A 230,686-nucleotide genomic window follows, 5' to 3' on the forward strand; every position below is an offset into this window, starting at 1 on the left:
CGATTTCCGATTATGTGACGATCGAGGATGAGAGGGAAATTGCTGAAGCGATTGAGGAACTTGGTACAAAAAAGCTTAAAGCTATCAAGCAGATGGTCGATAATAAACAAATAAGCTTTTTCCAAATAAGACTTGTACTTGCGAAAATAGGTGAGAGATGATGAACATGGAACGAGTCCTCAAAGAAAAATTCGGTTTTGATGAATTCCGTCCTGGACAGAAGGAAGTGGTTGAATCATTGATGTCCGGCCGTCATACATTAGCGATGCTCCCAACCGGGTCAGGTAAATCATTATGTTATCAGCTGCCGGCTTATCTGGTAAATAAGACTGTCATAATTGTCTCCCCGTTATTATCTTTAATGCAGGATCAAGCGGATCAGCTGAAGATGAGCGGCGAAAAAAGTGTATTGACCCTCAACTCTTTTTTGACGCTTAATCAAAAAAGGAAAGCTTTCGATAGGTTACATAGTTATCGATTTATCTTTTTATCTCCTGAAATGCTGAGCATCGATGGTGTGATAAAATCCTTGAAATCCATAGAAATAGGTTTGTTCGTCATAGACGAAGCACACTGCATTTCACAATGGGGGTACGATTTCCGTCCGGATTATTTGAATTTAGGAGAAGTGAGGCGTGAACTGAATAATCCGTTGACGCTTGCCCTGACGGCAACTGCAACCGATGAGGTCCGGAGGGACATCGTTGTTAAACTTAACATTGGGCAGGCCGAGGAAATGGTCTCATCCGTTGATCGTGAGAATATTGCCATTATTATCGAGCGAATGTTCAGCTACGATGAGAAGCTAGCCCGTGTGCTGGAGCTTGTCAGGAAATTTACCGGAAGCGGAATTATTTATTTTTCCTCTAAAAAAGTGGCGGAATCAGTCGCTGGGTTTTTACAGGATAACGGGATCGATAGTGTCAATTATTATCACGGTGGAATGGAGCAGGAACAAAGGATGCTCATTCAGCAGCAATTCATTTCCGGCCAGCTGAAAATCATATGCGCAACAAGTGCTTTTGGAATGGGTGTGAATAAATCGGATGTCAGATATGTTATCCATTATCATATCCCGTCCACGATGGAAGCATATCTTCAGGAGATTGGCAGGGCGGGGCGAGACCGGAAACAAAGTGTGGCTGTCTTATTATATAGCGAAGGGGATGAAGGGCTTCCCCTTCATTTGATGGAGCAACAGTTGCCTACGGATTCGCAAATCGATGGTGTATGTTCTTTCCTTAATGAATCACAAAAGAATCTGGCTAGTTTGACCCCCTCAGAAAAAGAGCAGCTGTCGCAATCCTTTTCGTTGAACGAAATCCAGCTCCGTTTTTTTACCCAGTTTATTATGGGCAATAACCAGGATCAAGTGGCAGAGATGAAAGAGTATTGTCAAAAGAGGAAAACCAGTAATCAAGAAAAGCTGCATAAATTCCTTCACTGGATATATGCACAGAAATGTCGCCGTTCAGGGATACTGGACTATTTTGGAGAAAAGCATCGGGAAGCGAACCCCATCTGCTGTGATATCTGTGGGATGGATGCCGAAAAAATGGCTGATGTATGGCCGGAAGTAAAGGTGGATCCGGCTAATTCCTTTTCCACTTGGAAAAAGGAATTGGCTTATATCTTACTAAAGAAGGAAAATGGCAATGAAAAATAAGCAAGCTGAATTAATTAAACAACTTACAGATAGACAGTTGCTATATAATTTGTTTCTTACACAAATTATTCTCTTAACGTTAGCCATCTTTTTAGGTATTATTTTATTTAAAGACCGTTCTGCTTTTTTCGACTTATTTATCTTTGATGACCTGAACATTTTGCTGATTGGTGTTCCTGCGGGAGTCATTGTCGTGTTAATTGACATATTGCTTATGAAAGTGACACCATCTTCCTATCAGGATGATGGCGGTATTAACGAACGCATTTTCAGTAATTTGTCTTACCCGATGATTTTTGTCGTAGCTTTAGTGGTAGCGGTAAGTGAAGAAGTATTATTCCGGGGAGTGTTGCAAACACATTTTGGTTTGCTTCTTACTAGCCTCATTTTTGCAGCCGTTCATTATCGTTACCTTTTTAATTGGTTTTTATTTTTAAATGTATTGGTTTTGAGCTTCTTTATCGGGTTTCTATTTGAAATGACTAATAATATCATCGTGACGATTACGGCCCACTTTTTGATTGACTTTATCCTTGGTATTTTAATCAGGAACAAAAAGCAAAGAGGGTTTAGCAAGAAAGGGGGTGACTTGAATGAGCCGGGTGCAAAAGAATGAAAAAGAAAATGATCAGGCTGGTGAACTTCGTTCGCGAATTGAACGCCAGAAGGCTAAGTCATCATTGCCCAAACGGAGCAAAGTCCACCAGAATAAAAAGAAAAAAAGTAAAGTGAAGATTAAACTTCCAATGATACAATTATTAGCGTTATTTTTCATTTTGCTTCCAATTGGATTTTACAGCCTTTATACATATTTTCAGGATAGGCCTTTACCTGTTACTAAAAGTGACCAAGTCGTCTTAAAAGAGGAAGATATAGAATCGATTCCCACTACAGCAACGGCAGAGGATTTAAAGGAAAAAGAGTCGGCAAAGGCTGAAGCGGAGAAAGAAAAAGAAGAAGCTGAGGCTAAAGCCAAAGCGCAGCAGGAAGCTAAGGAAAAAGCCAAAGCGCAGCAGGAAGCTAAGGAAAAAGCCAAGGCACAGCAAGAAGCTGAGGAAAAGGCCAAAGCGCAGCGAGAAGCTGAGGCTAAAGCCAAAGCGCAGCAAGAAGCTGAGGAAAAGGCCAAAGCGCAGCAAGAAGCTGAGGAAAAGGCCAAAGCGCAGCAAGAAGCTGAGGAAAAGGCAAAGAAAGCAGCAGCAGAAAAGAAAAATGTACAAGCCGCTAAACCGGATAAAGAGGGATACAAAGTTGTCTTACATACTGTTCAAGGTGAAGAAACATTATTTCGAATTTCCATGAATTACTACAAATCACAGGAAGGGATTGCTCTGATCAGGGAGTGGAATGGGCTGAATGGCAATGAAATTTCCAAAGGTCAGGTATTGAAAATTCCAATCAAGAAATAATGATGGCACCTTTAGAAAAAATCAAGTTTTTAAATCCTTCTATTTCAAAACAAAAAAGACTTTAGGCAAAAGGAGTTCTACCTTAATGTTAAAACAAAGTTGATTGGGGCGGGTGTTCGAGACTCCTGCGGGGAAAGCGTGTCCAAGGGAGAACCCTCAGGCGCAATGGCGCCGAGGGCGGACGCCTGCGGAAAGCGAGTGCCTGAAGTGAAAATCAACATTCAAATTTTAAAAACCTAAAACGAGTTTGTCTCCAGTCTGACCCTGTCTTTATAGGCAGGGTATTTTTAATATTGTTCAACTTGGTTAAGTATGAAGGCCATCGTGACAGGTGCATTATCATTTTTTCCTCTACTCTTTCATATCATGATTTGAAAGAGCAGAGGAGGAAATGCGATGGAATCGACAATCATTTTACTGGATGAGAAAACGGATCAAGCAACAAAACAAATGCTGCAAAATGTCGTGGATCGGAAGAAAAAATTCGAGGCACTTAAAAAGAAGCACCTTCAAAGCTTATGGGCAACCATGATTGTTGCTGTCCTTTTTATGATTTATCTTTATTTTTATATCGTTGTACCTTATTCCTATTCCTTTTTCAGTATGTTTAGTGTTTTCGTCGACCATTTTAGCCATTTCCTTTTTTTGGCGGCAGCGATTGGTCTATATGGATATATGGTTTTAATTAAAAAAAAGCTAGATAAAGCTGAAAAGGAGTTTCAACTGCTACGCTGTGAAATCATTAATAAAAGTAAGCAATTGTGGGAAAAAGAGGAAGAGTGGAAAAATCGCCATAAGGTTTTTGAAATGATGAAGAAGAATTATGATATTAACTTATATCATGAAAATAAATGATGATCGCGTTAAATCATATTTAATTGCGGGTAATACCGTTTTATGGTTATATGAAAGTACGTTTGGATAAGGATGGAAAGAAGGTTTAACGATGATGTTATGGTTATCTGGATTATTTTTAATCATCATCCTGCTGTCATTTGCCATGATCTTTTACATGTGGCGTACGGCTATGCAAGATAGGGTGATTTCTCAAGACCTATATTTCAAAGACTTTCCTGAAGGCTTTGGCGATGTGCGGATTTTTTTTATATCCGATCTTCATCGGCGTATCGTTGCGGATAAATTGATTGAGGAAACACGTGACAAGGCAGATTTGGTGATAATCGGCGGTGACATTAGGGAAAGAGGGGTTCCCTTAGAACGAGTGGAAAAAAATATATTGAAATTAAAAGAACTTGCTCCCCTTTATTTTGTTTGGGGTAATAATGATTATGAAGGAGACTTCCATGAACTGGATGCGGCTCTTTTGAAACATGGGGTGAAGATCCTTGATAATACAGCTGTTTCTTTTGAGTCTCAGAATGGCAGCAAAATCGCTCTTCTGGGCATTGATGATATATCGGAAGAACGTGATAGGCTTGACCTTGCCCTGTCGGATTGCGGGAATGAAGATTTCCGGATTTTGGTGAGCCATAATCCATTGGTCAAGAAACAGTTGACTCCGGAACACCATATTAGTCTTGTCCTGTCAGGTCACACCCATGGCGGGCAGATTCGGATATTCGGATTCGGGCCCTATCAGATCGGAAGCGTTAAAAAAGAGGGGGACTGTATATATATGACGAGTAATGGCTATGGGACAAGCGCAGTGCCTTTAAGGCTTGAAGCTAAGCCTGAAACGCACCTCTTCACCCTGAAAAGGGGGACAGACACCGAAATAGGCGAAGCTGTGGAAAAAACCTATTAGGCTGCTTTTAAGCGAGCATACCGGGATTTTACAGACCTTGAAAAATCCACTATAATTTCATCAAATGATCGTACAATTATTGGAGGCCTTGTAAAACCATGCAAGAAGGTAAATATAATATAAAGGCAGTTTCAAAGCTGCTGGACATTCAGTCGGGAACCCTTAGGGCTTGGGAAAGGCGCTATAAATTTATCGAACCTGTAAGGAATGAATCGGGGCACCGGCTGTATACTGAAAAACATCTGCAAATCCTTAAGTGGCTCATTAATAAAACAAAGCAAGGTTTTACAATAAGCCAAGCCGTTTCACTTCTCGAAAGTACAGGCACCCTAGCGCCTGGAGTTCCTGAAACGAACCGTAAGGATGAACAAGCGATTAAGTTATCGGATGAATTAATCGAAGCTCTATTGAATTTCAATGAAAATAAAGCCCATATGCTGATAAGCCGAGCATTCAGTATGTATACAATCGAACAAACCATAGTGGATGTACTCGGTTCAATAATGGTTCAGATTGGGGATAAGTGGGAAAGGGGAGAAATTACTTCCGCTCATGAACACTTTTCGTCGAACATAATAAAATCCAGGATCAGTTCGGTTATGCATACAATTCCGACTAATGGTTTTCTTCCGAAAGCCCTTACCGTTTGCGCTCCCGGTGAAAAACATGAATTAGGACTATTGATCTTCACCATTTTTTTGAAGCGGAAAGGGTATGAAACCATTTATTTAGGAGAATCCATTGCTGATAAGGACCTTTTCACCGTTTTAAACATCATTAAGCCCTCTTACCTATTCATGTCATGTTCACTGAAAGAGAATCTTGGTGGAACATTTAAGCTGGTTGAAGCGTTAATAAAGGATTTTCCGGATTTGAAGGTGGGTCTTGGCGGTGCGGCTTTGAGCCTTATTTCTAAAGAAGACCGAACTGCCTTCAGCGGAGTCTTAATGGGGGACACGCAATCGAAATGGGAGGAGTGGCTTAAAGGTTAGTAACGGCCTTATTAGGAGAAATAATGGATATGCACTCTAAGACCAAGGCTTCATATGATGTATGAAGATGGTAACCAGGGGGCATTTTTTTATGAAGCTGGAACGATTAACTAATAATAAAATCAAGATTTTTTTGACCCTTGATGATTTAATTGATAGAGGCATAACGAAAGAAGATATTTTAGGGAATTCCTTAAAGGTCCACAAGCTATTTCAGGATATGGTCGAAGAAGCGTGCGAAGAACTCAGCTTTAAAATGAGTGGCTCCATTGCAATCGAAATTTTCTCCTTGCCTGCACAAGGGTTGATAATCATTGTGACAAAGGAAGAAGAGGAACTATTGGCAGACGAAGAGGAATTTTTGGATTTACAGGTGAAAATTGATGATTTCCCCCATATTCTTTATGTTTTCGATGACTTTGAAGATATCGTCCAATTATCTCATAGATTATCTTTTCAAGGTTTGCTTAAAAGTACCCTTTATCATTTTGAGGGTAGATACTATTTACTTATCGAAAATGTTAAAGACACGACATATGACACGGTCATATCTCTAGCGGCTGAGTATGGTCATGCATCTACATTGACACTCAGCCGCATCAATGAATATGGAACATGTATAATCGAAAATGAAGCGATACATGTTTTGCTCAAACATTTTAGCTGATGTAAAACAAAGAAGACAAGGCAGCCGCATTTCGGTAAAAAAATGCGGTTTGCCTTTTTTTATGTCAACTTTCGGCCGAACAAGATATACGGTAAAAGAGTAAGAAAGCAGTTGATATGATAACGTTTTCATTTTTAGAATATTTCCAACTTTTAATTTCCCGTTTTTACTCTTGCATAAATGTAACGAAGGTGTATACTAGCCATGAAGAGGACTATTTGTACATTATAATATTATATATGGATGAGATATTCTAGGAGGTACTTTTAATGGAATCGGCAAAAGGCAATAGCCATGTAAATGAAGAAGAAAAACACGACGTACTGAGGTCAACCCAAACTGTAATACATAAAGCTTTGGATAAGCTGGGTTACCCGGAAGAAGTTTTTGAGCTGTTGAAGGAACCTTTGCGTTTATTGACGGTGAAGATACCGGTACGCATGGATGATGGATCGGTTAAAATTTTCACGGGTTACCGTGCGCAGCATAACGATGCTGTTGGGCCTACAAAAGGCGGTATCCGTTTTCACCCTAATGTAACGGAACGTGAAGTGAAGGCATTATCCATTTGGATGAGTTTGAAATGCGGCATCGTAGATTTGCCATACGGCGGGGGTAAAGGCGGTATCGTTTGTGATCCTCGTAATATGTCATTCCGTGAGCTTGAAAGACTGAGCCGGGGCTACGTTCGCGCAATTAGCCAAATCGTGGGGCCGACTAAGGATATCCCGGCACCTGATGTATTTACAAATTCCCAAATCATGGCTTGGATGATGGATGAATACAGCCGTATGGATGAATTCAACTCGCCAGGATTCATTACGGGTAAGCCGCTAGTGCTTGGTGGTTCTCATGGCCGTGAATCAGCCACTGCTAAGGGTGTAACGATCTGTATCAATGAAGCTGCCAAAAAACGCGGCATCGATATTAAAGGGGCACGGGTCGTCATTCAAGGTTTTGGTAACGCAGGTAGTTTCTTAGCTAAGTTCATGCATGACGCAGGTGCTAAAGTCATTGGTATTTCAGATGCATATGGTGCACTCCATGATCCGGAGGGATTGGATATCGATTATCTTCTCGATCGGAGAGATAGTTTCGGAACCGTAACGAAATTGTTTAAAAGCACAATTTCAAATAAAGAACTGCTTGAATTGGAATGTGATATTTTAGTTCCGGCTGCAATCGAAAACCAAATCACTGAAGAAAATGCTGCGGATATCAAAGCATCGATCGTTGTCGAGGCAGCTAACGGACCTACAACAATTGAAGCGACACAAATCCTGACGGATCGCGGAATCCTTCTTGTTCCTGATGTGCTTGCTTCTGCTGGCGGTGTAACTGTTTCTTACTTCGAATGGGTACAAAATAATCAAGGGTATTACTGGTCTGAAGAAGAAGTGGACGAAAAGCTGGAAAAAATCCTTGTGAAATCTTTTAATAACATTTATGAACTTGCTCAATCAAGACGCGTTGATATGCGCCTAGCGGCTTATATGATCGGCGTTAGAAAAATGGCTGAAGCTTCTCGCTTCCGTGGTTGGATCTAAAAGGATTCAAATCGGTTTTAATATATAGTTAACATCATGTTCATTGCTTTATCATTGAAATGAATTGTAAAAACTCCTATCATGTATTGATAGGAGTTTTTATTTTTAGACGAACGTATCACATAGTGGATGGAAAGGCAGTGGAGTATAAAGATGAATGTTGAAGAAGTCATTATCATAGGTGGGGGCCCGTGTGGATTGGCTGCTGCGATCGCTCTTAAAGAAGTGGGAATACAGTCCCTGATCATTGAAAAAGGAAATGTGGTTGATTCCATTTACCGTTATCCGACACATCAAACATTTTTTAGTTCGAGTGAAAAACTGGAAATTGGTGATGTCGCTTTTATAATCGAAAACCGTAAACCGGTCCGCAATCAGGCGCTAGCCTATTATAGGGAGGTAGTCAGAAGGAAAGAATTGCGGGTCAATACATTCGAAAAAGTGGAAAAAGTGGAAAAAAGAGAAGATGGCAAGTTTTTAGTAAAGACATCGAAAGGGGACTATACAGCTCTGCATGTGATCATATCGACCGGATACTATGACCATCCTAACTATATGTGCATACCGGGCGAACAGCTCCCTAAAGTATTTCATTACTTCAAGGAGGGCCATCCCTACTATAATTGTGATGTTGCAGTCATCGGTGGCAAAAACTCAAGTGTGGATGCAGCTTTGGAATTGGTCAAATCAGGAGCAAGGGTATCAGTCCTTTATAGAGGATCGGATTACTCTCCAAGTATCAAACCTTGGATTCTTCCGGAATTCGAATCATTAGTCCGCAATGGAACGATCAAGATGGAATTTAATGCGAATGTCGATAGGATAACGGAAGACAGCGTGATTTATCATGTAGGTGATGAGGAAAAAGTCATTAAAAATGATTTTGTATTTGCAATGACTGGTTACCATCCTGACCATTCCTTTTTAGCTGCAATGGGCATAACTATTGATAAGGAGACTGGAAGGCCTGCATATAACGAGGAAACGATGGAAACGAATGTTAAAGGTCTTTATATTGCAGGAGTTCTGGCAGCCGGAAATAATGCGAACGAAATCTTCATCGAGAACGGCAGGTTTCATGGTGGATTGATTGCCTATCATTTGGCCGTTAAAGAAAAGTGAATGATATAAATGAGGAGCTGTGACCGTATGGAAAAAATTTCATTAATAACGACTGGTGGGACTATTGCCAGTAAAGAAACTGCGAATGGGATGTTGGCATCTGGTGCATTGACAGGCCATGAGTTGGCATCTCTTTGCGAATTGCCCAGCGATATCAAAGTTAAAGTGGTTGATCTTTTCCAGATTTCAAGCATGTCCATGTCCTTTGAGAAAATGCAGCAGCTTAAATCAGCCATACAAAAGGAATTGGAGGATCCTGAAGTTACGGGGATCGTCGTGACACACGGTACAGATACACTTGAAGAAACGGCATATTTCCTTGATGTCACGAGTAATGACCAACGTCCAATCGTATTAACCGGCTCCCAACGTTCTCCTCAAGAAGTGGGCACCGATGTATATTCCAATCTAAGGAATTCGATATTATGCGCTGCAAGTGATCTTATTAGGGATGTTGGGGTAGTGGTCATTTTTAATGAGCGGATCTATTCAGCAAAGTATGTCAAAAAAGTTCATGCTTCCAATTTACAGGGATTCGAATCTTTTGGCTATGGATATTTGGGGATAATTGATAATGATGTCGTGAGCATCTATCAAAAACCTTTACATAGGGAGTGTTTTGATATTCAGAATCGCATCCCAAGGGTCGATATCATCAAGTGCCATACAGGAGCTGACGGCCTCTTTATTGATGCTGCGGTTGCAAACGGTGCGAAAGGCATCGTGCTCGAGGGTGTAGGAAGGGGACAAGTCACCCCTGTAATGGTAACCTCCATACAAGCTGCAATCGATAAAGGAATCACGATCATCATGACTACAAGTGCAGAAGAAGGAAAAGTGTACCCAGCTTATGATTATGAAGGCAGCGCATTTGATCTAAAACAACGCGGTGTGATTTTAGGCGCTGATTATGACAGCAAGAAGGCACGAATCAAGTTAGCTGTCATGCTGGCAAGCGAAAACCCTATAGATGAGACCTTCTTTAAGTACTGAAGGATTAAATAAAATATGGAAGAGTTGATTCTTGGATTCAGTTTTTCTTCATTCCATGGTACGATTAAGGAAACGAAGATGAAAAGAGGGTCAGCTAATGCTGGTCATGTTGTCAGCGGCTATTGCGCCAGGATTGGCGCTACTGAGCTATTTCTATTTGAAAGATCAATATGAGACCGAACCGATATCGGTTGTGGTCAAAACATTTATATTCGGTGTTTTTCTTGTATTGCCGATTATGTTCATACAGTATGTGCTCGAAACCGAACATATCTTGAATACGGATTTAGCAAATGCTTTTTTATGGGCTGCACTGCTTGAGGAATTCTTCAAGTGGTTCATACTCATTTACGTTATTTATCAGCATGTGGCATTCGATGAGCCATATGATGGGATTGTTTACGGAGCTGCAGTCTCCCTTGGATTCGCCACAATGGAGAATATTTTGTACCTGCTGGCCAACGGGGTGGAACACGCTTTTCTCAGGGCGGTTCTCCCAGTATCCAGTCACGCTTTGTTCGGTGTGATCATGGGATATTATTTGGGCAAGGCGAAATTTTCGGCTTCGAATAATAGGGTCTATTTATTATTGGCATTGATCATACCAATTTCGTTACATGGGGTTTACGATTATATTTTGGTTTCCCAAAAATTTTGGGTGTACTTTATTATGCCATTCATGATTTATCTATGGTGGTTAGGCATGAAAAAAGTAAAGAAAGCACGTTTGTTGTCTGACTTTCACGCAGAAAAACTATCACAGAATCACTACCTTAGCAAATGACGAATACTATCAAAAAACGGAGTGCTGGCATATTTTGCCCGCTCCGTTTTTTTTATGTTTGGAATAAAAAAGCCAGTAAAGAAGAAAATAGAATTACATTAATTCAAGAAAAAGAGGAGTGTTTTTGATGAAAGGAATTTCGTCAAAATGGAAATGGCTTTTGCTGTTTTCGTGTATAACTATATGTTTCGGAATTTACCCGGAAACAAGAACAAATGCCTTTTCGAGCCAAATCATTCAAAAAGGTGCGGTTGGAGATGATGTAATTGAACTGCAGGCACGCCTGCAAAACATCGGTTACTATAAGGGAAAGATTGATGGAGCCTATGGATGGGGCACTTATTGGGCACTTCGAAACTTTCAACAAGATTTCGGGCTGCCAATCGATGGTTTAGCAGGGACTACAACAAAACAGAAGTTAGCGAATGCGTCCAATTTCAATAAAGCATGGATTCATGAGCAAATCAATAAAGGAAACGAGTTCACCTATTTTGGGGGAGTTCCCATTGAAAAACAGGTAAAAGCGAAAGGGAATGGAACTGGAGGGACCGCTACCGGAAAGGCCCCTTCCAAACCAACGACATCTGCCAATCTTCCAGGTGGTTATTCTCAAAACGATATACAGCTGATGGCCAATGCCGTTTATGGAGAGGCGCGAGGGGAGCCATATACAGGTCAGGTTGCCGTTGCAGCTGTAATCCTGAATAGGGTGGAAAGTGCTGCATTTCCTAATACCATTTCGGGAGTGATTTTTGAACCTGGGGCGTTTACGGCTGTTGCGGATGGACAGATTTGGCTTACACCGAACGAAAGGGCGAAGGAAGCCGTGGTGGATGCTATCAATGGGTGGGATCCAAGCGGTAATGCAGAATATTACTTTAATCCCGATACGGCAACAAGTAAATGGATCTGGTCAAGGGAACAAATTAAAAGAATCGGAAAACATATCTTTTGTAAGTAAAGAGGTGAAGGAAAATGATCAGGAATATAGTGATTGCCCTGCTTGTTGTAGTTGTTGCGGGAACTGCATTCTGGGGTTATCAAGAACATAAGGAAAAAAATGCTGTATTAATCAACGCGGAAAATACGTATCAGCGTGCCTTTCATGATTTAAGCTATCAAGTGGATTTATTGCACGATAAGGTCGGCAGTACTTTGGCCATGAATTCACGTTATTCATTAAGTCCGGCGTTAACAGATGTTTGGCGTATCACTTCCGAAGCCCAGAGTGATGTCGGGCAGTTGCCATTGACCTTGCTTCCTTTTAACAAGACAGAGGAATTTTTATCGAAAATTGCGGACTTCAGTTATAAAACGGCGGTACGGGACCTTGAAAAAGAACCATTGGATGATAAGGAATATGCGACACTGCAATCCTTGTACACACAGGCAGGAGACATCCAGGGCGAGTTAAGGAAAGTGCAGTATCTAGTCCTTAAAAACAATTTAAGATGGATGGATGTCGAGATGGCTCTTGCATCAGGGAAAGAAAATTCGGATAACACGATCATTGACGGATTAAAGACGGTAGAGAAAAAAGTATCTGGGTACGGGGAAACAAATGAGATGAACCCGACTTTTACTTCTGCACAACAGAGGGATGAAAACTTCAAAAATTTGCAAGGTGAAACCATTACGAAAGAAGAAGCAATCGCGACAGCAAAAAACTATGCACACTCAAAAAGCAAAAATTTGAAGGTGAATGTGGAAGAAAACGGAAAAGGTTCCGATTATGGATTTTATAGTGTGAGCATCCTCGATAAAGATTCAGATACTGAATTGAATATGGATTTGACAAAAAAAGGCGGTTACCCTATTTGGTATATCAATAATAGAGATGTGAACAAAACAAATATTGATTTGAATCAAGCCCATACAAAAGCCGAAGCTTTTTTAAAGGAACATGATTTCAGTTCACTTGAATTATTTGAAAGTGCTCAATACGATAATATCGCATTATTGAATTTCGTAACATCAGAAAATGGAGTCAGGATTTACCCAGATTCAGTCAAGGTCAAAATCGCATTGGATGATGGATCCGTTATAGGTTTTTCAGCTGATGAGTATTTAAAATCACATAAAACCAGGGAAGTAGGGAATCCGAACATATCCGAGAAAGAAGCAAAGGACAAAATCAACAGCAACGTAAAAATAATGGAAGAAGGAAAGGCGTTAATCACCAATGATATTGGTGAAGAAGTTCTTTGTTATGAATTTCTCGGTACGATTAAAGACGATACCTACCGTATTTTCATTAATGCAGATACCGGTCAAGAAGAAAAGGTGGAAAAATTAAAGAATTCCGAACCGGTATATGAGAATTTAATTTAAAACAATCGCCAATCATAAGTTGTGGGGAAATGTGCTTAGTCACTTTCCCTTTTTCTTATGACATAATAACTTCATGATTATTGGATTATATGGGGAATTCCGTAGGGGTATTATGTGTATTCCTCCTATCGAAAAGGACGTGGACGACGATGTTTAAAATTGGTGATATATCAATGCTCGAACCGAAATACATACCACAGAAGGAAAAGTTTAAATGAATGTTTGTAGAAATGGGAACGGGTTGTTTCTATACGGACTTTCCCATCGATGTAGAGACTGGAAAAATTGCATTGCTTATGGATGGGACACAGTTCAATGTCACATTTTCCAATGAAAAGCAGGCTGTTTATGCATTCGAGTCTGAAGTGCCTGGAAAAGTGAAAGGTAGAATACCCATGATGCAACTATTGCTGCCCGAAGCAGAAACGTTTGTTAAAATCCAGTGGAGGCAAACTCGTACGCCTGGATGTAACCTTGGATACGGCGATTTATCCAGAACATTCCGAGTTTACCCCTTTTCGCACATTAACGGAGGATATCAGCGCTGGGCGGTGCTTCCATAAGGCTTTTAATAGGCACTGCAATTCAATCGTTTTCGCAATTATATCTGTGGATGCCGCTTACGTTGAAATCAGGTGAGTTTCATTATTTAAGGTTAAAAAGCAAAGTCATTCGCGTAACGGAAAAGAGCATGGAAATATGCTGCTGCACGTCCAATTTCTTGAACCTTCAAAAAATGATATTCAGACATTAATGAGGTTTATATTTGAAAAGCGGGTGGATTTAAAGAAAAAAGGTTTGCATGTTTAACTTGATTGAATGAAAAACAGCGATTCCATCCATACTGCTAATATAAACGGATGGAGGGTGCGGCGGCTTATATGAAAACATTTGAAAGACTATTAATTAAAGTGATCATCATCCAATTGGCCTGCTTATTTTTTTTCCAATTCCTTTTGAGCAGGGAGGATCAAATCTTTGATTTGACCAAGCTCTCGAGGTATGAAGGTGTCACCAGCAATAATTATACGAAAATCATTGAAACATTCAATGGGCCCCATAAGTAAAAGCGGAGATACCCGCTTTTTTTTGTAAGAAGATATTCAGTAAAAGGATAACTTTTGATGGCTGTTGGGATCAAAAAAAGAACAAAGGTGATTTTAAACGTACACATCCCTTTTATTAATGATTTTCCCGCTAGTTGTGATAAAATGAAAAGGTACTAAATAATCAGCATGATTGTAGGATTCTTGGGAGGATTTATGAAAAAAAAATTATCAGTCGCAATCGATGGACCAGCTGCTGCTGGAAAAAGCACGGTTGCTAAAATTGTTGCAGAAAAGTTCAATTACATATATGTGGATACAGGGGCAATGTATAGGGCCATTACCTATAAGGCCCTTAATCAAAAGATACTTCTTGGTGATGAACAAGCATTATCAGAAGTTCTCATCAATACGGAAATCGAATTAAGACCAAGTGAAAATGGGCAGTTGGTTTTCTTGGATAACGAGGACGTGACAGCCCAAATCAGGAACAATGAAGTGACTGGTTCCGTTTCGGAAGTGGCCAAGCACCGGAGCATCCGGGAGGAATTGGTTCGCAGGCAGCAAATCTTAGGTGAAAATGGCGGTGTCGTCATGGATGGCAGGGACATCGGTACGCATGTGTTACCAAACGCCGAAGTAAAGGTATTTCTAATCGCTTCTGTGGATGAAAGGGCACAGCGGAGGCATCAGGAAAATATATTGAAAGGTTTTCCATCAGATATCGAAAAATTAAGGGAAGAAATCGCAACAAGGGACAAGCTGGACTCCGAACGCGAGGTATCGCCATTGAAAAAGGCAGCGGATGCTATCGAAATCGATACGACCTCATTATCGATTCAGGAAGTTGCAGAAAGTATCATGTCTTTAATAGAAGAGAGGAAAAGATGACATTGGATTTTTACACATTTGCCAAGAACATCGTAAAAGGCGTTTTAACGCCTTCGTTTAGGGTTAAAGCACTCGGAAAGGAACATATCCCTAAAGAGGGCGGGGTATTGATCTGTGCCAATCACATTGATAATTTGGATCCGCCAGTAGTTGGCATGACGTCTCCAAGGGATATTCATTTCATGGCGAAAGAAGAGTTGTTTCATGCACCTGTTTTAAAGGGTATATTACCAAGAGTAAATGCATTTCCCGTGAAACGCGGCAATAGCGATCGGGAATCCCTTAGGAAAGGCTTAAAGCTTTTGAAGGAGGGCAAGGCGATTGGTCTGTTTCCCGAGGGAACCAGAAGCAAGACTGGTCAATTGGGAGAAGGTTTGGCGGGGGCCGGATTTTTTGCGTTGCGGTCTGATGCCGTTATCATACCGTGTGCAATCATCGGCCCATATAAATTTTTACGTCCATTGAAGGTCGTTTACGGTCCTCCAATAAATTTTACCGAATATCGTGAACAGAAAATATCAGCCGATGAAGCCACCAAGATCATCATGGAGCATATTGGGAAATTGATTTCCGAGCATAAATAGTCCTTCATACTTGACAATTTTCTGATTTTGTTAGAATTTATAAAATAAGGGTATTGTTCCTTATTGCCGATGAAAAGGAATTATAACTTTATTACTCTAAAAAAAACTGTTTTTATCTTTATTAGGAAAGTGTTTTTATTGAACCACTTTAAATAAAATATGTGGCCGATGAAGAGGAAATTTGCTGATCAGTCATGGGTTAAGGAGGAGTTAGTAATGACAGAAGATATGAACCAAGTAGAAGTGAACAATTACAAAGTTGGGGATCAAGTTAAAGCAACCGTTTCAAAGGTAGAAGAAAAACAGGTCATTGTCGATGTGGAAAACAGCAAGACTGATGGAATCATACCTATCAGTGAGCTTTCAAGCCTGCATGTCGAAAAGGCGTCAGATGCCGTTTCGGAAGGTGATGCATTGGAGCTGGAAGTCATTAAAGTCGAAGAAGAAGCTCTCATTCTATCAAAACGTAAAATTGACGCTCTTAAGGCATGGGATGACCTGGAATTGAAATTTGAAAATGGAGACGTATTTGAGGCTGAAGTTAAAGATGTCGTCAAAGGCGGGCTTGTCGTAGATCTAGGCGTACGTGGTTTTGTTCCAGCTTCTCTAGTAGAAGACTATTTCGTTGAAGACTTTTCTGATTACAAAAACAAAACTTTAACATTCAAGATCGTTGAACTTGAGAAAGACAAAAATCGCTTAATCCTCTCACATCGGGCAGTGGTCCAGGACCAAAAGGAAAAGCAAAAAGCAAACGTCTTGGATAAGATTGAAAGCGGGCAAGTGCTTGAGGGTGTGGTCCAAAGGATTACCGATTTTGGTGCGTTCGTGGATATTGGTGGCGTAGACGGCCTTGTCCACATTTCCCAGCTTTCCCATCAGCATGTCGACAAGGCATCCGATGTCGTGTCCGAAGGGGATAAGGTGCAGGTGAAAGTGCTATCCATCGATCGTGATAATGAAAGGATTTCACTTTCCATCAAGGATACCCTTCCTGGACCTTGGGCAGGAATAGCAGAAAAAGCTGCCAAAGGCTCTACACTGGAAGGTATCGTCAAACGCCTTGTTTCTTTTGGTGCATTCGTGGAAATTTTTCCAGGCGTAGAAGGGCTTGTCCATATATCACAAATTTCACACAAGCATATTGCCACACCGCAAGAAGTACTTAAAGAAGGCCAGTCTGTCGAAGTGAAAGTGCTGGAAGTCAATGAAACGGATCAGCGTTTATCATTGAGCATAAAGGAACTTGAAGAACCCCAATCCAATTACAACACATCAGATTATGAGATGCCTGAAGAATCGAAGGGTTTTCAGTTAGGTGAAATGATCGGTGATCAATTGAAAAAACTAAAATAAGATAATAATGGTGATGGCCTTGGAGAGAAAACAACGAAAATTAGATCATATAGAATTTGCGCTTAAGACAGGACAGCAGCATCAAACCGGACTGGAAGATATTTCGTTTATTCACCAAAGCTTACCAGGTATTTCCTTGAATAATGTAAACCTCACAGCAGAAGTTGGCGAACTTGAATTAAGTTCGCCAATTTTTATAAATGCCATGACCGGAGGCGGAGGCCCTGAAACGGAAAAATTGAATGGTGACCTAGCCATTGCTGCAAGGGAAACGGGAATCGCCATGGCGGTAGGATCGCAAATGGCAGCCATCAAGGATCCTAGCCAGCAAGCTTCTTTCAAAGTTGTAAGGAAGGAAAATCCTGATGGTGTGTTGATTGGTAATCTCGGTGGTGAAGCAACAGTCGAACAGGCTAAGCGGGCAAGCGAAATGATCGGGGCCGATGCCCTTCAAATACATATTAACGTCATCCAAGAATTGACGATGCCTGAAGGGGACAGGGATTTTGCGGGTACCCTTTCGAGAATAGAAAAAATCAATAAAACGATCGGAATTCCTGTCATCGTAAAAGAAGTTGGATTTGGGATGAGTATGGAAACGGTGCGGCAATTACATTCCGTAGGTGTTTCAATCATTGATGTAGGCGGGTTTGGCGGAACGAATTTTGCTAAAATCGAGAATGAAAGACGAGCAAAAATACTCGGATATTTTAATGAATGGGGCATACCGACAGCCGCTTCGATTGTCGAAGCAGTGAATGTTTCACCGCAGCTTTCAGTCATTGGGTCGGGTGGCATTCAAAGCCCTTTGGAAATTACAAAAAGCCTGGCGCTAGGAGCGAAAGGTGTCGGATTGGCTGGACATTTCCTCAAGCTCTATAAAGAGTTGGGCTTGGAGCATTTAATTAAAGAAATACATTACATACATGAAGATTTAAAGGTCATCATGACAGCACTCGGATGCGGTAATATCTCAGAGCTAAGAAAATCGAAATTAGTCATCAAAGGAAATACCTATCATTGGTTATCTCAAAGAGGCATTGATTGTTCCGCGTATGCTAAATGAATGACCACAAAAAGGAAGCATCTCATTGAAACGATTGAGATGCTTCCTTTTTGTTCATGGATAGACTTAACTATTCCTTTTTCGTGCCTCTTCTGGGCTTTCCATTCTTGTTGCCCCTTTATGACCCAGTGATTGGTCCCTGTCGGACTCCACCCGTTTACTTTCTCTTAATTTCTTCTCTTGTCGATCTTTTCCCATGTTCACACCTCCTTTTTAAATGAATGGGGTAACGTTTCCTCATTAAATGCCGTGCTTAACGTTTATACTTTTAATAAACAACCCATAATGTTCCTAAAAGGTGGGACGCTGCATGGATGGGATTATATTTTATTGGATTTCATGGATAGTTTGGGTCATTGTCATGTATTTTATTCCGAAAACGGTTCCCTTTCGTTTTGATTTTCTTTTTCATCTATTAGCCGTAATGGTATTAGCGGGCTTTAAACTGGAGGCTCCGTTGGTTTCCGTGCATTTGAGCGGACCGTATCTTTTCTTTATTCTGTGTGTGTATATTAGGAAGAAATCAATCATCAAGATGATGGAACTGATCAGCGGAAGTCTTATTATCACTCTTGCTTATGCGAGTTTTCAACTTTTTTCTTTACTTGATCCGATATGGCTTATAATGAAACCCTCTTATCTTTTGTGTATTTTCCTGAATTATCTTATATTATTACTTTTTAAAAATTGGAAACATCGATTGTTCGTCCTTTTAATTGGGATGCTGCTGGGAGATATCATATATTCCGGATTACTTGCTTACCACTCTTTACCTTATGTGGCCCTTGCTTACGCATGGCATGATAATGCCGTGCTGGTATTGGGAGCAAACATACTGTGGAGAATGTTGGAACTGGTTGGCCAATACATTTATACAATTTCCCATTCGAGATTTTTATCAAAACAAGGAAAAGAGAATTTTAATCAATGAGTATGGAGAAAATTAATATGGGGTATTAGCTGTTTTATCAAAAGGCAGAAATATAAATGGAACCAATTGGAATTGGAAGGCTTTTATTCATACAATCATTGTTGATTGGCGAGAAATTTGTTACTATAGGATAGTTAGAGGTCTGTAGATAAATCGTAAAATGCTCTAAACAATTAAAAAGGAAGCCGTATGCCGAAGCTTTCTTCATTTTTTTGGGCTGTTTAGAATCAAGTTTTAGCATGCAGAGGGTTCAGCTTCATGTCACCTAAGGAACCGGGGCGTCAAGTGGACAAACCGCCCGTGAATACCTGATGAGTTTAACTGAACATCAGTTGGGATTATTCTTACTGATGAAAGATTCCTTTAAATGATGATGAATACAACCTTTTCCTTTAAAAGGAAATTATGAAAATCAATAATGCAAAGCAACCGTAATAAATGCATTCATGAATTTCGTGACTTTGACAGAGATATAGTAGCAGAAAGGGTGAATAGCAATGCCAAAACCGGTAATTGCGATAGTCGGTCGTCCGAACGTGGGAAAATCGACAATCTTTAATAGAATAGTTGGAGAACGGGTTTCGATTGTTGAAGACGTTCCAGGAGTGACCCGGGACAGGATTTATAGTTCGGGTGAATGGTTGACACATGATTTCAACATTATTGATACAGGTGGAATTGATATCGGTGACGAGCCGTTCCTAGAACAAATTCGCCAACAGGCTGAAATTGCCATTGACGAAGCTGATGTGATAATTTTTATGACGAATGGTCGTGAAGGTGTAACGGCTGCTGATGAAGAGGTCGCAAAGATACTCTATAAATCAAGAAAGCCGGTTGTCCTTGCAGTAAATAAAGTCGATAACCCAGAAATGAAAGATCAAATTTATGATTTCTATGCGTTAGGTTTTGGCGATCCATTCCCGATCTCCGGGTCTCATGGACTTGGTCTTGGTGACCTTCTGGATGAAGCGGCTAAACATTTCCCTAAATTTGACGGCCCGGATTATGCTGATGATGTCATTAAATTCAGTTTGATTGGAAGACCGAACGTAGGTAAATCTTCTCTGGTCAATGCATTGTTAGGTGAAGAACGCGTCATTGTCAGTGATATTGAAGGTACGACTCGTGACGCGATTGACTCTCCGTATAAGTATAATGGTAAAGAGTATGTCATTATTGATACAGCAGGGATGCGGAAAAAAGGCAAGGTGTATGAAAGTACGGAAAAATATAGCGTACTTCGTGCATTAAGGGCAATTGAACGTTCAGACGTTGTTCTTGTAGTCCTGAACGCTGAAGAAGGAATTCGTGAGCAGGATAAGAAAATTGCGGGATATGCCCATGAAGCGGGTAGGGCGGTCATCATCGTCGTCAATAAGTGGGATGCCATCGAGAAAGATGAAAAAACGATGAAGGATTTTGAAGAAAAGATCCGTGCTCATTTCCTGTTCTTGGATTATGCGCCAATCATTTATCTTTCTGCCTTAACGAAAAAACGGACACATACCTTAATACCGGTCATTGATCAGGCTAGTGAGAATCATGCTATCCGGGTTCAGACAAATGTATTGAATGAAGTGGTAATGGATGCCGTGGCAATGAATCCGACACCGACTCATAATGGCAACCGTTTGAAAATTTACTATACGACACAGGTAGCAATCAAGCCGCCAACTTTCGTCGTATTCGTTAACGATCCTGAGTTATTGCATTTCTCATATGAGAGATTTTTAGAAAATCGAATTAGGGATGCCTTTGGTTTTGAAGGAACACCAATACGAATTTTTGGACGCCAGAGAAAATAGTAAAGGTGGTTATACCGTGGTAAAAGAAAAAGAAAGTATCGCAGTGATTGGAGCTGGGAGCTGGGGGACTGCTCTAGCGCTTGTAATCGCTGATAACCAGCATGAAGTGAGATTATGGGGACATAACCAGAAACAAATCGATGAAATCAATCAAAATCATACGAATGAAAAATACTTGCCTGGGATTGAATTGCCTTTGGGGATTAAAGGTTATTCTTCCATTAAGGAAGCATTGGCCGGGATTGAAATAATAATCTTGGCTGTTCCGACAAAAGCCTATCGGGAAGTGCTTGGTCAGATTGAAGAGGCTCATGATAAACCGTTGACAATCGTTCATGTGAGTAAGGGAATTGAACCTGATTCCCTGCTTCGTATATCGGAAATGATTGAAGAAGTCTCTTCGTCAGAATGGCTTAAGGATATAGTGGTTCTTTCAGGACCGAGCCATGCAGAAGAAGTCAGTTTACGTCACCCGACAACAGTTGCCGTTTCTTCAAAGAATATGAAAGCTGCCGAAAGGGTTCAGGACATTTTTATCAATAATAATTTCCGTGTATATACGAATCCGGACTTGATTGGTGTTGAAATCGGAGGGGCTTTAAAGAACATCATCGCTTTGGCTGCCGGCATCACGGATGGTTTAGGCTATGGGGATAATGCCAAGGCTGCATTAATGACTCGAGGGTTGGCTGAAATATCCCGTCTAGGGGTGGCCATGGGGGCTAACCCACTAACGTTTTCAGGCTTAGCTGGGATTGGCGACTTGATCGTCACTTGTACAAGCGTTCATTCCCGTAATTGGAGAGCTGGGAATATGCTTGGTAAAGGGCAAAAGCTTGAAGAAGTTTTGGAAAACATGGGGATGGTCGTTGAAGGTGTCAGAACCACTAAAGCCGCCTATCAACTAGCCCAAAAGTACGAAGTGAATATGCCGATCACCGAAGCCCTGTACGATGTTTTATTCAATGGGGAAGAAGTGAAAAAGGCAGTTGACCTTTTGATGAATCGTTCAAAAACGAATGAGATGGAAGAACTTTTTAACATATTGGATAGCAGGCAGCAGGATTAATCTCCAATCTGTTGATTTTCATAAAAGAATTTCATTAAATTAGGCATTTGATGATGCGCCTTGCCGTGTATCAGCATACAATGCAACGAAAGTAAACTAGTAATTTGACCTCGGCACGGGGGATTTAGTCAAATGAGCAGAAGATATCTAAATATCTTCTGCTTTTTTTTATGGGCAAAAAATCTTCTATTTATGAATAATTGAATAGATTATTCGAATTTGCATAAATCATTCTACATATTTCCTTGTTTTTTGTTAAAAATCGACTCTTTTTTTTTGGTATGAAAATTGCGAAGTGTAATATGACCAAACAATTTATAAGGGAGGCTAGAAAAGTTTGTCTTAACTTTTCTCGCATAAAAGGAAGGGGAATGATACATGCAAACAGGTAATCTGAAAAGGTCTTTAAACTTGTGGCATATCGTATTGCTCGGTGTTGGATATATGACGCCGATGGTTGTTTTTGATACATTCGGGATAGTTTCCGAAAAAACCGGGGGGCATGTACCGACCGCTTATATCATTGCTCTTTTGGCAATGTTGTTTACAGCAGCCAGTTATGGAAAAATGGTTAAAATATATCCGCAGGCAGGTTCATCCTATACGTACACACAAAAAACGATCAGTCCGCATTTAGGCTTCCTCGTCGGGTGGTCTTCGTTACTTGACTACTTATTTTTACCGATGGTGAACGGCATTTTGACTAAAATATACTTAACTGCTCTTTTTCCGGAAGTATACCCATGGATATGGGTGGTGGCATTTGTCCTTTTAATGACAGTCATTAACTTATTCAATGTTAATTTTGCGGCCAACTTTAATAGCTTCCTGGTTTTTTTTCAAATGTTGGTCATCGTCATTTTTGGGGCACTTGTCGTTAAAGGAGTCATGGGTGGAGAAGGGACTGGAGAGGTCTTGTCGGTTCAGCCATTCATCGGACCCCATATGGAAATCTCGACGCTCATAACTGGTGCTACAATCCTTTGTTTTTCTTTTTTGGGGTTTGACGCAGTCACTACTTTATCGGAAGAAACACCGAATCCATCCAAAACGGTCCCCCGGGCCATCTTTTTGACTGCCCTGATCGGAGGGGTTTTATTCGTGACTGCATCATTCTTTACACAGTTATTTTTCCCGGATGTTTCCCGTTTTAGCGATCCTGAAGCAGCTTCTCCGGAAATTGCCCTTTTCGTGGGCGGGAAGTTATTTCAGGCATTCTTTCTTGCAGGAACCTTATGCGGTACCCTTGCCTCCGGTCTTGCATCTCACGCTAGTGTTTCTAGGTTGCTATATGTCATGGGGCGTGACCAAATGATTCCGAAAAAAATATTTGGGTTTGTCCACCCCAAGTACAACACGCCATTTTTTAATGTCATTTTTGTCGGGTCGATATCACTGGTTGCCTTATTCCTTGATTTGGTTACGGCCACTTCCCTCATAAACTTTGGGGCATTAATCGCTTTTACCTTCGTGAATATTTGTGTAATCGTCCATTCGATAAGAAACAAAAGCTTCAGAACGATTAAAGGTTTTCTTTCAACTATTCTGTCCCCGGTTTTAGGCGCTGCTTCGGTCTTCATCCTTTGGCTTAATCTCGAGATGAGTTCCTTGATTTTAGGAATAGTCTGGGCGGTAATTGGGATTGGTTATCTTCTATATCGGACAAAATGGTTTACGGAATCCCCCCCGCTATTCCAATTTGAAAAAGCACAGTGAATTTATTCTACTGTTTCATTACACGAGGGAGGATGTTATATGCCTGATGAGAAATGAAGAGGTCATTAATGCTATTGCTTGTTGTCTATTCCGTTCATGGCGTTAGCGACATGTATTCAGCGCTTAGGGCAAGAATATGTCGCTTAGTATGGTCTCCGGAGCTTTCATGGGAATGCTTTTCCCGGCGTACGGTTATGTAATGTTGGCGAAGTCATTCCTTCGGCAGGTTCGGTATCATACATATGCCTGTTTTTGCAGGTTAGTCGACACTGATGGATTGATTATTCATTTCAATTATATTGCTTTTAATAAATTTCCTTCTGTACTGACCTTTCCATAAGCATTTAATTTACTGATTATTGTGACGGTTTCCGTGTCATGGTTGGGAAAATGGGTGCGAAAGCAATGCTGTACTAATGTTCGTCGCCTTGCTTTTGATGATATTTATTTATCTGGGAAAATATGTAGGGGGATGAATAAGGAATAGTGACGTGGGCAGAAGCATTGGAATCATATATTTTACCCTTGGCTCCTTATAGTGTTGCAAACAGGTATGAAGCCGTAATGACGGTATGGAGGGAGCTGTCCTATCTGTATAAAAAGCCTTAGCAGAGGACGGCCATCAACGAATCATAACAAACAGGAATAAGCAAAATTCAAACATGATTGGAATGTATAAGATAAGGTGGACGGTCCTTTATAAAATAAGTCTAAGCTGCATATCAGGTTTTTAGGTCAAAAGGGTCCGTTAAAGGACCCTTTTGTCGTGGGATGAGTAAAGGTAAATGCTGGATATGAGTAATGGTGCCTCTTATTTTTTATCTTGCAATTCGGAATTGTGATAAAATATAGGTTAGGTTACAAAAGGAGAGTGAAACTGTGTTATCTATTCCGGATGATAAAATTAGACCATTCATAACTATAACAATTGATCAGCCTACATTTTCAGACCAAAATATTCATGAGATACAGGAACCTTTCTTCTTTCTTATGAAGGAAAATCAAGTGTTTGCGTATATCCGCATGGATGACCTCCCGTTAAATGAAAAAATAACGACAGTCGATCAGCTTTTACAGTATGCTTTTTCGATTGATAATGTCTGTAAATTGCACCCTAACATTTCCTTGCCGCATTTGTTTCAAATTATCGGTGAGCCTATCGTACTGATAAAAACGGATGATGACCTGCTAACCGGTTATGTAAAAAGGGAAGATGTATTAGCTGAATTATTCAAGCAGGACAGCAAACAAAATTTAGACCTGCTAAATGTTATATTAACCTCCATTCCTATGGGGATATTTGTGGCTGATAAAGAAAAGAATATCGTGAACTTCAATGAATCAGGCTTGAAGATGATAAAAAAACCTTCTGAACAAGTCCTTAATGAACCTGCTGCGAACATCTTCAATAAGCAGCATATACATAGCGTGTTTTCCAGCGGGAGCAGTATTCTGAATCAGTTGGAGATTACTGATGTCATGAGTGTGCTTGTCGACTATAGCCCGATTCTGAACCATGAAAAAGAAGTCGAAGGCCTGATCATCATCGTTCAGGATTTACCGATGGTTGAGGAAATGGCCATGGAAATAGAGTTGATAAAAAGCTCGAATAAAGATTTGAATGCCATTTTAGCGAATATCTATGATGAAATACTTGTAGTCAATCAAAAAGGAGAGCTGCTGCGCTATAGTGACAGCATCATCTCGGGATTCTGGGGGAAGGACTTAAAAGATTATATCGGGAAGAATCTCTTGCAATTAGAAGATGAAGGGATTTTTAATCCTTCGGTAACCCGGTTAGTCCTTGAACAAAAAAAGAAAGTATCGATTGTCCAAGATACGAAAATGAATAAGAAAGTCCTTTCCGTCGGCACCCCTGTGTTCAATGAAAAAGGGGAAATAGATCGAATAGTCATTGCATCAAGGGATATAACGGAAACGACACAATTGAAATCGGAATTAAATGAAATGAGGAAAGAACTGGACTCTTTCAAAAAACAGGATCAATTTTATAAAGAGTTGGTTTTTGCAAGTCCTAAAATGGAGCAGATAATCAGCCAAGTCAAGAAAATCGCCCATTTTTCATCTACTGTATTAATCAATGGGGAGTCGGGAGTAGGTAAAGAAGTGATAGCTGAAGCCATTCATAAAATGGGCAGGCGATCTAAACAGCCTTTCCTGAAGATAAATTGTGGGGCGATTCCGGAAAACCTTCTCGAAAGTGAATTGTTTGGTTATACGAAGGGTTCCTTTACAGGAGCGGATAAAAATGGGAAGGTAGGATACTTTCAGCAGGCTAATAAAGGTGTTTTATTCCTGGATGAAGTTGGTGACATGCCCATACATCTGCAAGTCAAGCTGCTGCGGGTACTCCAGGAACAGGAAGTGATTCCGATTGGCAGCACTACACCCATTTCCATTGATGTTCAAATTGTTGCGGCCACGAATAAGAGTCTGGAAAAAATGGTCGAGATGGGCACGTTCCGGGAAGATTTATTCTATCGGTTGAACGTCATACCCATACATGTGCCCCCATTAAGGGAAAGGCCGGAGGATATACCGCCGCTAGCCTTTCATTTCCTGCAAAAACTGAATGAAAGGTATCAGCGGAATTATCACTTTTCCCCCGATGCATTAAATATACTGGAAGTCTATACTTGGCCGGGAAACATTCGTGAGTTGCAGAACATGATTGAAAGATTGGTTGTTTCTGCAGATGAAGAGATGATCGATGCTGACTTCATTCAAAGGTTCATACCTGTGGGCAGTGACTTTAAACAAACGAAACCCATCATTACGAGAATCCTTCCGCTGCAGGAAGCGCAGGATCATGTGGAAGAACAATTGATCATGCTTGCCATGAAACAGTATAAAACCACGACCAAAGCGGCTAAAGCGCTCGGGATAAGTCAATCGTCAGTGAGCAGGAAGTATCAAAAAGTGTTAGCTGAACAAAGTAAGAAAATCGAAAATGATGCATTTTGATTAAAAGCCGTTGCCGAGTGATGAAAATCACTTGTCAACGGCTTTTATTTTTATGAAGGCATTTTCGAAGCTTTTCAATGATTTCCCAAACTCGATTATGCAAAGTGAAATAACGATATGCATATTTGCATAGTTTTAGAGTTATTTTTTTTAAAAAATTCGTTTTTATTGGTTAATTAACTTGGCATGGTTCTTGCTTGATTAGTAAGTATAAGAAAAAAGGGAGGTAAGCATCAAAGTTTCATAAAAAAAGCAAACTTAATTAACCCATCAACTAAAACTATAAAAAAAGGAGATTATAAAATGTCAATTAACGTAGAAAGTAAAAACACTCAAGCTAACCAATCAGCAACTCAAGATTATATTAAAAAGGTGCTTCAATTAATCGAGCAAAAAGAAATTTCAAAAGAAGATGCACAGTGGGTAACAAGAGAAACGGTCGAGAATTTCCGTAACCATGTAAACCCTGGGTTTTTGGAATACCGGAAGACGGTCACTAAAGACACACAATTCGCTTCGGTGGAGTGGTCTGATCAAGATTCCTGTTTTACGGATGTAAATGGAAAAAAATATATTGATTGTTTAGGTGGCTTTGGTATTTATAATGTTGGCCATCGTAACCCTAAAGTAGTAAAGGCAGTAACCGATCAGTTACAAAGACAAGCCCTTCATAGCCAGGACTTGCTTGATCCATTACGTGCAATGCTTGCCAAGATTCTTGCCGAAATCACGCCGGGAGATCTAAAATATTCGTTCTTTACGAACAGCGGTACCGAGAGCGTGGAGGCTGCACTTAAGCTGGCTAAAATGTACAGTGACAAATACACGATCATTTCCACGACAAAATCATTCCATGGCAAAAGCCTTGGCTCCCTATCGGCAACGGCAAAGGGCATGTTCAGAAAACCGTTCATCCCGTTGGTACCAGGTGTGCGTCATGTACCATTCGGTGATGTGGATATGATGAGAAAAACGTTTGAAAGTTGCGCATTGGTCGGTGAAGATGTTGCTGCTGTGCTGTTGGAGCCTATTCAAGGTGAAGGAGGGGTCATTCTTCCTCCGCAAGATTATTTAAAGCAGGTTCGGGCATTGTGTGACGAATATGATGCGTTATTGATCTTGGATGAAGTGCAAACAGGAATGGGACGGACAGGTAAAATGTTCGCTTCTGAGCTATATGATGTTGTTCCGGACATTATTTGTTTAGCGAAAGCATTTGGTGGCGGTGTAATGCCTGCCGGCGCTGTTGTAGCCAATGAGAAAGTATTTAAAAGCTGGTTCGACAATCCATTCATGCATACTACGACATTTGGTGGAAATCCATTAGCTTGTGCTGCGGCCATCGCTACGATCGACGTACTTTTGGAAGAAAACTTACCGCAGCGTGCTGCGGAAGTTGGAGAATACTTCTTAAATGGGTTAAGGGAAGTGGCTGCTGAGCACAAAGATAAGGTGCTGGAAATCCGCGGCCAAGGATTAATGATCGGTATTGAGTTCCATAAAGATGAAGTGGGTTATGAATTCTCAAAAGCCCTTTTTGATAAAGGCATCTTGGTGGCAGGTACGCTTATTAATTCCAAAACAATCAGGATCGAGCCATCATTGACTATTAAGCTGGATGAAGTCGATACAGTAATTAAAGCGTTTAAAGAAGTCTTGCCGACTCTTCAATCTTAATTAAAAAAAGCAGAAAAACAGCCTTTGGGCTGATTCAGACTGTAGATAAAAAGGTTTCGGAATGGTATCATTCCGAAACCTTTTTGAATTTGTAGCAGTTTTAGATAATGATGAACTCTCCAAAGTCATTATTTCGACCATTTCTCCCCTTCGTCAAGTCCAGGTGGCCATCTTCTTTACATGAATGGCAACCTACATTTTACTAATCTGCAAGAGGTGGTCTAAGTATACATTTCAAGCTGATCAAAGGTATCCTCACCACCTCGAGTATTCATCCTTAAATAAGAGCTTATCTTCCTGTTAACACAAGGTTGACTGGAACGGAACATACGAGACTCCTGCTGGAAAGCGGGGCCAAGAGAGACCCCACAGGCGCTAATAGAGCCTAGGGCGGACCTTCCGGGTAAAGCGAGTGCCCCTACGTTCCAATCAACGGTCAAATTTTAAACACCTTAAAAAAACTGTCGACAAACTCAATTATTATCGAGTTTGTTTATAAACTGAAACAGTCATTGCGCTGTTTTTTTGTTGCTTGGAGGAGGGAATAATTAGATATTTCTCGTTATATAACTGGATCTCAGAATTTTTTTTCACGAGAACGAGTAATGAAAACGGGAATTACACAGATTGGACAATTTAATTCCTTTAACGTAATTTGGTATGTTATAATAATTTCTGGAAAAAGGAGTGATGAAGATATGACACCTGCTCTGCAAAAAATGTGGATATCCTTTATAGCTATGGGCTTTATGGTTATCTCTATATTTCTAATCTACTTAAGCCGCTATAAATTAAAAGGTTTTTGGAGAGTCTTGACAGCAATTATCGCATACATACTTATGATTCTGGCCGGCTTGATCATCCTTATCGTTGTTCTTAGCGGGCCAACCACTTGATAGGTGAGGAGAAATGATGAGAAATTTTTTCAAAATATTATGTTTATTATGCATCTCTGTATCATTATCCGGCTGCTTATATCCGGAGAAGCAAAAAATGCAAAACCAACAGCCTTATAAAGAACAAATACAATCCGTCCAAAGTGCAGTGGATCAATTTCAGAAGGATGAAGGCGGCATACTGCCGATAGTTACTAAAGATGCAGGGACACCGATTTATCAAAAATATGTCATAAAATTTTCTAAGATTTCGCCGAGGTATATGGCTGAACCGCCGGACAATGCCTTTGAATCAGGGGGTGTCTTTCAATACATCCTCGTTAATGTTGAAAAAGATCCGACTGTAAAGCTGTTGGATGTCAGGATGGCGCAGAAGATTCAGGATGTTTCCTTGAGATTGACTGCCTATCAGCAAAGCAACGGATACCCGCCGTTTAAGGAAAGGTTATCCGATAATGTCTTCACGCTTGATTATGAAAAGATGGGCCTGAAGGAAGCTCCGACGGTCACGAGTCCATTTTCACAAAAAGATTTATACCTTGTAGTCGATGGTCAAGGCAGCATTTTTGTTGATTATACCCCGGATTTACTTGAGGCATTGAAGAAGAATGAGGGGAAAATCAAGCAAGGTGAAGATATCCGGGAACTGCTGGTGCAGAGTTCGGAGTTCGTCCCTGCCTATTCGTTACCATATACAATTGATGAAAAAACAAATACTCCAATATTTCTTACAAAATAGGCATAACCCTTCTTCTGCAAAATATATTGTAGGGGAAGGGTTATTTCTTTTATCTTTATTTCATCTTACTTTTAAAATAACAACCCTTATATAAAAATTTCTGGTGGAGGAAGGGATTGAACCAGGGAAATAAATGGAATAAATTTTTAGGACAACATCATAGATATATATTGTCCTAAATAAATGCAAATGGATAAACGAAATCCCAAAACTCTAATTCGGGAGGGGATACCTTGGAAAAGGTAGATATTTTTAAAGATATAGCTGAACGGACCGGTGGCGATATATACTTGGGGGTGGTCGGTGCCGTCAGGACTGGAAAATCCACATTTATTAAAAAATTCATGGAGCTAGTCGTCATTCCGAATATACCGTCTGAGGCGGACCGTGCCAGGGCACAGGATGAATTGCCTCAAAGTGCTGCCGGAAAGACGATCATGACGACGGAACCCAAATTCGTACCGAACCAGGCAGCATCGATTCAAGTAGCTGAAGGTCTCGACGTGAACATCCGTTTAGTCGATTGTGTCGGTTATACAATACCCGGGGCAAAAGGGTATGAGGATGAAAATGGTCCCCGCATGATTCACACACCTTGGTATGAAGAGCCGATTCCGTTCAATGAAGCTGCCGAGATCGGTACTCGTAAAGTAATTCAGGATCATTCCACATTAGGCGTGGTCGTTACGACGGATGGTTCGATAGGAGAAATCCCGCGAAGTGATTATTTAGAGGCCGAGGAAAGGGTCGTCGAAGAATTGAAGGAGGTTGGCAAGCCATTTATCATGATTGTCAATTCCGTTCAGCCTCACCACCCGAATACGGTAGCACTGAGGGAATCCTTGCAGGAAAAGTATGATATCCCCGTATTGGCCATGAGTGTCGAAGGAATGCGGGAATCGGATGTTTACAGCGTACTGCGCGAGGCCTTGTACGAATTTCCTGTTCTCGAGGTCAATGTTAATCTCCCGAGCTGGGTAATGGTTCTGCGTGAGGATCATTGGTTAAGGGAAAGTTACCAGGAAGCGGTTAAAGAGACAGTCAAGGACATTAAGCGCCTGAGGGATGTTGATCGTGTAGTCGGTCATTTCAATGAATTCGAGTTCATTGACCGTGCAGCGCTTGCAGGCATTGAGATGGGGCAGGGGGTTGCAGAAATAGACCTATACGCCCCGGATGAACTATATGATGATATTCTGAAGGAAATTGTCGGTGTGGAGATTCGGGGCAAGGATCATCTGTTATCATTGATGCAGGACTTTGCGTATGCGAAAGCAGAATATGATCAGGTGGCAGATGCGTTGAGAATGGTTAAACAAACTGGATATGGTGTCGCAGCCCCATCCCTTAACGATATGAGTCTTGATGAACCGGAAATCATCCGCCAGGGAGCCAGGTTCGGTGTCAGGCTAAAAGCTGTAGCTCCTTCCATCCATATGATCAAGGTCGATGTCGAATCCGAATTCTCGCCAATCATCGGTACGGAAAAGCAAAGTGAGGAATTAGTACGGTATCTGATGCAGGATTTCGAAGACAATCCACTTTCCATTTGGAACTCCGATATTTTTGGAAGAAGCCTAAGTTCCTACGTAAGGGAAGGCATTCAGGTGAAATTAGCGATGATGCCAGACAATGCACGCTATAAATTAAAAGAAACACTTGAGAGGATTATTAATGAGGGCAGTGGCGGTTTGATTGCCATCATCTTATAGAAAACGTTTAAGGCCGGACCAACTCCATTTATGGATTGGTCTTTTTACATGGAAGAAACCGCAGGATCGAAAGAAAAATATCATTTATGAACGCTAATATTTGAATTAATCTGCTGTTCTTTAGTATAATCTTGAAAAAACCTTGTGGTTAAGCGATTTTCAGCAATATTATAAGTTTAATTTCTATAAAAAAGGGAAATGATGAATAGCGAAAGACAAAATTTATAATATATACAATTATTAATGAAAAGATTCCCATTATTTTTTGAATTCCCTTGCTAAGCTTATAGGATTTGTGATAATCTACATACAGAAAACGCGTTATAACAGCGATTTCAACCTATTTATAAATTTCTGAATGAATTATTTGGAAATTAAATCGGCTTGGTAATCCTTGATTGTCAGGGAATGAAAATTTTTTGACCGAACCTAATATCAAATCACTATTATAGTGTTGTAATAATGATTTTTTATAAAGATTCCTTTTGGGAGGAGGTGAATGGCATGAACAAAACAGAATTAATTAATGAAGTTGTTACAGCAACTGAAATTTCTAAGAAAGACGCTACAAAAGCTGTTGATGCTGTTTTTGATACAATCTTAGAAGCTCTAAAAAACGGTGATAAAGTCCAATTGATCGGTTTTGGTAACTTTGAAGTTCGTGAACGTGCGGCTCGTAAAGGCCGTAACCCACAAACTGGTGACGAAATCGAAATTGCAGCTAGCAAAGTGCCAGCTTTCAAACCCGGTAAAGCGCTGAAAGATGCAGTGAAGTAATTCTACCATTACATACGGGTGCTTAACCGAAAAGGGCCGCGTGAAAACGCGGTCCTTTTTTTGCTTCTTAATTTCCATCTGTGATAATATAAAAGACAGTGAATATTTTAGATACGCTTCAGATGGTAAATCTGTCACAAGAAAATACCCATCCGAAACCGCTTCCGGCGAAACCGCCTTTAAAGGGCTTCAATCTTTGGGTAATCGGTCGCTTTATAATTGCAATTATGGATTTCCGGGTGCAACGCGCTTTGGTTTTTTTATCTGAATACATAATATTATTGATTTTTTAGGAGGTACAAAAAATGGCGAATGTTGATCATGCCAAATTAGAAGAAGCGGTTAAAATGCTTCTCGAGGCTGTAGGGGAAGACCCAACGAGGGAAGGACTGCTGGATACTCCTGCTCGTGTAGCCAGAATGTATGAAGAAATTTTTTCTGGACTTAATCAGGATCCAAAGGAATATTTCGATACTGTTTTTGGGGAGGACCATGAAGAACTCGTACTTGTAAAGGATATTCCGTTTTACTCGGTATGTGAACATCATTTAGTCCCTTTTTACGGGAAAGCCCATGTAGCATATATTCCGAAAAACGGAAAAGTGACTGGTTTAAGCAAATTGGCACGGGCGGTTGAGGCTGTATCGAAGCGTCCGCAGCTTCAAGAGCGCATCACATCTACAGTTGCAGACTCGATAATGGAAAAGCTCGAGCCTCATGGTGTAATGGTTGTAGTAGAGGCTGAACATATGTGCATGACCATGCGAGGCGTGAAAAAACCCGGATCTAAAACAGTGACTTCAGCTGTAAGGGGAACGTTTGCGAAGGATCACCGTACTAGAGCTGAAGTACTGGCATTCATTAAAGACTAAGGATATGGGGGCAGGAAAAAATGAATGATAAAAAGATTCTGAATGATTTTGTCGTAATCAAAGCCATTGAGGATAGTGTGAATGTCATCGGGTTGACAAGGGGAACGGACACCAAGTTTCACCACTCCGAAAAACTGGACTCAGGAGAGGTGATGATCGCACAATTCACGGAGCATACCTCGGCAATTAAAATCAGGGGCCATGCAAAGGTCTATACTCCATTCGGAGAGATAGAAAGTGATTCGAAAAAGAATTCACCTGACAAATGATCGTTTCTCAATGCTTGGTTAATTATAAATCAATCACCTGATATCGCGTTTAACAAGCTGTAAATTTCCCGCATCCATTTTTTGAAGAGCAAAAGTCGATGATTTCCTTGTTTTTGGAAGTTTCATTTTATAAACGTTGACCATTTCATCTGATTGTTTTTATGGTATAATAATGTGTATTTTACACAGACAGAAACCAATATGTATGAAAAAAATTATCTTTCGGGGATGCAAGGGTGATCTCAATTGTTAAACATAACGGACGACATAAGGCAATTAAAACGATTAATAGAAACGAAAGCTCAACATCCATATTTGTTGAAGTATATACAAAAGCCAAGCTTGGACGAAGATAAACTGATGTTGCTTTGGGGATTGTTTAACGATTTGGACGTTACAAGCGAAAAACGGAATCAATACATCATTTCAACCATGTTAGTGCAAATAGCTCTGGATACCCATGAAATCGTCTCGAATTCGGGTGAAGGAATCGAGTCGCCCGAAGTATTGAAAAATCGTCAATTACAAGTGCTTGCCGGTGATTACTATAGTGGCTTATATTATCAAGGGCTTGCCAGTATAGGTAATGTTGATATGATCCGTATCCTTTCAAGCGCGATAAAAAAAATAAATGATAATAAAATCATTCTATACCAACAAGGGTCGATTCAAGATGTACCAACGCTTTTAATGACGATAAAAGCGATCGAGGCTTCGCTGATTCAGAAACTTGCGGATTACTATAATGAGCCTGCCTGGATAGAGATATCGGAAGATCTGCTGCTTTTAAAACGGTTGCATGCCGAGAAGAGAAGTTATATGAAGTCGGGGGAATCAATAGTTTTTAATGTCCTAAGGGAAATGCCTTTTGATGACTCGATCGGTGGGGATGTTCCCATTTCGGAAAAGGAAGAACAGGTGCGCACCCAATTGGACAAGTGCCTGAGGGAAGCAAGGCAATCCGTAGAGCGCTCGATGCGGAAGCTGGCAAAGTTGGATGATGAACTACTGGAAAGAGTGAAGGCCATCTTGGAACAAACAGAGAGTATGGCAAATTCATATGTGAAAGAAGGGTGAATCATGGAGCAGTCTAAAGAGCAAAAAGTTCATCATGTCTTTGAAAAGATTTACGGAAATTATGACAAGATGAATTCCCTCATCAGCTTTAAACAGCATCTTAAATGGCGGAAGGCTACAATGGCCATCATGAATGTCCCAAAAGGCGCCCATGCACTGGATGTATGCTGTGGAACAGCGGACTGGACCATTGCCCTTGCTAATGAAGTAGGACCAGAAGGAAAGGTTGTTGGTCTGGATTTTAGTAAAAACATGCTGAAAATCGGCGAACAAAAGGTGAAGGAACTCAATCTGGATCAAGTTTCCCTAATGCATGGGAATGCAATGGAACTTCCTTTTGAGGATAATAGCTTTGACTATGTCACGATCGGTTTCGGGCTGCGGAATGTCCCTGATTACATGAAAGTGCTTAAAGAGTTAAACCGTGTAGCGAAGCCAGGTGGTATGGTCGTTTGCCTGGATACGTCACAGCCAACGATGCTAGGCTTTAAACAGGGATATTATTTTTATTTCCGTTTCATCATGCCCATGTTCGGCAAATTATTCGCAAAAAGCTATAGTGAATACTCATGGCTGCAGGAATCGGCTCGAGATTTCCCAGGCATGAAAAAGCTTGAAAACATGTTTAAGCAGGCAGGAATGGAAAATGTCAGTTATAAAGCCCATTTCGGTGGGGTAGCAGCAACACATTTCGGGTACAAGCCTTCAAAATAAGCAGAATAGCAATGGACAAAGCTGGGTGGAATGTATGAAATTTAAGATGATGTATTCATTTTTGAATGCAGATTTGCAATTAATAGAAAAAGAACTGGAAGCCGCAATTGAAGCGGATTCCGCGGTTTTAAGGGACGCTTCCCTGCATTTACTGCAATCCGGTGGAAAACGGATCCGTCCGGTATTCGTCCTATTGGGTGCGAAGTTTGGCAACTATGATATTCATGTCGTAAAGCATGTCGCAGCGACTCTGGAACTGATTCATACGGCTTCCCTTGTACATGATGATGTTGTGGATGATGCGGATTTACGCAGGGGGTCGGCTACCATCAAGTCGAAATGGGATAATCGTGTCGCGATGTACACAGGCGACTTCATTTTTGCTCGTGCACTGGAAATGATGGCGGTCATCGAGTCTCCGCTTGCGCATCAAATTCTCGCTGATACCATGGTTGAACTATGTCTTGGGGAAATTGAACAAATTAAAGATAAGTATAATTTCGAACAGAATTGGCGGATATACTTTAGACGGATCAAACGGAAAACGGCATTGCTCATTGCATCCAGCTGCCAGTTGGGAGCCATTTCAGCAGGTGTTGAAGAGGGAATTCATGAAAAGCTATTTAAATTCGGATATTATGTCGGTATGTCCTATCAAATCACCGATGATATATTGGATTTTACGGCGTCGGAAGAAGAACTTGGTAAACCGGCCGGGAGTGATTTGATTCAAGGTAATATCACTTTACCCGTTTTGATCGCTATGGAGGATCCAAAGTTAAAAAAGCTTATCGAAACTGTTCGGGAAGATACGCCAAAAGATGAAATGTCCCATATAATCAATGCGATAAAAACTTCCGGTGCCATTGAACAGGCAGCGAGGATCAGTGATATGTATTTAGAAAAAGCTTTTACTGAGTTGAAAGGTCTTCCTGCCATTAAAGCTAGAAAAACTTTATCGGATATCGCGAAAAATATCGGAAAAAGAAAGTTTTGATAATGGGAGTTGCGAAACTCATCAAACAATGGTAATATTCTAAAAGTATTGCCTTATATAGGCAAATAACAATGATACATATTAGGAGTGACATTCATGGAAAGAACATTTTTAATGGTAAAGCCTGACGGCGTTCAACGCAATTTAATCGGTGAAATCGTTTCCCGTTTCGAAAAGAAAGGCTTCCTTCTTGCAGGAGCAAAATTAATGGTCATTTCTCAAGAATTGGCTGAGCAACATTATGGCGAGCACAAAGAACGTCCTTTCTTTGGCGAATTAGTGGACTTCATTACTTCAGGTCCTGTCTTCGCAATGGTTTGGGAAGGTGAAAATGTAATCGCTACAGCACGTCAAATGATGGGTGCTACTAACCCTAAAGATGCAGCAGCAGCAACAATTCGTGGCGATTTTGCGGTAACTGTCGGCAAAAACATCATTCACGGATCTGATTCAGCTGAAAGCGCTGTACGTGAAATCGGTTTATTCTTCAAAGAAGAAGAACTTGTTGAGTATTCTAAACTTGTAAACGAGTGGGTTTATTAATTAGTACTCATCACTATATAGGAAGCGGGTTTCATCGTCATTATGCGATGGAACCCGCTTTTTTTTTTGCTTTTTTAGCTTCCCGGGATGGTAAGGAAATATTGTAGTTTAAAGAAAATATGGCACTCTCCGATATATAAAGGGAAGGACCACTTAAATAATTATGTGCAGGGGAGTCGTAGGAATGCCTCAAGAATATGAAGAGTTTATTCACAATATCAAAACGCTGACAGGCATTGATTTGGCATTATATAAGGAAGGGCAAATGAAAAGGCGATTGACATCTCTATATGAAAAAAGAGGATATCATTCATTTCGTGAATACCATAAAGACATTCAAACCAATCCCGAAGTTTTAAATGAGTTTCTGGATAGAATGACAATCAATGTTTCCGAATTTTATCGAAATGCGAAAAGATGGGAAGTGTTGGAGCGGAAAATCCTTCCAGGTTTATTAGCAAGCAAAAAAAAAAGTTGAAGATTTGGAGTGCGGCCTGTTCAACTGGCGAGGAACCATACACGCTTGCCATGATTTTATCCAATCTGGTTCCACTTAGCCAGATAGAGATATTGGCGACGGATCTGGATGAAAATGTGTTGGCGCGAGCGAAGTTGGGGGTGTATCCTGAACGTTCCTTAAATGAAGTGCCTGAAGAAATCAAAAGGAAATACTTTGAAAAAAAGCGGACTTTTATCGTGTTGATGAAGAAATAAAGAGTAGGGTGACATTTAAAAAGCAAAATCTTCTCGCTGATCGTTTTGAACAGGGGTTCGATTTAATCGTTTGCCGCAATGTGCTAATTTATTTCACGGAAGAAGCCAAAAATTTGTTATATGAAAAATTCAGTGCATCAATAAGAAGCGGCGGGGTTTTTTTTGTAGGAAGTACAGAGCAAATATTCACCCCTGGAAAATATCAATTTGAAACGATCGACACATTTTTTTATAAGAAAAAGTAAATACTTTTTAAAATAGGGACTGATTCTGCTCATGGGCGTTCAGTCCTTTTCGTTTGTCGAGTAATAGCAAATCCAGTAGAACTCTGATTTAAAAGAAAAACTATATCGAAAATGTTTAAGTACTTGTAAAATAGAGTGAAAAGTGATTAAATTCAAACAATATGGTTTTTACGTTTTACATATACCCACATTTCATAAAATTGTGGTATATTGATACATATACACTTTAAAGTGCTAAAAGGGGGCTGGAAGATGAGATATTTAACAGCGGGGGAATCACATGGTCCGCAACTGACTACTATCATTGAAGGATTACCGGCAGGAATGCCGATTTCGAATGAGGATATCAATCAAGAATTGGGACGCCGGCAAAAAGGGCATGGACGTGGAAGAAGGATGCAGATCGAGAAAGATCAGGCTTTTATTTCTTCAGGAATCAGACATGGCTACACACTCGGTTCACCGGTTGCTTTGGTGGTCGAGAACGATGATTGGAAACATTGGACAAAGATTATGGGAAGTGAAGGGCTTTCAGAAGAGGAAGCTGAAGAAATTAAACGTAAAATCACCCGGCCTCGTCCTGGTCATGCCGACTTGAACGGCGGGATTAAATATGGGCACCGCGATTTGAGAAATGTTCTGGAACGCTCTTCAGCCCGTGAAACGACAGTAAGGGTGGCGGCAGGTTCTGTCGCAAAAAAACTATTGTCTTTATTGGGGATAGAAGTGGCATCGCATGTTTTGGAAATTGGCGGAGTGAAGGCAGAACCGCCAAAATACGAAACGATCCAGCAATTGCAACAGGTAACAGAAGAATCTTCCGTTAGATGTTTCGACAAAAACGTAGAGCAGCAGATGAAGGATGCAATTGATGAAGCGAAACAAAAAGGAGATTCCATCGGCGGAATCGTCGAAGTCATTGTAGAAGGAATGCCGGTGGGAGTGGGAAGTTATGTGCATTATGACCGTAAGCTTGATGCAAAACTTGCCGCAGCGATAATGAGCATCAATGCATTTAAAGGGGTGGAAATAGGTCTAGGATTTGAAGCGGCCCATCTATTCGGCAGTGATGTCCATGATGAAATTGCATGGGATGAAGAACAGGGTTATTACCGGAAAACCAATCGCCTTGGAGGTTTTGAAGGCGGTATGACAACTGGAATGCCGATAGTTGTACGCGGTGTGATGAAGCCGATCCCCACTTTATATAAACCTTTGAAAAGTGTTGATATTGATACGAAGGAAGTGTTTGAAGCAAGTGTCGAGCGTTCCGATAGTTGTGCGGTTCCTGCAGCAGCAGTAGTTGCTGAGGCGGTAGTGGCATGGGAACTGGCGGCTGCCATCGTTGATCAATTCCCTTCAGATCGTTATGAGCAATTAGCAGAGTACATAAGATCATATCGGGAAGAAGTAAAGGGGTTTTAAATCATGGAATCCATCCAAATAAAAACGGCTTCCAAGCAATATCCGGTTTTAATTGGCAAGAAGGCAATCAATGAATTGCCCGAATTAATAACACAAGAGCTGAATCATCTAAACAAGATTCTGATCATAACTGATGAGAAAGTGGCGGCACTTCATTTGCAGACTGTGAAGGACGCCCTGATCAAGACGGGAAAACCGGTCTTGCATCATGTAGTGCCAGAGGGGGAGCATGCTAAAACATTCGATGTGTTTTATGAATGCCAAAGCTTCTGCTTAACACAACAGATTAATCGCAAGTCATTGATTATTGCCCTTGGCGGCGGTGCAGTCGGTGACTTGGCTGGATTCGTTGCAGCTACATTTATGAGAGGGATTCCATTTATACAGGTTCCGACGACTTTGCTTGCCCACGACAGTGCAGTGGGCGGCAAGGTAGCCATCAATCACCCGCTGGGGAAAAATATGATTGGGGCCTTTCATCAGCCTGAAGCCGTCATTTATGATCTGGAATTTTTAAAGACTCTGCCACTTAAAGAATTAAGGTCAGGTTTTGCAGAAGTCATTAAACATTCCTTGATAGCAGATAATGAGCTTTATCTATGGTTAAAGTCGAATATTGTTGATTTGAATGATATAACGGATGAGCAATTCCTTACCATGATTACAAAAGGGATTAGCATTAAAGCTAAAATTGTCGAAGAGGATGAGAAGGAAAACGGCATTCGTGCCTTTTTGAATTTTGGTCATACGCTTGGACATGCAGTGGAAGGTTCAATGGGATACGGAAACTTTACGCATGGGGAATCGATTTTAATCGGGATGGTATACGCTCTTAAACTAAGCAGAAAGAAAGTGGATCTCGATTTCAAACTAGATGAGTTTATTGCCTGGGTTTCTTCTTTAGGTTATCAAATAACCATTCCAACCCGACTTGAACATGAAATGCTGCTTGAATTAATGAAAACAGACAAAAAATCGGTCAATGATGCAGCTACCTTTGTCCTGCTAAACGAAGTAGGGTCACCGCTATTAATGGATATAGCCGACTCTGAGCTGATAGAGGAAATGGCGGAGATGATTTAGAGTTCAGTAGAAGGGGGACTATGTGTGATAAGAGGAATAAGGGGTGCCACTACAGTAGAAAGTGACACAGAAATGGAAGTGATTTCTGCTGTCGAAAAGTTGATGGCCGAGATCATTCAGGTCAACGAAGTTGATCCCGATATGGTAGCTTCTGTATTTTTTTCTGCTACGGAAGAGATTCGTTCTGTCTTCCCTGCCAAAGCCTTGAGGAAATTCGAAGGCTGGACTTATGTACCGGTTACATGCATGAAAGAAATACCGGTGAGCAATTCCTTGCCATTTTGCATCCGGGTCATGATCCACGTAAATACGACAAAATCTCAAAAAGAGATACAGCATATATACCAGGCAGGGGCTACGGTATTACGGCCAGATTTGACAAAGCGGATATAAGATGATCATAAATCTATGAATATGATATACTAATCTCACACTTTCTTACTTTAAAGTGATAAAAATATAGAGGTGATTGACATGAAATGGAATGAAGCGGTCCTTTCCTTGAAGTCTTATCAACCGGGAAAATCCACTGATGAAGTGAAAAAATTATACGGGTTGGAAAAAATCACGAAATTAGCTTCAAATGAAAATCCTTTTGGCTGTTCGGAAAAGGTCAAGGAATCCGTTAGGAATTCAACCCATTCGTTTGCCATCTATCCAGATGGATATGCAACGATGCTAAGGGAAGCTGTTGCGAAACATACAGGTGTGAAAGAAACTCAGCTTATTTTTGGAAATGGATCTGATGAGAACATTCAAATCATCTCCAGGAGTCTATTGGGAGCTGGAAAGAATACGGTCATGGCAACAGGCACTTTTTCGCAGTATCGCCATAATGCCATACTAGAAGGAGCGGAAATCAGGGAAGTTCCTCATATTGACGGTGCTCATGACCTAGAAGGAATGCTTAAAGTAATAGATGATGAAACATCGGTTGTATGGCTTTGTACACCAAATAATCCAACAGGTAAATACATTTCGGAACAGGACTTATTATCGTTCATCGAAAAAGTGCCGGAAGATGTTCTTATCGTTTTGGATGAAGCTTATTGTGAATATGCAACGGCTGAGGATTACCCTAGAACGAATCAATGGATCAATAAATATAAAAATTTGATCATACTCCGGACTTTCTCAAAAATTTATGGACTTGCCAGTTTTAGGGTAGGGTACGGTTTGGCGGATGAGGATATCATCCAGAAACTAGATCCATCCCGGGAACCTTTCAATGTAAACACATTTGCACAGAATATTGCTATCGTCGCTTTGGAAGATCAGGCCTTCATTGAAAAATGCAAGGAAGAAAATCAAAAAGGGCTAAAGCAGTACTATGAATTTTGCAATAAGGAAAATTTGGCTTATTACGCGTCACAAGGTAATTTCATCTTTATCCATTTTAAACAGGATGCCGATGTGGTATTTCAATATTTGCTTGAGCGCGGCTTCATCGCAAGGTCGGGGAAATCTTTCGGTTTTCCTAACAGCCTGAGGGTAACGATTGGTTCTACGGAAGAAAATGAAGGAATGATCCATGCTATTAAAGCTTTTTTGAATGAAGTTGAGGCACCTTCTGATTCGCTGCTTTAACGTTTCATCATACCTAGAGGAGCATAAAAGATGCGGGGGAGAGAAGAGTGAAGGGTAAGGTTTTTGTAATAGGTTTAGGTCTAATAGGCGGATCATTGGCCATGGCTGTACGCCATGCACATCCTGAAGCCGTGATAGTTGGTATGGACCTAAGTGAAAAGAATATTCAACTATCGATGCTATTGGGGATCATTGATGATTCTGTATCATCTTTGGAAGCGGGAGCATGTGAAGCTGATTTGATTCTACTTGCTGTGCCTGTCAATGAAACCGTGAAGATTTTAGCTCAATTGGCTGATATGGATTTAAAAAGTGATGTCCTCATATCTGATGCAGGAAGTACGAAGGATACAGTCGTTAAGGCAGCGAAACCATTGATAGATAAAGGGGTGGCCTTCATTGGGGGGCACCCTATGGCTGGTTCCCATAAGAGCGGCGCTGCGGCAGCCAAATTACATTTATTCGAACATGCATTTTATTTGCTTACTCCCGGGGACACCATCAAAGAAGAAAGAGTTGAGCAGCTGAAAGGGTGGCTGCAGGGGACAAGAGCTAACTTTCTTATTGTTAGTCCTGCCACACACGATAAGCTGACTGGGGTCATTAGTCATTTTCCACATATTGTCGCATCAGGGCTCGTCAAGCAGGCAGAAAACTACAGTAAGGAAAACAAGTTGATTTCAAGGCTCGCAGCAGGTGGATTCCGGGATATTACCAGAATCGCCTCAAGCAGTCCGGAAATGTGGCGTGACATTTTGTTACATAACCGGGATGTGCTGCTTGAATTAATGAATGATTGGCTGAATGAAATGGAGCATATAAAAGGTCTGGTTGCGAATGAAGAAAGTGAAGAAATCCTTCGATTCTTTACCGATGCCAAGATTTTCAGGGATGATTTGCCGACACATGCGAAAGGCGCCATACCAGCGTTTTATGATTTATATATCGATATACCGGATTATGCCGGAATAATTTCTGAGATTACCGGCTATTTGGCACAAGAAGGTATCAGCATTACAAACATAAGGATCATTGAAACCAGGGAAGAGATATACGGCGTGCTGGTCATCAGTTTCCAAACGGATGTTGATCGCATAAAAGCTGCGGAGTGTATTTCAAGACATACAGATTATGAAACGATCCTGGCATAATAATATAGGGAAGGATGGTTTTATGAATACTAAAAAATTACAAACGAACATCCAAACATTGCGTGGTTCGATTGCCATACCTGGAGATAAGTCGATCTCGCATCGTTCGATAATGTTTGGAGCCCTTGCCGAAGGGGAAACGACAGTAACTAATTTTCTTCCAGGAGCTGATTGTTTAAGTACGATTTCCTGTTTTAAGCAGCTTGGGGTCCATATTGAACAAGATGGCCAGCACGTCAAAATTGAAGGCAAAGGTTTTAATGGATTAAAGGAACCTGAATCAGTACTGGATGTCGGAAATTCTGGTACCACGATCAGGTTAATGATGGGCATATTGGCAGGACAGGATTTTTCAGCCGTTTTGGCAGGTGACGAATCGATAGCCAAACGTCCAATGACCCGGGTAGTCAACCCACTACGTCAGATGGGAGCAACCATTGATGGCCGAAAAGGAGCCGAATATACCCCCCTTGCCATAAGAGGAGGCAAATTACAAGGGTTTCGCTACGAATTGCCTGTAGCGAGTGCACAGGTGAAATCTGCGATAATCTTGGCTGGTTTACAGGCAGAAGGTGAAACGATCATAATCGAACCGGAAGAGACCCGTGATCATACAGAACGAATGATCCAGGAGTTTGGCGGTAAAATCGAAAAGGACGGCCATACGATTAAAGTAAGCGGAAATCAAGTCTTCAAAGGGAGGGCCATCCATGTGCCGGGTGATATTTCTTCGGCAGCTTTCTTCATGGTGGCTGCAGCGATTACGGAAAATAGTGAAGTGGTATTAAAGAATGTGGGCCTTAATTCGACAAGGACTGGAATCATCGAAGTCATGAAATCGATGGGGGCTGATATCACGATAGAGAAGAAGACGAGCGAGGGCGAACCTGCAGGTGACATCACGGTCAGAAGCTCCCGGTTAAAAGGAACGACCATCAGCGGTGATTTAATTCCCCGTCTCATCGATGAAATACCGGTAATTGCACTTCTGGCGACACAGGCAGAAGGGATAACGACGATCAAGGATGCAGCAGAATTAAAAGTGAAAGAGACGAATCGAATTGATACTGTTGCAAATGAGCTTTCCATCCTGGGGGCGGATATAACCCCGACAGTAGACGGATTGATCATCAAAGGCCGTAAAGCCCTGAATGGAGGTATGGTTACAAGCCATGGGGATCATCGTATCGGGATGATGCTTGCTGTAGCGGCTTTGATAACGGAAGGGGAAGTGGAACTTGCCGACCCTGATGCCATCGATGTATCATATCCACAATTTTTTGGGCATTTGACGCAATTGATAAAGTAAATATAAAAAAAGTTTACATACCTTATTTGGTCTGTAAACTTTTTTTAAATGCTTAAAAGTGTTGAAAGCGCTAACATCAGGGGTATTTTGTACCTGATTTGATCATGAAAATAATGAAAAAGGGATTCAAGATCAAAAAGGAGATTTACCGTAGCATGGAGAATTAACTAGTAACCTTTTTTTAATGAGAATGGGAGGGGACTTCATCGATGGAATACAAGGCTGCAGTATGGTAAACTAATGAATACTGTTTACTATGCATCTCGCGATTACATGGTATTTTGTTCTTAATGGCAGAGTATGTTACATTATGGCGTGAGTGTGTATGACTAGGGACCAAGTCTATCATGCAAAAGGAAGGATTCAACAATGAACACAGTGGAACAAGTTATACAGCATTTAAAAAAAGGGGAATTAACAGAAGCTCTTAAACATATAAATCGAATTAAATCATCAGAGTCAGCAGAGGACATTTTATTGCTGGCCGAAGAAATGCTCCAGCTTGGCTTTGCGGAAGAGGCAAAGGATCTTTTTGAACATCTGCTGCAACTCTATCCCGATGAAGGAGAATTGATTGTTTCGTTGGCGGAAATCCTAATTGATATGGACCAGGAAGATGAAGCGATGCTGATGCTTGAAAAAGTAAGTGCAGATGATGAAGTATATCCAAGTGCTTTGCTTTTGGAAGCGGACCTATATCAATTGCAGGGGATGGATGAGGTCAGCGAACGGAAATTACTGCAGGCTAAGGAAATGCTTCCAGATGAGGTCATCATTGATTTTGCACTAGCTGAACTGTTCTTTCATCAAGGCAGGGATCAGGAAGCCATTGCAAATTACATAAAGGTTTTGGAACAGGAACAAGAAATCGCTGGTGTTAATGTCAATCAGAGGCTTGCTGAAGCATTAAGCAGCTCGGGCAAGTTCGAGGAGGCCCTTCCGTACTTTGAGAAGGCCTTGAAGGACGGACTTGAAATCAATACTCTATTTGAATATGCATTTACAGCTTTTCAGGCAGGTCTTTATGAGACAGCCGTACGAAAGTTTATTGAACTGAAAGAATTAGATCATGAATATCATTCACTATATTTGTACCTGGCAAAGAGTTATGAACATCTTGAAGATCTCGAAAATGCCTTGAAAACGGTCAAAGAAGGAATCAAGGCTGATGAATTCAATAAGGAACTTTACTTCTTCGGTGGTAAAATAGCCTTGAAAAGCGGGCTTGACGAAGAGGCTGAAAATCTATTTAAAGAAGCACTTGCCATTGATCCGGGATATCTGGAAGCTGCACTCACCCTTTTGAAATTGTATATGCACCAAGAAAGGTATGAAGATGTATTGGAGTGTATAGGTGAAGTAAGGCGATATGGAGAGGATGATCCTCAGTTTGACTGGATTGCTGCTGTATCTTATCAGCATACCGAACAATTTAAAGAGTCATTAACCAGCTATCATAAAGCATATAATTCATTCAAGAGCAATCAAGATTTCCTTGAAGATTATGGTTTCTTTTTAATTGAAGAAGGAGACAGAGCCACATCTAGAGAAGTATTTAATAAGCTGCTTGATATGAATCCTGCGAATGATGAGTATGCAATGATCTTGGAGCGGCTAGGTGAAAGCACAGAGGAAATGTAGATAAGTGAAATAAAACTAAATCAAGACAGAGGAGGGAATTCATGGTGGCTGCCCCTGTTTCTGTGAATGAGAAGAAGGATTTTATTCGGTGGTTCTTAAATCATTATCAACTGAAACGAAGAGAATGCGTGTGGATATTGAATTACTTAATGAGTCATGATCAACTGATGAAAAAGGTCCATTTTGTAGAAAATGCACAATATTGCCCACGTGGACTGATCATGTCGACACATTGTGTGGATGAGGTCCCTTTCCGGTTCTATAAGTCCAATATCATGACGACCGATGCAGAGAAATCTTTTCATGATATCCGTTTAAATCGGGACGAAGACATTTATATTCAGCTTAATTTTAAATCGTCTTACTCTTCCTATCAATATGCAGCGGTACTCGAGCACAATCCCTTCATGCCGAAATCGACGGCATCGAATGAAAAAGATCAGCTCCTAGCTGAACAATTTTTAGAAAGAAGCATGTTGTATTTTCAAAGGGACCGTCTTCTTAAGGAAATCGATGAAGCACTTGATAAGCATGATGAACAAGCATTTAAGGATTTAACCGAACAATTGAATCAATTGAAAGTACTTGGATGAAATAAATTGACCTTTCCGTAAACAGGAAAGGTTTTTATTTTTTATAAAACATTGATAAAATCCACATTTTTGTAAAGACTATGGGTATATGGTAAAGATGTTATAAAAATAATGGTAAAATGATAAGGAGTTGATTCAAAAATCGGGAGTGAAGAAAAAACATGAAGTGGACAGCAAAAGATCTTGACATGTATATGCAATCAAAAGAGTATGTGGATACCGTTTTGATTCCTTTGGTTCCCCTATCTTTTAAAGGGCAAATGAAGCAAACGGGCTCAATGAATGAATTTCTTACCATTTTAAGCTTGGAAATTGAAAAGCAGATGAAAGGTAGAATTCTTTTATTGCCGACATTTCATTATTTAAGTGATGAAATGGATAAGGTTGAACGGTTAAAGCGTTGGGCCAATGAAGTGAAAGAAAATGATTTCGAGCATGTTTTCTTTCTTACATCGGATTTCGGGTGGAAAAAAGAAGAGCGGGAATTAGAAAATAATTTAGTATGGATTCCTGCCATTCCCTTGGAGGGGCTTGAAATTGAACAAGCAAGGGAAATGATTAACCAGCAAGTTCTCCAAATCCTTGATATTTTCTCTTATAATTGGAAAAATGAAAAAAAGTAGGATTTTTCGCATTATTTGACACATAGTTGCCACCTTTTGGGTTTTACAAATATTGACCTTGGTAAATTATTGAGATATCATGGAAATGTCCTAGTTTTATAGTGTCGCTATTTATTGGTCCTTTGGGCTCTCAGTATAGTAATAGAGGGGGGGAAAACGCATGAGCAAGCATAATGTTTCACGACGTCAATTCCTTAATTACACACTTACTGGCGTTGGTGGATTTATGGCGGCCGGTATGTTGATGCCTATGGTTAGGTTTGCAATTGATCCTGTATTATCAGCTGATAAAGGCGGGGATTACGTTGCAACTAAGCAAAAGGTTGGTGAACTCACTACCGAACCAACCCGTGTCGACTTTAGTTTTAAACAGGTCGATGGGTGGTATGAGTCTGAAGAAACAAATACAGCTTGGGTTTACAAAACGGATGATGGTAAGATCGTTGCTTTATCTCCAATCTGTAAACATTTAGGCTGTACGGTAGGGTGGAATACGGATAAGACTAATCCGAATCAATTTTTCTGTCCTTGCCATTACGGCAGGTATACGAAAGATGGGATGAATGTGAAAGGGACACCGCCAGTTTCACCATTGGATGTCTTTGACACGAAAGAAAAAGATGGAATACTTTATTTGGGTCAACTAAAACCGCACGGGGAGGCGTAAACATTGCTAACAAAGTTATATGACTGGGTGGACGAGCGTTTAGATATTACGCCGTTATGGCGGGATATTGCTGACCATGAGGTTCCTGAACATGTTAACCCCGCACATCATTTTTCTGCATTCGTATATTGTTTTGGTGGGTTAACTTTCTTTATTACGGTCATCCAAATCTTGTCAGGCATGTTCTTGACGATGTACTATGTCCCGGACATTAAAAACGCTTGGGAATCTGTTTATTATTTGCAAAATGAAGTTGCCTTCGGTCAAATTGTCCGTGGTATGCATCACTGGGGAGCAAGTCTAGTTATCGTTATGATGTTTTTACATACTCTTCGTGTCTTCTTCCAGGGAGCTTACAAAAAACCGCGTGAATTGAACTGGATGGTCGGCGTATTGATTTTCTTCATCATGCTGGCTTTAGGCTTGACTGGTTATTTATTGCCATGGGATATGAAAGCGCTATTCGCAACGAAAGTTACGTTGACAATTGTCGAATCGGTACCGTTGATGGGACCGGCACTCAAGACATTGATAGCAGGAGATCCAACCATCGTTGGAGCACAGACATTGACACGATTCTTTGCAATTCATGTATTCTTCCTGCCAGCAGCATTATTTGCTTTACTAGCGGCTCATTTCCTGATGATCCGAAAACAAGGTATTTCAGGTCCGCTATAAAAGAATGGTGAACCAAAAACCAAAAAAACCTTTTCATAAAGGAGGGGAATTGTTCAATGCATCGTGGGAAAGGTATGAAATTCGTAGGTGACTCGCGTATCTCCGCGGACCGTAAACCGAATATTCCGAAAGATTATTCAGAATATCCTGGGAAAACTGAAGCATTTTGGCCTAATTTCCTTTTAAAAGAATGGATGGTAGGAGCTGTATTTCTTGTAGGCTACCTTTGCCTGACAATCGCACATCCGTCACCATTGGAAAGGATAGCAGATCCTACAGATACAGCGTACATTCCGCTGCCAGACTGGTATTTCCTATTCCTTTACCAATTACTTAAGTATACCTATGCTTCAGGTCCTTATAATGCAATCGGGGCACTGGTAATACCTGGTTTGGCTTTCGGAGCGCTGCTCTTGGCACCTTTTTTAGATCGCGGTCCAGAGCGGAGCCCGGCAAAACGTCCTTTTGCTGTAGGCTTCATGCTATTGGCAATGGCCGGCGTTTTCTATCTAACATGGGAGTCCGCAGCCCATCACGATTGGGAAGCTTCCAAGAAGCAAGGAGCCATCGTGGAAGGTGCAGACATTGATAAAGAGAGCGATGGGTATAAACTGATGGATTCCAGTGGCTGTATTAGCTGTCACGGAGCAGAGTTAACTGGTGGAGCAGGAGCGCCAAGCTTAATTGACACAGGCTTAAGTCCAGAAGAAATCTCTAAAATCGCAGTCAAAGGCCAGGGTGCCATGCCAGCTGGCATGTTCAAAGGTACAGATGAAGAACTGAAAACATTAGCTGAATTTGTATCTGGTTTATCGACAAAGTAATATAGCCATCAACATCAATTTTTTCATAGGCTGTAAATGAAGCTGACGACTACGGTTGTCGGCTTTTTTATTGGTAAATTGAAGCGTATATGAGAAGAAATTGAAATGAATACTTGGTTTTCTGGTTGATGGCCTGTAAAATGAATATACTTGAGAATGTAAGTGAGGGTAAAAGAATGAATGTTATTTACAGTTTGCTTGCAAACCGGCAAATGCTCGCTTTGTTATTATTAATAAATATATTCGGTACTGCCTATGGATATTATTGGTACGGTAGTCAATTGGAAAACACTCCGGCGATTTTTTTGGCATTTGTACCGGACAGCCCGACAGCTAGCCTGTTCTTTGTATTTGTTTTATTGGGGTTCCTGTTAAGAAGGAATTTCGGACTTATGGAAGCGTTGGCGATCATAACACTATTCAAATATGGAATATGGGCGGTTGCAATGAATTTGATGACCTTCGTGACAACCGGTTCATTGCCATGGGAAGGTTATATGTTAATGGCTTCTCATTTGGGGATGGCGATACAAGGGGTATTATATGCACCATTTTATCGAATAAAACCTTGGCATTTGATAGTGGCTGCGATTTGGACCATACATAATGACATAATCGATTATGTTTTTGAAATGATGCCAATTTATCGTGATTTATTGGTATATATGAAATCGATAGGTTATTTCACTTTTTGGCTCAGTATACTATCCATTTTTGTCGGCTGGTACTTTGGATATAGAAAAAAGCGGACCACCCTATCCATCATCCATTAAAAAGTTAACTCTAAATACAGCTTTGTAAAAGCAGGGTTAACTTTTTTATGTTGAACGAGGTCTACTCATGTTTTTTCTTTCATATCGTTTTAGTAGAGATATGAGGAGGGACGAGTAGCATGTTGAAAAAATTCATATTAACCATTGCTGTTTTATTTGTCGTCTTACATTTCCCTGTCTATGCAGAATCCTCTTCAAGTTTGGAGCAATTAGATAACATTTCCGATAGAGCCTTGGAAATGACCAAGTTGAAGCGATATGGAGATTCGGAAAAGATGCTGACGTTTTTTTCTGACCGGTTTTTAAAAGAGACAGCGAAAGAGCAGATCCTTGACATGGACGAACTTCGAATTATCACTGTAGCTCATAATGAGGCGTTGATGACAATAAAGGATATGAACAAGGGAGATTCCGAAAAGGTTAATTCTGTTACAAAGTTCCGGCTTGTTGTTGATGCGGTCAAGTCCACCCATCAGCCTCTTTGGACAGAGATGGAGGACCAAATGATGAATTCTTTCCAGCAGACAAAGAATGCCGCGATTAATCAAGACACAATTACCTTCAATAGCCAATTGAACTTATTCCTATCACAATATGAAATGATATATCCAAGCTTGAAAGTCGACCTTTCTAAAGAAACGATGCAGCAACTGGACACGAGGATTCAATACATCAACCAATACCGTCCGGAGGTAATCAGTGATGGAGAAAGTCAGAAGGAACTGGATGCGTTGCAAAACGAACTAACTTCCATTTTTGATGATATGGGTGAAGATGATGCAGATCCTTCCCTTTGGTGGGTCATCATATCGACAGGCTCAATCATAATAATGACGCTTTCTTATGTAGGCTGGAGAAAATATAAAGGTGATAGGGAAAAACCAAGGAAAGAACATAATGATTAAAAAGACAGGGGAAGAGAACACTATATTTGACACGGTTGCCTTCAATCCATAGAATTAAGAGTAATAATAGTTATAGGAGGATACCATGTATTTCATTTATTTGGCGATTATCATTTTAATCCCGATTTATGCACAAATGAAAGTGAAAAGCACATATAAAAAATATTCAAAGGTATCGGCCTCTTCCGGTATGAGCGGTGCTGAGACGGCGCGGGCCATTTTAGATCAAAATGGACTGTTCAATGTCAGGGTCGAAGAGACACCTGGAATGCTTTCGGACCATTATGACCCAAGGGATAAAACGGTGCGTTTATCATCGGATAACTATCACGGCCATTCAGTTGCCGGTGTAGCGGTAGCAGCCCATGAAGTTGGACATGCGATTCAAGATAAAGAAGCCTATGCATTCTTGCGTTTCCGTCATGCATTAGTACCGGTAGCTAATTTTGGCTCTAACATATCTTGGATTTTGATTTTAATCGGGATGTTAGCTTCAATTTCTGGGTTGCTATTGGCGGGTATCGTATTTATGGCAGCCGCTGTATTGTTCCAAGTGATTACCCTGCCGGTTGAATTCAATGCCTCTTCTAGGGCGATGGATCAACTCGTTTCCGCCGGGGTCATCCGGAACGATGAAGAACGGGAAACGAAAAAAGTATTAAATGCCGCTGCGATGACTTATGTTGCTGCCGCTCTTGTAGCCGTACTGGAATTAGTTCGTCTTCTGCTTATGTATACAGGAATGAGGGAAGAAGATTAATGAGAAAAGGACACCATCTTGGGATGGGGTCCTTTTTTCATTTTTAAGAGTATTTGCTGCACATTGCTAATAAAATTCAGTTGGACAGGGCAACATTCATAAGGGTTGCATTCAATCGGTATGTACAGTCAATGGATCACCTTTCAATGGGATTCTTGTTCTCATCAAGGGTAAAGCCCTCACCCAATACGTCATGAACTTCACTGACTGATACAAATGCATGAGGGTCCACAGAAGTTATGGCATTTTTTAAGCGGACTAACTCATTTTTCCCAACAACACAATAGAGGACTTCCCGGTCATTGCGTGTAAAGGACCCATAGCCCCTTAATACAGTTACGCCCCGCTCCATATCATTCATGATTTTTTCGGCAATTTCCTTGTTTTTGTCACTAATGATCATTGCACCTCTAGCAGCATAGGCTCCTTCTTGCATAAAGTCGATTACTCGGGCACCTATAAAAACGGCAACGAGGGTATACATCGCTTGCCGGTAATCCAGGTAGGTAAGGATGGACAGGCCAATGACGACGGCATCAAAGATGAACATGGTCCGACCCATGCCCATCCCTAAGTAACGATGGGCAAAACGGGCAATGATATCCACTCCGCCTGTTGTACCGCCGTAACGAAAAATGATGCCCAGCCCGACACCAACCGAGACCCCGGCAAACAATGCCACAAGCATCAAATCATTACCGAGATTGATTTCGAATTCGTATCTCTCGAAAACCCATAGCCAAACGGAGAGGCCAACCGTTCCGATAATCGTATAAAAGAAAGATGTGCGCCCTAAATATTTCCACCCGATTAAAAATAAGGGAATATTCAAAATCAAATTAGAATAAGAAGGATTTATCCCGATAAGTTGATATATAATCAAGGTGAGGCCGGTGAATCCGCCCTCGGCCAAGTTGTTCTGCATGTTAAAATGCACAAGGCCAAAAGCGAATATTCCAGCCCCAAAAAGGATAAATATGATGTTTTTCAATTTTAAGCCCAAAAGCATGTCCCATACCTCCAAAGGTTTGCATAGCATTAATTTACTTATTATAACTAATTAACCAACTATGGGCAATTTTGATTCCAAACGTATCTGTTGTCATCTGTTTCACTTTTAGCTAACATGGAGAAGGTATGATGTTTGAAAACGAAAATCAAGAATGGGTGACTCATATGGAAAAGCAAAAGACGATCCAACAAATGCAAGCGGAAGTCGACCGATACATAGGACAATTTAAAGAAGGATATTTCAGCCCTCTGGCCATGCTCGCCCGCATGTCTGAAGAACTTGGGGAATTGGCTAGGGAAGTCAATCATTACCATGGTGAAAAACCAAAGAAGGCGACAGAGGAAGAGAATACCATTGAAGCGGAATTGGGGGACATGCTTTTTGTGTTGATTTGTTTTGCCAATTCTTTAGGGATTGATCTTCAAAACTCGCATGATTTGGTCATGGAAAAATTCACAACCCGCGATAAAGATAGATGGACAAGAAAAGAAGAGGAAATGGAGGAGGAAGGTAAAGATGAGTAAAGTGAAAGTGATTGTAGCAGGTCCACGAGGCAGAATGGGAAATGAAGCGGTGAAGCTTGTACATAGTACAGAAGGGTTTGAATTGGCGGCTGTCATAGATCGCAAGCATAACGGGGAAAGCCTTTCCGCAATAGAAGGTTTTCACGGGATTGAAGCACCGGTTTTTTCTGATATAAATGAATGCTTTTCTTCTGTAGAGGCAGACGTATTGATCGATTTGACCACACCGGAAGTGGGCATGTTCCATACCGAAACGGCACTTAATCATGGCATCCGCCCTGTAGTGGGAACGACTGGTTTTACAAAAGAAGATTTAGCAAAGCTGGATTCATTGACAAAAGAAAAAGGCATTGGTTGCATCATCGCGCCAAACTTTGCAATTGGCGCCATTTTGATGATGAAGTTTTCCCAAATGGCCGCAAAGTATTTCCCGGATGTGGAAATCATAGAAATGCACCATGATCAAAAACTGGATGCACCTTCTGGAACTGCTTCCAAAACGGCAGACATGATTGCAGCGGTACGTGAAACAAAACAACAGGGGCACCCTAATGAAAAAGAAACCATCCAGGGGGCAAGAGGTGCAAATGTAGATGGCATGCATATCCACAGTGTCCGTCTACCGGGACTCGTTGCCCATCAACAGGTGCTTTTCGGAAGTGATGGAGAGCTATTGACGGTTAGGCATGATTCCTTTAATCGAGCTTCCTTCATGTCAGGAGTCAAACTTGCTGTCGATACCGTCATGAAATTGGATGTTCTTGTATACGGCTTGGAAAATATTATTGAATAGGGATCAGGAGGATTTACGATGAAAATTGCCTTAATTGCCCATGATATGAAAAAAGAAGATATCATTCAATTTGTTACAGCCTATAAAGATGTATTTGAGCAGCATGAATTATTTGCAACAGGTACGACTGGGAAACGAATCATGGAAGAAGTATCACTGCCTGTCCATCGTTTTCATTCAGGACCTCTTGGCGGAGATCAGGAAATAGGTGCAATGATTGCACGCGGGGAAATGGACATGGTCCTATTTTTCCGCGATCCTTTAACTTCACAGCCGCATGAACCTGATGTATCTGCGCTTATCCGCCTATCAGATGTATATGAAATTCCCTTGGCAACAAATATGGGCACTGCAGAAGTGCTCATACAAGGTTTGAAACATGGGTATATGGACTGGCTAAAACTACGGCAAAAACAAGGTGAGATAAATGATAAACAAAAGTAATATAGATATCCTGGCTTTCGGGGCACATGCTGATGATGTTGAAATCGGTATGGGTGGCACAATCGCTAAATATGTGCAACAAGGCAGGAAAATTGTCATTTGTGATTTGACAAAAGCTGAAATGTCGTCCAATGGAACCGTTCCACTGCGGCAAGAGGAAGCCGATAAGGCTGCTGAAATCCTTGGGGTGAAGAGGATTTCCCTTGATCTACCCGACAGGGGACTATACATGAAGGCGGAATACATAAACCAAATCATCACGGTCATTCGCCAATATAAACCTGCACTTGTATTTGCACCATTTTTGGAAGATCGCCATCCCGATCATGGTAACTGTGCCAAATTAGTCGAGGAAGCAGTTTTTTCGGCAGGAGTAAGAAAGTATATGGAAGAAGAAGGTCTGGATTCCCATCGTATCCAAAATATGCACTATTATATGATCAATGGGTTTCACAAACCGGACTTCGTCGTGGATATCACGTCTACAATATCGAAAAAGCTGGATAGCCTTAGGGCATATGGGAGCCAATTCGAAAAAAGTCAGGTATCTGTAGAAACACCGTTAGTTAATGGCTATATCGAGACTGTAGAGGCACGGGAGCGGATGTTTGGCAAAGAAGTGGGTGTCGCCTTTGCGGAGGGATTCATGACAAAAAAACCGTTACTGATCGATGCCGACTTGTTAGGAGAATAATAATCTTATGAAATTAAAAATTGGAATTACCTGTTACCCGACAGTTGGGGGTTCTGGTGTCGTAGCAACTGAATTAGGTAAGATGCTTGCAGAAAAAGGACATGAAATACATTTCATTTCTTCAAGCATCCCTTTTCGCTTAAATAAGATGTACTGTAATATTTTTTATCACCAGGTTGAAGTGAACTCATATTCAGTCTTTCAATATCCGCCATATGACTTGGCGCTTGCGAGCAAGATGGCGGATGTCGTAAAACGGGAGAAATTAGATATCCTTCACGTTCACTATGCAATTCCACATGCTGTTTGTGCGATCCTTGCAAAGCAGATGTCAGGTAATAAAGTAAAGATCGTAACGACACTGCATGGTACGGATATCACCGTTTTGGGCCAGGATCCCTCATTGACCAATTTGATTAAATTCGGCATAGAGCAATCAGATGTCGTTACAGGAGTATCTAATTCCCTTGTTCAGCAAACGCACGAATTAATCGCGCCGGATAAGGAAATCAAAACCGTTTATAATTTCATTGATGAAAGAGAGTACCATAAATCCGATTCAGATTACCTTAAGGATGAATACGGAATCAGGGAAGATGAAAAAGTGATCATACATGTTTCAAATTTCCGTTCGGTCAAGCGAGTGAAAGATGTCATCCAGGCGTTTTATTTAACTCAAAAGAAAATGCCTGCAAAGCTACTGCTCGTAGGAGACGGGCCGGAAGTGACAACCGTATTGAAATTGGCTAAAGATCTTGGAATCGATGATGCGGTCTTGTTTCTTGGTAAGCAGGATAACCTTGCGGAATTATATTCAATCAGTGATTTGATATTCCTGTTATCGGAAAAAGAGAGTTTCGGACTTGTGCTGCTCGAGGCGATGGCATGTGGAGTTCCTTGTATCGGGACGAATATCGGGGGAATACCTGAAGTCATCGTTGATGGGGAGACCGGTTATATTTGTGAATTGGGAGATGTCAAAATGGTTGCTGAAAAAGCGGTTGGACTTTTAAGCGACCCGAGTTTGCATAAACGCTTTTCTGAAGCTGCGCTGGAAAGGGCCAATACTGATTTCCATAGTGATACGATTATGTCAGAGTATGAAGCCATCTACATTCAAGCACTTGAAGGTAAATCCATGGAATAGGGAGGAGACGCTGATGGATCGATTATTCTTGAAATCAGTACCCATTCTGGAATTGATTGAAGAAGCAGGATATGAGGCTTATTTCGTTGGCGGCTCTGTAAGGGATGATATCCTTGGCAGGCCAATAAACGATGTGGACATCGCTACTTCCGCAACACCCCAGGAAATCAAAAGGATTTTTCCTAATACGGCTGATATCGGAATCGACCACGGTACAGTGCTTGTCATTACGGATACGGGTACATACGAAATTACGACGTTTAGAACGGAAAGCGGGTATTCGGACTTTCGCAGGCCCGATGCCGTAAAGTTTGTCCGTTCTTTGACCGAAGATTTGCAAAGAAGAGATTTTACCATGAATGCAATAGCAATGGATAAGACCGGAAAGATCATCGATCCATTTAATGGTAAGCGCGATTTGGCACAAAAAAGGATTATCACAGTTGGTAACCCGCATGAAAGGTTTCATGAAGATGCATTGAGAATGATGCGTGCTTTAAGGTTCGTCAGTCAACTTGATTTTGAATTGGATCAAGAAACCTTTGATTCCCTTAAAGAGAATGCTCAGAACATCAGTGAAATCGCTGTCGAAAGAATCCTGGTTGAATTTGAGAAACTAGCGGCCGGATCCAATAAGATAAAGGCTCTCTCACTCTTGCTGGAAAGCGGATTATATCAATACCTGCCTCTATTCTCAAGTAAAAAAGATCATCTGATGGACTTACTGAACCTGCCGCTTCATCAACTGAATGCAGCAGAAATATGGTCTATCATCATGATTCACACAAAGGATCAAGAAATCGAAGAGGCTTTGAGGGCATGGAAGCTGCCATTGAAAACTATAAGAAACGTTCAACGTACGATAAAGCTGCTGAAGAGTAAGGAACCATCAGCCATCGATGTATTTCAGGCAGGTCATGGCATAACGGTACAAGCTGCTAAAGTCAGAGCCGCACTGAATGCCGGGAATGTATCGGATGCTGAAGAGAATGCACACCAACGCTACAATGAACTTATTATAAAACAAATGTCGGATCTTGCCGTCACGGGGACGGATTTATTGATTTGGCATCAAGAAAAGCCAGGTCCATGGGTCAAGGAATACTTGGAAAAAATATTGAAGGCTGTCTTGAATGAAGAATTAAGAAATGATAAAGAAGAAATTAAGAGGTGGCTGGTGAAATGCAATCTGAGTTAAGAACAAAGCTGATGGAAGCCCTCTCAAAAGCGGATGGTGCGTTTATATCCGGTCAGGAAATTGCTGAATACATTGGCTGTTCGCGCACAGCGGTCTGGAAGCATATAGAAGACCTGCGCAGTGAAGGGTATAATGTCGAAGCTGTTAGGAAAAAAGGCTACCGGATCATATCGGCGCCGGAAAAAGTGTCCGAGAGCGAAATACAACTTGGCTTGGAAACAAAAACGATCGGCAAGATGATCCATTATCAGGAAACTGTTGAATCCACTCAAAAAATTGCGCATCAACTAGCAAATGAAGGCGTTCAGGAGGGAACCCTCGTCGTTGCCGAGGAGCAGTTATCCGGCAAAGGTAGGCTAATGAGATCTTGGCATTCCCCAAAATTCAGCGGGATATGGATGAGTCTGATCCTAAGACCGAAAATTCCGATTCATGAGGCGCCACAACTTACATTATTGGCCGCGGTCGCTGTAGCTCAGGCTATAGAGGATACCACTGATTTGAAGCCGCAGATAAAGTGGCCGAATGATATTTTGGTGAATCGCAAGAAAGTGGTGGGCATCCTGACGGAGATGCAGGCGGAGTCAGATAGAATCCATTCTGTCATTATCGGAATTGGAATGAATATCAATCAGCAATTGGAGGACTTTCCTGAAGAACTGCAGGAAAAAGCGTCCTCCCTACTCATTGAAAGTGGAGGGACGATTTCAAGGTCCAAGGTCATTCAACGAGCATTATTTCGTCTTGAAAATCTGTACGAACTCTATTTAGATCAAGGGTTCATGCCTATAAAGGATTTATGGGAGAGTTATGCGATCAGTCTTGGACAGGTAATCAAAGCCAGTACCGTTAATGACACGATTGTCGGAAAAGCATTGGGCATAACGGATTCAGGCGTTTTACTTCTCGAAGACGGAAAAGGTACCGTACATTCGATATATTCTGCTGATATTGAAATTCAGTAGATTTTTGTCAAATTCGTGAAAATTAAATAGAAAATTTCAATTTTGCTTGATATAATGCAAGTGGGCAGTATCTCATGTGAACTGCACCCCCATAAATACCAAATTATTTGAAAATCTGCCTTGATCCAGAGAACTGGACTGGGACGGAGGGATGAAACTTCTGATGAAACAAAGGGATTGACTAAAAAGCTAAGTGCTGTTTATTGATCGAATTGTGGCTTTTCATGCCATTTTTCGTAGCGAAACAGATACTTTTTTAGTCAGTCCTTTTTTTGCGCATGAATGTATAGACACCAGTTTTCGCTGATGTTTTCATCTCCTCCATTAAAAGGAGGAAACGTAATGAAATTGTCCGGAGATTTTTTGAAGATGAAACAAAATCAAGAGAAGATTGTCATGCTGACGGCTTATGATTACCCGTCAGCAAAGTTAGCCGAACAATCAGGTGTAGACATGATTTTAGTCGGTGATTCTTTAGGAATGGTCGTATTGGGGTATGACTCAACGATTCCAGTTACGGTGAATGACATGATCCATCATACAAAGGCAGTAAAACGCGGGGCACCAAATACATTTGTCGTGACGGATATGCCCTTTATGAGCTATCACCTATCTATGGATGAAACACTGAAGAATGCAGCCCGGATCATGCAGGAAGGTCATGCGGATGCCGTGAAGCTCGAGGGAGCGGATGATGTTGTTGAAAAAATATCAGCATTGACTAAGGCAGGCATCCCGGTTGTAGCCCATCTTGGCTTGACTCCTCAATCCGTCGGCGTTCTGGGAGGATATAAAGTGCAAGGAAAAGATGCAGAAAGTGCAGCACAACTCTTGGAAGATGCGAGAAAGTGTGAAGCGGCAGGGGCGATGCTAGTAGTTTTTGAATGTGTTCCATATCAAGTGGGGGAACTCGTCACACGGAACCTCGAAATTCCAACCATTGGAATTGGAGCAGGTGCAGAAACGGATGGTCAAGTCCTCGTTTACCATGATGTCATCAAGTATGGGGTAGACCGGCTAGCGAAATTCGTAAAAGTTTATGGAGATGCAAATGAACTGATTGGGCAATCGATTACAAGCTTTGTGAATGAAGTGAAATCTAAAGATTTTCCGTCGGAAGAACATACATTCACGATGAAGGAAGAGCAGCTTTCTGAACTTTACGGAGGAAAAAGATGAAAACTTTTACATCAGCAGCTGATTTGCAATTGGCACTTAGAGAGGAAAAAAACAATCACAAAAGCATTGGCTATGTAGCGACAATGGGGTTTTTGCATGAGGGGCATGCAACCCTTTTGGAAAAGGCCCGCAAAGAAAATGATATTGTGGTATTGAGTATTTTTGTAAATCCGATGCAGTTTGGACCGAATGAGGATTTTGAAACATATCCGCGGGATTTGGAACGGGATGAAAATGTCGCAGCCAATGGCGGAGTGGATTATCTCTTCTATCCAACAGTCCATGAAATGTACGGTGAAGAACCTTCTGTGAAAGTTGTTGTCCAAAGCAGGACGGATGTTTTATGCGGGAGACAAAGGCCTGGACACTTTGATGGTGTAGCGACAGTCTTAACGAAATTCTTCAATATCATCCTTCCCGATAGAGCTTACTTTGGTAAGAAGGATGCCCAGCAAGTCGCCGTGATAGATGGACTGATCAAAGACTTCAATTTCCCTATCCAGCTTGTTGCTGTAGATACCGTACGCGAGGAAGATGGGTTAGCGAAGAGTTCGCGGAATGTGAACCTATCAGATCAAGAACGCATGGAGGCTAAAGAGCTGTACCAAAGTTTATTGAAGGCCAAAGAGGCGGTTGAATCAGGTGAAAGAAATGCAGCTACCGTCACGGCTCTAATTAGTGAACATATTACTGCCCAAACAAGTGGCGTGATTGACTATATTGAAGTCTATCAATACCCGGAACTTAAACCACTTGAATCACTGGCAGGAAACATCATCATTGCAATGGCTGTAAAGTTCAAGCATGCAAGACTAATTGATAATATCACCTTATATATAGAATGAATCATAAAATCAGGGGGAATTGAGATGTTTCGAACGATGATGAATGGAAAAATCCACCGTGCACGGGTAACTGAAGCTAATTTGAATTATGTAGGCAGCATTACGATTGATGAAGATATAATAGATGCGGTGGGGATTTTGCCTAATGAGAAAGTAGCCATCGTGAATAATAATAATGGTGCAAGGCTTGAAACGTATGTGATTGCGGGTGAACGGGGTAGCGGTGTCGTGTGTTTGAATGGAGCGGCAGCTAGACTGGTGCAGCCGGGTGATATCGTGATAATCATTTCTTATGTGATGGTTTCTGAGGATAAACTGGGAGATCACAGACCAAAAGTTGCGATCATGGATGAATACAATAAAATCATTGATTTAATTTCAAACGAACCTGCAGCTACAATCATGTAAGCGGAGGGCCGGCACATGTGCATGAAACATGCATATAGGTGCCGGCCCTTTTCGTCTTTTGATGAACGGCTTGTTTCCTTTATTACGATTATTATGGTATAAAAAAGATAAGAGAATTCCATCAGGAAGTGGAGAAAGCGAAGTTTGAGGTGTACAATTCATGATGCAACGATATGTAGTGGTCGATTTGGAAACAACAGGGAATTCTCCGAAAAAAGGAGATAGGATTATTCAATTTGCTGGAGTGGTCATCGAGAATGACCAAATCGTGGATGAATACTCGACATTCATCCACCCTGGACAGGAAATTTCCTTGTTTATTGAAGAATTGACCGGAATAAGCAACGAGACGGTAAAAAATGCACCTGACTTTGAAGATGTTGCAGAAAATATTGCCCGGCTTATAGAAGGGGCTTGTTTTGTTGCCCATAATGTTTTATTTGATTTATCTTTTTTACAGGAAGAACTAGTGCGATGCGGGTTTGAGCCGTTTTATGGTTCCACCCTTGATACAGTGGAGTTAGCGAAAATATTAAAACCAACATCCGATGGATATAAGCTGCACCAGCTGGCTAAAGAAGAAAACCTAGATCATTCCAGGCCCCATCAAGCGGATAGTGATGCATATGCCACCGCTTTATTATTGTTGGAATTGAAAAAAAAGCTGATGAATCTTCCAGTCATGACACTTAAACAGTTGTATCGATTATCTTATTCCTTACAAAGTGAGGTTTCCGAATTAATAGATGCTTGCATTGCAAGCAAACTTGCTAAAGCAGAAGTCCATTCACCTGATCTAATTACTTATAGGGGCCTTGCCTTTAAAAAGGCTGAACATGAAGGTGATCATAAAGACACGGGGTCTAAATTCCCGCTCGACAATGAGGAAAAAATAGCCATGCTCCAAAGTGCATTCCCTGCATTCGAAGTAAGAAGCGGACAACTTGATATGATGAACCTGATTCACAATTCTTTCGAAACCAGCCAGGATGCAATCATTGAAGCTGGAACCGGTATTGGTAAATCGATAGGTTATCTGCTTCCTGCCGTTTATTTTGCAAAAAAACATCAAAAACCTGTCGTCGTTTCGACGTATACGCTTCAGTTGCAGGACCAACTACTTCAAAACGAGGTTCCTAAGCTTAAGAAAATCCTTCCTTTTACCTTTCAAGCTGTTTTACTGAAGGGGAGAAGCAATTATTTGAGCTTGGCAAAGTTCGAAAGGGCTTTGCGTGAAAAGGAAGATAATTATGAAACGGCCTTAACGAAAATGCAGATATTGGTTTGGCTCACTGAGACCGTAACAGGTGATAAAGATGAATTGAACCTTACAAGCGGCGGTCAGCTATTTTGGAATAGGCTTCAAAGTGATGGTCTTACATACGCCGGTTTAAAACAGCCCTGGCTTGAATTGGATTTTTTTGAACGGGCAAAAAAAACAGCTGCAAAGGCGGATATCATCATTACTAACCATTCATTTTTAATGACGGATCTTCTTACGGAAGACGCCTTGATTCCCAAAAAAGGGTATTTGGTTCTCGATGAAGCACACCATTTGGAACAGGCTGCATCCAAACAGCTTGGGAGCAGGCTTAATTACATTTCGGTGAAGACGATTTTGAACAGACTGGGGACATCAGATCAAAAGCAATTATTATATAAATTGGACAGGATGCTTTTGAATAACGGACTGACGGACGGGAGATCTTCACATGAATTGGATCAGAAGCTTAGTGATTTTTCGTATGAATTCGAACAGCTTTTTTATTACCTTTCCAATCAGGCGGATAAACTTTCACGTTCTGTAAGTCCAAAACGGCTTTCATTCAAAATAGATGACGGAAGATGGGGAAAAGCGATTCTTGTCGCTGAGCGGTTGGTGGATTTATTAGGATACATCATCACGGAGTTAGAGAAAAGATTGGCCCTTTTATTGAATAATGAGTCCCCATTAGGGAAAAATTCATTATTTCACTTGAATGATATCGAGGTGCTGCTTGGACATTTACAGGATACCAGGGACTCCTTGCATGAGTTTTTCATCAAGCCGCATGAAGAAAATATTTATTGGCTTGATTATACGAATGCAGCACCTCAGCATGGGGTGACTTTGACGGTTCAGCCGATTGCAGGCAGTAAACGGCTATGGGATTCCTATTTCGGGCGCCAAAAAAGTGTGGTCATGACATCGGCAACCCTTATGGTGAAGGATTCTTTTAAGTATTTTAAGGAACAACTCGGATTAGAGAATGAGCCTATGCAGACAGCAAGTTTTCCATCACCCTTTCCGTATAAGAAACTCGTAAAGGTACTGGTTCCAAATGATCTACCAGATATCAATTGTTTATCGGTGGAGGAATTCTCCGAAACCGCGGCAAACCATATTATTGCTGCCGCTCAGGCAGCGAAAGGGAGAATGATGGTATTATTCACCTCGCATGAAATGCTGCGGGCAACCTATCATTCGGTCAAAGATTGTGGTGTTCTGGATGAGTTCACCCTGTTTGCACAAGGGATTTCTGGCGGAAGCCGGATGAGGCTGCTCAGGAATTTCCAAAACTTCGAGAAAGCGGTCCTGTTTGGGACAACCAGCCTATGGGAGGGCGTCGATATCCCTGGCGAGGATTTATCTTGTTTAATCATTGTCAGGCTGCCTTTTTCGCCACCGGATGAACCAGTGACAGCTGCAAAATGCCAACTTCTCGAGAAGCAGGGACGCAATCCATTCTCTGAGTATTCATTACCCGAAGCCCTATTAAGGTTCCGACAAGGTTTCGGCAGGCTTATACGCACTCCAGAAGATAAAGGGATTTTGGTTATACTTGATCGCCGCATCATCACTGCTAAATATGGAACTGAATTTCAAAAGGCCATTCCGAAAGTGGACTGGCACCAAGGCACTATTTCAGAAATGGCTGAAATGATAGAAGAGTGGATTTAAAGGATCTTGATAATTCATTAATCCAGGAATTTTTATGAATTTATAAAGAAAAATAACCACTGAACTGGTATAATGTGATAGGTGGTAAAGCCTTCAAATCCTATTCATACCAGTGGTTGTTGACAATTTATTAAAATGGAGGGGCATTTTCATGGAAAGTAAAATCGAAGTAATTTCAACAGTCAGGTTGCAACATTCTCCTGATCTGTATAAAATTGTGGATTCCTTGAACCGAACATTGAAAAAAGATGATTTGATGTTCGGTCTGGCATTGGATTCCCAAGATCAAGAAAAAGCGATATTTACAATTTATCGTACATAGAAAGAAGGAAAAGCAGCTTTGAAAAAATGGTTGATTATTGCTTCTATCCTAGTCCTTTGTTTTATCGGATTTGTCAGCGGGGCATATATTAAAGCGTTGCAGCCTAAAAAAGAGGCTGGTAATGAGGCTTTTAAAAAGGCAAAGGAAGAGGGCGGCCTTGTTACCATGGAAGAATTCTACCTTTATAATGGGCAGGATTCATACTCTGTCATCATTGGTAAGGGGGAAAAAGGGGCTAAAAAAATAGTCTGGCTTCCTGAGGACAAGAAGAAAGAAATAGTAGTGGAAAACTATAAAGATGGTAAATCAAAAAAAGAAATCATGAACATTGTCAAAGAAAAGCTAAATCCCCAAAAAATCATTTCGGTTAAGCTAGGCATGGAAAAGAACGTCCCGCTTTGGGAAGTAACGTATCTTGATGAATCCGAGCGCTTTAATTATGACTATTATGATTTTAAAACTGGGGAATGGCTAAAGTATTATCGAAGCATTTAGAATGGAGGATAAATTTAAAATGAAATTAGCGAACCGTGTTCAGTCATTAACGCCATCAACAACATTGGCCATTACGGCAAAAGCAAAGGAACTTAAGGCCCAAGGTTTAGATATAATTGGTTTGGGTGCAGGTGAACCAGACTATAATACGCCCAAACATATCATAGATGCAGCACTTCTTTCCATGAATGAAGGTCAAACTAAATACACGCCATCCGCTGGTCTGCCGAAGTTAAAAGAAGCAATTGCGGCTAAATTGAAGCGTGATCAGGGCTTGGATTACAAACCGTCTGAAATTGCAGTTGGCTCAGGTGCAAAGCACTCGCTGTACACATTGTTTCAAGCTATCCTGGATGAAGAAGATGAAGTCATTGTTCCGATACCATATTGGGTGAGCTATCCTGAGCAAATCAAGCTTGCTGACGGTAAGCCGGTTTATATAGTCGGTACGGAAGAAAATCAATATAAAATCACGAAAGAACAATTAGAACAAGCAATTACCGATAAAACGAAAGCGGTTATCATCAACTCTCCAAGCAATCCAACGGGCATGCTTTATTCCAGGGAAGAATTGGCGGCTATCGGGGAAGTTTGCCTGGCTCATGATATCTTGATCGTTTCCGACGAAATTTACGAAAAATTGGTTTATGGAAATGCTAAACATACATCCATTGCAGAGATTTCACCTGAATTGAAAAAGCAAACGATCATCATCAATGGTGTTTCTAAATCGCACTCGATGACTGGCTGGAGAATAGGTTATGCAGCCGGTGATGAATCCATCATTAAAGCAATGGCGAACCTTGCTAGCCATAGCACATCCAACCCAACCACAACCGCTCAATATGGTGCGATTGCGGCTTATGAAGGTACACAGGAGCCTGTTGAGGAAATGCGTCAAGCATTTGAAGGCCGTTTGAATAAAATCTATGATAAATTGGTTGAAATTCCAGGCGTAAGCTGCATTAAACCACAAGGGGCATTTTATTTATTCCCGAACGTTAAACGTGCAGTTGAATTAACAGGGTATAGCAATGTCGAAGATTTTACGACTGCATTGCTTGAAGAAGCTCAAGTGGCTGTTATTCCAGGTTCAGGGTTCGGTGCACCTGATAACATCAGACTCTCTTATGCAACTTCTCTGGAGCTGCTGGAAGCAGCCGTTGAAAGAATACATTCATTCGTTAATTCAAAAATGGCCTAATTTATTAAAAACCTGCAGACTGAGTCTGCAGGTTTTTTTTAGTTGGATTATATTTCGATACGTGAAGAAGGCGGGACATTGCATCTTAGTTCACTTCACCATTGTAAAGGAAAAGGTGGGCTGCCGGATTTTCTAGATACATTCAGTCTATTCATAGGCACAGATCATCCATATATGCAAAACAAGCATTGTGGAAAATCATATATGATTTTTAATGAAAATCGATTGCAATCATATATGATTTCATATATGATGGAAATATGGAAGAGAAAAGCAAAAACCCCAGCAAAAAGCAACTAGCTTATGAGCACCTTCGTAAATTAATTTTGGATGGAACATATGGTTCTGGACAGCGGATCATTATCGATCAAACGGCAAAAGAACTTAGTTTAAGTCCGATTCCTGTCAGGGAAGCGATCAGGCAACTGGAATCTGACGGCCTTATTCAATATAAGCCTTATAGTGGAGCGGTGGTTACAAGCATAAATGAGAGCGAATACATTGAAACTCTTTCTGTTTTATCTCTGCTTGAAGGATATGCAGCTGCACTCAGTTCTTTAACCATGAATGATCATGATTTTGAAAATCTAATTAATTTAAACAATGAAATGGAAAAAGCCCTCCATAACTTTGAATTAGAGCTGTTTGGTAAATTAAACGAATGTTTCCATGCGGAAATTTATGAAAAGTGCGGCAACTCCTTTTTAATGGAGGAAATCAAACAGGCACAACAAAGAATGAATAGAGTCAGAAAGTCCATGTTCACCATGGTGCCGCAACGCGCAGTCCAATCGATTCGCGAACATGAAAGCATCATAAAGCTCCTAAAGGAAAAAGCATCTTTTGAAGAAATTGAATCATTGGTGAGAAAGCATAAACTGAATGCGATAAGCACTTTCAAGCAAAGGGCGGAAACTAATCAAGATCAGGCACTTTGATGACCCAGGCTTTGTTTTATTATAGTCGATTGATTATTGATAAAAGCAAAGCCGATTTTTTCACTTAGATTATTCGGAATATTCAAATAATAAAAAGGTGGTAGAAAAAATGTACGAGGAAATCAAAAGTCGTTTAAGAGGATCCATCGCACCCGTTATCACTCCCTTTGATGACAAGATGGAAGTCGATGTAAAGGCCATTGAAAATCTAGTAAACTGGCATATTGAAAGCGGTTCCCATGGAATTTCGGTATGCGGGACTACAGGCGAGCCGAGTTCACTTACGATTGAGGAACGGGAATTAGTGATGGAAACGGCAATTAAAGCAGCAAAAGCCCGTGTTCCAGTTGCACCAGGTACCGGATCTGCCAATCAGAAAGAAACGTTGCATTTGACAAAAAGGGCACAGGAAATGGGCGCGGATGCTGCTTTAGTCATCGTACCTTATTACAATAAACCGAATCAACAGGCACTTTATAATCATTTTAAAACCGTAGCCAATGCTGTTGATATCCCGCTGATCGTTTATAACATCCCCGGAAGAACGGCGACGAATTTAGAAGTGAAGACATTGGCACGTCTTGCTGAAGATTGTGAAAATATTATTGGTGTAAAAGAATCTAATAAAGATTTCGAACATGTGAACCGTGTCTTATTGAATTGCGGAAGGGATTTTCTCTTATATTCTGGCATTGAATTATTATGCTATCCAATGTTGGCTATTGGAGGGGCAGGACATATAAGTGCTACTGCCAATATCACTCCTAAAGAAGTGGCGGACATTTATAACCTTTGGGTGGAGGGTGATGTAGATAAGGCGCTTGACCTCCATTACAAATTAATGCCATTGAATGATGTTTTGTTTAAAGAAACCAATCCAGGACCATTAAAAGCTGCGATGGGGATGATGGGGAAAATCAATCCGGCATTAAGGCCGCCTATGGGACCGCCTTCGGAACCATTGGAAAAAGAACTGCGTGAAACCCTTCAATCATACGGGTTGATTGACCAAAAAATCCAGTCATAATGGCTAGGGGAAGATTGCACAAATCCAAACGATTTTTGTCATCTTCCCGAATTAATTTTTAAAGGAGGATTTATCATGCAAACTTTTCCCGTGCAGGATGTGAAGCATTACGTCAATGGTCAATTTGTCGATGGTATCTCAGGAAAAACATTTGAAAATCTAAGCCCTTTTAATAATCAAGCAATCAATAATGTGGCAGAAGGGTTTAAAGAGGATATTGATCAAGCGGTCGCCGCCGCAAGAGCTGCATTCGATAATGGCCCATGGAGAACGATGAAAGTGGAAGAAAGATTGAAGTATATGAATAGGATTGCTGATCTAATTGAAGAAAATGCCGAAGAAATCTCTTTTTTGGAATCACTGGATACAGGGTTGCCGATTAGCCAGACAAAAAAACAAGCGGCAAGGGGAGCGGAGAATTTCCGTTTTTATTCTGAAATGGTGAAAAGCAGGCTGATAGGAGAGTCATATCAAGTGGATGACACCTTCATCAATTATACGATTCATAAACCGATAGGAGTGGCAGGATTAATCACTCCTTGGAATGCACCTTTCATGTTAGAAACCTGGAAGATCGCCCCGGCCCTGGCTACAGGAAATACATGTGTCCTTAAACCAGCGGAGTGGTCTCCATTGACTGCCAATAAATTAGCTCAAATCATTGATCAATCCGGTCTGCCAAAAGGCGTATTCAATATTGTTCACGGTTTTGGGGAGACAGCGGGGGCGTCCTTGGTTGCCCATCCTGAAGTCCAATTGATATCCTTTACCGGAGAAACGACAACCGGCGCTGAAATCATTAAAAATGGTGCAGATACAATGAAACGTTTTTCCATGGAACTCGGCGGTAAATCACCAGCAGTCATTTTTGAAGATGCCGATTTAGAAAAGGCCCTGGATTCAGTGGTATGGGGAATCTATTCGTTCAATGGGGAGCGCTGCACAGCCAATTCCAGATTATTTGTCCATGAATCGATAATAGACCAGTTCGTGGCAGAATTGAAGGAACGTGTTCATAATATCAAGATTGGAAACCCAATGGATCCAGACACGGAAATCGGACCGCTGATCCATCGTAACCATTTTAATAATGTCTCCCGATATCTGGATATAGCAAAAGATGAAGGGGCGGAAATTGTAAGCGGTGCCATACCAAGTGCATTCAAGGAAGGGAATTATATTGCCCCGACGCTTCTTTTGAACTGTACAAATGATATGACGGTGGCACAAGAAGAGATTTTTGGACCAGTCATGGCAGTCATTCCTTTCAAGACTGAAGAGGAAGTATTGAGAATGGCTAATGATGTAAAGTATGGGCTAGCTGCTTATGTATGGACCAATGATATGAAACGTGGACATAGGTTTGCTCAAGCTGTCGATAGTGGGATGGTCTGGGTGAATTCCCAAAACGTTAGGGATTTGCGGATTCCTTTTGGAGGATCGAAATATAGTGGGGTAGGACGTGAAGGCGGCCATTATAGCTTTGAATTCTATACGGAAACACAAGTTATCCACGTGGCAATTGGAGAACATCACATTCCGAAATTTGGCGACGTAAAACAAAATGCCGTTTCTTCTGCTGAAAAATAATCCGGGTTCATTAAAGAAGGGGAGAATACTATGAATTTTTCTATTATTCGTGTTGCGAGAACGATACTTAATGTAACAGATTTAGATAAATCAAGAGCCTTTTATGTGGATGCTTTAGGTTTTATTGAAACGGAAAGAACGAATGACCACATATATTTACGGGGTTTAGAGGAAGCGCATCATCATTCGCTTATCTTGCAAAAGGCAGAAAAGCCAAGCGTTGAAGCAATAGGATACAAGGTTGAAAAAGAGGAAGACCTTGAAGGGTTGGAATCTTTCTTTCTGTCCAAGGGAATGAAAATGAAGTGGATGCAGGAAGGAACACAGCATGCACTAGGCAAGTCACTGCGAGTTCAGGATATTTCAGGATTGCCAGTGGAGTTTTTTTACAAAATGGATAAAGCCGAGAGATTGCTGCAACGATATGATATGCATAGGGGTTCGAGGGTCCAAAGAATCGATCATGTGAATTGTTGTGTGCCAAATGTGCAAAAAGCCTCTGACTTTTATATGAAAGAATTAGGTTTTGCCTGCTCGGAAGATACTGTGGATGAGTCGGGCAAATTATGGGCAACGTGGCTACATAGAAAGCAAACGGTCCATGACCAGGCATTCATGAACGGTATCGGTCCAAGACTTCATCATGTAGGCTTCTTTCTGCCTGACCCGCTTGCACTTATCCATGCTTGTGATGTACTGGCATCTCTTGGATATGCAAAGTCAATCGAACGCGGCCCAGGGAGGCATGGCCTATCCAATGCATTCTTCCTATATTTAAGAGATCCGGATGGTCACAGGATCGAATTATACAATGGGGATTACTTAACATCTGACCCGGATACCGAACCGATTCATTGGGATTTGAATGATCCAAGACGCCAGACATTCTGGGGAGCCCAAGCTCCGGATTCATGGTTTGATGAGGCATCTTCTGTGCTTGATATAATATCAGGAGAAGAAGTTCCTCTTAAAGAACCGATCCTGGCAAAAAGTAAGCCTGAATTCATCATCTAAAAAGAAGCGGGATTTAGGATGAAAGATGGTAAATTCAGCAAAAATACATGGACTCTCATAGTCTTTTCAATAGGGCGCCTGTGCAAATGGTGAAAAGTTGATGGAAGACTGCTGGATTATGGGGGTTCCTTTTACTAAGTCTAAAATGGAACCTTTCAAGAAGCATAGGAAGGAAGCTGATTTTGGATATCATTCATGTTCAGCACCCACTTTCCAGTATATATTCAGCAGAAGCAGAACCGTGTGTGCTGGCTCTTGGATTTTTCGACGGAGTTCATCTAGGCCATCAAGAATTGATAAATCTAGCCAAAAGGATTGCCAAACAGCAAGATTTGAAATTGGCAGTCATGACTTTTTTTCCACATCCAAAGCAAATCATTGGAAACGATCAAACGCCTCAAACATACATTACTCCCTTAGGGCAAAAAGCAAAATTAATGCAGGATTTAGGTGTAGAAACCTTGATAGTCGTGAACTTCGATTCCGCATTTGCCCTTCTTTCACCTTCTGACTTTATCGAGGATTATCTATGTGGATTTAAAGGCAAACAAGCCGTGGCTGGATTCGATTTCCGCTATGGGCATTAAGGGCAAGGAAATATGGAAACGCTGAAAATCGAAGGTAAGCGATTTTTTGAAGTGACGGAAATGAAGAAATTTGAAATTGATCATGAAAAAGTAAGTTCTACTTAGCTTAGAAACTTGATTGCGGAAGGTCGGTTCGCAGATATCCCGTCATATCTTGGCTCATATTTTGCAAGTCAAGGGACAATCGATTCCGAGGATAATCAACACGTCATCGTTTCATTATCGGAAGCATTCCTGACACCCCCGCCCGGAGTGTATTTAATCGAAATCCATACCGCAGGAAATGTTCATGAAGGAATAGCCCATCAAATACTGGACGGATCCTTTCAAGGGAGTTGGCACTTCCATTTCAATGATTCTCTTCCCTTGAAAGGAAAGAAGATTCATATCAAATGGAAAAGTGAATGTATCAAGAAGTCGAAACAGATGAAGGATAGGCGAGCCAAGACTATTGTGAAAGTGCAAACCTTTTAAAAGATATGGTCTGGGACAGGGCAGCAGTGGGAGCTTACTGCTGCCCTATTTGTAAGTTTCATCGGTTTCACAAAAGGAGTATGGAAAGCTTAGGGAATGGGCTTCATACCTTCTTTGTGCAGATGAGGTTGTAGGTATTCTGGGATGGAGGGGGATTTGTGCCATTGGAGGAATACTACCAGGACCGTCCTTGTAAAAATAAATATCAGAAGAGGTGTGTAGAGATGGTTCGGCTGGAAAAAAACCTTGATGAATCGGAACAAACAAATCTAGTGGATTATGAAAAGATTGTTGCCTCCAAAGAGTTTCAGAATATGCTTTCCGACAAAAAGAAGTTCGTCATCCCTTTTACGATTTTCTTTATGGGATATTCCTTGCTTTTGCCCTTCTTAGTTTTTTACACAGATATCCTGGATCACCCTTTCATTGGGGACATAACATGGGCGTGGGTGTACGGTGTCTCCATTACGGTTATGTCTGTATGGGTTTGCAGCATATATGTAAGGAAATCTGAAAGAATCGATGAACAAATAAAAGAAATCATCGAGAAAGAAGGGCTTTGAATCATGAATTGGACAGTTATCATTCTCTTTGCGCTAATGTCGATAGGTACGCTTTTCATCACGTATTTCGCTTCCAAAAAAACTAAAACGGCAGGCTCCTTTTATACGGCTGGGGGCGGGTTGACCGCTAGGCAAAATGGACTTGCATTGGCCGGGGATTTTATGTCGGCTTCCACGTTTTTAGGGTTGATAGGGGCATTTTCCTTAACGGGATATGATGGATTTTTCCTGATGTATGGAGCACTTGTTTCATTTCTTGTCGTGTTATTCCTAGTGGCTGAGCCATTAAGGAACTTAGGGAAATACACATTGGCTGATATGGTGACTACAAGGTTTAAATATAAACAGGTCCGGGGAGTGACCGCTTTTAATACCCTGGTGATATCAGTCATGTACATGCTGGGGCAACTTGTTGCTGCAGGCGCTTTATTTAAATTGCTTTTAGATATCCCGTATAATATTTCTGTCATCATCGTAGGTATTGTAATGCTGGTATTTGTTCTATTCGGGGGGATGACGGCGACGAGCTGGGTGCAGATCATTAAAGCCATCCTGCTGATAGGCGGAGTGTTTATATTATTCATGATCGTCATGTGGAAGTTGAATTTTAGTTTCATCGGAATTTTCACGGATATGAAAACTGCAACACCGATGGGAGCTGATTACCTGAAGGCAGGTATTAAATATGCCAGTGGGTGGGATGCAGCATCCTTGTCACTGGGCCTGATTCTGGGAACGGCAGGTTTGCCTCACATTTTAATACGTTTTTTGACTGTCCCGAATGCACGAGTGGCAAGAAAGTCGGTTGTTTGGGTGATGTGGATTATGGGTGCATTTCATATCATGGTCATTTTTCTCGGATTCGGTGCTGCGAAGTTGGTGGGAACATCGAATATCATGGCCGCTAATCCAGCAGGTAACATGGCTGCACCTTTATTGGCCCAACTTGTGGGCGGGGACATCTTATTCGCATTTATCGCGGCCGTTTCCTTCGCAACGATACTCGCAGTAGTTGCAGGAATCGTTTTAACAGGTGCTACGGCATTTTCACATGATTTTTATAATGAAATATTAAAAGATGGAAAAGCGACGGAAAAACAGCAAATGACGATGGCTAGATGGGCTTCCATTGGTGTGACTGCACTTGCGATTGTTTTATCATTAGGTCTGCAGGAATTCAATGTAGCGTTTCTGGCATCTATCGCCTTTACATTGGCCGCCAGTTCGAATTTGCCAGTAATCCTTCTAACGATCTATTGGAAAAAATTCAATAAAACTGGAGCGATAGTCGGTATGATGACAGGTCTTTTTGGTACACTTTTGCTCGTGGCCCTCAGTCCAAATGTCTGGAACCCGGTCCCAGGAGCAGCCATTATGACAGGTGACCCGATTTTCCCTTTGAATTCACCAGGAATCGTTTCCATTCCGCTTGGATTCATCGCCTGCTATTTAGGTGCCTTGATCGGTAATCTCAGGACCGGTTTGAAAACGGTGGCAAAAGACAATTATAATGAAATCCTGGTAAAGTCCAATACCGGTCATGATGTTAAGGGTGTTTTGCGACATTGAATGAAGTAAAGGCATGCCTATTAATAAAGCGTCAAACGCAATTGTGAATGGATTTGAAAAAGTGGCCATCAAATGATAGGCTGCTTTTTCTTTTCAATGGATAAAGAAATTCGAACAAATACAAAAGATTACTAGAAAGAGGTACAGGTGCACTAATATTCAAGGATAACTGGGCATTCCTTCAGAAAATGTTTCTAGGAATTTGACGGCGCCTTTGGAAAGATAGCGTTCTTCGAGCCAAATAAGGGCAGCTTCCGATTGTACTTCACAATCTATCAATTCGACTATTTTTATCCCCTGGGTTGAAAACGATTTGGATGTGGTACGTGGCATGATGGTAGCGCCTACTCCTTCCTTCACTAAAGATAAGATCATGGCAGCATCAGGACATTCACATACAATCGTAGGGTCAAATCCATGTCTTAGGCATTCATCCAATATAAGTTCGTAAGTACCTTGACCGCTAACCCTATGCAGCAATAAAAGGGGATATTCCTTAATTTGTTTGAATTCGATCGAGTCTGGGATATCCCAATCTTTTGGGGTGACAAGCACAAAATCTTCCGGCGGAAGGTTAATCGATGAGAATTGCTTACCGTTAATAGGAAGCCTTACAATGGCCAACTCGATTTCCCTGTTTATTAAACCTTCTGTCAAACGGAACGTATCACCTTCCATTAACTTGAAACGAATGTCAGGGTATTTAACCCTAAAGGTTCTCATCCTTTGCGGAATGTAAGAAAAGCAGGTTTTTACTGACCCTATGGAAAGAGTACCCTTTACCCCTTTACTGACTTCCTTCACTTCCAGTAGTGATTCTTCGAACTGGATTAATAGAGCTTCAGCTTTTTTATAAAGGACCTTGCCAGTTTCAGTGAGTTCAAGTTTCTTTCCATTCCGATCGAAAAGTTTTTCACCGATTTCCATTTCCATTAATTTAAGTTGCTGGCTAAGGGGCGGTTGAGCCATATGTAATTTTTTTGCGGCTTTGGTTACTTGCTCTTCCTGAACGATCGTCACAAAATACTTTAATTGCCGGATGTCCATTATATACACCTCATACATATGATTTACATATACATATTGAATTTTTTAAGTATTATATATATATCATAACACATGGTATATTTTGTTATAGGAATTAATTAAATATTTGGAATTTATTTAATTGTAAGCGCTTCATTAAATTAATACTAAAGGGGGATGTAAGCATGCCGGCTAAAACAGGTAAAGAATATATCGATAGGGTAGACAAAGCAAAGGCGAATGTATGGATCAATGGAGAGCAAGTAAAAAATAAGATCAGTCAACACCCAGCTTTTAAAGGGGTCATGAAATCACAGGCCGAATTATATGATTTGCAGCATGATTCCGCGAAAACTGACATCATGACTTATATTTCACCAACTTCAAACGAAAGAGTAGGGACCTCATTCATGCAGCCGCGGACTAAGGAAGACCTTGAAAAAAGGAGGAAAATGATTCAAGAATGGGCAAGGCATAATAATGGAATGATGGGACGTTCCCCTGACTATATCAACAGTGGGATGATGGCGTACGGTACAGCAGCTGATATGTTCGGCACTCAGGATTCGGCATTTGCTAAAAATATGAAAGATTATTATGAGCTCTGCAGGGAAAAGGACTTGTCGTTGACACATACCTTGATTCAACCCCAGGTTAATAGGGGAGTTAGTGCCGCAAAGCTTCCGGACCCTTACATCGCTGCACGGATTGCTGGCAAGAATTCAGAAGGGCTTATTATAAAGGGGGCTAGATTATTAGCTACACAAGGAGGAATAACCGATGAAATCATGGTATTCCCTTCAACATTGCTTAAACAATCGGAAGAAGAAAACCCTTATGCATTCGCATTCTCCATACCAAATAATACACCAGGGTTAAAATTCATCTGTCGTGAATCATTCGACTATGGCAAATCACATTTTGACCATCCTCTTGGTTCAAGATTTGAGGAAATGGATACGATTATCGTTTTTGATGATGTAGTCGTTCCTTGGAATCGGGTATTTGCATATGGGGATGTCGGCATTTGCAACCAGGCTTATAATGAAAGCAATGCGGTTGTTCATATGACCCATCAGGTGGTAGCGAAGAATATCGCCAAAACCGAGTTCATTCTGGGGATTCTGCAACTAATGGTGGAAACCATCAATATCGGGCAATACCAGCATGTTCAGGAAAAAATCTCGGAAGTCATCATAGCGCTTGAAACGGTAAAGGCTTTCATAACAGCTTCGGAGGCAAACGCGAAAGTGGATAAGTGGGGAATGATGACACCCGATTTCACACCTTTAAACATAGCCCGTAATTATTATCCGAAGATTTACCCTAGATTCAGTGAAATAATGCAGCTTCTTGGAGCTAGTGGCTTAATGGCGATACCAAATGAAGCCGATTTCAATTCGGAGCTTCGACCGGATTTGGATAAATATCTTCAAGCTGCGAATGGTGGAGCCTATGACAGGGTTAAATTGTATCGTCTCGCATGGGATGTATGCATGAGTTCATTTGGATCCAGGCAAACGCTGTACGAAAGATTCTTTTTTGGGGATCCGGTCCGTATGGCTAGCGCTTTATATAACGGCTATGATAAACAGGAATATGTGGACCGTGTCAAGGAGTTCTTGAACCGTACTGAAAACCTTGCAGAAATCAACTGAGCCCGGTAGCACTGGCAAAACATATAAATTTAAAGGCCTTCCCGAAGATGGAAGGCCTTTAAATATGAAATATAGTTCATTTATTATATCGATTATGGATATTATTCTTTTTATATGTGCCAAAATCACTGAATTCCGTAAGTTCCATGGAGAGGGCAAGATATCTTTTTGAAAAGAGGGATGCCAAATGGGACTCCATCGTTTCGAAAAGGTGGTCACATACTTTTGTTTTATCACTGTCCTGGCGTCCAGCGCCAATTTTTAGTATGGCATGAACAAAAGCATCATCCTCTGTCCCATCGGCAACACGATAATGCTTCAATTCAATGGCCCGGGATCGAATCCCGCCAATTGGAAAGATGGAGGGATAGGATATCAGTACATCATTCACCTTTCTTAATAAGCCGTCAATCTGGATTTCATCTTTGATATTATCCGTATATTCAATAATTATATGAGGCATATGATCAGTCCCTTCCATTATTTGTGGATATTCAGATGAGGCCGATCCCCGATTTCAGTAAATACATCGTCCCCGACTATTGTGCTAACGAGTTTTCCGATACCTTCAATTTCAGTGATGATTTCATCGCCTACAGCAGTATCCGCCAAGCCTTCAGGTGTGCCTGTCAATATGATATCGTTTGGACTCAATGTCATGAAGCTGCTGAAATATTCAATTAAATCAGCAATGCCGAAAATCATGTCTTTCGTGTTGCCTTGCTGAGTCAATTTTCCGTTGACGTAAGTTTTGATGGCAAGATTCGAAGGATCTGGAATATCTTCGGCATCGACTAGCCAGGGACCAATGGGGGTGCACGTATCGCGATTTTTGACCTTTAAATTGGGCCGGTAGTAGTTCTCCAGATAATCCCGTATTGCATAATCATTTGCAATCGTATATCCACTTACATAATTAAAGGCTTCTTCCTTTTTTATGTTCTTCGCCTTTTTACCGATTACCACTGCCAGTTCACATTCATAATGCATATAAGCGGCATCAGCAGGCCGCCTTGTCTGTCCCCGGTGGCCGATGAATGTATTGGGACCTTTTAAGAATGCAAGGGGTTCTTCCGGGGCTTTAAAAGCTAGCTCCTTCGCATGGTCTGCATAATTCAAGCCAAGCGCGAAGACAGTTCGTGGTTCCACAGGGGGAAGCCAGACAACGTCCTGCTCATTGACAAGCCGGCCATCCGCCAATTGGAGCTGGCCATGATATTCACTTGCTGGATGTATGGCACCTGCATAGGCTACACGTGCTCTCTTCATAAAATCCCCTCCAGTGATAATTTTTCCTCGGAAATGATCGTATTTTCCAAATAACCGATTTCGTCTATTTCTATCCTGACTTGATCATTGGCTTTGGCCAGCGGTGCATTCTCAGGAACTCCAACTAGAAGGACGTCACCCGTACTCAAGGTCATGAAGTCCGTTACATCCTCAATAAGCCGGGGGATGGAGCGAATTAGATTTGAAGTTGAATTTTCTTGCCTTAGCTCTCCATTAATATATACACGAAGTCCTAAAGAATCGGGGTTGGAGATGGATTCCTTGGATACGACCCATGGACCGATCGGGCAAAATCCATCACGGGCTTTATGGCGGATAGCAGGACGGAAAACGCTTTCATGAGGAATGCTAATATCATTGGCGATCGTAAAACCTTCTATATAATCCGAGGCATGTTCTTTCTTGACTCTTGTCGCCGTTTTACTGATCACTATTCCAAGTGCGGCCCCGATTTCCAATTCAGGTATGCCGGTTGGAAGGGGAACTGGATTTGAATAAGAAGAAAACGTGTTTCTAGGTTTAATATAAAGGATCGGCCCTTTAGGGGGTTCATTATAAGGCGGTTGGTCGATCTTTCCCTTCAATGCTTCCAATGACCCTTTATAGTTTAATAATGTTCCATATACCGTTCCGGAAATAGGGTTATCCAACTTGATTCGTGATACCTCATGCTTAACACCGTTCATTAATATATAGCGGTTCGACAGTATTTCCACTTCTTCTGAGTAATCTGACTTCTGGAGTTTCACTCTTGCTTTTGCCATGGCACTCACCCCTTGATTTTTTAATTAATCATATATGATATCGTATATGATTTTTTGTTTAAGTTCAACATATTTAGATTATTCAGTATAATTAGACAAAAAATGTTAGATAAAACCTGGGTTTCAACAGAAAAGCGCCTGGAACATTTAGTTAGTATGAAGCTAGGAGTTCAAATTGAAAGATTATGAATGGTAAAGAGTATTTGATTACCATTGGTTGATTGGATTCAATCCTTTGTTTAATATTAGAAATGTCGGCCTATACATATACCGAGATGATTTTACTGTAATAAGAGCATGGGCATTAGTGAAAAGTAATTTACCATGCAATTTGGCGAATACGCGACAAAAACATAATAAGAATGATATAAAAGGCATGGAACCTCCGCTTCAATTGATTTATTTGCTTGTAAGCAGGGCTATGGGTATAATAAGTAGAGTAAATTCATTAGTAAGTTAAGTTATTTTTGGAGGTAAATTCCGTGAAAATTACAATAAAAGATGCTAGCAAATTCGTCGATCAAGAAGTAACCATTGGAGGCTGGCTTGCCAGCAAACGTTCCAGTGGGAAAATTGCTTTCCTTCAAATACGTGATGGCTCTGGTTTTATTCAAGGGGTGGTCGTGAAAGCTGAAGTGGGAGAAGAGATTTTCGCTCGTGCGAAATCGGTTTCGCAAGAGTCATCCTTGTATGTAACTGGTGTCATTCAAAAGGATGAACGCTCGCCGTTCGGTTTTGAATTACAGGTGAAAGATATTGAAATCATTCATGAATCATTGGATTATCCCATTACACCTAAAGCGCATGGTCCTGAATTTTTAATGGATAACCGCCATTTGTGGCTGCGTTCAAAACGGCAGCATGCAGTCATGAAAATCCGGAATGAAATAATCCGTGCTACATATGAATTCTTTAATGAAGAAGGCTTCGTTAAAGTGGATCCCCCAATTTTAACGGGAAGCGCACCAGAGGGAACTAGTGAATTGTTCGCGACTAAATACTTTGATGAGGATGCATACCTTTCACAAAGTGGTCAACTCTATATGGAAGCGGCTGCCATGGCACTTGGGAAGGTATTTTCCTTTGGTCCAACCTTCAGGGCAGAAAAATCCAAAACAAGACGACACTTAATCGAGTTCTGGATGATTGAACCAGAAATGGCTTTCATCGAATTTAAAGAAAACCTGGAGGTCCAGGAGAAATTCGTTTCTTCCATCATCCAATCCGTATTGAAAAACTGTGAGCTTGAGTTGAATACACTGGGCCGTGATACATCGAAGCTTGAACAAATCCAAGCTCCTTTCCCGCGGATTACATATGATGAAGCCATTAAGTTCCTTCATGAACAAGGATTTGATGATATTCAATGGGGTGATGATTTTGGAGCTCCGCATGAAACTGCGATAGCGGAAAGTTATGATAAGCCCGTTTTCATAACTCATTACCCAACCAAAATCAAGCCTTTCTATATGCAGCCAGATCCTGACAGGGAAGAAGTAGTTCTTTGTGCCGATTTGATCGCTCCGGAAGGATATGGAGAAATAATTGGCGGTTCAGAACGGATTCATGATCAGGAATTGCTTGAACAGAGAATCAATGAGCATGGCTTGAGCGAAGATGCTTACAAATGGTATATGGAATTAAGAAAATATGGCTCTGTGCCGCATTCAGGCTTCGGTTTGGGATTGGAACGCACCGTAGCATGGATCAGTGGAGTCGAGCATGTCCGTGAAACCATCCCGTTCCCACGTCTATTAAATCGATTATATCCTTGATTCCGTTATGAAGCGGTTATCTTGCCTATTGGCAGATAACCGTTTTTTGTTAAAATTATAAACTTATTCGATGAGCCGTATTCATGTTATACTAAACCAGAGGTGTCCAAAAACATGAATAAAGAACATTTATATGCGTGGTTTAAGGAAGGAACGATAACGATTCCATCCTTTTTGTTGACTAACTATAGTGCAATGGGACTGAATGAACAAGAAATGGTCCTATTATTACAATTGCAAAGCTTCATCGATAAAGGTAATCATTTCCCTGCACCCTCCCAACTTTCTGACCGAATGACATTGCAGGAAACGGAATGTCTATTCATGATCCAGCGTTTGGTCCAAAGGGGATTTGTTGAAATGGTGGTTGAGGGGAGCCAAGAAATCGGACAGGAAAAATATTCGTTGTCTCCACTGTATGAAAAAATGATGGACTGTTTCTTGAAAACTTTGAAACAGGCAGAGTCTGCAGAAATCCAAAAAGCGGGGGAGAGCCTTTATACGATTTTTGAACAGGAGTTCGGCCGCCCTTTATCTCCCTTTGAATGTGAGACATTGGCAATGTGGATGGAGGATGACCATCAACCTGAAATCATTAAGTCAGCTCTGAGGGAGTCTGTCATTTCCGGAAAATTGAATTTCCGATACATTGATCGAATTTTATTCGAGTGGAAAAAGAATGGAATTAAAACCTTGGAACAGGCAAGGGAGCAAGGACAAAAATTTAGAGTTCATCAAAAGAGGGACCGAAAGACGGAAACTGCACAACCATTGAAAGATGTGCCTTTCTATAACTGGCTCGAGCAGTAATGTAAATTGAAGGAGAACCGATATGTTGAATAAAGCTCAAATTCGATATTGTCTGGATACGATGGGTGAAATGTTTCCGGATGCCCATTGTGAGCTGAATCACTCCAATCCATTTGAATTGGTGGTTGCTGTTGCCCTGTCAGCTCAGTGTACGGATGTATTAGTCAATAAAGTGACGAAGGATTTATTTCAGAAATATAAAACGCCTGAGGATTACATAAGCGTTCCGATTGAAGAGTTGGAAAATGACATTCGCTCAATCGGTTTGTTTCGTAACAAGGCTAAGAATATACAAAAGCTGTCGCACATGCTGATCGAAGAATACGGTAAGGAAGTTCCGAGAGATCGTGATGAGCTTGTTAAATTGCCTGGCGTTGGCAGAAAGACGGCGAATGTAGTCGTTTCCGTTGCTTTTGATGTGCCGGCGATCGCTGTGGATACCCATGTAGAGCGTGTTTCCAAGCGCCTGGGATTATGCCGTTGGAAGGATAGTGTCCTCGACGTTGAAAAAACGCTGATGGCTAAGATACCAAAGGATGAGTGGTCCGTTACGCATCACCGCCTGATATTCTTTGGACGCTATCATTGCAAGGCCCAGTCACCTAGATGTGAAACCTGCCCGCTTCTCGATTTATGCCGTGAAGGAAAAAAAAGAATGAAAAGGAAAGAAGCTAATTGACGCAGTCCATATCATTAAAAGTCCCTGAAAAATTGGCCCATCATTTGTTTTTTCCTGAAAAGGAAACCATCTTGGAAAAAGAACGATATGCAGTTTGGAGTGAAACGATTCCATTCGAGGCTTTCCCGTATGAGTTACTTTATTATAATAATGTAGAAGCCTATGCTCCATGGACGAAGGGGGCAATGCATGTAAAGGAACTGCTGGAGAGATGGAAGGGAATTGATTCGGAATGCAGATTGCTATATTCTGAGCGAAAAGCGGGACAGACCTTGGGACTCATGAAGCAGGGGATCGGTTTATTTTTAACCGCAGTCTTCTGGATGCATGGGCAGCCAGTGGCATTGAATGATATCCGGTGCCAAATACAATCCTTTAACAATATTCCGGTGAACATGGATGAAAGGCTTTCTTTCATCCTTGCTAGACCCGCTTTTTTTCATTCTTATAGACAGCTCAGTGAGTTGTTCCGAGAATTTGAAAAACAATATGTAAAGTTCATGATCAAAAATAAGAACAGCCAAAAAAACGTCTAAGCCAAAAGCTTAGACGTTTTTTTGGTCAATCTTCATATATAATTATTCGGTATCTTGGTTTGGATCTGGGTCCGGATTAGGATCGGGATCAGGGGTCTCGACTGGTTTTTCCTCTTCTACCGTTCCAGGGTCAGTGGTATCATCCCCGCCCTCGACATCCTCTCCATCATTGCCATTTCCGTCATCCGTGTTGTTGCCATTGCCATTACCATTATTACCATTGTTACCATTGTTGCCATTGCCATTATTGTCGTTATTGCCATTATTGTCGTTATTATCTTTATTGCCGTTTTCGCCATTGTTATTTTTGTCTTCGTCTTGTTTATCCTCTTCGCCTTCAGCAGGAGTTTCTTGTTCCGGATTTTCACCTTCGGCAGGATCTTCAATTTCCTCGTCCTCAGTATCCTCAGGGACTACCGCTTCAGCAGGTATTTTGACAGATGTACTCGCAGGATCACTTTGTTGGTTATCCACTAGAGCTACCACTGAGAAAGTATATTTACTTCCAGGGGTTGGATTAGGGATCGTTAAACTCGTATCCTTCGATTTTTTCAATACGCTCTGTGCTCCGCCGTCCACGGACATCTTAACCTCGAATTGGGTATTCCCATTACCTTTAGGATATGACCATGATAAATTGATTTCATTGCTTTCCTGGTTGTAAGAAGCGTTAATGCCAGGAACGTCGATTTTTTCATATTCTGTCGTCACTTGTGTAGGCTCGTGACCTTTAACATAATATTCATAAGTGATTTTACTGCTTGGTGTATATTCATTGGCTTTAACAGCTGGATTCGAACCTTTGATGACTCCAACCTTCACAACACTGTCAGGTTGATCAAAGTCTTTCGTTTCTTTTGATTGGGCCATATGTTCCATTAAATTCTTAAAGATGAATTTAGGGATCCTTTGAGATGATTCACCCAAATATTCCATTTGCTCACCAGATGCATTATCATAACCAGCCCAAACCGCGACTGTATAATTGGTTGTATAACCCGCCATCCAGCTATCCTTTACACCCGAAGATGGGATGTTGTTCGCTGCACGCTGTTCAGGCGTGAAATTGGTTGACCCGGTTTTACCGGCTACCGGGAGGCTAGGGATATTGGCTAACCTTCCTGTTCCATATGGTTCTTTCATGACGCTTTTCAACATGTCCGTCACGATGAAAGCTGTAGAATCTTTCATGACCGGTTTTGATTCCGTCTTATTTTTGATGGTTGTTTTATCACGTAAAACAATCTTTTTCACACTATGCGGTTCATTATAAATGCCATTGTTTCCGAATGAACTGTATGCACCGGCAAGTTCAAGTGTAGAAACATCCTTACCGCCGCCCAATGCTGCCGATTCGGTAATTTCCTTGTCGAAAGGAATCCCAAGATCAGTGGCAAAATCACGTGCCCGGTCCAAGCCGACTGCTTGAAGCGTTTTTAAGGCAGGAATATTTAATGACCGTGCCAATGCTTCCCGAGTCGTTACAGTGCCATAATGTCGTCCGGAAGCATTTTTAAGCGGTGTTCCATTACTGTAAGTGTATTCCTCATCCTTGATTTGGTGGTAGGTGGACCAATTTAAATATTCCACGGCAGGACCGTAATCCAGAATCGGCTTAATGGTTGAACCAGGTGATCGCTTGGCATCCGTTGCATAATTCCAGCCGCGTTTAACCGTCGTATTCCTGCCGCCGCCCACTGCTTTAATTTCACCAGTTTCTGTATCGAGTAATGTGACTCCGGCTTGGAGATCTTTACTAGGATAATTGATGATTTCATCACTGTTCAACATGTTATAAACATATTCTTGGGCATCTTTATCAATGGTCGTCTGGATTTCCAAACCATCGGTAAATACGTTATAGTCACCCATATCTCCGACTTCCTCAATTACCAAATCGATGAATGCATCGTATGCGGTCGTATCGATTTGGCTCTTATCGATTTCTTGAAGTCCTTCTGTTATATCGATGCTTTGTGCATTTTTCATTTCCGTTTCAGTGATATATCCATGTTTGTTCATTAAGTGCAGGACAATATCACGGCGTTCTTTCGCACGTTCAGGGTATTTATACGGGTCATACCTGCTTGGGCTTTGCGGTAATCCTACAAGCATGGCCGCTTCGTTCAATTTCAATTCGTTAAGATCTTTTCCATAATAAGTTTGCGATGCAGTTAAGATCCCGTTGGCACGGTTTGCAAAGAAAATCTTATTCACATACATTTCGAAAATTTCTTCTTTTGTATATTTTCTTTCAAGCTGTATGGATAGCCACATTTCCTGGACTTTCCTTTTAATGGTCTTATCAGGCGTTAAATAAGAACGCTTGATGACCTGCTGGGTCAATGTACTTGCACCCTCTGAGCCGAATCCGTTTTTGACGTTGGCTATGACGGCACTGCCCAGACGTAAGAAATCGACCCCGTGATGCTCATAAAAGCGGGAATCTTCCGTTGCCAGGAAAGCTTCTTCGACAAGATCGGGTATGTCTTCATAATTTACATAATCCCGGTTTTCCTTTCCGATTTCAGCAAGTAATTTACCATTTTCATCGAGAATCTTGGATGTGACCGGATCTTTTAAAAGCTTGTCGTCAAGTTCTGGAGCGTCGCTTATAAAATAAGCCATTGCAGCTCCTCCGGCAACCAGGCCTATTATTCCGATTGTAACAAGTATAAGGAAAATGCGCTTAAGCATATTGGTTGGCTTTTCAGGACCTTTATTCTGTCCCTTTTTTTGAGTCTGCCCCTGCTTTCGGCGTTCTTCTCTAGTATTATATTTTTCAGCCATTACAGCTAACCTGCCTTTCTAAAAAACTAAAAATTTTCTGAGATGAGCGAATCTACTACTTTAATATAGTCAATTCTCGGTTGAAAGCCAAGAGTAATCTTTCGTGAACTGCTTTCAACCTCTTGAAGAGTTATAGATTTGCGTCCGCCTTCTTTCATTCTCTTCCAATAAAAACTCAGTTGTTCGGAACTCATTAAATATATATCATCCATTGCGGAAAACCGGATGATGACAAACGCAATTCCGTCATGCTGAACGATATGCTTCATATGTTCAATTTGATGGTCATGAAAATTCTTCAGCGGGAACGAACTGCTGTTTTTCGTTTCCTTTGCCTCAAAATCAATGTACTTTCCTTTATAAACACCATTATAATCGGTGGTCGATGCTTGTTTGAAATAAGCTTCTTTAATGACTGCAGCACTTCTTTTCGGATAGTGGACATCGACAATTTGTATGGGTGTCGGTTTTTTATGGATGACGGCAATGCCGTGTGCTAAATAATACTGATTGGTTTCGTTCAAATCGTCTTCCAATGTTTTTCCCCGGTTGCTGTAACTGATTTTTTTTAGTGGACTTTTCTTTTCTTCCATAGCCTGCGGTACAAATCTTCTTCCGTTGGGATAATGAAATGCCACTTTTACCCCTCCTTTTTTTCACTTATCTATATTAGCAAAAAAAGAATCCAATATGTGAATAAAAAGAATTGTTTCTTAGAACGATAGGATTTATGTACAACTATATGTCACAATTCATCGCTATAGAAAGGCTAGATGCGAATGTTAAAGACGGAAAAGCAGTTGCTCCAATCCATAAAAGCCCAAACTGAAAAAGGGAATAGGGATAATATATCAAGAACGAAAGCATATGAACAATTTTTTAGAATCCACCCAGAAATACAATGGTCTTTTTTAGCCGGTATGGTTTCCAGGAATGCAGGCTGGAATATGTGTGATCTTGAAGGGATTTGGTTTACCAATTTACTTGGCCTTAAATACAGGCATCAATTATTCCTAACGTATGAAGAAGCCAACTGGAGAATATTCCAAGATGCATATCCGCAATTACTTCTCTATCATTATTCGACGAAATATGGACGTCCATTGTTTCACTTATGTCATTATTTTTTTATTACCAAATTCATGAAGAACGAATGGTATTCCTTTTGGAAATATGGAAATCGTGAAAAATTAGTCACTGCGCTTATCATAAATGAACAAAACATCATTGAAGAACCGGTTATTAAAAAGCAATCCTTCGTTTTTCATTCTCTGTTATTTTTCCTGCAGGACTGGATGCATTTTAGCACCGTTTTATTTCCTACTTGCAATGGAGAACTGTATGGATCGTCCGTTGCGCATTTTAGAAATATCGATAAAAGGATTGAATTGGGGAAAAGGTTGGCTGGGCTTTTATTTTCTGAAGATTTATTTCCACTATTTTATGAATTTTCCTGCAGGACTGAACCAACGGGTGCCAGATATGATTATGAACAATATCGAAAAAAGCCTAGATACCATGAAACCCCGATGCTAAGAGGAGTATTTCCATTGATTCATCATCAAGCAGGGGAGACAGAGCAATGGGATATGAAAAAAAAGGTTAAAAAAAAATGGTTCATTGAACCCAAATGGGAAAAAGACCCGCATTTGACGGAATGGTATGATCATAAACAAAAACAGCTGCACACGGCAGCAATAATCAAAAATTGGATTTTATAATAGGAAACAGGGAAGGCGTCGATGAAGCCTTCCCCTGTTTATCGTTCAGTATTTATTACTTACGTAGAGGGGCGGTTTTCTCCACTAAGTTTCGGGTTTCCTGTTCCTGCCTCTTTAGTGGGCGGCTTTTGTCGTTTTTCGTTTTTCTGCTGTCTGCTTTCATTCGACTGCATAAAATCACCTCCTTTCTGTATTCTTGTTTAAAACTCCATTCTTCATTCTGCCATTGTTGTCGAAGGGCATAATAAATTAAGTGAATTGCACTTTCTTTGCCGATTCGCTTCTAGTTTTGTCAGTCATGAAGGGCTTTCAGATAAAAAAAAGAATAGTACAGGTAAAGAATGGGAGGGATCAGCATGGTCAATAAAAGTGTCGCAACAGAAGAGATATTAAGGATGATAGCTGAGATCAGTACCAGCCTGGATCGTTTGGAAATTTCATATGGGGAAACTGTAAATACAGTGCGGTGTAAACTATGGGCGGAACAATATACTTTGGTTAATGAAGCCCAGGAAGCCATTGAGAAAGCCGAGGATTATTGGGTGAATGCTGAAGGTGTGAACCACTCCTTTTCCATTGTTCCGGAAAAAACAATTATAAAACACAAGATTTTCACTGAATTGCACGTATAATCCGCAGGAATTTCATTTTATGGAGAACTGGATTATACTAAGGGAAACAAATGTACGGAGGAATATATTGTGCAAAAAGAAAAACTGCAGCTATTAACAGAACAATTGATTAAATATACGGAGCAGGCAGATGATATTTATGAGGGTGTACGCCTGGAAGGAAAGGAAAAGGATTTCTTTTCGGAAGTAAAGCCGTTTGCAGATCAGGTCAGGACCGTATGCATCGAATGGGAAACAGGAATGAAGGAGTGGATGAAAGAAACCGAATTTAGGCATCTTTTCCCCGAGCAAATCGAACAAACCGCCCATAACCTTTCTGATGTGGCCGTTCAGGCATTTTTTCCTAAAACAAGTTATAAGCGATTTAAAAGCCATGTCCAGTCAATCGAATTCATCCTTAATAATGTAAAAACGGAAATCGATCGGATTTTATCATAAAAACATCCACACTTTATTCCTTCTTTTTTCATATATTATCAGAACCATGTAATGAAAAAGAGGAGGGCTTATTGTCATGATGAGATCCGGTTATAACCAAATCTCCCCAAATCAAGGACAGTTTCCTCAATCAATGCCGGAAAATTGGGGAGGATACCAACAGCCAATGCCGTATCCTCCGCCAAATAATCATAATCTTGAACAACCATTTATGTATCCATATCATCACCAGGATACAGGGGGCTATATGACGCCATATCATGATCCTTATCAGCAGGCAGCGTATCACCCATTTCAACCAGTCCCGCAGCAGGCGATGCCCGTGGGAGCTTATCCGGGCAACAGTGTTATGCAGCCAATGGCACAAATGCAGCCAATGGCACAAATGCAGCCAATCCAGTCCAATCTTCAGCCGCAAGCTTTTAGTCCGTTCGCAAATCCGTTACAGCCAGCTAAAAGACCTCCGCAAAGTCAGCAGCAGGCTCATAATCCATATCCAAAACAGCAGTTCATGCAAAAACCCCAGCCATCGGGTTTCAAATCGGTCATGAATCAATTCAAAACACAAGATGGCTCCATGGATATAACGAAGATGATGAACACAGCTGGACAAATGATGAATACAGTTTCCCAAGTATCTTCAATGGTCAAAGGAGTGGGGGGCTTCTTCAAAGCATAGATGGAGAATAAAAGAAAAAAGCAGACTTACAAGTGACCAGCCACTTTTTTAAGTCTGCTTTTATTCATGCCTAATGGATTTCAATCCGATTCCCCCTGATTTTGGGTAGGTGAAGTGTGAGGATGCCATCGCGATGTCGAGCTGTCACATTTGCTTCATCAATCGGTTTTGGAAAGGAGATGGTTCTTGAAAGAGTACCGGCCGGAACTTCCTTTTGGAACAATCCTTGATTTTTATGCTTTCCATCTACATACTTTGCAGATATGGTTACGGCATGGGACAGTACATCAATTGATATTTGGCTGCGTGGAATTCCGGGCAAGGTGGCAGTAAGGGTATATTCTGAATGCGTTTCGTGAATATCAACCGGAAAGCTGCGTTCTTTCGCCGAACCGAAGAAATCGTCAAGAGATTTCAGCATGCCTTTAGGAGGCCTTTCGGAAAACAGCCGATCCATTTTGTTAATGAAATGGGAAAAGGGTTCCATTCGATTCCGGTTATTATTTTTTTCAGAAGAGGTCATCACGGTGCTCCTTTCTAAAAAATTCCTTTGCCTATAAGCTATGTGAGGAATGAAGAAATGTGAATGGACTGTTGGGTTTCAGATTCAGGTCCATAGGGAATAACGGTACTGAATGATTAATAAAGGAAATGAGGGATTAATATGACAGATAGCAAGCTTTCCTACATAGATGCCGGGAAAGGAAAGGAGACATTGTTGTTTATCCATGGATTTTGCGGAAGCCATGAATATTGGAGTGACATCATTGCTGGATTAAAGGAAGAATACCGGGTTATTGCCGTTGATTTACGGGGACATGGTGCAAGTGAGGAAATAGGGGAGTCATTCTCGATTGAAGATATGGCTGCTGATATTGCGTCATTTTTGGAAGAACTGGAAATCGGACAGGTATATATGTTTGGTCATTCGCTTGGGGGATATATCACCTTGGCATTCGCAGAAAGGTTTCCTGGGAAATTGTCTGGTTTTTCATTGGTGCATTCCACCGCTTTCCCGGATGATGAGACTGGAAAGGCAGGGCGCTTAAAATCAGTCGAGAAAATCGAAAGTGAGGGTATCCCTGCTTTCATTGACGGACTTATACCAAAGCTTTTCGCTCATTCCGATGATCCCAATATTGAACATACAAAGGAAATCGGATATAAAACAAGTGAAATTGGTGCGATAGGGTCTTTACATGCCATGAGGAACAGAATGGACAGAAATCATGTTCTCAAAGATACGAAGTTGCCTGTCCTTTTGGTTGCAGGTGAAAAGGATAAGGTGATTCCCGTTGAAAAAACCTTTTCTGTAAAAGGGAGCCATATCAATGAAGTAATACTTAAGGGCAGCGGCCATATGGGAATGTTGGAAGCTCCAGGCAGACTAATTGAAGAAATCATTCGCTTTGTCGAGAAGAATTAAGTGAAAAAAATGACCGGGCTGGAAACGAGATGTTGACGTTTCCAGCTTTTTTTTTTGAATAGGAAATAGTTTCCCTTTTGCATAGAACGTTCATTCGGTAGAATAGGAGGATGAGGTGGTTAAATGAAACTGCGAAAAAATTTACTGGAAGTCATAAAGGATCTAAAAACAAATGAAGATTTTAAAGAAAATATAGTACATTGGCAAGTCATTGAAGCAAAAGAGGCAAAACATGTTCCCTTTCCCGAAGCAATGAATGATAAGATCAAGCATGCTCTTGAAATACGGGGGATTAATGGGTTGTATACCCATCAGGCAACTGCATTTGATACTGCTGTCAGCGGCAATAGCCTTGTAGCGGTCACCCCCACAGCTTCTGGTAAAACATTATGCTATAACTTGCCGGTGCTTCAAAAAATACTGGAAGATGAAAAAACCCGGGCGCTTTATATTTTTCCGACAAAAGCACTGAGCTATGATCAAAAAAGCGAATTGAATGAAATGATCCATGAAATGGATGCTGAAATAAATAGTTATACATACGACGGGGACACACCTTCAAATATCAGGCAAAAAATCCGCCAGGCCGGACATATCGTGATCACCAATCCTGATATGCTCCATTCAGGAATCCTGCCCCATCATACGAAATGGGTCTCTTTATTTGAAAACTTGAAGTATGTGGTCATCGATGAACTTCATATTTACCGCGGCGTTTTCGGAAGTCATACAGCCAACGTCATTAGAAGGTTAAAGAGGATTTGCAATTTTTATGGAAGCGACCCTGTATTCATCTGTACTTCCGCTACGATCAATAACCCAAAAGAGTTGGCAGAAGAGCTTACGGAAAAACAAATGGTCCTTATCGATAATAACGGAGCCCCGAGTGGGAAAAAGCATTTTGTGTTTTACAATCCCCCAATAGTCAATAAACCGCTGAACATACGCAGGAGTGCGGTTTTGGAAGTCAGGAAGCTGGCAAATGAATTTTTGAAAAATAAAATTCAAACCATCGTTTTTGCCCGAAGCAGGGTTCGTGTGGAAATTCTATTGACATATTTACAGGAACTTGTGTCAAAGCAATTGGGGCCAAAATCAATCAGGGGCTATCGCGGCGGATATCTGCCAACACAGCGTAGGGAAATTGAACAAGGCCTTAGGGATGGTTCCATTTATGGAGTGGTATCCACAAATGCACTAGAGTTGGGTGTCGATATCGGCCAGCTTCAGGTTTGCATAATGACTGGTTACCCTGGATCCATATCGAGTGCCTGGCAACAGGCGGGACGGGCAGGAAGAAGACATGGTGAAGCATTGATCATCATGGTTGGCAGTTCCAGTGCCCTTGATCAATATATCGTACAGCATCCCGATTATTTCTTTACCAGAAATCCAGAAACGGCAAGAATCAATCCGGATAATCTTTTGATCCTGGTTGATCATGTGAAATGTGCAGCATATGAGCTGCCATTTAAAAAAGGCGATACATTTGGGAAAACAGAGATTATGGACGTTCTTGAATTCCTTACAGAAGAAAGGGTCTTACACTTGAATGGGGACAAATGGCATTGGATGAATGATGCTTTTCCTGCAAGCAATATCAGCCTACGTTCAGCGGCACAGGAAAATGTCGTGATCATCGACCAAACGAATGCACCGGTTAATCGGGTCATCGGGGAAATGGATACGTTCAGTGCAATGACCCTTCTCCACGATGAAGCCATTTATTTGCACCAGGGAATTCAATTTCAAGTGGAAGAACTTGATTGGGATGAAAAGAAAGCTTATGTACGAGAAGTCAATGTGGACTATTATACGGATGCTAACCTTGCTGTCCAGTTGTCTGTATTGGAAGTCGATAAACAGCGAACTTTCGCTTCCACAGCAGCTGCTTTTGGTGATGTCGCAATCCGGGCAATGCCTACGATCTTCAAGAAAATCAAATTCGAAACTCATGAGAATATTGGTTCAGGACCAATCAGTCTTCCGGAGATGGAGCTGCATACGAGTTCGGCCATGCTTTCCATGGATTCTGATATATTCAATTGGGACGAAAATCGAATAGAACAAGGAATGATAGGAGCCTCCCATGCACTGAATTACATGATTCCGCTATATGTTATGTGCGATCCGCATGATATCCATGTGTATCCGCAGGTTAAGGCAGCGCATAATGAAAAACCGACCATTTTCATCTATGATAGTTATCCGGGTGGCATAGGGTTAAGTGATAAAGTATATGAAAACTCTGAAGTCATCCTGATGGAAACAATATCAATGATCGAGAATTGCACTTGTGAAAGCGGCTGTCCTTCCTGTATTGGAACGGAATCCGCAACGAAAACAGCCAAGAGTGATGCCAAACAATTATTAGGTCAATTTTGTAAGCAAAAACATTAATAGATTACAGGGATCCGTGAAAAGAGGTGTAATTTCATGTCTTTAAAAAATAAACTAAACCGTATGAAAACCCATATGAACCTAGAGAAACATACTTCTCCTATAGAAGTAATTGACCAGAAAGAGAATGAAGAAATTCCTTACTTTGAAAAGTGGCTGGAGAACGATACCGTTTCCTTTCATTTCGATGGTGACTATTGTTTCATTAGGGAAGTCCGCTACCCTATAAATCACAAACACGGCATATATGCATTTTCCGAGCTGAAAAAGGTCGTAAAAGAGTGGAATCAAGCTTCATTGGAGCATCCACTCTCCGCCAAGGGCGTTAAAAGTGAAGATCTGTTTTTCTTCGATACGGAAACGACAGGGCTTGGAGGCGGAGCAGGCAATACCATTTTTTTACTTGGCTATGCGTATTTAGAAGGTGAAGAAGTTGTCGTGAAGCAACATATCCTTCCGCAGCCAGGAAGTGAAATCCCGCTTTATCAAAGCTTTCTGGAAAACATCAATTACGAAACCCTTGTCACATATAATGGTAAATCCTTTGATTGGCCTCAGCTAAAAACAAGACATACCTTGATAAAAGAACATGTACCAAAACTACCGGAGTTCGGACATTTCGATTTGTATCATGCTTCAAGACGCCTTTGGAGAAACAAATTGGAGCGAGTGAAATTATCTGTGGTCGAAACAGATATTTTAGGTGTACATAGAGAGGATGATATTCCTGGATATTTGGCGCCGATGATTTATTTTGATTTTGTAGAGAGGAAGAATCCGGAAATTCTGTTTGGGATCATGAAGCATAATGAATGGGATATCTTATCACTGATCACATTGTATATTCATTTGTCCCGAAAAATCCTCCAAATCGATGGATATACGGAAGAGTCCATGGAGATTGCACGATGGCTCGATTATTTGGGGAAAAAAGAGGAGTCAGTTGAGACATATCAAAAAATATTGGAAGCGGGAAGTGAGGAAGATCGGATAATGGCTGGTCATGCCTTAGCTTTCCAGAAAAAGAAGCTAAAACAATTCAATGAAGCTTTAGAGATTTGGAAGGAAGTTGCCTTAAAAGGGAATGTGCAAATAAGGATACAGGCACAGATTGAATGTGCAAAATTATACGAACATCAATTTAAGGAAGTCGGTCATGCTCTAAAATGTTCAATAATCGCCCATCAAGAGATGGTAAGAGAAGGGGTCACTCAGGAAAAAAAACAATTGGAATTGGAAAAGAGGATTCGGCGGCTCAAAAAGAAAGAAGGTTCAAAGGATATTTCTGTATAAAATTAAGGAATGAGAATGGTCTTTTAGTGCAAAAGGATGAAAATAAAAAATATGTATACAATTATTGTAGCCTTCAACTATTGTGTGTAAAATGGAAAGAGTTGAGGGTGAAATTCCAAGCGTTCATTTCATACCTTTACAACAAATAAAATTAAGGTGAAAGCGGAGCGGAGAAATGTATAAAACGACTTTATTTCTATTTTTTGTTGTCCTTTGTTTAACGATTGTTTTATTTACTTCATTAAAAGACAGTCTCTATTCCTTTTTGTAGAAAATCACCCTCTATATTTGAAGAGATAGCATTCATATAATAATGTACTTATCGACAGCCATACATCGTTTTATACTTATTCTGTATAATTAGGTCATTTCATCAGTACACGTATCCCCTTTTTTTCATAGTCTGTAATGGTAAGACTAAACTTATCATGATGAAAGGGGACGTATTATAAATGTATTTTCGTAATTGTGGAGGAAATAAACCCCATGTAATGGGAGCATCCAACAATGTAATGGGCGCACACAGCAATGTAATGGGAGCATCCAACAATGTAATGGGCGCACACAGCAATGTAATGGGCGCACACAACAATGTAATGGGCACACAAAACAATGTAATGGGCGCATCAACCGGTAAAAAAAATTCAAACGTAATGGGAGCGTCTGACGTAATGGGAGCCTATAGTCCAACGGCTGTGTCTCCAGCGCAATATGGTCCAGCACAAACATCTCCATCTCAAGTTGCCCCAGCGCAAGTCTCTCCAACACAGCAATATGTCAATACGAATGTATCGAACACAGTGATTCCTGTCGTTCATCCATCACATACTACAAATGTCAATAAACATGTGAACACGTTTAAGCATTATTTCCCGCATACTCAATCCGTTGTGAACGAGTGCTATAATCAACACTTGATCTGTGGAAGGCCGCCGCATAACCCAGGCTGTCCGCCTAGGCATTTTGGATACTAAAAAATAAGGGCTTATTAAGCCCTTGTTTTCGTACATAATCATGTTAAAAGGGAGATTGACTATGCAATGAAGGTTTTATATATGACCGGCTACAAAGCTTTTGAATTCGGGATATTTAAAAATGACCATGAAGCCGTAAAATATATAAAGAAAGCGATGAAACAACGTATCCTGCCATTGGTGGAAGACGGGCTGGAATGGGTGATCATCTCAGGTCAGTTGGGTACGGAATTATGGGGTGCCGAAGTGGTTTTCGAATTACAGGAAGAATTTCATCAGCTTAAATTAGGTGTGCTTACTCCTTTCCTGAAACAGGAAGAGTCATGGAATGAAACGAATCAAGAGTTTTACCGATCCATATTGGCCCGTGCCGATTTTATTGAATCGATTTTCAACAAACCATATGAAGGGCCCGAACAGCTTAAAATCAAAAATAGGTATATGGTCCATAAAAGCGATGCCATGCTCATCATTTTCGAAGCCGAAAAAGAAGGATCAGCCCGATATCCTTATTTTGAAGCGATGAAAAAAGCTGAAACACAGCCATACCCCATCTTTCAGATAAACTTTGATGATTTGCAATCGGCTGCGGAAGAAGCGAGCTGGTCCGAAGAATGAGAGAAAATAATTATGGATTAAAAGTTGTTTCTAAAGCATAATCATATTATTATGAAATTTAGATACAGTTTTATTGGGAATACATACCGTTCACTGAAACAGTAAGATACAAAAAGGTGTTTCGTTGACAAACCCAAGCAGATTTGAAAAAATAATAAAAAGTCGATTGTATTGGCGAAAGTATTGAGGTGAAGTCTTATGCTATCCGATAAGATAAAATTAACGGCTAAAGATATTCTTGAAAAAGATTTTAAAACAGCCATGCGCGGGTATAAACCTGAAGATGTGGATCAATTCCTGGATCTGATCATTAAAGATTATGAAGTGTTCCATCAGGAAATTGAAGATCTTAAACAAGAAAATCTTAAATTGAAAAAACAAGCCGACGAGAGTACAAAACGTCCAAATCAACCTGCTCCAAGTGCTACCCCGGGAACCACTAACTTTGACATCCTTAAACGGTTATCCAACTTGGAAAAGCACGTTTTTGGTAACAAGCTTTTTGATTGAGGTTTTGCATTGTAAAAGTAAAAATTATTGTGGTATTGTGTTTTCGTGAATAATGGAGTATAATCAATTATGTTATGTTAACGTTTGGGTAATTGCTGCTGCATTTATGCAGTAGAGGAAAGTCCATGCTCGCACGGACTGCGATGTCCGTAGTGTTCGTGCCTGGCGAAAAAATAAGCTTGGGCAGCAATCTTGGATTGCTGACGGCTGGGAAAATGCCTAAGTCCTTTTGGATATGGCATGAATACCTATAAAAGTGCCACAGTGACGTAGCCTTTACAGAAATGTAAAGGGTGGAACGAGGTAAACCCCACGAGCGAGAAACCCAAATTAATGGTAGGGGCGCTTTCTTCCTTGGAAATGAACGAGGAGAAGGACAGGAGCACATGCTTCTGTAGATAGATGATTACCGCCGAAGTACGAGACGCGAGTCGCTTGCAGTACTGAGGAACAAAACATGGCTTACAAAACGTTATCATATTACACCAAAAGCACAACTCTCCTTTTAAAAGGAGAGTTTTTGTTTATGGAGATTGCCCTAATATAAAAAGATTGGGCATTTCCTTTTATTTTTCGTTTTCTGAAACTCCGCTGTGTTAAACTTAGAACTTGGCAAGTTTTTCATACCATTCGAAAAGTGTACAGCGTAAAGAAAAGGCATGAATGAAGTCTTCGGAAACGTTGTTAAAAATAGTGTTGGAATGTTAAGCATTTCCTTGATTCTGGGTATCCTATTTATAAAGGTTCCTTAACTCTTCTGTTAGCTGAAGGCGGATAATGGATGGGGACCATACATAATTGGTTTGGATGATTTCAATCATATAATTGCAGCGAGTGTCTTAAGGTGCAGTGATAATAGAGTAAAGCTTTTATTTCACGGTAATCCATAGACGTTCCCGCTATATGATCATGATAGAAGCTAGGCCGAATGAAGAATTCTAACGACAAGATAAATGGTAGTGGACCTTTTAAATAAGGTTTATGTAAAAAATCAATGCCTGCTTCTAAAAATACATAAATGAAGAAATTCGCGAAAAGGTGCCATTGATTTGGATTAATGGAAAGAAGGTGCAGAATTAATGAAACAATTCGATATTATCGCAACATCAGCAATGGGATTGGAATCAATTGTTGCCAAGGAGGTTCGGGATCTTGGTTACGATTGTCAAGTCGAAAATGGTAAAATAACGTATAAAGGGGATCAATCCGCCATTGCCCGCTCTAATTTATGGCTGCGCACTGCCGATAGGGTAAAAATTAAAGTCGCGGAATTTAAAGCATATTCATTTGATGAGTTGTTTGAAAAAACAAAGGCATTGAATTGGGAGGATTACTTATCGGCCGATGTCGAGTTCCCCGTGAGTGGAAAATCCGTTAAGTCAAAGCTATACAGTGTCCCTGATTGTCAGGCAATTGTCAAAAAGGCAATTGTTGATAGATTGAAAAGTAAATACAAGCAAGTGTCTTGGTTTGCCGAGACTGGTCCTTTGTTTAAAATTGAAGTATCTATTTTAAAAGATGTTGTGACACTTACCATAGACACTTCAGGTGCAGGTCTGCATAAACGGGGATATCGAACCGGGCAGGGGGAGGCACCTCTTAAAGAAACATTGGCGGCTGCGTTAATCATGCTGACCAATTGGAAAGCGGATAAACCTTTCATAGATCCATTTTGTGGATCTGGAACGATTCCCATCGAGGCGGCCTTAATTGGTCAGAACATAGCACCTGGGTTTAATAGGGAATTCGTATCTGAAACTTGGTCATGGATGGACAGCAAGGTTTGGGATGAAGCACGGAACGAGGCTGAAGATTTAGCGGATTATGATCAGTACTTGGACATAACCGGCTGTGATATTGACCATCGAATGGTCGATATAGCTAAAGCTAATAGTTTTGAAGCCGGTCTTGGTGATCTGATTGAATTCAAACAAATGCAGGTGAGGGATATCTCAACCAGGAAAGAGTATGGTGTCATTGTCGGGAACCCGCCTTATGGAGAACGTCTTGGCGAGAAAAAAGCGGTTGAGCAGATGTATAGGGAAATGGGCCAAGCCTTCAAGAAGCTTGATACTTGGTCAGTATACATGATTACCTCCAACCCTGACTTCGAACAGCATTATGGTAAGCCTGCAACGAAAAAAAGGAAATTGTTCAATGGTTTCATCCGTGCTGACCTTTATCAATATTGGGGGAAAAGGCCGCCAAGACAGCCTCAAGGTGAATAAGTAGGTAGAATATAACGGAGGATTTTGCTTGTCAGGACGATTTATTCATAATAGGTTCCAGTCTTGCTTATCATTTCCTTTTCTGTTATTCTAATAATGAATTATTTTTGTTCAGATTTAAGGAATACCTTAATATTCTTTTGAACAAGGATAGTAATATAATGTGTGGAGAACACACTAGGAGGCAACAAAAATGGAACAAGGTAAAGTAAAATGGTTTAACGCAGAAAAAGGTTTTGGATTCATCGAACGTGAAGGTGGAGACGATGTATTCGTACATTTCTCAGCTATCCAAGGCGAAGGTTTCAAAACTCTTGAAGAAGGCCAAGACGTTACATTTGATGTAGAACAAGGTCAACGTGGACCACAAGCATCAAACGTAAACAAAGCTTAATTCAACCCTATATTATTTACAGACAGGCTCTCTTTTGGAGCCTGTCTTTTATTTTACGAATGGGACAACCAGGCAGCATACATAGAAAAAACATAATACGTTTCATTTTCTAATGGTTGGTAAATATCTTGACTATCAATGTGAAATAAAGGATAATATACTTTTGCCTAAGATTTTAATGATTCGGATTCTATATACTGATGATAGATAAAAGGGGAGACCAGAATGCTTAAAACACTGCCTTTTTCGGTAACAAAGGAAGATTCTTTTTACGATAAGCTTTCAGAATGGATCGGTGATGTCTTTTACGATATTCTTCCCGAAAAAGGATTTGAGCTGCGTGACGAACAAATCTTCATGGCATTTCAATTAGAAAAAGCCTTTAAGGAAAAGAATGTAAGTTTTGCTGAAGCAGGGGTAGGGACCGGTAAGACATTGGTCTATTTACTATATGCGATTTGTTATGCGAGATATACGAATAAACCGGCCATTATTTCGTGTGCAGATGAAACGTTGATTGAACAGCTTGTCAAAGAGGAAGGCGACATCCAAAAAATCAAGAATGCTTTAGGTATTGAAGTGGATGTTCGGCTTGCCAAATATCACGATCAATATGTATGTCTAAAGAAGTTGGATTACGCTGTGAATCATGAAGATTCAGAGGGAATAGATCAGCTATATGATGAACTTCCCAAGTTTGTCCATGATAACTCATCCATGAACGCCTATACAGCATATGGGGACCGTAAACAGTACCCATATTTAAATGATGAAGACTGGTCTAAAGTTGGCTGGGATCAACTCCAAAACTGTTTCACTTGTGATAAACGCCATCGATGCGGGCAAACCCTATCACGGGACCACTATCGAAAATCAAGTGATTTGATCATTTGTTCACATGATTTCTTCATGGAGCATGTATGGACCAAGGAAAAGCGTAAGCGTGAAGGACAGTTGCCATTGCTGCCAGATCATAGCTGCGTTGTCTTTGATGAAGGCCACTTATTGGAATTTGCTGCTCAAAAGGCTTTAACTTATAAAGTTGGGGAACAAACCCTTGCCTCGGTTTTGGAATTGCTTACAGCCAATCAGGTTCGTGAAGAAACCTTATACATCATTGAGGATTTAATTGATATCAATGAAGAATTTTTTGATTTGTTGGATGAAAAAGCGATACATGTCAGCGGATCTAATCGTTATGAAATCCCAATGTCCAAAGAAATTACAAGCTTTGCCCATAAGCTTCACAAAAAGGTTGAGGAGTTAGAGGAGAACCTAGTTTTTGAAGCGGAAATGTACACGATCAATGATTATGATTTAAAAGTGACGGAAGAATATTTAGAGCAGCTGGGCTACTCCCTTTCTCTATTTGTAAAGGATGAACAGGCCGTTTCCTGGTTTGAAGAAAATGAAATGACCAAAACATTGGTCATCATGCCAAGGCTCGTACAGGATATTTTGTCTGAACAGGTATTCTCTAAAAAAATCCCTTACATTTTTTCATCGGCAACATTATCGGATAATAAATCCTTTCAATACATTGCAGATAGTTTAGGGATAGAAAAGTATGACAGCTTTTCCGTTGAATCACCGTTTGATTACGATGAAGTCATGAAAATGAACATGCCTTCCTTCGAAAATGGAGATCAATTGGCTAAACTTCAATTTACGATGAAGACAATTGAGGAAAATGAAGGTCGAACACTCGTGTTGTTCCAGTCAAAAGAAGAATTGCATTGGTTCAAGGAAAATTGCCCAATGTCTTCGTATCCATTTTATTTTGAAGGGGAAGCGGAAATCAGCGAGCTGGTTAAGAAGTTCCAAGAGGATGAGCAATCTGTTCTTTTCTCCTATCATTTATGGGAAGGACTTGATGTTCCAGGGCCTTCATTACAAAATGTTGTGATACACTCCCTGCCATTCCCGCCGCGCGATCCAGTTTTCGAGGCTAAACGCAACTCGGTTTCCGACGCATTTGAAGAAGTGGACCTTCCATACATGCTCCTTCGCTTGCGCCAGGGAATAGGGCGTTTGATCAGGACGAGCAATGATTCGGGGACAGTCCAGATTTTGATTGATAAGGATCTTTCGGAGCAGGTGAAAGAGAAGATTGTATCCATTCTTCCTGTTAAGCTTTAACTCAAGTCTATCCAAAAAAGAGCCAAGGTGCCCCTTGGTTCTTTTTTTATTTTAATTATTTAATCGGAGTGGTTCTGATAGGAATGATTTTTGTATAATATGGTAAAGTGTAGTTGGAAGGAGCAGTGATCATGAATAAAAAGGGTATCGATCTGATAGAAAAAGAGTTTAAAGAATATGTAAAGAAAATCTCGGCGTATAATGAAGCACTCGCGTTAATTTTTTGGGATTTGCGTACAGGTGCACCGAAAAAGGGAGTTGAGCAGCGTTCCGAAGTTATCGGGGTGCTTTCCTCCGAAGTGTTTAATATGAGCACAAGTAAAGAAATGGAATCCTTCATTGCAGAACTTTCGATGGAGCCTCTTAGTGAAACGACTAATAAAATGGTGCAAGAGTGTAAGAAAGATTTTGAAAGGAATAAGAAAATTCCTGCAAACGAATATAAGGAATTCGTCATTTTACAATCGCGTTCTGAAAGTGCATGGGAAGAGGCAAGGGAAAAAGCTGATTTTTCTTTATTTCAACCTTATCTGGAGCAAATTGTAGCGTATACCCGTAGGTTTGTAGAATACTGGGGATATGAAGGGACGAAATATAATACCCTTTTGGATATGTATGAACCAGGCATGACTGTAGATGTACTTGACAGCGTATTCAGTGAGCTTCGGTCGAGGATCGTTCCTTTGGTAAAACAGATTGCAACAAGCGAACATAGACCTGAAACAGGGTGCCTTTATAAAGAATTTCCAAAAGAAAAACAGCATCAACTCAATTTGGAAATTCTAAAACAGCTAGGATACGATTTCAAGGCTGGCAGGCTGGATGAAACGGTTCACCCTTTCGAAATTAGAATAAATAGGGGAGATGTCCGGGTGACGACCCGATACGATGAAAATGATTTTAGGGGGGCAATCTTTGGTACCATTCATGAATGTGGACATGCCATTTATGAACAGAATATCGCCAATGAGTTAACCGGAACACTACTTGATTCCGGGACATCCATGGGGATCCATGAATCACAATCTTTATTTTTCGAAAACTTCATTGGACGGAACCATAGCTTCTGGAAAAATAAATTCTCCTTATTAAAAGAATATGCCCCCGAACAATTCAATGACGTGACACTGGATGAATTTTACCGGGGCATTAACGAATCGAAACCATCGTTCATCCGTATTGAAGCAGATGAACTGACGTATCCTCTACATATAATGATTCGGTATGAACTGGAAAAGGCTCTTTTTAATGGAGAACTTGAAGTGAAGGATTTACCGGAAGTCTGGAATGAAAAATATAAGGATTATTTGGGAATTGTCCCTGAAAATGATGCCATGGGCGTGTTGCAAGATGTACACTGGGCAGATGGCAGCTTTGGTTATTTCCCTTCTTATGCATTGGGCTATATGTATGCAGCCCAAATCAAGCAAGCGATGCTTAAAGATTTGCCTGATTTTGATGGACTGTTGGAAGCGGGGGATATTGCGCCAATCAGGGAATGGCTTAATGAAAAGATACATAAATATGGAAAATCAAAAAAACCTTTGGAGATTTTGAAAGAAACGACAGGGGAAGGCCTGAATGTTCAGTATTTAATAAAGTATCTTGAAGATAAATATAAAGAAGTTTATAAAATCAAATGAACCAAAGGAAGAAGGACTTGCATTAAGTGTAAAGGTCTTCTCAGTTTGTAGACAAAAGGGGTTCGGAATTAAAAATTCCGAACCCCTTTTGGAAATTCCCTTTAAATTTCCGCCTGAAATTAAGCGATTGGGGCTCTACAAGCCCACTAGGTTAGGCCATTTTTGGACCTTGCTATGTCCAATTGGCCATCTTTTTTAAAGTAATCCAGCGAAAAAAGTAAGCATCGCCTGATATCGACAATTTTTATGTCCCCTTAAAGTAGTCCACTGCGTACCATTCTTTTGCATCTCCCGAATACACGCTCAATCGTTTCTTTACGTTTCGCATATATAGTTTTTACATCTAAATGATGACGCAGATGATACGCCTCCTCCACATATGTTTGCCAGATAGGCCGTGTCACCACTTTTTGATATTCTTTTGTACACTGTGATAAAGATTAGGATGTTGAACAGATGTGTTTTGGCGATTTGTACTCACGATAGCCCTCTTTATATGTTGTGGAGTACATTAATATCTCACCCAAAGGGCAGTTTAACTAATATGACTGGATCAATATTTGGCGTCCTACCTCTTAATACATATCTTTCACCAAATCATAAGTGAAAAAGAAGTCAATGGCAGCCTCCATTTCACGAAACAAATGGTTCGCTGGCACTAGTTGATATAAAGTAATCATTTCCAGTTGATTTCGCTGGATAGAATCATGCTTTATAGGAAAAAGGGTTCTAAAAGTTAAAACAAAGTTGAACGGAAGATGCGAGACTCCTGCTTAGAAAAGCGAGTCAGGGGAGACCCCGCAGGCGCAAAGGCGACGTGGGCGGACCGCCCGCGGAAAGCGAGTACCTGTAGAGGAAATCAACGGTCAAATTGTACAAACCATAAAAGGGTATGAGTAAAATACCAGAAAATGTTATTTGAAGTGGCAGCGATGTTTTTTCTTTATAGGTAAATCCATGCTATTTAGGTTTAGTGATTTCACAATTTTCTATTAATACGAATGATGGCTTATTTTTTTTATTGAAAGTTCGGTTTTTAACAAAAATAACTTTTCAAATAGAGTCAGCGTTGTTATAATTCATATATTAATAAAATATAAAGTTTCACTCGTATAATAGCAGGGATATGGCCTGCAAGTTTCTACCGGATTACCGTAAATAATTCGACTATGGGTGAGTAATAGATCTTGTTGCATAATGAAGGCTTTTGCTGATTCATTTTTCATTCATGCCCAAGAAGTATTGCTTCACTCAAAAAAAGTGCAGCGATGTTTCTTGGGCTTTTTTATATGCCTGGAAACAATTGCATAGTTTATGGATCAATAAACATCCAAGATTGGGAGGAACCTTCATGCAACTTTTAAAGGATAAAATTTTGTCCGAGGGTCAAGCTTTATCAGAAGATATTTTAAAAGTAGATTCATTTTTAAATCATCAAATGGATCCTATGTTAATGAAAGAAATTGGTAAAGAATTCGTAAAACGTTTCGAACAAAAGGAAATAACGAAAGTGCTGACAATTGAATCTTCTGGCATTGGACCTGGTTTGATGGCTGCGCTGGAATTGGAAGTTCCGCTCATTTTTGCCCGTAAACGTAAATCACTTACTTTAACAAATGATTTAGTAACGGCGTCCGTTCATTCCTTTACAAAAAAAGAAACCAATACCATTACGGTTTCCAATAAATATATTGAAGCCGGAGATAAGGTTTTGATCATCGATGACTTCCTTGCTGTCGGACAGGCAGCACGGGGGTTGGTGGAAATCTGTAAGCAGGTTGGAGCAGAAGTGGCCGGAATCGGCATCGTGATTGAAAAAGCATTCCAAAGCGGTGGTAAGGATCTTAGGGAACAAGGTTTTCAAGTGGAATCACTTGCACGGATTGCTGAGTTGAAATTCGGTGAGATAACGTTTGCTGAGGAAAAGGAAGGAGAAGCCGTCAATGTCTAATCAATCACCATTAAAAGTTGCTTCATTAGGATTACAACATGTTCTAGCCATGTATGCCGGTGCAGTCGTCATTCCATTGATAGTCGGTGGGGCGCTGGAATTGACTGCAGCACAGTTAACTTATTTAGTTTCGATAGACATTTTGATGTGCGGGATAGCAACTTTATTGCAAGTATGGAAAAATAAATTCTTTGGAATTGGGCTTCCGGTCGTCCTGGGCTGTACATTTACTGCAGTTAGCCCGATGATTGCAATTGGTACGCAATATGGAATCAACTCCATTTATGGATCTATTTTGGCGTCGGGATTGATCGTCATTATCATTAGTAAGTTTTTCGGAAAACTGGCAAGGTTCTTCCCGCCCATTGTCACTGGATCGGTCGTTTTGATTATTGGCATTACCCTCATTCCTGTTGCCATCAACAATCTTGGTGGAGGCCAAGGAGCTGCTGATTTCGGAGACTTGAATAATGTAGCTCTTGGGTTCGGAACTTTGTTATTCATTATATTCATGTATAAATTCTCATCAGGATTTGTACGCTCCATCTCTATATTATTGGGGCTGTTAGTAGGAACATTTGCAGCTTTCTTCCTTGGGAAAGTGGACTTTAGCTCGGTTGTCAGTGCGACTTGGCTGCATATGCCTCATTTTTTCTACTTTGGAACCCCGACATTCAACGTCACGGCAATCATTACAATGACATTGGTGGCGATCGTCAGCTTGGTGGAATCGACTGGTGTTTATTATGCTCTTGGTGAAATCACAGACAAAGAAATTTCAGAAGACGATCTGGCTCGCGGATATCGTTCTGAAGGACTTGCCATCATGATTGGCGGTTTGTTCAATGCGTTTCCGTATACAGCTTTTTCACAAAATGTCGGCTTGATTCAATTGTCAGGCATTAAAACAAGAAATGTCATATTCACAACGGCTGGCATTCTTATTTTCATAGGTTTTGTTCCAAAAATCGGTGCATTCACGACAATTATCCCTTCATCCGTGCTTGGCGGTGCAATGGTGGCGATGTTCGGGATGGTCATTGCCGCTGGAATTAAGATGTTGAGCAAAGTTGATTTTGCTTCTCAAGAAAATTTATTGATCATCGCTTGTTCAGTAGGGATGGGACTAGGGGTGACCGTCGTTCCTGAGCTATTTGCGCAAATTCCGGAAAGCTTTCAAATCTTAACGGAAAACGGTATTGTTGCCGGAAGTTTGACAGCCATATTCTTGAATATCGTTTTTAACATCATACCTACAAAAGGGAAAGTGAAGGAAGCCCGTATTGAAGGGCAAAATGTAGCCTGATTAAAAATAGATTCTGTAATCTTGATAGATTCACCCGTTTACATGCCCAAAATCCTCAGGTGAAGAGGATTTTGGGCATTTTTTTCATTTAGACCGAAGCATATCATTGATAATGAATTTGGAGTTTTGTCAGATAAAAGGAAACTCTCTTCACTTTTTGAATATATTGATAGTATATGTTCAGGAAAGTAGTGATAGGGATGGAGAAAAAATATTGTATTCATTGCCGGACCATACTAAGCCAGGAGTATAGGTGCAGTGTGTGTGGAAAAGAAGAGTTTCAAAACATCATTATACAAGTGCAAAATCAATCTTCAGTAAAGAAAGATGACTGAAAGCGCCCCCTTACCAAATTATAGGTAAGGGGGTTTTATTATATCGTGTATACATTTCGATTATTAAGGTGATATGAAGGGTACCTCGCCATTTTATCGCCATTGCCCATAATGACGTGGGGGGGTGTAATACCAACCAATGCTTTGTCTCCTGCTAAAGAGGCGGTAACATTACCGGCAAGCATGCTGCCGAATTCTGCTGCAAAGGATTCAAACATGATTTCACCGTTTTACTCATCCCATACATATCACCATTTAGCTATAAAGCATAATTGGTGTCATGGTGGGTATATTAACCATATCATGAATATTTAGGGGTGGAATCATGCCGTATTTATTATCTGGATCTCATGTAAAGCTGCCACATTTGCTTTCACAAGAAAAAATCATGGAATTTTCGAGAGAAATATTTGGAGCATCATTTAAGAATATAGAACGGTTACTAAAGGCCTTTAAGAATGGACAAGTGGAAAATCGATATTTTTCAAATGATCTCGATTGGTTTAAAGAGGATCATTCTTTTGCCGATCGGAATGATTTATATATACAGCAGGCAATCAAATTTGGGAAAGAAGCTATAGAAAAATGCTTAGCCAACACAGAATTTTTAAAAGAAGGACTGCAGGCAAACGAGCTAGATGCTTTCTTCTTTATCTCAAGCACGGGGATTGCCACCCCGACCATTGATGCCAGGATAATGAATGAACTTACATTTAACCCGCATGCTAAAAGGATTCCGATTTGGGGGCTTGGCTGTGCAGGGGGAGCGAGTGGCCTATCACGTGCTTTTGAATATTGCCAAGCATACCCGACTGCGAAGGTCATTGTTTTAAGCGTGGAGTTATGCAGTCTGACATTTCAAAGGAATGATATCTCCAAAAGCAATTTAATTGGGACTTCCCTATTTTCCGACGGAGTAAGCTGTGTTTTGGTTTGCGGTGATGAAGTGCCGAGTGAACAGTTCTCAAAAAAAGCAAGACATTTGCAATTTTTGGATTCGCAATCGACACTAATGCCGGATTCATTGGATGTAATGGGGTGGGATGTTAAAGATCAAGGGTTATACGTGATTTTTTCGAAAGATATCCCTACAATCATCAAGGATTGGCTTAAACCGAATGTTCAAGAGTTCTTAATGGAGAATGGATTCGATCTAAACGATGTAAAAGATTTCATCGCTCATCCTGGAGGCAAGAAAGTAATTGATGCTTATCACGAAGCCCTCGGGTTCGATGAAAGCATGACGGGAGAGTCAATGAGCGTATTGCGTGAATTCGGCAATATGTCCTCAGCAACTATTTTGTACGTTCTGGAGAGGTTCATGCAGCGGGGCGGGAATAAAGGTGAGGTGGGCCTGGCTGCTGCATTGGGGCCTGGGTTTTCATCTGAACTTGTGTTAATGAGGTGGAAGTGATGATCTTCGCCATTTTCATTATCTTGATCGCTATACAGCGCCTTGTTGAATTATATATCGCCAAACAAAATGAAAAACAGTTGAAAGCTGGAGGAGCAATAGAATACGGTGAGTCCCATTACAAATGGATGGTTCTGATGCATCTTAGTTTTTTTATTGTTCTCATTATTGAAGTGGTCGCCCTTGAAAGGGATATATCTGGACTTTGGCCGATTTGGCTGACCCTTTTTCTAATTGCGCAGTCAGGAAGGATTTGGGTAATCCGTTCATTGGGAAAACATTGGAATACAAAAATCATAGTGGTTCCTGATGCCGAGGTAGTCATTAAAGGTCCTTATAAATTTTTCAAACATCCGAACTATATCATAGTGGCAACTGAGATTTTAGTTATTTCCTTATTATTCAATGCATATTATACTGCTATCATCTTTAGTTTATTGAATGTTTGGATGATGATGGTAAGAATCCCACTGGAAGAGAAGGCATTAAAGGAAAACACGGAATATTCTACGGTTTTTAAGGGAGAATAATAAAAAAATTTAATTACTTATTGAAAATGATTATCGTTCGTGATAAGATTCTAAATGAAGATGAAAATTATTCTCATTCGGATTTCAATCATTTATTTTAATTAAAAACTAAAAGCTAATCAATATAAAAGAGGATGGTGTTGGTAATGGTTTGGGTATTCATTTTATTGACAATCGCTACATATGGTTTTGTGATGAAACATGTATTGAATAATATTCAAAAACCGGCAAAGGCAGTAAAACCTTATACCGAGTCACCAATGGAAAACCGAGCTGCTTTTAACCCCACCCCAACAACCAGGTAAACATCCTGGTTTTTTTTTTTGCATTCCAACAATATGATCAAATTGCGCGAATCCACCAATTGGTGGTTTTTTTTTGAACATGGCCTGTAATGAATCATATAGTAAAAATAAAGCTGACGGTATGAATAACAAACGAAATCGTTTACAATAAGAATATCAAAATGACGATAGATTAAGGGGTATGGATTCATGATTCAAGAAACATTAAAGCAACAGTCCAAATTGGGGATTTTGACTGCCATGTATGAGAAATTTCAATCGGCAGGTGATACAGGCAATGCAGATAAAATGAAACAGCTAATCATGAAAGTGAATAATGAGGAGTTCATCATTGCTTTTTGCGGTCATTTTTCAGCGGGGAAATCTAGTATGATCAACTTTCTCCTTGGTGATCAAGTATTGCCTTCAAGTCCGATTCCTACGAGTGCAAATACGGTAAAGGTACAAAAAGGGGAAGACTATGCCAAAGTCTTTTACCATCATCAGCCACCAGTCTTATTTCCCGCACCTTATGATTTTAAAGAGGTCAAGAAATTTGCCAAGGATGGAGATTCAGTATCGGCAATAACGATAAGTTCCAATGATTTTTCACTGCCGGATTCATGTGCGATCATGGATACGCCAGGAATCGATTCGACAGACGATGCACATAGAGTTTCTACGGAATCTGCCCTGCATCTAGCTGATGTCGTCTTTTATGTCATGGACTACAATCACGTCCAATCAGAAGTGAACTTCCTATTCACGAAAGAATTGTTGGAGGCTGAAAAACCGACATACTTGATTATCAATATGATCGATAAGCATGATGAGAAGGAGCTTGGATTCCAAGACTTCAAGCTTTCCGTTTCTGAAGCTTTTGCGAACTGGAATGTATATCCTGATGGTATTTTTTATACATCCGTAAGAGACTTGAACAATACCGAAAATGAAATAGAAGTGGTCAAGCAATTCATATATGAAATGGCGGGCAAAGGTTTAAATGATGGGAAGGATGCCATCATGCAATCGGCTAATGCCCTTGTCGAAAGACATCTTAATTGGCTGAAGGAGCAGTATGAAGAGGAACATGCCGATGATATTGAAGTATTATCAGAACTGCCTCATGAAGAGCGGATACACCTGACGAATCAGGTGGACAGCCTATTGAAAGAAAAAAAATCATTGACTGGACGCATAGAGGAAATCAAGGGCCAGTATGCCGATGCATTGGAAACCATTTTAAAAGGCGCATACATCATGCCGGCGGCAACACGGGACCTAGGTAAATCATTCTTGGAATCGGCTCAGCCGGACTTTAAAATGGGTCTATTATTTGCCAAGAAAAAAACGGATGCCGAACGTGAGGCACGTATTAAGGCGTTCTTGAGCGATCTGCAAGAAAAGGTGAAAACCCAGCTTGAATGGCATCTTAAAGAACTGGCGGTTAAAACGCTTAATCAAGCGGAAATCCATGATTCAACACTTGAAAGTAAGGCTCAGGCACTTCAGATCGAGGTAACGGAATCTTACATAAAAAACTCTTTGAAGCCTCAAGTCGATATTACGGGTGAATACGTTTTAAACTATACGAATGATTTGGCATCAGCCATCAAAAAGAAAGCACGTGATGTATCAGAAGGATTTTTGAATGATATGGTTACCGTTATGGAAGGAATAGTGGAACAGCAGTCCATGTCCATCGATAAGGAACTTGAAGGTTTTTCTGAATTTGCGGAAGCTCTTAAAGTTACTGCTGCGATGAACGCGGAAATCGAGTACCAAACGGAACGTTTAGAGGCCATTGCCCATCAAACTGAATCATTGGTCGATGAGCGTGAAATCGATATGCTGTTAACTGAATGGAATGAAGAGGAAAAAAATATTACAGTCAAAATCATGACAACCGATAAAGTAAGTAATTCAAGGTCCGTCAACGAACAATCTGTAAGTGATCATGTTAAAGAAATCAAGGAAGCTGTACCTTCCGTGACTGTTTCTTCATCTGATGCTACTGATTTACGCGGAAAAGAAAAGCTGATGGAAACTGCAGCGAGTTTAAAACAGGCGGCCGAGCTGATCCAACCTCTGAGAGGGTTTCAATCGCTTTATAAAGAATTGAAAGAGAAGGCAAATCGCTTGGAACAACAGACGTTCACGGTTGCCCTCTTCGGTGCATTCAGCGCGGGTAAATCTTCCTTTGCCAATGCTTTGATGGGAGAAAGCGTCCTTCCTGTCTCACCAAATCCGACAACTGCCGCAATCAACAAAATCATGTCTTCGGACGCTGAGCATCCACATGGAACGGCAACCGTCAAATTAAAGACCGAAGCGATGCTGTTGGAAGATGTAAGCCTGGCATTGGCAGCTTTTGATAAATCGGCAAAGACTCTGGATGAAGCACTTCAACTAGCAGGGCAAATCATTGCGAAGGCAGGGGAAGTTGATAAGGGTAAAACGCACTTATCGTTTCTTAGGGCGTTTCATCAAGGGCTTCCCGAGTACCAAAATGATTTAGGAAATGTGGTTACGGTAGACCTTGAAGGATTTAAACGGTTTGCTGCGGAAGAGTCCAAGTCATGTCTTGTTGATCTGATCGAATTGCGTTATGACTGTGAAATGACAAAGCAGGGGATGGTCCTTGTTGACACACCTGGGGCCGATTCGATTAATGCACGCCATACTGGAGCAGCTTTCGAATATATTAAGAATTCGGATGCCATCCTATTTGTGACCTATTATAATCATCCATTTTCCCGGGCAGACAGGGAGTTTCTGATACAGCTTGGACGTGTGAAAGATTCTTTCGCTATGGATAAGATGTTTTTCATCGTCAATGCCGTCGACCTGGCACAAACGACTGACGAATTGGACGAAGTGATGGATTATGTCACAGATCAATTGAATGGATTCGGAATCCGTTTTCCAAAACTGTTCCCGCTTACGAGTAAGGGGGCGTTGATGGAAAAACAAACGCCTGGTTCGTTTAAGCATTCATTCCTTCCTAATAGCGGAATCATGGAATTCCAAGGCCAATTCGATTCTTTCATAGAAAACGATTTAACTGGACTTGCGATTGAATCGGCTCAAGCGGCTGTAAAAAGAACCGAAGAATTGCTACGAGATGTAATTACAGCTTCCAGACAGGATGAGAAAGCGAAACGAAAAGCCCTGGAGACACTTTCTCATGAGTCACAGGCCATTTCGGAACTCCTTTCAGTCATTAAAGGGGATGCCGAAAAGCAACGGTTGAAAAAAGAGATAGACGAATTGACTTTCTATAGTAAACAACGGGTCTTCTTCCGGTTTAATGATTTCTTCAAAGAATCGTTCAATCCAGCTGTTTTAAAAGATGATGGAGGCGATCTGAAAATTGTCCTCAAGCAATCGATGAAGAACTTATTGGATGCGTTAGGCTTTGACCTTGCCCAGGAAATGCGGGCAACGGCTTTAAGGACGGAAATGTTCGTAAATAAATTACTGAATGAGAAACAGGGCAGTTTGCTTCAGCAAATGCAAAAAATAAGAAGAACCCTTTCATTACAGACATATGAACCCAGTGAGAGGGAATCCCTTGAATTCACTGGAGCTTTTGCCCAATTGGATACAGGGGAATTCAAAAAGGAATTGGCATTATTCAAGAATCCAAAATCTTTCTTTGAAAAGAATGAAAAAGCGAAAATGAGCGAAGGTCTTCAGAAGCGTTTGGATGAACCTGCCCTTATATATGCAAAAGAACAGGGGGAGCGGATTTACGAAATGTATAATGAAGTCTTCGATCAAGAGCTACTCGCGATTCAAAAAGAGTTTAAGACGGAAGTATCGGATATCTTTGCAGGTTTACGTGCAGCATTGGAGGAAACGGTTGATTTACCGTATTATGAAAATGCTGTAGCGGAATTGGCTAAAATGCATTCGAAATAGAAACGAGGTTCATTCATGAAAGAAAACCTTATTTCACGCTTGAGATACCTGGAAAAAAATGAGGATATAACCATATTGATGGCTGCTGTTACTGGCAGCCATTCTTTTGGTTTATCATCGGTCCAATCGGATTACGATGTTCGGTTTATATATGTTCATAATGATAAGCGATCATACTTGAGCTTGAGTAAGCCAGTTGAAGTCATTCAAGTGAAAGAAGGCCTATTTGACATGGAAGGCTGGGATCTCTTTAAATCATCCCGACTTACCTTAAAGAGTAACCCTGCTCTATTTGAATTGTTTCAGTCACCTATCAGGTTGATCACCCATCCGGATTATTATAGGAAGATGACTGGTTTGATAGCGGATTGCTATTCCAAAAAGGCACTGGGGCACCATTACTATCGGATGATGAGCGACAATCTTCAACAATTGACAAAAACAAGGGGTTCCGAAAGAAAAGGGCTAAAAATATGGGTACAAGTATACCGTTCGTATTTAACCCTTGAATATATCATCCAACGGGGTTCGCTGCCACCATTATCGGTATGGGAATTACTTGATTCGGTTTCAATGGATCAAGGAATGAAAAGCAGGATGACCCGGATATTTAAAGCAAAACAAATGGAAGGATGTATAAGCAACAATGAAAGTGAAAATAATCTTTCGCTAATAGAAGGGAAATCACTTCCCATAAAGAATGAGATAACTAGGCTACATCAAGGGAAGAACATGGAAATGGAACTTAATGAATTGATTTGGGCCATTTTGGAATAGGGGGTTATGATATGAGTTTTATAATCGAAAAAGAAGAGCTGTTGCCGTTGTTGAATTCTAAAGATATCAGAATTTGTGACTGCCGCTTTCAACTAGGCTCTCCTGATGCAGGGTATAATGATTACAAAAAAGACCATATTTTAGGCGCTGTTTATTTCGATCTTGAAAAGGACTTATCTGGTCAGGTTCAAGATCATGGCGGAAGACATCCTCTTCCTGACCTGGAAACCATTAAAGATAAACTGGAATCAAATGGAATCACCAACGATACTGTACTTATCGCTTATGATGGCGGGGAAGGTTCTTTTGCTTCCAGGTTTGTCTGGTTGCTAAGCTACCTTGGGCATCAGAAAGTCTTTGTCCTGAACGGGGGATATCGCGCCTGGAGGGATGCGGGCTATCCGATTGACTCGATTCAAATGAATTATATGCCAACCGAATATCGTATCGATTTAAATGAGCACGTTTTTGCATCTTTTCGAAAAGTGAAGGATTACACTTTGAATAGACCTGACGATATCGTATTAATGGATTCACGGGAATCTAAGCGCTACGAGGGAATCGAGGAGCCAATTGATAAAAAAGCCGGCCATATACCTGGTGCAGTAAATAAGGTGTGGACGAACGTTCTGGAAAATGGCTATTTTAAAAAGAAGGAAGATCTTCAGTCGAATTTTACAAGCATTGGTAAAGATAAGGAAATCATTGTGTACTGCGGTTCAGGTGTAACGGCCTCACCCAATTTTATCGCCCTGAAAGAAGCGGGCTTTAAAGATGTGAAGATTTATATTGGCAGTTTCAGTGACTGGATCTCGTATGATGATAATCCAATTGAATAATATTTTTACCAATTAAACGATCCTTAAAAAAAGGGACAGTTATGTTAAAATGGAAGTACATCATGATAGAGGTGATAATGTGTTAATGAAAGAAAATGAGCAGCATCCATCCTTTATGCTTGTCGATGGAATGGCGCTTTTATTTAGAGCTTTTTATGCAACGGCCGTTACTGGTCAATTCATGATTAACTCCAAAGGCATCCCGACCAATGCCGTTCAAGGTTTTTTGAAGCATATGCTGACGGCGGTGAATCACTTTTCACCCAGTCATGTAGCGGTATGCTGGGATATGGGCAGCAAGACTTTCAGAAATGAATTATTTGATGGATACAAGGCGAATCGATCAGAAGCTCCAGTCGAAATGATCCCTCAATTCGACTTAGCGAAAAAAGCGGTTGAAGCATTCGATATCCCTAACATAGGACTATCTGGTTATGAGGCGGATGACTGTATCGGAACAATTGCCAAAGCATCTGCACAGCATAGCCGAGTGGGTATATTGACTGGCGATCAAGATATGCTTCAGTTAATAGATGAAAACATTTCCGTCCTATTATTAAAAAAAGGGTATGGTAACTATGAGGTGCATAGTCCCGATAGCTTTTTTGAGTGGAAAGGGATTACACCAAGGCAAATGATCGATTTAAAAGCTTTAATGGGTGATACAGCTGATAACTATCCCGGAGTTAAAGGAATTGGGGAGAAGACAGCGTTGAAATTATTGATACAGTATCAAAGTATCGAAGGCATTCTTGAAAATGTTGCTTCATTGACGAATGGGCAACGGGCTAAAATTGAATCCGCTGTCGATATGCTTCATTTATCCAGAAAGCTAGCAGAAATAAAATGTGATGTACCAATTTCATGTCCTTTGGACGATGCGGTCTATCAGTATGATCGCGAAAAGGTCAAAAATCTGGCTAGGGATCATGAATTCAGGACATTACTGCGCATGATCTAATCAAACAAGGGGGAGCTTCCCAATGGGAGCTCCCCCTTTTGAAATTCCCTTTAAATTTCCGCCTGAATTTAAGAGATTGGTGATCTACTAGCCCGCGAGTTGAAGGGAGACCCCGCAGGCGCTTGCGCCGAGGGCGGGCCGCCCGCGGAAAGCGAGTGCCCTACGTTCCAATCAACGGTCAAATTGTACAGTCTGGGACATCGGTCCTTTACTTTGTACGATGATTTTTTTGTCGAAAAATGGATAGTCAAATTCTTTGATATACGGTAAGATGAAAATAAGGCATGAAGTATGGAGTGGATGAGGAAGTGGCGAAATCAACTGAAGAGTATGTTAGTTTTTTAGAGGGTAAGGGATTCACTTTTGGTAATGACGCGATTGGTTTTATTTATTTTGGTAAGCGCTACACGGATGCAAGTGATATTTTAGTCAATGCAGCAATAGAGTTGACATTAAAGGTACAAAAGAATTTTGATGGCAGCTTTTATATCTCCTTTTTGGAAAACTTAAAACAAAATGGCATTGAAACGCGTAGTGCAGCGGTATCGTTTGCAAAAGAACAGGGGCTACTTAAATAAATCGGACTTCGTAACTGGAAGTCCGATTTATTTTGGGCTTTTCAAGAAAACCCCTGTGTCACCGGTTTCTTTTTCTTAACAGGCAGTTCTGCAAAAATCATTCCCAAGAATATGAATGCGCAGCCGATGATGGAAGCGGAAGTTAATTTTTCCCCTATCAATATGTATGAGGATAACGCTGCAAAAACCGGTTCCATTGAAAAGATCAGCGCCACTCTTGTAGGTGTAGTATAGGCTTGGAAGAAAGTTTGTGCGAAAAAGGCAAAGGCTGTGGCAAGGGCTGCCGTAACCAACAAAGCAGTCCATACATCCCTCTGTAACATGACCTCTGAGCTGAAGATGACGGAATGATTCTCTTTGAAAATGAAAGCTGAAACAAATGATAATAAAGATACGGTGGAAACCTGAATCAACGTCAGCGTTAAAGCGGGAAGGGTCTTGGCATATTTAGCGGTAGTAATGATTTGCATGGCAAAACTGATTGCACACAAAAATACCAGCAAATCACCGATATTCAAATTGGAGCGGTCAGCGAAAGTCATTAAATAAAGTCCGATGGTTGCGGCTGCGACACCTATTATTGTATTGCGGGAAAGCCTATGCTTTAATAGCAGCAGGGAAAAAACAGGTACCATGACAACACTTAATCCTGTTATGAAGCCAGTCTTGGCAGGCGTTGTATAATTCAATCCGATCGTTTGAAGTCCATAACCGAGAAAAAGCCATACACCAATATGAAACCCAGCTTTAAAAAGGCCCTTGCTCCCGTTTTTCCCCTTTTTGTGTAGAGTAAATAAATAAGGGATGAGCAAGAATACGAACGCCATGAAAAAACGGACAGCATTAAACGTGAAGGGGTCAAGAAAAGATAGCGCATTTTGGACCATGACAAAAGTGACACCCCAGATGAATACAACGAATAATAATGAAAAATCAGCTGTCTTGTTCATGATTTTCCTCAGCCTTATTCAATCGAATGGCCCGTCTCGCCAACTCATCCGCGGACTTATTTTCGATATTTGGAATCCATTTCATGAAAAATAAATCAAGCTCGTCGGAAAGCTTTAACGCCCGTTCCAGCAAAAGGGCATACTTATTTTTTGCAAATCTTTTTTCAATGGCTTGGTTGATGGCTTGGGAGTCCGTACGAAAAGAAACGACTTGATACTCATTGGCCACACAAATCTCCAATGCTTTGATTAAGGCATGGTACTCCGCTTCATGGTTTTCCATATTCCCAAGCGGAAAGGAATGCCTCTCGACCACACCGTTATTATTTATGAAAACACCTGCACCGCTAGGCCCTGGATTGCCCGCACTGGCACCATCAATATACACTTCGATCAAGATGTGCCCCTCCTCGAGTTTAACTGTTAAAATGTTCGATATAATAACGTTTCATGTAAAATTAAGATTGAAACATGAGAATTTCAGGCTGATATGGGAACTATAATTAAAAAGAGTGATTAAAATGCTTACAATATATTATAAAGGGTATGACGAAAAAAAGGTATGAAAATTGTAAGCTGTTCTGCATGAATCGTGAATGGATAAGGAGCTGGAAATCTTTGAAGGTAATTATGCAATGGACATATCAAGCTTCAAAAAAACCATCTGCCGATTTCGTTTCGGATTGGCTTGATGCCGGGACTGCACTGGTCATTACGGAAGATCTTGAAAAGGCAGGAAGGCTGAAAGAAGTGAAATTCAAGGATGAATTCGATACAACATGGACCAAGAAGGAGTTAAAGAAACTCCTGACGGAAATTGAGGAAGAACCGCAGGATGTGACGGTCTTCTTTGATGGAGGTTTTCAAAAAGATGAAAAGGTGGCAGGAATTGGTGTTGCCATTTATTATCGTCAAGGAAAGAAGTTCTTGCGGTTACGCACCAACGTGAAATTGGAGCAATTCGAATCCAATAATGAAGCTGAATATGCGGCTTTTCATGAAGCGGTCAGGCAGATGGACGAACTTGGAATCCACCATCAAAGCTGTGTCTTTAAAGGTGATTCTCTCGTCGTCTTAAATCAACTTTCCGGTGAATGGCCTTGTATGGAAGAAAACTTAAATAAATGGCTGGACCGCATTGAAGCGAAACTGGATAAATTAAAGATCATTCCTGTCTGCAAGCCGATTTCTCGAAAGGAAAACCAGGAAGCCGATCGCCTGGCCACACTTGCACTGCAGGGAAAGGCCATTTTCAGTAAAATAGAAATTGCTGGGTCAAAGGAGCCATAACAACAATGAACAGGAAAAAAATATATGAAGAAGTGGAAGATGTTCTCGCTTCATTTTGCCAAGATTGTTTCTTAAGAAAGCATTTTCGAAAAGAGAAGGGGCGTACGTATGCCCATCAGTTCTGTATTTCAGAATGCACGGTTGGTGAAAAACTAAAACAGCTTGGCAATGAACTTAGTGACCGAACTTAATTGCTTTCATTAAGACACAAGGAAATGAAGGATATGGTATTATAGGTAAAAAATGGAAGGTGGAAGCATGTGAAACAGCCTTTTACCATACCCCAAATTGATTGCATAAGGAAAGAATTGAAAAAAGAATTTGCTTTAAGGGTAGATCATACGAACCTAACGTAAATATTCAGGATAGAATCAACGAAGATTCTCTTCAATTGAAAAACATCTTTCAAGATATACGTAAAGAAGAAAAATACAGCTTAAAAAGATTGTATTGATTAAAGCAAAAGATGCACCTGTCATTGCAGAAGCTGCAATGAATCCTGATATTTATTCCCTTTTCGATGAGCCGCATGCAGATAACGAGTACACGTATCCGCATAATATCGGTGTCGGGATAATCGCCACTTATCTAGGGATGAAGCTTGGATTATCCAAAGAAAAACTTTCAGCCCTGACTTTGGCAGCCATGCTGCATGACATGGGGAAAACAAGGATTTCGGATAATATAGTGGAAAAACCGGGTAAACCTAATGAGGCAGAATATGAAGATATGAAACGCCATGCCATTTATGGATATGAATGACTTAAAAATATCCCTGGAATCCCACCACCGATTGCATTAACAGCCCTCCAGCACCATGAACGGGAAGATGGGCAAGGCTATCCTCTAGGGCTGAGTGGAAAGGATATCCATCTTCATGCGGAAATCGTCGCTATAGCCGACGTATTACAAGCGATGTCATCAAATCGTGTATATCATCAGGCCATGCCGTTTTATAAGGTGATTGAGCAAATGAACAGGGATATGTTCAGTAAATTCAATCCTGAGATCCTAATGGAGCTTGAAAGCCGATTTATGTCCACGTTGGTAGGAAAAGAAGTCATGCTTACCAATGGACGATTCGGGACGATCATCATGATCGATCCATACAATCCCCTTAAAGCTTTGTTGAAAACCGGTACAGAGATCATAGATTTGCGAATGGAAAAAGAATGGCAAATCGAACGAATCATCGGTTAATGGAAAAAAGCCCGATTATAAAAAATCGGGCTCTTCGTCATTCTGCTTTACCGAATCAAAATAGGTTTTGAGCATCACTTTATTTTCGCTGAAGTCTGCAATCGTATATTGATCAAGGACTTGAAGAAAAGCATCCAAGGCATTGTTAAGGACAAATTTCAATGAACAAACGGGAGAAATCACACAGTTATCGTGATCTTTAAAACATTCCACTAGATAAAAATCTTCTTCGGTTCTCCGCACAAGTTCCCCTACATTTATTTCAGCGGGTGATTTTGCAAGCCGGAAACCGCCATTTCTTCCACGTATCGTCTCAATATAGCCTAATTTACCTAGATTATGAACAATTTTCATCAAATGATTTTTAGACAGTTGATATACTTCAGAAATCTCTTTGATATTTGATAATTTGCTGTGGTCGTGGGTAGCCAGGTAAATCAACACTCTAAGTGAGTAATCGGAATAACTCGTCAACCTCATGTTTATCGCCTCACATTCTATCCCCATTTGACTATATCATAAATGTGAACATTTTATAAACATGAAAACTTATTATCTGAAAAGATGTATAAAAAATATTGCTTTTAATGCATTTAAGTTCTAATATAAACATGTATTCAAAATACTTGTTTATGAAAAGGGGTTTACCTATGCTATCCCAGAAAACTATCGATATTATAAAATCAACCGTACCTGTATTAGAAGTGCATGGTACAACTATCACAACTGTATTCTATAAAAATCTTTTCGAAGCACATCCTGAATTATTAAATGTTTTCAATCATGCCAATCAAAAAAAGGGGCGCCAGCAAACTGCACTTGCCAACACGGTATTGGCAGCAGCTAAATATATAGATCAACTTGAAACGATTTTACCTGCCGTGAAGCAAATTGCACAAAAACATAGAAGCCTTGCAGTCAAAGCCGAACATTATCCGATTGTTGGAGAACACCTATTAGGCGCAATCAAAGAAGTGTTACAAGATTCGGCTACAGAAGAAATCCTTCAAGCTTGGGGGGAGGCGTACGGAGTCATTGCGGATGTTTTCATTAGCATCGAAAAGGAAATGTACGACGAAGCTTCCAATCAGGTCGGCGGATGGTCTGATTTCAAACGATTCACAGTGGTGGAAAAAGTACGGGAAAGTGACGTAATCACATCCTTTTATCTAAAGCCATCAGATGGAAATCAGGTTCCGGCATTTCTTCCAGGACAATATATTACCGTTCGGATCGAGATACCGGGTGAATCTCATTTATTCAACCGTCAGTATAGTTTATCTGATGTTCCGGGAAAAGATTATTTCCGTATTTCCGTTAAAAAAGAAAAGCCGGGAACCTCTCCTGATGGAAGGGTCTCTAACTACTTGCATGAATCCATTCAGATGGGTGACAGTATTGACGTAACGGCTCCTGCAGGTGATTTCACCATCGACTTGGATAAACGAACACCGGCAGTATTCTTGAGCGGAGGCGTTGGCATAACGCCTTTCATGAGCATGGTACATGCGGTAGCTGAACAGACACCTGAGCGTGATGTACAATTCATTCATGCAACCGATAATGGCCATTTACAGCCGTTCAGAATGGAACTGACAGAACTAGGACACAAACTTACCAACTATCAATTATCCTTTGTCTTTAAAAATCCGAGTGAGGATGATAAGAACCTGCCGAATTTTGCAAAGCAAGGGTATGTTGATAAGGAATTATTGAGCAGTATTGTTAAACCCGAGGCTGATTATTATGTGTGCGGCCCTGTGCCTTTCATGAAGGCCATAATCACTTACCTGAAAGAGCTTGGGGTAGATACGGATAAAATCCACTATGAATTCTTCGGCCCAGCCATGGCGCTATAAGGTTCATTCATCGAAGGAATGTTATTGACATCAAGAAGATAATTTTGCATACTATATTAAAACAATGAACGTTGAGAGAAGATTAGTATGCGAGAATCACTGTGACAGAGAGCGGCGTCAATTGCTGGAAGGCCCGCGACAGGAATGCGCTGAACCTGCTTCTTGAGTCCTATGCAAAACATAGGCGCAAATCCTGGCGTTATCAGGCAAAGTGGAATGCATGAATTTGCATTCAATGAAGGTGGTACCACGGAGAGCAGCCCTTTTCGTCCTTATTTCGAGGATGAAAAGGGCTTTTTTTCATGTCTTAGATATTTATTGGAGGAAGTAATCGATGGAAAAGAAACGCATCGTTGTAAAGATAGGAAGTAGTTCTTTGACCAACACACAAGGTGAAATCGACCAGAATAAATTTTCCGATCATATCCAGGCAGTGGCAGCTTTAAGGAAAGCCGGACATGAAGTTGTCCTTGTTTCATCAGGTGCTGTAGCGACAGGTTTTCGCAAGCTTGGCTACCCTACGCGACCTGTCACTCTCAAAGGAAAACAAGCTGCTGCAGCTGTAGGTCAAAGCCTATTGATTCAATCGTATATGGAACAATTGGGGCATTTTGGAATCGTGCCGGCGCAGATTTTATTAACAAGGAAAGATTTCTCGAAAAAAGATAGATATAAAAATGCATATGCCACATTGATGGAATTGCTTGAACGCGGCATCCTTCCGATCATAAATGAAAATGATACAGTATCGGTCGAGGAGTTGACTTTTGGTGATAATGATATGCTATCCGCCTTAGTAAGCGGCCTGGTCCACGCGTCCAACTTGATCATATTAACGGACATTAATGGGCTCTATGATTCCAATCCACAGACAAATCCAGGGGCGAAACGATTTGAAAAATTATCTGAAGTTACGGATGATTTATTGCAAATGGCAGAAGGTGCAGGTTCCAATGTCGGAACCGGTGGGATGAAATCGAAGCTGATTGCAGCGCAAACTGCATTGTCTCTGGGGGTGAAAGTATTCATCGGTTCTGGTTTGGGGAGTGATAAACTTCTAACAATCCTTGAAGGCAATGGTGATGGCACGTATATTGGGAATGATCTCTTGACGACGGTAACGAAAAACAAACAATGGATATCCCTTCATTCAAAAGTATCCGGGAAAATTTTCGTTGATGAAGGTGCCGAAAGGGCCTTAGTTTCAAATGGCAGCAGTCTGCTGCCAGCTGGAATTTATGAAATTAAAGGAGTCTTCAATAAGGGTGATGTTGTCGAAGTCTTTGGTGCAAATGGGTTATTAGGGCGGGGTGAGGTCCTTTATTCCGACGAAGAATTAAAACAGGCGATGGGAAAGAGGACATCCGAGCTTGTGATCACTTCCATAGAAGTGATCCATCGCGATAAATGGGTGAAAGCATAAAAATCAATTTCAAGAAAAAAGGGGGCATTTGGAAATGAGTGAAGTGACGGCGAAAGGAAAGGCAGCAAAAAAAGCCAGTTATCAGCTAATCGGATTGAGTACGGAAAAGAAGAATGAGGCACTTGGGAAAATTGCGAAACAACTTATTATCGATAAAGATTTTTTGATAAAGGAAAACCAAAAGGATCTGGAAGATGGCAGGAAAAAAGGTCTCAGCGAGTCTATCTTAGATCGAATTATGTTGAATGGTAACCGTATTGATGACATGGCAGCGGCCATTATGCTTTTAATCGATTTAAATGATCCGATTGGGGAACGATTGGAAACGATCGAAAAAGAGAATGGTTTATTGATTAAAAAACAACGGGTGCCTATCGGGGTAATCGGGATGATTTATGAAGCAAGGCCTAACGTGACCATCGATGCAGCTACATTATCCTTGAAAACGGGGAATGCTGTCATCTTAAGAGGCAGCTCGTCAGCCAAATACTCCAATATCGCACTAGTCTCTTCCATTCATAAAGCATTGGAGAATACGGAAATCCCTGTAGAAGCTGTTCAGTTGATCGAGGATACAAGTCGTGAAACCGCTAAGGAACTTTTTCATCTAAATGACTATTTAGATGTCTTGATTCCACGCGGCGGAAAGAACTTAATTGAAACGGTGATTAAGGAGTCCACTGTCCCCGTCCTTGAAACAGGAGCAGGCAATTGCCATATCTTCATCGATCAGACCGCAGATATCACGATGGTCGAAAAAATTGTCTTAAATGGTAAAACTCAGCGACCATCCGTATGTAATGCCATTGAAGGGCTTCTGATCCATGAAAAATGGTTTGAAGAAAATGGAGTGCGTATTCTGGAACTCCTGGACGAAAAGGGTATTGAATTATATGGAGATGAAGCGGTTTGCAGCTCCTTTCCGAGAGCGAAAACGGCTACGGAGGAAGATTGGTCAACTGAGTACCTGGCTTTAAAACTCAGCGTGAAAACTGTAAAAGGTGTATCCGATGCCATTGATCACATAAACCGATACGGTTCCAAGCATTCTGAAGCAATCCTAACGAGGGATGAACAAAATGCTTACGCATTTTTGAATAAAGTGGATGCCGCAGCCGTTTATCACAATGCTTCCACCCGTTTTACCGACGGCTTTGAATTCGGTTATGGCGCAGAAATCGGCATTTCCACTCAAAAGCTGCATGCACGCGGACCAATGGGGTTACCTGCCTTAACATCAAGCAAGTACTTCATATACGGCCAGGGGCAAATCCGGGAATGAAATTCATCTCTTTCATGGAAGGTTATTAAAGCTCAATTAAGGGTATTGTACAATACATTACTTTTAAAGGAGCAGATACCATGGACAAGAGGTTTATAGCAATATATGATAATGAAAATGAAGCGACTTCAGCAGTCAAAAATTTAAAGGAACAAGGATATACATCCGATCAAATATCAGTAGTGGCAAAAAACATCGATAAATTACCAACTGAAGCAGAGGAAGTCAGCCCGGCAAAAACTGATGGATTAGTAGCCGGGGCAGCAGCCGGCGGAGCTGTGGGATTGACAGGCCTGCTTATTGGAATGAGTGCATTGGCCGTACCAGGAATTGGTCCGATATTGGCAGCGGGGCCGATTTTCACCACGTTTGGCGGAGCCGCAGCCGGGGCTGCATCGGGAGCAGGCGGATTGAGAAAGCCATTATTGGACATTGGACTGGAGGAAGCCGAAGCCGATCAATATCTAGAGGATATTAAGGCAGGGAAAATCCTTGTCATCGCCGATCCTTTTTAAGTTCGTAAGTAAAACCACCTTGAATGAACAGACTTATGATGTTTGAGAACTAAACTCCATAAAAACTCAAAATTAAAAAGCTCTTATTTATTGATAAACCCCGTTCAGGATTCTTGAACGGGGTTTATCTGTTTGTAGGCTAATTTTATTGTCACTAACGATAAAATCAAAAGGAATTCTACATTTGTATGAAGAATAAAAGGAATATAGCCCTGTTAGCGTGAAAGGAAGGGGAATTATGGAAAATAACGTAGATGGAAGCCGCTTTAAGAAATTAAAGAGGCATGATGAATTTCACCATAAGGATCATTATGATGATGTTGATGTTAAAAATCGTTCTCTAGTAATGAAAAGTAAGTTTAAATGAGATGAGTTGAATGTCCATTCTTTTTGTAATAATTAATATCAATCGGAATCCTTAAAAACCCAGGATAACAGGGTTTTTTATTTTTCATAATGAAAAATCTTAATAAAATGCAGAAATAATCTCAAGCGTACTTATGGCCATTAGTTTTCTTATCGCGGCTTTAAATGAAAACTTTTGCGGCGTATTAGCTACCTTTATTATATCTCGTCCTTATTTGACCTGGGCTAGAATAACAGGCTGCCAGAGCTTACATCCAATAAGCCAAATTGATTTTACGCTGGAGGTGGGTATTTTGATAAAAATAAAACTCGTTGTTCCCCGAAAAGGGTATATTACGGATGCTTTTGAAAGATTTGAGGAGTTCAACAAGTTGGAAGAATCGGAAAACGGTGGTAACGTTTCAGTGAAGTTTGTTTTAGAGGAAGTAGTAGAGGATGCCGATAAGATTGGGAAGTTGAAGCTTGATGCCGATGTAATCATCTCAAGGGGATTAATCACGAAACTATTAAAAGAATGCAATGAATCCATTCCTATCGTTGATATACCTGTGCAGGGCATTGACCTCATTCGTTCCCTGCATGATTGCAAGGCACGTTTCGGCAGTAAAAAAGTGGCCGTCATAGGAGCTTTGAATATGATTTATGGTGTGGAAAACCTTTCGGATATCGTTGATTTGCCAATTCAGTCCTATATATTAAATGATATCGAGTCCTCAGTCAGTTTAGTGGATTTAGCCGCCAGAGATGGCTGTGAGGTTGTGTTAAGTGGATTAAGTACCTGTAAATATGCTGAAGAGATAGGGCTGGGGGCCATTCTGGTTGATACTGGAAAGGAATCATTTCGGCAGGCGTTGATTGAGGCGAAAAGGGTAGCTCTTGTCAGCAGAAGGGAACAGGAGAAGACCAAGCGTTACCAAACGATTCTTAATTATGCCTATGAAGGGGTTATTGCTATAGATTTAAAGGGACAAATATCCGTATTTAATACGGCGGCTCAGGAGATTTTGTCCATTGCCAAGGGGAGCTTAATTGGAAATTCCATATACGATATAATAAAGCCCGGGAAATTTCGTAATATGCTTTTAAACGACGATGAATACGAAAAAGATACGGTTGCTTACCAATCCATTCAATTATCGGTAAAAAAAGTCGGGATATTTTTAAAAGGTAAAAAAGTGGGGGATATGGTCGCCTTTCAAGATGTTACCCGCATTCAGGAGATGGAAGGGAAGTTCTTTAGAAAGCTTCATTCACGCGGACATGTGGCGAAGTACACATTTGATGATATATTGTATCGGAGTTCGGAAATCAAGAGGACGATTGAAACGGCTCAACGTTATAGTGAAGTAGATTCAAACATTCTTATAATTGGAGAAACTGGAACGGGCAAGGAAATATTCGCCCAAAGCATACATAATCATAGCAATCGGAAAAATAACCCATTTGTTGCCATTAATTGCGCAGCGCTTCCCGAAAATTTATTGGAAAGTGAGCTTTTCGGATATGCAGAAGGAGCTTTCACGGGAGCCATGAAAGGTGGAAAGCAAGGATTTTTTGAACTGGCCCATAGAGGTACGATTTTTTTGGATGAAATAGGAGAAATCTCCCCAAAAATGCAAAGCCGGCTGCTGCGTGTCCTGCAGGAGCGTGAAATCATGCGCATCGGTGATGATAAAGTAATCCCGGTTGATGTGAGAATAGTGTCGGCAACGAACAAAGACCTCATGCAAATGGTAAAGAGTAATGACTTTCGGGAGGATCTGTATTATCGCTTGAGTGTGCTGGACCTTGTATTGCCTCCGCTTCGGGAACGCAGAGAAGATATTCCGTTATTGGTGAATGCCTTTATTCGGAAAGGTCATTCGGATCAGAAACAAATCATAATTTCGGAAACTGCCATGAAAAGGCTGAGTGAAGGGAATTGGGAAGGGAATATTCGCCAATTGCAAAATTTTTGCGAGCGATTATGCGCTCTTTATAAGAACAAGATAATTGATGTGTACGATATCGAAATGTATTTTCCGAATAAAAGTAATAAGAAAATACTTCTTTCGGAACAAAACGAAGAGATGGATATATCACCTGGGATACATTTATCCGAGCGTGAAAGAATTGTTCAAACGTTAATAAAGGTGAATTTTAACAAAGGAAAAGCTGCTTTTGAGTTAGGGATGAGTCGGACGACTTTATGGAGAAAGATGAAAAATTTGAATATCGAAACAAATTGAAACGTAATGAAACAAATTAATTCATTATGAAACAATTTGTTTACTTTATTTATCTCTTAATTTGAGAACGAATTGGCTTCTTTCTTGAATAAACGGATGTTTTTTATGTTGGCACAATAATTGTATATAAACAATGTAGTAGGAAAGGTTTTTCCTTCAAGGTTAACATGAAAGGTTGGTGGGAATGTGTGAGTCATTTAGTGTATATTCCTCAAGATATTGAGAAAGAGGGGAAAAGTTATTTAGTAGAAAAAGGCTTTAAGATTAAAGTAGGGTCTGATTTGTCGCAAGAAATTCTTATGGAAGAAATCAAGGGTTGTGATGCAGTACTAACGAGATCAACGGCTGTAATAAATAGAGAAGTTATTACAGCAGCTGAAAACCTCAAAGTAATAGCTAAGTATGGAGTGGGCTTGGACAATATCGATATCGAAGCCGCCACAGAGCGTGGCATATATGTAACAAATACCCCAGAGGCGAACGCGAATTCTGTAGCGGAACATGTAATGGCATTAATTTTATCATTGTCCAAAAACTTAAGCTTAGCTGATAAAGAGCTGCGCAGCGGGAATTTTGCTATCCGTAATCAACTTTTTGGCATGGACTTGGAAGGCAAGACTTTGGGGATTATCGGACTGGGGAGAATCGGTAGAATACTGGCAAAAAAGGCTTCCGAGGGCTTCGATATGAAAGTAATTGGCTACGACCCCTATGTTACAGCCAGCACGAATTCGGAGTTGGAGATAGCAACAGATTTAGAATGGGTATTCAGAAACGCCGATGTTATTAGTCTGCACCTGCCGTTAACGAAAACAACAAAAGGAATAATAGGAAGCCGTGAGTTTTCCTGGATGAAAACTTCCGCCTTTTTTGCAAACGCTTCCAGGGGCGGTGTGGTGAAGGAAATTGATTTAGTAAACGCTTTGCAAGCAGGCGAGATTGCCGGTGCTGGAATAGACGTATTTGAAGTTGAACCTCCTGATAAATGGAATCCACTTTTTAAATTGGATAATGTGATTGTCAGTCCTCATAATGCCGCTTTGACGAAGGAAGGTTCCGTACGCATGGCTGTACATGCCGCAATGCAGGTGGAAAAAGTTCTTACTGGCGCGAAACCGAACTGGGCTGTAAATGAGCCCTTAACTAAAGGGATGTCAATGTAATAATACAATAATAATTATCTGTTTTTTCTGAAAAATGAGGTTTGGACAGTTCGAGTTGCATTTGTTGATAAGGGTGGTGAACAAATGAAGAAAATAATCTATGTGATAAGTGCAATACCGGCACTTGGCTCGCTAGTGGTTATTAATCGAATTGAACCTTATGTGTTAGGGATGCCATTTGTTCTTTTTTGGGCCATATTATGGGTCTGTCTTACATCAGTTTTTTTGATAATCGCTAATAAACTTGATCCTGCAACCGAGGAGGAAGAAGACTGATGAATGAAGCCCTGCTTGTTATCCTTTTCTTTCTGGTTTTGTGTATTTGGTTAGGGCTTCAAGCTCGAAAAGGTAAAAATATGAGTTTGGAACAATGGGCCATTGGCGGAAGAGGCTTCGGCAGCTTTTTGCTCTTCTTCTTGATAGCAGGTGAAATGTTTACGACATATACGTTTTTGGGGGCAAGCGGCGGAGCTTTTCGATCTGGTATGCCTCCTGCCTTATACGCTTTCAATTGCTTCTATTTTGTAATCGCCTATTGGCTGTTACCGCCTATTTGGAGGTATGCCAAAAAAAATAATGTCATTTCTCAATCTGATTTTTATGACAAAAAGTACAACAGTCCTGCTCTAGGTGTTCTTGTGGCGGTAATTAGCGTCATTTCAATTATTCCATATCTGATCATGCAGTTAAAAGGATTAGGTATTATCGTATCGGAAACCTCCTATGGGTCCATTTCTCCGAATGTGGCTATAGTTGTTGGGGTAATTGCGATCACAATATATGTAACGGCTTCAGGGATGCATGGAGTGGCGTGGACCGCGGTCATTAAAGATATTATGATTCTGACTGTTGTCGTCTTTATGGGGATTTATTTTCCACTTCATTATTACGGTGGTATACAGCCGATGTTTGAAGCAATCGATACAGCAAAACAAGGATTTTTGATTTTCCCGGAACAAGGTTTGAGTATCTCTTGGTTTATATCGGCTACGATCATGACAGCACTTGCATTCTATATGTTTCCACATATGTTGGCGGGAGTGTTCTCTGCAAAAAGTCCGAAATCACTTCGTTGGAATGCTGGGGTTATGCCAATTTATCAAGTAATCATCATTTTTTCGTTATTTATTGGTTTTTCTGCGATTCTCCAAGTCCCGAATTTACAGGGAGCAGAAGCAGATTTAGCTTTATTTAAAATGGCGAAGATGTCATTTGATCCCTGGTTTGTCGGAGTTATTGGAGCATCAGGGGCAATGGCCGCCCTTATTCCCAGTTCACTCGTGTTGACGGCTACGGCTACGATACTTTCAAAAAATGTATATAAGGTATGGAAGCCGAATACATCGGATGACCAGCTACAAAGATTGAGCAGGATGTTAGTACCAGTCATTTCTATAGTGACTCTATATTTTACGTTCAATGGCGGGGAGTCGATTTTTACGTTGTATCTTATGGCATATAGCTTCATGGCACAGTTGTTTCCAGCACTTTTTTTCAGTCTATGGAAAAAGAATCCTGTCACGGTTCAAGGAGCATTTGCCGGAATGATCGTTGGAATTCTAATTGTTGTATACTCGACTACATCAGGTACAACACTTGCTACATTATTTCCATCTCTGCCGCAAGCAATACAAGATCTTGATGTAGGGTTAGCTGTATTATTCATCAACATCGCAGTAACTTTGGGAGTGAGTGCCGTTACAAGAAAAACTTCAATTGGGATGAAAGAAGATAATAAACAGGCTTCAGGAATGGAAAAGCTTGTTAAATGACAGTGGGAATCAGTCCAATATTCATATAATCGTAGATTACTAGAATAAAAACACGTTTTCGAAAGCGGGAGGCTTGATTATGAAAGTCAGTGGAGGAAGAGCAGTCGTAGAAGTAATGGCTAAAGAAGGGGTGAAAAAAGCTTTTTGTGTACCAGGTGAAAGTTATCTTAGTGTAATGGATGCGCTGTACCAACATCCTGAAATAGAACTTATTTCTGCAAGGCATGAAGGAGGTGCCTCTTTTATGGCGGAAGGGTATGCCAAGGCTTCAGGAGAGGTGGGAGTCTGTATGGCAACGCGTGGAGTGGGTGCTACAAACTTAGCTATCGGCATTCATACTGCTTCTCAGGATTCAACCCCTTTGGTTGCGCTTATTGGCCAAATCGAACGTCCTTTTAAAGAAAAGGAAGCATTCCAGGAAGTGAATTTGACGGGTTTTTTCAGTCATTTATGTAAATGGACGGTAGAGATCGATCGTGTGGAAAGAATCCCGGAATTATTGCAGCGGGCTTTCCATATTGCGAGATCGGGGCGTCCGGGCCCTGTATTAGTGGCTTTGCCGCATGACATGTTGGAAGACGAGGCAGAGTTGAACATAACCCCTTCATATCGCTCGCTTCCTCCTCAACCACATATGGAAGATGTGAAACAGGCGATGGATACGATACGAAACGCGGAGCGCCCCGTTTTGATTGCTGGCGGAGGTGTGATTCATGCTAAGGCCAACAGGTTGCTTGTACAGTTTGCGGAGGCAATGAAACTTCCTGTCATTACAGCTTTCCGTCGATTTGACGCGTTTCCCAACTCACATCCTTGCTATGCAGGGTGGCTTGGATTTGGGACACCTCAATATTTACTTGATGCAATCCGGGATGCAGATGTAGTTTTGGCATTAGGGACACGATTCTCTCAAGTAGGAACACAAGATTACACCTTGCTTTCTAAAAATTCAAATCTGATCCATGTGGATATTTGTCCCGATATTTTTGGTAAAGTGTATGCTCCTTCTCTTGCCATTGAAGCGGATGCCAAGAGCTTTTTGGAACAAGCACTGCAAGCTTCAGAATCAGGATCTTTTATTTCGGGCGAAGATCATCTTAAAGAAATGCACGATAAATATATGGAATTTTCTGAACCAAAATCCGATTACACAGAAGATTTCGTGGATATGGACGGATTGATGCATGATCTGGCTGTCTGCCTGCCGAAGGATACCATCATTACAAATGATGCAGGCAACTTTTTTGGATGGCTATCAAGATATTATCGTTTTGAACAAGAAAACACATACGTGGGGCCAACTTCGGGTGCAATGGGATATGGACTGCCTGCTGCTATTGGGGCAAAACTGGCGCAGCCTCACAAACAGGTTGTTTCTATTTCAGGAGATGGAGGCTTCATGATGACTCTCCAAGAGATTGAAACCGCTGTAAGGTATAAAATTCCGACCATATCAATTGTTGTGAACAACAATATTTACGGAACAATCCGAGCACATCAAGAAAGGCATTTTCCAAACCGGGCCGTTGGAACCGACTTATCCAATCCTGATTATGCCGGATTGGCCCGCTTATTTGGGGCGCATGGTGAAAAGGTTGAAAAAAATATTGATTTTGCGCCAGCGCTGCAAAGGGCGATTGCTTCAGGGCTGCCGGCTGTAATAGAAGTAGCAGTCAATCCAAAGATTCTATCTGTAGGCCAGGACAAGAAGGAAGTAAACGAAAAGCTAGTGTCTAACAATTAACATTGGAAGTTAGCGGGACCCAAAAAAAAGGCATACAAGGGAGGTATCATAGTTGTTAAAGCCATATATAGTTGTTGAATGGAATGATACGGAAACAGATGCTAAAGGCTGGCTGGTCGTCCATAACTTTGTAAAGGGATACACAGGCGGCGGTACAAGAATGCACCCAACGGTTACAAGAGAAGAGGTAGAAAGGCTGGCCGAGGCGATGGCTTATAAGTATGTAGCCTGTGAGTCTGAGACGACTGGCGGTTGTAAAGCGGGCATTGCCTATGATTATAAAGCGCCAGACGCATATGCAGTGTTAAGAAGATTTCTGATTGCGATGATGCCTTATGTAGATATAGGGGTATCTTTAGGCAGTGATTTAGGCACCAAATATGAAGATGTGCTCAAAATATTTAATGAATTTGGTATTGATATCCCTCTTACGAAATCAATGAAACAGAATCCGAATGTTCTGCAAGGGATAAAAGACTTTGATGAACTGTTGACGACAAAAATTGACGGGTTGTTTTTAAACGATGTCGTAACAGGCTATGGTGTGGCATTTTCCGCAGATGAGGCATGGAAATTTAAAGGCGGAAAAGCCGGAGCGAGAGTCGTCATTCAAGGGTTCGGCTGTGTAGGGGCAAGCTGCGCATTGAAAATGACCCAGTTAGGTTATAAAGTTGTGGGAATTTCTGATGCAGCTCTTTTGGTAACGTGTGAAGAAGGATTGGATGTCCAAAAGCTTATTGATCATAAAAATATGTACGGAGAAATGGATAAAGCCTTTTTTGAACCGAGTTATGATGTAAGGCCAAACACGGAATGGCTCGACATTGATTGCGACATTTTAATTCCGTCCGCACTGGAGGATGTCATCCACATATCCAATGCTAAAAGCGTAAAAGCGCGTTTGATCGTTGAGGCGGCGAACATTCCCCTTTCTCCCGAGGGAGACGAGATCATAAAACAAAGAGGTATTGATGTTGTCAATGATTTCGTTGCCAACCTGGGGGCGATAAGATTTTATGATGCGGTTATTTTCGGACTAGTTAAACCAAATCCACAAGCTGTCGTTGATGATATTGAAAGACTATGCAGGAAAAATACGTATCACTTGTTTAAACAAGCTAAAAACGAAAATAAATATCAAAGAGAAGTAGCTTATGAAATATTTAAACCGACAATCAGCGACTTGCCGGAAAATGAAGAGCCATCCGAAGCGTTATCGGGGAACTCTCGTTAACTTGTGTTAACCATGAAAGTGTTCAGGCAGTTTATCAATTAGGAACGGGGGGGAATTCATGCAAACAGAAGATGAAAATCAGCCAAAAGAATTACAGCGTTCAATGAAGAGTAGACATTTATTCATGCTCTCCTTAGGTGGGGTAATTGGAACAGGTCTTTTCCTGGGATCAGGATATGCAATCGGTGAAGCTGGACCCTTAGGAGCGATTGTTGCCTATTTGGTCGGTGGTTTATTAATGTACTTGGCGATGATTTGTCTCGGTGAATTATCGGTAGTGATGCCGGTATCCGGTTCCTTTCAGGTCCATGCAACGAAATTTATTGGTCCCGCCACTGGATTTGTCATTGGCTGGATTTACTGGCTAAGCTGGGCTCTTTACGTAGGCCTGGAATTTGTAGCGGCCGGTTTACTCATGACCAGATGGTTTCCCGATATACCAGTATGGATATGGTGTGTGATATTTACGATCCTTTTATTCACTATAAATGCATTGACTACGCGAAGTTTTGCAGAGACCGAGTATTGGTTCTCCGGGATTAAAGTGCTTGCCGTCATTCTCTTCATAATTATCGGTGCAGCAGCGATGTTTGGATTGATTCATATGGAGGATGCACAACCTGCCCCGTTCCTTTCCAATTTTATAGGAGATGGATTATTCCCTACAGGGTTCACGGGTGTTTTTATATCGATGATGACAGTCGTATATGCTTTCCAGGGATCGGAAATCATGGGTGTTGCAGCAGGAGAGACGGAAAACCCGCAAAAAAGCATTCCGAGAGCGATTCGAAACATCGTAATACGTGTGCTGCTTTTCTATGTACTGGCAATCTTTGTTCTATCGGCCATCGTTCCTTGGAAAGAAGTCGGTGTACTGGAAAGTCCATTTGTTACCGTGTTTGAAATGGTAGGCATTCCTTATGCAGCAGACATTATGAATTTCGTAATTTTGACGGCGGTCCTCTCTGTAGGAAACACGGGTCTGTTTGCTTGTACCAGGATCCTTTTCTCCCTTTCTCAAAACGGTATGGCACATTCTTCATTTGGAAAGCTCAATCGGCGCGGTGTACCTATGAACGCCTTACTAGTCACCATGGTCTTTGCCTTGCTGTCGCTGCTTACTAGTGTAGTAGCGGAAGAAACGTTATTCGTTGTGCTGCTTTCCATAAGCGGGGTTGGAGGGGTGCTTACTTGGATGGCGATTGCGTTCGCACAGTACAGATTCCGTAAGCAGTATATCAGAACAGGCGGAAAGGTTGAAAATCTGAAGTTTAGAGTACCTTTTTTCCCGTTTGCCCCAATTCTCTGCATCATTATGTGTCTAGGTATTTTCGTGTTTACCGCTTATGATCCGACACAGCGAACTTCGTTGTATTGGGGATTAGGTTTCGTCATTGCTTGCTATACTTTTTACTATTTTAGATATGCGCGAAGGAACGTCGAGGTGCCAGCCTTAACAAATGAACAGACCAATGATTTTATTCAATAGTGATTATTATATCCAAGATATAAGAAAACGGTCGTTTAAGATTCATGTAGAAGTGCAGTTAAAAGCAAAACCTATAATTTAGAGAACTAGAATAATAGAATACGGAGGAAATAGTATGCGTTACTTAAATTATATTAATGGAAAATGGAAAGAACCCACTACAGGAGAGTATAGAGAAAATCTTAGTCCCCATGATGGTGAAAATTTAGGAGAATTTCCATCAAGTGCTGCGGCTGATTTACATGATGCAGTGGCAGCCGCAAAAAATTCATTTCCTGACTGGAAAAAGTTGTCGTTTCAGCAACGGGCTTCATATTTGCAAAAAGCAGCTGATATTTTGAAAAAGAACATGCAGGAAGTAGGTCAAGATTTGATAAAGGAAGAAGGGAAAACATTCTTGGAAGGGATGGGGGAAGCCAATCGGGCTGCCAGCATACTTGAATATTATGCTGCTGAGGCTCGGCAGCCACTCGGGGAAGTAATTCCTTCAGCCAATGCCAATACATTTTTATACACTACCCGTACCCCGCTCGGTCCGGTGGGGTTGATTACACCATGGAACTTTCCTATCGCCATCCCTGTATGGAAATTGGCTCCGGCCTTGATTTACGGGAATACAGTAGTGATTAAACCGGCTGATCTTACACCTAAGTCTGTCTATCATGTGATAAAAGCATTTGATGAAGCGGGTCTTCCGCCTGGTGTCATCAATTGTGTATTCGGAAGAGGTTCCGTCATTGGTGCTGCATTAGTGGAACATCCTGATGTGAAGGCTATATCTTTTACGGGCTCGAATCAAGTTGGTCAGCAAATTCAAAAACAAGCCATTGAACATGGTAAGAAAGTGCAAGTGGAAATGGGAGGGAAAAACCCGCTCGTCGTCCTAGCTGATGCTGATCTTGAAAAAGCAGTGGAAATAGCCATTGGCGGAGCTTTTAAATCCACAGGGCAAAAGTGCACAGCCACTAGCCGGGTGATTGTGGAAAAAGGAATTTATGAAGCATTCCGGGAACGGCTTGTCGCGCGTACGAAAGAATTAAAAGTGGGCAACCCGCTCAACGAAGAAACATATATAGGTCCGGCTGTATCTAAATCGCAACGCGATGGCGTGCTTGAAATGATCGATGTTGGGAAATCAGAAGCTACACTTTTGTGCGGAGGAGAAATCCCGGCAGAAGCGGAATTGGCGAATGGTTTTTATGTCAAGCCGGCCATCTTTGAAAATGTTCCTCAACATGCCCGCATTGCGCGTGAAGAAATCTTTGGACCAGTCATTGCCCTTTTTAAGGCCGGAAATTATGAGGAAGCAGTTAAGATGGCTAATGATACAGAGTATGGGTTGAGCGCAGCCATTTGTACGAATAATTTAACTTCGGCTCAACGGTTTATTGAAGATGTTGAAGTGGGTCTTGTTCATGTCAATTCGGAAACGGCAGGAACCGAACCGCAAATGCCATTTGGCGGATGTAAAAATTCAAGTGCGGGCAGCCGTGAACAAGGGAAGAGTGCCGTTGAATTCTATACAGAAGTCAAGACAGTCTATATGGATCGGGTATAACTAAAATTAAATTAAGGGTTTTTAAACTTTTAAATTAGATCAAAAACAGGAGGGGATTTCAAAATGTCCACGAAAGAAAATGTACAGTTCAGCCCTACACTGCCTTATTCACGGTATGTCGATCCAGAGGTATTCAATGAAGAAAGCAAAAAGATCTTCAGAAAGAGTTGGATATTGGCGGGGCATGCAAGCCAAGTGGAAAAGGTAGGCGATTTCATGACATTGGATATCGCCGGAGAGCCTATTATCGTTTCACATGGTACCGATGGTGAACTGCGTGCCTTCTACAATATTTGCCCTCATCGCGGAATGAAAGTAGAAAACGCCGATAAAGGAAATAAGAAAATTTTACAATGCGGATACCATGGATGGACGTTCAAATTAGACGGAAGTGTAAATAGAGCCCCTAATTTTAAAACGAATGAATTGGGAATACACAGCTGTATGAAATCCATTCGCTTAGAAGTTCAGAATGCCATGATTTTTGTCAATCTTGACAAAAATGCACCCTCTATGGCAGAAGCCTACCAGGAATTTTTAGAGGAAATGAAAGAGTATCCATTCTTTGATTCACTGAAATTAGTTAGGGAAACCCGCCGTGAAGTAAAAGCAAATTGGAAGGCCATTGTTGACAATTACCTTGAATGTGATCATTGTTCCATTGCTCATCCTGGTTTTGCAAAATCCTTTGATTTAGCAAACTTTTACACAACGACACATGACAAATTCACCTATCAATATATGACAGCAAGCAAGAATGGCGAAGGGGAACAAGCGCGTTTTTATTGGGTTTGGCCGAATATGATGATTAACGTTTATCCAGGAGACGGAAACGTGAATACCATTCAAGTAATTCCCGTTGATGCTGTGACGTCGTTAGGTATTTATCGGGATTATTCCTTAGATGAAAAAACAACCATAGAAAAAGAAGAATATTTTAAATTTGTTGATCAAGTACGGCAGGAAGATTTTGATCTAGTGGAAAAACTTCAAAAAGGATTAAGTTCCGAGGCATTTACAAATGGGATTTTTTCTCCAACAGAACATGCTGCAGTCTATTTTCATGAACTCATTGAAAATAAGCTCCAGAACTAACCACTGAGCTCGCTATTGGAATGCACTAAAAAAGGAACGTTCATGGAGAATTTGTAAATAAAAAAACCTAAGCAACCAACCAGTGTGTTTCGGCAGTTTACCGGAGCATACTGGTTGAGTTGTTTTTTTTGTGCTGCCTTTTTTACCTTATTTGTTATGAAATTTGCGAACTTCCTTTTATTTATTCGGAGTGGGAGGATTTGTTCTTCCATTGTTGTTCTTCAGCAAGAAACTCAAAAAAAACATTCATGGCAGTAAGCGGTTGCTCATTTACTCGTTTAAAGTAGTTGTTTTTTCGGGCATCTGTTAAATAGTTGCTTTTTTTGATTCTCTCCAACATATATTTTTGACTCATTTTCACTATTTCTCTTTGGTTGTGTTTGTTTTCTTTTAATAAGGCAAATCCTACAGCTCCCACCAATGCATAGATTCCAAGTGCGATTTTCGAGATGGGTAAAGAGTCGTTCTTAAATAAAAGAAAAAAAAGATTAATGATGGAAAAGCCTATCATTACCGTTGAAAAAAAACCGTATTTCATATTTTTCTTCAACAAGGGGGACAACTTTAATTGAAGTTGTTCGATTTCGTTTTGCATGAAACCGGGTATATTATTTATTTTGATATTCATTGTTTCCTCCTTATTATCTTGCACCAATAAATAAATGGCACTGTAAAATCGCACTTATTAATGAAATAGGAAAAGGAACCTATATATATCTTATCGTTTGGAAACATGTTTGTCATTTAATATACCCTTGGAACTTTTTGAGGGAAAAGTAAACGCAGTGACACAGGTGGATGATCAATGGAATGCCCTGTTATATGTGTTGAAAAAAATTCTTGAAGTATAAGGAGTCGAAATAAAGATCATTTACCTTAATAAACAAATAGTGGTATGAACGATGAATGGATTATGGTAAAATGGTCCTCAAATGGAAGTTTTATTTTTCGTTTTTTCATTATTAATAGTTATGGATGACCTTCCCGCGCCTTTTTTTGTCATAATTACGTGACTATTGTGGTATTTAGTACTTTTAAATCGAGTTTTGAAACAAATCAATATATAATTAGAAAGCGAGATAGTAGATTCAAAGATTAAGGAGGGACATAGAATGATGGAATGGGCTCTGATCATTTTGTTCGCTGCAGCAGTATTACTGTTCATTTTATCGTTTATTAAAAAGGATTCTGTAAAAGTGGACAGTCAATTGGAACAGATTGCCAGCACTTTTGGGGATGAAATGAATGTATTACAGGAAAAAATCAGGAACATCGAGATAGATGCTGAAATTACGGTGCAAGAGGCAGGCATTTTGGCAATGTCTTCCGAAAAGCGAAACATGTTGCGTGAAGTACTCGACCTACATAAGCGAGGCTATTCATTTGAAAGCATCGCACTTAAGACAAAACAGCCGGAAGAAGAAATAGAACGGATGCTTACTCCTTACATGAAAACGACGAATGAAAGGAGAAATGTGGCCAATGACATCTAAATCAATGCGCAGCTTTGCCGGAGGCCTTGTTGTTGCCGCAGGCTTATGCGGTGCAGTGTACTTCTTTGGTCCAGGTGAAGCGACCGGCACGTCTGAGAAACTATCAGAAGATGAAATGAAAGAGTCTCTGGCTTCAGAAGGGTATGTCATACATTCCGAAAAAGAATGGGAAGATCAGATTGCTGAAGCACAGTCGGTTAAAGATAAGGCGGAGGCGGAAAAAGAAACGATAAAAGAACCAACGGAAAAAATCATATACCGTACAGTTCTTACTGTGTCTAAAGGCTCGACAAGCATCGATGTGGGTAAAACCCTGCAAAAAGCAAAAGTCATCAAAAATGCCAATGAGTTTTCCGACGCGGTTGAAAAGAAAGGCAAGGCCAACGGATTACGACCTGGAACATATGTGGTGGATAGTGCGATGACGACGGAAAAAATAATTTCCATCATATTTAAATGAACATAAAAATGACCATCGATAAGATGGTTGTTTCAGACTGTAGACAAACTCGATTTTCATCGAGTTTGTCTACAGTTTTTTTGCTTGTACAATTTTGGACGTTGATTGGAACGTAGGGCACTCGTTTCCCTTGGCGGACTGGAGACGTTTGCGTCGAGAAGGCTTGACAGACAGTCGTCGGAAAGGGAGCAGGTACCTGAAATCAACTGGAACGTTTTTTAAAATGGCTGTTTTCCCATACTTTGTTGCAATATACCAGGTAGTGAGTTGTGGTTGATTTCCCCTCCAGATGCTCGCTTTCCGCGGGGCGGGCGGTGAGCCTCCTCGGCGTAAACGCCTGTGGGGTCTCACCTGTCCCGCTGCTCCCGCAGGAGTCTCGCACTTCCGCTCCAATCAACCTTAAATAGTTTCGTATTAAAAACTCTTTACGAAAAGAGCCTTTAAAATAAAAAGACCTATAATGAAATATGGTGGTCTCAGTTAATTCGCAAAAAAGGGGTGAATGGTCTTATCCGAATCCCTTTCACGATTTTTCTGAGGGAATGGATACCATAATTTTAAAACAGACTTGGTTATACACCATGACTTTTTATTCATTTAAATAGAAAGAAACCTCATTAGATTGAAGAAATTTGCGACACTCCTGCCGAATAACTGGCTAGCCGAGACCCCGGAGACGTTTGCGTCGAGGAGGCTTGGCAGACAGTCGGCGGAAAGGGAGCGGGTTTCTGAAATCAACTGGCATGCTTTTTTATATTTTTTTTAACTTAATCTTTGTCCGCACTCCAGCCCACACTGCAATGATAAGTCCTCCAATCGTATCCGCGATTAAATCGATCATTGTATCTTTATTTCCCCCGCCTTGCAGTGTCATTCCGAATAATTGATCAGAACTAAATTCGTAGATCTCCCATATGACACCACCAAGTGCCGAGAAAGAAAGAGTAAACAAAAAGACGAACCAAGGGGAAATCTCTTTGCCTGCATCTCTGTACACCAATCGTTCATATAAAGCAATTCCCGTAAAAGCAAGAAGGGAACCGCTTAATAAATGCAAAAATGTGTCCCACCAACCCAGTCCATACCAACCTAAAATAGATCCTAAAAATTGTGAACCGAATAAGAAGATCAAATAGGAAATGATAATTGGCAAATTGAATTGAAGCTTGGTAAATAAGGCCAGAGAAAGGGGAATTGCCCCACATACCACACCGCCTATCGAAACCAGTGATTTGAAAGTTTCATCGGCTGTATAGTAATAAATAGATAAAGCCCCCATGAAAAGTACATACACTAAACTTAATGAAATAACTAGCTTACGATTCATATGATTACCTCAACAAATCATCATAATTTTAATTTTTGTACACTAGAATAAATGGAAATGAGCAGGCCGCCGGTTAGTCCGAAAATTATATCGTACATGGTATCTTTGTTACCGCCTCGCTGCATGGTATGAGTAAAAGTGAGATCTCCGGCGAACTCATATATTTCCCAAAGAACAGTGGAAGTGACTGAAAGTGAAAGAACAAAAAGGAAAATGACCCACCTAGAAACATCTTTTCTCGCTTTTTGAGGGATGTATAGTTTATAAAGGGCAATCCCCACAAAACCCACGAAGATGCCTTTATAGAAGTGAAGTCCAGAGTCCCACCATTTAAAATCAACATAAAAATTTGCGATGGACCCTAAAAATGTCGTACAGAAAACAAAAACATAATAGCCGATTATGATTGGAATGTTAAAGGGATTATTTTTTACAAACAGTAATGAAATGGGCAAGGCACTTACCAATATTCCCCCAAGAGCTACCATCCATCGGGAAGAATCATCTTTTTTGAGGTAAAAGATGAGTAAACCAGTCATGAATGCTATAAATACCAAACTAAAAATAATGATTATTTTATGTTTCAATATACTCACCTCATTCATAAATATTCATTACGATCATCCAATCGTGCCAGATTGAAAAATGTATTTTATTATCATTGTTGGCTATGATGGTGCTTTTTAATGATGTTTTTTAATTTAGCCGTGATAAACAATAATAAAGGCATGACCAGACCATAAGTTGCTGCATGGAATAACCATATATTTTTATTGTATTCCCCGGATGAAGAGACCGTCGGAAAAACAATCAATGAATAAAATACCATTATCATCCCTAAAGCTGTAGTAAACGGCCGATAATCTTTTATATTGAAAATGTTTGAAAATAGGACAACCGAAACATAAAAATACATAACCGTCCTCGTATAGGTTGTGAAAATCCAAATAGTGGCAATTACTGCTTCGATCCGCATTAGGAAATTCCCTACATTTATTTTTTTTGCCATCGTGTAACTTGGAGCAATATTTCTTGCGGTGTTATCGGGTCCAAGAACCAAGATATCCAGCATGATAACCAGAATTAATATGATTCCTCCGATCAAAGTGCCAATATAAAAAGCTTTTCCCCCTTTTTTTCTTTCATTTACTTTTGAAGGGAAAATCATTAAAAACATAACAGGGGAAAGCGTGAACACGCTGACATAAAAAAGTATCGCCCGTATTAAGGGTTTAGCGCCTCCTTCAAATACTGGCTGAATGTTTTGAATGTTTGCTTGAGGAATGATGGAAACCAAAAAAATAGTCAGTAATAGTAATACGGGAATGAAGAATATTTCCAACGTGCGTGTAAAAGTTTCAAAACCAAGGCGGACTGTAAAGATCACTACTGCAGCTAACAATATATTTAAAGCTACAAGAGGAGTATCCGGCATCCAAAAAGTTTTAATGAAATTCCCCACATAATAAGTGGTCTCGGCAGCAGTTGAAAAAGACCAGAAAAAAAATGTGAGATTGATCATCTTTCCGACTAACTTACCGAAAACCTTTTCATTTATTTGATCTAAGGCGAGATCAGGATATAAATTTCCAACCCTGATGTAAAACCATACAAAAATTAATGCGATTCCTGTTCCAAATAATGCAGCAAGCCACGCATCCTGCTTTGCAAAACCAGCTAAAGGAGAAGGGGTATGTAAAATAACCGTTCCTACCGAATACAAGAGGATTAAAATCATCAATTGATGTGATGAAATTTTGAAACTACCAGGCATTATTTTTCACCTATTTATTTGTTCCTTCCTTCTTAATACTCCATATTTTTGGCTATTCTTGTTCAAGTTATTCACACGGACATCAATTGCCTATCTTCAACAATCCACCCCCATTACATCAATAGGTCGCGAATTTTCTGCCTTTTTACTGATGTAGCTCTACTATACAATCATAGAATTACTGTCCAAGAGAAAGTAATTTAATTCCTTAGACCGAACCTTAATGGTTCAGGAACCGTATATTGTTTTAACTATGGCCTAATTTTTCAGAAATTCCTCATAGTACTTGATAGGGACCTTCTTGACTTTCATGGAAAATATTAACTGCACTGAACTTGTACATTTCCTTTGGTATGGCACAATTCTTGCAAATGATTTATTGGTATATCTAATATTTGGAGAAAGGAAGAGGAATGTTGGACATATTGAAAAATATTTAAGCTCTAGGTTATCAAGCATATTTGATAGGCTTAAATGTCAGAAACTTAATCCGGATTCATAAAGGGCAAGGCGAAGCGGTTAAACTTAAAATGTTAGGAGAAATTAATATGAAAATACCAGTGGAAAATATAGTGGAGTTAACTGTAGAACATCAATTTTTACAGGCTTTTCCTATATTGAGTCAGTTACGTAAAGATTTGACTTTAAAGGAATATCTAGATTTATTAAATGATATGCGTAAGGAGGGTAAACAGTTATTTGCTTTATATCATGATACAAGCATCGTAGCATTAGCAGGTATTAGCTGGCGTGAAGATTCATATAATGAACGCTATGTATATGTACAAGATTTGGTTACTGATGTAAATCATCGTCCTAGTGGCCTTGGATATAATCTGCTCAGTTATATACATAATTGGGCAAAAGAACAAGGAGCTGAATATATTACATTGGAAGCTTGAAATCGGCGCCTTGTCACCCATATTAAGATGGGGAAGAGGACTTATTGGGCGTAGTATTTTTATCGTACATATGTAACGGAAATGAAATGTTGCGACTTCAAGAGTGTTGGGAAAATGGGGACAAAACAATTATGAAGTTGAGTTTGGAATAACCAGGTATTAATATACTGGAATGAAAACAAGTTGAAGGAAAAAGTTCTTTAATCCCTAATTCTTGCCATCCAAAAATTTTTAAAAACTCTGTGGAAATCTGCAGGGTTTTTTTTTGCTCTATACCATCCTTTTGTCAATTTAGTCCAATAATGGATTATGCGAATATTGGCAATCTATGCATTTACTCATAGGATTCTTTTATACATAACTTCCAATGAATTTGATTTAGATTGTGCAACCTGCCGAATTGACTCTAAAAGGCAAATTTTTTCCGAGTTTGAAAAGATGGCGGGAAGTGGTTGATAACAATCGTGGATTTAAGTGAAATTTTGGTAAAAGATTATCATGTATATAATGTTTTTTGTACAGCAATTTATTTTACTTACATGGATATAATTACAGCGAAGGTGAAAACCTAATTTTAACAAGCTTTTGGTTATGAGGGGGTTAGCATTGAAATCTCGAGTTCCTATCCCATTGAGGAAGTTAATTGAAGATAAACAATCGGTGAAAAATAAAAAACAACAAGAAGACCTAAATCAAAGCGAAAATCCAAACTCCAGCAAAACTAAAAATCAAAACCAAAATCCAGTTACATCCCAAAATAGAAGTAAGGACTCAAAGAATCATCAAACAAAACTTATATCCCCTGATCTTCAATATAATATAGACCATATTAAGAAAACGTTAGGAAATAGTTCAGACATCGTTATAAGGGATTTCCAAGCAGGTAAAAATGGGGAAATAAAGTTAGGCATCGTTTACACAGATGGATTAACGGATTCTGCTTCCATCCAGGATTTAATCCTCGACACTTTGATGGTTGAAATTCGGAACTCTGACTTGGACGTAGCGGTCCCTGATTGTTTTGAATTGATAAAATCACATACTCTTCCTGTAGGGGGAATCGTGGAAATAACTGATTTTCAAAAGCTTTTCAACCATGTTTTATCGGGAGACACGATGTTATTGATGGACGGCTCCCCAAAAGGATTGGCACTCGGCTCGAGAGGCTGGGTCGATCGCGGAGTTCAAGAACCTTCCTCCCAAACAGTAGTAAGAGGGCCAAAGGATGGATTTACTGAAACGCTGCGAACAAATACTGCCTTAATACGAAGGAGAATAAAAGATCCTAACCTTTGGCTTGAAACAAAGCAGATTGGAGAAAAAACGCAAACAGACGTTGCGATTATGTATTTAAAAGGTGTTGCCAATGATAAAACGGTTTCAGAATTGCAAAGCCGGTTAAATCGAATCAATATAGATGCGATTCTTGAGAGTGGATACATTGAAGAGCTTATTCAGGATGAAGTATACACTCCATTTCCAACGGTTTATAATACGGAACGTCCTGATGCTGTAGCCGCTGCCATTTTAGAAGGAAGGATTGCGATAATGGTTGACGGAACGCCGTTTGTCCTTATCGTTCCAGCACTGATGGTGCATTTTTTCCAGTCCAGTGAAGACTATTATCAACGGGCAGACATTGCCACATTAATTCGAGTATTACGGTATTTATCCTTTTTCCTAGCTTTGCTAACACCGTCACTTTATGTAGCTGTTTCGACTTTTCATCAAGAAATGCTTCCTACTCCATTACTCATAAGTCTAGCTTCACAACGAGAAGGAGTTCCTTTTCCTGCTTTTGTGGAGGCGATGCTGATGGAGGTAGTGTTTGAAATTTTGCGTGAGGCAGGTGTGAGGATGCCAAGGGCAATCGGTTCATCCATTTCCATCGTTGGTGCATTAGTTATTGGACAGGCTGCTGTCGAAGCAGGGTTCGTTTCAGCAACAATGGTTATCATCGTGTCCTTAACAGCCATCTGCAGCTTTGTGTTTCCAGCCAATAGTATGGCCAGCGCTTTTCGGATGCTTCGATTCTTGTTTATGATCCTTGCCGCTACATTTGGATTATACGGGATCATTTTGGGGCTGATCATGATGGTCCTGCATTTAAATAGCTTAAGATCTTTTGGTTTACCATATTTAGCTCCAAATGCACCATTCATTTTACAAGATCAAAAAGACAACATCATTCGTATGCCACATTGGTCATTATTAAATCGGCCGCGATTGATCAGTAAAAATGATACAGACAGAGGAGATGTCAGTCCTCCGAAACCACCTAGATAAAATGATGAGATTATGAGGGTTTTACGATGAAAAAAATGCTAAAGGTAATTTTAATGTTACCTATAATTTGTTTATCCGGCTGTTGGAGCAGCATTGAGTTGAATGAACTTGCCATCGTTACAGCCATGGGAATTGATAAAACGGAAGAGGGGTATCTTGTAAGCGTCCAAGTTCTAAATTCGAGTGAGCTGGCAGGTGATGCCAGGTCTGGCCGCACGGAAGTTGTAACCTTCAGGGAAAGCGGTGTAACCATTGCTGAAGCAATTAGAAGCCTATCAACTGATGTACCAAGGAGGTTATATGTCGCACATCTTCGTGAAATTGTCTTTGGTGAGGAAATGGCCAGGGCAGGAATTGCAAAACCTCTGGATGTCCTTTCCCGGCAAAAGGAGTTGCGTTCCGATTTCTATATGACCGTTGCTAAGGGGGCAACTGCTTATGAAACGCTTAACGTGCAAACGGCTCTTGAAAAAATACCGGCAAATAAAGTTTTTGACTCCTTGGAAAATTCAGAGAAAAGGTGGGCGGCGACAAGGACGGTCACTTTGGATGAGCTGGTCAGCAGCATCGTCAGCAAAGGCAGACAGGCCATGCTAACGGGGATTCTAGTTTATGGTGATCCCGAAGCAGGAAGCAATGTTACGAATGCACAAAATATCTCCCCGAAATCCGGTTTGCGATTGGATTATCTTGGAGTATTCAAGAAGGATAAACTTGTCGGCTGGTTAAACAGGAACGACAGTAAAGGTGTTAGTTACATTACAGATCATGTTAAGTCCACTGCGGTAAATATACCATGTGAAGGTGATCAAATTACGGTCAACACGACTAGTTCAAAAACGAAAATCAAGGGGAAAGTGGAAAATGGAAATCCAAAAATTGATATAAATGTCACGTCAGAAGGGAGTATAGGTGAAGTTGAATGCACTATCGATTTAACCAAACCTGAAAAAATCGAAGAATTGAATAAAAGATTCGCAAAAGACATTAAGGATAAAATAGAAGGATCGATAAAAACGCTTCAAGAGAAGTATCAAAGTGACATCTTCGGTTTTGGTGAAGAAATTCATAGAACCGATCCTAAAGCATGGAAACGTTTAGAAGGAAATTGGGACCAGGAATTCGCAAATTTGGACGTGAATGTAACCGTTACTGCAAAGATTCGCAATTTAGGGACGATATCAGATTCTTTTCAAAAAGAAATTGAGGAGTAAAGACCAATGTGGGCAATTATTGGAACAGTTTGTACTGGAGCTATTATTTCATTTTTTGAAATACCCCCTCTTATTAAAAAGAAATGCTGGAAGGAAATTGTCATTTTTATTTTATTGCTTTTAATTGGCATGACGTTGAGTATTTTAATAATCAAGGATATTACCATTCCCACCCCCATCGACTGGATAACGAAAATATATAGTCCACTCGCTCATTTCATGGATCGCATTTTATCCTAGGGAGGTATCGAATATGCTTGAAAAAGGAAAAATCAACTCTGGTGAATTTCTTATAATGGTCATCATATTCACCATTGGAGGAGCGATACTTACTTTACCTTCCGTACTAGTTTCATTAGCAAAACAGGATGGCTGGATTGCCTATATTATAGCTACTCTCATCGGGTTATGTTTCGTTCTCTTATTTACCCGGCTCGCCTTACTTTACCCATCCATGAATTATATAGAAGTTAATGAAAAAATATTTGGGATATGGATCGGGAAGATCTCGGCACTGCTATTCCTATTATATTTATATTACCTTTCTTCAGCGTTACTTAGTGAAATTGGGAATTTTTTTTCAACACAGGTTCTGGTTGAGACACCTATGGAAATGATTATGATCTTGTTTATATTAACAAGCTTATTTGGTGCACGGCTAGGATTGGAAGTCATCTGCCGAACGGCATTAATCTTTTTTCCTTGGCTTGTACTGCTGCTTTTCATATTATTCGTGTTTCTTATCCCGGACATCAAAATCGAAAATTTGCAACCTGTATTTGAAGGAGGCATGAAACCGATAATGAGGGGGTCATATCACTCTTTAGCCCTGCCTTATGTTCAGCTCGTTTTCTTTTTAATGATCACTCCATATGTACATGAAAAGGCTGAAATGAAGAAAAACTTTTATTTAGGGACTATATTAGGTGGCGGCGTTCTATTCTTAGTGATCATTTTCTGTATCCTTGTGTTGGGGGCTGAAAACACAGCAAGGTTAACCTACCCTTCTTATAAACTGGGAATGAGGATAAGCATTGGTGATTTTTTTGAAAGGGTCGAGGTCATTGTGGCCTTCATATGGGTTTTTACAGAGTATTTTAAGTTGACCATATGCTTTTATGGACTCGCCTTGGGACTAGCTCAATTGCTGGGTATGCAAAATTACAAAATACTACTATTCCCATTAGCTTTTCTCATTCTCACTTTTACCATCTTTTCGCATCCCGATATCGTGCATTATCAAAACTTTATGGCTACAGCTTGGACACCATTATCCTTAACGATATGTTTTATTCTGCCATTGTTATTATTAACGGTTGGGAAAATTAGGGGAAGGTAAGGGGGGCGTCACTTGTTCATGTGGACATTACTTACATCCGGAAAAAAATACCATGAAAAATTTGATGGGACACGGAAAGGTAGTAAATAAAATATTCTGACAAATTCATTGACTAAAGAAACCTGATGATTTAATATAACAATATATAACATTACATAATGTTGTATATCAAATATTAAAGGAGTGGGAAAATGAGTAAATCGGTTATGAATGTAAAAAGTAATGTAAAAACAGTATTGGATCAATTAAAGGGTAGAAAAATTAACAATATTTATTTGGTAGCATGCGGGGGATCTTCTGCCATTATGTATTCAGCTAAGTATATACTGGATCGTGAAGCTAAAAATATAACCTCCGATCTGTATAGTTCAAATGAGTTTATACATCGCAATCCACAACAACTAGGGAAGGAATCTTTAGTCATTTTATGCTCGATGTCCGGAACAACTCCTGAAACAGCTGAAGCGGCTAAGTTTGCAAAAAGTAAAGGTGCGTTTACAGTGGCATTAACGAATGAACCAGCATCACCATTGGCCCAAAATGCGGACCTTTATATTAAATATGAATGGGGGAACGGTGTAAACGCCTTCGATACAAACCTCAGTGTTTTATATCAATTAGTTTTTGGTGTACTTCATATGGCGGAAAACAATGAAAAGTTCGGAAAACTGGTATCAAGTTTGGAGAACTTACAGCCAGTGTATGAAAAAGCCCTGGAGCAAGAAGCTTCAAATGCAAGGGCATTCGCACAATCTCATGCAAAAGAACCTGTTATCTATACAATGGCAAGTGGTTCAAACTATGGGACAGCCTATTCTTTCAGCATTTGTATCTTAATGGAAATGCAATGGATTCACTCACATGCCATTCATGCTGGTGAGTACTTCCATGGACCATTCGAAATTATTGACGAAAATGTACCGTTTATCATTCTATTGGGATTGGATGAAACAAGACCATTGGAAGAAAGAGCATTATCTTTTTCTCAGCGTTATGGCAAAAAGCTAACGGTGTTAGATGCAAAACAGTATGATCTTGATGGTATTGATGAAGAAGTAAAAGGATATATTGCACCGCTTATCTTAAATCGTGTATTACGTCAATATGCAGAAGAATTAGCGGAAGCGCGTAATCATCCCTTAAGCAAAAGGCGTTATATGTGGAAAGTAGAATACTGATAGCCAGAGGAAACTTAATATTCTGTATATTTTATTTGCGAATTATACTATAATGTTTTATAACATTATAGTATAATTTCCTGATGATAAAAGCATTTATAAAAAGGAGGGTATTCATGAGAAAAACAAAACTTATATTCGCATCATTTTTAAGTTTATCTTTAATGCTTGGGGGATGTTCTGGTGAAAGAACATCTTCAGAATCAGATGTTGGAAAAACCACCTTAACATTTTTCCATAGGTGGCCAAAGGAACCGGAAAAAACTTACTTTAATGAAGTTGTAAAAGAATTTGAAAAAGAAAACCCCGATATCCATATTAAAACCGAAGCGGTCCTAAACGATTCGTATAAAGACAAAATTAAAGTAATGACAGGTACAAATAATCCACCTGATGTTTATTTCTCTTGGAGTGATGAATTTGCCAGTCAGTTTGTGCGAGGCAATAAAGCTTTGGATTTAACTTCTTATTATAAAAACGATCCGACATGGTCTTCTCAACTCGTTCCATCCCAAGTCAAACCATATACATTTAATGATAAGGTGTATGGTGTCCCCGTAACAATGGATGGAAAAATGTTTTTCTATAACAAGGATGTCTTCGAAAAATTGAACATACACCCACCTAAAACCTGGAATGATTTTATCGATGTATTAAAAGTGTTAAAAAAGAATAACTACACAGCTCTTCAATTCGGCAGTCAAGATACTTGGACAATTTCCCATTATGTGGGCACATTGAATCAACGTCTGGTTAGTCCGGAAGTGCTGGCAATGGATTATAATCGAAAAACCGGAAAATTCAAGGATGACGACTACATAAAAGCGCTTGAGAAATTCCAAGAGTTGTTACCTTACTTTAATGAGAATACTAATTCAATAGATCATGAATATGCAAGGCAGCAATTTTCAAATGGTAAAGCACCTATGTTTTATGCAGAAACGGCAGAGATCAAGTTATTTGGACCCACTAAGTTTGAACTTGGAATGTTTAACTTTCCTGAGGTAGAAGGAGGAAAGGGTAATCAAACAAATCTAACGGGATCGCCTGAAGGCTTTATGGTTTCTTCCAAGACAAAGCATCCCAAAGAAGCGATGGAGTTTTTAAAGTTTCTAACCACTAAACATATGGGAGAGAAACTAGTCACTGATGTGGGCAAGTATAGTGCAGTTAAAGGTACGGTGAATGAAAATAATTCTTCCCCGGAACAGCTGGAAGCGGTTCAAAGCATATTAAACACAAAAGAAATGGCCCCATGGTTTGACATGAGCATCGATGCACGTATTGCAGATGCCTATTTAACCGGAACACAAATGATGTTAAATGGAGATAAAACACCTAAACAAATTATGCGTGATGTTCAAAAAGCTGCTGATACCGTTAGGTTTGAAGCGGGGAAATAAGGGAATTCATTTTTCCGTTTTATTAAGGGAGTGATATTTTAATGATAAAACCCGATAAATTTGTACCTTATCTATATCTTCTTCCAGCATTAGTTTTTTTATTGCTTGTTTATATTCCCATTTTCCAGAATATTGGCGATAGTATGTATAATTGGAGTACATTTTCACCAGATAAAGCATTTGTAGGGATGGATAATTACTTTACTTTATTTAAAGATCCTGTATTTTATGAAGCTTTAAAAAATAATATTCTTTATGCTGTCATTTCGATTGTTTTCCAGGTTTTTGGAGGGTTAATTGTTGCAGCTGTTTTAGAAGATAAATTAATCCGTAAATTTTCACCTATATTTCGCACAGTCTATTTTTTGCCGGTCGTCGTTTCAATGACAGTCATCGCATTGCTGTTTTCATTTTTTTACAACCCGGAAGTAGGGTTGTTAAATCAGTTTCTTAAAATGATTGGATTGAATAATTTAGCACTGCCATGGTTGGGTGATAGTGAAACGGCAATCTATGCAGTCATTGCTGTCTCACAGTGGCAATCAATTGGTTATATAGCCATGCTATATATCGTATCCATCCAAAAAATTTCACCTGAACTATATGAAGCAGCTGAAATGGATGGAGCGAATAAAATAAAAACGTTTTTTCACATTACGGTTCCAGCAACAAAGGAAATGACATTCGTCGCCGTAATATTAACATTGACAGGTGCCTTTACAGTGTTTAATGAGCCATATATCTTAACCGGAGGGGGACCGGGAACTTCTTCGGAAGTCCTGAGTACCTATTTATATAAAACGGCTTTTTCAAAAGATATGATGGGATATGCTTCTGCCATAGCAACGGTTATCTTAATTATTACGTTACTTATTTCTCTTGTTCAAATGAAAATATTTAAAACGGGAAAGGAGGACTAATAATGGAGATGCCTAAATCAACGATCGGAGTACCGGAATTAGTTGTGGAAGATCTAGAGTATGCAAGGAAAAGAAAAACCTATAATATGAGAATAGCCCTTGTTTATGCAGGTTTGATCGCCTACTTTCTTGTTGTTGCATATCCCTTATTATGGATGGTCATCAGTTCTTTCAAAAGCACAGAGGAAATTTTCAACCATAGTTGGTCACTTCCTCATACATGGTTGTTTGAAAATTATGTTACAGCTTGGAATAGTGGGATTTCTTCCTACTTTTTAAATAGTGTCATGGTTACTGGCATGACTTGTATGCTAACGGTTTTAGTAAGTGCGTTAGGTGCATACGGATTATCTCGCTTCGATTTTCGTGGAAAGGCTTTCATTTTGGTCATATGCTTAGGCGGTTTGATGCTATCTCCCCAAGTAAGCCTGATCCCTTTGTATAATATCATTCAGAAGCTTGGGATATATAACACCCATTGGGCGCTAATCTTACCTTATGTAGCATACAGAATTCCGCTAACCATCTTGTTGATTCGTGCCTACTTCCTGTCCATTCCGAAAGAACTGGAAGAGGCTGCCCGGCTGGATGGGTGCACAAACCTTGGAATCCTTTTTAGGATTTTCATACCCATGAGTAAACCTATTTTATTAACGACGGTAATTTTAACAGCTTACTATACATGGAATGAATTCATGTTCGCCATCATCTTTATAGACGATGATAGTTTGCGTACGATACCTGCCGGTTTAATGCAATTCCGAGATGCATTGCAAACCGATTGGGGAGTGTTGCTTTCTGGATTAACGATTTCAGCGGCACCTATCGTCATTTTATTTTTATTCATGCAGAAGTATTTTATCCGTGGAATTGCTAGTGGAAGTGTAAAATGATTACAGGGGGAACAGGCATGAAGCTAATTGGAATTGGAGATAACGTAGTAGATTTTTATAAAGACCAAGGAAAGATATATCCCGGCGGCAATTCATTGAATGTGGCAGTCATGTACAATCGTTTAAATGATGAGCAATCTTCATATATTGGCATTGTAGGAAATGATGGGGCGGCAGACCATGTGTTGGAGGTATTGCAAAAGGAAAAGATGGAGATTAGTAGAGTAAGACAAGCGGTAGGGGAGAATGGTATGGCCGTCGTCGCGTTGGATAAGGACGGGGACCGAATTTTCATTGGTTCCAATAGAGGGGGAATTCAATCCAGATTGGGGATTGTACTGAATGACAAGGATTTGGATTATATTCGGCAACACGACCTTCTTCATACAAGTGTTTATAGCCATATTGAGCATAACCTCCCATCATTAAGTCAACTCATTGACATTTCTTTTGATTTTTCGACAAATCAAGAGGAACACTATTTACAAAAAGTTTGTCCGTATGTGACATATGCATTTTTTTCAGGAAGTAATTTAAACACTGCAGAGTGCCATGCACTGATTCAAAAAGTGCATTCGTTCGGCTCAAAAGTGGTATGTGTTACTCGTGGGGAAAAGGGAGCACTCTTATCAATTGAAAATCAATTATATGAACAAGCTATTATCCAAACCAAAGTTGTAGATACATTGGGGGCGGGAGATTCATTTATTGCTGGTTTTCTCTCATCGTATGTCCAAGGGCAAGATGTAAATAAAGCTTTACAAAAAGGAGCTTTAGCTGCCTCCCAAACCTGTCAGGATTATGGAGCATTTGGGTATGGTAAAGAATATATTCCTGACCATATGCTGGTTTAACATGATTTATAGATGGAAAAAGGTAACGAGATCCCGGATTAGGAGGGGGATTCGTTACCTTTTTCTTGCGACATGGAACTATCAATCGTAAAGGTCACGCGATTGGCAGGATAATATAAGAAGGAGGAATGGATGGGCTGCTTCTTTGCGTCATATGCCACTTTCTCCACTTTGAAAAGGGGATCTCCCACTTCGCACTCTAAAAATTTTGCTTCATCTGCATTTGCCAATACCATATTTAAGAGTTTCGTGTTATGAACAGGAGTTATATTATATTTATGTTTTATGATGTCATACATGGAAACGGAGTTATGGACATGCTCATTTAAATTAGGCAGAACCTTTAAGGAATACTGAGAAATTTCCAAGGTGAGAGGTTGATTATCATAGTATAAGATCCGTTGTAATTCAAGAACATCACTTTCAGGAGTAATCTCCAAGGATTTAGAAATATTAGCAGGTGCGGGTATGATTCCAAATGAAAGGATTTTAGTTTGAGGTATCTTCCCTAATTCTGACATATATTCAGCATGACCGTTAACAGCAAATAGTTCCCTTTTTACTTTAGGATATTGGACAAATGTTCCCTTTCCTTGTTGGCGTATTAGAAGACCCTCTTCCACCAAGTCCAAAACCGCTTTTCTAACAGTAATGCGACTTACTCCATATATGTCACATAATTCTGTTTCGGTTGGTAATCTTTCGCCAGGAGAGTAAATCCCTTTGTTTATATCTTCAATAATAGATTGTTTCAATTGCATATATAATGGCGTAGAACTATGAGTGTTGAGTTTCATATTTTCCCCTTTCTCTTATTTTTTTCTTTTATTATAACGTATTGTGATATTATAGTACAAATCATCAATTCGACTAAATGCATAGCCAATATATATATATGGTTAAAGGCATCCGGCAACAACGGTCCGAGATAACAATGTCGGAGATCGTTGTTATGGGAAAATATGCTTTTTTGCACTAACATTAAAGAGTATATATAAGTGCAGCACCCAACTTTTAGCTAAAGCAGGTGCCCGCATCATAAAATAGCCATAATACGACATCAAATTCCAACATATTTCTACTTTTCCATTTTGTATAATGAGATAGAAGAATATTTTTAGGGAGTGATTATTGTCATATGAAAAACAGGAAGGTTATTTCAACTCTGGGAGTTGCCGTTTTTACGGCGAGTATTGCGGCACCAGCATTTGCAGCTAATGAAACATCCCCGGGAACACCCATTCAACAAACTTATTCGGTTTCAGGTTTTACAGATCATGCTGAACTAGGGAAAAAGCTAGAACAAATTGCGAGTGATAGCCAAGGTAAAGTAAAAGTGGATGTAGCTGGATATTCCAATAGGCATAGAGAAATCTATAAAGCAACCGTGGGAACTGGCGACAAAGTCGTTTTCATTCAAAGTGAGATCCATGGGAATGAGAAAACTGGTACGGATGCCATCTTGAATATCTTGAAGTTTTTGGGGACCAACACACCTGAAGCGGAAAAAATTCGTAAAGAAATTACCTTGGTAGCTTTGCCTAAAATGAATCCCGATGCCGCTGAATTGAACCGTCGCGGAAATGATATGACCTGGGCAGAGGTCGTCGACCAGTTTCCGCAGTTAGCAGGAGCGAATCCATCTTGGAACTACTATACATACAAAAATGAATCATTCGATTATGAGTCCAAACCAGGTTTCGATGTTAATCGTGACTTTAATCCTGATTTAAATTATATTCCCCAAGCTAAAGACTTCCCTGGAAAATCATCCACCCCTGGTTGGTTCATAACACCTGAATCACAAACAACACGTGATGTTTACAAGTCTCTACTGAAGCAATACGGTAAGGTGGAGATTTTTGTGGACCTGCATCACCAAGCTCCCTATTATGAAGTTGATGGAACGGATGATTTAGTCACCTACTCGATTTCCGCTCAATTTGTTCCTGATCCAAGCTCGCCTTCAGGGCAGGATTATGCAAAATATGCAAAAAACTATAATTATGATTTTTCCAGACAATTGAATGTGGCGGTATATAATGCCATGAAAGCACAAGGTAATTCTCCATATGGGAATATATCCTTGTATCCGCAAAACCAAAACCTTCCTGGAACGGCTTTAGGAGCCTTTGCTTTAAACGGAAGCGGGACAGTACTCTTTGAAGTTAGAGGTCAAACACAGTCTTTTGGCCAAAAGAAAAAAGGCATGCTTATTAAAGCAGTTGAAAGAGGGTTATATGGAATAATTGATGGAGTTACTGATGGCTCTGTATATAAAATCAATCCGGAACAATACGAGTCCATTCCACTGACGGAGGGCAGGCAATAATAAAAATTGAGGAAATGATAGTTCTATCAACTTCCAGCCTATATTGAAGTAACCAGACGGAACTCTAGGAAAAAGTGTTCTATCTAAAAGGTAAGACAAAGTTGATTGGAGCGGGTGTTCGAGACTCCTGCTTAGAAAAGCGCGTCTAGGGGAGACCCCGCAGGCGAAAGCCGAGGGCCGACCGCCCACGGAAAGCGAGTGCCCTACGTTCCAATCAACGTCCAAATTGTACAAGCCATAAAAATAGACAAACTCGATTTTCATCAAGTTTGTCTAAAGTCTGAACAGACTGGTGTCCGTCTGGTTTTTCTTCACCGGGAACAAAAATGTTTTTTGGTAGAAGAACTATTTGGAAACATAGTCATTTTTCACTATTAACATAAAGTAGTAAAAATGTCAGAATATTAATAATAGTTATATTTCTTGATTATTATATTTAATAAGGAGGGTTTATTTTGAATTTTAAAAAGAAAGTTCTATCAGTTTCATTATCTAGTTTAATGACGTTAGGCGCAGTAACAGCTGTTGCGTTACCAGTCGGAGCGGTTGGAAATGGCCCCAGTGCTGGAAATGGTCAAGTGACAACTTCAAATCTTCATACATATGAAAGCCTGGTGAGCTATCTTGAAACGCAGGATGCTAAACAAGAAAGGCTGGCACTGGAAGTAATCGGGGAAACGGTAAAAGGAAGGGACATTTACCTAGCGAAGTACATGTCAAATCCTAAGAATCCAACCATACTATTTTTAACGCAACAGCATGGAAATGAACAACTGACTACCGAGGGTGCTCTCGAATTCATTAAACATCTAGGCACGAATAAGACTAAAGGTTTATTGGATAATGTTAATATACTGATCATTCCCATGTTAAATGCAGATGGAGCCATGGGAGATGTCAATTTCCCTCTTGATGACTATTTAGCAAAAGGTGATCGGCATTTAACACGGGCAAATGCAAATGGGATCGACTTAAACCGTGAGCATGATAAAAAAACTGATTCCATGCAAGTAGAAGTAAAGGCTTTACACGAAAAAGTATTTGCGAAATACGATATAGATTACATGATAGATTTACATCATCAAGGGACGCTAAGCGAAACAGATGGTGAACTTGTTTCAGGTTCGATTCTTCATCCTACAAACGCGAACGTAAAGCCTGAAGTGTTAGAAGCGTCAAAGAAACTGGGTGCTGTCGTATATAACTCCATTGAACCAACTGGTTGGGGGCATATTGGTAGGTATGATGGCGGTTCTGGAGAAAATATAGGCCGTAATGGTGCAGCTGTCCGTTATGACATTGCCACACTGCTCTTTGAGATGCGAGGTATGTCGGACCACAATGTCGAGTCTGTAGCGCTTGGACAAAAAAGTAATGGCTATCTAATTAAGCAAACAGTAACCACTTTGGATGCAGCTGTCAGAGCTATTGCCGATGATTCAATTGAAACTGTCGATGCAAGCTTTTGGGACACCCTGCCAACACAATCCAATCGTCCCGGGATAGAATCGGACGAATAAAATGAAGACACATTCCATTCTATCAGATGGGATGTGTTTTTTTGATTCCTTATGTCGCCGGAAACAGGATGAGGAGCCAATTTTTCCCAACCCGATATGACATTATTTACAGTTAAAATAGCAGTACTATAGTAAAAGATAACATAGAAAAAAAGCATCTGCTTTCACCTAAGAAGATGCTCAATTTGTCGATAAAAGGGGGTTCGGAATGATTTCACATATAACCATGATTTTAAAGGAAGATTAGATGATCCTTAATGTTTTTTTCTGTTTTATGAAACCCTCAATGGATTGAAGAAATTTGCGACACTCCTGCCGAATAGCTGGCTAGCCGAGACCCCACAGACGCTTGCGTCGAGGAGGATTGGCAGACAGTCGGCGGAAAGGGAGCGGATTTCCGAAATCAGCTGGAACATTTTTAAAGAAAAAAGACTGTAGACAAATTCGCTTTCTTCGAATTTGTCTACAGTCTGAGCATCTGTTTTCATAAACAGGTGCTTTTTGAATTTCAGGACTTTTATATCATTAGCTTGGATCTTTCAGATCGATTAACAGTATCGGCCTGTATGGCCAGTGTTTGTCCTATAAACTTTTTTCGGCTGAATTCTCCTTTTTTTCTTCTTCTTTTAGTTGTAAGGCTACTAGACTGGCAAAGTCATGAATGATGGTGGCTGCCAATAGTGATGTAATTTGTGTTGGATCATACGGCGGGAGGACTTCCACCAGGTCGAACCCAATAAAGTTGAATCCTTGCAGAGAGCGTATCATTTCAAGGGTTTCAAAGCTATTTAGACCGCCGACCTCCAATGTGCCAGTTCCAGGAGCGCAGGATGGATCGACAAAATCAATATCAAATGTCAAGAAACATGGTGTATCCCCAATGGTTTTCTTGACTTCATTCACGACATCTTCGATTCCTCTCTTCTTCAGCTCGGGCGTAGTTATCACATTGTATCCTAGTTCTGTACTGGAATCTAAATCTCCTGGATGATTGAGCGTACCTCTGATGCCAATCTGGAAAACTTTATCCGTTTGGAGCAAACCTTCCTCATATGCACGGATAAACGGGGAACCGTGCCAGTATTTTTCTTCATAATAAGTATCCCAAGTATCTGTATGTGAATCAAAATGAAGAAGTGCAACAGGACCGTGGATTTTTGCGGCTGCTCTTAAATTAGCCAATGTTACTGAATGATCTCCTCCGATGCCTATTGGAATGATGCCATTTTTCATCAAGTCTGACATAGCCTTTTCAATTAACTCATAGCTTCGATGTATATTATGGGGAATCACCGAAACATCCCCGATATCAATTGCATTACATTCGTCAAACGGAAATACCTTGTGAATGGGATGATAAGGAAACAACGTCATGGATGCTTGGCGGACTGCCTGTGGAGCAAACCTGGCTCCTACCCTGAATGAAGCAGCTGTATCAAAAGGCATACCTACCACTGCCAATTTGGCATTTTCCCTTGAAGAAGGTAAGCGCATAAATGATCCGGTGGTACAAAACTCTGGTTTAACATCAGGTGATAAAGGATATTTCATTTTTCTATTCCTCCATTTTCTTATAACTATAGTAGTTTTGAAACTCATTAAATGAATTCCTATAGATGATTAATCATGCAATTATCATGCCAAGTCACTGTGAGTGATTTAATGAGGGTTTTTACAAGATAACATGGGCATTGTGTATGCAAAGGCGAATAAGTTATGGGAAATTGAATCGCCGATGAAGAGATGCTGAAAGACTTCATATCTGTGAATCAATCATTTGCCGGTAAGAATACAGGAATTAAACCGTTTTTCGTTTGTCAAAATAAACCGAAATCATGTGGCACAGAAATTGCATAAAGGTATACAGGTAAAACTTTTAAAAAAGAGGGAGGCATGGGGATTATTCTAGTTAAGAAATTGAACTCACTGGTTTGAAAGCGGTTTCAAGGAGGAATGATAGGTGGAAAATGAGGTTACATTGAAAAGATCACTGAAATTATGGCAAATCGTTATGATGGGGTTAGCATATATGACCCCCATGGTCGTATTTGATACATTCGGCATTGTATCTGGGATTACGGGCGGCCATGTGCCGACTGCCTATATCGTTGCATTGGTGGGGATGCTTTTTACAGCTGCCAGCTATGGAAAACTTGTAAAGGTTTTTCCTGCTGCAGGTTCTGCCTACACTTATACGCAAAAGGCGATAAACCCGCATGTAGGATTCCTGGTAGGATGGTCCTCGTTGTTGGACTATTTGTTTTTACCTATGGTCAATGCATTGTTGACCAAAATTTATCTGACAGCATTATTTCCAGGAGTTCCTACATGGATCTGGGTAGTATTGTTCGTAGCAATCGTCACCATTCTCAATCTCAGGAGCGTCAATGTACTTGCTAATTTTAATGCGCTTTTTGTTTTAATTCAGATTGCCATCATGGCAGTGTTCATCATTCTTGTCGTCAAAGGTTTAAATGATGGAGAAGGTACAGGAGAAGTGTTTACATTAATGCCTTTCGTAAATGAAGGGATGGACTTCTCGGCCATAATAACCGGGGCTACGATCCTTTGTTTTTCCTTTTTGGGATTCGATGCGGTAACGACCCTATCTGAGGAAACGCCGGATCCGAAAAAAACGATTCCAAAAGCGATATTTTTAACTGCGCTATGGGGTGGAATCATCTTCATTACCGCATCTTTCTTTATTCAGCTCTTTTTTCCGGATATATCCCGTTTTAAGGAACCGGATGCTGCATTACCGGAAATCGCCCTTTATGTAGGCGGGAAGCTATTTCAATCCATTTTTCTTTGTACGACTTTCGTCAATACGCTAGCCTCGGGACTAGCATCACATGCCAGCGTTTCCCGTCTTTTGTATGTTATGGGCCGTGATAAAGTGTTTCCTGAAAAATGGTTTGGATTCATTCATCCCAAGTGGAAGACACCAGCCATTAATGTACTCATAGTTGGAGTCATTTCAATGTCGGCATTATTCTTTGATTTAGTGACAGCAACGTCACTGATCAACTTTGGTGCATTAATGGCATTTACCTTTGTAAATCTTTCAGTGATCAGCCATTTTATCATTCGGGAAAAGGAGCACCGAACGGTAAAGGGGTGTATTAAATACTTAATTATGCCTTTAATTGGAGCTATAGCAATTGGCATTCTATGGATCAACCTTGAGGCAAGTTCCCTAATAATGGGGACAAGTTGGTTCATTATTGGTTTTTGTTATCTATTATATATCACAAAGGCATTCAGGAAGGCACCGCCCCAATACCAAGTTGAAGAAATTCAGCTATAAGACTTTGCAAGGAAAAACGCATCCGATAAGGATGCTTCAGAATGTAGACAAACTCGATGAAAATCGAGTTTGTCTACATTTTTTTTTGGCTTGTACAAATTTGGACGTTGATTTCCACTTCAGGCACTCGCTTTCCGGGGGCGGTCCGGGAGCCTCCTCGGCGCAATTGCGCCTGTGGGGTCTCCCTTAGACTCGCTATTCCCGCAGGAGTCTCGCACCTTCCGTTCCAATCAACTATGTTTAAAATTTTAGATGGAAGCTCCTTTTGCATACAAACTGACGCATCCGATAAGGATGCGTCAGTTTGTATGCAATCCTGAAATGCCTATGAATTAATACATACCAAGCCTCTTAACGAAATGTAGTAAAACACATCCTTAAGCAGGCTATCTTCTTAGTCGTAGAATTTCTTCACGTGCTTTTTGATAGTTATCTATGGTTTTTTTATCGATTCGATGAAAAACACTTAAGTAAAGAGCATCAACCATGTTAAGTTGCATGATTCTAGATGCTATACTACCGATTCGTTGATCATGTTCGATGTCAGGAAAACAAAGTTGTATACTTGCTATTTTCAATAAAGGAGACTTTGTATAAGCGGTTATTGCCAATACTGGTACGTTTATCTTTTTCGCATATGAAGCCATCTCCAATATATCTTTTGTTTTTCCGGATGTGGAAAAAATGACCAACGCGTCTTCTGGTGTGAAATTGGAAATATGGGAAATAACTGTATGAAAGTCAGTGTTCATTCCTGTAGTAACGCCAAGTTTAGCAAATTTATTACTAGCATCCAATGCAGCCGTAGAGGAGCCCCCAACACCAAAAAATGCAATTTTCTTTGCTAGGCTTAAGCATTCCACTGCTTTTTCAAACTCTTTTTTGTTAAGCGTTTGTACTAAAGAGTCTAAAGCAAATTTATTGCTCATAGTTACTTTTTGGAAAAGTTGATAGGGCGTATCATTTTCACGCAGTAAAGAAAGGTCATTAATGTTGGCATTATTTGAACTCATTTCTTTCACCAATGTATGTTGAAAGGTTTTAAAGCTGTCTATACCCATTCTTTTACAAAAACGCACAACACTAGCTTGGGAAACATTTGCGTTGGTAGATATTTCAGAAATCGTGTAAGTTTGCACCAAATCTGCATGGTCCAATATATATTTGGCTACTTGCCGTTCAGCACGAGACAAGGAATCGGCTTTTTCATTTATTTTTTGTAATAAAGTTAAGCTCATGATATGTCTCCTTTATTAAATATTTTAAATGATGTAAATCCCTATTGTTTCATTTATATCATAAATGAAATGTTTTTTGCACATAATGCAAAAAAAAATGCCATAAAAGAAATTTTATTTCTTTTATTTTTAATAAAACCTTGATTTTTTAATTCTTTTTCAATAAGATTGGTTTGTGTGAATATTCAAAAAATTACGTTATAAGGAGGAGATAGTTTGAATCGGGCCATTTTACTTGTAAGTCATGGAAATTTAGCTTCGACTATGAAAGACTGTGTAGAGCTTATAGCAGGGAAACAGAAGCAACTCTTTGCATTGAGCATGGATGATCAAGTAACGTTAGATTCATTTGCAAGAGAACTGGAATCGGCCGTCAATCAATTGTTGGATTGGTACAAAGAAATAATCATTCTGGCAGATATTAAAGGGGGTACCCCATGCAATGCAGCTACACTTCAAGTGTTGAAAGGTAGCCGGGTACAAGTAATCGCTGGTTTTCATTTAGGTTTAGTTATTGAATCTTGCCTTTCACCGGTAAGTCCCGAAGAGCTTATAGCTAATACCTCTATGAGTATTTGCTATATAAACTCTACAGTTAACCCCATAAAGGAGGAATTGTAATGAGTATCGTTGTTACCCGTATCGATGAACGACTCATACATGGGCAAGTTGCTTATTCATGGAGTGTTGCTTATCAAGTCACAGAATTTATTGTAATTGATGATAGGGTTGCAACCGACCCTACACAACTTTTGTTACTAAGCTTGGCAGTACCTTCGGGGAAAAGATATGCTATCCTTTCTGTCGAAGATGCAGTCAAATATCTGGTTGAGCAGTCTGATCAGGAAAAAACGTTTATTGTAGTAAAAAGTCCTCGAGTCCTTTTATCTCTCATTGAAAAAGGTATCATTCTGCCTTCTATAAATGTAGGTGGCATGTACTATAAAGCAGGAAAACAGGAAATAAGTAAAACAGTCTATTTGGATGAAGAAGATAAATCTACTTTCCTCAAGATTAGAGATCACGGGATCCCTTGTGAGATCAGAACCTCTCCTAATGATAAATCGATTGATTTATTCACCAAGATTTAATGGTCGAAAAGATAGTCAGAGTAAAAAGGGGGAGGAAAAGTGGAAATTGAGTTAATATCAGCGATTTTGTTAAGTGGTTTTGTTGCAATTCTCATGACCGAAAATTATGGATATGGATATTGGATGATTAGCCGTCCCATTTTTGCTGGGCCATTGTTGGGACTAATAATGGGAGACCTACAGACTGGATTGATTGTAGGGGCCAGTGTGGAATTGATGTTTATGGGGGTCTTGCCCATTGGAGGTAGTGTTCCTCCTAATGCACAAATTGCTGGTCTAATTGGGACTATTTTCGCGATTAGTGCTGGGGGGAAGCCTGAGGTTGGAATTGCTCTGGCATTACCAATCGGTATTTTAGCACAATTTTTAATCATGCTAGCTTGGAACTTTAATATTTATCTAGTGCATCGGGCAGACAATGCTTTACAAGAGCTAAATCTAAAAAGGGCAGAACGGCTTCACCTTTTTGGAATAATCGTTTTTTTTACAGTGATGTTCATTCCAACTTTTTTAGCCGTTTATTTTGGTAGTGAATTTGTAAATAATATCGTAGGCTCAATGCCTTCTTGGTTTATGGAAGGGTTAAAGATTACAGCAGGGATCCTACCTGCAATTGGAATGGCCATGCTCCTGAAAATGATGAACTTCAAGAAGTTTTGGTCATTTTTCCTAATTGGATTTGTTCTGGCAGTCTACTTGGAACTAAATGTACTATCGATAGCCTTTTTGGGTCTTGGAATCGCGGTCAGCATTACAGCAGTGGGAACGAAAGGAAGTGATAGTGGAATTCCCCGTGATTCCTCCCGCAAGAGTACAGCTAAAACGACGATTCTGACAAGGAAAGATTTAATGAAAACATTCTTCCGCACTTTCTTCAGTATGACGTCTATAAATTATGAGCGTTATGGCAGTTTAGGATTCTGCTATGCGATATTGCCGGCACTCAAAAAACTCTATCCAAATAATCAGGATTTAAAAGAATCGGTTGTTCGTCATAATGAATTTTTTAACTGCCATCCGTATACTTCCAATGCCATCATAGGTGTTACTCTAGCACTTGAAGAACAACGTGCACAAGGTAATCCCATCACATCCGACACAATTTCTTCTACGAAAGCCGCATTGATGGGACCGCTCTCTGGAATTGGCGATTCTGTTTTTAAAGCAACTTTTATGACCATTTTTGCTGCAATCGGCGCTGGTTTGGCGTTGGATGGAAATTCACTTGGACCCATTATATTTATTGTGCCAAACGTCTTGCTCAATATTTTTTCCCGTTACTACGGTATTGTCTATGGGTACCAGTTTGGGATAAGCCTCATCCTTAAAATGAAAGACTCTGATGTGCTAAATAAGTTTGTTCAGGGAGCTACCATTGTAGGATTAATGGTAACAGGATCAATGGTAGTGAATTTTGTTAAAGTGGCCGTGGTTGCTAAATGGAACTTTGGTGGAAAAGAAATAAATTTACAAGAACTTCTTGATTCAATTTTACCTGGGCTTTTACCTCTCCTCTTAACACTTGGTTTCTTATGGGCATTACTTAAATATCAAAAAGCTATCTACTGGTTAATCCTCCTTTGCTTTATGGTAGGATTAGCTGGTAAATTCTTGGGGGTTGTTTAGGTGGTAATTATGGATAAAAAAAACGTACTGGAATCTATTAAGAATGGATTGATAGTTTCGTGCCAGGCTAGAAGGGGATGGCCGATGTATGGGGCGGAAATCATGGGCGCATTAAGCAAGGCTGCAGAAAAGGGAGGCGCAGTTGGTATTAGGGCTACCGGGCCAGAAAATATTAAAGCGATTAAAAAGGTAACAAAACTGCCTGTATTAGGTATTCACAAGCAATGGACCGAAGAATGTGAAGTATATATTACTCCTACCTATGAAAGTGCTATAAGCATTATTGAGGCTGGAGCGTCAATCGTAGCATTAGATGGGACTCAACGAAAGCGCCCCCATGGAGAAACGGTAGAAAGAATCATAGGTAAAATAAATAGTGAGCATCCCAATATTTTAGTGATGGCAGATTGTGCGACCTTTGAAGAGGGACTAATCGCAGAAAAGTTCGGTGCTGATATAATATCAACCACATTGTGTGGGTATACAGAGGAAACAAAATACGTGAAGGAGGTTGATTATGACCTTATTCGAAAACTCTCTTCTGCCTTAAATATCCCCATCATCGCTGAAGGGCATATTCATACGAAAGATCATGCTAGAAAAGCTATTGAAAGTGGAGCTTTTGCAGTTGTAGTAGGAACGGCCATTACTCGCCCGGAAATTATCACAAAAAGGTTTGTAGATGAGTTAAACCTGTTGGTTGGAAAATAGAAGTTTCAATATATATTTTGAGTATTTTTTTAAGCTTAACAGTTGGTTCCTAGGATTGACTGCCTTTGATTAGATTTGTACCCATCATTTGGCATCTGCTACAGGTCAACACTTTCTTTTTCAAGATAAACAAAAAAAGAGCACTCAATGAATGTTTATACATTTATTTGGTGCTTTTTTTTGTATGTAATCATCACTTTTTACATATGCAAATCTGAATTGCTTATGAATTAATACATATGTCCTGATGAGTGTATGTGTGATATGGATGAGGGCAAATGGCGGTATGGTGCTATTCATACAATATCCTCAAAGCTGGCATGAAAGTTGCTTAATAAGTAATAAGAATAAAAGAGAGGTGCTAAAATGACAGAGAAAATTAAGGTTATTGAAAAACGTCAATTGGATAATCCGCTGCAAGAATTCCAGGATATCTTAAAAGAAGCGATTCATGTTTTGGACTATCCAGAGCAGGTTTTTGATTTTCTGAAAGCGCCAATGCGTTTTCTGGAAGTCTGTATTCCTATTCAAATGGATAATGGCGAGACAAGGATGTTTCAAGGGTATCGTGCTCAACATAATGATGCAGCAGGTCCAACGAAAGGGGGAATCCGGTTTCACCCGGATGTCACTCCTGAAGAAGTTAAGGCATTGGCCGGATGGATGAGCTTGAAATGCGGAATAACCGATCTTCCATACGGAGGGGCAAAAGGCGGCATTGTGTGTGATCCGAGACAGATGAGTTCATCTGAGCTTGAACGATTAAGCAGAGGGTATGTCAGGGCAGTAAGTCAAATAGTGGGCCCTACAAAAGATATCCCGGCACCAGATATGTATACGAATTCACAAATCATGGCCTGGATGCTGGATGAATATGATCACATCAGGGAATTCGATTCACCGGGCTTCATTACAGGAAAGCCTCTGAGATTAGGAGGATCGAAGGGCAGGGAAAAAGCCACTTCCAAGGGCGTATTATATACACTTCAAATGATTTGTGATTTAAAGGGGATTCCCATTGAAGGCATGCGGGTAATCATCCAGGGATTCGGGAATGTTGGCAGTCATTTAGCATTGTATTTACATGAAATGGGGGCAAAGGTTGTCGGAATAGCGGATGAACTTGGAGGTTTATATGATCCGAATGGATTGGACATTCCTTACCTTTTGGAGAACAGGGACTCTTTTGGGGTCGTTTCGAACTTATACAAAGATTCATTATCCAATCAAGAATTATTGGAAAAAGAGTGTGATGTGCTGATCCCCGCAGCCATTAGCGGAGTGGTGAATAAGGATAATGCAAAACGACTAAAATGTGAAATCCTGATTGAAGCAGCAAATGGGCCGACGACAAAGGAAGCGATCAAGATTCTCGATGATAAAGGTATAGTGCTAGTCCCGGATATTTTGGCGAATTCAGGAGGGGTGATAGTCTCGTATTTTGAATGGTGCCAGAACAATCAAGGTTATTACTGGACGGAAGAGCTTGTAGATGAACGATTGAAGGAAAAGATAACGGCCAGCTTTTTGAATGTCTACCATACTTCACAAAAATATTCCGTGAACATGAAAGTGGCTGCTTATATTGAAGGGATTCGCAAAATAGCAGAAGCATCCCAGCTTCGGGGGTGGATCAGGTTCTGAACGAATTAGGGTTTACAAGAAAGGAGGCAATCCGTTGAATTTTGATATTCTTTCCGAAAATAAAGAAAACCAGGCTATTCATCATTTTTGCTTATTGTCACAAGATTATAGATATGATGTAACCATTGTATATTCGGCCCAGTTTTTCGGTAAAGCAATGGTGACTTCCATGCAAAGCGGAAGAATGATCCTGCTTTGTGCCAATGATATTAATTTGGATCAGTACTGGGCTCCGACCCTTGGTATTGAACAAGAAGATATATCTGAGTTCCAAAACTTTCTAAGGTTAGTTTTACAAACCCCATTTCATTTTGAAGAATACTGAAGGAAGGAATGATGTAAATGTACGTTGATGTGATTCTTAGCCCTTGTGATGGCAGGGTTGAAAAAATTTCAATATCCAAAAATTCCAGATTTTACGAATGGGAACCATTATTTCAGATTAAGAAGGCAGATGGAAGTGTGGAAATCATTGATATTGGTGTCAGCGGGAAAATAGAAACTTTGGAGGTATTGGAGGGCGAACCAGTGGTGGCCGGCGAGGTACTCGCCTATTTTAAAGAAGATTTATTTGTGACCGGCAGCGATTAATATAAAACGAAAAGAAGATGAGATGATATGATTCATCTTCTTCAGTTTGTAGACAAAAGGGGTTCGGAATTAAAAAATTCTGAACCCCTTTTGAAATTCCCTTTGAATTTTCGCCTAAAGTTAAGAGATTGCGGCTCTACGAGCCCACATGTTAGGCCATTTTTGGACCTCACCATGTCCAATTGGCAATCTTCTTTAAATTAATTGCAGCCTCCATTTTACGAACCAAATGGTACGGTGGCGCCAGTTGATCTAAAGTAATCATTTCAAGTTGATCTCGCTGAATAGAATCATGTTTAGAAAGCATCCTCATCACCTCAAGTTTTAATACTTCTGTTTTAAAACAAAAATGACTCCAGGCAAAAGTGTTCTATCTAAAAGGTAAGACAAAGTTGATTGGAGCGGGTGTTCGAGACTCCTGCTTAGAAAAGCGCGTCTAGCGGAGACCCCGCAGGCGAAAGCCGAGGGCCGACCGCCCGCGGAAAGCGAGTGCCCTACGTTCTAATCAACGTCCAAGTTGTACAAGCCATAAAAAATAGACAAACTCGATTTTCATCGAGTTTGTCTACAGTCTGAAGAAGATGATATGATTCATCTTCTTTTTGTTTTATCCGATGATCCTCCACTTCTCTCTTATTTTCATGGTCCCCTATACCCCAATTTTGCAGAAACCCGATTCCCAGTTTCCATCACATTCTTAATGAGGAAATCGAGTCTTTCATCTGTCAGGTTAAAACTGACAAAACCAATGCTCACCGCACCGTGAACCTCACCAAAATGGTTCAATATCGGTACGGCAACAGAACATGTTCCCTCTGTTCTTTCACTGTGACTGATCCCATGTCCCTTCGTTTTAGTCTCTTGCAATATATCCCAAAAAGCTGCTCTTTCTTGAGATGGCAGAAGAGCATCTACGATTTTTTTCGTTTGATTATATGGCATATAGGCGAGCATCGCTTTATTGGCAGCCCCGATATGCATAGGTACACGTGAGCCAAGCTGGTCATAAACCCGGATTTGGCTCTTTTCACTGTCGATCCTTTCGATAACGAGTGATTCCATCCCGATTGGTTGGCTTAGATAGACGCTTTCCTCCACTTTGTTCATCAGCCTTTCGAGTTCAGGCCTTATTTGACTAATGTAATCCATTTTGTCATACATGCGCAAACCATATTCGAGCCAAATATTCCCCAAACCATATTGTTTGGATTGCCCGTCCTGTTGAATTAATCCATGCAAGGACATTGCCTTTAACAAACGATGCATGGAGCTGACAGGAAGATCACATTCTTGGGAAAGTTCCGTAATTGACAGCCAGTTTTCCGAAGAATTGGATACCAGCACCTTTATAACGTTCATGGCGCGGTCAATTGATTGCATATACAAACCACCTATCTTTCCATACAAGTTAAATAAAAAGTTAATTTATTTGAAAATTTAAAACATATTGACATTATACCAAAACTGAATTTATAATAAAAGAAAAATTCCTATTAGCGGAAACGTTTTCCACTATGCGGAAAAGGAGGGGGAGGCAGTGACATTTTGTTCGTCTATGTACAAACCATTGGAACGTGTCATTGTAAAACATCCGAAAGAAGCTTTTATTAGTCAAGAGCATTTAAGCCAAACATGGGAGAACTTCAACTTTTTGGAAGAGCCAGATTTCAACGAAGCGCTAACAGAGTATGGTGACTTTATATCCATTTTGGAGAAATATGTCCCAAATATCGATTATTTGCCAGCATCTTCGGTAGTTGGCATTGACTCCTTATATGCGCATGACCCAGTAAAATTCACTAGCCAAGGGGCCATTATTTTAAAGTCGGGGAAAAAATCGAGGCAGCCTGAAGCGACTGTATACAAGGAATACTGTAAGGAAAAGAACATCCCGATCATTGGGTATTTAACGGGTGATGCGGTCGCGGATGGCGGTGATATCGTTTGGCTTGATGATAAGACCTTGGTTGTCGGGCATGGTTATCGTACAAACGCTGAAGCCATTCGGCAATTAAAGGAAATGACCGCATATCTTGTGGATGAATTCATCGTAGTTCAGCTTCCGCATGATCAAGGAGAGGCAGAGTGTCTCCATCTCATGTCTTTCATCAGCATGGTCGACCATGATTTAGCGGTAGTTCATTCCCGCCTTATGCCTGTCTTTTTCAGAAAACTGCTTATTGAGCGAGGCATTCAGCTTATCGAAGTGCCGATTGATGAGTACTTGAACTTGGGTTGTAATGTGCTTGCCATTGCTCCGCGGGTTTGCGTGATACCTTCTGGTAACGCTTACACGAAGCAAAAATTAATTGATGCGGGAGCGACAGTTTATGAGTACAAAGGAACTGAAATCAGTTTCAAGGGCACTGGAGGTCCTACCTGTTTAACCTGCCCGGTGGTGCGTACAAATATTGATGAAGGGGGATTGAAATGAGTCAATTACTATGGGATACTCCAGAAACGCTCCGTGCTTTGTTGTGTGAACTTGTTAGCTGGGAAAGCCGGACTCTTACACCAGGGGAGCGAACGTTCCCTTATAAGGTGCAAGAGAAATTAAGGGAGCTTGATTATTTTAAAAGGAACCCGGCACACTTATCGCTTCACGAGGCAGATTTAGGAAGGAATTTTGTGAATGCCTTTTATAAACATCCCGATAGCAGGGAGACCGTAGTATTAATTAGCCATTTTGATACGGTTCATACTGAAGAATACGGTGACCTTGAGACTCTTGCATTTCAACCAGAGGAGCTCACGAAAAAACTTCATGATAGGAAAGATGATCTGCCGGAAGAAGCGCGCATTGATCTGGAATCAGGAAAGTACTTGTTTGGTAGAGGAACGATGGATATGAAAATGGGGCTTGCCCTTCATATGGCTATCATCGAAAAGGCAAGCATCGAACAATGGCCGATCAATCTCCTGCTGTTAACGGTTCCGGATGAGGAAGTGAATTCTGCGGGAATGAGGGCTGCAGTTAAAGAACTTGTGGCTTTACGTGATAAATATGACCTTTCCTATAAAATGTTTTTTAATAGTGAACCGTCCTTTTCACAGAAACCGGGTGATAATAATCATTATATTTATTCCGGAACTTTGGGGAAAATCATGCCCGCTGCCCTTTTTTATGGGAAAGAAACTCATGTAGGTGAGCCATTAAAGGGCATAACCGCTAACTATATAGCCTCGTTTCTCACGCAGCTCATGGAGTGGAACACTCTTTTTCTGGAAAGTGACCTTGGCGAGGAAACACCTTTACCAGTATCACTTCAGCAAAAAGATCTAAAACTACAATATTCAACACAGACACCTTATCGGGCAGCCGCGCTTTATAATGTGTTCATCATGAAAAGAACAGCTGCAGAAATAATGGATTTATTCGAGCAGGTTGCGAACGAAGCAGCGATGAAATGCAATGAATCTTATAAAGAACTTTGCCTGCGTGAACAAATTGAAGGTGTAGGCGAAGTACAAGTATTGCGCTACGAAAAGTTACTTTCATATGCCGAGGGCAAATTTGGCGGGAGTTTTGTTCAGCAAATAAAGAGTGAAGTTAAAGGAAACAAGGATTTGGATGAACGGGAAAAATCAGTGCGGATCGCTGAAAAATTGATGATACAATGTCAGGAGCTTTCACCCGCCATTGTATTGCTGTTCGCACCGCCATATTATCCAGCCGTCAATTCGTCCGATGATCCGCTTATCATCGAATCTGTGAAATTAATGAAGGAAACGGCCAGAAAGTTTGATGAAGAAGTCAGACAAATTCATTATTTTAATGGCCTTTGCGATTTAAGCTATGTTCAATATACTGATGACTCTGACGGCTGGACGGCTTTTGAAAAAAATACACCAGTCTGGGGCGATACTTACAGCATTCCTTTTGCCGATATGCAAAAACTTCAGGCACCCGTACTTAATGTGGGGCCATTCGGTAAGGATGCCCATCAACGTACTGAGCGCCTTCACATCGATAGCGCCTTTGTCCATACGCCCGTTTTGCTTGAGAAGTTAATAATGAGTATGTTTAAGTGTTTGGTTGAGAAGTGATGGTCCGACAGGAAAACTGGATTAATAGTATTAAACTTTAACTGGGGGTTTTAATATGAATGACCTGCCTAATGGTCCAATCACTTCCAAGCCGCTTGATCAGAATAATAAGCCACTTAACCAACTAACGGAGTTGCCGGAAAAAGGGGTAAATCCTTTTGTATTAATGTTTATCGTAATTGTGATAGTGACGGTTCTAACCTATATCTTACCAGCAGGCCAATATGAAAGAATTGAAAAGGATGGCCGAAGTGTAGTCGATCCCACTTCTTTTGAATTCGTAGAATCAACACCTGTGGGATTATTGGAAATGTTCAGCAGTATTCACGCAGGGATGATTGAAGGAGCGTCAATTATCTTGTTCGTCTTTTTGTTTGGCGGAGCACTGGGAATCATGCAGGCAACAGGGGCACTGGATTCTTTCATTAAGTTTGTGGCTGTCCGATTCGGAACAAAAGAAAAATTGCTTATTCCGTTGATGGTATTAATCTTCGCATCATTAGGGACACTGATTGGCTCTGCTGAAGATGCTTTAGTTTATATCGCCATCATTGTTCCGATGACGATCGCATTAGGCTTTGATGCACTTACTGGTTTTGCGATCGTCATCCTTGGAACATTGGCGACTGGATTCATTTCGGGCATTACGAACCCATTTAATGTTGGAGTTGCCCAAAGCATTGCAGAATTGCCCATGTATTCGGGAATGGGATTGCGGATCGCTCTTCTTGCAGTTTTTTATGTCGTTACAGTATTGTACATCTATTTTCATGCAATGAAGGTTAAAAGGAACCCTGAACTGGGGGAGTATGGGAAATTCAGGCGTGAAGAACATGGACAACTTGATAAAAACTTTAGGATGAGCAAAAGACATAGCGCTGCTTTAATTATTTTATTGGTGAATTTCATCCTATTAGTCTATGGAGTTATTAAATTAGGATGGTATATAAGTGAAATTGGCGGCTTGTTTTTATTAAGCGGGATCATAATGGGCCTAATCGGAGGCTTGACTCCGTCCAAGATGGCTAATGGTTTTATTTCAGGAGCAGGCGATATGGTTTCCGGGGCATTGATAATAGGTGTTGCTCAGACAATCTTGGTCATCATTACAAGTGGCGGATTGCTTGATACCATTTTATATTATGCTGCAGGATTGGTTGAGCAGCTTCCTCCCGCCATAAATGCAATCGGAATGTTCATTGTCCAATTATTCCTTAACTTCATTGTTCCTTCAGGAAGCGGACAAGCAGCATTGACGATGCCGATCATGGCTCCATTAGCGGATTTAATGGGTGTGACAAGACAAACGGCAGTTTTAGCTTTCCAATTAGGGGATGGGATTTCAAATATGATATTTCCGACTTCTGGAGTGCTATTGGCTGGACTGGCAGTGGCCGGCATATCATTTACGAAATGGGTGAAATGGGTATTTCCCTATCTTTTGATACAGGTTGCCGTAGCAATTATCTTTTTGATCATTGCTCAAAGCATAAAGTATGGCCCTTTTTAAAGATCTGAAATATCCGAATATTCGAACTAAGTGATCTAGGAGGCATTTATGATGAAGACAATACAGGAGACAGTTGTGGATGAAGTGATTTCATGGAGACGTCATTTTCATGAAAATCCGGAGCTCTCGTATCAGGAGCACCAGACTTCCGAATTCATTTTTAGGAAATTAAAAACCTTTACAGGATTAGATGTGACAAGACCTACCGAAACGAGTGTTTTAGCGGTTCTCAAAGGCGCAAAAAAATCACCCCGAAAATCGAATACCATTTCTTTTCGTGCAGATATTGATGCACTCCCGATTGAAGAGGAAGCAGATATTGAATATAAATCAAAAAACCCTGGGGTTATGCATGCATGCGGACATGATGCACATGCTGCGATGTTATTAGGTGCTGCAAAAGTCCTCTCCGGGAAAATAGACGAGATTAATGGAGAAATCAGGTTTATTTTCCAACATGCCGAAGAGGTTCTGCCAGGAGGAGCTCAGGAATTGGTGAAAAAAGGGGTCATGGAAGGAGTTGATTATGCATTTGCATTGCATGTTACTCCTTATGAACGAACAGGAACCATATGTTTAAGGGAAGGGGTATTCTGTGCAGCAGCCGATGATTTTGAAATTAAAATCATTGGGCAGGGCGGTCATGCGTCGACTCCGGAATTAACGGTAGATCCGCTTATCATTGGTGCAGAAATAACGACGAATATTCAGCATATCGTTTCCAGAAAAATTTCAGCTCTTAGGACACCTGTCATTTCAGTCACCCAATTCCATTCCGGAAGTGCGCTCAATGTCATACCTGAATATGCAGAAATCGGCGGCACCATTCGTTCCTTGGACGCTGATAGCCGAGTGAAAGCAAGGGAGTATCTAGAGCAAATCGTTAAGGGGGTTTCAGAAGCGCATGGGGCAAAATGTGAAGTAACTTGGTATTTAGGGTATCCAGCGGTGGTGAATGATAAAGCTGCCGTTGATATTTCAAGAACGGTCATGGAAGGTATTTTTGAGGAAAATAATATCATCCAGGCTGATGATCCCATGTTTGGGACAGAAGATTTTTCGGCTTTTTCCGAAATCGTTCCCTCTTCCATGCAATTTCTAGGCGTCCATGATAATGAGTTTGGAAAAGCTTATCCTTTGCACCATCCTAAATTTAAAGTCGATGAGAAGGCTTTAGGGTATGGAGTAAGATATTTTGTAGGAATAGCGGATAAATTATGCGGTCATCAAAATAATCGAGAAAGCATGGACTAAGAAGAGATATCCCTTATAGTTAGAAAGGCTTTCGGTTGTCTCTTCTCTCGCTTTTGTCATAGATAAGCAACTGCTTGAACAGCAAAAAGGTGAATTTCCCACATTTTAAAAAATAAGCAACCTATTTAGGAGGAATATATATGTTTAATCACGCGATTGTAAGAAAGATTGGAAAAAGTTTTGTAAATGGCTTAACAACATCGGATTTAGGAAACCCGAATTATGAAAAAGCGCTTGTACAACACGAGGCTTATGTAAAAGCATTAAAACAATGCGGTGTGAAAGTGACCGTTCTCGAATCGGATGAGAGGTATCCTGATTCCACGTTTGTAGAAGATACCGCGGTTTTGACGCCAAAATGTGCCCTTGTAACCAATCCTGGAGCAGAAAGCCGGAATGGCGAGATTAATGAAATGAAAGAAGTTTTAAAGGACTTTTATGACACAATCGAATATATTCAATCTCCAGGTATGTTAGATGGCGGGGATGTAATGCAAGTTGAGGATCACTTCTATGTTGGCCTTTCAACCAGAACGAATGAAGCAGGTGCTCTGCAGTTCAAAGACATCATGGGTAAGTATGGGTATGGCACGACCATCATTCCCCTTAAGAAATTCTTTCATTTAAAAACGGGTGTCAATTATCTGGGAGACAATAATTTATTAGTGGCAGGGGAATTCATTAATCATGAGGCTTTTTCTAGCTTTAATCAAATCATCGTAAAAGAGGAAGAAGAATACTCCGGTAACTGCGTCAGAATGAACGACTGCGTTATTGTCCCGAAAGGGTTTGAGGGTACAAAGAAAAAGATTGAAGAATTGGGATACACAGTGATTGAAGTGGAAATGACTGAATTTCAAAAACAAGATGGCGGCCTTAGTTGTCTCTCATTGAGGTTCTAAGATGGTTTGGGAGAAGGCATAGGCTAATAGATAAGATAAGGACGTGATTATATGGGGTATGGACTGGAGAATAATGATCAGCTGCAACGCTCAATGAAAAGACGCCATTTATTTATGCTTTCACTTGGCGGCGTAATTGGTACAGGCCTTTTTTTAAATGCTGGCTATACAATTAACCAAGCGGGGGCAGGAGGAGCCCTGATCGGTTATCTAGCAGGCGGTCTTATTTTGTATATGGTCATGGTCTGCCTTGGCGAGCTAGCCGTTCATATGCCGGTTACAGGATCGTTCCAAAAATATGCTGCCGAATATATTGGGCCTTCCGCTGGTTTCTCTCTTGGATGGATGTATTTCGTAGGTTCAGCCGCAACTGCAGGAGTTGAATTTACGGCAGCGGGAATATTGATGAAACAATGGTTCCCCCATAGTCCTACCTGGATTTGGTGTGCGGTGTTCATAGTGCTTTTATTTACATTGAATGCATTAACGACAAGAGGTTTTGCAGAAGCAGAATATTGGTTCGCTGGAATAAAAATCGTTGCAGTGATTTTGTTTATCTTGATTGGAATCGCTGGTATCTTTGGTTTTGTCTCTTTATCTGATCGTCCAACCCCATTCTTCGAGAACTTGGCACCTTCTGGTCTTTTTCCAGTTGGCGGCATTACGATTATCTTTGTGACAATGATGAATGTTATATTTTCTTATCAAGGCTCGGAACTTATAGGAATTGCGGCAGGTGAAAGTGAAAAACCTGAAGAGAACATCCCAAAAGCCATTCGAAACGTACTATTTAGAATCATTGTTTTTTACATTTCGTCCATTATCATCCTTTCCGCCATATTCCCTTCTTCGGAATTAGGCTTATTGGAAAGTCCTTTTGTAACTTTGATGAAGATAGTGGGGATACCTTATGCAGCAGGTATCATGAATTTCATTATATTAACAGCCATTCTTTCAGTGGGGAATTCATGTCTTTATGCATCTACAAGGTTGCTTTGGTCGATGGCCCATGATGGGATGGCACCAAAAGTGTTTGGTCTATTGTCCAAAAGGAAAGTGCCCTTGAATGCCCTTCTTTTTACGATATGCTTTTCGCTTCTCTCGTTATTGACGAGCTTCATTGCGGCGGATACTGTGTTCGTGATACTAATGTCCATAGCGGGTATCTCCGTCACGATTTCATGGATGGGAATTGCTTTATCGCAATATATGTTTAGAAAGAAATTTATTAAAGCGGGTGGCAAAACGGAAGACTTACAATACATAGTACCGTTTTACCCATTCGTCCCGTTGTTTTGTTTAGGCTTTTGTTCGCTGATTCTAGTATTCCTTGCCTTTGACCCTACTCAAAGAGTTGGACTATTTTATGGAATAGGATTTTTGGTAGCCTGTATATTATTCTATAAATTTAAATTGGCTAAGAAAGCAGAGTCGAACACGAACTTAGAAAATGAAAAAATATTGTAATAGAGTCCATATATTGATTGCCCGTTCGTATTAAAAGGTTAGCCAGTTATTACTGGTTGACCTTTTTTTAATCTTGTAGCTGCGGTCACTTGATGATTATTTACTGAATCGGGAGGGGAATACTGACATTTTGATGAAATAGAAGGAATATCATATTACGAAGATAGGAAGGAGGATTGGAAATGTCTGATAACAAAGTAACTAATAATATGACAACGAGTATTGAGGGGCGGGATCTCGTCATGGAGCGTATATTCGACGGACAGCGGGACCTAGTTTTTAAAGCATTTTCAAATTCTAAGCACTTGGCTGGTTGGTGGGGACCGAGTGGATGGCAAACGGAAAATCGGGAGTTTAATTTTAAGCCTGACGGCGTATGGCATTATTGCATGCGGTGCACAGATGAAAACCAAGGTGAATTTTATGGCCAAGAATCTTGGGGGAAAGCTGTTTATCAAGAAATAACCGTACCCGAGAAGATTGTCTTAACGGACATGTTTGCAGATGAAGAAGGCAACGCAGCCGACGGTATGCCAGTTACACTGGTAACGTTGACGTTTGTTGAACACGAGGGTAAGACAAAACTCATCATGCGTTCTCGATTCGCTTCAGTCGAGGGGCTTCAGCAAGTAATGGGAATGGGTATAGTCCAAGGATGTGCCTCACAATTTTACCGCCTCGACGACCTTCTGAAAAGCAGCAGCAGAGGCAGTAATAAGGTATAGGTGCTATTAAACCGTGTCATATGAACTGAACATATGCGATTCTTACTTAAGCAGGATCGCTTTTTTATTATGCAGCTAAGGACAATGAAGCATGTGGAGAGAAAGAAAAGAAAACTATACTATTAAAAATGGGGGAAGTAATGAAAATCAATCACATAAATTTAACTGTTAATGATGTTACAGCTTCACGTGATTTTTTAGAAACATACTTTGGATTGACATGTGCAGGAAGTAGGGGAGAGGGGTTCGCTGCAATGAAAGATGATGATGGTTCCATATTGACTCTGATGAAAGGAAGCAATGTACAATACCCCAAAACTTTTCATGTTGGATTCATTCAAGAAAATGAAGAACAAGTTAACAGGATCAATCAGAGGTTGAAGGAGGATGGATTCAAGGTAAAACCTCCACAACACTTACACAGATATACTTTCTACGTAGAAGCACCCGGAGGATTTAATGTTGAAGTACTGTGTTAAAAGTTTATGGAGATGTTTCTAAAGATGAATTAGGTGGAAAAACTGAAAAAGATGGTAGTGATAGTGCTAAAAATACTGGATTTACACAAAATATTACTGCAATGGAAATGCAAGAATTTGTTTAAAATTAATTGATGGAAAAAATGAAAATACCTACATTCATTGCAATCTAGGGAAATTCAAAGTTGGAGCGATGGAAGTAGTCATGCTCTAGAAATCCACCAAGCATCTCTGAGATACTAGATTTTAAAAAGATCTTCAATGTATTCTTGAATCATTCGCGATTTTACTAAACGATAATTATACGAATTTAAGGGCAATACTACATAGGAGTATTGCCCTTAGTTTTTCACAACTGATGATATTGACAATGAAGTGAGAAAATCAGGAATGAAGGGGCTTGACAAGTATTTTATGAAATTTAGTTCTTCCGATCCTACCGGGGAGACGTTAAGGCGGTAAATCGGACTTTGTTTTCGCAAACCAAATTCATTCATGATAAGATAAATAAAATCAAATACTAGTAAGGCGGGGTGGAGCCAATCAATTCTGGCTCCTCCCTGCTTTTTTTGCCCACCCGATATCTGGAGGTTTTATTTTGAATGTTATCGTAAATAAATTTAAAAAAATGGGATACAAGCATGTTTCTTTGTACGCCGTCATAGCACTTTGTTTTGTTTTGTCTGTTATCTTTGTTCATCACAATTATTCATTCTATGAACGACCGATAGCCAAAGTCATCAAAACAAATCTGGAAAATACAACTGAATTGAATGATATGTATCAAAATGAAGATCGACTATTTACCCAGAGTATAATAGCCGAAATACAAAATGGAGAAGAAAAAGGAAAGCTAATTCATTTAAAAAATGAATATTCCTCATCCGGAGCTTTTGATCAAGAATATCGAGTTGGAAATGATTTATTTGTTTCGATTGATACGAAGACTAAAGAAAATTCAGAGTTAACTGGAACAATAAAAGACGTAAAACGTGATAAATTTGTGTTGATTGTAGCATGGGTTTTTATCTTGACATTACTTATCGTTGGAAAAAAACAAGGCCTGCTTTCAATTATCAGTTTGGCAGTTAATGCCATATTATTGTCATATGCATTAGATTTTTATTTGAATACATCAAACATTGGTTTGGTTTTGATATGCAGTATAAGCATCATACTATTTACGGTCTTTTCCCTTTTACTCGTTAATGGTTTTAATGAAAAAACATATGCAGCCGTTATTGCGACACTGTTAGGGACATTTTTATCTCTGCTCATTGCTTATCTTGTTATGTGGTTAACTTCCGAAAAGGGCCTTCGATATGAAGAGATGCAATTTATCACTCGTCCTTATAAAATGGTGTTTTTGGCAGGGTTATTTATCGGTTCTTTAGGAGCTGTCATGGATATAGCCATTACCATGTCTTCTTCGATTTTCGGTTTGTATGAAAAGAATAACCACATATCAGTAAAAGCACTTAAAACTTCAGGATTAGAGATTGGAAAAGACATTATGGGGACCATGACAAATATTTTGTTTTTTGCCTATATAAGTGGTTCCATTCCTATGATTATTTTGTATTTGAAAAATGATTCCTCATTGGGTTTTACCCTTTCCATGAACCTCACATTGGAATTGGCCCGTGCTCTTGCAGGTGGTATCGGAATCGTGTTAACTATCCCGATCGGTCTATATGTCTCTATTTTTTTCATTAATCGAAAGAGGGAAAGATAATGAATGTATTAGTGTTGCTAGCGTTTATACTATTTATATTAATGATCTTGATTGGCGGAAAAAAAGGGGCACGTTCATTTTTTGCTTTGTTCCTAAACTTTGGTGTGTTACTTTTCACCATCATTTTTATGACTAATCCATATATTGATCCGTATATCGTAACATTGATTGCATGTACGGTGATTAGTTATATTAATTTATTTTTCATTAACGAAGTGAACAGTACAACAAAAACAGCATTCATTTCTACTATTATCACGATTGTTATTGTACTCTTTTTTATTGTCATTGTGACGGAAAATGCGATGATACAAGGTTTCGGTGAAGAAGAAATAGAAGAGCTTAGCGTCTTTTCCCTTTATATTGGGGTGGATTTTGTTAAAATTGGAGCTTCAGTAATTATTATGAGTACTATTGGCGCGATTATCGATACAGCCATGGCCATTGCATCTCCCATGCGAGAAATGCATCATCACCATCCATCCATAAGCAAGAAGGAATTATTCACATTTGGATTGAGTATTGGGCGGGATATTCTAGGGACATCTACGAATACACTATTTTTTGCTTTCTTTGGAGGCTATTTGGCATTGCTTATATGGTTTAAAGATTTGTCCTATTCTGTTGGGGAAATAGTAAACTCAAAAATATTCAGTGCTGAAATGATCACTATATTTTGTGCTGGAACCGGAGTAGCCCTGATCATTCCTATTACAGCCTTGATTACTGCTTATTTTTTGGTGAAAAAAGGAGAAAATAAAGAGAAAGCTATATAGGTTCATGGCAAAAAGGCTTATGGGCACTCATTTGTATAATCGGAATAAGTCTTTGTTTTTTTGCAAATGATTATCCATATTCGGCGGGATACGCTTAACCGTTTCATTCTTGAGGACGGTTGGTGGAGGAACAAGATGCCATATTGCCTATATAAGCCTACAGCCATTTTAATTGCTTGATGTATATATATGGTTTGATAATAACGAAAAAGCTGACTGCAGAAGCCCGTTCAAAACGGCTCCTGTTATCAGCTTTTCTTTTTTACCATGGGCTCCAATTCGATAATGGGGCTGCACGCCGAAATCAAACATGTATGTTTAGCTGTTTGCGGAGTCGTTGCATTTCTGAATTGAAATAGGCTTTGCTGTAATCACATCCGACAATTGCTACGATATTGCCGTCATCATCGATGATTGGCGCAAAGCTTGTTTTCCACTCACCATACCTGTCTTCGTATATGGGAGTAACACCCGCTTTACCATTAAACGCCTGGTAAGCGACATTGACCATTTCCGGGGGACCCATATATTCTTCCCCCGGTTCAATTACAAAGCCTTTGTCTGCAACAAGGTGAATCAGACGTCCCTCCTCCGACATGATAAATATAAAGACCCATTCAATTACGCCTTCCTTTTCTTGAATCATGGTAAGTTTTTGTTTTAATTTCTGGGAATAGGAAGTTTGCCGGTTCATATTTTTTTGTAGACTGATAACCTCTTCAGCTGGAATGATAGCTGCGGTTACAACGGCAATGGATCGAAGCCGCTGGTTTATTTGTTCTTCTAAAATGGCCCGTTTATCCACTGGTGAAAAGCTTGCCTCTTCCATTTTATTTCGTAATTTTTTATATTTCCTGCTCATAGTCGGCTGGCTGACTTCCAATACCTTTGCCGCCAGTTTCAATGATTTATATTGTTCCATCGCCATGTTGATGAGTTGTTCTTCCACAAGGTCAACGGCTTCCTGCAAAGGCATTAGGAAATCGATGACAGGTAGTGAAAGAGGTTTGGGCCCTTTAAATGGGAGCACCTCTTTAACCAAAGCAACATCCACTTCCGGTATTCCGCTAGTAATCACAAGTCTTTCAACTGTATTTTCAAGTTCGCGCACGTTACCGGGCCATTGATAGATGCAAAGCAAGTCGATTGAATCCGGGGTGAACGCTACCTTTCGATTGTACAGTGTATTGTACTTTTGTAAAAAAAACTGAACCAGGTGGGGGATCTCATCTACACGATTTCTTAGCGGCGGAAGATGGATAGGCACGACATGAAGACGATAATATAAGTCTTCTCGGAATTCACCTTTTTTCACCATTTTTTCGAGCGATTTATTTGTTGCGGCAATCACTTGAATGTCAACACGATGTGAGGTCGTACTTCCAATTGGTGTGACGACTCGTTCCTGAAGGACACGAAGCAGTTTTACCTGTACGTTAAGAGGTAACTCGCCCACTTCATCCAAAAATAAGATACCTTTATGGGCCAGTGTGAATTTTCCCTTGGCGCCTTCTTTCCGTGCGCTGGTAAAAGCCCCTTCTACATAGCCAAACAGTTCGCTTTCAATCAGGTTTTCCGGAATGGCGCCGCAATTGACAGGTATAAATGGTCCGTCGCTTCTATTACCCATATTATGTATGGCTCTGGCGGCTATTTCCTTTCCTACACCGGATTCCCCCAATAAAAGGACGGTTGCGCTGACATCACAAACCATTTGCATTTTATGCAGAACATCAAGCATCGGTTTACTGCGGATCACAAATGGAAAAGTTGGCTTTTTCGATTCCATTAATGGTCCCGATTGCCCCCTTGATGTATCTGGATATGAGTCTTTAATTTCTTTGTAAGCCCAGACCCATGCCCCGGATTCAATTGGGTATGCCGTCATCAGCAGCTCATGACCCTGCCATGAGGACTGCATGAAAGATCTTTTCTCATTTTTGGCCATTATCTCTTCTGCCAAGCTTGTGGAAAATAAATCTTGTTCAACATCCTTGATGGAACCACCGACATTAGCAGATTTGATTGTATGGAATAAGGTTTTCCCTGTTCCGGTCGATTTCATGATGGTGCCATTTTTATCTGTCACAATAAGTTGATCGTAAATAGACAAGAGTGCAGAGGTGAAGTGATCCATTTATGTCTACCTGCCTTTCATTTAACTTCCTAGTTTCATATTACAGAAATTTCACAATTGTTCAATAGTTTCAAAAATGAATATTCTTCCTATTGAAAACCCTGTTAGCATAGTGCTTTCTGATTGGCATGGTTATTGCAATAAGTAAAGAGAAGGGACTAGGAAGCATGATTGCAAAGGAGGGAGAAGCGATTTTGAATAAAGAGAATCAGTTCCAACAGAATATCAATTCTGAAGATCCCTTTATTCAAAATCTATATTCAGATTTGAATGAGCGGATCAATGCGTATGAGCAGGAAGATGCCGTGAAAATCGAAAAAATGAAATGGAGTGATGCGACAGGTTCTATTTTTTTCATGATTTTAATTATCGCCTACCTAATCTATTCATTTGTCTAAAATGTTGTTTAGGTCACGAAGAACAATGACAGCCTCATTCCAAGCCATACAATCATTATTTTAATAGTTGGGAGAGAAGCGTGTGAGCAAAGAGAATTCCTCCATTTCAAAGGATGTGGCCTTTGGGTTCTTACCGGCAAGTAAAAACGACCGGATTTTTAACCTACGGGATTTAATTTTAGTTCAAGTTGTTATTGGCCTCTCATCTTTTGGGCTGTTGACTGGCGGATATACAGGTACAATGCTTGACGCAAAGCAGTCACTTGCAGCGATTTTATTCGGTAACGCCTTCCCTATGCTGTTGATTGTTCCCATTACCCTTTATTTTGCGCGTTATGGCATAGACACTTTTGTAGGGTTTCGAAGTTCCCTTGGTTATTTAGGATCCAATATCTTTTTCTTTGTTTTTCTTATTTTAACCCTCGGCTACATTTCCATTGCGCTCTTTATGTCCGGCCAGGCGTTGGCAGAGGCTGCCAATTGGCTGGGGATGCCCGCGATTTTTTCAAGCCAAGCAATGGGGGCGCCGTTTTTCTCGATTTTACTCTTTATCTGTGCATTTCTTGTAACCGTGAGGGGACCGGTAGCGATTCAAAAATATACCGCAGTGGCCGTGCCGGTTTTTATGGTTCTCATGTTTGGCCTTCTCGCAATTGTCTTGTTTGGACAGGGATTCACGAAAGTTGCCCATATACTTCCTTCTGAACCCTTTGAAACGACTTCTCGTTCATTCGCGACAGCCCTGGAATTAAATATCGGTCTCGGCTTTTCATGGCTTCCGTATCTAGGCCAATACAGCCGTTTGTCCAAAACAGAAGGAGGCGCATTTAAAGCGGGATTCTACAGTTATGGAATCATCGTCTGTATCGCTGCTTTAGTTGGGGCCCTTGCTGCATTAGTCGCTGGTTCACTTAATCCTTCTGACTGGATGTTTTCCATCGCAGGAAGTTGGGGCGGCTTCATTGGCTTGATTTTACTTTCGGTAGGGAATGTCGGTGCAGCCATTTTCCTTATGTACTCACAAGCTGTCAGCTTTAAGACTGTATTCCCGAAAAAATCATGGATGATTGCGATGGGAACGACCGTACCGACTATATTCTTACTTCTAAGCTCAACGTTCTACGATGCATTTGGTTCATTCATTGCTGTCATTTCCTTCATTATGGCTGTACTTGGCGGCATTGTCGTGGCAGATTACTTTTTTGTAAAGCGCCAACGCATTTCAATAAGGGATTTGTATGACACACAAGGCTCTTATACCTATTGGAAAGGCATTAACCCGTCTGCCGTTCTCACGGTGGTCATTGGAACGATCGTTTACTGGGCACTCTATAATCCATTGACTTTTGAAGCAAGTGACTTTTTCCTTTATACAGCTGCCGGAATTCCAACATACTTTGTCGCTTTAGTCACCTACTATGTTTCATCTAAATACATTTTCCGTTATGAAGTTGACATGGTGCGTCCATCCGTGGAATTAAAGGAAGCTAAGTAGAAAAAGACTCACTTTAAAGAATCTAGGGAACGAGAGGAGATTGTTCAATGTTTACACAAAGTTTAGATTTCAAAACAACAGATTTAGATACATTCCCATTTCCATTCACTTCAGGTAACTATCGTTATTCAAACGACTTGAAAAAACTCTCAAACGTTAACTGTATTGAAGTTACACCAGAATACAAACTCCAAGTGGAAACGAAGCGTCGTCTCCTTGAAGAACAGCCGCATATAAGGTTTCAATCTTTTTCACACACAATGGAAATGCAATGGGAAGTGTTGGAAATGCTGATTGACATGGCAGCTGATCGCTATCCGGAGCATTTCGAGGTCATTAAAGATGGGGACAAATGGACTTTCAAGAACCACATTTTCGGGGAAACCGATTCATTCGTGTATGGCGATGCCAGCACGCTTCCAAATGAGCCGCTTGACTATATAGGCCGCCATTTCCATAATGATTTTGTTTTAATGGTTCATCGCGATAGTAATTTCTATTTGGAAGTGGGTCAAGTTTCATACGCTGCACTCTTCTCGGCTAACTGGAATAAAGGGATGTCCTTTGATGAGATACATGCACCTGTTCCATTCGTATCAAGGAAAGGAGATGAACTCGCAGATCGCGTTCGTAAGTTTTTATTATCCATCGAGCCAGGAAAGCCATGGACACGCATCAATTGGAACCTGATGGCGGACCGTTGGGATGTCAACTATGAAACGATGGATGTCTGGGGACCGCAACGTTCTGAAATAACACCGGAAAATGCAGGTAAACTTGTTCGTTTGCGTGTTGAAGAACAAAAATTTTATCGCATGCCACGAAGCAACGCCATTCTATTCGTATTGAATACTCAATTCCTGCCGCTAGAGGATTTGACATTGCGCCAGGAGTGGTTTGATCTGACATATAGCGTACTGCAGGATATTCCCGGACCAATGGCTGAATACAAAGGAATTGCCCCATTCCTGCCACAATCGGTCGAATATTTGAGGGGTATCGATGAAAAGAAAAAAGCGAAGATAAACAATAAGTAGGAGGATAGGGCCTTGTACAATAGTCCAGTATTGTTTGATAAATCCATTACGATCGTAAACAAATTTACCCCTCGGAATGAACGAAGAAAGTTTGTTGTCATTTCTGATCAAGCCGGATATGATCAGGCGAAAAGTTTCACTTCTGAAATTGCAGGTACAGTGCCTGTTGAATGTCTATCCATTAACGGAATGGAAGATAAAGAGGAGATTAAGAGAGTCATCCTGTCACAAAAGATGGGCACCCAATTTTATATTGCGGCTGCATGGAACAATGCCGTGATGATCTTCTCGCTCGGAGTGGAGGCTGGTCTATCTGAAGCTGAGATCCAGACGGTGATTATCGGGCCTAAACGACGATACGTATATTGCATGAAATGTTTCGAAGTGTCGGAAGTCGAAGAAGAAGCAGAAATTGCAGAATGTGACCATTGCAAAGCCAGTCTTGAAATAGGTCCTTTTTATTCAATCGTACGGGAAGGTTATATTGGTTACCCATACATCCCGATCGGAAAAGAAGAAGTAGGGAGCTGATCATCATGCGGGTAGTAGGAAATATTCAAATGAAAGTAAACAAGATCATTCAAGAAACTCCATTCGTGAAACAGTTCGAGTTGATTCCAGTTGATGGAATGCCGTTGCCTGCATTTACAGGCGGTTCGCATTTGACCACTTACATGCCGTCTGGAGATAAGATTTTCGAGAGAGAGTACTCTCTTATCAGCAACCCAAGGGACCGCAATAAATATACAATTTCCATTCGGCGTGATGGGGCATCACGCGGAGGTTCGGCTTTCTGGCATGATCAAGTAAAGATAGATTCCAGGTTGGAAGTCAGTTTTCCCAAAAATAACTTCCCTCTCAGCTTTCGAGCTAAGCATCATGCTTTTTATGCAGCTGGAATCGGCATAACCCCATTTCTGGCAATGATGGAAGACATGGCCGCCGAAGGGCAAACCTTCGAACTCCATTATGCAGCACGCACTCCGGAGTTATGTGCTTTTTATGATCTGCTGAAAGCCAAATACCCTGATCAATGCAACTTTTATTTTTCGCAGGCAGAAGACAAACGCAGAATGATGCCCGAGACGATGATGGATCATCGCATTGGCACGCACGTCTATTTTTGCGGACCAATCGAGATGGTGCAAGAGTATCGAAAAGCTGCCAGTTCATATGGTTATCCGGAACATGCAATCCACTTCGAATTATTTGCGACAAAAAATGATGGGGCGAGAGATCCTTTCATCGTCGACCTTACGGACAGCGATCGGTCCATCCACGTTCATGAGGGTGAAACACTGCTTGATGCGCTTTTAAGGGAAGGAATCGATGCACCTTATTCTTGTAAAGTCGGCGGGTGCGGAAGTTGTGAGGTGGATGTTGCAGAAGGTGAAGTGGATCACCGGGATTTCTTCCTTAGCGAAGAAAACCGTCAAACACGAAAGTCAATCCTGACATGCTGCTCACGTGCGAAGGAAGACAGACTGGTCCTAAAACTGTAACGATTAAATTCCGTTAAGATTAATAAAAAATAATGAAAACCGGAGGAATGAAACATGACAATATTAGAAACGGCAGTATTAGAGCTTAAAAATTACATCGACGGTAAGTGGCAGACCTCATCTTCAAATGAAGTAATCCCGGTAATCAATCCTGCAACACAGGAAATCATCGCAAAAGCTCCGCGTGCCACCAAAGAAGATACAGAAAGGGCAATCTCAGTAGCGAAGGCAGCCTTTGAAAGTGGAATCTGGTCAGGCCTAACAGCACAGGAGCGTGCTTCCTACCTATATAAAATCGCTGATAAAATCGATGAACGTGCCGAAGAGTTAACGATTCTTGAAACAATGGACAACGGGAAACTTAAAGCAGAGGCAGGTTTCGATATTGCTGATGCCGCCGCGTGTTTCCGTTACTACGCTGGTTTGGTCCTTCATCCAGAAGGGGAAACGTATCAAGTTCCCGCTCCCGTGCAAGCGATGGTTGTTCGTGAGCCAGTAGGTGTAGCCGGTTTGATTGTACCTTGGAATTTCCCACTTCTAATGAGTGTCTGGAAAATCGCACCGGCGCTTGCGGCAGGAAACACCATTGTATATAAACCGGCTGAAGTGACACCTGTAACAGCAATGAAATTATTCGAAATCCTGGAGGAAGCAGGCATCCCGAAAGGTGTGGCTAATATGGTGATGGGCCGCGGCACAGTTGTCGGTCAAACCATTGCGGAAAGCAACGATGTTGACATTGTTTCATTTACGGGAAGTACGGATGTTGGCCGCTCTATCATGAAAGCGGCAGCGGGGAACTTAAAGAAAATTTCCCTTGAGCTTGGCGGTAAATCACCTAACATCGTTTTTGCAGATGCAGATTTAGAGACGGCCGTCGATTACGGATTATTTGGCATCTTCTTCGGTGTCGGCCAAGTTTGTTCATCAGGCAGCCGAATTCTAGTTGAAGAAAGTATTTATGATGAATATGTAAAACGTTATGTTGAACGTGCAAATAAAATTAAAGTTGGACCTGGACTTGCAGAAGACAGCAACATGGGGGCCATTGTCAGCGAAGCGCAAATGAATAGCATTTTGAACTATATTGAAATCGGCAAACAGGAAGGTGCGACACTTGCGGCAGGCGGTTACCGTCTTGTTGATGACGGTCTTGACAAAGGGTACTTCATTGCACCGACTGTCTTCACCGATGTAACACCTGACATGCGCATCGTACAAGAGGAGATCTTCGGTCCAGTCGTTGTCATTCAAAAGTTCAAAGATGAAGAAGAAGCTATTAAACTGGCAAATGATACAGACTACGGACTTGCAGGCGGCGTCTTCACTAACGATGGAGCAAAAGGATTGCGTGTGATCAAGAAGGTACGGGCAGGCATCACATGGGTAAATGATTATCATCCAACATATGTCGAGGCGCCATGGGGCGGTTACAAACAGAGCGGGATTGGACGCAGTTTAGGAAAATACGGCTTGGACGAATACCAGGAAATTAAACAAATCAACATTAATCTCGATGTAAAACCCGTCGGCTGGTTTCCAAAATAATCGTCACTTACTTTCTTTAATCAAACCAAAAACCTAATCCAAATACGGATTAGGTTTCAGTTTGGCGACAAAATGGGGTTAGTGAAAGGGTTATGTGTAATGATTTCCACTCCAGGCACTCGCTTTCCGCGGGCGGTCCGCCCTCGGCTGTTCGCCTGCGGGGTCTCCCTTGGCCACGCTTTTCCCGCAGGAGTCTCGTACCTTCCATTCCAATCAACTGGAACTTCTTTTTTAAGAAATATTGAAGGGAAACTGTCTCTTCTTCTCCAATTCGTTTAAACAGTCTGGCGGTTTCATCAATTTTTTGACAAAAGGAGTTTCGAATTGCACTCGCCCTGAGCCAATATTAAACTTGAGTATCTTTCATGTTTTTTACTAGTTTATACGGATGTAATCCTCACTAGATTGAAGAGATTTGCGACACTCCTGCCGAATTACTGGCTAGCCGAGACCCCACAGGCGCTTGCGCTGAGGAGGCTTGGCAGACAGTCGGCGGAAAGGGAGCGCATCTCTGAAATCAGCTGCAACTTTTTTCAATGCACACTGAGTTTTCATCGAGTTTGTCTACAGTCTGAAACCTAATCCAAATAAGGATTAGGTTTTTTCAAACTGTCGAGAAATTTTTAAAAACACTTAACAATTAGTTCTTAACCCTTAAAGTATCTGAAATTAACAATCTTAAGATATAAGCCATTTCGCAGGCATTTTTATTATGCAACAAATGGACAAGTTTTCCTGTGATGAATGAAAATGGATTTGAGCATAAAAAACACCATTGATATGATAAAAGTAACATACCATTGCTATTTATCGTTTTAATCAGAAATAGGGCAATGAGATTGAATCGTTTTACCGGTGCAGCATTTATTCTTGGTGTCGTTGATTGTCGTACATAGTATCATTAAAAAGGAAAAAACATTACATAATGCTCATAATATAAGTTAATAAGTTCATTGCCTTCTTTAATTGAATAGACTTGGAAGCCGACAGGACTTTCAAAAAGTCTTCAATCAAGGAGGAAGCGTTCTATCAAATAGTTAAGACCAGTCAGGGAGTGGATATTGATGACTAAGTTTTATTCGGATATGACAGTGGAGGAAGCAATATCGTGTTTCCCGATAGGAAGCACTGAAGTGGAAGTTTTGGATGATTCAGAGGATTTCATCGGATTTTTGACAATAGAGGCTTTATCAGCGGCAGTGCAGCAGAGTGATTTGACGAAGCCCATTTCTCATTTCATTACGGTTAATGCACCGCTGCAAAATTTACGGAATTACTCAATACCATATGAGCAATTTCAAGCATTCTTTGAGAGTGATTTATGCAGGGTTGTTTTTAATGCTCTGTATGATGGAGTGTATATCACGGATGGTGATGGAACGACATTATTTATCAATCAAGCTTATCAACGTATTACTGGAATAAGAGAAGAGGAAATCATCGGAAAACCGATGAGTTATTTAATTGAGCAAGGTATGATATCCGTTTCAGCTTCATTGGATTCCATTCGAACGAAGAATCAAGTTACTTTGACACAAAGAATTCGGAATGGAAGAAAGATAATCGTATCGGCCACACCTATTCTATCGCCACAAAGTGAAGTCATATTTGTCATAAATAGTGTCAGGGATATTACTGAATTAATTCGGATGAAGTATACGATTGACAGCCAAAAGTTATCTTTCCAACCTATTTCCCAATTATTGCCTGGCTCGGAACAGGTGAATTTACAGGAAATAATCATTGGTCCTTCTACAACTCCTTTATTCAAACTGGCTGATAAAGTGGCTAAAACGGATGCGAAGATCTTGTTACAGGGGGAAACGGGAGTAGGGAAGAGTTTAATCGCCAAGTACATACATGCCAAAAGCTCCAGAAAGGAAAAAATTTTCCTTGAATTAAATTGCGGAGCCATTCCAGCGAACTTGGTGGAATCTGAACTTTTTGGATATGAACCAGGGGCATTTACCGGTTCCCTTAAGAATGGAAAAATGGGGATTTTTGAAAAAGTGAATGGTGGCACGTTATTTTTGGACGAAATTGGGGATTTACCTTTAGAGTTACAGGTGAAACTTTTGAAAGTGGTAGAAGAAAATAAGTTTATGAGAGTGGGTTCTACCGAAATGAAAGAAGTGGATGTCAGGTTAATTACAGCCACCCATCGTGATCTGGCCTCCCTCGTGCAAGAAGGATCCTTCCGCGAAGATCTTTATTACCGGCTTAATATCGTTTCCTTTGAAGTCCCGCCTTTGCGCCAGAGAAAGGAAGAAACGATCCCGCTTTTAGAAATGTATTTGAAAAAATTCAATGAAAAATATAATGAGAAGAAAAAGATGACACCGGAATGCTATGAATGGCTGACGAACTATTCGTGGCCTGGTAATATACGTGAGCTTGCGAGTCTTGCAGAGCGGCTGGTGGTCACGACTTATGATGATACGATTGATTTACCTAATTTACCATCTATCATCCAGCCGGTCTTATCAAGAAAAACTACAACACATTCTTTGAAGGAAGCCGTTTCCGAGCTGGAGCGTTCACTGATATTGAATGCGATGAAAAAATATGGGACTACAAGGGCCGCCGCCATCTCTTTGGATATCAGTCAAAGCGCTTTGGTGCAAAAAATGAAAAAATTTCACATTCGATTAGAAAACGAATCGAATTAGTTTTTTTGATTTGATTTCTACTCATTATTGATCCTGTTAAAAAGGTATCTCCCTTATAAATTAAGCGTTTTCACTTTGGCATGATTCCTGCATTAGTAAAAACATGAAAGGGGAGATAAACATGAATATTTCTATATTTTCTATGGCTAACAAATTGGTGACAGGAGCAGATTCTTTACAGCAGCTGACTGATGAGGCTACGCGATTAGGGATGAGGAATCCGTTGATCGTTACAGATAAAGTTTTAGTGGGTGCCGGGGTTATACAAAGGGTTGAGGATTTACTTTCATCAGCATACGGTATTTTCTCGGATGTGAATCCAGAACCGGAAATTGAAATCGTTGAGCATTGTGTACGGACAATCAAGGACGGAAAACATGATGGACTGATTGCGGTAGGCGGTGGAAGTGCGATTGATATTGCAAAGGCCTCTTCCGTCATGGCTACGAATTCAGGCAGCATCGAGACCTATTTCGGTACGAACTTGATTGAAGTTCCAGGTCTCCCTTTAATAGCTATACCCACGACGGCAGGTACCGGGTCAGAAGTGACGAATATTTCGATTTTATCGGACAAAAAAGAACAGGTTAAGAAGGGAATCGTAAGTCCGTACCTTTTACCGGATGTAGCGATTGTATCACCCGTCATGACGCTGACTTGCCCGCCAAGTGTGACTGCTGCGAGCGGAGTGGATGCACTTGTTCATGCCGTAGAGGCCTATATTTCCAAATTTGCGTCGCCCGTTACGGATGCGTTGGCAATTGGGGCCATGAAGTTAATCGCCGTACATTTACCAAAGGCTTATGCTGCGCCGGATAATCTGGAATCACGGGAAGCGATGATCACTGGAAGCCTAATGGCAGGGTTAGCTTTTGGCAATGCAGGTGTTGGAGCTGTTCATGCCTTAGCTTATCCGCTTGGAGGCCGCTTCCATTTATCACATGGAGTCAGCAATTCATTATTACTGCCATTTGTCATGAAGTGGAATAAAATTGCCTGTTTGGAAAGGTTTCGCGACATTGCTGAAGCACTTGGAGAGAAAGTCAATCATTTAAATGATGATGAGGCAGCGGATAAAGCGATAGAAGCGATGACCAGAATATGTCGCCATGTTGATATACCACAGTCACTAAGTGAATTTGAGATTCCTGAATCGGCTTTAAGTGAAATGGCTGCCGAGGCCATCAAACAAGTCCGTTTACTTCGCAATAATCCCCGTGCGTTAAACGTTCGGGATATCGAAAAAATATATCGTTCAGCCTATGGCTTGTAAGTGGAGGAAACAATATGAAATGGAAAAAACGCCGCTACGGAGAAGAGACATCGTATATACCTGCGGGACCTTTTAAGATTAGACTGCCATTTGTCCATTATCGTTTTGAGTGGCCTGACTACGTTCAAGGATTATTGATGTGTGCAGTTGACCTTGGAGCGATAACGCTGCTTGCAGACCATCTCGGTATGCCTTTTGATGTGGCCCTGGCCGTCGTTATCTTGAATGGATTATTATACTTGGCGCATCATTTACTCGGAGACCCGGTTATACCAGGTTGGATTACACCTGCGGTTCCATTGCTTGTATTGTTCGTCGGGCAATTTCCGGAGGGGCCTGATCGGGTCTATGCACTCGTTGCGTTTCAATTAACATTAGGTATCTTATCGATATTGCTAGGGATGACCGGACTTGCCAGTAAGGTCGTGCGATTAGTGCCGAATGCAATCAAATCAGGCATTATTTTAGGGGCGGGTATTGGTGCTGTCGTTTCCATTTTTGAAGTGGGTGGAAAGTTTGATTTATTTCCTTATACAATTAGCATTTGTATCGGCTTTGCTTTTTATCTGCTTTTTTCGAAAAGTTTTGGAAAATTGAAAATGCGAAATAAAGTTTGGGTATTCATAGGGAATTTAGGGATATTGCCGGCAATTTTGCTCGCGGTCTTTGTAGCCCCCATTTTTGGAGAAGCAAAATGGCCTGATATCCAATGGGGATTCAGCAGTCCGGATTTTGCTACGCTTTGGTCAGACTATACTGTTTTCGGTTTAGGTTTTCCTGCCTTGACCTTCTTTTTAAGTGCGATTCCAGCTGTATTTGCTACTTATTTAGTCGTATTCGGTGATGTGCTCAAAACAAAAGCGCTGCTTTCTGAATCCGATGAGGTCAGGGAAGATGAAAAAGTGGACTACAATCCAAACAGAGCCCATTTAATTTTCGGCGGCCGTAATGTGATCATGAGTTTTATCGGACCTGATATAACAATGTGCGGTCCGTTGTGGGCAGCCATGCAGGTCGTAGTTGTGGAACGGTTCAAGAATGGCAAGAAAGCCATGAATTCTTTCTTCGGCGGTGCCGGCTCGTTCCGTTGGGGTACGAATACAGGGTTGTTCTTATTGCCGGTAGTCAGCCTGGTGGAACCCATTCTCGGTGTCGCCTTGGCCTTGACGCTTTTGGTTCAAGGATATGTTAGCGTACGCGTAGGCGTGATGCAGGCGAAGAGCCAACGCGACCTCGGAATTGCAGGTGTCGTTGCTGCCATCCTTGTTATAAAAGGTGCTGGCATGGCGTTTGCTGCAGGCATTCTATTATGTGCCCTATTATATGGCAAGGACTTTTTCAAAGGAGAGAATGATAAGACTTTTACAGAACATGGAGAAGAAGAGGAGAGTAAAGCATCATGAAAAAAGTAGTGGAAAAATGGCCAATTTATATTAACGGAGCACCTATTTATACAGAAAGTCATTTTGTAGTGGAAAATCCAGCAACATTGGAGCCTGTGGGCTATGTTCCGGACGCTAACGAAAAAGAGGCAAGGGCTGCTGTGGATGCAGCTCAAGCTGCTTTTCTGACTTGGTCGAAAACGAGTGCATACCATAGGGCGGGATTACTTGAGAAATGGTATACAATCATTGAGAACAGGCTGGATGAAATCGCAACGATCATGACCCTGGAACAAGGAAAGCCATTGGCAGAGGCAAAAGGTGAAATGAAGTATGCCTCAAGTTTCGTGAAATGGTTCGCTGAAGAAGCAAAGCGCAACTATGGGGAAATCATTCCAGCCTCCGTTGCATCAAAGCGTATTTTAGTGCAAAAGCAGGCAGTCGGTGTCATTGCTGCCATTACCCCGTGGAATTTTCCTGCTGCCATGATCACGAGAAAAGTGGCGCCAGCTCTTGCTGCGGGATGTACCGTGGTCATAAAACCCGCGGAACAAACACCTTTGACCGCTTTGCTATTGGTTGAAAGTGCTCATGAAGCGGGCATTCCGGCTGGTGTGATAAATATTGTAACTACACAAAAACCGGGAGATGTATCAGACGTGTGGATGAATGATTCACGTGTTAAGAAGATCACATTTACCGGCTCCACTCCAGTAGGGAAACATTTAATGAAAAAGGCATCAGAAACAGTGAAAAAAGTCTCGCTTGAACTCGGTGGATTGGCTCCGTTCATCATTGCTGAGGATGCGAATATCGAAGAAGCAGTAAATGGTTTGATTCTATCGAAATTCAGGAATGCTGGACAAACATGTATTTGTGCGAACAGGATATTCGTCCATGAGACAATTGAACAGCCGTTTTTACAAGCTTTCGAACAAGCCGTTTTAGCTTTGAAGGTTGGAAATGGAATGGAAGGAGCCGATCTTGGTCCATTGATAGATGGAGCTGCAGTTAAAAAGGTTCGGCTTCAATTGGAGGATGCTGCAAGTAAGGGGGCCATCCTCCATAACACCTCAAAAGTCGATGAACAACAAGGCCATTTCATAGCACCAGCCATACTTTCCAATGTAACGGATGATATGCTGTGCATGCAGGAAGAAACGTTTGGGCCAATTGCGCCAGTCAGTACATTCAGAACCGATCAAGAAGCGATAGATCGAGCCAATAACACGAATTTTGGCTTGGCAGCTTATGTGTATACCGAGTCACTTAATAAGGCGGTTGCCTACTCGGATGCACTTGAATATGGGATTGTCGGTATTAATGACAGTGCCCCATCCACTGCACAAGCGCCATTTGGAGGCATGAAGGAAAGCGGTATAGGCAGGGAAGGCGGACACTACGGCATGGATGAATATTTAGAAGTGAAGTATGTCTCCATGCAGCTTGGCCAGTAAAAAAACGGAAGGGTCCGCCATGATTCTTAAGGCAAAAAAAGAGTGGAAGGCACATCAATTATCGATGTGCCTTCCACTCTTTTTGAATGGTTAAAATACATTTTTACGTCCCTTCAGATAGGAAGGAGGAAAGGTCATGTTTCCAAGGATGACATCGGAGTCAGCACCGGTAGCCATGGGAACGTTACTTGTATGACCATGGAAAGTCTCATTTGCAAGTAATGCAAAAGCCACCGCTTCTTTTGCTTCAGAAGAGTATCCCAACTCTTCTTGAGTCATAACTCGAATAGAATTTCCAAGCAGTGATTGAATCATGTTTAATAGCGTTTTGTTATAGCTGCCACCTCCGCCAATGATCACTTCTTCAATACTGGTTTTTGGAAAGATGAAATTTCGATAGTTTTCCACAATGGACTTTGCTGTAAACATCGTTACTGTTGCCAAAATATCTTGGTTTGGAAGCGATTCAAACATCTTTAATAGTTTTACTACATATTGCTTTCCAAACAATTCCCTGCCCGTTGATTTTGGTGGAGGGCTCATAATATAAGGATGACTGATACAATAAGATAAAAGTTCGTCATTGATTTGTCCTTGTTTAGCTATGTTTCCACCTTCGTCATAGCTTATATTGAACAATTGGCGGCATACTTCATCAATGATCATATTCCCAGGCCCTGTATCAAAAGCGTACATGTCATCCAAAGATGCTTGCTTGGGTAAGACGGTTACGTTTCCAATGCCACCTATGTTTTGAAGTAATCGTCCCTTTGCTTCACTTCTATAAAGAATGTATTCGGTAAAAGGAACAAGAGGAGCTCCTTGTCCACCAGCAGCCATGTCCATCGTCCGGAAATTAGAGATTACAAGTGTGTTTGTATCGTGAGCAATTACTGCAGCTTCCCCAATTTGCAAAGTGGAGGGTATATAATTTTGTTCTTTTAAAGGCTGGTGGTAAATGGTTTGTCCATGGGATCCAATAAGATCAAGTTTATTAATGGGAAAACCAGCTTTATGACATACTTCCTTTGCTGCATTGGCAAATAATTTCCCTAATTTAAAATTCAAACTGCATATTAACTGCACATTGGATGTATCTGCAGATAAAGACTGCATAATTTCTTTTTCAATTTCTTTTGGAAACGGGCATGTCATGAACTCAATCATTTCGATTTCAGTCTCGAGTCCACTATTATTCACCCGAACGAGTGCGGCATCAATTCCATCCAGTGATGTTCCGGACATTAATCCAACTATGTACATCGTCATTCCACCTACTTCGATTCTTTTAACATCCTGATATAGCATAATATACAACAGTGTATGCTATTAAGATAAAACCTTTTCCAATATATTGTTTATGGATGCTTTACGTCCATTGTTCACTGAGAGGGTCTTTTAAACTATCATGCTATTTCTTGAAGATCATTTTACTTTTATATCAATCTGTTTAGTTTGTTTGCTTTCATTGTGGGTGCGGTCCAATGCTGTCACAACATATGTGTAAGTCTTTCCTTTTTCTACACTGCCGTCATTAAACAATTGACTTGTATTTTCTTTATGCACTGTGGCAAGTAAGTTCGTTGAATCTTCAATGTTTCCTTTTTTCTTCCCATCAAAACGATAAATGGCATAATAGGTTGCATCTGATTGCTTATGATCTTGAATTTCGAATTGTATCCCATCTCCTGATTGTGTGGCCTTGCTCACCTTTGGGGCCTTTGGTGCATGATCATCAATCCAAGGCATGGCTGGAACCAATGCGGGATGCTTATAAATATCCTCGCTTAAGCGATCCGCTATCCCAAGAGGGTTTTTCCGTAAATCCTTGGCACTGAAATGCATGCTTCCATCAAATTCCTTATATGTTCGATTCAGTTTTAACTGGTTTGGCATTTCTTCAGGGTTGAACCAGTTTTGCACACCATTGGACTCTGTATTAATTTTATAGTCTCCCTGTCCAATATAGAGTTGAACATTTTTACCTGCGACTTCTTTTGTCCACCAATCCAGAAGTTTGGCATAGTCAGCTACTGGCAATCCTATATTCCAATATAATTGAGGCGCAATATAATCAATGTATCCATTATTGATCCATGTTCGGGTATCTGCATATAAATCATCATAATTCGTTTGTCCAGCGGCAGTGTCAGATCCTGTGGGATCAACTGCTTTGTTGCGCCAAACTCCAAATGGACTTATACCAAACTTCACATATGATTTTTCTGCCTTGATTTCTTCATTTATATTCTTAACAAGATTATTTACATTATCCCTGCGCCAATCTTCAACATTTGTAAATCTATCTGCTCCATATTTTTGATAGGAAATATCATCTGGGAAAGGTACTCCTGCAATCTTGTAAGGATAGAAATAATCGTCCATATGGACTGCATCGATATCATAATTCTTAACAACTTCCAATATTCCATCGATCACAAACCGTTGTACGCCAGGAATGCCTGGGTCAAAGTACAATTGCTGTCCATATGGTATGACCCAATCCGGATGCTTTCTAGCAGGATGAGATTCTGGAAGATTATCAATATCCGCTATTTCAGCTGTTTTACCTAAAGGCATCGTAATGCGGTACGGATTAAACCACGCATGGAATTCCATATTGCGATCATGTGCCGCTTCTACCATGAATGCAAGAGGGTCATAACCAGGATCTTTTCCTTGGACCCCTGTTAAATATTTTGACCAAAGACCGTATTCAGAAGGATAAAAAGCATCCGCAGTGGGTTTGATTTGCATAACGACAGTATTCATCCCCATCGCTTTTTGTTCATCCAAATATTTTATGAATTCCCCTTTCTGTGCTGATATGGATAAACCAGGTTTGGACGGCCAGTCAATATTTAACACACTTGCAATCCAAGTTGCCCGCAGTTCCTGTTTTACATAAGTAGTTGCTTGCGGGATTGTCCCTGATTCAGCTTTTGCAATCAAATCAGCTGGAAGGAGAAGTGATCCTCCCACCAAAGCGGCTAGTGCCAATGAACCGAATTTTTTCTTTGTAATTCTTTCATGCATCAATAGTACAACCTCATTTCATTACTAATATTTATATTTAATTATTTGTAAGCGTTAACAAATAATGAATATATGTATCTATCACCTATGAAAACTGAGATAAAATCCAACAATAAAAAGAATCGTAGGTTTGGTTCACGAAATGGCTACTCGTTTCACCTTTATTTTTAGCAGAAAGATAACAATCAATTAGTTACCTTACATTTATTTTAAAATTAATTTTTAAAAATGTATACACAATATTGAAATTAAATTTTAATAGTGATATAGTCTCTTTAGCTAATAAAGTTTCACCACTTTCACCACTGAAATAAAAAAGGATGATATGTATGCTAGAGCATTTAACGACAGAGAGTCGTAATGAAAAGACCATGAGTTTAGATGAAATGGGAACTCTTGAATTTTTAGAAGTGATGAACGAAGAAGACATTAAAGTTGCCCATTGTGTAAAAAAAGAACTTCCGCAAATTTCTAAAGCTGTGGACATGATCGTTGAAGCCATGAATAAAAACGGCAGATTAATTTACATGGGTGCAGGAACAAGCGGACGCATCGGTTTATTGGATGCAGTAGAATGTCCCCCAACATTCAATACCGATCCGAGTGAAGTAGTGGGTCTCATAGCTGGTGGGGAAAAGGCTTTCATTAAGGCGGTTGAAGGTGCTGAAGACAGTTTTGAATTAGGTCCTGAAGATTTGAAGAAAATCGAATTGACAGACAGGGACGTCGTAGTGGGCATTGCAGCTAGTGGACGCACTCCATATGTTATTGCTGGATTGGAATATGCCAATCAAGTTGGTGCAGGAACTGTGTCGATAAGCTGTAACAAAGGTTCCGAAATAGGTAAGATTGCAAAAGTTGCGATTGAAGTGGTAAATGGGCCTGAAGTCCTGACGGGTTCTACACGTTTAAAAGCTGGAACATCGCAAAAGTTAGTATGCAATATGCTTTCCACTGCCTCAATGGTTGGAGTTGGAAAAGTTTATGGGAATTTAATGGTAGATTTACAGTTAACTAATGAAAAGCTGGTTGAACGTGCAAAACGTATTATCATGGATGCCACTGACTGCAGCTATGAAATTGCAGATGAATTTTTAGAAAAGGCACATGCCCAGCCTAAAATCGCCATTGTCATGATATTAACGAATGTATCATATGAAGAAGCCTCAAATCGTTTAGTGAAGGCACAAGGATTCATAAGAAAAACGATTTAACGCTTTATAAAAAAATTAAAAATTGGAGGAACAAATAATGAAGGTATTATTCGTATGTTCAGGTGGAATGTCCAGTGCAATCGTTGTAAGCGCTTTAAAAAAGGAAGGGGAAAAACAAGGTATAAACATAGAAGTATTGGCGGTCGGCACACAAGAATTCGATGCAGAAGTACGAAATGGCTGGGATGTTGCGATGGTAGCTCCGCAAGTCAAACATCGTTTCGATGGCTTTAAGGCTTCTGCAGATGAAGCGGGCGTCCCATGTGAAGCCATTCCAGCTCAAGCCTACAGCCCTCTAGGCGGACCTAAGCTACTTAAACTTGTAACGGAACTAGCAAAATAATAAACGGACCACTATATCACTATACGTAAAAGGGGAAAACACGAATGGACAAGTTTGTAGCTTTTTTAGAAAATAATCTTTCAACACCTATGGCTAAATTGTCTGAGCAAAAGCATTTACGCGCAATTCGGGATGGTGTGGTTTCCGCGTTACCATTCATCATCTTTGGCAGTTTATTCTTGATCATTGCATTTCCGCCCGTTGCAGCAGATACTGCATTAGGTGAATGGTCTGCAAAACATATAGCTGAAATTTTAATTCCATATCGATTAACGATGTTTATCATGACGCTATATATTACTTTTGGTATAGGCTACAGCTTATCTCAAAGCTATAAACTTGATCCGCTATCTGGAGGTTTACTATCATTGGCAGCCTTCTTGTTCACAATCGGGGTAGAGATGATGGATGATGTGGGGTTTGTTATGCCAATGACAAATCTCGGAGGCCATGGCCTTTTTGTAGGAATGCTTGTATCCATTTTTGCTGTCGAAATTCTACGTCTTTGTAAGACAAAAAATATCACGATTAAAATGCCGGATTCTGTACCAACTTCAGTAGCCCGTTCATTTGAAGCATTAATTCCAGTTTCAATTGTCCTGCTTGTCATGACTTTAATTACAGTCGTTTTTGCTGTTGATTTACATTCACTTGTTAATAAAGCGGTTGCACCGCTCATCAGTGCTGGCGATACATTGCCAGGTGTATTAATTCCAGTATTTTTGATTACATTCTTTTGGTCATTTGGTATTCATGGCGTATCGGTAGTAGGTGCCGTAGCCCGTCCGGTATGGGAAGTATACTTGGGGAATAACTCGGCAGCAGTTGCAGCCGGAAAGGCAATTCCCCACATAGCTCCTGAAACATTCTTCCAATGGTTTATTTGGATTGGTGGATCTGGTGCAACATTGGGATTAGTAATAGCCATGCTCTTAACGGCGAAGTCCAGCTATAGTAAAGCAATGGGGAAAGCAACAATTGTGCCGAGCATTTTTAACATCAATGAACCTGTTATCTTTGGGATGCCGATTGTACTAAACCCGGTACTGATTATTCCATTCATCATTACACCGCTGATTGGAGCAACACTTGCATATATAGCAACGTCCATCGGACTTGTGAACCCGACATATGTAATGGTTCCCTGGACATTGCCCGCTCCAATAGGTGCCTACCTTTCAACGGGCGGTGATTGGAGAGCCATTGTTCTCGTGATGGTGAATTTAACCATTTCGGTCCTTATATATCTGCCATTCTTTAAGATGTACGATAAAAAGCTTTTAGCACAGGAAAACATGGTAGAAACAACGGATAACAAAAATATCGCTTTATAAGGAATACCTAAAAGGGAGTTTGGGACTAATGCTCCAAGCTCCTTTTATTAATTGAGGGGGGGAAAGGACATGAATTCAACATCCAGAATTCACTTTTTCAGTTACAAAAGTGCCTTTCTATTTTTTGGCTTCATTCTTGTTTTTAATTTTATCTTTAACAGATTAATGGATGCCTTTGAGATAAATAAACAATTATCACTGTACTTAGGAAATACCTTTGCCATAAGCGCAGGATTGACGATGGTTGTTTGTTTTGTTGAAGGTAAGTTTAAAAACAAGAAACAAGCAACGCTATTATTCTTGTCTTTATTAGCGGTAAGTGCACTGGTTTGTTATGAAATAATCTATAAATGAATGAAGAATCCAGATTAGCTTACGATGAGGTGTTGGGGAAATGGAAATGAAAAAAGGGCTGAAGATTGCCACAATCGGTGGAGGCTCCAGTTATACGCCAGAATTAATAGAAGGATTTATAAAACGATATGATGAGTTACCTATTAGGGAACTGTGGTTAGTGGATATTGAGGCAGGAAAAGAAAAACTGGGGATTGTAGGAACCTTGGCAAAACGGATGGTTGAAAAAGCAGGACTTCCAATGGAAATACATCTGACGTTAGACCGCCGTCAAGCCTTGCAAGATGCTGATTTTGTCACAACTCAAATGAGAGTGGGTTTACTTGATGCACGAATCAAGGACGAGAGGATCCCGTTGGAATTAGGATTAATTGGTCAAGAAACAAATGGGGCAGGAGGATTGTCCAAGGCATTACGAACGATACCCATACTTCTGGAAATTGCAGAAGAAATGGAGGAGCTCTGCCCTGATGCATGGTTAATTAACTTCACAAATCCAGCGGGGATGGTAACGGAAGCCCTGCTCCGCTACAGTAAACATAAAAAAGTCATTGGAGTATGCAATGTTCCATTTAATATGCATATGTCTATTTCTAGCATGCTTGGTGTCGATATGAAGAGAGTGCACATAGATTTCGCCGGTTTAAACCACATGGTATTCGGGATGCATGTGTTCGTTGATGATCAAGAAGTAACAGATAAAGTGCTTGAAATGCTTGGCAATCCTGAAATTCAGCTGACGATGAAGAATATTGCCCCATTGGCTTGGAACAGAAGGTTTTTGAAATCTTTAGGAGTGGTGCCTTGCCCGTACCATCGGTATTATTACAAAACAAAAACGATTTTAGAAGAAGAGTTGGAAGCATTCAAATCAGGGAAAACCCGAGCTGAAGTTGTGAAAAAATTAGAAGAAGATTTATTTGACCTATACAAGGATGAAACCCTTGACATCAAGCCTCCACAACTAGAGCAGCGCGGTGGAGCTTACTATAGTGATGCAGCATGTAACGTCATTTCTTCTATTTATAATGATAAAAAAGACATTCAAGTGCTAAATGTACAAAACAAAGGAGCGCTTACTGATATTGATTATGATTCAGCAGTCGAAGTAAGCTGTATCGTCACCAAGAATGGACCAATTCCTTTGGCTATGGGTAAATTACCCGTACAAGTGCATGGCTTGATCCAACAAATTAAATCATTTGAGAGAATTGGTGCTGAGGCAGCCGTTACAGGTTCTTATGATAAAGCGTTATTGGCTTTAACGATCAACCCGCTCATCCCAAGTGATGACCTGGCGGAAATGGTTTTACAAAAACTTTTAAAGGCGCATGAAGAATACTTACCGCGATTCTTCAGTGAAAGTGCTGTTCCGAACATCAAGTGAATGGTGTTTTTAAGCAGTGAATCTGGATTACAGTAATCCAATGAACCTTCATAATCTAACATAAAATGGGAGTGTAATGATATGTCAACTGAACTGAACAATAACGAAATGGAAATTTTTGAAATAATATCACATAGTGGAAATGCAAGAGGATTAGCATTCGAAGCACTGAAAGAAGCGGAAGAATTTAATTTTGAAAAGGCAGAGGAACTAATTAAACAAGGCCAGGAAGAATTGAACATGGCCCATAAGACACAAACCAAGCTCATTCAAGCAGAATTGAATGGAGTTCCAAGTGAGAAAACTTTATTGATGATTCATGCTCAAGATCATTTGATGACAGCAATGAGCGAACAAAAACTAATAGAACACATGATTCGCATAGTAAAAAAGCTAGCCCCACAACAGTAAAGAGGTGTTTAAAAATGGGTAAACTCGGAATATCTATCTATCCAGAGCATTCAACCGTTGAAAAAGACATGGAATACATTGCACTTGCACACAAATATGGCTTTAAAAAGATCTTTACTTGCTTGCTTTCTGTCGAAGGAGACAAAGAGAAGATTTTAAAAGAATTTAAAGAAACGATTCATTATGCCAATCAATTGAATATGGAAGTGATGGTCGATATTGCTCCCCGAGTATTCGGTTCACTAGGCATTTCGTATAATGACTTATCATTTTTTGCAGAATTAGGTGCGTATGGAATCAGGCTGGACATGGGTTTTACAGGCAGCGAAGAGTCGATCATGACACATAATCCATATGGTCTAAAAATTGAAATAAACATGAGTAATGCAACGAAGTATCTAGAAAATATCATGGATTACAAACCAAATATAGAAAATTTAGTTGGATCGCACAACTTCTATCCCCATCGCTATGCAGGATTGAGCTATCAGCATTTCATTAAATGCTGTGAGTCATTCAAAAAGCATAATATCCGCACGGCAGCTTTCATCAGCTCACATGCAGCAACGTACGGACCTTGGCCTATAATGGAAGGATTATGTACATTGGAAATGCACCGGGAATTACCGATTACAACACAAGCGAAACATTTGTATGCTACAGGATTGATTGATGATGTAATCATAGCAAATGCTTACGCATCTGAAGATGAATTGAAACAGCTTAGCTTGTTAAACAGCGGTCTGTTAACATTTAATGTTAACCTTCACGAAACCATAACAGATTTGGAGAAAAAAATAGTATTGGAAGAATTCCATTTTTACCGTGGAGATGTTTCCGATTATCTAATTCGCTCGACTCAATCACGCGTGAAATATAAGAGCGAAGAATTTAAACCAACATATACGCCTGATATTAGACGCGGTGATATATTAATTGAAAACGAGCTCTATGGACAATATAAAGGGGAATTGCAGATTGCATTGAAGGAAATGAAGAATTCGGGGAAAACGAATGTAGTTGGCCGAATAGCAGAAGAGGAAATTTTTCTCCTCGATTATTTGGAACCATGGGGGAAATTCCAATTCAATATTAATGGATCAGGGAAGGAACGGTGATACTCCTTCCTTTTTTACTGAATAGGAGAATGACATGAATTATATTATCGGTGTTGACGGCGGAGGGACCAAAACTGAAGCAGTGGCTTATGATATGGATGGTAATAAAATTAGTGAAGGCAGAGCGGGGTTTGGAAACCTGCTTATTAATGAAAAACAAGCCACCGCTAACATTATACAGGCAATTGAACAAAGCATGACTCCTATTGATGATGGTAGCTGCCTATACATTTGTTTAGGATTAGCCGGGTATGGAGGAGTTGAAAATCCGCAGGGCATAAAAAGTGCATTAAGCAAGGCATTTAAGGTCCCGTTCACCATTGTAAATGATGCAATTATCGCTCATGCTGCATTGCTAAAAGGAAATGATGGCATTTTGACCATATCCGGAACGGGATCTGTAAGTATCGGCATCCATGAAGGAATCGAGAAATCGGCTGGTGGATGGGGACACATTCTTGGGGATGAAGGAAGTGGCTATTGGATCGCCATGCAGGTTTTTATAAAAATGACGAAAGAAGAGGATGAAGGGTATGAATATAGCCATTTAACCGAGTCGATACTGAAAAAACTTGGCTATCTTAGTGTAATGGAACTGAAGAAATTCATTTATTCCGCCACGAAATCCGAGATTGCCGCGTTTGTTCCCCTAATTGTCCAACATGCGGAGAAGGGTGATGGCTTCTCACAAAATATTCTGAATCAGGCCGGGTACCACCTTGCAATACAAACGCTTGAGGTTATCAAGAAGTTAAAGTTGTGTGAGAATGTTACAATTGCATTAAAAGGTAGCATATTGACTAATATACCATTGGTGCAAAGCTCATTCATCAATCATATTAAACTTGAAAACCCAAATGTGAAATTTGTTTTAGAAGACGTATCAGCTACCTTGGGTTGTTACTACATAGCAATGAAGCATTTAAAGTAAGTAAAGATCAAGGAGAGTAAATCATATGCAAGGCGAAAATATTATATTGAGAATTGAAAGTTTATTGAACCAACTGCCCAAATCAGAAAAGAAAATTGCACAATATATTTTAGAAAATCCCAAAGATATAGTTAGAATGACGATACATGAATTGGCTGACCATGCCAACGCAAGCAGTTCGGCAGTAACGAGGTTCTGTCATTCCATAAAAGTTAATAGTTTTTCAGAACTGAAGGTATCCCTATCATCCCTGATTTCCCAGCCGGAGAAAAAAGGTTTCCATGACATTGAGCCTAATGAAACAATAGCATCGATCAAAAATAAAATTGTGTCCAATTCCGTCCAGGCCATACAAGAAACGGCACATTATTTGGATGAGGCCGTTCTTGACAATATCATTGAAACCATGAGGAGTGCAGATGTGATTTATGTCTATGGTTTAGGGGCATCATGGCTCGTTGCTGAAGATATTACACAGAAATGGTTACGGTTAGGAAAGATTGTAAGTGCCAATCAAGACCCGCATATTACGGCCACTGCACTTGCTGCATCATCAAAGAATACCGTTTTTTTCTGTATATCCAATAGTGGCGAAACTGAAGAAATTCTGGAACTCGTTGATATTGCTAAAGCATATGGCATTAAAACAATTGGTTTATCGCGATTGGGGAACAATGGACTAACTAAAAAAGTTGATATGTCACTAAATCATGTACGTGCACCGGAGGCTAAATTCCGAAGTGCTGCAACAAGTTCGCTTTTTGCCCAATTTCTAACGGTCAGCATTATTTTCTATGCGTATGTTTCGAAATACTATAATGAAAATAAAAACGAAATTGAACGTTCAAGGGAATCGGTACTGAAATTCACAAAAAGGAATGTGGATACCTAAATGTGGGCCTAATAAAATGGATAAAATGAACGAACCTAAATTTTAGCTTGAGATGTTTCCGATCAGGATGCCTTGTAAAAATATACATCACGATGAAAGGAAGATGTAAGCTGAATGATCCAAAAGAATTCTCCGAGTCCCATTTATCATCAACTTGAAGAGGAGATTAAAGGAGCGATTCAAAGTCTTGAATTGGTGCCAGGAGAGATGATTCCTTCAGAAAAAGAATACACTGAAAAATATGGCATAAGCAGGATGACGGTGAGACAGGCCATTTCTAACCTCGTGAATGGCGGTTATTTATACAGGCAGCGCGGAAAAGGAACATTCGTTGCCGAACATAAATCGGAGCCGCCCTTGCAAGGTCTGACTAACTTTACAGAGGATATGATTTCAAGAGGACTTAAACCAAGTACGCGAGTTATCAGTTTTACGGAGGTCAAGGCAGATCATGAGCTTGCTGCAAAACTTGAGGTTGAAGCAGGAACTGCTATTTTCGAACTGGAACGTGTAAGGTTTGCTGATCGGTGGCCGATGGCATATGAAAGGCTATACATCCCTAAAGATCATGCCCTGGACCTTACGGAAGAAATAGCTGTAAGTGCCATTCATGATTATGTTGAAAAAAAGTACGGCTTAAAAATCCAGCATGGCAGACAGGTAATTGAAGCCTCCATCGCTCAAAAAAAAGAGGCGGAAATGCTCGGGGTAGCTGAAGCTTCCCCTGTATTGCTGATAGAACGAAGAAGTACCCTTGAAACCAATCAACCACTTGCGGTTGTCAGATCTGTCTACCGGGCTGATCGATATACATTCAAAATCAATTTGGAGCGGTTATCGTGAGCAATGGTAGTAATAATCCCGTTCTCAAAAGATTACTAAAAACCCCCCTTGCCTAAATATGGACAAGGGGGGGGTTTTAGTAGAATATCATTTTTCAAGTTTGAGAATTTGCCAGATAGAAAGGAAGGGTACGAATAACAATCCGGGACTTTCATTATTTCGCTAAGCTTTCTGTCAATCGGTTTTCTTTCCAAATGACTGTAATGCCAAGGCCAATGACGATAATGACAGCAGCGAAAAGATAAGGGTAGTGGATGTTTACGTCAAAAAGCAATCCTCCCATGGATGGCCCTGCGATATTCCCTAAGCTCGTATAGGTGGAGTTCATTCCAGCAACGAACCCTTGTTCTTTCCCGGCAGCTTTTGATAAAAATGTCGTCAATGCCGGACGAAGCAGGTCAAATGCAAGGAATATGAAGCAAGTTACCACTAGTACTGCCAAAAAGCTGGAAATCATAGTGGAAGCTACCGCAAAAATGGCCCCGACGATTAAACATAATTGGATAAGCTTCTTTTCGCCCAGAATATCTACCAGCTTTCCAAACATGAATACTTGCACAACAACTCCGAAAATAGAGCTTATTGTAATGATAATGGCAATATCCTTCGGCGTGAAGCCGAATTTATGATCAGAAAATAGGCTGAAAACCGTTTCATAGGCTGACAAACCAAAAGCGAGTACAAATACAATGATGAACGCAATGAAGTAAAGCGGATTCAGGGATTTTTTTAAATCGCCGATAAAATTCGTTTGCTTTGTATTAGCAGAAACTTTTGCAAGCTGTTCCTTTGTCATCGGTTCTTTTAAAATGAATATTGAAGAAAGGCAAGCTATAAAAGCAATGCCCGCCGCAAGGAAGAAGGGCAAGCGTATACCATATTCTGCAACAAAGCCACCGATTCCTGGTCCTATAATAAAGCCCAAGCTAATGGCGGCTGAAATATAGCCCATTGCTTTTGGCCTTTCTTGAACGGATGTAATGTCCGCAACATATGCAGTAACACCAGGCATGATAAAGGCGGCACTGATTCCGCCTAGGATCCTAGATAAATAAAACACCGACACATTTGTCCCTACACCGAAGATCAGTTCCGAAACACCAAAAAGGAATAAGCCGATGATGATGATTTTCTTTCTGCCGTAACGGTCAACCCAACGACCTGCGAATGGAGACATGACAAGCTGTGAAACCGCAAATACGGCAACCAGATAGCCCATCGTGCTTCCGGATAAATGCATGATATTCATAAATGACGGCATAACGGGGATGATGAGTCCTATTCCCAGAAAAGCAATGAATATATTGCTTAGAAGAATAATTAATACCGCCTTTTGATCTTTAATTGGTTTATTCATGTTTTAACACCACTTTCTTTGTGAATCAATTTAGCGAAATACCCCTCCAAAACACTTTCCAGGAGGCTGATAATTTATCATTCAGCCGTTTCTCATCATTGCCGTATACAAGCTCAAGCAAAATGGAATCCACGACTCCCAAGAATGCATAGGTCGGCGTTATGGCTTCATCTTCGACGATTAATTTGGCATTGATCCAATCATGGAATTTACATTCCAGGATCGCCTGCACCTTTTCCTCGATATCTATCACTTCCTGCCCGATTTCTTTTTCAAGATGCGCTGGCGGAAAAAAGGACATACGCAGCCAAAACTTTATATGCTCATTTTTTTGGAAAAGGTCGATGACCAATTGAAGGAATCCGTATAAATCCTTTTCAGGGTTTTTTGAATCAACTTTACGGAAATATTGGAGCTTCGACGATAGCTCCGTCTCTTTCGCATCACGTAAAACTTGCAGGAAAAGATCGTCCTTGCCTTTAAAATGAGCGTAAATGGATTGCTTTTTCATGCCGACTTCTTCAGCTATTTGAGAAAGCGACGCTCCTTCATAACCATGAATCGTGAAATATTTTAGAGCGGCTTCTTTAATTTCATTACTTTTCAATAATATCACCTCATAATTTAACGAACGTTCGTCAGTTATAATAGCAAATTACATAAATATATGCAAGCGAATATGGTCCATAAAAAGGTATTATGCCCGAAATCATTGATAATTATGGCGCTATATTTGAAAAGACATAGATATGCACTAAAGGCTACTCACAAAATTCCTGCATATAATTCTATATGGATAATAAAGAGTCAGGTGGGATGAAGTTGGATATGTATGACATCAGAAATGCGATTCATTACTATTACACAAAAATACAGGAAACGAATCATCCTTATTATTGGTATTGTTTGGCTGAGACCCAAAGTAGGGCCGGATTAACAAATGAAGCACTGCAAACGATAGATAACGCCTTGTCGTTTCAGAATCCTTATCCTTCCAAGCAGGAACTGCTAGACATGCAATTGAACCTCCAAACCGTTCTTTCAAGACAAATGAACTCCAGCAGAACAGTCATAGTGACCTCAAAACAGGGAGATATTGATGGGGAAGGGACAAAGGACAATGTTTTTCTTACCGCAAACAAAACCCCTGATAGTCCCTTTTGGAGGAATATAACATTGGTTATCCAAAATGGGAGGACTAATCAATATGAACAAGTTCCCATGAAAAATAACGCAGGATATAATCCGACCCTTTTTCTTGGTGATTTTACAGGTAATGAGGGGGATGACATATTAGTGGTCATTGATACAGGGGGAAGCGGGGGTTCCATTTATGCGTATGTTTTTTCCTACCTTAACGGTCAACTCATGACCATTTTTAATTCAGATTCATTCAATGAATCCTTTCAATACGATGTTCATTATGAAAACCAATACAAAGTAAAGGTGAACAGTCATTACCTAAAAGAAAGGTACACTCTTGACCTGACTTATAAGGATCAGGAATATTTATCTGAAATTTATAGCAAGGATGGTATATTGAAGGCGCCGATTGAAGGATGGGTCAATCCTTTATCTGGTTTATATCCGGTTGATTTCAATAGGGATGGCATATATGAGCTCGAAGCGCATCAGAGGATCGCAGGGAGGTACAATGCCGACTCACTGGGATTTGTACAGACCGTATTGAAATGGAACGGGAAAGCATTTGCTCCTGACCGGCAGAATGTGGCTATTTTTGGAAAGGGAATATAGCACATAGGAATAGATGGTCATGAACAAGGTACAGGCAAAATCTTCGCCCAAAAGAAACCGGAAAATATTCCTGGCAATGGTTCACCTGACTGTGTTCATTGACGAAGAAAATTGAACCGGCTTTCAATACGATTTAACTTCGAAGGGTTTAATGCATATTGGAATTTTTAGTAGGCGATCCCTACACGTGCTTTTAAAAAATCGTTACTTTTTATTTGGCTAAATGCAAATTCTGCTGTATCCGGAACGGATATTTCAACCCCATCCTCCGGCAAAAAGTCGCCTTCTATACGATATATACCAACTCTTTTTCCATCCGGCAAATACGTAGGACAGACAATTGTCCATTGAAGTGTTGATTGTTTAAGCAAATCGAAAACTTCATGATGTTCTTTCGCTGCACGGGTAGACTTCTGCTTTGATTCACTTGTCTGATAACGCAAAGAATTTGGGATTGTTCTACTTTGGAGGATACCTGCCGTTCCAATGGTAATAATTCGTTGTATACCTTGGTTTTCCATAGCTTCGATAATTAGTGGGATACTTGCTGATAAAGTCGTTGTCCCATCAGTATTAAGTGCACTAATAACTACATCAATTCCGTGCATGGCGCGTACGATATCATCTTTATTTAAAACATTACCTTGAATGATGGTTAAATTGGCATTGTTTATAGCAATCTTCTCTGGAGTGCGAACTAAAACCGTAACATGATGATTGTCTTGCAGACCATAAATAACTAATTGACCCCCAACTCGTCCAGTTGCACCCAAAATTAAAATATTCATGGAAACGACCTCCTTTTTTTCTAATATAATTATTCCACTAACATTGTATCGTCATTTTCAACTAATGGGGAGTTTTGTGCATTAAATCATTATAATCCAGTGTTTGCTGGCGGTACCCCATGCCCAAGAGCATTTTCCCACAATCTTTTTGTGGGTATATTTTTTCCTCAACATTGAATTCATCCAAAAGCTTATTGTGGATAGCTTAATGAAAGATTACCTATTTACTGCTTCAGATAAATTAAATAAATTTTTTATAAAATTATTCATATTTAGACAAAATTACTAATTTTTGTTTTATAAAGCCTTTCTAATATGAAATCCTGTTATGTCCAAGCTCACTTATTCCTTTTCCATATACTAATAAAAAAAGGAGGTGAGAAAGTGAGTAAAAGTAAGAATAGCTCTTCACGCAAGGATGAAGAGAAAGTGAGTAATAATGAGCATAGCTCTTTACGTAAAGATAAAGCGAAAATAGAATCGGCACACCAAGAGTGTATTGATCGTGCTTATCGTATTCCTATATTTTTAAGTACGACGACTCATTTAAATGACAACCAACAACGGTTTCTAAACCGTCTAATTTTAGAGATTGAGAATGCTTTGCTTTTTCCGCGTACATTACCATTAAGCGAAAGTTATCCTGAATCCATTTTAACTGATATTCGTCGGTTAGTTTCATCAAGCTATGGAATGTTGGCAGTAAACCTTCGTCGTTTTAAAATTCAAACAGTTGATGTCAATGCAGGACCCCTTCCACCTTCCACTCCATTCTGGACAGGATCAGTTTATTCACAAGTAGAACCTTCAATGGCTTTTCAATTTGGTCTACCCTTATTATTAGTAAGGGAAGAAGATACTGACGCAAATAATGGAATTTGGGCAGGAGGAATTGCCCCACTCAACCTATTTATAGTTTGGCATTCTGAAACTCAAACTGTAGATCAATTCTTTAACACTCCTGAATGGAGATCAGCCTTTGCAAATTGGAGTGCACAAGTAAGAAATGCTTTTTATATACAGACAGAGCCTCAGTTCAAGTACAGATGTGAATGAAACCCTGGTACTTTAGCAATAAGTCGAAAATATACAATGTTTAGTTCACCTTTATATATTTTCGACTTATTCACACAAAAACAAATATTTCCTTTTTTGTTATCACGAACAAAAAGATTTACTTCATAAAAACACACAATTGTGTAGCCGCCTCGAAGCATCTACAGGTGTCCTCATGAGCCCTGAGGGGTGGGGAGTTCCTCCACGTTTAGTAGGAAAAGCGAGGGAAAATGATAAAACCACCTTCGGTTCCACGGGTCTAACCATTCAACCGAAAGGCTTATACATAAGGGATTTAGGGTATTTCGACTTACACGCTTACAGAAAATGAATGATGAAGGTGCTTACTAAATCTCACGTTTGAAGTTGAATTCTCGTATATACGTAAGAATGATGAACCAGAGTTTTTTTGGAATGGGACTGTGAAGAAAGGTACTCTCTTTATTATTCAGTTAGAACGGAAGAGCTTATGAATCAATTTCAACATGGATGGTTTTTTTGTCATGCGGTATTTTTAGCGTTACCATTGCAAATTAAAGAGAACATCCTTGTATATTATCTCTTGCGCGCTTACCTTGATGGCGATGTGGCGGTATCCCAAGAAGAAAAACGTTCGTTGATAAGGAAACAAAACGGGCCGCTCAATAGCTTCATGAGGGGCCCATTTAACGTGAAAAAATATAAAAACGTCTTAAAACAAGTCAATAGCGGACCGCAATTTTGACCCCTAATATCCCTGTCCTTCTTTCGATTTTAGAAAAGCATCAACGGATTCGTCCAATAATTTTTCCCGATTAGGATCTTCATTGACATCTGTATCCACTTCCATCACGTCGTTTAATCGACTAACCTGACTTTTTGGCTGAGCTGGATTATTTTTTTCTTTTGGCATATAAACTCCTTCTTGAACAGTTATTTTTTATTTAGTATGAACGATTCATCCAATATTCACTAAGATTATTTCCGTTTCTTTCCCAAATTGAGCCCGGTTGTCTTAATGGAAGGTTGAAACAACATACACGATATTATTTCGGTTATCATTGACTGAATATTATATATATTGTAATATTTATTTTGCGCATTTGTTTTTTGAAACAAGGTTTTATATTAGAAACAACTGGGTTTTCCTTGTGTACAGTCAAATAATCTGACAGGAGGTTTTTGTTATGAAGAAAAGATTAAGGAATACTTCGTTTGGTTTTTTGTTGGTAGTGACCATAATTCTATCATTATCATTATTTCTTCCTTCATTTGGCCAAACAGCGGTCCAGCAAACCGATTTTAAAGTAACCCTATTAGGTACAGGTTCTCCACTTTTAAGTACATCCCGCTCCGGTCCAGCTACTCTTGTAGAAGTTGGTAATGAAAAACTCCTCTTTGATGCTGGACGCGGAACCGCTTTACAATTATATAAAGCGAATATGTTACCAGGAAGTGTTGATAAGTTATTCCTTACGCATTTGCATTCGGATCATACAATCGGCATACCGGACGTATGGCTTACAGGTTCCTTACCAACAGGAGGGAAAAGAGAGCAAGCATTTAAGATTTGGGGACCTAAGGGAACCGAGAAAATGATGGTACATATGAATAAAGCATATAAAGCCGATTTGGATGCGAGGGATGACTCTGGAAATGGGAACGTTGAAGGAGCAAGTATTGTCGCAAAGGATATCAAGGAGGGTATTGTCTATAACAAAAAGGGAATTGAAGTAATAGCCTTCAAGGTTGACCATAAATCAATAGAGCCGGCTTTCGGTTATCGGGTTAATTACAAAGGACATTCAGTAGTTATCTCAGGCGACACCCGCTATAATGAAAATCTTATAAAATTTGCCAAAGGTGCTGATGTGGTGATTCATGAGGTTGCAGCGGCAAAACCTGATATTGAATCAGAATCAATCGCCAATATACTTGATCTTCACACTACACCGGAGGAAGCAGGTAAAGTCTTTAGCCAAATACAACCAAAACTTGCTGTGTACTCACATATAGTATTATTGGGAGGATTAACAGAAGAAAAAGCTGATTTGCTCGAAAGAACAAAAAAAACATATGAAGGAACTGTGTTAGTAGGGGAGGATTTGTTGTCTATTGAAATAGGGGAAAAGGTACAAGTACAACAGCCGGTTAACGAGGCGAACTCGGGAAGCTAAAACAGACCAGCTTCAGCGAGCAAATGAGTTATGCCTATTAATTAATCTTAGAGAGTTTGAAACATGAGCCGCCTTACCAAAGCCAAATAAATGCATATTTTTTCTAAAGGGAATCCAAAAAGAAGGATTCCTTTTTTAGTTAGGTAAAGAAGGAAAAACAGAGCTAGGCCGTCCGTCGGAAGAAATCAGTGAAAAAGACGAGGAATTTTATATAGTTCTTATACATATAGAGGAAAAAACGGCGGACAGAAATCAAGATTTTTTTAAGTCAAATATTAAGGAAAACAGAACGAAAAAAATCCCCGACATGTATATCGTGAATGGCTCCAGGAAGTCTATGATAATGCTTATTTTTTCACTCTCTCTTCACCTTGATTTTATTCATTTTGATCCAGAACGTTTCATTACGTATGAAATTTAGAACCAAGACTGTTGAACTTCTTGAAGTTGTTGTTGAGCTTCTTCAAGCTGTTGCTGTGCTTGTTGGAATAGTTGTGGATTATCATTAACCTGGGCAGATTGTATAGCCTGTTTGGCTTGTTGCGCCGCAATGATAGCTTGCTGATATTGTTGTTTTTGTGTCATTTTAAAAGTCTCCTTCATTATTTTTATACTAAAGGCTAAACCTTTAACCTTTTTATATTTTGTATTTAAATTTTGATATTATTCATGAATAGGTTGATTCATTTCTCCTTATGTAAGTTAGAAGGCATGTACGGAAAAAATTTGATTTTTTGAAGTCAATAAAGGGATATTCCATAAAATACAAGATGAAAGCTGAGCGGTACAAACATACGGTTTTTCCCTACTTCAAATGAACTCCGTTAAAAATCACCATAATACCCAATTGGTTATACAAACTTATCGGAAGCATGGTTTAGACGCTCATCGTTTTCACCTTCATCATTTTAGTAACCTGTCACATAGAAAAAATCTCCCGAAGTCTTTGAGAATACTAAGTCTATCCAACAATTCATCTGATTAACCATGCTTTCTTTCGGGGCGTTTCATGATTTCATCGGATTGGCTTAGCATACGAAGCTTTCGAACATATTCAGATATCCAGTTGATAAATGAGAAATATCCATTTTTGACTATATCAACTATTACTTAATGTATCCTTACATCACCTTTGGATTGAGGTAAAGTCGCGATATCCTTGTTTCATTTAAGATTGGATAGTTGCCGATTAGATTAATAGTGGCGTAAGGGTAGAACCTTGAATCGATATGAAGGTAAATATCACCGAACGATTGAAGAATAGTACCAACCTTTAAAAAAGCTGGTTTCATGATTGAAGATATGAGGTAAGGATTTCAAGATCAGAGGAAATTAAAAGTGAAAGTGAATATAAACGAAGTGTTGAATTAATTTAGAGGTTTCATGACAAATAAGATTTTTACATTTACACCAGCTTTAACTCAGAAAAGGGCGCTTGAATTTAATAAAAGGAAAGCACATATTATGCGTGACTAATATGTGCTCTTCTTTTTAGGAATTTATAATGTTTTAGGTCTTGAAATAAGGTTATTCAAAAGGAAGTATAAATTAAAGATACCCATTTAATACTGTGCCAAAAAGATCGAATTCAGGATCTTTTGACTGGTTTTTTGGTGGGGCTTCGGATCGCCCTATTGAAGAGTTGATACCACCTTCAACTGACTCTACAAGGGTTTCGTCATTCTCTTTATGCAATGGGTTATCAATCATCCCAAAATCAACTCCTTTTTATAATATAAACGAATGGTTAGTTATTAATTCCCTAAATACTTTTATTTTATGCAAGAAAATATGGCGATGACTGGAATTCATTGAAATGAACGGAGAAAAACGTGTAAGCAATCGTGATGATTTTTATGACAGGATGCATAATGATTATTTTATGCCCATAAAAAAAAATGGTACCGATTCATTGATCAGTTGAGGGGTTTAACAGGATTCAGTTTTAATTTTTGGACTTCGGCCTACTTAGTAGCAAAAGGATTGAAAAAGTTCATTCCACATGTGGTTACAGGAAGCTCTAATGATCGGACCTGTTCTGATTGAAAGGTTAAAGTGGAGTGAGAATCCTTTCCTTTTTAACAAAGTAAGCCCACTCGGAAAAGCCGATCTCCTTTAGTCTTTTTTTAACTAGTTCAAATTCATCGCCAATACGTTCCGGTGTATGCGAATCCGATCCAAAGGTTACCTTTACATCATAGAAAAGAGCTCGTTCTAAAATGTCATCTGCTGGATACCACCCACCACAATCTTTCGTTTTACCAGAGGTATTAATCTCAATGGCGATATCTTCTGAACTAATGATTTTTAGCGTTTTTTCAATAATGTCTGTCTCAATGGAAGAAAAGGCTGGATAAAAACCTTTCATTGCATCAATATGGCCTAAGATTTGGAACACTCCGCTTTTAGCCGATTTCTGTATTAATTCATAATATTCATCCTTTACTTTTGACTGTTCTTTAGAGGTTAAGCCATTCCAACGCCCTCTTTTAAAAATGCTAATATCCTGAACATAATGAACAGATCCAATTATGTAGTCAAAAGGGTGTAAAAGATATTGATCGCGGTAGACTTCAATGTGATCAGGGAAGAAATCACTTTCCATTCCTAATAACACGTGAATTTTGTCTGCATATTTCTCTTTTAAGCGAAGTACTTCCTCAATATAAGGAACAAGTTCACTTTTTGCCATTGCAATAGTTGGGTAAAGATGGTCGTCCTCACTATAAAAATATGGAGAATGATCAGAAATCCCAATATAATGCAAGTCGTATTCGATGGCTTGCTTTACATAATCCTCAATTGTGCCGATAGCATGTCCACAGCGTTCATGGTGAGTGTGAAGATCAAATTTTATTGAATTCGTCATTTACTTAGCCCTCCTAAAGTGAACCAGATTGTCTTATTTTATCATATCCAAAATTCATATCCTTTCTCACAAAATGAAAGAAGATTTATACCTTACTACCCTCGAAAACGAATTATCTTACGGATTTAATTTTATACCCATCAATTAAAGATATTTTAGTTCGAGTAATTGTATAAAGGTTGAATTCCCTAGACAAACTAGAATGTTCAAATATGTAAAAAGAAAGGGAAGATACTGAATGACAAAGGTATTGTATATCACGGCCCATCCTCATGATGACAAACAATCTTACAGTATGGCCGTTGGAAAAGCATTTATTGACACATATAAAGAAGTAAATCCTAGCCATGAAATTGTGAATATTGACCTTTATAAAGAAAATATTCCTGAAATTGATGTGGATGTTTTCAGTGGTTGGGGGAAACTTCAAGCTGGGAAGGGTTTTGAAGAACTCTCGTCGGAGGAGAAAGCGAAAGTTAGTCGGCTCTCAGAATTATGTGAGCAATTCATAGCCGCCGATAAATATATATTTGTATCGCCTTTATGGAATTTTTCATTCCCGCCGGTTTTGAAAGCGTATATTGATTCAGTAGCTGTTGCAGGTAAATCATTTAAATACACCGAACAAGGCCCAGTTGGTCTTTTAACTGATAAAAAAGCCTTGCATATTCAAGCTCGCGGTGGTATTTATTCAGAAGGACCGGCAGCTCAAATGGAAATGGGTCACCGATATCTAAATATCATCATGCAATTCTTCGGAGTGCCTTCCTTTGAAGGTTTATTCATTGAAGGACATGCAGCAATGCCTGATAAAGCACAAGAAATTAAAGAAAATGCTATAGCACGTTCAAAAGATTTAGCTTCTACTTTTTAAATCAAAGAGCCAACAATTTTTGTTGGCTCAGTTTGTCGACAAAAGGGGTTCGGAATTAAAAAATTCTGAACCCCTTTTGAAATTCCCTCTGAATTTCTCCTAAAGTTAAAGAGATTGGGCCTCTACGAACCCACTATGTTAGGCCATTTTGGTCCTCGCCATGTCCAATTGGCCTTCTTCTTTAAATTAATGGCGGCGAAAGTAAGCCATATTTGTTTCAACTATGGTTTCCATTATTGAATGAAAGTCAGTTTAATTAAAATAACTGGATCAATACTTGGGCCTCCTACCTCTGAATACATATCTTTCACCAAGTCATAAATGAAAGGGAAGTCAATGGTAGCCTCCATTTTACGAACCAAATGGTTCGGTGGCATCAGTTGATCTAAAGTAATGATTTCAAGTTGATCTCGCTGAATAGAATCATGTTTAGAAAGCATCCTCATCACCTCAGTTTTTAATACTTCTATATTTAAAACAAAAATGACTCTAGGTAAAAGTGTTCTATCTAAAAGGTAAGACAAAGTTGATGGAACGGAAGGTACGAGACTCCTGCGGGAAAAGCGCGTCTAGGGGAGATCCCGCAGGCGAAAGCCGAGGAGGCTCCCCGACCGCCCGCGGAAAGCGAGTGCCTGTAGTGGAAATCAACGTCCGTATTTGTACAAGCCATAAAAATAGACAAACTCGATTTTCATCGAGTTTGTCTACAGTTTTAGCCAACAATTTTTGTTGGCTCTTTTTTTGTCAAAATAAAAAATAATTATGTGGATGTATTCTTCTTCACCAATCATAGGGCATTAAGACTTCGTATTTTATCCGCAAGTTAAAATCTTGACCGCCCTAACGTCATTCGAACATGAAATTATATTAATCATTGTATAAAAAGTCAGAAAAATATAAAATGTACTTAAATCGGATGGCTTCTTCTTATGCCATGAGTAAGGTTTTCAAATTGTTCCACTATCATTTAAATATTTATTTCTTAAAAGAAAAGAGTGGTTTTTATGAAAAACATTAAAAATATCTATTGTGTAGGTCGAAACTATGCCTTGCATGCAAAAGAATTGAATAATGAAATACCAACTTCCCCTTTTTTATTTTCAAAACCGACTCATTCGCTCGTGGAAGCACACGGTCAGTCAATTACGTTGCCGAGTAATCAGGGTTCCGTTCACTTTGAAACTGAACTTGTCATACATATCGCAAAACAGTTCGAATCAGGAATGAAAGTAGATGAAATAGTAGATTCCATGGCCATTGGGTTGGATCTGACACTTAGAGATGTTCAATCACAGTTAAAACAGAAACAGCATCCTTGGCTTTTGGCTAAAGGATTCAAAAATTCGGCAGTTGTTAGTGATTTTATTCCGTTTCCAGGAGTCGAAGCATGTGAACAATTAGATTTTTCCCTTTTAAAAAATGGAGAGCGTGTACAAGTCGGGAATATTAAAGACTTACTTTTTGATTTGCAAACCATTATAGAATTTACAGCAGAGCATTTTGGGCTTGGAAAAGGAGATATAATTTTTACCGGTACTCCAAGTGGCGTCGGTCCTCTTTCAGATCAAGACCAGCTTTCACTTAACTGGGGTGGAAATGAAATAGGGTCCTGTTCAGTTATAATGGGTTAGAGAAAAAAGCAGTCATTTTGACTGCTTTTTTTTTGGATTAACTCAATTTTAGACAAAAAGAAGAAACTCGTCTAAAATGAGAAGAACCATATAACATACATGGAAACGGCGCACGCACTTTTTTAAATAAGTTTAACCATTACATTATGGCTTTGGTAAAATTATTTTTTATGGAGTATTATAGAACAATTTATAGACCTTATGATAATCAATTAAAGTGCCAAATTTTATTATATAGGATGGAACAGGGTGGAATGTGCATGAAAAACAACCAAGAAAAGAAGTATTTAGATAATTGGCTCTCGATTACAAATATTCAAATGAGCATTACGAATGAGCTGGAAAGTGCTTTGCAAAAAAATCATAACCTTTCATTAAAAGAGTTTTACGTTCTTTACTTTTTATCCAAAACAAGCGAAAAACAATTGAGGCTACAACAATTACAAGAGATGGTAGGATTAAGTCAAAGTGCTATATCCAGGCTGGTAGTCAGGCTTGAAGCAAAAAGCTGCGGCGTATTACAAAGGCAAACATGCGAAGATGATCGAAGAGGTATTTACACACGGTTAACTACATTAGGTGAAGAAAAACTACAAATATCCTTAAATACTGTTCATGAAATTCTGCACTCTGCTTTTTCAAAAGGAAACCTTCAAGAGGAATTGCAATCCTTAATCGAGAAATTATAATATGGTTCTAATATCCCTTAATAACGTGAAGACGGTTATTTCTATATATTTTAGATAGGAATATACCTTTAGCCCAGTAAGGTAATAATGAACGGATCTGTTGTGAAAGAGAGAAGTGTTTATCCGAAGTTGAATGTAAGCGCATGCATTTAGGAGGGATGGATTAGGTTTGTTTTACCAGCGAGGATAAATTAGTTTAATGGCTAATAATGTTCCGGGAAATGGATATATCATAATAAAGACGAACTGTTATTTTTAAAGTATTATCTAAACAAAAAAAATGCCAGGGCGGAGGATTGTTAGCTCCTGGCATTTTTTTAGAGAGAAAATTGAACTCTCTCTTTCTTTACTTTGCCGTTTTGTTGCTGGATTTCCCCCTATATTAATATAATTAATAATTAAAGAGAAGGAATCAATCCTTCTCTTTTTAATTTAATAATCCATCAACAGCATCATAAAAGACGACGAACCCCATTATCAAATGAAGATCACTTACTGCGGCAAATTATTTGAAACTATTTTCATTTTTTGACGTAATACTATCAGGGATAATTTAGAAATCTCATAAAAAACAAATGGATTTCCTGTTCTTTCTAATTACGCCCCATTATACATATAAATTCTAATATAGGTTTGACGAAGGGAAGAGGACGTATGTTTAAAAAAATCTTAGCCAGCTTAGGAAAAGGAGCTGCAACTGTAGATTTACAATGTGACAATCATAATTATCAAGCTGGAGAAAGCATTCAAGGGCAGATAGTCATTCAAGGCGGTGAGGTGGAACAAAAAATCAATCAAGTGACTGTCCGGTTGATGATGAATGTGGTATTAAACCAAGGAAGCGTTACTAAGGAAGTTGCACATATACCATTAATTAATCGAGATTGTATTCAGCCCAAAGAACGTAAGGTCATTCCTTTTCATTACGTCCTACCTGCGAATATACCTATTTCAAGGGGAACTGTCTCATACTATCTGGATACACATCTTGATATTGAGGGCGGGGTCGACCGCAAAGATGTAGACCGGCTAGTCATCCAATCCCAGGAATCCATCACATCCATTTTTAATGCAATGGCTCAATTAGGATTTCGCGAGACAGCTGACTCAGGTAAACTCGATCAATATGGACAGGAATTTGCTTTCTTTCCGACTCAACAATTCATGGGACAAGTAAATGAAGTGGAAATGCGGTTTGCCAATGAAGAATCAGGTATCAGGGTCTGGATGGAGGTTGACTGTAAAAGCGGCTACAAGGAAATTGAAGCGAAACGAGAGTTTCATTTAAATCAAGAAGTTCTTGAGCAAGAAGATGATCTTCATAAGCTACTTGGAAAGTATATATCGGAAGCTATTGAACAGCCTTATGCTTTTACACGGCCGTTCTCTTATTCCGCAAACCATCCTCATGGTCGCTCTTCCCAAATGGGAAACGCTATACCTGGAATGGTTGGTGGATTAGCAGTGGGTGTTTTAGGGACTATGTTATTCACTGAGATGATGGAAGGTTTTGATATGGAGGAGATGTTTGAAGAAGCAACAGAGGAATTTGATGGGGGATTTGATTCATTTTTTGATAATGGGGATGGGGAATCCTAAAAATAATTAGGTTATGTTATAAAATAAAAAAAGGCCCACTAATCAGTTCTTGAGTAAGAATTAGTAAACAAGCGTTACTTACTTTGATCAGTAAGTAACGCTTGTTTTATTGTTGTTTTTATAAGCCAGGAAGAGAACATTTAATAGTGCACTTACTTCCTATTGCGCTCCGATTTTCCCCTTATCCTCATATATTTGGAAAAGTTTTATCATCAGACTAAAATCTCCGTTCTCCTTTCCCGGAACAGTTCACTAAAAACGAAGTCATATCTAGCCGATTGTGATAAAGGATTAGGTGAAGATCATGAAGGAAAATGAAGAAGTGATGGAGAGAAAATATGAATGTTCAACTATGATAACCACAAAGTTAATGGAATTGACATTCTTTCATCTTCGGAAAAATAGCCCTTCGTTTTTTTGTTTGGCGTGAAAAAAATGAATAAACCATCATATAAGGTTAATTCTATAGACAAGAATGTTAAAAAGGAGATTACATCGTGAAGCCATATGAAATAAAAAGTATGATTATTGATGACGAGTTTAATGGTGAAGAATCGGTTACAGCTGACTTTACTCACAATGATAAAGATTATAGCGTTACTTTAAAAAAAGAAGATCTTGAAATAATTAATGCATGGGTTTTTGAGGATGGTTCATCTCTTCCTGCAAACTTATCAGGTACTATCATTGAATCATTAAGAGAAGATATTAAAAAGAGAATCTAGTCATTGGCACTAGATCTTTTTTTGTCATTTTCTTAATCGAAGAAAAATGTAGCCTTGTTTATATGGATGATAAAAGATAATGAAAAATTATTGCTTGTGGTCAATACCAATAAGAGTATTAATATGTTTTACTTCAGAAAACTTGTGGACAAGGAATTCAAACTGTTTTGTTTACTAAATTAGTTAGTATAGCTAAAAGGTTTTTAAAAAAATATGGCTTTCTGAATAAGTAAAAAACCATAATCGAAGAAAATAGCCTTTTTCGAAGTTGATTCCAATAAGACCCAATACGGCGCTAACTAAAGGTACTATTGAGGACTTTAATAAAAATACGAGTGAAAGTTAATTCACTCGTATTTTTTTAAAACGATAGCTGCATTATGACCTCCAAAACCGAATGAATTGGATAGACCAGTACTTATTTTCACTTTACGAGCAACACCTGGTACATAATCTAAATCACATAATGAATCAGGCTTTTCTAAGTTGATGGTTGGAGGAATAATTCCTTCCTTTAAACTTTTTGCCAAAGCAATTGCTTCCACGCCTCCAGCTGCTCCTAACATATGACCTAGCATAGATTTATTAGCTGTTATTGGGATTTGATAAGCTTTTGATTCAAATAGCTTTTTAATCGCTAGTGTCTCAGATAGATCTCCCACTTCTGTACTTGTTGCATGTGCGCTAATAACATCAATCTCTTCTGGAGAAATATTTGCGTTTTTCAAAGCCATTTTCATTGCAAGGTAGGCTCCTTTTCCTTCTGGGTGTGTAGCTACCATATGATAGGCATCAGAACTTGCACCATACCCTATGACTTCAGCATAAATCTCTGCATCTCTGCGTAAAGCGTGAGATAAAGATTCCAAGATTAAAATTCCTGCTCCTTCTGACATGACAAATCCATCTCGATTTACATCAAAAGGGCGGCTAGCTTTAGCTGGATTATCGTTTCTCGTTGATAATGCTGTAGCATTACCAAAACTAGCTAGTGATAAATCTGTAATAGCTGCCTCTGCTCCTCCAGCAAAAACGGCATCAGCTTCTCCAAAGCGAATAAGCCTGAATGCTTCACCAATAGCGGTATTTCCGATTGCACAAGCAGAAACAGGTGACATAGTAGGTCCCATTGCGTTCCATTTAATACTAATTTGGGCTGCGGCAGCATTAGAAATCATGGCTGGTACCAGGGTTGGACTGACTCTTCTTGGACCTTTCTCTCGAAGAGTATCCACATTTTCAATCAATGTTTCAATTCCTCCTATCCCCGAACCAACATATACGCCAAGTCTTTCTAGATTGATATCATCAATATCTAATTTAGAATCAGTCCAAGCTTGTTCAGCAGCAGCCAAAGCAAATTGGGAAAAGCGATCTAGACGTCGGGCTTCATTTTTTCCTAAAGTATCATCTGCATTAAAATCACGAATAATTCCAGCAATTTTTGCTTTATGGTTGCTCACATCAAATGTATCAATAGAGGAAATGCCTGACTTACCTTCAGTCAGATTTCTCCAAAATTTTTCTACGTTGTTTCCAATAGGAGAGACTACTCCCATTCCGGTAATAACGACTCTTTCCATTTTTCATCACCCCAAATGAATAGTATACTCGTATTATACTTCAGGGTTATCCTATTACAAGTGAGTGTTTATCCTGGTATAATAACTACCCGGTTAAATGGTTATGATGGAGGGTTTAGAAATGAATGATAAAACCAGACTTGAAGCTTTGTCTACATTTTTGAAAACGAAGCGATCACAAATTAAGCCTGAATCTATAGGTATACCTGCTGGTACACGGAGAAGAACACCTGGCTTACGAAGAGAAGAAGTTGCACATTTGGCGGGAGTTAGTACTACTTGGTATACGTGGCTAGAGCAAGGTCGGGATATAAAGGTCTCTACAAGCGTATTGGATTGCATATCTACAGCTCTGCAATTAAATAATGATGAACGAGAGTATCTATATGATTTAGCTTTAGAAGTGAAATCATCCATTATTCATCGAAAGAAGGATCAGCCAAAACTTAGTCCTTCTTTGGAAAGAATTTTAGCGGAGTTAACGTATTGCCCTACTATCATTACAGATCGACATTGTCATATTGTAGGTTGGAACAATGCTGCCGCTCACGTATTTCTAGATTTTGAACAACTTCCTGATGACCAAAGAAATTTGATCCATCTATTATTTACAAGAAAAGAATTAAAATCATTAGCTGTGAATTGGGAGCATTTTGTTAAAGGATTTCTTTCCATTTTTCGTGCCTATTATGGTCACTACTTAGGTGATGAGTGGTATAACCTATTTATTAAAGAAATGAGCGATTCTCACCCGGAATTTCAATCTTTATGGCAAGAAAGTCAAGTGAGTAAAGCTCCAGAAATGATGATTGAATTTAGACATGCCAAAGCCGGAAAGATGCTGTTTAATTTAACTTCTCTCCAAGTCCAGGGGGACATGGACTTAAGATGCAGTATCTATACACCAGTAGAGGGAACAGCTACGGAAGATAAATTAAAAACGATTTATGAAAAAAATCTCGATTGAAAGTTAATAAACCAGCATATCTACAGTCTTTGAAATAATACTCGCAAAATAATTCAACTAAGGTGCTTTACTTCAATAAGGCAGGTTGCTGAGGCAGCCTTTTTCATATTGCACGAACGGGACAGTTCAGTTTAGGTATATTTCTTCACCAAATTATAGAAAAATCCGGTTATCCTAGTTAGGCAAAGGAAAACCGGTTTTTTCTTTAATTGGTTCTAAAGCAGTAACAATTGCAAAAGATGGTTTCATCGAACCAGCTTTAACACCAAATAATTCGCTCATGAAGTATTGCTACCAATCGATTCGTTTTCCATCTTTGAAGAATCCCCCGTTAGGTCCTTGAGCTCCAGTAGTAGCTAACCAAAGGATAGATTCAGCAGCTTGCTCAGGAGTTCTTGGAGCAGATGGTCCCCCCATATCTGTACTTACCCATCCCGGGTCGACCGCATTTATTTTGATATCAGATTTGATTTCTACAGCTATTAATTGTGTCAATCCATTCAGGGCAAATTTGGACATTTTATAAGCCGCTACTCCTGGATATGACATTTCCCTCATTGCCCCATATTCTGAGGAAACATTGATGATTCTCCCATAGCCTTGTTTTTCCATGAGGGGAATAAAGGAACGGATCATATGGTAAACTCCAAAGAAATTGGTTTCCATTGTATTCTCTAAAATTGATGGATCCATATTCAATAATTGTTTATTCTCATCCAGATACACGCCAGCATTATTAATCAATACGTCTAATCTTCCATACTTCTCATTTATTGCTACCGCAGCTTGACGGATGCTTTCTTGATTATTGACATCTATCGACACAAACGAAACGTCCAGATTTGACTCCCTAAGTTGTTGTATCGCTTTATGACCCATCTCCGGATCCCGACTTGACAAAATAACTTTAAAACCTATCAAAGCTAATTGTTTGACCAATTCATATCCAATTCCTCTATTTCCGCCTGTGACAAGTGCAACTTTCGTATCCTTTGACATATTAATTCCTCCATTTTTCGGATAATAATTTTGATCAGAGGAGATTTCTCCAGATAAAGCCTGTAAACATCCCGAGAAGAAATTGAAAGGCTGTCAAGATTTTCTCGACAGCCTAAATTTCAGAAAATGAATAGCTCTTAGTTTTATCTTCCTTTTATTATTACCAAGGTTGACTTGTTGGTCCAATTGTAAACTCATTAATGTTCGTATCTTCTGGCTGATCAATAGCGAATGCCACAATATTGGCAACTCTATCAGGCGCAATACCATATTGTTCGTACAGCGCAGTCATACCTTCTGAAATATTCTTATCAGTAATCGTATCCAGCAATTCCGTGTTGATCGCTGCTGGATAAATAGTTGCTGTGCGGATGTTAGTACCTTCTTGGGCAGATTCCATACGCAAAACTTCCATTAAATCACGAACAGCCCACTTTGTTGCTCCATAAACAGCACCGCCTGGGTATGCTTTAAGCCCAGCTACTGATGACGTAGTGATGACATGTCCAGACTTTTGCGAAGTAAATGTTGGCAATACTGCTGCAATACCATTCAATACACCTTTAATATTAACGTCAACCATGCTGTTCCACTCGTCAGTTTTTAATTCGGAAAGTGGTGAATTAGGCATTAGTCCAGCGTTCAAGAAGATTACATCAACACCCCCAAAAGTGTCTTTAGCTAGTTGAACAAGCTGCTGACTATCATCTGGGTTAACGACATCAGTGACGCGATAAGCCACTTGACCACCGTTCGATCTAATTTCTTCTGCTAATTTTGCTAAACGCTCTTCACGTCTTGCGCCAAGTACAACTTTTGCACCTTTTTTAGCTAACAGCTTAGCTGTTGCTTCCCCAATACCCGAACTTGCGCCTGTAATTACAACCACTTTGTTTTCAATTGTCATTTCGTTTCATCCTTTCATGTAAAAAAAAACTACAATTGATGTTTTCTCGACATCTGTCTATAATTTAAAATATAAATTTAAACAAAACAAGGCATATAAATCGTTAATTTAATCAGTTTTGTTGTTTAAACAACAAATCAATAAAAATTGTTGACTATCTCAAGGAAAGTATGGTGTTAATATGGCAAAAGTGGATAGAAGAATTGTAAGAACTCAAGAAGCAATTAAGAAAGCATTTCTTGAATTGATGTCTGAAAAAAATTTTGATAGCATGACCATTCAGGATATTTCTGACAGGGCAAATATTAACCGTGCAACTGTTTATCTCCATTACTTGGATAAATTTGATCTGTTGGATAAAATCATAGAAGAACATATCAATAACATGGTTAACCTTTGTGAGTCGGAAGCTGAAATGGAATGGATTGAATCGACTGTACACTGCATGGAATATCTTGAACGTAATTTTTTATTTTTTTCGACGATGTTGGCAAGTGAGGGAGCTCCGTACTTTCGCAGCCGGTTTGTTCAGCATAATATCGAAGAGTTCAAAAAAGACGTGGATATAACAGAAGGAAAAAATTTTGGTCAAAGTGAAGATGTAGTTGTCGAATTTGTGGCAAATGCTTATGTAGGTGTAGTGGAATGGTGGTTAAAAAATGGCATGCCTTATCCACCAGAGGAAATGGCAGAAAAAGTGGGGGATTTATTAGAGAGGATTTTATAGATTTATCGCATAAAAAATCTCTCTTATTTATTAAGGAATGAGGGGGATAATGTGTCCTTCACTCTTCAAAAAATGTTGTATGTTAAGGGTTGCACTTAAACTACCATGAAAATAGGTTTCTTTAAAAATGAAAAATGACAATACTTAAGACGACCCTACTCAATCGTTTAAAAAAAGAGGAGAGCGTTAATTAATTAGACTATGGATTAGTGTTGACTGGATTAAGGTCAGTATCAGTATAGACACTTCCTAACCATTTTCATTCTTTGTGGTGAATCGCCGATTTTTGCGATTCATGGATAGCTAACGGGTGAGTTAGCTAAAGATTGGAGTTGTCTTTAAGGCAGCTTTTTCTTGGGGATTATTGGAAACGGCATTAGCGCCTCTGGTAAAGATGACCTGCTTGGAATCCTTGTCGGGTATTTTTTTGTATGCTTCGGAGATCGTTTAGGTATAAGGTTTGGTATAATTAGTTGAAGTATGATGGAAAAGTTATAGAGATGAGGAGAATATTTGAAAAAAGCATCACTTGTTTTATTTTCTATTTTATTATTGGGGGTATTGGGTTGTGAAGCATTAAACACGGAGAACAAGAAAGCCAATTCTGATGATAAAATAGTCAAAGAAGATGAAGAAAAAATAGTCAAAGAAGATGAAGAAGTCAAATCTCTTTATACGATAGACAGTTATATGAAGTCAGTCGAAGAAAACCTTGAAGCAAAATCGGAAACATTAATCAGTAATATAAAGGAGTTACATAAATACACCATTTACTCTAAAGTGGAATTATTGGATTTTGTAGCATTTGTAGATGATCCTTCCGAGTTTAACTTATCCATTACTATGTTCTCAATGGATAGACAGGCTAATGAAGTCTTTAACGAGGGGAAGGATTCTACTTTCTTTGCAGGTAGTCTGGGTATGATTGAAAATGTAAGATACACCCACCTTTTAGGTAATCAAACAGAAGACTTTTGGGATTTCTACGAAAAAAATGAAGAAGAAATTAACCTTGCAGAAAAACAAGCGTTTGCTAATTGGGTCGCAGATTGCTGGAAAAAAGCAGATGGACAAGCAATCTTATTGCCAGCCTACTTTTCTCTTCACGATGATTATGAATCCTTTGATTTAAAGAAAAATCAGTGGGTTACAGATGATGAGAAATGGTCTTATTGACCCATTAAGGGAGGGGCCTTTATCCACATTGTTCCTCATATGAGTAAAGACCTTCAATTGAAGGTCTTTTTTGTTCGTTCATCGGTTACATAGTAAACCTGCAATGGCTAAAGAAATGAACCCTAAAATTGTACAGAATGTGGTATCTAAAATATAGTCACGTTTTTTATAAAAAAATGAGATATTTTGAATAAAGTTGTGATGTTTGCAAAAAAGTTACGATGCTTTACCCCTTTGTGGATATCTAAAGGGTTTTTCTTATAGGAAAAGGAAAGTACATCTGAATTAAAAGGTGGATTTAAAGAAAATTGGCTATATATTGGTTTAATCTCTAAAATAAGACCATTAATTCATAAGTCTGATAAAAATATATAGGAAATTTTTACCTTATAATCCATATTTTTAATCTGTAAACTAATACTTAGTTGAAAAAAATATTTTTTAGGGAGGGAAGGAGAAAAAATGAGTTTATCCCTCAAGGAACTATAAGAGCTGTTACTGTTTATTTTAGTCTCTTCAATGCTTTTTGCATTTTCGGCACAGTCCAAGGAACAAAAAGCATCATCCCCTGACACGTTTCATATAAACGGTTGAGGAGCTAAACGGGAATCAGCCATTGGTTTACAATCCGAAAATCTATTGGTTCAAAGACTTATTTATGTTCGGTAAATTTAAAAAGGCAATGCACTAGGTGTCTTTCTGATTTGGTAAATTTCAGAATATTCAGCATTATTGTTGTTTGGAGTGAATTCTTATTTGCTTTTATAGGTACTAACTAGTTGCTATTAGAAAATAACAATTGTAAAGGAGTTCATTTAATGACATTAACTTAAGAATTTTGACAATATTTCTTTGGATGGGAACCATGATATCGTAATAGGTTAAATTAATATTTTTATAGAGGTGATTATCACGTTGAAAAATAAAGTAAAAAGTATATTGAGTTTTTTATTGATCTTTGCAATGATTTTCGGCGGAATTGGGCAAGCGGTGGTTGCCAAGGGCAATAACTCTAGTGAGCAAAATGTAAAACAGTGGTTAAGTGAATATGAATTCTATGAGGACACCAGAATTGCAAAAATCTATGATCAGATTGCAATAAATGAATTAAAGCGTTTCGCGACAGTCATAAAAGAAACTAATGCTAAGTTTGATTCTAAACTGATAGCGGAATTTGATGAAATCGGAGACTTTAAACAAAAAGATATTAATGAACTTGATGTACTTCAACAATTGATTGACCAATATGAACAAGCTGTTCAAGAGGAGTATATTCATGAGTCGGTTCTTAAAAGTGATCGGCTCTTGGAAATCAAACATAAGTTAACCATATGTATATGGGGGTATGTAACAAAAAACGATTTTAATGAACCAACTGAAGTATTACTTGCAGATATACTCTTTAATTTTTATTTATCGGATAAAATTGTCAATAAAAATGCTATCGGCATCTTAAAGGATATCTCCGATCAAGCAGATCACAAAGGAAATAAACTAAAAGCTCATTTGAATAACGCTGGGAAAATGTCTGAAAAAGGTAATGAGTTTCTAGAAAAAGATCTAGCTGTCCCTGCATCAAAATCCTATCAAAATGCTTATAAACAAGTGTTATTCGGACTTGAAAAAGCAGGCTATTCATTTAACACAGAATTCTTTGAATCTACCTCTGAAACGGATGGCGATACTATAACAGATGGAAAAGAATTCCTAGAGGGAATGAATCCATTTAAAAAGGATACAGATGGTGATGGATTGCAGGACAATATTGAATATGAGGTTAAATCATTTATTTCCCCGACAAAAATTGATACAGATCGTAATGGCATAAGTGATGCAGATGAAGATATCGATGAAGACGGCCTGAGTAATAAAGACGAGCAAGCTAATCAAACAAATTTGATTAAGGGAGATTCGGACCAAGATGATTTAACTGACGGATTTGAAGTACATCAGTTCGATTCATTACCTAATAAGTATGATACAGATAACGATGGGTTAAGTGATGGAGATGAATATGCTTTAAAGACAAATCCGAATGCTGCAGACGGCGACAATGACGGAAGCGAGGATTCACAAGAACTCTATAAACAATCGATTAGTAAATCATTGATTCAGCCTGATAAATCAGAAATTAAAAACGTAGAAGTTGAGTTTAGTGCAAAGGATAATATTAATAAAACGACTAGAATTAGCAGCACAAACAACATAAATATTAAAACAACTAATTTACACGGTATTATTGGTTCCCCTGTAAGCATCAATACGCAATCAGAATTTGAGAAAGCAAGCATTCAGTTTACTTATGATGAAGCGAAGCTCGGAGACACGTTGGAAGATGATCTAGCCATCATTTGGTACAATGAAGACGAGGAAATGTTTGAAAGCATTAACACTGTGTTAGATACAAGTAAAAATACAATAAGTGTGGAAACTACTCACTTTGGTGAATATCTGGTTGTTGATAAGGCAAAATGGTTGGAGCTATGGAAACGGGAAATAGACTACTCAAGGACGCATGATGAAAATAAAGATCTGCTTAACAATCTTGCAATGAAGACAGTAGGTGATGTAGGAAGAGGTGCCGAAAATGGTATATCAGGTGATGTAGAAATTGATAAAACAGATTCGGACGGGGATGGCTTATACGACAGCTATGAAATTGAAGGAATG

The 230,686-nt window shown here is 40.1% G+C and carries 219 protein-coding genes, 1 other RNA gene, 4 pseudogenes and 1 riboswitch (2 of these 225 running past the window's edge); of the genes and pseudogenes, 188 read left to right on the forward strand and 36 right to left on the reverse strand.

Features of this window, described 5'->3' with window-relative positions:
- The 20 genes from ACFX4H_RS02310 to fni form a co-directional block, all read left to right on the forward strand.
- Positions 1-161, forward strand: partial view of a YpbB family protein gene (locus tag ACFX4H_RS02310; protein WP_249597624.1) — the 3' end only. 904 nt of this gene lie to the left of the window's left edge; 161 of the gene's 1,065 nt are visible here — the last part of the coding sequence; its start codon lies off the left edge, out of view; it ends in the stop codon at positions 159-161.
- A 5-nt stretch (positions 162-166) separates the two neighbouring features.
- Entirely contained in the window at positions 167-1,666 is a 1,500-nt protein-coding gene (locus tag ACFX4H_RS02315; protein ID WP_283866033.1) for a RecQ family ATP-dependent DNA helicase, read from the forward strand.
- A complete protein-coding gene (locus tag ACFX4H_RS02320) occupies positions 1,656-2,282 on the forward strand; it encodes a CPBP family intramembrane glutamic endopeptidase (RefSeq protein WP_241634463.1) in 627 nt (208 codons plus the stop codon). The genes ACFX4H_RS02315 and ACFX4H_RS02320 overlap by 11 nt, the downstream gene beginning before the upstream one ends.
- Positions 2,260-3,072 carry a LysM peptidoglycan-binding domain-containing protein gene (locus ACFX4H_RS02325; RefSeq protein WP_377433746.1) on the forward strand — a complete coding sequence of 271 codons (813 nt, stop codon included), beginning with the start codon at positions 2,260-2,262 and terminating at the stop codon, positions 3,070-3,072. The genes ACFX4H_RS02320 and ACFX4H_RS02325 overlap by 23 nt, the downstream gene beginning before the upstream one ends.
- A 396-nt stretch (positions 3,073-3,468) precedes the next feature.
- Positions 3,469-3,927 (forward strand): YpbF family protein, encoded by a 459-nt coding sequence (locus tag ACFX4H_RS02330; RefSeq protein ID WP_034308074.1) that lies wholly within the window; start codon positions 3,469-3,471, stop codon positions 3,925-3,927.
- Positions 3,928-4,021: 94 nt separating this feature from the next.
- Positions 4,022-4,837, forward strand: a complete 816-nt coding sequence (locus ACFX4H_RS02335; protein WP_063592512.1) for a metallophosphoesterase — start codon at positions 4,022-4,024, stop codon at positions 4,835-4,837.
- A gap of 98 nt (positions 4,838-4,935) precedes the next feature.
- Positions 4,936-5,829 (forward strand): MerR family transcriptional regulator, encoded by an 894-nt coding sequence (locus ACFX4H_RS02340; protein ID WP_377433749.1) that lies wholly within the window; start codon positions 4,936-4,938, stop codon positions 5,827-5,829.
- A 91-nt stretch (positions 5,830-5,920) separates the two neighbouring features.
- Positions 5,921-6,496 (forward strand): genetic competence negative regulator, encoded by a 576-nt coding sequence (locus tag ACFX4H_RS02345; RefSeq protein ID WP_034308068.1) that lies wholly within the window; start codon positions 5,921-5,923, stop codon positions 6,494-6,496.
- A 269-nt stretch (positions 6,497-6,765) separates the two neighbouring features.
- On the forward strand, positions 6,766-8,043 hold the full coding sequence (locus tag ACFX4H_RS02350) for a Glu/Leu/Phe/Val family dehydrogenase (RefSeq protein ID WP_048681753.1): 1,278 nt from the start codon (positions 6,766-6,768) through the stop codon (positions 8,041-8,043).
- Between the two features lie 153 nt (positions 8,044-8,196).
- The gene (locus tag ACFX4H_RS02355) at positions 8,197-9,165 is read left to right on the forward strand and encodes a YpdA family putative bacillithiol disulfide reductase (protein WP_034308062.1); all 969 of its coding nucleotides are present in this window, start codon (positions 8,197-8,199) and stop codon (positions 9,163-9,165) included.
- Positions 9,166-9,192: 27 nt separating this feature from the next.
- A complete protein-coding gene (locus tag ACFX4H_RS02360) occupies positions 9,193-10,158 on the forward strand; it encodes an asparaginase (RefSeq protein ID WP_377433751.1) in 966 nt (321 codons plus the stop codon).
- Between the two features lie 97 nt (positions 10,159-10,255).
- Complete coding sequence (gene prsW, locus ACFX4H_RS02365) at positions 10,256-10,942, forward strand: glutamic-type intramembrane protease PrsW (RefSeq protein WP_034308057.1); 687 nt, start codon at positions 10,256-10,258, stop codon at positions 10,940-10,942.
- 136 nt (positions 10,943-11,078) lie between these two features.
- Positions 11,079-11,903: a spore cortex-lytic enzyme gene (sleB, locus tag ACFX4H_RS02370; RefSeq protein ID WP_377307351.1), complete on the forward strand. Its 825-nt coding sequence runs from the start codon at positions 11,079-11,081 to the stop codon at positions 11,901-11,903.
- A 14-nt stretch (positions 11,904-11,917) separates the two neighbouring features.
- Positions 11,918-13,273 carry a germination protein YpeB gene (gene ypeB, locus ACFX4H_RS02375; RefSeq protein ID WP_249597617.1) on the forward strand — a complete coding sequence of 452 codons (1,356 nt, stop codon included), beginning with the start codon at positions 11,918-11,920 and terminating at the stop codon, positions 13,271-13,273.
- Positions 13,274-13,491: 218 nt separating this feature from the next.
- Complete coding sequence (locus ACFX4H_RS02380; protein WP_377433754.1) at positions 13,492-13,836, forward strand: flagellar brake protein; 345 nt, start codon at positions 13,492-13,494, stop codon at positions 13,834-13,836.
- A gap of 318 nt (positions 13,837-14,154) precedes the next feature.
- Positions 14,155-14,340 (forward strand): YpfB family protein, encoded by a 186-nt coding sequence (locus ACFX4H_RS02385; protein WP_034308049.1) that lies wholly within the window; start codon positions 14,155-14,157, stop codon positions 14,338-14,340.
- A gap of 195 nt (positions 14,341-14,535) precedes the next feature.
- Complete coding sequence (gene cmk / locus ACFX4H_RS02390) at positions 14,536-15,210, forward strand: (d)CMP kinase (RefSeq protein ID WP_034308047.1); 675 nt, start codon at positions 14,536-14,538, stop codon at positions 15,208-15,210.
- A complete protein-coding gene (locus ACFX4H_RS02395; protein ID WP_170956575.1) occupies positions 15,207-15,794 on the forward strand; it encodes a lysophospholipid acyltransferase family protein in 588 nt (195 codons plus the stop codon). Before cmk ends, ACFX4H_RS02395 begins: the two co-directional genes overlap by 4 nt.
- A gap of 216 nt (positions 15,795-16,010) precedes the next feature.
- Entirely contained in the window at positions 16,011-17,150 is a 1,140-nt protein-coding gene (rpsA, locus tag ACFX4H_RS02400; protein ID WP_053535602.1) for a 30S ribosomal protein S1, read from the forward strand.
- 19 nt (positions 17,151-17,169) lie between these two features.
- Complete coding sequence (gene fni / locus ACFX4H_RS02405; RefSeq protein ID WP_106026973.1) at positions 17,170-18,216, forward strand: type 2 isopentenyl-diphosphate Delta-isomerase; 1,047 nt, start codon at positions 17,170-17,172, stop codon at positions 18,214-18,216.
- Between the two features lie 66 nt (positions 18,217-18,282).
- Here fni and ACFX4H_RS02410 read toward each other — a convergent pair whose 3' ends face one another.
- Entirely contained in the window at positions 18,283-18,414 is a 132-nt protein-coding gene (locus ACFX4H_RS02410; protein ID WP_065311210.1) for a YpzI family protein, read from the reverse strand.
- Positions 18,415-18,526: 112 nt separating this feature from the next.
- Between ACFX4H_RS02410 and ACFX4H_RS02415 the strand changes: the two genes are divergently transcribed.
- From ACFX4H_RS02415 to ACFX4H_RS02570, 32 genes and pseudogenes are all read left to right on the forward strand, one after another.
- A complete protein-coding gene (locus tag ACFX4H_RS02415) occupies positions 18,527-19,147 on the forward strand; it encodes a YphA family membrane protein (RefSeq protein ID WP_241634445.1) in 621 nt (206 codons plus the stop codon).
- A gap of 497 nt (positions 19,148-19,644) precedes the next feature.
- Entirely contained in the window at positions 19,645-20,955 is a 1,311-nt protein-coding gene (der, locus tag ACFX4H_RS02420; protein ID WP_034308039.1) for a ribosome biogenesis GTPase Der, read from the forward strand.
- Between the two features lie 16 nt (positions 20,956-20,971).
- A complete protein-coding gene (locus ACFX4H_RS02425; protein ID WP_034308035.1) occupies positions 20,972-22,024 on the forward strand; it encodes an NAD(P)H-dependent glycerol-3-phosphate dehydrogenase in 1,053 nt (350 codons plus the stop codon).
- Positions 22,025-22,402: 378 nt separating this feature from the next.
- A complete protein-coding gene (locus ACFX4H_RS02430) occupies positions 22,403-23,740 on the forward strand; it encodes an APC family permease (protein ID WP_034308032.1) in 1,338 nt (445 codons plus the stop codon).
- 879 nt (positions 23,741-24,619) lie between these two features.
- The gene (locus ACFX4H_RS02435; RefSeq protein WP_034308030.1) at positions 24,620-26,725 is read left to right on the forward strand and encodes a sigma 54-interacting transcriptional regulator; all 2,106 of its coding nucleotides are present in this window, start codon (positions 24,620-24,622) and stop codon (positions 26,723-26,725) included.
- Between the two features lie 303 nt (positions 26,726-27,028).
- Positions 27,029-28,402: a putrescine aminotransferase gene (locus ACFX4H_RS02440; RefSeq protein ID WP_048681701.1), complete on the forward strand. Its 1,374-nt coding sequence runs from the start codon at positions 27,029-27,031 to the stop codon at positions 28,400-28,402.
- Between the two features lie 698 nt (positions 28,403-29,100).
- Complete coding sequence (locus tag ACFX4H_RS02445; RefSeq protein WP_048681698.1) at positions 29,101-29,298, forward strand: DUF2768 domain-containing protein; 198 nt, start codon at positions 29,101-29,103, stop codon at positions 29,296-29,298.
- 16 nt (positions 29,299-29,314) lie between these two features.
- Positions 29,315-30,037, forward strand: coding sequence for an LptM family lipoprotein (locus tag ACFX4H_RS02450; RefSeq protein WP_034308026.1), 723 nt, complete (start codon positions 29,315-29,317; stop codon positions 30,035-30,037).
- A gap of 233 nt (positions 30,038-30,270) precedes the next feature.
- Positions 30,271-31,749 carry a stage IV sporulation protein A gene (spoIVA, locus tag ACFX4H_RS02455; protein WP_034308024.1) on the forward strand — a complete coding sequence of 493 codons (1,479 nt, stop codon included), beginning with the start codon at positions 30,271-30,273 and terminating at the stop codon, positions 31,747-31,749.
- Positions 31,750-32,253: 504 nt separating this feature from the next.
- Complete coding sequence (locus ACFX4H_RS02460; protein WP_034308023.1) at positions 32,254-32,526, forward strand: HU family DNA-binding protein; 273 nt, start codon at positions 32,254-32,256, stop codon at positions 32,524-32,526.
- Positions 32,527-32,831: 305 nt separating this feature from the next.
- Complete coding sequence (gene folE / locus ACFX4H_RS02465) at positions 32,832-33,398, forward strand: GTP cyclohydrolase I FolE (RefSeq protein ID WP_034308020.1); 567 nt, start codon at positions 32,832-32,834, stop codon at positions 33,396-33,398.
- Positions 33,399-33,418: 20 nt separating this feature from the next.
- Positions 33,419-33,667 (forward strand): trp RNA-binding attenuation protein MtrB, encoded by a 249-nt coding sequence (mtrB, locus tag ACFX4H_RS02470; RefSeq protein ID WP_034308017.1) that lies wholly within the window; start codon positions 33,419-33,421, stop codon positions 33,665-33,667.
- A gap of 246 nt (positions 33,668-33,913) precedes the next feature.
- Entirely contained in the window at positions 33,914-34,744 is an 831-nt protein-coding gene (locus ACFX4H_RS02475; protein WP_034308014.1) for a heptaprenyl diphosphate synthase component 1, read from the forward strand.
- 3 nt (positions 34,745-34,747) lie between these two features.
- Positions 34,748-35,458: a demethylmenaquinone methyltransferase gene (locus tag ACFX4H_RS02480; protein WP_034308012.1), complete on the forward strand. Its 711-nt coding sequence runs from the start codon at positions 34,748-34,750 to the stop codon at positions 35,456-35,458.
- 34 nt (positions 35,459-35,492) lie between these two features.
- The gene (hepT, locus tag ACFX4H_RS02485; protein ID WP_249597613.1) at positions 35,493-36,455 is read left to right on the forward strand and encodes a heptaprenyl diphosphate synthase component II; all 963 of its coding nucleotides are present in this window, start codon (positions 35,493-35,495) and stop codon (positions 36,453-36,455) included.
- A gap of 96 nt (positions 36,456-36,551) precedes the next feature.
- A complete protein-coding gene (ndk, locus tag ACFX4H_RS02490; RefSeq protein WP_034308008.1) occupies positions 36,552-36,998 on the forward strand; it encodes a nucleoside-diphosphate kinase in 447 nt (148 codons plus the stop codon).
- A gap of 184 nt (positions 36,999-37,182) precedes the next feature.
- Positions 37,183-37,957, forward strand: a pseudogene (locus ACFX4H_RS02495) (CheR family methyltransferase).
- A 252-nt stretch (positions 37,958-38,209) separates the two neighbouring features.
- The gene (gene aroC / locus ACFX4H_RS02500; RefSeq protein ID WP_034308003.1) at positions 38,210-39,382 is read left to right on the forward strand and encodes a chorismate synthase; all 1,173 of its coding nucleotides are present in this window, start codon (positions 38,210-38,212) and stop codon (positions 39,380-39,382) included.
- Between the two features lie 3 nt (positions 39,383-39,385).
- Positions 39,386-40,465 carry a 3-dehydroquinate synthase gene (gene aroB, locus ACFX4H_RS02505; RefSeq protein ID WP_034308000.1) on the forward strand — a complete coding sequence of 360 codons (1,080 nt, stop codon included), beginning with the start codon at positions 39,386-39,388 and terminating at the stop codon, positions 40,463-40,465.
- Positions 40,466-40,489: 24 nt separating this feature from the next.
- Positions 40,490-40,858 carry a chorismate mutase gene (gene aroH / locus ACFX4H_RS02510; RefSeq protein WP_249597612.1) on the forward strand — a complete coding sequence of 123 codons (369 nt, stop codon included), beginning with the start codon at positions 40,490-40,492 and terminating at the stop codon, positions 40,856-40,858.
- 81 nt (positions 40,859-40,939) lie between these two features.
- The gene (hisC, locus tag ACFX4H_RS02515; protein ID WP_034307996.1) at positions 40,940-42,052 is read left to right on the forward strand and encodes a histidinol-phosphate transaminase; all 1,113 of its coding nucleotides are present in this window, start codon (positions 40,940-40,942) and stop codon (positions 42,050-42,052) included.
- Between the two features lie 47 nt (positions 42,053-42,099).
- Positions 42,100-43,203: a prephenate dehydrogenase gene (locus ACFX4H_RS02520; protein ID WP_034307994.1), complete on the forward strand. Its 1,104-nt coding sequence runs from the start codon at positions 42,100-42,102 to the stop codon at positions 43,201-43,203.
- Positions 43,204-43,225: 22 nt separating this feature from the next.
- Positions 43,226-44,512, forward strand: coding sequence for a 3-phosphoshikimate 1-carboxyvinyltransferase (aroA, locus tag ACFX4H_RS02525; protein WP_377433759.1), 1,287 nt, complete (start codon positions 43,226-43,228; stop codon positions 44,510-44,512).
- 369 nt (positions 44,513-44,881) lie between these two features.
- Complete coding sequence (locus ACFX4H_RS02530; RefSeq protein WP_283866026.1) at positions 44,882-46,153, forward strand: tetratricopeptide repeat protein; 1,272 nt, start codon at positions 44,882-44,884, stop codon at positions 46,151-46,153.
- 41 nt (positions 46,154-46,194) lie between these two features.
- Positions 46,195-46,746, forward strand: a complete 552-nt coding sequence (locus ACFX4H_RS02535) for a ReoY family proteolytic degradation factor (protein ID WP_034307987.1) — start codon at positions 46,195-46,197, stop codon at positions 46,744-46,746.
- Between the two features lie 161 nt (positions 46,747-46,907).
- A complete protein-coding gene (locus tag ACFX4H_RS02540; RefSeq protein ID WP_063590697.1) occupies positions 46,908-47,369 on the forward strand; it encodes a YpiF family protein in 462 nt (153 codons plus the stop codon).
- A gap of 160 nt (positions 47,370-47,529) precedes the next feature.
- Entirely contained in the window at positions 47,530-48,036 is a 507-nt protein-coding gene (locus ACFX4H_RS02545; protein ID WP_034307977.1) for a Rieske (2Fe-2S) protein, read from the forward strand.
- Positions 48,037-48,039: 3 nt separating this feature from the next.
- Positions 48,040-48,714 carry a menaquinol-cytochrome c reductase cytochrome b subunit gene (qcrB, locus tag ACFX4H_RS02550; RefSeq protein WP_034307974.1) on the forward strand — a complete coding sequence of 225 codons (675 nt, stop codon included), beginning with the start codon at positions 48,040-48,042 and terminating at the stop codon, positions 48,712-48,714.
- A 56-nt stretch (positions 48,715-48,770) separates the two neighbouring features.
- Complete coding sequence (locus ACFX4H_RS02555; RefSeq protein ID WP_063590698.1) at positions 48,771-49,538, forward strand: menaquinol-cytochrome c reductase cytochrome b/c subunit; 768 nt, start codon at positions 48,771-48,773, stop codon at positions 49,536-49,538.
- Between the two features lie 176 nt (positions 49,539-49,714).
- A complete protein-coding gene (lhaT, locus tag ACFX4H_RS02560) occupies positions 49,715-50,311 on the forward strand; it encodes a lipoprotein heptaprenylglyceryl N-acetyltransferase LhaT (RefSeq protein WP_034307970.1) in 597 nt (198 codons plus the stop codon).
- A gap of 119 nt (positions 50,312-50,430) precedes the next feature.
- The gene (ypjB, locus tag ACFX4H_RS02565; protein ID WP_034307968.1) at positions 50,431-51,216 is read left to right on the forward strand and encodes a sporulation protein YpjB; all 786 of its coding nucleotides are present in this window, start codon (positions 50,431-50,433) and stop codon (positions 51,214-51,216) included.
- Positions 51,217-51,301: 85 nt separating this feature from the next.
- Positions 51,302-51,976 (forward strand): zinc metallopeptidase, encoded by a 675-nt coding sequence (locus ACFX4H_RS02570; RefSeq protein WP_249597608.1) that lies wholly within the window; start codon positions 51,302-51,304, stop codon positions 51,974-51,976.
- A gap of 136 nt (positions 51,977-52,112) precedes the next feature.
- Here ACFX4H_RS02570 and ACFX4H_RS02575 read toward each other — a convergent pair whose 3' ends face one another.
- Positions 52,113-52,985 carry a YitT family protein gene (locus ACFX4H_RS02575; protein ID WP_034307964.1) on the reverse strand — a complete coding sequence of 291 codons (873 nt, stop codon included), beginning with the start codon at positions 52,983-52,985 and terminating at the stop codon, positions 52,113-52,115.
- Positions 52,986-53,113: 128 nt separating this feature from the next.
- On the opposite strand from ACFX4H_RS02575, the gene ACFX4H_RS02580 reads away from it, so the two are divergent.
- The 21 genes from ACFX4H_RS02580 (at position 53,114) to ACFX4H_RS02680 (ending at position 73,909) form a co-directional block, all read left to right on the forward strand.
- Complete coding sequence (locus ACFX4H_RS02580) at positions 53,114-53,512, forward strand: nucleotide pyrophosphohydrolase (protein ID WP_230134863.1); 399 nt, start codon at positions 53,114-53,116, stop codon at positions 53,510-53,512.
- A complete protein-coding gene (gene dapB / locus ACFX4H_RS02585; RefSeq protein WP_241634430.1) occupies positions 53,505-54,305 on the forward strand; it encodes a 4-hydroxy-tetrahydrodipicolinate reductase in 801 nt (266 codons plus the stop codon). The genes ACFX4H_RS02580 and dapB overlap by 8 nt, the downstream gene beginning before the upstream one ends.
- Before the next feature lie 18 nt (positions 54,306-54,323).
- Positions 54,324-54,749 (forward strand): methylglyoxal synthase, encoded by a 426-nt coding sequence (locus ACFX4H_RS02590; RefSeq protein ID WP_048681639.1) that lies wholly within the window; start codon positions 54,324-54,326, stop codon positions 54,747-54,749.
- Positions 54,733-55,443, forward strand: a complete 711-nt coding sequence (bshB1, locus tag ACFX4H_RS02595) for a bacillithiol biosynthesis deacetylase BshB1 (protein ID WP_034307949.1) — start codon at positions 54,733-54,735, stop codon at positions 55,441-55,443. Before ACFX4H_RS02590 ends, bshB1 begins: the two co-directional genes overlap by 17 nt.
- Before the next feature lie 7 nt (positions 55,444-55,450).
- Positions 55,451-56,590, forward strand: coding sequence for an N-acetyl-alpha-D-glucosaminyl L-malate synthase BshA (gene bshA, locus ACFX4H_RS02600; protein ID WP_377433763.1), 1,140 nt, complete (start codon positions 55,451-55,453; stop codon positions 56,588-56,590).
- 13 nt (positions 56,591-56,603) lie between these two features.
- Positions 56,604-57,788, forward strand: coding sequence for a CCA tRNA nucleotidyltransferase (locus ACFX4H_RS02605; protein WP_377433765.1), 1,185 nt, complete (start codon positions 56,604-56,606; stop codon positions 57,786-57,788).
- Positions 57,773-58,753, forward strand: coding sequence for a biotin--[acetyl-CoA-carboxylase] ligase (locus tag ACFX4H_RS02610; protein ID WP_191929653.1), 981 nt, complete (start codon positions 57,773-57,775; stop codon positions 58,751-58,753). Before ACFX4H_RS02605 ends, ACFX4H_RS02610 begins: the two co-directional genes overlap by 16 nt.
- Before the next feature lie 342 nt (positions 58,754-59,095).
- Positions 59,096-59,932: a 3-methyl-2-oxobutanoate hydroxymethyltransferase gene (gene panB, locus ACFX4H_RS02615; protein WP_053535578.1), complete on the forward strand. Its 837-nt coding sequence runs from the start codon at positions 59,096-59,098 to the stop codon at positions 59,930-59,932.
- The gene (gene panC, locus ACFX4H_RS02620) at positions 59,929-60,777 is read left to right on the forward strand and encodes a pantoate--beta-alanine ligase (protein WP_057276302.1); all 849 of its coding nucleotides are present in this window, start codon (positions 59,929-59,931) and stop codon (positions 60,775-60,777) included. The genes panB and panC overlap by 4 nt, the downstream gene beginning before the upstream one ends.
- A gap of 24 nt (positions 60,778-60,801) precedes the next feature.
- The gene (panD, locus tag ACFX4H_RS02625; RefSeq protein ID WP_063590704.1) at positions 60,802-61,185 is read left to right on the forward strand and encodes an aspartate 1-decarboxylase; all 384 of its coding nucleotides are present in this window, start codon (positions 60,802-60,804) and stop codon (positions 61,183-61,185) included.
- 160 nt (positions 61,186-61,345) lie between these two features.
- Positions 61,346-64,126: an ATP-dependent DNA helicase DinG gene (gene dinG / locus ACFX4H_RS02630; protein WP_283866022.1), complete on the forward strand. Its 2,781-nt coding sequence runs from the start codon at positions 61,346-61,348 to the stop codon at positions 64,124-64,126.
- 151 nt (positions 64,127-64,277) lie between these two features.
- Positions 64,278-64,448, forward strand: a complete 171-nt coding sequence (locus ACFX4H_RS02635; protein ID WP_065310840.1) for a YpmA family protein — start codon at positions 64,278-64,280, stop codon at positions 64,446-64,448.
- Positions 64,449-64,466: 18 nt separating this feature from the next.
- On the forward strand, positions 64,467-64,943 hold the full coding sequence (locus ACFX4H_RS02640) for a cell wall elongation regulator TseB-like domain-containing protein (RefSeq protein ID WP_063590706.1): 477 nt from the start codon (positions 64,467-64,469) through the stop codon (positions 64,941-64,943).
- A 19-nt stretch (positions 64,944-64,962) separates the two neighbouring features.
- Entirely contained in the window at positions 64,963-66,147 is a 1,185-nt protein-coding gene (locus ACFX4H_RS02645) for a pyridoxal phosphate-dependent aminotransferase (RefSeq protein ID WP_053535574.1), read from the forward strand.
- A 260-nt stretch (positions 66,148-66,407) separates the two neighbouring features.
- A complete protein-coding gene (locus ACFX4H_RS02650; RefSeq protein WP_063590707.1) occupies positions 66,408-67,085 on the forward strand; it encodes a GntR family transcriptional regulator in 678 nt (225 codons plus the stop codon).
- 109 nt (positions 67,086-67,194) lie between these two features.
- Entirely contained in the window at positions 67,195-68,112 is a 918-nt protein-coding gene (hpaI, locus tag ACFX4H_RS02655) for a 2,4-dihydroxyhept-2-ene-1,7-dioic acid aldolase (protein ID WP_063590708.1), read from the forward strand.
- Between the two features lie 75 nt (positions 68,113-68,187).
- On the forward strand, positions 68,188-69,702 hold the full coding sequence (gene hpaE / locus ACFX4H_RS02660; protein ID WP_057276308.1) for a 5-carboxymethyl-2-hydroxymuconate semialdehyde dehydrogenase: 1,515 nt from the start codon (positions 68,188-68,190) through the stop codon (positions 69,700-69,702).
- Positions 69,703-69,732: 30 nt separating this feature from the next.
- Positions 69,733-70,716, forward strand: coding sequence for a 3,4-dihydroxyphenylacetate 2,3-dioxygenase (hpaD, locus tag ACFX4H_RS02665; protein ID WP_057276309.1), 984 nt, complete (start codon positions 69,733-69,735; stop codon positions 70,714-70,716).
- Between the two features lie 182 nt (positions 70,717-70,898).
- Positions 70,899-71,303, forward strand: a complete 405-nt coding sequence (locus tag ACFX4H_RS02670; RefSeq protein ID WP_377433768.1) for a hypothetical protein — start codon at positions 70,899-70,901, stop codon at positions 71,301-71,303.
- A gap of 632 nt (positions 71,304-71,935) precedes the next feature.
- Complete coding sequence (locus tag ACFX4H_RS02675; RefSeq protein WP_152607913.1) at positions 71,936-72,340, forward strand: DUF485 domain-containing protein; 405 nt, start codon at positions 71,936-71,938, stop codon at positions 72,338-72,340.
- Between the two features lie 3 nt (positions 72,341-72,343).
- The gene (locus ACFX4H_RS02680; protein WP_377433771.1) at positions 72,344-73,909 is read left to right on the forward strand and encodes a solute symporter family protein; all 1,566 of its coding nucleotides are present in this window, start codon (positions 72,344-72,346) and stop codon (positions 73,907-73,909) included.
- Positions 73,910-74,068: 159 nt separating this feature from the next.
- Here the strand turns inward: ACFX4H_RS02680 and ACFX4H_RS02685 are convergent, their stop codons facing one another.
- Complete coding sequence (locus ACFX4H_RS02685; RefSeq protein WP_034307914.1) at positions 74,069-74,956, reverse strand: LysR family transcriptional regulator; 888 nt, start codon at positions 74,954-74,956, stop codon at positions 74,069-74,071.
- A 164-nt stretch (positions 74,957-75,120) separates the two neighbouring features.
- On the opposite strand from ACFX4H_RS02685, the gene hpaB reads away from it, so the two are divergent.
- Positions 75,121-76,593, forward strand: coding sequence for a 4-hydroxyphenylacetate 3-monooxygenase, oxygenase component (gene hpaB, locus ACFX4H_RS02690; protein WP_034307911.1), 1,473 nt, complete (start codon positions 75,121-75,123; stop codon positions 76,591-76,593).
- Positions 76,594-76,669: 76 nt separating this feature from the next.
- On the opposite strand, the gene ACFX4H_RS02695 is transcribed toward hpaB, so the two are convergent.
- The 3 genes from ACFX4H_RS02695 to ACFX4H_RS02705 are packed head-to-tail and all read right to left on the reverse strand — an operon-like array spanning position 76,670 to position 78,647.
- Positions 76,670-77,056 carry a 5-carboxymethyl-2-hydroxymuconate Delta-isomerase gene (locus ACFX4H_RS02695; protein ID WP_034307909.1) on the reverse strand — a complete coding sequence of 129 codons (387 nt, stop codon included), beginning with the start codon at positions 77,054-77,056 and terminating at the stop codon, positions 76,670-76,672.
- Positions 77,057-77,073: 17 nt separating this feature from the next.
- Complete coding sequence (locus ACFX4H_RS02700; RefSeq protein ID WP_249597601.1) at positions 77,074-77,862, reverse strand: fumarylacetoacetate hydrolase family protein; 789 nt, start codon at positions 77,860-77,862, stop codon at positions 77,074-77,076.
- Positions 77,859-78,647, reverse strand: a complete 789-nt coding sequence (locus ACFX4H_RS02705; RefSeq protein WP_241634412.1) for a fumarylacetoacetate hydrolase family protein — start codon at positions 78,645-78,647, stop codon at positions 77,859-77,861. Before ACFX4H_RS02705 ends, ACFX4H_RS02700 begins: the two co-directional genes overlap by 4 nt.
- Positions 78,648-79,129: 482 nt before the next feature.
- Between ACFX4H_RS02705 and asnS the strand changes: the two genes are divergently transcribed.
- The 4 genes from asnS (at position 79,130) to ACFX4H_RS02725 (ending at position 82,447) form a co-directional block, all read left to right on the forward strand.
- Positions 79,130-80,422, forward strand: a complete 1,293-nt coding sequence (gene asnS, locus ACFX4H_RS02710; protein ID WP_054400296.1) for an asparagine--tRNA ligase — start codon at positions 79,130-79,132, stop codon at positions 80,420-80,422.
- Between the two features lie 114 nt (positions 80,423-80,536).
- The gene (locus tag ACFX4H_RS02715) at positions 80,537-81,232 is read left to right on the forward strand and encodes a DnaD domain-containing protein (RefSeq protein WP_053535560.1); all 696 of its coding nucleotides are present in this window, start codon (positions 80,537-80,539) and stop codon (positions 81,230-81,232) included.
- 22 nt (positions 81,233-81,254) lie between these two features.
- Positions 81,255-81,911 carry an endonuclease III gene (nth, locus tag ACFX4H_RS02720; protein ID WP_328137383.1) on the forward strand — a complete coding sequence of 219 codons (657 nt, stop codon included), beginning with the start codon at positions 81,255-81,257 and terminating at the stop codon, positions 81,909-81,911.
- Entirely contained in the window at positions 81,908-82,447 is a 540-nt protein-coding gene (locus ACFX4H_RS02725; protein WP_328137384.1) for a YpoC family protein, read from the forward strand. The genes nth and ACFX4H_RS02725 overlap by 4 nt, the downstream gene beginning before the upstream one ends.
- A 42-nt stretch (positions 82,448-82,489) precedes the next feature.
- On the opposite strand, the gene ACFX4H_RS02730 is transcribed toward ACFX4H_RS02725, so the two are convergent.
- Entirely contained in the window at positions 82,490-85,237 is a 2,748-nt protein-coding gene (locus ACFX4H_RS02730; protein WP_377433775.1) for a PBP1A family penicillin-binding protein, read from the reverse strand.
- 26 nt (positions 85,238-85,263) lie between these two features.
- Positions 85,264-85,875: a Holliday junction resolvase RecU gene (gene recU / locus ACFX4H_RS02735; protein WP_034307899.1), complete on the reverse strand. Its 612-nt coding sequence runs from the start codon at positions 85,873-85,875 to the stop codon at positions 85,264-85,266.
- Between the two features lie 141 nt (positions 85,876-86,016).
- On the opposite strand from recU, the gene ACFX4H_RS02740 reads away from it, so the two are divergent.
- From ACFX4H_RS02740 to ACFX4H_RS02755, 4 genes are all read left to right on the forward strand, one after another.
- Positions 86,017-86,958, forward strand: a complete 942-nt coding sequence (locus ACFX4H_RS02740) for a DUF2515 family protein (RefSeq protein ID WP_377433777.1) — start codon at positions 86,017-86,019, stop codon at positions 86,956-86,958.
- Positions 86,959-87,314: 356 nt separating this feature from the next.
- Positions 87,315-87,590: a hypothetical protein gene (locus ACFX4H_RS02745; RefSeq protein WP_323602274.1), complete on the forward strand. Its 276-nt coding sequence runs from the start codon at positions 87,315-87,317 to the stop codon at positions 87,588-87,590.
- 69 nt (positions 87,591-87,659) lie between these two features.
- Positions 87,660-88,028 carry a YppE family protein gene (locus tag ACFX4H_RS02750; protein ID WP_034307893.1) on the forward strand — a complete coding sequence of 123 codons (369 nt, stop codon included), beginning with the start codon at positions 87,660-87,662 and terminating at the stop codon, positions 88,026-88,028.
- Between the two features lie 76 nt (positions 88,029-88,104).
- Complete coding sequence (locus tag ACFX4H_RS02755) at positions 88,105-88,707, forward strand: YppG family protein (RefSeq protein ID WP_052137279.1); 603 nt, start codon at positions 88,105-88,107, stop codon at positions 88,705-88,707.
- 70 nt (positions 88,708-88,777) lie between these two features.
- Here the strand turns inward: ACFX4H_RS02755 and ACFX4H_RS02760 are convergent, their stop codons facing one another.
- Entirely contained in the window at positions 88,778-89,230 is a 453-nt protein-coding gene (locus ACFX4H_RS02760) for an Hsp20/alpha crystallin family protein (protein WP_249597596.1), read from the reverse strand.
- Positions 89,231-89,371: 141 nt separating this feature from the next.
- On the opposite strand from ACFX4H_RS02760, the gene ACFX4H_RS02765 reads away from it, so the two are divergent.
- From ACFX4H_RS02765 to ACFX4H_RS02815, 11 genes are all read left to right on the forward strand, one after another.
- Positions 89,372-90,133, forward strand: a complete 762-nt coding sequence (locus ACFX4H_RS02765) for an alpha/beta fold hydrolase (protein WP_063590720.1) — start codon at positions 89,372-89,374, stop codon at positions 90,131-90,133.
- A gap of 123 nt (positions 90,134-90,256) precedes the next feature.
- Positions 90,257-92,533: a DEAD/DEAH box helicase gene (locus ACFX4H_RS02770; protein WP_249597594.1), complete on the forward strand. Its 2,277-nt coding sequence runs from the start codon at positions 90,257-90,259 to the stop codon at positions 92,531-92,533.
- Positions 92,534-92,569: 36 nt separating this feature from the next.
- A complete protein-coding gene (locus ACFX4H_RS02775) occupies positions 92,570-93,826 on the forward strand; it encodes a ribonuclease H-like domain-containing protein (RefSeq protein WP_377433782.1) in 1,257 nt (418 codons plus the stop codon).
- Positions 93,827-94,278: 452 nt separating this feature from the next.
- Positions 94,279-94,800, forward strand: a complete 522-nt coding sequence (locus ACFX4H_RS02780) for a CotD family spore coat protein (RefSeq protein ID WP_377433785.1) — start codon at positions 94,279-94,281, stop codon at positions 94,798-94,800.
- A gap of 66 nt (positions 94,801-94,866) precedes the next feature.
- Entirely contained in the window at positions 94,867-95,418 is a 552-nt protein-coding gene (locus tag ACFX4H_RS02785) for an SLOG family protein (protein ID WP_377433787.1), read from the forward strand.
- 198 nt (positions 95,419-95,616) lie between these two features.
- Positions 95,617-95,928 carry a cell division regulator GpsB gene (gene gpsB, locus ACFX4H_RS02790; RefSeq protein WP_034307876.1) on the forward strand — a complete coding sequence of 104 codons (312 nt, stop codon included), beginning with the start codon at positions 95,617-95,619 and terminating at the stop codon, positions 95,926-95,928.
- A gap of 80 nt (positions 95,929-96,008) precedes the next feature.
- Positions 96,009-96,398, forward strand: an RNA gene (gene rnpB / locus ACFX4H_RS02795) — RNase P RNA component class B.
- A 609-nt stretch (positions 96,399-97,007) separates the two neighbouring features.
- Positions 97,008-98,156 carry a THUMP domain-containing class I SAM-dependent RNA methyltransferase gene (locus ACFX4H_RS02800; protein WP_377433790.1) on the forward strand — a complete coding sequence of 383 codons (1,149 nt, stop codon included), beginning with the start codon at positions 97,008-97,010 and terminating at the stop codon, positions 98,154-98,156.
- Between the two features lie 193 nt (positions 98,157-98,349).
- Positions 98,350-98,550 (forward strand): cold-shock protein, encoded by a 201-nt coding sequence (locus ACFX4H_RS02805; RefSeq protein ID WP_034307871.1) that lies wholly within the window; start codon positions 98,350-98,352, stop codon positions 98,548-98,550.
- Between the two features lie 225 nt (positions 98,551-98,775).
- Complete coding sequence (locus ACFX4H_RS02810; protein ID WP_377433793.1) at positions 98,776-100,689, forward strand: ATP-dependent DNA helicase; 1,914 nt, start codon at positions 98,776-98,778, stop codon at positions 100,687-100,689.
- Between the two features lie 131 nt (positions 100,690-100,820).
- On the forward strand, positions 100,821-102,332 hold the full coding sequence (locus ACFX4H_RS02815; protein ID WP_377433795.1) for a carboxypeptidase M32: 1,512 nt from the start codon (positions 100,821-100,823) through the stop codon (positions 102,330-102,332).
- Between the two features lie 172 nt (positions 102,333-102,504).
- On the opposite strand, the pseudogene ACFX4H_RS02820 reads toward ACFX4H_RS02815, so the two are convergent.
- Positions 102,505-102,865 (reverse strand): annotated as a pseudogene (locus ACFX4H_RS02820) (transposase); the annotation flags it as partial.
- A gap of 555 nt (positions 102,866-103,420) precedes the next feature.
- A riboswitch (purine riboswitch) is annotated at positions 103,421-103,522 on the forward strand.
- Positions 103,523-103,683: 161 nt separating this feature from the next.
- On the opposite strand from ACFX4H_RS02820, the gene ACFX4H_RS02825 reads away from it, so the two are divergent.
- Both ACFX4H_RS02825 and ACFX4H_RS02830 read left to right on the forward strand, forming a co-directional pair.
- Positions 103,684-104,283 (forward strand): xanthine phosphoribosyltransferase, encoded by a 600-nt coding sequence (locus ACFX4H_RS02825; RefSeq protein WP_034311269.1) that lies wholly within the window; start codon positions 103,684-103,686, stop codon positions 104,281-104,283.
- Complete coding sequence (locus ACFX4H_RS02830; RefSeq protein WP_098186724.1) at positions 104,276-105,589, forward strand: nucleobase:cation symporter-2 family protein; 1,314 nt, start codon at positions 104,276-104,278, stop codon at positions 105,587-105,589. Before ACFX4H_RS02825 ends, ACFX4H_RS02830 begins: the two co-directional genes overlap by 8 nt.
- 373 nt (positions 105,590-105,962) lie before the next feature.
- On the opposite strand, the gene ACFX4H_RS02835 is transcribed toward ACFX4H_RS02830, so the two are convergent.
- On the reverse strand, positions 105,963-106,142 hold the full coding sequence (locus ACFX4H_RS02835) for a hypothetical protein (RefSeq protein ID WP_377433798.1): 180 nt from the start codon (positions 106,140-106,142) through the stop codon (positions 105,963-105,965).
- Between the two features lie 107 nt (positions 106,143-106,249).
- Between ACFX4H_RS02835 and ACFX4H_RS02840 the strand changes: the two genes are divergently transcribed.
- From ACFX4H_RS02840 to ACFX4H_RS02875, 8 genes are all read left to right on the forward strand, one after another.
- Entirely contained in the window at positions 106,250-107,338 is a 1,089-nt protein-coding gene (locus ACFX4H_RS02840) for a type III polyketide synthase (protein ID WP_377433801.1), read from the forward strand.
- Positions 107,338-107,868 carry an isoprenylcysteine carboxyl methyltransferase family protein gene (locus tag ACFX4H_RS02845; RefSeq protein WP_063590730.1) on the forward strand — a complete coding sequence of 177 codons (531 nt, stop codon included), beginning with the start codon at positions 107,338-107,340 and terminating at the stop codon, positions 107,866-107,868. The genes ACFX4H_RS02840 and ACFX4H_RS02845 overlap by 1 nt, the downstream gene beginning before the upstream one ends.
- Before the next feature lie 140 nt (positions 107,869-108,008).
- Entirely contained in the window at positions 108,009-108,173 is a 165-nt protein-coding gene (locus tag ACFX4H_RS02850) for a hypothetical protein (RefSeq protein WP_202315735.1), read from the forward strand.
- A 189-nt stretch (positions 108,174-108,362) separates the two neighbouring features.
- Entirely contained in the window at positions 108,363-112,076 is a 3,714-nt protein-coding gene (locus tag ACFX4H_RS02855; RefSeq protein ID WP_377433804.1) for a dynamin family protein, read from the forward strand.
- Between the two features lie 15 nt (positions 112,077-112,091).
- On the forward strand, positions 112,092-112,853 hold the full coding sequence (locus tag ACFX4H_RS02860; RefSeq protein WP_377433806.1) for a nucleotidyltransferase domain-containing protein: 762 nt from the start codon (positions 112,092-112,094) through the stop codon (positions 112,851-112,853).
- Between the two features lie 11 nt (positions 112,854-112,864).
- Positions 112,865-113,692 carry a sulfurtransferase gene (locus ACFX4H_RS02865; protein WP_377433809.1) on the forward strand — a complete coding sequence of 276 codons (828 nt, stop codon included), beginning with the start codon at positions 112,865-112,867 and terminating at the stop codon, positions 113,690-113,692.
- An 85-nt stretch (positions 113,693-113,777) separates the two neighbouring features.
- Positions 113,778-114,653, forward strand: coding sequence for a 5'-3' exonuclease (locus ACFX4H_RS02870; RefSeq protein WP_377434701.1), 876 nt, complete (start codon positions 113,778-113,780; stop codon positions 114,651-114,653).
- A gap of 284 nt (positions 114,654-114,937) precedes the next feature.
- Positions 114,938-115,231 carry a DUF6123 family protein gene (locus ACFX4H_RS02875; RefSeq protein ID WP_034307851.1) on the forward strand — a complete coding sequence of 98 codons (294 nt, stop codon included), beginning with the start codon at positions 114,938-114,940 and terminating at the stop codon, positions 115,229-115,231.
- Positions 115,232-115,272: 41 nt separating this feature from the next.
- Here the strand turns inward: ACFX4H_RS02875 and ACFX4H_RS02880 are convergent, their stop codons facing one another.
- Both ACFX4H_RS02880 and ACFX4H_RS02885 read right to left on the reverse strand, forming a co-directional pair.
- Positions 115,273-116,181, reverse strand: a complete 909-nt coding sequence (locus ACFX4H_RS02880; RefSeq protein WP_323602284.1) for a DMT family transporter — start codon at positions 116,179-116,181, stop codon at positions 115,273-115,275.
- Complete coding sequence (locus ACFX4H_RS02885; protein ID WP_063575784.1) at positions 116,165-116,578, reverse strand: reverse transcriptase-like protein; 414 nt, start codon at positions 116,576-116,578, stop codon at positions 116,165-116,167. Before ACFX4H_RS02885 ends, ACFX4H_RS02880 begins: the two co-directional genes overlap by 17 nt.
- Positions 116,579-116,799: 221 nt before the next feature.
- Here ACFX4H_RS02885 and ACFX4H_RS02890 point away from each other — a divergent pair, with 221 nt between their 5' ends.
- The 4 genes from ACFX4H_RS02890 to ACFX4H_RS02905 all read left to right on the forward strand — a co-directional run bounded on the left by ACFX4H_RS02890 (position 116,800) and on the right by ACFX4H_RS02905 (position 118,671).
- Entirely contained in the window at positions 116,800-117,471 is a 672-nt protein-coding gene (locus ACFX4H_RS02890) for a reverse transcriptase-like protein (RefSeq protein ID WP_377433814.1), read from the forward strand.
- A gap of 5 nt (positions 117,472-117,476) precedes the next feature.
- Positions 117,477-117,662, forward strand: coding sequence for a zinc-finger domain-containing protein (locus ACFX4H_RS02895; RefSeq protein ID WP_034307842.1), 186 nt, complete (start codon positions 117,477-117,479; stop codon positions 117,660-117,662).
- 259 nt (positions 117,663-117,921) lie between these two features.
- Positions 117,922-118,233, forward strand: a complete 312-nt coding sequence (locus tag ACFX4H_RS02900; protein ID WP_377433817.1) for an HD-GYP domain-containing protein — start codon at positions 117,922-117,924, stop codon at positions 118,231-118,233.
- Between the two features lie 18 nt (positions 118,234-118,251).
- Positions 118,252-118,671: an HD-GYP domain-containing protein gene (locus ACFX4H_RS02905; protein ID WP_377434704.1), complete on the forward strand. Its 420-nt coding sequence runs from the start codon at positions 118,252-118,254 to the stop codon at positions 118,669-118,671.
- A gap of 15 nt (positions 118,672-118,686) precedes the next feature.
- Here the strand turns inward: ACFX4H_RS02905 and ACFX4H_RS02910 are convergent, their stop codons facing one another.
- Positions 118,687-119,151: an RrF2 family transcriptional regulator gene (locus tag ACFX4H_RS02910; protein ID WP_034307840.1), complete on the reverse strand. Its 465-nt coding sequence runs from the start codon at positions 119,149-119,151 to the stop codon at positions 118,687-118,689.
- A 170-nt stretch (positions 119,152-119,321) separates the two neighbouring features.
- On the opposite strand from ACFX4H_RS02910, the gene hmpA reads away from it, so the two are divergent.
- The 14 genes from hmpA to ACFX4H_RS02980 all read left to right on the forward strand — a co-directional run bounded on the left by hmpA (position 119,322) and on the right by ACFX4H_RS02980 (position 136,399).
- Positions 119,322-120,530, forward strand: coding sequence for an NO-inducible flavohemoprotein (hmpA, locus tag ACFX4H_RS02915; protein ID WP_249597581.1), 1,209 nt, complete (start codon positions 119,322-119,324; stop codon positions 120,528-120,530).
- 334 nt (positions 120,531-120,864) lie between these two features.
- On the forward strand, positions 120,865-121,953 hold the full coding sequence (gene proB, locus ACFX4H_RS02920; protein ID WP_034307834.1) for a glutamate 5-kinase: 1,089 nt from the start codon (positions 120,865-120,867) through the stop codon (positions 121,951-121,953).
- A 34-nt stretch (positions 121,954-121,987) separates the two neighbouring features.
- Entirely contained in the window at positions 121,988-123,235 is a 1,248-nt protein-coding gene (locus tag ACFX4H_RS02925; protein WP_098936933.1) for a glutamate-5-semialdehyde dehydrogenase, read from the forward strand.
- An 80-nt stretch (positions 123,236-123,315) separates the two neighbouring features.
- Positions 123,316-123,750, forward strand: coding sequence for a general stress protein (locus tag ACFX4H_RS02930; protein WP_063575789.1), 435 nt, complete (start codon positions 123,316-123,318; stop codon positions 123,748-123,750).
- A 238-nt stretch (positions 123,751-123,988) separates the two neighbouring features.
- Positions 123,989-124,117 carry a hypothetical protein gene (locus ACFX4H_RS02935; protein WP_262870213.1) on the forward strand — a complete coding sequence of 43 codons (129 nt, stop codon included), beginning with the start codon at positions 123,989-123,991 and terminating at the stop codon, positions 124,115-124,117.
- 292 nt (positions 124,118-124,409) lie between these two features.
- Positions 124,410-126,344 carry a sigma 54-interacting transcriptional regulator gene (locus ACFX4H_RS02940; RefSeq protein WP_241634367.1) on the forward strand — a complete coding sequence of 645 codons (1,935 nt, stop codon included), beginning with the start codon at positions 124,410-124,412 and terminating at the stop codon, positions 126,342-126,344.
- A 188-nt stretch (positions 126,345-126,532) separates the two neighbouring features.
- Positions 126,533-127,507 (forward strand): hydroxyacid dehydrogenase, encoded by a 975-nt coding sequence (locus ACFX4H_RS02945; RefSeq protein ID WP_377433821.1) that lies wholly within the window; start codon positions 126,533-126,535, stop codon positions 127,505-127,507.
- 84 nt (positions 127,508-127,591) lie between these two features.
- Complete coding sequence (locus tag ACFX4H_RS02950; RefSeq protein WP_034307824.1) at positions 127,592-127,783, forward strand: DUF3311 domain-containing protein; 192 nt, start codon at positions 127,592-127,594, stop codon at positions 127,781-127,783.
- The gene (locus ACFX4H_RS02955; RefSeq protein WP_377433824.1) at positions 127,783-129,279 is read left to right on the forward strand and encodes a sodium:solute symporter family protein; all 1,497 of its coding nucleotides are present in this window, start codon (positions 127,783-127,785) and stop codon (positions 129,277-129,279) included. The genes ACFX4H_RS02950 and ACFX4H_RS02955 overlap by 1 nt, the downstream gene beginning before the upstream one ends.
- Before the next feature lie 79 nt (positions 129,280-129,358).
- Positions 129,359-131,023 carry a thiamine pyrophosphate-dependent enzyme gene (locus tag ACFX4H_RS02960; RefSeq protein WP_377433827.1) on the forward strand — a complete coding sequence of 555 codons (1,665 nt, stop codon included), beginning with the start codon at positions 129,359-129,361 and terminating at the stop codon, positions 131,021-131,023.
- Between the two features lie 52 nt (positions 131,024-131,075).
- Positions 131,076-132,257, forward strand: coding sequence for a Glu/Leu/Phe/Val family dehydrogenase (locus tag ACFX4H_RS02965; protein WP_249597575.1), 1,182 nt, complete (start codon positions 131,076-131,078; stop codon positions 132,255-132,257).
- A 58-nt stretch (positions 132,258-132,315) separates the two neighbouring features.
- The gene (locus ACFX4H_RS02970) at positions 132,316-133,746 is read left to right on the forward strand and encodes an amino acid permease (protein ID WP_241634358.1); all 1,431 of its coding nucleotides are present in this window, start codon (positions 132,316-132,318) and stop codon (positions 133,744-133,746) included.
- A 115-nt stretch (positions 133,747-133,861) separates the two neighbouring features.
- The gene (locus ACFX4H_RS02975) at positions 133,862-135,304 is read left to right on the forward strand and encodes an aldehyde dehydrogenase family protein (RefSeq protein WP_377433830.1); all 1,443 of its coding nucleotides are present in this window, start codon (positions 133,862-133,864) and stop codon (positions 135,302-135,304) included.
- A gap of 63 nt (positions 135,305-135,367) precedes the next feature.
- A complete protein-coding gene (locus ACFX4H_RS02980) occupies positions 135,368-136,399 on the forward strand; it encodes an aromatic ring-hydroxylating oxygenase subunit alpha (RefSeq protein WP_377433833.1) in 1,032 nt (343 codons plus the stop codon).
- A gap of 181 nt (positions 136,400-136,580) precedes the next feature.
- Here ACFX4H_RS02980 and ACFX4H_RS02985 read toward each other — a convergent pair whose 3' ends face one another.
- Positions 136,581-137,027, reverse strand: coding sequence for a DUF5392 family protein (locus ACFX4H_RS02985; protein ID WP_063575798.1), 447 nt, complete (start codon positions 137,025-137,027; stop codon positions 136,581-136,583).
- Between the two features lie 484 nt (positions 137,028-137,511).
- On the opposite strand from ACFX4H_RS02985, the gene ACFX4H_RS02990 reads away from it, so the two are divergent.
- Both ACFX4H_RS02990 and ACFX4H_RS02995 read left to right on the forward strand, forming a co-directional pair.
- Positions 137,512-137,892 (forward strand): hypothetical protein, encoded by a 381-nt coding sequence (locus ACFX4H_RS02990; RefSeq protein WP_222619893.1) that lies wholly within the window; start codon positions 137,512-137,514, stop codon positions 137,890-137,892.
- Entirely contained in the window at positions 137,882-138,352 is a 471-nt protein-coding gene (locus ACFX4H_RS02995) for a hypothetical protein (protein ID WP_323602292.1), read from the forward strand. Before ACFX4H_RS02990 ends, ACFX4H_RS02995 begins: the two co-directional genes overlap by 11 nt.
- Positions 138,353-139,103: 751 nt before the next feature.
- Here ACFX4H_RS02995 and ACFX4H_RS03000 read toward each other — a convergent pair.
- The 3 genes from ACFX4H_RS03000 to ACFX4H_RS03010 all read right to left on the reverse strand — a co-directional run bounded on the left by ACFX4H_RS03000 (position 139,104) and on the right by ACFX4H_RS03010 (position 141,453).
- A complete protein-coding gene (locus ACFX4H_RS03000; RefSeq protein WP_377433836.1) occupies positions 139,104-139,679 on the reverse strand; it encodes a DUF2238 domain-containing protein in 576 nt (191 codons plus the stop codon).
- A 20-nt stretch (positions 139,680-139,699) separates the two neighbouring features.
- The gene (locus ACFX4H_RS03005) at positions 139,700-140,266 is read right to left on the reverse strand and encodes a DUF2238 domain-containing protein (RefSeq protein WP_377433838.1); all 567 of its coding nucleotides are present in this window, start codon (positions 140,264-140,266) and stop codon (positions 139,700-139,702) included.
- A 71-nt stretch (positions 140,267-140,337) separates the two neighbouring features.
- A complete protein-coding gene (locus ACFX4H_RS03010) occupies positions 140,338-141,453 on the reverse strand; it encodes a GerAB/ArcD/ProY family transporter (RefSeq protein WP_377433840.1) in 1,116 nt (371 codons plus the stop codon).
- Between the two features lie 548 nt (positions 141,454-142,001).
- Between ACFX4H_RS03010 and ACFX4H_RS03015 the strand changes: the two genes are divergently transcribed.
- The 10 genes from ACFX4H_RS03015 (at position 142,002) to ACFX4H_RS03060 (ending at position 152,442) form a co-directional block, all read left to right on the forward strand.
- The gene (locus ACFX4H_RS03015; protein WP_249597568.1) at positions 142,002-142,355 is read left to right on the forward strand and encodes a GNAT family N-acetyltransferase; all 354 of its coding nucleotides are present in this window, start codon (positions 142,002-142,004) and stop codon (positions 142,353-142,355) included.
- A 660-nt stretch (positions 142,356-143,015) separates the two neighbouring features.
- Positions 143,016-144,641, forward strand: a complete 1,626-nt coding sequence (locus tag ACFX4H_RS03020; protein WP_376708680.1) for a spore germination protein — start codon at positions 143,016-143,018, stop codon at positions 144,639-144,641.
- Between the two features lie 26 nt (positions 144,642-144,667).
- The gene (locus ACFX4H_RS03025; RefSeq protein ID WP_377433842.1) at positions 144,668-145,855 is read left to right on the forward strand and encodes a Ger(x)C family spore germination protein; all 1,188 of its coding nucleotides are present in this window, start codon (positions 144,668-144,670) and stop codon (positions 145,853-145,855) included.
- A gap of 6 nt (positions 145,856-145,861) precedes the next feature.
- Positions 145,862-146,095: a hypothetical protein gene (locus ACFX4H_RS03030; protein ID WP_063590757.1), complete on the forward strand. Its 234-nt coding sequence runs from the start codon at positions 145,862-145,864 to the stop codon at positions 146,093-146,095.
- A gap of 13 nt (positions 146,096-146,108) precedes the next feature.
- Complete coding sequence (locus ACFX4H_RS03035; protein WP_377433844.1) at positions 146,109-147,194, forward strand: GerAB/ArcD/ProY family transporter; 1,086 nt, start codon at positions 146,109-146,111, stop codon at positions 147,192-147,194.
- 191 nt (positions 147,195-147,385) lie between these two features.
- Complete coding sequence (locus ACFX4H_RS03040) at positions 147,386-148,372, forward strand: SIS domain-containing protein (RefSeq protein WP_034307793.1); 987 nt, start codon at positions 147,386-147,388, stop codon at positions 148,370-148,372.
- Between the two features lie 116 nt (positions 148,373-148,488).
- Positions 148,489-149,775 (forward strand): ABC transporter substrate-binding protein, encoded by a 1,287-nt coding sequence (locus ACFX4H_RS03045; RefSeq protein WP_034307791.1) that lies wholly within the window; start codon positions 148,489-148,491, stop codon positions 149,773-149,775.
- A gap of 41 nt (positions 149,776-149,816) precedes the next feature.
- Positions 149,817-150,695: a carbohydrate ABC transporter permease gene (locus ACFX4H_RS03050; RefSeq protein WP_034307788.1), complete on the forward strand. Its 879-nt coding sequence runs from the start codon at positions 149,817-149,819 to the stop codon at positions 150,693-150,695.
- Positions 150,696-150,781: 86 nt separating this feature from the next.
- Positions 150,782-151,588 carry a carbohydrate ABC transporter permease gene (locus tag ACFX4H_RS03055; RefSeq protein WP_226990416.1) on the forward strand — a complete coding sequence of 269 codons (807 nt, stop codon included), beginning with the start codon at positions 150,782-150,784 and terminating at the stop codon, positions 151,586-151,588.
- A 17-nt stretch (positions 151,589-151,605) separates the two neighbouring features.
- The gene (locus tag ACFX4H_RS03060) at positions 151,606-152,442 is read left to right on the forward strand and encodes a PfkB family carbohydrate kinase (protein ID WP_034311248.1); all 837 of its coding nucleotides are present in this window, start codon (positions 151,606-151,608) and stop codon (positions 152,440-152,442) included.
- A gap of 38 nt (positions 152,443-152,480) precedes the next feature.
- On the opposite strand, the gene ACFX4H_RS03065 is transcribed toward ACFX4H_RS03060, so the two are convergent.
- A complete protein-coding gene (locus ACFX4H_RS03065; protein WP_377433848.1) occupies positions 152,481-153,239 on the reverse strand; it encodes a GntR family transcriptional regulator in 759 nt (252 codons plus the stop codon).
- 341 nt (positions 153,240-153,580) lie between these two features.
- Between ACFX4H_RS03065 and ACFX4H_RS03070 the strand changes: the two genes are divergently transcribed.
- Together ACFX4H_RS03070 and ACFX4H_RS03075 are read left to right on the forward strand one after the other, a co-directional pair.
- Entirely contained in the window at positions 153,581-154,774 is a 1,194-nt protein-coding gene (locus tag ACFX4H_RS03070; protein WP_377433851.1) for a M14 family zinc carboxypeptidase, read from the forward strand.
- 455 nt (positions 154,775-155,229) lie between these two features.
- Positions 155,230-156,294, forward strand: coding sequence for a M14 family zinc carboxypeptidase (locus ACFX4H_RS03075; RefSeq protein WP_377433854.1), 1,065 nt, complete (start codon positions 155,230-155,232; stop codon positions 156,292-156,294).
- 582 nt (positions 156,295-156,876) lie between these two features.
- On the opposite strand, the gene speB is transcribed toward ACFX4H_RS03075, so the two are convergent.
- Complete coding sequence (gene speB / locus ACFX4H_RS03080) at positions 156,877-157,845, reverse strand: agmatinase (RefSeq protein WP_323603690.1); 969 nt, start codon at positions 157,843-157,845, stop codon at positions 156,877-156,879.
- A 409-nt stretch (positions 157,846-158,254) separates the two neighbouring features.
- On the opposite strand from speB, the gene ACFX4H_RS03085 reads away from it, so the two are divergent.
- Positions 158,255-159,601 (forward strand): APC family permease, encoded by a 1,347-nt coding sequence (locus ACFX4H_RS03085; RefSeq protein WP_312008953.1) that lies wholly within the window; start codon positions 158,255-158,257, stop codon positions 159,599-159,601.
- A 386-nt stretch (positions 159,602-159,987) separates the two neighbouring features.
- Here ACFX4H_RS03085 and ACFX4H_RS03090 read toward each other — a convergent pair whose 3' ends face one another.
- On the reverse strand, positions 159,988-160,842 hold the full coding sequence (locus ACFX4H_RS03090; RefSeq protein WP_377434708.1) for a MurR/RpiR family transcriptional regulator: 855 nt from the start codon (positions 160,840-160,842) through the stop codon (positions 159,988-159,990).
- A gap of 213 nt (positions 160,843-161,055) precedes the next feature.
- Between ACFX4H_RS03090 and ACFX4H_RS03095 the strand changes: the two genes are divergently transcribed.
- The 7 genes from ACFX4H_RS03095 (at position 161,056) to ACFX4H_RS03125 (ending at position 166,502) form a co-directional block, all read left to right on the forward strand.
- The gene (locus tag ACFX4H_RS03095; protein WP_377433858.1) at positions 161,056-161,460 is read left to right on the forward strand and encodes a PTS sugar transporter subunit IIA; all 405 of its coding nucleotides are present in this window, start codon (positions 161,056-161,058) and stop codon (positions 161,458-161,460) included.
- Positions 161,460-161,930, forward strand: coding sequence for a PTS sugar transporter subunit IIB (locus ACFX4H_RS03100; RefSeq protein ID WP_340876772.1), 471 nt, complete (start codon positions 161,460-161,462; stop codon positions 161,928-161,930). The genes ACFX4H_RS03095 and ACFX4H_RS03100 overlap by 1 nt, the downstream gene beginning before the upstream one ends.
- A 39-nt stretch (positions 161,931-161,969) precedes the next feature.
- Positions 161,970-163,556 carry a PTS system mannose/fructose/sorbose family transporter subunit IID gene (locus ACFX4H_RS03105; protein ID WP_377433861.1) on the forward strand — a complete coding sequence of 529 codons (1,587 nt, stop codon included), beginning with the start codon at positions 161,970-161,972 and terminating at the stop codon, positions 163,554-163,556.
- 9 nt (positions 163,557-163,565) lie between these two features.
- Positions 163,566-164,267 carry an N-acetylmannosamine-6-phosphate 2-epimerase gene (locus ACFX4H_RS03110; RefSeq protein ID WP_063577687.1) on the forward strand — a complete coding sequence of 234 codons (702 nt, stop codon included), beginning with the start codon at positions 163,566-163,568 and terminating at the stop codon, positions 164,265-164,267.
- A 366-nt stretch (positions 164,268-164,633) separates the two neighbouring features.
- Complete coding sequence (locus ACFX4H_RS03115; RefSeq protein ID WP_063590769.1) at positions 164,634-165,911, forward strand: Glu/Leu/Phe/Val family dehydrogenase; 1,278 nt, start codon at positions 164,634-164,636, stop codon at positions 165,909-165,911.
- Positions 165,912-165,945: 34 nt separating this feature from the next.
- Positions 165,946-166,236: an SAV0927 family protein gene (locus tag ACFX4H_RS03120; RefSeq protein ID WP_377433864.1), complete on the forward strand. Its 291-nt coding sequence runs from the start codon at positions 165,946-165,948 to the stop codon at positions 166,234-166,236.
- 17 nt (positions 166,237-166,253) lie between these two features.
- Positions 166,254-166,502: a biotin/lipoyl attachment domain-containing protein gene (locus tag ACFX4H_RS03125; RefSeq protein WP_377433867.1), complete on the forward strand. Its 249-nt coding sequence runs from the start codon at positions 166,254-166,256 to the stop codon at positions 166,500-166,502.
- Between the two features lie 639 nt (positions 166,503-167,141).
- Here the strand turns inward: ACFX4H_RS03125 and ACFX4H_RS03130 are convergent.
- Positions 167,142-167,882 carry an IclR family transcriptional regulator gene (locus ACFX4H_RS03130; protein ID WP_377433869.1) on the reverse strand — a complete coding sequence of 247 codons (741 nt, stop codon included), beginning with the start codon at positions 167,880-167,882 and terminating at the stop codon, positions 167,142-167,144.
- A 175-nt stretch (positions 167,883-168,057) separates the two neighbouring features.
- Here ACFX4H_RS03130 and ACFX4H_RS03135 point away from each other — a divergent pair, with 175 nt between their 5' ends.
- From ACFX4H_RS03135 to ACFX4H_RS03185, 11 genes are all read left to right on the forward strand, one after another.
- Entirely contained in the window at positions 168,058-168,936 is an 879-nt protein-coding gene (locus ACFX4H_RS03135; RefSeq protein ID WP_377434710.1) for a dimethylarginine dimethylaminohydrolase family protein, read from the forward strand.
- Positions 168,933-170,549 (forward strand): M20/M25/M40 family metallo-hydrolase, encoded by a 1,617-nt coding sequence (locus tag ACFX4H_RS03140; RefSeq protein ID WP_377433871.1) that lies wholly within the window; start codon positions 168,933-168,935, stop codon positions 170,547-170,549. Before ACFX4H_RS03135 ends, ACFX4H_RS03140 begins: the two co-directional genes overlap by 4 nt.
- A gap of 166 nt (positions 170,550-170,715) precedes the next feature.
- Complete coding sequence (locus ACFX4H_RS03145; protein ID WP_230135735.1) at positions 170,716-172,059, forward strand: YfcC family protein; 1,344 nt, start codon at positions 170,716-170,718, stop codon at positions 172,057-172,059.
- 48 nt (positions 172,060-172,107) lie between these two features.
- Complete coding sequence (locus ACFX4H_RS03150; protein WP_377433874.1) at positions 172,108-173,313, forward strand: amidohydrolase; 1,206 nt, start codon at positions 172,108-172,110, stop codon at positions 173,311-173,313.
- A gap of 140 nt (positions 173,314-173,453) precedes the next feature.
- Positions 173,454-174,215, forward strand: coding sequence for a dimethylarginine dimethylaminohydrolase family protein (locus ACFX4H_RS03155; RefSeq protein WP_377433877.1), 762 nt, complete (start codon positions 173,454-173,456; stop codon positions 174,213-174,215).
- A 51-nt stretch (positions 174,216-174,266) separates the two neighbouring features.
- Positions 174,267-175,682, forward strand: a complete 1,416-nt coding sequence (locus ACFX4H_RS03160; protein ID WP_377433879.1) for an amino acid permease — start codon at positions 174,267-174,269, stop codon at positions 175,680-175,682.
- 182 nt (positions 175,683-175,864) lie between these two features.
- Entirely contained in the window at positions 175,865-176,407 is a 543-nt protein-coding gene (locus ACFX4H_RS03165) for an SRPBCC domain-containing protein (RefSeq protein ID WP_249598826.1), read from the forward strand.
- 140 nt (positions 176,408-176,547) lie between these two features.
- A complete protein-coding gene (locus tag ACFX4H_RS03170) occupies positions 176,548-176,886 on the forward strand; it encodes a VOC family protein (RefSeq protein ID WP_034307748.1) in 339 nt (112 codons plus the stop codon).
- The gene (locus ACFX4H_RS03175) at positions 176,880-177,011 is read left to right on the forward strand and encodes a hypothetical protein (protein ID WP_283780729.1); all 132 of its coding nucleotides are present in this window, start codon (positions 176,880-176,882) and stop codon (positions 177,009-177,011) included. The genes ACFX4H_RS03170 and ACFX4H_RS03175 overlap by 7 nt, the downstream gene beginning before the upstream one ends.
- Before the next feature lie 473 nt (positions 177,012-177,484).
- Positions 177,485-178,621 carry a YibE/F family protein gene (locus tag ACFX4H_RS03180; RefSeq protein WP_377433884.1) on the forward strand — a complete coding sequence of 379 codons (1,137 nt, stop codon included), beginning with the start codon at positions 177,485-177,487 and terminating at the stop codon, positions 178,619-178,621.
- On the forward strand, positions 178,621-179,397 hold the full coding sequence (locus tag ACFX4H_RS03185; protein WP_034307746.1) for a YibE/F family protein: 777 nt from the start codon (positions 178,621-178,623) through the stop codon (positions 179,395-179,397). Before ACFX4H_RS03180 ends, ACFX4H_RS03185 begins: the two co-directional genes overlap by 1 nt.
- A 304-nt stretch (positions 179,398-179,701) precedes the next feature.
- Here ACFX4H_RS03185 and ACFX4H_RS03190 read toward each other — a convergent pair whose 3' ends face one another.
- Entirely contained in the window at positions 179,702-181,534 is a 1,833-nt protein-coding gene (locus ACFX4H_RS03190; RefSeq protein WP_377433886.1) for a sigma 54-interacting transcriptional regulator, read from the reverse strand.
- A gap of 167 nt (positions 181,535-181,701) precedes the next feature.
- Between ACFX4H_RS03190 and ACFX4H_RS03195 the strand changes: the two genes are divergently transcribed.
- The 10 genes from ACFX4H_RS03195 (at position 181,702) to ACFX4H_RS03240 (ending at position 194,295) form a co-directional block, all read left to right on the forward strand.
- The gene (locus ACFX4H_RS03195) at positions 181,702-181,932 is read left to right on the forward strand and encodes a hypothetical protein (protein ID WP_377433888.1); all 231 of its coding nucleotides are present in this window, start codon (positions 181,702-181,704) and stop codon (positions 181,930-181,932) included.
- Between the two features lie 82 nt (positions 181,933-182,014).
- On the forward strand, positions 182,015-183,427 hold the full coding sequence (locus ACFX4H_RS03200; RefSeq protein ID WP_034307741.1) for a purine-cytosine permease family protein: 1,413 nt from the start codon (positions 182,015-182,017) through the stop codon (positions 183,425-183,427).
- A gap of 47 nt (positions 183,428-183,474) precedes the next feature.
- On the forward strand, positions 183,475-184,464 hold the full coding sequence (locus tag ACFX4H_RS03205; protein WP_249598823.1) for a heme-dependent oxidative N-demethylase family protein: 990 nt from the start codon (positions 183,475-183,477) through the stop codon (positions 184,462-184,464).
- Between the two features lie 12 nt (positions 184,465-184,476).
- Positions 184,477-184,995: a hypothetical protein gene (locus ACFX4H_RS03210; protein WP_241634306.1), complete on the forward strand. Its 519-nt coding sequence runs from the start codon at positions 184,477-184,479 to the stop codon at positions 184,993-184,995.
- A 5-nt stretch (positions 184,996-185,000) separates the two neighbouring features.
- Positions 185,001-185,966: a PDR/VanB family oxidoreductase gene (locus tag ACFX4H_RS03215; RefSeq protein ID WP_377433893.1), complete on the forward strand. Its 966-nt coding sequence runs from the start codon at positions 185,001-185,003 to the stop codon at positions 185,964-185,966.
- A gap of 54 nt (positions 185,967-186,020) precedes the next feature.
- Positions 186,021-187,514, forward strand: a complete 1,494-nt coding sequence (locus ACFX4H_RS03220; protein WP_377433896.1) for an aldehyde dehydrogenase family protein — start codon at positions 186,021-186,023, stop codon at positions 187,512-187,514.
- A gap of 1,064 nt (positions 187,515-188,578) precedes the next feature.
- Entirely contained in the window at positions 188,579-190,183 is a 1,605-nt protein-coding gene (locus tag ACFX4H_RS03225; RefSeq protein WP_377433899.1) for a sigma-54 interaction domain-containing protein, read from the forward strand.
- A gap of 121 nt (positions 190,184-190,304) precedes the next feature.
- Positions 190,305-191,456, forward strand: coding sequence for an iron-containing alcohol dehydrogenase (locus ACFX4H_RS03230; protein WP_377433902.1), 1,152 nt, complete (start codon positions 190,305-190,307; stop codon positions 191,454-191,456).
- 14 nt (positions 191,457-191,470) lie between these two features.
- Complete coding sequence (locus tag ACFX4H_RS03235) at positions 191,471-192,859, forward strand: DUF3360 domain-containing protein (RefSeq protein WP_249598819.1); 1,389 nt, start codon at positions 191,471-191,473, stop codon at positions 192,857-192,859.
- Entirely contained in the window at positions 192,856-194,295 is a 1,440-nt protein-coding gene (locus ACFX4H_RS03240; protein ID WP_377433905.1) for an NAD-dependent succinate-semialdehyde dehydrogenase, read from the forward strand. Before ACFX4H_RS03235 ends, ACFX4H_RS03240 begins: the two co-directional genes overlap by 4 nt.
- Before the next feature lie 90 nt (positions 194,296-194,385).
- Here ACFX4H_RS03240 and anmK read toward each other — a convergent pair whose 3' ends face one another.
- Both anmK and ACFX4H_RS03250 read right to left on the reverse strand, forming a co-directional pair.
- Positions 194,386-195,558 carry an anhydro-N-acetylmuramic acid kinase AnmK gene (anmK, locus tag ACFX4H_RS03245; RefSeq protein WP_377433908.1) on the reverse strand — a complete coding sequence of 391 codons (1,173 nt, stop codon included), beginning with the start codon at positions 195,556-195,558 and terminating at the stop codon, positions 194,386-194,388.
- Positions 195,559-195,720: 162 nt separating this feature from the next.
- Positions 195,721-197,331 carry a glycoside hydrolase family 10-like protein gene (locus ACFX4H_RS03250; protein ID WP_377433911.1) on the reverse strand — a complete coding sequence of 537 codons (1,611 nt, stop codon included), beginning with the start codon at positions 197,329-197,331 and terminating at the stop codon, positions 195,721-195,723.
- A gap of 329 nt (positions 197,332-197,660) precedes the next feature.
- Between ACFX4H_RS03250 and murQ the strand changes: the two genes are divergently transcribed.
- The 10 genes from murQ to ACFX4H_RS03300 all read left to right on the forward strand — a co-directional run bounded on the left by murQ (position 197,661) and on the right by ACFX4H_RS03300 (position 206,158).
- Positions 197,661-198,545: an N-acetylmuramic acid 6-phosphate etherase gene (gene murQ, locus ACFX4H_RS03255; protein ID WP_063590786.1), complete on the forward strand. Its 885-nt coding sequence runs from the start codon at positions 197,661-197,663 to the stop codon at positions 198,543-198,545.
- 37 nt (positions 198,546-198,582) lie between these two features.
- The gene (locus ACFX4H_RS03260; RefSeq protein WP_034307721.1) at positions 198,583-198,888 is read left to right on the forward strand and encodes a PTS sugar transporter subunit IIB; all 306 of its coding nucleotides are present in this window, start codon (positions 198,583-198,585) and stop codon (positions 198,886-198,888) included.
- Positions 198,889-198,932: 44 nt separating this feature from the next.
- Entirely contained in the window at positions 198,933-200,222 is a 1,290-nt protein-coding gene (locus ACFX4H_RS03265; RefSeq protein WP_377433914.1) for a PTS sugar transporter subunit IIC, read from the forward strand.
- Positions 200,223-200,291: 69 nt separating this feature from the next.
- Positions 200,292-200,576 (forward strand): hypothetical protein, encoded by a 285-nt coding sequence (locus ACFX4H_RS03270; protein ID WP_034307716.1) that lies wholly within the window; start codon positions 200,292-200,294, stop codon positions 200,574-200,576.
- A gap of 40 nt (positions 200,577-200,616) precedes the next feature.
- Positions 200,617-201,963, forward strand: coding sequence for a 6-phospho-beta-glucosidase (locus ACFX4H_RS03275; protein WP_082201141.1), 1,347 nt, complete (start codon positions 200,617-200,619; stop codon positions 201,961-201,963).
- A gap of 81 nt (positions 201,964-202,044) precedes the next feature.
- Positions 202,045-202,374 (forward strand): PTS lactose/cellobiose transporter subunit IIA, encoded by a 330-nt coding sequence (locus ACFX4H_RS03280; RefSeq protein WP_034307713.1) that lies wholly within the window; start codon positions 202,045-202,047, stop codon positions 202,372-202,374.
- Positions 202,375-202,388: 14 nt separating this feature from the next.
- Entirely contained in the window at positions 202,389-203,492 is a 1,104-nt protein-coding gene (locus ACFX4H_RS03285; RefSeq protein ID WP_323602691.1) for a DUF871 domain-containing protein, read from the forward strand.
- 34 nt (positions 203,493-203,526) lie between these two features.
- The gene (locus ACFX4H_RS03290; RefSeq protein ID WP_241634287.1) at positions 203,527-204,423 is read left to right on the forward strand and encodes an N-acetylglucosamine kinase; all 897 of its coding nucleotides are present in this window, start codon (positions 203,527-203,529) and stop codon (positions 204,421-204,423) included.
- Between the two features lie 25 nt (positions 204,424-204,448).
- The gene (locus ACFX4H_RS03295; RefSeq protein WP_249598815.1) at positions 204,449-205,315 is read left to right on the forward strand and encodes a MurR/RpiR family transcriptional regulator; all 867 of its coding nucleotides are present in this window, start codon (positions 204,449-204,451) and stop codon (positions 205,313-205,315) included.
- A 114-nt stretch (positions 205,316-205,429) separates the two neighbouring features.
- A complete protein-coding gene (locus ACFX4H_RS03300) occupies positions 205,430-206,158 on the forward strand; it encodes a GntR family transcriptional regulator (protein WP_249598814.1) in 729 nt (242 codons plus the stop codon).
- A 154-nt stretch (positions 206,159-206,312) separates the two neighbouring features.
- On the opposite strand, the gene ACFX4H_RS03305 is transcribed toward ACFX4H_RS03300, so the two are convergent.
- Positions 206,313-207,515, reverse strand: coding sequence for an MFS transporter (locus ACFX4H_RS03305; RefSeq protein WP_034307700.1), 1,203 nt, complete (start codon positions 207,513-207,515; stop codon positions 206,313-206,315).
- A gap of 25 nt (positions 207,516-207,540) precedes the next feature.
- Positions 207,541-208,122, reverse strand: coding sequence for a TetR/AcrR family transcriptional regulator (locus ACFX4H_RS03310; protein WP_377433918.1), 582 nt, complete (start codon positions 208,120-208,122; stop codon positions 207,541-207,543).
- Positions 208,123-208,529: 407 nt separating this feature from the next.
- Here ACFX4H_RS03310 and ACFX4H_RS03315 point away from each other — a divergent pair, with 407 nt between their 5' ends.
- On the forward strand, positions 208,530-209,270 hold the full coding sequence (locus ACFX4H_RS03315; RefSeq protein ID WP_377434713.1) for a VCBS repeat-containing protein: 741 nt from the start codon (positions 208,530-208,532) through the stop codon (positions 209,268-209,270).
- 167 nt (positions 209,271-209,437) lie between these two features.
- Here ACFX4H_RS03315 and ACFX4H_RS03320 read toward each other — a convergent pair whose 3' ends face one another.
- Positions 209,438-210,058 carry an NAD(P)-dependent oxidoreductase gene (locus tag ACFX4H_RS03320; RefSeq protein WP_377433920.1) on the reverse strand — a complete coding sequence of 207 codons (621 nt, stop codon included), beginning with the start codon at positions 210,056-210,058 and terminating at the stop codon, positions 209,438-209,440.
- Positions 210,059-210,487: 429 nt separating this feature from the next.
- Here ACFX4H_RS03320 and ACFX4H_RS03325 point away from each other — a divergent pair, with 429 nt between their 5' ends.
- The 3 genes and pseudogenes from ACFX4H_RS03325 to ACFX4H_RS03335 all read left to right on the forward strand — a co-directional run bounded on the left by ACFX4H_RS03325 (position 210,488) and on the right by ACFX4H_RS03335 (position 211,838).
- Entirely contained in the window at positions 210,488-211,114 is a 627-nt protein-coding gene (locus ACFX4H_RS03325; RefSeq protein ID WP_034311227.1) for a hypothetical protein, read from the forward strand.
- 182 nt (positions 211,115-211,296) lie between these two features.
- A pseudogene (locus tag ACFX4H_RS03330) lies at positions 211,297-211,604 on the forward strand (transposase); the annotation flags it as partial.
- Positions 211,584-211,838 carry a hypothetical protein gene (locus ACFX4H_RS03335; protein ID WP_377433922.1) on the forward strand — a complete coding sequence of 85 codons (255 nt, stop codon included), beginning with the start codon at positions 211,584-211,586 and terminating at the stop codon, positions 211,836-211,838. The pseudogene ACFX4H_RS03330 and the gene ACFX4H_RS03335, both read left to right, overlap by 21 nt.
- A gap of 3 nt (positions 211,839-211,841) precedes the next feature.
- Here the strand turns inward: ACFX4H_RS03335 and ACFX4H_RS03340 are convergent, their stop codons facing one another.
- A complete protein-coding gene (locus tag ACFX4H_RS03340) occupies positions 211,842-212,006 on the reverse strand; it encodes a hypothetical protein (RefSeq protein WP_153246145.1) in 165 nt (54 codons plus the stop codon).
- A gap of 274 nt (positions 212,007-212,280) precedes the next feature.
- Here ACFX4H_RS03340 and ACFX4H_RS03345 point away from each other — a divergent pair, with 274 nt between their 5' ends.
- The gene (locus ACFX4H_RS03345; RefSeq protein ID WP_377433924.1) at positions 212,281-213,270 is read left to right on the forward strand and encodes an MBL fold metallo-hydrolase; all 990 of its coding nucleotides are present in this window, start codon (positions 212,281-212,283) and stop codon (positions 213,268-213,270) included.
- Positions 213,271-213,687: 417 nt separating this feature from the next.
- Here ACFX4H_RS03345 and ACFX4H_RS03350 read toward each other — a convergent pair whose 3' ends face one another.
- The 3 genes from ACFX4H_RS03350 to ACFX4H_RS03360 form a co-directional block, all read right to left on the reverse strand.
- Positions 213,688-213,855 (reverse strand): hypothetical protein, encoded by a 168-nt coding sequence (locus tag ACFX4H_RS03350; protein WP_153246146.1) that lies wholly within the window; start codon positions 213,853-213,855, stop codon positions 213,688-213,690.
- A 963-nt stretch (positions 213,856-214,818) separates the two neighbouring features.
- On the reverse strand, positions 214,819-214,980 hold the full coding sequence (locus ACFX4H_RS03355; RefSeq protein ID WP_174878711.1) for a hypothetical protein: 162 nt from the start codon (positions 214,978-214,980) through the stop codon (positions 214,819-214,821).
- 340 nt (positions 214,981-215,320) lie between these two features.
- Positions 215,321-216,139, reverse strand: coding sequence for a histidinol-phosphatase (locus tag ACFX4H_RS03360; RefSeq protein ID WP_249598809.1), 819 nt, complete (start codon positions 216,137-216,139; stop codon positions 215,321-215,323).
- A gap of 238 nt (positions 216,140-216,377) precedes the next feature.
- Here ACFX4H_RS03360 and ACFX4H_RS03365 point away from each other — a divergent pair, with 238 nt between their 5' ends.
- Positions 216,378-217,013: an FMN-dependent NADH-azoreductase gene (locus ACFX4H_RS03365; protein WP_249598808.1), complete on the forward strand. Its 636-nt coding sequence runs from the start codon at positions 216,378-216,380 to the stop codon at positions 217,011-217,013.
- Between the two features lie 236 nt (positions 217,014-217,249).
- Here the strand turns inward: ACFX4H_RS03365 and ACFX4H_RS03370 are convergent.
- Positions 217,250-217,453 (reverse strand): annotated as a pseudogene (locus tag ACFX4H_RS03370) (transposase); the annotation flags it as partial.
- 564 nt (positions 217,454-218,017) lie between these two features.
- Here ACFX4H_RS03370 and ACFX4H_RS03375 point away from each other — a divergent pair.
- The 4 genes from ACFX4H_RS03375 to ACFX4H_RS03390 all read left to right on the forward strand — a co-directional run bounded on the left by ACFX4H_RS03375 (position 218,018) and on the right by ACFX4H_RS03390 (position 221,657).
- Positions 218,018-218,644 (forward strand): fumarylacetoacetate hydrolase family protein, encoded by a 627-nt coding sequence (locus ACFX4H_RS03375; protein ID WP_377433927.1) that lies wholly within the window; start codon positions 218,018-218,020, stop codon positions 218,642-218,644.
- A gap of 260 nt (positions 218,645-218,904) precedes the next feature.
- Entirely contained in the window at positions 218,905-219,333 is a 429-nt protein-coding gene (locus ACFX4H_RS03380; protein ID WP_283865957.1) for a MarR family winged helix-turn-helix transcriptional regulator, read from the forward strand.
- Positions 219,334-219,987: 654 nt separating this feature from the next.
- Positions 219,988-220,932, forward strand: a complete 945-nt coding sequence (locus ACFX4H_RS03385; protein ID WP_249598805.1) for a sporulation protein — start codon at positions 219,988-219,990, stop codon at positions 220,930-220,932.
- Positions 220,933-221,429: 497 nt separating this feature from the next.
- Complete coding sequence (locus ACFX4H_RS03390; RefSeq protein WP_241634262.1) at positions 221,430-221,657, forward strand: hypothetical protein; 228 nt, start codon at positions 221,430-221,432, stop codon at positions 221,655-221,657.
- 347 nt (positions 221,658-222,004) lie between these two features.
- Here ACFX4H_RS03390 and fabF read toward each other — a convergent pair whose 3' ends face one another.
- Positions 222,005-223,240: a beta-ketoacyl-ACP synthase II gene (fabF, locus tag ACFX4H_RS03395; RefSeq protein ID WP_328137930.1), complete on the reverse strand. Its 1,236-nt coding sequence runs from the start codon at positions 223,238-223,240 to the stop codon at positions 222,005-222,007.
- A 121-nt stretch (positions 223,241-223,361) separates the two neighbouring features.
- Between fabF and ACFX4H_RS03400 the strand changes: the two genes are divergently transcribed.
- Positions 223,362-224,207, forward strand: a complete 846-nt coding sequence (locus ACFX4H_RS03400; protein ID WP_063575847.1) for a helix-turn-helix transcriptional regulator — start codon at positions 223,362-223,364, stop codon at positions 224,205-224,207.
- Positions 224,208-224,498: 291 nt separating this feature from the next.
- Here ACFX4H_RS03400 and ACFX4H_RS03405 read toward each other — a convergent pair whose 3' ends face one another.
- Together ACFX4H_RS03405 and ACFX4H_RS03410 are read right to left on the reverse strand one after the other, a co-directional pair.
- The gene (locus tag ACFX4H_RS03405) at positions 224,499-225,206 is read right to left on the reverse strand and encodes an SDR family oxidoreductase (protein ID WP_249598803.1); all 708 of its coding nucleotides are present in this window, start codon (positions 225,204-225,206) and stop codon (positions 224,499-224,501) included.
- Between the two features lie 160 nt (positions 225,207-225,366).
- Entirely contained in the window at positions 225,367-226,113 is a 747-nt protein-coding gene (locus ACFX4H_RS03410) for an SDR family oxidoreductase (RefSeq protein ID WP_249598802.1), read from the reverse strand.
- Between the two features lie 181 nt (positions 226,114-226,294).
- Here ACFX4H_RS03410 and ACFX4H_RS03415 point away from each other — a divergent pair, with 181 nt between their 5' ends.
- The 3 genes from ACFX4H_RS03415 to ACFX4H_RS03425 all read left to right on the forward strand — a co-directional run.
- Positions 226,295-226,840: a TetR-like C-terminal domain-containing protein gene (locus ACFX4H_RS03415; RefSeq protein ID WP_241634255.1), complete on the forward strand. Its 546-nt coding sequence runs from the start codon at positions 226,295-226,297 to the stop codon at positions 226,838-226,840.
- A gap of 513 nt (positions 226,841-227,353) precedes the next feature.
- Entirely contained in the window at positions 227,354-228,016 is a 663-nt protein-coding gene (locus ACFX4H_RS03420; protein WP_231688498.1) for a hypothetical protein, read from the forward strand.
- Positions 228,017-228,931: 915 nt separating this feature from the next.
- On the forward strand, positions 228,932-230,686 hold the 5' portion of the coding sequence (locus ACFX4H_RS03425) for a DUF3289 family protein (protein WP_249598801.1). Its footprint extends 990 nt past the window's final position; only the first 1,755 of its 2,745 coding nucleotides appear in the window; it begins with the start codon at positions 228,932-228,934; its stop codon lies beyond the right edge, outside the window.

It is taken from the genome of Peribacillus sp. YIM B13477, from assembly GCF_042787955.1.
In the GTDB taxonomy this organism is placed as follows: Bacteria; Bacillota; Bacilli; order Bacillales; family DSM-1321; genus Peribacillus; species Peribacillus frigoritolerans.

Coding starts and splice junctions, on each gene's coding strand:
- ACFX4H_RS02315 (WP_283866033.1), top strand. CDS start 167: ATGGAACGAGTCCTCAAAGAAAAATTCGGTTTTGATGAATTCCGTCCT.
- ACFX4H_RS02320 (WP_241634463.1), top strand. CDS start 1,656: ATGAAAAATAAGCAAGCTGAATTAATTAAACAACTTACAGATAGACAG.
- ACFX4H_RS02325 (WP_377433746.1), top strand. CDS start 2,260: ATGAGCCGGGTGCAAAAGAATGAAAAAGAAAATGATCAGGCTGGTGAA.
- ACFX4H_RS02330 (WP_034308074.1), top strand. CDS start 3,469: ATGGAATCGACAATCATTTTACTGGATGAGAAAACGGATCAAGCAACA.
- ACFX4H_RS02335 (WP_063592512.1), top strand. CDS start 4,022: ATGTTATGGTTATCTGGATTATTTTTAATCATCATCCTGCTGTCATTT.
- ACFX4H_RS02340 (WP_377433749.1), top strand. CDS start 4,936: ATGCAAGAAGGTAAATATAATATAAAGGCAGTTTCAAAGCTGCTGGAC.
- ACFX4H_RS02345 (WP_034308068.1), top strand. CDS start 5,921: ATGAAGCTGGAACGATTAACTAATAATAAAATCAAGATTTTTTTGACC.
- ACFX4H_RS02350 (WP_048681753.1), top strand. CDS start 6,766: ATGGAATCGGCAAAAGGCAATAGCCATGTAAATGAAGAAGAAAAACAC.
- ACFX4H_RS02355 (WP_034308062.1), top strand. CDS start 8,197: ATGAATGTTGAAGAAGTCATTATCATAGGTGGGGGCCCGTGTGGATTG.
- ACFX4H_RS02360 (WP_377433751.1), top strand. CDS start 9,193: ATGGAAAAAATTTCATTAATAACGACTGGTGGGACTATTGCCAGTAAA.
- prsW (WP_034308057.1), top strand. CDS start 10,256: ATGCTGGTCATGTTGTCAGCGGCTATTGCGCCAGGATTGGCGCTACTG.
- ypeB (WP_249597617.1), top strand. CDS start 11,918: ATGATCAGGAATATAGTGATTGCCCTGCTTGTTGTAGTTGTTGCGGGA.
- ACFX4H_RS02380 (WP_377433754.1), top strand. CDS start 13,492: ATGTTTGTAGAAATGGGAACGGGTTGTTTCTATACGGACTTTCCCATC.
- ACFX4H_RS02385 (WP_034308049.1), top strand. CDS start 14,155: ATGAAAACATTTGAAAGACTATTAATTAAAGTGATCATCATCCAATTG.
- cmk (WP_034308047.1), top strand. CDS start 14,536: ATGAAAAAAAAATTATCAGTCGCAATCGATGGACCAGCTGCTGCTGGA.
- ACFX4H_RS02395 (WP_170956575.1), top strand. CDS start 15,207: ATGACATTGGATTTTTACACATTTGCCAAGAACATCGTAAAAGGCGTT.
- rpsA (WP_053535602.1), top strand. CDS start 16,011: ATGACAGAAGATATGAACCAAGTAGAAGTGAACAATTACAAAGTTGGG.
- ACFX4H_RS02410 (WP_065311210.1), bottom strand. CDS start 18,414: ATGGGAAAAGATCGACAAGAGAAGAAATTAAGAGAAAGTAAACGGGTG.
- ACFX4H_RS02415 (WP_241634445.1), top strand. CDS start 18,527: ATGGATGGGATTATATTTTATTGGATTTCATGGATAGTTTGGGTCATT.
- der (WP_034308039.1), top strand. CDS start 19,645: ATGCCAAAACCGGTAATTGCGATAGTCGGTCGTCCGAACGTGGGAAAA.
- ACFX4H_RS02430 (WP_034308032.1), top strand. CDS start 22,403: ATGCAAACAGGTAATCTGAAAAGGTCTTTAAACTTGTGGCATATCGTA.
- ACFX4H_RS02440 (WP_048681701.1), top strand. CDS start 27,029: ATGTCAATTAACGTAGAAAGTAAAAACACTCAAGCTAACCAATCAGCA.
- ACFX4H_RS02445 (WP_048681698.1), top strand. CDS start 29,101: ATGACACCTGCTCTGCAAAAAATGTGGATATCCTTTATAGCTATGGGC.
- ACFX4H_RS02450 (WP_034308026.1), top strand. CDS start 29,315: ATGAGAAATTTTTTCAAAATATTATGTTTATTATGCATCTCTGTATCA.
- ACFX4H_RS02460 (WP_034308023.1), top strand. CDS start 32,254: ATGAACAAAACAGAATTAATTAATGAAGTTGTTACAGCAACTGAAATT.
- folE (WP_034308020.1), top strand. CDS start 32,832: ATGGCGAATGTTGATCATGCCAAATTAGAAGAAGCGGTTAAAATGCTT.
- mtrB (WP_034308017.1), top strand. CDS start 33,419: ATGAATGATAAAAAGATTCTGAATGATTTTGTCGTAATCAAAGCCATT.
- ACFX4H_RS02480 (WP_034308012.1), top strand. CDS start 34,748: ATGGAGCAGTCTAAAGAGCAAAAAGTTCATCATGTCTTTGAAAAGATT.
- hepT (WP_249597613.1), top strand. CDS start 35,493: ATGAAATTTAAGATGATGTATTCATTTTTGAATGCAGATTTGCAATTA.
- ndk (WP_034308008.1), top strand. CDS start 36,552: ATGGAAAGAACATTTTTAATGGTAAAGCCTGACGGCGTTCAACGCAAT.
- aroC (WP_034308003.1), top strand. CDS start 38,210: ATGAGATATTTAACAGCGGGGGAATCACATGGTCCGCAACTGACTACT.
- aroB (WP_034308000.1), top strand. CDS start 39,386: ATGGAATCCATCCAAATAAAAACGGCTTCCAAGCAATATCCGGTTTTA.
- hisC (WP_034307996.1), top strand. CDS start 40,940: ATGAAATGGAATGAAGCGGTCCTTTCCTTGAAGTCTTATCAACCGGGA.
- aroA (WP_377433759.1), top strand. CDS start 43,226: ATGAATACTAAAAAATTACAAACGAACATCCAAACATTGCGTGGTTCG.
- ACFX4H_RS02530 (WP_283866026.1), top strand. CDS start 44,882: ATGAACACAGTGGAACAAGTTATACAGCATTTAAAAAAAGGGGAATTA.
- ACFX4H_RS02535 (WP_034307987.1), top strand. CDS start 46,195: ATGGTGGCTGCCCCTGTTTCTGTGAATGAGAAGAAGGATTTTATTCGG.
- ACFX4H_RS02540 (WP_063590697.1), top strand. CDS start 46,908: ATGAAGTGGACAGCAAAAGATCTTGACATGTATATGCAATCAAAAGAG.
- ACFX4H_RS02545 (WP_034307977.1), top strand. CDS start 47,530: ATGAGCAAGCATAATGTTTCACGACGTCAATTCCTTAATTACACACTT.
- ACFX4H_RS02555 (WP_063590698.1), top strand. CDS start 48,771: ATGCATCGTGGGAAAGGTATGAAATTCGTAGGTGACTCGCGTATCTCC.
- lhaT (WP_034307970.1), top strand. CDS start 49,715: ATGAATGTTATTTACAGTTTGCTTGCAAACCGGCAAATGCTCGCTTTG.
- ypjB (WP_034307968.1), top strand. CDS start 50,431: ATGTTGAAAAAATTCATATTAACCATTGCTGTTTTATTTGTCGTCTTA.
- ACFX4H_RS02570 (WP_249597608.1), top strand. CDS start 51,302: ATGTATTTCATTTATTTGGCGATTATCATTTTAATCCCGATTTATGCA.
- ACFX4H_RS02575 (WP_034307964.1), bottom strand. CDS start 52,985: ATGCTTTTGGGCTTAAAATTGAAAAACATCATATTTATCCTTTTTGGG.
- ACFX4H_RS02580 (WP_230134863.1), top strand. CDS start 53,114: ATGATGTTTGAAAACGAAAATCAAGAATGGGTGACTCATATGGAAAAG.
- dapB (WP_241634430.1), top strand. CDS start 53,505: ATGAGTAAAGTGAAAGTGATTGTAGCAGGTCCACGAGGCAGAATGGGA.
- ACFX4H_RS02590 (WP_048681639.1), top strand. CDS start 54,324: ATGAAAATTGCCTTAATTGCCCATGATATGAAAAAAGAAGATATCATT.
- bshB1 (WP_034307949.1), top strand. CDS start 54,733: ATGATAAACAAAAGTAATATAGATATCCTGGCTTTCGGGGCACATGCT.
- bshA (WP_377433763.1), top strand. CDS start 55,451: ATGAAATTAAAAATTGGAATTACCTGTTACCCGACAGTTGGGGGTTCT.
- ACFX4H_RS02605 (WP_377433765.1), top strand. CDS start 56,604: ATGGATCGATTATTCTTGAAATCAGTACCCATTCTGGAATTGATTGAA.
- ACFX4H_RS02610 (WP_191929653.1), top strand. CDS start 57,773: ATGCAATCTGAGTTAAGAACAAAGCTGATGGAAGCCCTCTCAAAAGCG.
- panB (WP_053535578.1), top strand. CDS start 59,096: ATGAAATTGTCCGGAGATTTTTTGAAGATGAAACAAAATCAAGAGAAG.
- panC (WP_057276302.1), top strand. CDS start 59,929: ATGAAAACTTTTACATCAGCAGCTGATTTGCAATTGGCACTTAGAGAG.
- panD (WP_063590704.1), top strand. CDS start 60,802: ATGTTTCGAACGATGATGAATGGAAAAATCCACCGTGCACGGGTAACT.
- dinG (WP_283866022.1), top strand. CDS start 61,346: ATGATGCAACGATATGTAGTGGTCGATTTGGAAACAACAGGGAATTCT.
- ACFX4H_RS02635 (WP_065310840.1), top strand. CDS start 64,278: ATGGAAAGTAAAATCGAAGTAATTTCAACAGTCAGGTTGCAACATTCT.
- ACFX4H_RS02645 (WP_053535574.1), top strand. CDS start 64,963: ATGAAATTAGCGAACCGTGTTCAGTCATTAACGCCATCAACAACATTG.
- ACFX4H_RS02650 (WP_063590707.1), top strand. CDS start 66,408: ATGGAAGAGAAAAGCAAAAACCCCAGCAAAAAGCAACTAGCTTATGAG.
- hpaI (WP_063590708.1), top strand. CDS start 67,195: ATGTACGAGGAAATCAAAAGTCGTTTAAGAGGATCCATCGCACCCGTT.
- hpaE (WP_057276308.1), top strand. CDS start 68,188: ATGCAAACTTTTCCCGTGCAGGATGTGAAGCATTACGTCAATGGTCAA.
- hpaD (WP_057276309.1), top strand. CDS start 69,733: ATGAATTTTTCTATTATTCGTGTTGCGAGAACGATACTTAATGTAACA.
- ACFX4H_RS02680 (WP_377433771.1), top strand. CDS start 72,344: ATGAATTGGACAGTTATCATTCTCTTTGCGCTAATGTCGATAGGTACG.
- ACFX4H_RS02685 (WP_034307914.1), bottom strand. CDS start 74,956: ATGGACATCCGGCAATTAAAGTATTTTGTGACGATCGTTCAGGAAGAG.
- hpaB (WP_034307911.1), top strand. CDS start 75,121: ATGCCGGCTAAAACAGGTAAAGAATATATCGATAGGGTAGACAAAGCA.
- ACFX4H_RS02695 (WP_034307909.1), bottom strand. CDS start 77,056: ATGCCTCATATAATTATTGAATATACGGATAATATCAAAGATGAAATC.
- ACFX4H_RS02700 (WP_249597601.1), bottom strand. CDS start 77,862: ATGAAGAGAGCACGTGTAGCCTATGCAGGTGCCATACATCCAGCAAGT.
- ACFX4H_RS02705 (WP_241634412.1), bottom strand. CDS start 78,647: ATGGCAAAAGCAAGAGTGAAACTCCAGAAGTCAGATTACTCAGAAGAA.
- ACFX4H_RS02715 (WP_053535560.1), top strand. CDS start 80,537: ATGAATAAAGAACATTTATATGCGTGGTTTAAGGAAGGAACGATAACG.
- nth (WP_328137383.1), top strand. CDS start 81,255: ATGTTGAATAAAGCTCAAATTCGATATTGTCTGGATACGATGGGTGAA.
- ACFX4H_RS02730 (WP_377433775.1), bottom strand. CDS start 85,237: ATGGCTGAAAAATATAATACTAGAGAAGAACGCCGAAAGCAGGGGCAG.
- ACFX4H_RS02740 (WP_377433777.1), top strand. CDS start 86,017: ATGTTAAAGACGGAAAAGCAGTTGCTCCAATCCATAAAAGCCCAAACT.
- ACFX4H_RS02745 (WP_323602274.1), top strand. CDS start 87,315: ATGGTCAATAAAAGTGTCGCAACAGAAGAGATATTAAGGATGATAGCT.
- ACFX4H_RS02755 (WP_052137279.1), top strand. CDS start 88,105: ATGATGAGATCCGGTTATAACCAAATCTCCCCAAATCAAGGACAGTTT.
- ACFX4H_RS02760 (WP_249597596.1), bottom strand. CDS start 89,230: ATGACCTCTTCTGAAAAAAATAATAACCGGAATCGAATGGAACCCTTT.
- ACFX4H_RS02765 (WP_063590720.1), top strand. CDS start 89,372: ATGACAGATAGCAAGCTTTCCTACATAGATGCCGGGAAAGGAAAGGAG.
- ACFX4H_RS02770 (WP_249597594.1), top strand. CDS start 90,257: ATGAAACTGCGAAAAAATTTACTGGAAGTCATAAAGGATCTAAAAACA.
- ACFX4H_RS02775 (WP_377433782.1), top strand. CDS start 92,570: ATGTCTTTAAAAAATAAACTAAACCGTATGAAAACCCATATGAACCTA.
- ACFX4H_RS02780 (WP_377433785.1), top strand. CDS start 94,279: ATGTATTTTCGTAATTGTGGAGGAAATAAACCCCATGTAATGGGAGCA.
- ACFX4H_RS02785 (WP_377433787.1), top strand. CDS start 94,867: ATGAAGGTTTTATATATGACCGGCTACAAAGCTTTTGAATTCGGGATA.
- gpsB (WP_034307876.1), top strand. CDS start 95,617: ATGCTATCCGATAAGATAAAATTAACGGCTAAAGATATTCTTGAAAAA.
- ACFX4H_RS02800 (WP_377433790.1), top strand. CDS start 97,008: ATGAAACAATTCGATATTATCGCAACATCAGCAATGGGATTGGAATCA.
- ACFX4H_RS02805 (WP_034307871.1), top strand. CDS start 98,350: ATGGAACAAGGTAAAGTAAAATGGTTTAACGCAGAAAAAGGTTTTGGA.
- ACFX4H_RS02810 (WP_377433793.1), top strand. CDS start 98,776: ATGCTTAAAACACTGCCTTTTTCGGTAACAAAGGAAGATTCTTTTTAC.
- ACFX4H_RS02815 (WP_377433795.1), top strand. CDS start 100,821: ATGAATAAAAAGGGTATCGATCTGATAGAAAAAGAGTTTAAAGAATAT.
- ACFX4H_RS02825 (WP_034311269.1), top strand. CDS start 103,684: ATGCAACTTTTAAAGGATAAAATTTTGTCCGAGGGTCAAGCTTTATCA.
- ACFX4H_RS02830 (WP_098186724.1), top strand. CDS start 104,276: ATGTCTAATCAATCACCATTAAAAGTTGCTTCATTAGGATTACAACAT.
- ACFX4H_RS02835 (WP_377433798.1), bottom strand. CDS start 106,142: ATGTTTGAATCCTTTGCAGCAGAATTCGGCAGCATGCTTGCCGGTAAT.
- ACFX4H_RS02840 (WP_377433801.1), top strand. CDS start 106,250: ATGCCGTATTTATTATCTGGATCTCATGTAAAGCTGCCACATTTGCTT.
- ACFX4H_RS02845 (WP_063590730.1), top strand. CDS start 107,338: ATGATCTTCGCCATTTTCATTATCTTGATCGCTATACAGCGCCTTGTT.
- ACFX4H_RS02855 (WP_377433804.1), top strand. CDS start 108,363: ATGATTCAAGAAACATTAAAGCAACAGTCCAAATTGGGGATTTTGACT.
- ACFX4H_RS02860 (WP_377433806.1), top strand. CDS start 112,092: ATGAAAGAAAACCTTATTTCACGCTTGAGATACCTGGAAAAAAATGAG.
- ACFX4H_RS02865 (WP_377433809.1), top strand. CDS start 112,865: ATGAGTTTTATAATCGAAAAAGAAGAGCTGTTGCCGTTGTTGAATTCT.
- ACFX4H_RS02870 (WP_377434701.1), top strand. CDS start 113,778: ATGAAAGAAAATGAGCAGCATCCATCCTTTATGCTTGTCGATGGAATG.
- ACFX4H_RS02875 (WP_034307851.1), top strand. CDS start 114,938: ATGAAGTATGGAGTGGATGAGGAAGTGGCGAAATCAACTGAAGAGTAT.
- ACFX4H_RS02880 (WP_323602284.1), bottom strand. CDS start 116,181: ATGAACAAGACAGCTGATTTTTCATTATTATTCGTTGTATTCATCTGG.
- ACFX4H_RS02895 (WP_034307842.1), top strand. CDS start 117,477: ATGAACAGGAAAAAAATATATGAAGAAGTGGAAGATGTTCTCGCTTCA.
- ACFX4H_RS02910 (WP_034307840.1), bottom strand. CDS start 119,151: ATGAGGTTGACGAGTTATTCCGATTACTCACTTAGAGTGTTGATTTAC.
- hmpA (WP_249597581.1), top strand. CDS start 119,322: ATGCTATCCCAGAAAACTATCGATATTATAAAATCAACCGTACCTGTA.
- proB (WP_034307834.1), top strand. CDS start 120,865: ATGGAAAAGAAACGCATCGTTGTAAAGATAGGAAGTAGTTCTTTGACC.
- ACFX4H_RS02925 (WP_098936933.1), top strand. CDS start 121,988: ATGAGTGAAGTGACGGCGAAAGGAAAGGCAGCAAAAAAAGCCAGTTAT.
- ACFX4H_RS02930 (WP_063575789.1), top strand. CDS start 123,316: ATGGACAAGAGGTTTATAGCAATATATGATAATGAAAATGAAGCGACT.
- ACFX4H_RS02935 (WP_262870213.1), top strand. CDS start 123,989: ATGGAAAATAACGTAGATGGAAGCCGCTTTAAGAAATTAAAGAGGCAT.
- ACFX4H_RS02950 (WP_034307824.1), top strand. CDS start 127,592: ATGAAGAAAATAATCTATGTGATAAGTGCAATACCGGCACTTGGCTCG.
- ACFX4H_RS02955 (WP_377433824.1), top strand. CDS start 127,783: ATGAATGAAGCCCTGCTTGTTATCCTTTTCTTTCTGGTTTTGTGTATT.
- ACFX4H_RS02960 (WP_377433827.1), top strand. CDS start 129,359: ATGAAAGTCAGTGGAGGAAGAGCAGTCGTAGAAGTAATGGCTAAAGAA.
- ACFX4H_RS02970 (WP_241634358.1), top strand. CDS start 132,316: ATGCAAACAGAAGATGAAAATCAGCCAAAAGAATTACAGCGTTCAATG.
- ACFX4H_RS02975 (WP_377433830.1), top strand. CDS start 133,862: ATGCGTTACTTAAATTATATTAATGGAAAATGGAAAGAACCCACTACA.
- ACFX4H_RS02980 (WP_377433833.1), top strand. CDS start 135,368: ATGTCCACGAAAGAAAATGTACAGTTCAGCCCTACACTGCCTTATTCA.
- ACFX4H_RS02985 (WP_063575798.1), bottom strand. CDS start 137,027: ATGAATATCAAAATAAATAATATACCCGGTTTCATGCAAAACGAAATC.
- ACFX4H_RS02990 (WP_222619893.1), top strand. CDS start 137,512: ATGATGGAATGGGCTCTGATCATTTTGTTCGCTGCAGCAGTATTACTG.
- ACFX4H_RS02995 (WP_323602292.1), top strand. CDS start 137,882: ATGACATCTAAATCAATGCGCAGCTTTGCCGGAGGCCTTGTTGTTGCC.
- ACFX4H_RS03000 (WP_377433836.1), bottom strand. CDS start 139,679: ATGAATCGTAAGCTAGTTATTTCATTAAGTTTAGTGTATGTACTTTTC.
- ACFX4H_RS03010 (WP_377433840.1), bottom strand. CDS start 141,453: ATGCCTGGTAGTTTCAAAATTTCATCACATCAATTGATGATTTTAATC.
- ACFX4H_RS03015 (WP_249597568.1), top strand. CDS start 142,002: ATGAAAATACCAGTGGAAAATATAGTGGAGTTAACTGTAGAACATCAA.
- ACFX4H_RS03025 (WP_377433842.1), top strand. CDS start 144,668: ATGAAAAAAATGCTAAAGGTAATTTTAATGTTACCTATAATTTGTTTA.
- ACFX4H_RS03030 (WP_063590757.1), top strand. CDS start 145,862: ATGTGGGCAATTATTGGAACAGTTTGTACTGGAGCTATTATTTCATTT.
- ACFX4H_RS03035 (WP_377433844.1), top strand. CDS start 146,109: ATGCTTGAAAAAGGAAAAATCAACTCTGGTGAATTTCTTATAATGGTC.
- ACFX4H_RS03040 (WP_034307793.1), top strand. CDS start 147,386: ATGAGTAAATCGGTTATGAATGTAAAAAGTAATGTAAAAACAGTATTG.
- ACFX4H_RS03045 (WP_034307791.1), top strand. CDS start 148,489: ATGAGAAAAACAAAACTTATATTCGCATCATTTTTAAGTTTATCTTTA.
- ACFX4H_RS03050 (WP_034307788.1), top strand. CDS start 149,817: ATGATAAAACCCGATAAATTTGTACCTTATCTATATCTTCTTCCAGCA.
- ACFX4H_RS03055 (WP_226990416.1), top strand. CDS start 150,782: ATGAGAATAGCCCTTGTTTATGCAGGTTTGATCGCCTACTTTCTTGTT.
- ACFX4H_RS03060 (WP_034311248.1), top strand. CDS start 151,606: ATGAAGCTAATTGGAATTGGAGATAACGTAGTAGATTTTTATAAAGAC.
- ACFX4H_RS03065 (WP_377433848.1), bottom strand. CDS start 153,239: ATGAAACTCAACACTCATAGTTCTACGCCATTATATATGCAATTGAAA.
- ACFX4H_RS03070 (WP_377433851.1), top strand. CDS start 153,581: ATGAAAAACAGGAAGGTTATTTCAACTCTGGGAGTTGCCGTTTTTACG.
- speB (WP_323603690.1), bottom strand. CDS start 157,845: ATGAAATATCCTTTATCACCTGATGTTAAACCAGAGTTTTGTACCACC.
- ACFX4H_RS03100 (WP_340876772.1), top strand. CDS start 161,460: ATGAGTATCGTTGTTACCCGTATCGATGAACGACTCATACATGGGCAA.
- ACFX4H_RS03110 (WP_063577687.1), top strand. CDS start 163,566: ATGGATAAAAAAAACGTACTGGAATCTATTAAGAATGGATTGATAGTT.
- ACFX4H_RS03115 (WP_063590769.1), top strand. CDS start 164,634: ATGACAGAGAAAATTAAGGTTATTGAAAAACGTCAATTGGATAATCCG.
- ACFX4H_RS03125 (WP_377433867.1), top strand. CDS start 166,254: ATGTACGTTGATGTGATTCTTAGCCCTTGTGATGGCAGGGTTGAAAAA.
- ACFX4H_RS03130 (WP_377433869.1), bottom strand. CDS start 167,882: ATGCAATCAATTGACCGCGCCATGAACGTTATAAAGGTGCTGGTATCC.
- ACFX4H_RS03135 (WP_377434710.1), top strand. CDS start 168,058: ATGTACAAACCATTGGAACGTGTCATTGTAAAACATCCGAAAGAAGCT.
- ACFX4H_RS03140 (WP_377433871.1), top strand. CDS start 168,933: ATGAGTCAATTACTATGGGATACTCCAGAAACGCTCCGTGCTTTGTTG.
- ACFX4H_RS03145 (WP_230135735.1), top strand. CDS start 170,716: ATGTTTATCGTAATTGTGATAGTGACGGTTCTAACCTATATCTTACCA.
- ACFX4H_RS03150 (WP_377433874.1), top strand. CDS start 172,108: ATGATGAAGACAATACAGGAGACAGTTGTGGATGAAGTGATTTCATGG.
- ACFX4H_RS03155 (WP_377433877.1), top strand. CDS start 173,454: ATGTTTAATCACGCGATTGTAAGAAAGATTGGAAAAAGTTTTGTAAAT.
- ACFX4H_RS03160 (WP_377433879.1), top strand. CDS start 174,267: ATGGGGTATGGACTGGAGAATAATGATCAGCTGCAACGCTCAATGAAA.
- ACFX4H_RS03165 (WP_249598826.1), top strand. CDS start 175,865: ATGTCTGATAACAAAGTAACTAATAATATGACAACGAGTATTGAGGGG.
- ACFX4H_RS03170 (WP_034307748.1), top strand. CDS start 176,548: ATGAAAATCAATCACATAAATTTAACTGTTAATGATGTTACAGCTTCA.
- ACFX4H_RS03185 (WP_034307746.1), top strand. CDS start 178,621: ATGAATGTATTAGTGTTGCTAGCGTTTATACTATTTATATTAATGATC.
- ACFX4H_RS03190 (WP_377433886.1), bottom strand. CDS start 181,534: ATGGATCACTTCACCTCTGCACTCTTGTCTATTTACGATCAACTTATT.
- ACFX4H_RS03195 (WP_377433888.1), top strand. CDS start 181,702: ATGATTGCAAAGGAGGGAGAAGCGATTTTGAATAAAGAGAATCAGTTC.
- ACFX4H_RS03205 (WP_249598823.1), top strand. CDS start 183,475: ATGTTTACACAAAGTTTAGATTTCAAAACAACAGATTTAGATACATTC.
- ACFX4H_RS03215 (WP_377433893.1), top strand. CDS start 185,001: ATGCGGGTAGTAGGAAATATTCAAATGAAAGTAAACAAGATCATTCAA.
- ACFX4H_RS03220 (WP_377433896.1), top strand. CDS start 186,021: ATGACAATATTAGAAACGGCAGTATTAGAGCTTAAAAATTACATCGAC.
- ACFX4H_RS03225 (WP_377433899.1), top strand. CDS start 188,579: ATGACTAAGTTTTATTCGGATATGACAGTGGAGGAAGCAATATCGTGT.
- ACFX4H_RS03230 (WP_377433902.1), top strand. CDS start 190,305: ATGAATATTTCTATATTTTCTATGGCTAACAAATTGGTGACAGGAGCA.
- ACFX4H_RS03235 (WP_249598819.1), top strand. CDS start 191,471: ATGAAATGGAAAAAACGCCGCTACGGAGAAGAGACATCGTATATACCT.
- ACFX4H_RS03240 (WP_377433905.1), top strand. CDS start 192,856: ATGAAAAAAGTAGTGGAAAAATGGCCAATTTATATTAACGGAGCACCT.
- anmK (WP_377433908.1), bottom strand. CDS start 195,558: ATGTACATAGTTGGATTAATGTCCGGAACATCACTGGATGGAATTGAT.
- ACFX4H_RS03250 (WP_377433911.1), bottom strand. CDS start 197,331: ATGCATGAAAGAATTACAAAGAAAAAATTCGGTTCATTGGCACTAGCC.
- murQ (WP_063590786.1), top strand. CDS start 197,661: ATGCTAGAGCATTTAACGACAGAGAGTCGTAATGAAAAGACCATGAGT.
- ACFX4H_RS03260 (WP_034307721.1), top strand. CDS start 198,583: ATGAAGGTATTATTCGTATGTTCAGGTGGAATGTCCAGTGCAATCGTT.
- ACFX4H_RS03265 (WP_377433914.1), top strand. CDS start 198,933: ATGGACAAGTTTGTAGCTTTTTTAGAAAATAATCTTTCAACACCTATG.
- ACFX4H_RS03270 (WP_034307716.1), top strand. CDS start 200,292: ATGAATTCAACATCCAGAATTCACTTTTTCAGTTACAAAAGTGCCTTT.
- ACFX4H_RS03275 (WP_082201141.1), top strand. CDS start 200,617: ATGGAAATGAAAAAAGGGCTGAAGATTGCCACAATCGGTGGAGGCTCC.
- ACFX4H_RS03280 (WP_034307713.1), top strand. CDS start 202,045: ATGTCAACTGAACTGAACAATAACGAAATGGAAATTTTTGAAATAATA.
- ACFX4H_RS03285 (WP_323602691.1), top strand. CDS start 202,389: ATGGGTAAACTCGGAATATCTATCTATCCAGAGCATTCAACCGTTGAA.
- ACFX4H_RS03290 (WP_241634287.1), top strand. CDS start 203,527: ATGAATTATATTATCGGTGTTGACGGCGGAGGGACCAAAACTGAAGCA.
- ACFX4H_RS03295 (WP_249598815.1), top strand. CDS start 204,449: ATGCAAGGCGAAAATATTATATTGAGAATTGAAAGTTTATTGAACCAA.
- ACFX4H_RS03300 (WP_249598814.1), top strand. CDS start 205,430: ATGATCCAAAAGAATTCTCCGAGTCCCATTTATCATCAACTTGAAGAG.
- ACFX4H_RS03305 (WP_034307700.1), bottom strand. CDS start 207,515: ATGAATAAACCAATTAAAGATCAAAAGGCGGTATTAATTATTCTTCTA.
- ACFX4H_RS03315 (WP_377434713.1), top strand. CDS start 208,530: ATGCAATTGAACCTCCAAACCGTTCTTTCAAGACAAATGAACTCCAGC.
- ACFX4H_RS03320 (WP_377433920.1), bottom strand. CDS start 210,058: ATGAATATTTTAATTTTGGGTGCAACTGGACGAGTTGGGGGTCAATTA.
- ACFX4H_RS03335 (WP_377433922.1), top strand. CDS start 211,584: ATGAATCAATTTCAACATGGATGGTTTTTTTGTCATGCGGTATTTTTA.
- ACFX4H_RS03340 (WP_153246145.1), bottom strand. CDS start 212,006: ATGCCAAAAGAAAAAAATAATCCAGCTCAGCCAAAAAGTCAGGTTAGT.
- ACFX4H_RS03345 (WP_377433924.1), top strand. CDS start 212,281: ATGAAGAAAAGATTAAGGAATACTTCGTTTGGTTTTTTGTTGGTAGTG.
- ACFX4H_RS03350 (WP_153246146.1), bottom strand. CDS start 213,855: ATGACACAAAAACAACAATATCAGCAAGCTATCATTGCGGCGCAACAA.
- ACFX4H_RS03355 (WP_174878711.1), bottom strand. CDS start 214,980: ATGATTGATAACCCATTGCATAAAGAGAATGACGAAACCCTTGTAGAG.
- ACFX4H_RS03360 (WP_249598809.1), bottom strand. CDS start 216,139: ATGACGAATTCAATAAAATTTGATCTTCACACTCACCATGAACGCTGT.
- ACFX4H_RS03365 (WP_249598808.1), top strand. CDS start 216,378: ATGACAAAGGTATTGTATATCACGGCCCATCCTCATGATGACAAACAA.
- ACFX4H_RS03375 (WP_377433927.1), top strand. CDS start 218,018: ATGAAAAACATTAAAAATATCTATTGTGTAGGTCGAAACTATGCCTTG.
- ACFX4H_RS03380 (WP_283865957.1), top strand. CDS start 218,905: ATGAAAAACAACCAAGAAAAGAAGTATTTAGATAATTGGCTCTCGATT.
- ACFX4H_RS03385 (WP_249598805.1), top strand. CDS start 219,988: ATGTTTAAAAAAATCTTAGCCAGCTTAGGAAAAGGAGCTGCAACTGTA.
- fabF (WP_328137930.1), bottom strand. CDS start 223,240: ATGGAAAGAGTCGTTATTACCGGAATGGGAGTAGTCTCTCCTATTGGA.
- ACFX4H_RS03400 (WP_063575847.1), top strand. CDS start 223,362: ATGAATGATAAAACCAGACTTGAAGCTTTGTCTACATTTTTGAAAACG.
- ACFX4H_RS03405 (WP_249598803.1), bottom strand. CDS start 225,206: ATGTCAAAGGATACGAAAGTTGCACTTGTCACAGGCGGAAATAGAGGA.
- ACFX4H_RS03410 (WP_249598802.1), bottom strand. CDS start 226,113: ATGACAATTGAAAACAAAGTGGTTGTAATTACAGGCGCAAGTTCGGGT.
- ACFX4H_RS03415 (WP_241634255.1), top strand. CDS start 226,295: ATGGCAAAAGTGGATAGAAGAATTGTAAGAACTCAAGAAGCAATTAAG.